This window comes from Methylobacterium sp. 092160098-2 (genome assembly GCF_028920805.1).
Classification (GTDB): Bacteria; Pseudomonadota; Alphaproteobacteria; order Rhizobiales; family Beijerinckiaceae; genus Methylobacterium; species Methylobacterium fujisawaense.
In genome coordinates this window covers 450,328-673,052 of sequence record NZ_JAQPZJ010000003.1, presented here as the reverse complement: position 1 = coordinate 673,052, position 222,725 = coordinate 450,328, and the positions used below count along the sequence as shown (strand labels likewise).

Sequence of the window (222,725 nt, the reverse complement as noted above, 5' to 3'; positions counted from 1 at the left end):
GCAGGCCCGGCACCTCGTACTTCCAGGTGAAGATCGGGTTGACGATGCCCTTGAACCAGCCGGTTCCCCAGATGGCGACGACCACGGACAGGATGACCCACGGCACCCAGGCCCAGAGGATATCGCCCTGGGACGCCGTGCGTGCGCCGATATGGACCGGGGGCGTGCCGGGCACGCCGGCGCCGAGCGCCACGGGGCGCGGGCCGGCCACGGCGAGCGACGGATCGTGCCCGCGCAGCGCCGGCGACGTCCAGATCTCGCGGGGCTGCCAGACCTTCAGGAACAGGACCAGGGCCAGCATCGAGGCGATCGAGGCGCCGATATCGACGATCCAGGGATTGACGTAGTTCGAGATCAGGAACTGCGCGACCGCGAAGGAGGCGCCGCAGACCAGGATCGGCGGCCACACCCGGATCATGCCGCGGAAGCCCGCGAACACCCAGATCAGCCAGAACGGCACGATCAGCGAGAACAGCGGCAGCTGCCGGCCGATCATCGCGCCGAGGATCTCCGGCGGGTAGCCGGTCACCGAGGCGAGTCCCTGGATCGGCGCGCCGAGCGCCCCGAAGGCCACCGGCGCGGTGTTGGCGATGAGCGACAGGCCCGAAGCGGCGAGCGGCGAGAAGCCGAGGCCGATCAGGATCGCGCCGGTGACGGCGACCGGGGTGCCGAAGCCGCCCGCGCCCTCGAAGAAGGCGCCGAACGCGAAGGCCACCAGCAAGAGCTGCAGGCGCCGGTCGGCCGTGATGCCGGCCACCGATTGCTGCAGGATCGCGAACCAGCCCTTCTCCACCGTCAGGCGGTAGAGGAAGATGACGTTGAGGATGATCCAGCCGATCGGGAAGAAGCCCGTGACCATCCCGAGGATGGCCGCCCGGCTGGCGAGATCGGTCGGCATGCCGAAGCCGACGATGGCCACCAGCATGGCGAGGCCGAGGGCGATGACGGCCGCGATATGGGCCTTCACGCGCCCGCTGGCGATCATGGCGAGCAGTGCGATGACCGGCACTGAAGCGGCGAGCGTCGAGAGCCAAGCGCTCCCGAACGGATCGTAAACCTGATTCCAGGTTTGCAACGGGCGTCCTCCACAAATCCCGACTGTTCCGGGTTGCGGCCTAGCTAGCAGACGGGTTCGACCCGCTCAATGCGCTGCATCATGTATTCCAGGGTCGTGCCTCTCGATCTTCGGAGATCTGCGGCCCCAAGATCTCGCATCCAGCCTGACGTCGGCGCGCGTCCGACGCCGGAACGGGCCTGTTCGGGCGCTAACACACTCGCTCGACGAACGTTTTCTGCAGGCCCGTAACCGCGGGCCGAAGACGGCCGAACGTCCGGATGTGCTGCACGATCAGCACAGTTCGCGAGGTTTCGACATGCGCAACGGGTTACAGCTCTCCGCCGCCTTCTTCGCCGCCGCGCTGGCCGCGGCTCCGGCCGTAGCGGAGACCATGAACAAGGATGCGATGAGCAAGAATTCCATGGCCAAGGACAGCATGGCCAAGGACAGCATGGCCAAGGACTCCATGCATAAGGGAGCCATGGAAAAGTCGGCTCCCATGGGAAAGACCGATGCCATGGACAAGGGGCCGATGAGCCGGAGTGACGCACCGAAGCGGTAGAGCACGGCAGACGCGCGGCGGAGACCGGCCGGGATCGGCAGATCCGTCGCGCGTCTCGAACCGCGCTAACCACGACCGCGGCGCCGGGGACCACCTGCCGAGCCCGCGGTCGAACGGCTCCGCTCAGACCGTCGCAATCTCCTGACCCTGGAGGCCGCGGTCGCTGGCCGCTGGCCGGACATTCGGCGCGGGCGCGGCCCCGTCGCCGCCCGCGCCGATGCCCCGCAGGGCCGCGCGCACCTCGGCCTCCGCGGCGGCCGTGGCGGCCTTCCGGTCGGTTGTCGCCTCGAAGACGATCGGCGCCCCCCAGACGACGTGCACGTCGATGGGGCCGCCCTGCACGAAGGCGGCGAGGTGGGGGGCCAACTCCATGTCCCCGTACCAGGCGATCTCAGCGCGCTCGGCCCGCGTCACCGGCAGGCCGTTGCGACGGGGATAGGTGATGGCCAGCGGCTGGAGGCGGACCCGGCCGCGCCCGGCCTCGGCTTGCAATGCCGCCCGGGCTGCGCCGACCAGGGAGGAGCGGAACGGCAGGAGCCGGGTTCCGTCGCCGGTGGTCCCCTCCGCGAACAGAACGACGAGCTCCCCTTCGGCCAGCCGATGGCCCATGGCGGTGCTGACGGTGGCGGTTGCCCCGCGCCGCTGCCGGTCGATGTAGATCGTCCGCTGCAGCCCCGCGAGGGCGCCGATCAGCGGCCAGCCGGCGATCTCGGACTTCGCCACGAAGGAGAGCGGCCGCAGCGACCCCACCGCGATGATATCCAGCCACGAGACGTGATTGGCGAGCACCAGGGCCGCCTCGCCGGGGGCAGGGGGTGTTCCGCTCTGCATGACCCGCACCCCGAACAGGCGCAGGAAAACGCGGTGGAACAGGACCGGCGCCAGGGCCGCGCGGCGACGCAGCAGCCGCAGGGCGATCCAGTGCGGAGGCCCCAGCACCGCGAAGGCGAGGCCGAGAGCCGCGACGCGCCAAGCGATACCGAGGCGGCTCACGGCGTCACAGATCGGCGCTCATCGTCAGCGCAGTCGCACGGCTGCCGTCGGCTTTGAGATAGTAGCCGGTGCGCGAGCCCACCTGTCGGAAGCCATGGCGCGCATAGAGCCGCAGGGCGGGGGCGTTGCCCTCGTCGACCTCCAGATGCACCCGGGCGACCCCGGCGAGGGCGAGGCTCGACAGGTGCTCGCGGAGCAGCTTGCGGCTGTGGCCGCCGCCGCGCAGCGCCGGGGACAGGACCACCGTCAGAATCTCGGCCTCGTCGGCCGCCCGGCGCGAGAGCACGAAGCCGTGGAGCGTGCCTGCACGCCAAAGGGCGTGCGCCTGGGTCGAACGCTCGCAGAGCATGCGCTCGAATTCGTGGGCCTCCCAGGGGCGCGCGAAGGCGGTCGCGTGGAGCCGGGCGAGGGCAGGGGCCTGCGCCGCGTCGCGGAGAGGGGCGACGTAAGGCTCCGGGGTCAGCGCGTCCCACCACGCGAACCACCAGTCGAAGGGCCAGAAAGGCAGCGGGCGGGTCATCGCCGTGCGATCCGCGCATGATCCTGCGGCCGGGCATCCGGCCCGCGCAGGTAGAGAGGCCGCGCCAGCGCCTGCGCCGGGTCTGCGACGAGACCGAGGGAGGCCACCGACGCGATATCCGGGCCGGAGACGTTGGCGACGCGCGCCGCGACGCCGCGTTCGGCGAGCGCCGTGGCCAGCATCGGTGCACCGGAGCCCGTGAGCACCACCGGGCCGGAACCCAGCTGCTCGGCCGCCGCCTCGACGGCGAGGTGCGCGGGGGCGAGGCCGTCGCCGGGACCGAGGGCCTGGACGTAGACGGCGCCGTGGCGGGCATCGATCACCGCCGCGATCGTGCCCTCGACGGTCTCCGCCAGGAGGGGAGCGAGGAGAGCCGAGAGGGTGCCGACGCCGACGACCGGCTTTCCGGTGGCGAGTCCGATGGCCCGGGCCGCCGACAGGCCGACCCGCAGCCCGGTGTAGCTGCCCGGCCCGACCGTCACGGCGACGCGGTCGATCGCCTCAAATCCGCCCTCGACCCGGGCGATGACCCGCTCGATCAGCGGCAGCAGGGATTCCGCGTGGCCGCGCGCCATCGGCAGCGCCTCGGCGGCGAGGGGCGCCTCGGATTCCTCCGCCATGACGCAGGCGGCGCAGGTGTCCAGCGCTGTGTCGATGGCCAGGATACGCACGCTCACTCCCACAGGACGGTCCGAACCGGCCGCTTCCTCCTGCGTCACGACGGACGCGAAGAGTCTCAAGCGTTAGAGCAAAACCGCCGCTTCGTCAGCGGCGGGGGAGACCGAGCCGGCTCTTCGGCGGTCGAGTGTTGCCGGCTTGCGCCGCTCGGCCTGCACACTGGGAGGCCCCAAGGCCGCACCAAGGTCGGACGCCTTCGCTCGGCGCGCGGCCGCGGCACGGATCACGCCCTCTGGCGCCGGCGACGACGCGCGTCACCCGCTTGAGACGCGGCGTCGACGGCCTTGGGAAAGCTCGAGGGCGATGCCGGCCGGCAGGATCCTCGAGCTATACCGCGGAAACGGATCGTCAGATCGCCTGGACTTCGCGGATCTCCGGCAGGAAGTGCCGGAACAGGTTCTGCACGCCGTGCCGCAGGGTCGCCGTGGAGGACGGACAGCCCGAGCAGGCGCCCTTCATTTCCAGGTAGACCACGCCCTCCTTGTAGCCGCGGAAGGTGATGTCGCCGCCGTCGCCCGCCACCGCCGGGCGCACCCGGGTCTCGAGCAGGTCCTTGATGGTCACGACGGTGTCGTGGTCGGCCTCGTCGTAGAACTCGTCGCTGGGCTCGATCTCGCCGTGGCTGCCCTCGGCCATCACGGGCACGCCGGACTGGAAGTGCTCCATGATCGCACCGAGCACCGCCGGCTTCACCTGCGCCCACTCCGAGCCGTCCTCGGCCTTGGTCACGGAGATGAAGTCGTGCCCGAAATAGACGCCCGCCACACCCGGGACGGTGAACAGCGCCGCAGCCAGGGGCGAGCGGGCGGCGGCCTCGGGATCCCGCGCCTCGAAGGTCGATTCCGGAAGGACGACACGGCCGGGCAGGAACTTCAGGGTGGCCGGGTTCGGCGTGGCTTCGGTCTGGATGAACATGGTGGGATCACTCCGCTGCGCCGGTTCAAGGCCGGCCGGGACAGGCGCCGCGAGGCACCGCCTTCCATGTGGACCGGCAAGCGGATTTTCTCAACCGGTCGTGGCGTCCGCGCCCATCGACGAGAGTGGACATTCCTGCAGCGGCGCGACAGGACGGGCGGAATCGGGATGCCAGAGGAGCCGGCAGTGGACGTGACCGCGGACCAGACCCTCGCGCAGGAATTGCTGAAGGATCTGCGCGAGACACAGATCAAGCTGGAAGCCGCGCGGACGGAGGCGGCGTCGCTCAAGGTGCTGCTGGCGTTGCGCACCCATCAGCACGACCAGGCCTGGCAGGACGGGCGGCGCCTGGCGGCCGCGCTCGAAGACGCGGAGGCGCGCACGAAGGCGGCCACCGAGCAGGACGCGGCGCGGGAGAACACCGCGTCGGCCGAAGCCGTGGCGATGGCCGACGAGCGCACCGAGGCGGTCCGGACCGTGCTGTCGGCCGTCCTCGCGAGCATCGGCCAGCGCGCCCTCGACCGGCGCCGGTTCCAGGAGATGATCGCCCGGGCCGGACGCGAGGCGCCGGATCAGGGACCGGGTGCGGCTCGCCACGCGGTACTCCTGACCGAGGCGCGGCGGGTGCTCGGGATCGCCGAATAGGCCGCGCGCACGTTCGCTCGGAGCGGGCCGCGTCCGGCTCCCGGCCCCGGCGGGCAGGGTTAACCGACGCTTAACCTGGCTCTCCCATCGTCGATCCCGGGACGGACAGGAGATCGACTGCATGCTGATCAGCGAGCACCAGGTGCGCGAATGCGCCTACTACATCTGGGAGAACGAGGGCCGGATTCACGGCCATGCGGCCGCCCACTGGATCCGCGCCGAAGCCGAGCTGCGCGCCAACGCGATGCTGGCGGCCGGCGTCGCCTCCAAGACGGTCGAAGCTCCGAAGGCCACCAAGGCCGCCGCTGCGAAGACCGCCGCTGCGAAGACCGCTTCGGCCAAGCCCGCGGCCGCCAAGTCTGCGGACGCCAAGTCTGCGGACGCCAAGCCTGCGACCACGAAGTCGGCCTCCGCCAAGCCGACCGCTGCCAAGCCCGCGGCCGTGAAGGCCGCCGCGAAGCCGGTGGCCCCGAAGACCGTTCGCGCGTCCAAGGCGGCGGTGACCGCCGGCCTCGCCGCCAAGGCGAAGCCTGCCCGGACCGCAGCCTCGATGCACTGACGGGCCGGCGCCGCCGCGCCGATGACGTTTCAGGAGCCCGCTTCCCGAGGGGAGGCGGGCTTCCGTCGTTTAAGCATCCGGCTCCGCGAATCCGGCCTCGCGGAACAGGCTGGCCCCGGCCCGGTTGTCCGGCCGAACGCGGGCGCCGGGCACCGCGAGGGGGCTCGCGATGCGCGCGGCGATTTTCGACATCGACGGAACGCTGCTCGACAGCGTCGATCTGCATGCCCGCGCCTGGGTGGAGGCCTTCGCACATTTCGGCGTGACGACCGACCCGGCGGAAGTGCGGCGACAGATCGGCAAGGGCGGCGACGAGTTGATGCCCGTCTTCCTGTCGCAAGAGCGGATCAGGCGCGAGGGCGAAGCGATCGAGGCGTACCGCTCGGACCTGTTCAAGCGGCGCTACCTGCCGGATGTGCGGCCCTTCCCCGGTGTCCGCCCGCTGTTCGAGCGCATCCACGAGGCCGGCCTGACCATCGCCCTGGCCTCGTCCGGTAAGCGTACCGAGGTGGATCGCTACACCGAGATCCTCGGGATCGGCGATCTCGTGGACGTCGCCACCAGTGCGGACGATGCCGACCGCTCGAAGCCGCATCCTGACATCTTCCAGGCCGCCTTGCGGAAGCTCGACGGCGTGGCGCCGGACGCGGCGCACGTCGTCGGCGACACGCCCTACGATGCCGAGGCCGCTGCAAAGGCGGGGCTGCCCACGATCGGCCTACTCTGCGGCGGCTTCCCGGAAGCGGATCTGACCGCTGCGGGCTGCGTGGCGATCTATCGAGATCCCCAGGACCTGCTCGCCGGGTTCGCGTCCTCGCCGCTGGCCGGCACCTGAAATCGCGATCGGGCAAGCCGATTCGGACTCTCAGCCCGAGTCGTCCACACTTTACCGCCGCGCTGTTGCCCCACGGTGACGGAGACTGATGCCGGCTACGTAATCGCGCGAAAGGGGCTGGTGTCCGTCGATCGAAAGGCGTAGCGACCCGCCCGCCAATCTGGACTCTTTCGAAGGACGAGCGCCTCGCATGCCCCAGACTCATCAGGCCGGCCCGGCACCGCGCTACGTTCCGGCCGCCAAGTCCCTGCCGGAGCAGATCGCCGACGCCGTTGCGTGTCGTTCGACCCCGCTCAGCCATTTGCTGCGCCTGATGGCCGCGCTCGATGCCGAGGGTGGCAACGAGGCCCTGCGTCTCCGCCTCCGCGCGCGGATCGGCGCGCCGCTCGACGCCTGACAGCGCCGCCGCCGCTCAGCGGCGTCGGCTGTGATGCCGCCGACCACCGCGCCGGGCCGCCGGCGCGGTCACCTGTGCGACGCGCTTCATGCAGGCGAAATAGATTCGCCGCCCGATCTCTTCGAGTTCCAAACCCTGAGGGTTCGGCGTGGAGAACACCTTGGCGCGGGCCTCAAGGCGGCATGCCGCATCCTCGGGGCTCCGAATCGGAGGCTCTGCGCGGGCCGTTCCACAGCTCAGCGCCGATGCGATCCAGACCGCGGCGAACATCGACACGCGGGTGCTTTCGAGGATACGCGGCATACTGATGTTCAGGGCTCACACGCTCAAGACGTGAGAAATAGCGCGTCTTGCTGAGCCGTGAAGCTTCGTCAGAGTGCTGGCCTGACCGAAAAACGAGGGCGTGCCCGGCTTACGGGACAACCCAGAGACACCGCCCCGCATCGGCAACACTCATGCACTCGTAAGGCGCCCCGCCGATCAAGGCCCGTTGCTCGACGGCGCCGATGGCGCTGCGCGGGATGCGGCGGCAACCGGTCTCCCCAAGCCCTTGACGCTCGGCACCCGCGGCAGCATCGATCCGGCGTGCGGAGATCAGCGTCTCGCAGGCGGTCACCGTCTCCGAATCCTGCGCGTGCCCCTGTTCGGCGGCGAGGAGGATCGGCAGAGCGCCGATGATGAGGGCCAGTCTCGTCCAGGATTGCATCGCGACCTCGGCTGCGCCCGCCGAGCGAGGACGTCGCGGGTTCGACCGGCCCCAACGCGCGGGCACACGCAGCGGTTGCCGAGCCGGCATGCCCCAAAACGCGAAGACGCCCGCCTGGCGGGCGGACGTCTTCGGTTTCCGTGGCGCGAAGGAGCCGTCGGTGCGCGTTCAGCGCTTGGTCTTGACCTTTGCCTTGCGGGCCGCGTAGCGCGCATCGCGCTGGGCCTTCTTGGCAGCCAGTTCGGCCGACTTGCGCTCCTGCGCCGCGGCCAACTCGGCGGCCTCGCGGGCGAGCTGGGCGGCGAGTTCCGCCTCCTCCCGCTGACGCTTCTCTTCGGCGGCCTGCCGCTCGGCGGCGATCCGGGCCGCCTCACGCTCGCGGGAACGCTCCTCGCGGGCCTTGGCGATCTCCGCGCGGGCCTTCGCCTTGGCGATCACCTCCGGATCATCGGCCGGCGGACGGGCCTTGAACTTGGCCAGCAAGGCGGCCTTGGCGTTCTGGGAGTTCTGACGACGGTCGTCGAAATTCCTGTAGTCGAATGCGCTCATCTGACCTTTCTCAGTTGGGTACGTCTCGCGTGTCGCGGGGACATCCGGCGGGGCCGGGCACGTACGGAGTCTGCCGGTTCCAACGCCGTCCCCGCGCCCCGGAACCGCACCGATCCATCGGCTGTACCGATGGTCCGACCCGAACGCTCGGCGTGCGTCTGAACGCTCGGGTCGAACCATTGTTTCGAAGATCGCAGAGCCCTTAACCAGAGCTCCCCGCACGATGCAATCGTCGGAACCTGCGCAGGCGGGCGACAAAGCGACAATCCACGCCGTCTCTGTAAGAGTTTCGTCCGGCGATGCGGAAAAACCTCAAGCCGAGGGCCGAGCCGCAAGGTCGGCACGCCCGCGTGCGGCTCCCGTCGTCCTGCAGGTCTGACTGCGGATGGTGTAGGTAGGTCGCGTGCGCGCTGAGAACAAGGATTGAACGTTCGCAATCCACCGACACATGGACAGCCGGGCCCGGGCGACGCCGTCTCAGGCTATAGGTGCGCCGTCTTGCTTCCGGGCGGAGCATTCTTCGATCGCAAAGCAGACCTGCAAAATCGGCAGTCTATAGGAGGTCTTGGCTAGCCGGCCACGTTCAACGGCCGCCGAAGCCGCCTCGACCGGAGACCGGGCGCGCCCAAATCCCGGTCCTGCTTACAACGCGGCGCCCAAAGCGCGGGCAACTGACCCCGCCGCCCGCGGATGCCGCGTCACGTTCGGCGATATGCTCAACATTTAGGCACAATCGGATGCCGATCGGCAGTCCTATCGCGGCCTGCGCGGCACAAGGCCTGCTTCCCCCGCGAGACCTGCCTGAATCGACATCACACCGAAAGCAGCGATGCCCGAGACGTGCCCGCCCTACGATCCCGAGACCTATGCTGCCGTCACGGCAGCGCTGCTCGGCCTCCAACTCGATCCCGCCTGGATGGGACCGATCACGGCCAATCTCCGTGTCCTGGCCGCGGCGGCCGCGTTGGTGGAGGCGTTCCCCCTCGCCGACGAGATCGATGCGGCGCCGAGGTTCGAAGCGTGAGCGCATACGAGCTTTCGACGGCCGTCGCGGTCGCCGCGGCCATCACCGACGGCCACACCACCGCACGGCAGGTCGTCACGGCGGCTCTCGACCGGATCGAGCGGCTGGGCGGCCGTGTCGGCGCCTTCACCGACGTGGTGGCTGCCCGCGCCCTGGCCAGAGCCGACGCCCAGGATGCCGCGCTGAGCGGCGGAGCGAAGCCGGGACCGCTGACCGGCGTGCCGTTCGCGGTGAAGAACCTGATCGACATCGCGGGCCTGCCCACCCGCGCCGGATCGAAGATCAATCGCGAGCGGCCTCCGGCCGAGCGGGACGGTGCCCTGTTGCGGCGCCTGGAGGCGGCGGGAGCCATCCTCGTGGGCGCCCTCAACATGGGCGAATACGCCTACGACTTCACAGGCGAGAACGTCCACGACGGCGACGCCCACAATCCGCACGCCCTCGATCACATGACCGGCGGCTCGTCCGGCGGCTCAGGCGCGGCCCTCGCCGCCGGCATGGTGCCCCTGACGCTGGGCTCGGACACCAACGGATCGATCCGCGTCCCCGCCGCCTTCTGCGGCTGCTTCGGCCTCAAGCCGACCTACGGCCGGCTGACCCGCGCGGGCAGCTTCCCTTTCGTGGGGAGCCTCGATCATCTCGGGCCCCTGGCCCGGAGCGTGACCGACCTCGCGCTCGCCTACGACGTGATGCAGGGCCCCGATCCGGACGATCCGGTGGCGACGCTCCGGCCGGCGGAGCCGGTCCTTCCGCATCTCGATGCGGGGATCGATGGCCTGCGCATCGCGGTGGCTGGCGGCCATTTCGCGCGCGGCGGCGACCCGGACGCCTTCGCGGCGGTGGCGCGCGCCGCCGAGGTCCTGGGTGCGCGCGGCACGGTCGAGTTGCCGGAAGCGCACCGCGCCCGCGCGGCCGCCTACCTGATCACCGCCGCGGAGGGCGCGACGCTGCACCTCGACCGCCTGCGGACGCGCCCGCAGGATTTCGATCCGGCGGTGCGGGACCGGTTGATCGCCGGGGCCATGATCCCGGCCCCCCATGTGGAGCGGGCGCAGCGGTTCCGCCGCTGGTACCGGGCGCGCGTACTGGAGCTGTTCGAGACCGTCGACGTGATCCTGGCCCCGGCCACGCCCTGCCGGGCGCCGAAGGGCGGACAGACGCACTTCGTCCTCGACGGCGTCACGCTGCCGGTGCGCGCCAATATCGGCGTGTTCACGCAGCCGATCTCGTTCATCGGCCTGCCGGTGGTGGCGGCACCGATCCGGCTGGACGCCGGATTGCCCCTGGGGGTCCAGGTGATCGCCGCGCCCTGGCGCGAGGATCTCGTCCTGCGCGTGGCGCGTCACCTCGAACGAACCGGCGTCAGCACGGCGCCGATCGCGGAGCTTGCCTGATGATCATCGACGATCCCGCCGTGAAAGCCGAGGTCGAGGCCGCGTTCCGGGCCTACGAGACGGCACTGACGACCAACGACGTCCCGACCCTCGAGGCCCTGTTCCGGGACGATCCGCTGACCATCCGCTACGGCATCGGCGAGAATCTCTACGGCATGGACGCGATCCGCGCCTTCCGCCGGGCCCGCTCGCCGGTGGGCCTGGAGCGCACGCTGGCGCAGACGCAGATCACCACCTACGGGCGCGACTTCGCCACCGCGATGACGCTGTTCGCCCGCGCCAGCGCGCCGGGCAAGATCGGCCGCCAGAGCCAGACCTGGGCGCGCTTCCCCGAAGGCTGGCGGGTGGTCGCCGCCCATGTGAGCCTGATCGACGCGCAATAGCCACGACACGCTCCCTGCATGCAGGACGATCCGTCTGGCCGCAGGCTTGCATAAGGTCGAGCGTATCCCGGGCCCTCAGGCTCGGGCCAACGTGAGCACCCGACGCAAGATGCTGTCCCGTCTGAGAAAACTCGGCGCCCGTGCGGCGCTGGCCGGCGCCCTGGCACTCTCCGCGAGCACCGCTGCCCTCGCGCAGGGGACGCTGCGGATCGGCATGACCGCCTCCGACATACCTCTCACCACCGGCCAGACCGACAATGGCGGCGAGGGCATGCGGTTCATGGGCTACACGGTCTATGACGGCCTGATCAATTGGGACCTGTCGAGCGCCGAACTGGCCTCCGACCTCGTGCCGGGCCTCGCCACCAGCTGGGGCGTCGACGCCACCGACAAGACCAAGTGGACCTTCAAGCTCCGGCCGGGCGTGAAATTCCACGACGGCTCGGACTTCACCGCCGACGCGGTGGTCTGGAACCTCGACAAGCTCCTGAAGGCCGACGCGCCGCAATACGACCCGCGCCAATCCGCCCAGGGCAAGACCCGCATCCCGGCGGTGGCGAGCTACCGGGTGGTCGACCCGCTGACCGTCGAGATCACCACCAAGGCCCCCGACGCGACGCTGCCCTACCAGATCGCCTGGATCATGATGTCCTCGCCCGCCCAGTGGGAGAAGCTCGGCAAGTCCTGGGACGCCTTCGCCAAGCAGCCCTCGGGCACCGGCCCGTGGAAGCTGACCCTGTTCGCCCCGCGCGAGCGCGCCGAGATGGTGCCGTTCAAGGAATACTGGGACGCGAACCGCGTCCCGAAGCTCGACAAGCTCGTTCTGATCCCGCTGCCGGAGGCCAATGCCCGGACCGCAGCGCTCCGCTCCGGTCAGGTGGACTGGATCGAGGCGCCCGCTCCGGACTCGGTGGCGTCGCTGAAGAGCGCCGGCTTCACCGTCGTCACCAACGCCTACCCGCATAATTGGACGTGGCACCTCTCGCGCGTCGAGGGCTCGCCCTGGAACGACATCCGCGTGCGCAAGGCGGCGAATCTCGCCATCGATCGCGACGGTCTGAAGGAACTGCTCGGCGGCCTCGCGATCCCCGCCAAGGGCTTCATGCCGCCCGGCCATCAATGGTTCGGCCATCCGACCTTCGATGTGAAATATGACCCCGACGCCGCCAAGAAGCTGCTCGCCGAAGCCGGCTACAGCCCCGCGAAGCCGCTGAAGCTGAAGGTGGCGATCTCGGCCTCGGGCTCGGGCCAGATGCAGCCGCTGCCGATGAACGAATTCGTCCAGCAGAACCTCGCCGACGTGGGCATCCAGGTCGATTACGAGGTGGTCGAGTGGAACACGCTCATCAACATCTGGCGGGCCGGCGCCAAGGCCGACATCTCCCGCGGCGTCTCGGCGATCAACTACTCGTACTTCATCCAGGATCCGTTCACCGGCTTCATCCGCCATCTGCAGTGCAACTTCGCCCCGCCGAACGGCACGAACTGGGGCTATTACTGTGATCCCGCGATGGACAAGCTGTTCGATCAGGTCCGCAACACCTTCGACAAGGCCGAGCAGACCAAGGTCCTGGAGAAGATCCACGAGAAGTATGTCGACGACGCGCTGTTCATTATGATCACGCACGACGTCAATCCGCGGGCGATGAGCCCGAAGGTCAAGGGCTTCGTCCAGGCGCAGAACTGGTTCCAGGACTTCTCGAAGATTACGATGGCGACGGCGGGGCGGTAGCGCCGCCGTCGTGCCTGCGAGCTATCGGAGGCACCGAGCGGGTTTTCTGGAGGGGCGGGTTCCCTCTCCCATGCGGGAGAGGGACAGGGTGCGGGGTGCGACCTCTCCGGATGGACCTGATCCCTCACCCCAACCCTCTCCCGCACGGGAGAGGGGGGATTGTCGCGCCTCGCAAGGACCGAAGCGTGATCTTCGAAGGCTCTCCACGGCGGGGGCGACCGGACGGCGACAAAATATCGGTGGGCCAAAAGGCGAATAATGCTGCTCTACATCCTCAAACGGCTGGTCTACGTGACGCCCGTGGCGTTCGGGGTCAGCGTCGTCTGCTTCCTCCTCGTCCATCTCGCGCCGGGCGATCCCCTGAGCGCGGTCCTGCCCGCCGACGCCACCCAGGCGACCATCGACGAGATGCGGGCCGCCTACGGGTTCGATAAGCCCCTGCCGGTCCAGTACCTGATCTGGCTGTGGCACGTGCTGCACGGCGATCTCGGCACCTCCATCGCCACGGGCCGGCCGGTGCTCGGCGAGGTCAGCCGCGCCGTGGTGAACTCGCTGATCCTCGCCTCCGTGGCGATCGTGATCGGGTTCACCTTCGGCACCCTGTTCGGCTTCGTGGCGGGCTACCACCGCAACTCGCTGGCCGACCGGGCCGCCTCCGCCGTCTCGGTCTTCGGCGTGAGCGTGCCGCATTACTGGCTCGGCATGGTCCTGGTGATCGTGTTCTCGGCCAATCTCGGCTGGCTTCCGCCCACCGGCGCCGGGCCCGACGGCTCCGGCAACTGGCGGCCCGACTTCGAGCACCTGCGTTACCTGATCCTGCCGGCGATCACGATGTCGGTGATCCCGATGGGGATCATCGCCCGCACGGTCCGGGCGCTGGTAGCCGACATCCTGTCCCAGGACTTCGTCGAGGCCCTGCGCGCCAAGGGCATGGATGAGCGCGGCGTGTTCCGGCACGTGGTGCGCAACGCCGCCCCGACGGCGCTGGCCATCATGGGCCTGCAGCTCGGCTACCTGCTGGGCGGCTCGATCCTGGTCGAGACCGTGTTCGCGTGGCCGGGCACCGGCTTCCTCCTCAACGCCGCGATCTTCCAGCGGGACCTGCCCCTGCTGCAGGGCTCGATCCTCGTGCTGGCGATGTTCTTCGTGGCCCTCAACCTGCTGGTGGACGTGATGCAGACCGCCCTCGACCCGCGCATCGAGCGCGCCTGACCCGGAGCCCGATGATGACTGCTCCCGTCACCGCCGCCTCCGTGGCCCTCGACGGCGGCGTGCTTGCCGCCGAGGACGTGACCCACGGACCGGAGGCCGCCTTCGCCCCGTCGCGGGGCTTCTGGGGCCATGTCGGCCACCGTCTGGTGCGCGACCCCGTCGCCATGGGCGCCGGCGCCGTGATCCTGATCGTCGTGCTCATCGCGATCCTCTCGCCATGGATCACGCCGATGGATCCCTACAAGGGCTCCATGCTGCGCCGCCTGAAGCATGTCGGCGACGCCACCTACTGGCTGGGCTCGGACGAGCTCGGCCGCGACATGATCAGCCGGCTGATGCTGGGCTCGCGGCTGTCGCTGTTCATCGGCGTCACCCCGGTGCTGATCGCCTTCGTGATCGGCTCCGGCATCGGCATCCTGGCGGGCTATGTCGGAGGCTGGACCAACACAATCCTGATGCGCACCATCGACGTCTTCTTCGCGTTTCCGTCCGTGCTCCTCGCGATCGCGCTGTCCGGGGCGCTCGGCGCCGGCATATTCAACTCGATCGTCTCGCTGACCTGCGTTTTCGTGCCCCAGATCGCCCGGGTGGCGGAGAGCGTCACCACGGGCATCCGCAAGCGCGATTACATCGACGCCGCCAAGCTGTCGGGCGCCTCGGCGTTGACGATCATGCGCGTGCAGGTGCTGGGCAACGTCGTCGGGCCGATCTTCGTCTACGCAACCAGCCTGATCTCGGTCTCGATGATCCTGGCCTCCGGCCTGTCGTTCCTCGGCCTCGGCGTGCGCCCGCCCGAGCCCGAATGGGGCCTGATGCTGAACACCCTGCGCACCGCGATCTACGTCAACCCGGTCGTGGCCGCCCTCCCGGGCGTCTGCATCTTCATCGTCTCGATCGCCTTCAACCTGTTCTCGGACGGGCTCCGGTCCGCCATGGAGATTCGCCAGTGAGCGTCATCCCGGACGCCCCCGACCCGTTCGCCCGCGACCGCGGCGGACCCGCCCAGCCGCTCCTGTCGGTCTCAGGGCTGATCAAGCACTTCCCGGTCCGCAAGGCCGGCGGCAAGAAACAGGTCGTGCGCGCCGTCGACGGCGTCGATTTCGACGTCCTGAAGGGTGAGACGCTCGGCATCGTCGGCGAGTCCGGCTGCGGCAAGTCCACCACCGCCAAGCTGCTCATGGGCCTAATCGAACGCGATTCCGGCCAGATGCTGTACGACGGCCAGGCGATCGGCGAGCGCGCCATGCCCTGGCGGGCCTACCGCCGCGAGGTCCAGATGGTCTTCCAGGACAGCTACGCGTCGCTCAATCCGCGCATGACCGTCGAGCAGTCGATCGCCTTCGGCCCGAAGGTCAACGGTGTCTCCAGCCGGGAAGCCGTGGAGCGCGCCCGCGCGCTTCTCGCCCGGGTCGGCCTGGAGCCGAAGCGCTTCGCCGGGCGCTACCCGCACGAGATCTCCGGCGGCCAGCGCCAGCGGGTCAACATCGCCCGCTCCCTCGCCCTGGAGCCGCGGCTCGTGCTGCTCGACGAGGCGGTCTCGGCGCTCGACAAGTCCGTGGAGGCGCAGGTCCTGAACCTGCTGCTCGACCTCAAGGCCGAGTTCGGCCTGACCTACATCTTCATCAGCCACGACCTGAACGTCGTGCGCTTCATCTCCGACAGGGTGATGGTGATGTATCTCGGCCGGGTTGCGGAGATCGGGCCGTCCGACACGGTGCTCGACGCACCGGCGCATCCCTACACCGAGGCGCTGCTCGCCTCGATGCCGTCGCTCGATCCCGACAACCGCACCCAGGCCGCGCTGCTGGCCGGCGACCCGCCGAACCCGATCGACCCGCCCCCGGGCTGCCGCTTCCACCCGCGCTGCGCCCTGGCGGAGGGCGTGTGCAGCCAGAAGGAACCGCCCCTCGACGCGATCCGGCCCCTGCACCGTGTCGCCTGCCTCGCCCGTCAGCCCGGATCGGGCCATTCTGCGGCCCGCGCAGACGCGCTCGCCGCATGAGCATGCCCATGAGCACGCCGATGAGCACGCCGATGAGCACGCCGATCTCTTCCTCAGAACCCGCAGTCGTCCTCAAGGACCTGCGCGTCGCCTTCGGCAAGGTTCAGGTGGTCGACGGCGTCGACCTTACCGTGGAGCGCGGTCAGGCGATGGCGCTGATCGGCGAATCCGGTTCCGGCAAGAGCGTCACGCTCCGCGCGATCCTGCGGCTCTTCCCGGAAGGGCGCAGCCGCATCGAGGGCCGGATCCTGGCCGCCGGCAGGGACGTACAGGCGCTCACCAAGCGTCAGCTCGCCGATTTCCGCGGCGGCGACGTCTCGATGATCTTCCAAGAGCCGCTGCTCGCCTTCGACCCGGTCTACACCGTGGGCCGGCAGATCACCGAGGCGATCCTGCGCCACGAGACGATCTCCAAGGACGAAGCCCGGAAGCGGGCGCTGGCCCTGTTCGAGCGGGTGCGGATCCCGAGCCCGGAGCGGCGGCTCGACAACTACCCGCACGAGATGTCGGGCGGCATGCGCCAGAGAGCGATGATCGCGCTGGCGCTGGCCTGCCGGCCGCAGGTGCTGCTCGCCGACGAGCCGACCACGGCGCTGGACGCCACGGTGCAGATCCAGGTGCTGCTGCTCCTGCGCGAGCTCCAGCGCGACCTCGGCCTGTCGATCATCATCGTCACCCACGATCTCGGCGCGGCCGTGGAGGTCGCCGACCGGATTGCCGTGATGTACGCGGGCAAGATCGTCGAGACCGGCACCGCGCATCAGGTGGTCCTGGACCCGCACCACCCCTACACGATCGGCCTTCTGCGCAGCCGGGCGGAAGGGGCGCTGGCCAAGGGCTCCCGGCTTGAGACCATCCCGGGCAGCCCGCCCGACCTCGCGAACCGCCCGCCGGGCTGCCCCTTCGCGCCGCGCTGCTTCCTGGCCGAGGAGCGCTGCCGCCGGGAGATGCCGCCGGTCGCCGAGATCGCCCCCGGCCACCGCGTCGCCTGCTGGCGGACCGAGGAGGCCTCGGCGGCCTACCGGGCCGGCCCGACGCCCGTGCGCGCCGCCGAGCCGGTCCCGGCCTGACCTCGACGCCCCCGCGCCGAGGCTTTATCCGGCTCGGCGCGGTCCCGCGGTGGCGGACCGCGTCCGATCCGGCCGCGCGGGCGTCACGATGAGCCAAGTCCTCTCCGAGCCAGTCTCGTCCGAGATCCTGCTCGTTCCCCGGGGCGAGGCCGGGCACTTCCTGACGGCGGCCCTCGGCTGGCTGGGCAAGCGGATCACCGTCACGGCGCAGCCCGGCACGGCGAATCACGTCCTCTGCCTCCCCGTCCTCGATTTCGTGCGCCTCGGCTTTCCGGAGGCGAACGGCCGCCTCGACCTCCTCGAACCGGGAGACGCCGAGAACCTCCGCGCCGGGCGCGCCGCGCTCCTCCTCGATCTCTCCAACGAGGGGCCGGGCCTGCACGCGCCGACCTTCGAGGCGCTTCACCGCAACCTCGCGGGGCTCGGCATCCCGCGCGATCGGGTGATCCTGGTCACGCAGAACCGGCTGCTGCGGCTCGATTACGAGCGGCTCTACGGCGAGGGCCTGCGGTTCTGGACCTTCGAGTTCTTCCCGCTCCAGGTTGCCCTCTGGCTGGACGCCGAGGCGGGTCCGCGGCTCTTCCCCCAGCATGCCCTCGATCGCACCGGCTACACGCCCTTCGCCCGCGCCTCCGGCCCGGCCCGCTTCCTCTGCCAGAACGCGGCTTTGCGCTGGCACCGGGTGCTGCTCTACCGGTGGTTCCAGCTCAACGGGCTGGACAGGGACGGGCTGATCTCCTTCCACGGCATCGGCGAGGACAACCCGAAGGCGGGCGGCATCAACGTCTTCCACGCTCCGCCGGAGATCGAGGCGGCTTTCGGCCCTCTGCTCGCCGATGTCGGCAGCTGGATCCCGCGCCGGGCGCGGCGGATCGATGCCGATCAGGGCACCGACATGGTCATGACCCTCGACACGGGCGCCTACGCGGAGTGCGACCTGACCGTCATCTCGGAGACCGACTTCTTCGAGCTGGGTGTCGAGCGCATCACCGAGAAATCCATCAAGGCGGCGGCGACGGGCCTGCCCTTCGTGATGGTGGGCGCGCCGCGCGCCGTCGAGCGGCTGTCCGAACTCGGCTTCCAGACCTTCGGCGGCCTGATCGACCACCATTACGATCTCGCGGCCGACCCGGCCGAGCGCCTGCCGCTCGTGTTCCGGTCGATCGAGCGGGCCTGGGCGACGTGTCGGGGCGACCGGGCGCGCTGGCATCGTCTGGCCCGGGAGCAGGCTGAAGCCAATGTCGCCCATGCCCGAACCGGATTGCTGCCGCAGCTCGACCGGGTGATGGTCGCCCCGCTGATCGTGCGCCTGGCCCGGTTCATGGAAACGGGCGCGATCGTGCACTGACGGCACTCCGACCGTGACCGCAGCCCCTCTGTCGCCGGACCGCCATTGCACCACCTGCGGGCGTGGCCACTACATCGCCGTCCGGTTCTGCCCCTTCTGCGGCGCCGCCCAGGAGCTGCCGCGGTCCGGCCCGGATGACGGGCCCGTCCCCGCGGTCCACGTCCTGCTGGTGCCGTCACCGGAATTGGACCGACCCGCGCGCGCGACGGCGCCGTCCGCCCCGGAAGCCCTGCTTCTCCCAGCGCCTCCATTGCATCGACCGCCGCGCGCCGCGGCCCCGCCGGTTCGTGCTGGCGCTCATCACCATCGGCGCGCTCGCGTGGCTCGCGCAGGGCAGGCGGACGGGGCGTCCCGCGCCGGTCCGGATCACGGCTCAGGCCGGCTGGACGCCTGTGACCCTCGCGCCCTTCCGGGGCGCAAGGCTGCTGCGGGTCACGGGGGAGACCGCCTTCAGCCTGCGCATCGACGGGGAACGCATCGTGCGCGTCGCACCGGACCGCGGCGCGACCGTCCGGATGAAGGCCCTGCGGAGCCTGGACGTGCGGGCCGCCCAGGGGCGCACCGTCGTCACGCTGACACCGCGACCGGAGTGATCGGGACGGCGCGCAGGGTCTCCGCCAGGCGCAGCACGGCCGGGTCGATCGCCCGCTCCGGCACAGCGGCATAGCCGAGCAGCAAGCCCGGCTCCGCCGGCCCGGCATGATAGGCCGAGAGCGCGACCGCGGAGATTCCCGCCCGGCCGAGTGCGGCTGCGGCGGCCACGTCGGTGAGGGCTGCGCCCCAGGCTGGCCCCGGCCGGGCGATGACGTGCATCCCGCCCTCCATGGGGGCGATTGCGGCGACATCCCCGGCATGGCGGCGCGCGGCCTCGATCAGCGCCTCCTGGCGCAGGGCGTAGAGGCGTCGCGTCCGGCGGAGATGACCGGCGAGGTGTCCGTCCTCGATGAACCGGGCCAGCGCCCACTGACCGATCCCGGGCGGGGCGGGCCCCGTCTCCGCGAGGGCCTGATTCACCGGCGCCACGAGCCCGCGCGGCAGCACGAGATAGCTCAAGCCCAGTGCGGGGAGCAGCAGCTTGGAGAAGCTGCCGACATAGATCACCCGTCCACCGCGATCGAGGGCCCGCAAGGGCGCCAGCGGACGCCCGGCATAGCGATAGGCTCCGTCGTAGTCGTCCTCGACGATCCAGCCCGAGACCGCCTCGGCCCAGGCCAGGAGGTCGAGGCGGTTCTCCAGGCTCATGGCGTACCCGAGGGGGTAATGGTGGGCCGGCGTCACCACCGCGAGCCGCGCCTCCGCCGCCGGCGCGGCGGCCAGGGCCACCGACAGGCCGCCGGGACCGACCGGGACGGGCAACGGGCGCAGGCCGGCGCTGGCGAGGGCCTGCGCGATGCCGGGGAAACCCGGCTCCTCGACCAGGGCGGTCTCGCCGGGATCGAGCAGCAGCTCGGCGAGCAGGCGCAGGCTCTGGCGGATGCCTGCCGTGACGATGACGTCCTCGGGCTCGCAGGCGACGCCGCGGGCCTGCGCCAGATAGGCGGCGATGGCGCCGCGCAGGGCCGGCGATCCGCGCGGGTCGGGCTTCTCCGTCGGACCGTGGCGCCACTCGGCCTGGAGCAGGCGAGCCCAGACCTCGAACGGGAAGGCGTCCTGCGCAGGCCGGCCGAGGGCGAAGGCGTCGGGCACGCCCGGCCCCGCCATGTAGCGCCGTGCCGGAGCGGAGACGAGGCGGGCGCCGCGGCGCGACAGGTTCGGGGCCGGCTCGGCGCCCGGTCGCCGAATCGGGCCTGGCGCGGGAAGCGCGTCGTCGGGAAGGGTCGCGGCGACGCGGGTCGCCGAGCCCGGCCGCGCCGTCAGGTAGCCCTCGGCGGTCAGCTGCTCCAGCGCCAGGACCACGGTTCCGCGCGCGCAGCCGAGATCGGCCGCCAGGACCCGCGAGGCCGGAAGCCGGGCCCCGCGCGGCAGGCGGCGGTCGAGGATCGCGGCGCGCAGGGCCTCCCGGAGCTGTGCGTGCAGCGGCGTCGAGGCAGCGGCATCCAAGGCCAGCGTCAGCGGCAGGGGGCTTCGGGACATGGCGCAAACTGGTCCAGTCGCAGTTCGAGAATTGGACCTTTTGCCTGGACCGCCGAACGGTCAAGCACGCGTGGGCATCACCGCCGCAGGACGGACCCATGTACCAGCCGCCTCACTTCCGGGACGATTCGCGCGCCGCTCAGCACGCGCTGATCCGCGCCTATCCCCTCGGCCTGCTGATCACGGCCGGCTCGGGCGGCCTGACGGCGAACCCGATCCCGTTCCTGCTGGATGAGGCCGGTCCCCACGGCGTGCTGCGGGCGCATATCGCCCGCGCCAACCCGCAGGGCCGGGATCTCGCCGCGGTGGAGGAATGCCTGATCGTGTTCCAGGGGCCGCAGGGCTACGTCACCCCGAGCTGGTACGCGAGCAAGCGCGAGCACGGCCGCGTCGTCCCGACCTGGAACTACGCCACCGTCCATGCCTGGGGCCGGCCGCAGGTGATCGAGGATGTGGAGTGGCTCGGGCGCCAGATCGCCGACCTCACCGCCCTGCGCGAGTTGCCGCGGGCCGAGCCGTGGGCGGTGGCCGACGCGCCGGAGCCCTTCGTGGCCGCCCAGGTCCGGGGAATCATCGGCATCGAGATTCCGATCACGCGGATCGAGGGGAAGTGGAAGATGAGCCAGAACAGGCCCGAGGCCGACCGACACGGGGTCATCGCGGGGTTGCGCGCCGAGGGCGAGGCGGGTCTCGCCGGGCTGGTCGCCGAGCGGAGCGGACTGTGAGCGCGCGCCTCAACGCCTTCGGCCAACCCATCGGCCCGGCGCTGCCGGACTGGAGCCCGCGTCCGCGCCCGCCGCGGACGCCGATGGAGGGCCGCACCTGCCGGCTCGTCCCGCTCGACGCCGCCGCCCATGGCGAGGCCCTGTTCGAGACCTACAGCGCTGCCCCCGACACGCGCGGCTGGACCTACCTCGGCGACGAGATGCCAAAGAGCGCGGCGGCCTACCGGGCGCGGCTGGAAACCCAGCAGACAAGCGAGGATCCGCTGTTCTACGCGATCCTCGATCCCGCGCGCGGCGACGCGCTCGGGATCGCCTCGTATCTCCGGATCGATCCGGGCAACGGCGTGATCGAGGTCGGCCATCTCCATTTCGGGCCGCGTCTGCAGCGCTCGCCCGCCGCCACGGAGGCGATGGCGCTGATGATGGCCCGGGCCTTCGACGAACTCGGCTACCGGCGCTACGAGTGGAAGTGCGACAGCCTCAACGCCCCGTCCCGGGCGGCGGCATTGCGGCTGGGCTTCACCTTCGAGGGCATCTTCCGCAACGCCGTCGTGGTGAAGGGCCGCTCCCGCGACACGGCGTGGTTCTCGATCACCGCCGCGGAGTGGCCGCGGGTCCGCGCCGGCTTCGCCGCATGGCTGGACCCGTCGAATTTCGACGGGGAGGGCCGGCAGCGGCACGGGCTCGCGGACCTGCGCGCCGCTTCGGGCTGAGGCATCCTCAGGCCCGACCGGACAGGAACGCCTCCGCACTGCGCAGGCTGAGCGCCATGATGGTCAGCGCCGGGTTCGCCGCGAGCGAACTCGGGAAGGTCGAGCCGTCGCAGATCCACAGGTTGTCGATGTCGAAGCTGCGGCCGTGCGGATCGACGACGGCGCTCGACCCGTCGCGGCCCATCCGGCAGGTCCCGAGCGTGTGGGCGACGCGCTCCAGCACCCAGATGTCCTCGGCCCCCGCCTCCTCCCAGAGCCCGCGCATGACCTTCGTGGCATGCGCGTTGAGGCGGTCCTCGTTGGTGCCGTAGCCGAAGCTGATATGGGCCTTGCGCATCCCGTGCGCGTCGGTCTCGTCGGCGAGGGTCAGCACGTTGGCGTCGCAGGGCAGCGTCTCGCCGTTGATGCCGATGCCGGCGAGGCGGTTGTAGCGGTCGAGGTAGTCGAGGAGCGGCTTCCCCCACAGGCCGCGCCCCCGCGCTACCGCATTGCCGAAGGTCACCGGCACCACGCCGAGGCTCTGGATGAGGTAACCGCCGGCGAAGTCGGCGCCGGCGCGGATGAAATCCTCGGTGATCAGCGAGGACGGATACCCCCGGTTCATCCGGACCTCGTTGTCGAAGGTGCCCCAGACCTGGGTCGCCACGTGCCCCATGTAGTTGCGCCCGATCTGGCCGCTGGAATTGGCGAGCCCGAGATTGAGCAGCAGGCGCGGAGTCTCGACGGCCCCGGCACAGAGGAAAACGGCGCCGCACCGCTGCCGGCGATCCTCGCCGTCCTGGCGGTAGACCACGCCGGTGACCCGGCCGTCGGCAGCGCGCTCCAGGCCGTGGACGAAGGCCTCGGCCCGGATCTCGGCACCGCGGGCCACCGCGTACGGCAGGTAGGTCACGTCCATGCTCGCCTTGGCGCCCGTGCGGCAACCCTGGTGGCAGAAACCGCAATTGATGCAGGCGTTGCGGCGGGGTCCGTCCTCGGACTGGAAATCCTGGGAGACCACGGCGGCGGGCGCGTCCGCCCACCGGATGCCGCGGGCCTCGCAGGCCCGCGCCATGATCTCGGCCGGGCCATTCCGCGGGACCGGGGGCAGGGGATAGCGCCGGCCGGCATCCCACGGATAGCTCGGCGCGCCCGACACGCCGAGAAACCGCTCCACCCGCTCGTAGAACGGAAGCAGGTCCTCGTAGGTCAGCGGCCAGTCGACGCCTTCGCCGGTCTCCGTATGGAGCCGGAGGTCGCGGGTGTCGGCCCGGGGCACGAAGGCACCCCAGTGCAGCGTCGAGCCGCCGACACCCGTGCCGCTGTTGTTCGCCCCGAAGGCCTCCGGGGTCGCGCCGCCGCTCAGCCGCTCATCGGTCCAGTAGATCTCGTCCGCCAGCGTCTCGTCGAAGGCGAAGCGCTCCGGCGTGAAGTTCGGTCCGGCCTCCAGAGCCACGACCCTGAGGCCCGCGGCGGCGAGGCGCGCGAGGAGCGGCGCGCCGCCCGCGCCAGTCCCCACCACGACCGCATCGACGACGTCGTCCGCGCGGTAGGTCCGCATGCCCGCGAGATTCATCGTCCTGCCTCCGTCTGCAGCGTTTGGGGCTCCCAGGGTTCCGGCGCGTCGAGCCCGACCGCGTGGAAGCCCGGCAGGCCGTCGGCGATTTCTCCCGGCCGGTCGCCGCCGGCACCGATGCCCGAGAAGCCGATCCGCGCCAGCGCCGCCGGGTGGCCGAGCCAGAGCCGCACCGCGTCGGCGCGGAGATCCTCGAACCAGAACCGCATCCGGTCGGCGTCGAGCCGGCCTCCGAGGGCGTCCGGGACCGTCAGGTCCCCACGCTGGCAGAGGGTGAGCAGCGCGTCCTGCCGTGGCGCGTCGAGGGTTGTGAACGGGCGGCCCTGCGCGGCCCGGGCGGCGGCATCCAGGGTGCGCAGGGCGGCGCGGTAGGCGTCCGCGTCCGGCGGTAGAGCCGAGAAGCGCCAGCCGTCGCCGGCGCCGGACGCCAGCCGCCGATCGAGGCGGGCCGCGAGATCGAGATGCGGCACCGGCATCACCCGGGCGAGGGCGGCCCGCAGGATCGCGAGTTCCACAGGGTCGAGGGCCGCCGGTCGATAGGCGGGGTCGTCCGGCGCGGCGCGCTCCGCGAGCGCCTGGCGCAGGCGGCCGTTGACCCGCTCGGAGGCGATCAGCGCCGCGTAGTCCGGCGCCACCGTCGGGGCCGCCTCAACCGGTCGGCGGGGCCGGTCGTCGAAATGGGCGCGCAGCCCGTCGGCCAGGGCGGCCGGCCGCTCCAGCGGCAGGAGATGGCCGACGCCGTCGACCGTCACGAGGCGATGATGTGCGAGGTGGGGCGCCGTCAGGGCCTGCTGCGCGTCGGGTCCGAGGTCGGCGTCCTCGGATCCGGCCAGAATCAGCGCCGGGGTGCGCAGGACGCCGACGCGGCGGCACCAATCCTCGTTGGCGCCCGCCTCGAGCCAAGCCTTCCAGGCGGCCGGCGCGGCCCGCAGGACGTCGGCTACCGCCCGTTCCTCGGTCTCAGGGTCCAGCCGGTCGCCGACATTCGCGCGTATGAAGGCCTGAGCCTCGCGCCGCCGCGTCTCGGGATCCGCATCGATCCAGGCGAGCATCTCGGCGCGCCGGTCCTCCGGGATCGGCTCCGGGCTCGGCGGCGAGCCGGAGACCAGGATGAGATCGGTCAGGCCGGTCAGACCCGCTTCGCCATCCTCGGCCCGGCGCGCCAAGGCCAAGGCGACCTTTGCCCCCATGCTGTGACCGGCGATCCCGAACCGGGCCGGAGCTCGCGCGCGGATGGCTTCGGCCACGTGATCGGCCATCGCGGCGACGGAATAGCCCGGCGTGCCGGCGGCATCGCCGAAGCCCGGCAAATCGACCGGCACACATGTCAGCGGCGTCCCCGCGAGGGCACACGCCAAAGGCTCCCAGCTTCGGGCGCTGCCCCCCAGGAAGTGAAGGCAGAACAGGACTTCAGGTTCGGACATTGCGGAGACATCGCGCGGTGCCAGAGTGCTTCAAGCGTACGCGACGCCGCATGGCCGACGTTTTGCCCCGGACCGATCGGTCAAGCCGGGAAGACGTGCGATCACGGCATACGGAGGAGACCGTGGTGACGGATCTTGAACAGGCCTGGCGCGTGGAAGAAGCCTGCCTCAACGCCTGGCCGAGCCCGCGCGAACTCCTGATCCACGGCTACCTGCTGCGCGCCGCGGGCGGGCGTTCGAAGCGGCAGAATTCCGTGACGCCCATGCGGGGGAGCGGTGCGCCCGGACCGGCCATCGAGGCCGCGCGCGCCATCTACGAGCGTCTGGGGCGGCGCGCGATCTTCCGGATTCCGGCGATCGCCCCGCAGATGGAGCCGCTCCTGTCCCGCGCGGACTTCGCCGTCGTGGACGAGACCTGCACACTGCTCCGCGCGCTCGATGACCTGCCGGCGGCGCCTGAGCCGGCAGCGACGGTCGCCGCCGTCCCCGGTGAGGACTGGCTGGCGGTGCGCGATGCCGTGAACCACGCGGACGCCGCAGCCGCGCAGGTCTTCCGCGACACCGTCGCCGCCCTGTCCCTGCCGCGGGCCTTCGCGGCGGCCGTGGCCGAGGGCGGGATCGGCGCGATCGCCTTCGGGGTGCTCGACGGTGGTTGTCTGGTCATCGAGGCGGTGGCCACCCCTGACCCCCTGCGCGGCCGCGGCCATGCCCGGCGCGCCGTGGCCGCGCTGCTGCGCTGGGGGAGGGCGGAGGGCGCCCGGGCGGCCTGCCTGCAGGTCGTCGCGGCGAACACGCCGGCGCGGGCGCTCTACCGCGCCCTCGGCTTCGAGCGCGAACTGTACCGCTATCACTATCGGGTCGGTCCGGAGCCCGGCTGAGACGCGAGCCGGATGTGGCCCAGTCCCGCACCCGCTCCGGCCGTCGTCTCAGGCGTCGAACAGCGAGCCCTGCCGCGTCGGGGCAGGGCGCGTACCGGTCCGCCTGCCCGACGTTGCCGGCGAGGCCGCGCCGCCGCGACGCGCGGGCTTCGCCGACGGGGATGGATCGGACGTCCCGGACGGATCAGCCGTCCCGTCGGGCACGGCCGTCACGGTCCCGTCGGCGAACTGCAGACTGAGGCGGGTGGCCGCCGCCGCATCCGCGGCGCGGCGCATCGGCAGCCCCGCGGCATCGCGCACCAGCACGTAGCCGCGGTCGAGCACGGCGCGGTAGCTGAGCGAACCGAGCAGGCCCGCCAGCCCGTCCAGACGGTCGCGGCGGCGCTCGATGCTGCGCGCCCCGGCCTGGGCGAGGCGCTCCGACAGCGCGTGCAGGCGGTCGGTGTGGCGCGCCTGCAGCGCCCGGGCCCGTTCCAGGCCGGCCTCCCGCGCGACGACGAGGCGCCGCCCGAGCTGGATCAGGGCTTCGCCCTTGCGCTGGACGTCGTTGCGCAGGGCATTGAGCGGCCGGTGGTCGATCCGCGCCAGCCGCGCGCGGGCGTTGGCGAGGACCACGTCGGGCGAGCGCCGGGCCATCCGGTCGAGGAGGAGCTGGAGCCGCGCGCGATGGCGGCTGGCGCCCGCCGCGAGGGCCGGGGCGAGGCGCGCCTCGGCGAGGTCGAGCCGCTGGCGCTTGGCCGCCAGCAGGGCGTCGGCACTGGGCAGAGCACGTCCGAGGGCGCGCAGATCCGACCGGTCGCGGTCGATCCGGCGCCCGACCGCCCCTCTGCCGCGGGCGGAGAGGTCCGCCACCGTGGCGATCAGGTCGGCGCGGACCGGCACCGCCATCTCGGCGGCGCCCGTCGGGGTCGGCGCCCGGCGATCGGACACGTAGTCGATCAGCGTGGTGTCGGTCTCGTGCCCGACCGCCGAGATCAGCGGGATCGCGCTCTCGAAGGCGGCGCGGACGACGCATTCCTCGTTGAAGGCCCAGAGATCCTCGATGGAGCCGCCGCCGCGAGCGACGATCAGCACGTCCGGGCGCGGGATCGCGCCGCCCGCCGGAAGCGCGTTGAAGCCGCGGATCGCGGCCGCGACCTCCTCGGCCGCGCCGTCGCCCTGGACCCGCACCGGCCAGACCAGGACGGGCCGCGGGAATCGGTCCTCCAGCCTGTGGAGGATGTCGCGGATCACCGCGCCGGTCGGCGAAGTGACGACGCCGACGACCTGCGGCAGGTAGGGGATGGGCCGCTTGTGCTCGGGGGCGAACAGCCCCTCGGCGGCGAGCAGCTTCTTGCGCTCCTCCAGAAGAGCCATCCAGGCCCCGAGACCCGCCGGCTCTAGGTTCTCGATGACGATCTGATAGGAAGACTTTCCGGGAAAGGTGGTGATGCGACCGGTGGCGACGACCTCCAGCCCCTCCTGGGGGCGCTGGCGCAGGCGGCCGAACACACCCTTCCAGACCACCGCGTCGATCCGCGCCTGCCCGTCCTTCAGGGAGAAATAGGCGTGGCCCGAGCCGTGCTGGCCGCGATAGCCCGAGATCTCGCCGCGCAGGCGGACATGGCCGAAGGCGTCCTCCAGCGTGCGTTTCAGGGCACCGGCCAGTTCGCCCACCGACCATTCGGGCTGGTTGGCATTGAGCACGCGGGTCGGCGGGATATCCGCCGCGGGCTGGGCTGCGGGGCGCGGGGGCGGCACGAGGGGCATGGCCGGACGCTAGGGGGCTCCGGCAGGACAGTCAAAGGTCCGCTGTGGAGATGCGGTCGTTCGGCCGGAGCGCTGCGCCGCTACTCCACCGCGAGTTCGCGCGGACGGTCCGAGATCGCCACCCGCGGAACGAGGAGCGACAGGAGCAGCGTCAGCACCGCCACGACGAAAACCGTCCAGAACGTGCCGTGCAGGGCGTGCTGCAGCCCGTGCCGGATGGCTTCGCCGCCGGCGCCCAGGCTGCCGGGATCGTCGAGCAGGCGGCGGAGCTGGTCGGAATTCACCGCCGGGCCGCTCGACGGGTGCGCCAGCCGGTAGTTCAGCACGGCGCCCAGCACGGTGGCGCCGAGGGTCGAGCCGAGATTGCGCGAGAAGATGTTCGAGGCCGTCGCCGCCCCGCGCTGCGCCCAGGCGACGCTGTCCTGGATGATCACGATGGCGGCGGTGGACAGGAAGCCCATGCCGAGCCCCATCACCACGGAGCCGCAGGCCGCCACCACGGGGGATGTGTCTGGCCCGAGCGCCACGAAGGCGATCGCGCCGAGGGGCAGGAGGGTCGCGCCGACTAGCAGGATCGGGCGCAGGCCGAACCGCACGAAGCTGCGCGCCGCCGTGGTGGCGCCGATCGGCCAGCCGAGCACCATCAGGGTCAGCGTCAGGCCGGCGATGAGGGGCGATTGCCGCAGCACGCCCTGAACGTACATCGGCAGGAACGCCGTGAGCCCGATCACCGTCATGCCGGATAGCAGTGTCGCGGTGTTGGCCGTCGCGATGGGGCGCTGCATCCACAGGCGGATGTCGAGCATCGGATCCGGGGCGCGCCGCTCCTGGACGACGAACAGGATCGCGGCCACCACGAAGGCCAGCGCCGGCCACAGGGCGGCTTCGGCCGATTCACCGGCCTCGGTCAGCGCGAGCATCAGCGCCGCGATGGCCGCGGTGAACAGGGCCGCGCCGATCACGTCGATCTGGCGGCTGCGGCGCTCGACGCCCTCGTGGAGGAAGCGCAGGAACAGGCCGGCCGCGATCACGCCGATCGGCAGGTTGATCCAGAAGATCCACGGCCAGCTCAGATGGCCGATGATCAGGCCGCCGACCAGCGGCCCGGCCACCGACGAGATCCCCCAGACACTGGCGAGGAAGCCTTGGACCCGGCCGCGCTCGCGGGCCGAATACAGGTCGCCGACGATGGTCAGGCTCACCGGCTGGATCGCCCCGGCGCCGACGCCCTGCACGAGGCGGAACAGGATCAGCGAGGGCATCGACCACGCGAGCCCGCACAGCAGGGAGCCTGCGAGGAACACCGCGATGCCGAACAGCAGCACCGGCCGGCGCCCGTAGAGGTCCGACAGCTTGCCGAACACCACCGTGGTGGCCGTCTGGGTCAGCAGGAAGGAGGCGAACACCCAGGCGTAGAGGTGGAGGTCGCCGAGCTGTCCGGCGATCTGCGGCATCGCCGTCGAGACGATCGTCGCCTCGATGGCGATCATGAACATCGCCGCCATCACCGCGGCGAGGACCAGCGGGCGGCGCGTCTCGGAAGGCTTCGGCATGGCGCCGGTCTAGGCCCCACGAGCGTGCCGACCTAGCCTCGAAACCGGAGACCGGTTCTCTGGCCGCGAGAGCCGTGCGCGAGCGCACATACACCGGCACCTGGCCCCGCGGCGCATGCATGAGCATGGCGCCGCGATGCTCAGGGCGCATGCGGCCGGTCTGTTCAGGCCTCCGCGTCGGCGTCGAGGTCCCGCCCGCGCGTCTCCGGCAGCAAAAAGGCGGCAACAGTCCCGACGAGGCTGAACGCGGCGAGATAGTAGGCCGGCGCGAGCCGGTCGCCGGTCGTGGCGATCAACCAGTTCACCACGTAGTTGGTGCTGCCGCCGAACACCGAGACCGAGACCGCGTAGACGATCGACAGCCCGGCGCTGCGGACGGCCCGCGGAAGTGCCTCCGGAATGCCGACGATCACCGCGGCGGCGTTGATGGAAGACAGCGCCGAGAGCAGGAAGGTGACCGCGTAGACGCTGGCGGCGCTCGGCGCCTGCACGACCCAGGCGAAGGCCGGAACCGCCAGGATCAGGATCAGCGCACGCGGCCAGATCATCACCGGCCGCCGGCCGACCCGGTCGGCGAGCCAGCCGCCGAGCAGCGGGAAGATCACGGAGGCGAGCCCGAGCGCGATCGGCACCGCCGTGGCGGCCGTCTCGCTCAAGCCGAGCGTCGCGCCGGCGAAGACCGGCATGTTGGTGCCGACCGCGTTCGACACGGTGGAGGCGGCGATGACCAGGAAGGTCAGGCCCAGCAGCCGGCCATGCTCCCGCAGCAACCGGCCGACCACGGCCAGGGTCGAGGCGGCCGCGTCCGGATCCTCCTCGGCGCCGGCCGTCTCCGGCAGATGACTGCGGATGACGAGGCCGACCGGCACCACGCACAGGCCGAGGGCGAACATCAGCCGCCAGCCCCATTGCGCCATGGCCTGGTCGCCGAGGACGAGCGCCAGGGCGGTCGCGAAGATCCCGGCGAACAGGGCCGCACAGCCCTGGCTGGCGATCTGCCAACTCGTCACGAAGCCGCGCTTCTCCGGCGGCGCCGCCTCCAGCAGGAAGGCGGTGGACGGGCCGACCTCGCCGCCGAGGGCGAGCCCCTGCACGAGCCGTCCGGCGATGACGATCACCTGTGCCCAGCCGCCGATCGTCGCGTAGGCGGGGCAGGCGGCCAGCATCAGCATGCCGACCGCCATCAGCGCGATGGTGATCAGCATCGCGGGCTTGCGGCCGGCACGGTCCGCGAAGGCGCCGATCAGCACGCCGCCGATGGGCCGCATGACGTAGCCGATGCCGAACAGGGCGAGCGACGCCAGCAGGCTGTGGGTCGGATCGTTTGCCGGGAAGAAGGCCTCGCCGATCGGCTTGGCGAAGAAGGCGTAGACCGTGAAATCGTAGAATTCGAGAGCATTGCCCAGGACGACGGCCCCGACCGACTTGCGGTCGAGCGTAGGATGATGTGCGCCGGGATGCGGTGCGGTCCGGGCGTCCATCAGCGGGCCGACCCGTCGACCGGGTGCCTGGCGAAACCGCCGGTCACGGATTCTGCGCCATCCGCCAGGGCTTCGTCATGACCGGACAGCCGGAGCACGGGCGCTTCCGTCCCCTCCGCGCAGGCGCGGGCTTTCGCGGCCGAGCCCTTGGCGGATGCGGCTCGGCCGAGCGCGCGGGCATCGAGATCGTTCGGGGGCGAATCCATTCGGGCGCAGCTCCGTATCGGTAGGCTGCGCCGCGATGTAGGGCGCGGATCGCGCGCGTCGTCGCTCTCAGTGACGCGTCGGATCCTCCGACGGCGGAAGCACGACGGCCTCGCTGAACGGGAATTCCAGCACGACCTCGCCGTCATCGTCCATGACCACGAGGCATGCGGTCATCAGCCGGGCCTGGTTCTGCGGATTGCGCAGGGCGGCGCGGATCGTCTCCTGGGCCATCTCCCACGCCGCGTCCGGATCGCGCAGCTCGGTCCCGGTCGGGTCGGAGACGACATCCGCGCCGATATGCGTATGGAAGAAGTACCGCGGCATGGCTTTTACCGGCTCGGAGGCGTCCGCCAGGGCGGAGCGATCCGCGATAGGTGGGGATCGCCGGTCCTTGGACCAAACCGCAGCGCAGGCCGCCCAGCCGCGCCCGTCCTCAGCCGTTCGCGGCGCGTCTGTCCGGTGCGGACGGGACCGGGCGGAGGGCCCGCACTTGGCCGGTGACGCCGGCCGCGCGGTGCTGCTTCTCCATGGCCATGAGCGGACGCAGTTCCGGCTCGGCGAAGTCGAGGAGCTTGGCGTTGCGCCAGCGCGGCTTACCGGAGCCGCGGCCGAACCAGCGGGGACGCTCTTCCTCGACCAGCAACACCAGTCGCCCCGTCCAGGTCTTTCGGAACCAGAAACGCCCCGTCAGAGACATCGCTCAATCCTTGCAGCAGAGCCGCCCCCGTCTTGGTGCCTCAATAGCGAACTCGGCGGTTCGCGTACGGTTAGAAGAAGCAGAAGGCCCGACGAAATCCCGCTATCCACAGCAGCCGGCGCAGCGGCACGGCGGGGAGCGCCTACCGCGCGATGTGCCGGAGGGAGAGTGCCAGGACGACGAGCCAGACGCCCCCCGAAACGGCGAACACGAACCCGCGGAGGATCGCTGTCTCCAGCGCCGCGTGCGCCGAGCGCCGATCCGGTGTTCGTGACACGCCGCCCCTGCGCGAAGGCTCGGGACGCGCTCCGACCGGCCGCTGCTCCGGCACGGCGAGCAGGCGCGTCAGGCTGTCCGGGAGCGGTCGCGGGTTTGTCTGCACGGCACCCGCGAACCTACAGGGCTCAGAGCCGGGGCGACAAGCCGTGCAGGGGCATCCCGGATCGCCGCTCCCGGCGCCCGCTGCGATCCGATTTGTCGGCTTCCGGCCCCATGCTACAGCGCGCGTTCGGCGGGCTTGTCCGCCCGTCGGTCCGCGGATGTCACAGCCCCCTGTCTTGATCACCGGCGTCGCCGGCTTCATCGGGAACCAGCTCGCTTTGCGTCTCCTCGAGTCCGGCCGCCAGGTCGTCGGACTCGACAGCGTCAACGCCTATTACGACGTGCGGCTCAAGGAGGCCCGGCTTTCCCGTCTCGCGGGCTTCGAGGGCCACAGCTTCACGCGGCTCGACCTCGCGGACCGGGACGGCCTCGACGCGCTGTTCCGCCGTCACGACTTCCGGACGGTGATCCACCTCGCAGCCCAGGCGGGCGTGCGTCATTCGCTCACCGATCCCCATGCCTATGCGGCGAGCAACCTCGTCGGCTTCCTGAACATTCTGGAGGCCTGCCGCCACGGGGGTGTGGAGCATCTGCTCTACGCCTCATCGAGTTCCGTCTACGGCGGCGGCACGACCATGCCCTTCTCGGTGCATCAGAACGTCGACCATCCGCTCAGCCTCTACGCCGCGACCAAGAAGGCGAACGAGCTGATGGCGCACAGCTACAGCCATCTCTACGGGCTGCCGACCACCGGCCTGCGGTTCTTCACCGTCTACGGCCCCTGGGGTCGGCCGGACATGGCCCTGTATCTGTTCACCCGCGCCATCCTGGCGGGCGAGCCGATCCGGGTGTTCAACGAAGGGCAAATGCTCCGGGACTTCACCTACATCGACGACATCGTCGCGGGGATTCGGGCTTTGACGGAACGGCCGGCCACGCCAAACCCCGCCTGGAGCGCTGCCGAGCCGGATCCGGGGACCAGCGCCGCCCCCTACCGGATCTACAACATCGGCAACAACGAGCCGGTGGCGCTTCTGGAGATGATTGCACTCCTTGAGGCGGCCCTGGGCCGCAAGGCGGAGAAGATCCTGCTGCCTATGCAGCCGGGCGATGTTCCGGCGACCTACGCCGACATCGACGATCTCGTGCACGAGACCGGATTCCGCCCCGCCACGCCGTTGAAGACGGGCATCGGGCACTTCGTCGATTGGTATCGGACCTACCACGGCGTCTGAGACAGGCGCGGTGAGCGCGCGACCGGCCGCCGGCGGCCGGACGGGGCTTCCGGCCATCCGGGGAGCCAAACCGGCCGCACCGTGTTGAGGCAGGCGGCGCGCCGGGTCGGCCGCCGATCTGAACACGGGCGACGGCTTTGCCAGACTAGGCCGTTGCGCCCGCCGGGCAGATTCATTTAGAGCTATTCCAGGCAGGCAAGCTCTGCCCGCATCGCTGCCGCAACGGTGGCCAACAGGAGGAAATCCATGCGTTCACTCGTTTTCGGCGCCGTCCTTGCCGTTGTCATGCCGCTCGCGGCACAGGCCCAGGAGGCCGGGGATGCGGCCGCCGGCGAGAAGGCGTTCGCTCCCTGCAAGGCGTGCCACAATTTCCAGAAGAACGGCGTGGGCCCTGATTTGAAGGGTGTCGTCGGCCGCAAGGCGGGCACCTACGAGGGTTACAACTACTCCGCCGCCCTGAAGAACTCGGGCATCACCTGGGACGAGGCCAACCTGCACGAGTGGCTGAAGAACCCGAAGGCGAAGGTCCCGGGCACCAAGATGATCTTCCAGGGCTATCCCGACGACAAGAAGATCAACGACGTCATCGCCTACCTCAAGACGCAGTCCTGAGACGCGAATTCGCGCAAGCCAGAACCGGGAGCGACCGCGCGGTCGCTCCCGGGCCGGGTGCGGTCCCTAGTCGGACGCGAGACCTGCCTGAAGGCTCAACCTGAGGGTAACGAGATCGTGAAGGAGATCCTTGCGACCCTGGATGTCGAAGCCGGTCAGGCCGCCCGCCTCGTCGGGGATGCAGGCCAGTTCGTCGCGCAGGGCTAGGCCGGCCGGGGTGAGGAAGATGCTGACCTGACGCTCGTCGACCCGGTCGCGGGCACGGCGAACCCGGCCTGAGGCCTCGAGGCGCTTCAGGAGCGGCGTCAGCGTCCCTGAATCCAGGAACAGACGATTGCCGATCTCCTTCACCGAAAGGCCGTCCTGCTCCCAGAGCACCAGCAGGACGATGTATTGCGGATAGGTCAGCTCGTAGCGCCCGAGAAGGTTTCTGTAGGCGCGACCGAAGGCGTGCGCGGCGGCGTAGACCGCGAAGCACAGCTGATTGTCGAGGCGCTGCCGCTCCTGCTGCGAAGGCTGATCGGCACGCGTGTGCCCCGCCTGATCCAGCTCAGCGCCGATCTGCGAGGCCGAAGGGCCTGACATAGGATAACTCTCTCTGGTAAAGGCTGGCTCGCGTACCGGTATGGCGAAAGGCCCCTCTTAGGCATTTCGCATAACCTATACAATTGGGGCGATCGACCAGGATTGCCACGCGTTCTGTGCGGTGATCCTCAGCCATCCATCAACGGATGCAGATCGCGGACCATCGCCTTCAGGCGTTCATCGAGCACGTGCGTGTAGATCTGCGTTGTCGAGATGTCGGCATGACCGAGCAGCTCTTGGACGATGCGCAGGTCGGCCCCGTTCTGCAGGAGATGGCTGGCGAAGGCGTGACGGAGCACGTGGGGGCTGACGCGGTCCGGATGCAGGCTGGCCGCCGCAGCGAGCGTCTTCAGGTCGCGGGCGAAGGCCTGCCGGGTGAGATAGCCGCTGTCGCTGTCGGCGGGGAACAGCCACGCGGAGTCCTCCGGCACCGCCGGAAGATGGGCCGACATGGCGGCGCAGGCCGCCTCGGTCAGGGGGACCAAGCGCTCGCGGCCGCCCTTGCCCTTGATGAAGAGGTAGCGCTCGCGGCTCACGCCCGCCGCGCGCGGCAGCGCGACCAGCTCCGAGACGCGCAGGCCCGTGGCGTAGAGCAACTCGAGCAGGCACACCATCCGGCGTGCCCGGCGGGCCGGCCCCGGCGGCTGCTCGGCGGCGGCGGCCGCCTGCGCGGTGGCGAGCAACCGGTCGACCTCCGCGATGGAGAGCACCTTGGGCAGCGACCGTCCCCGGCGCGGTCCGGAGACCGCGACGCTGGGATCGCTCTCGGCGCCCCCCTCGGCGTACAGGAACTTGTGGAAACCGCGCACGCAGGACAGGCGCCGCGCTGCCGAGGAGGCCTTGAGGCCGCGGGTCTCGAGATCGATCAGGAAGGCCCGGAGCGTGCCGGAATCCACGGCGTCGAGCGCGGTCCCCGACCGGGCGAGGTAACCGAGATAATCCTCCAGATCGCGCCGGTAGGCGGTCAGGGTGTTGAGGCCGGCACCGCGCTCGGCGGCCAGCATGTCGAGATAGTCGGCGGCCTCGGGGCAGAGCGCCCGGCCGGCATCGCCGGAGACGTCCGACCCGCTCAACGGTTGCCGGGCTGGAGCTTCGAGGCGGGGATGGAAACAGTCATCTCCCGCGGCGTCGGCTGGACGAAATTCGCCAAGGCGAACATCGCAGCGAAAACCAGACCCGCCAGGATCGCGAGGCTGGCGAAGAAACGGAATAGGGTCGGCACGTCGGTCGAACCTCGGGCAGACGGGCGCTGGCGGCGGGAAGGGGGACGGGCGAGGGCTGTCTCCGAGCCGCCGCGGGTGCTCGGGTTCGACCACGCGAACGCGGCGCTGACAAGGCCCACAACGACACAGCGATGCGTTTCGCAGCCCGCTTGAATCGCGCTAAGAGCCTGCCGCAGGATGGAGGCAGCCCGGCGACAGGCGCTCGGGGGCCGGTGAGGAGGCGGGGACGCCACACGGATGCGATGCAGGAGTCGATGCAGGAGGCCATAAGCGAGGAGGCGGCGGGTGAACCGATCGAGGCGCGTCTGCGCCGCGCGCTCGGCCTGCGCTCGATCGTGCTCGTCGGCCTCATGGGGGCGGGCAAGAGCACCGTCGGCCGGCGCCTGGCGAGTCGCCTCGGGCTGATCTTCAAGGATGCCGACATCGAGATCGAAGCGGCGGCCGGCCTGACGATCCCCGACATCTTCGCCATCTATGGCGAGCCGAGCTTCCGCGACGGCGAGGAGCGGGTGATCTCGCGGCTTCTCCGGGCCGGCCCGCTGGTCCTGGCGACCGGCGGCGGCGCCTACCTTCGCGAGGCGACGCGCGCCCGCATCGCCGAATCCGCGGTCTCGGTGTGGCTGAAGGCCGATCTGGACGTGCTGATGCGGCGCGTGCGCAAGCGCGGCAACCGTCCGCTGCTGCAGACCGAGGACCCGGAGGCGACGATGCGGGACCTGATGGCCGTGCGCCACCCGGTCTACGCCGCCGCCGACGTGATGGTCATCTCCCGGGAGGTGTCGCACGACCGGGTCGTCCAGGACGTGCTGGAAGCGCTGGACGCCCATCTCAGCGGCGAAGGCTCCGTCCCCGTTGCCGCCCAGTGAGACCCGAGCGAACCGCCCCATGACCGAGCCGACGCCCCGTCAGGACCTCCTGACCGTCCACGTGCCCCTCGACGCCGGCCGCGCCTACGACATCCTGATCGGCCGCGGGCTGATCGACACGGCCGGCGCCGCCGTGGCCGCGCTCGGGGGACGCCGCGCCGCCATCGTGACGGACGCCACCGTCGGCGCCCTCTATGCCGCGCGGCTTCGCACCAGCCTGGAGCGCGCCGGCCTTCAGGCGGGCGTGGTGACGGTGGCACCGGGCGAGGCGTCGAAGTCCTATGCGGGCTTTGCGGAAGTCTGCGACGGTCTGCTCGCCCTCAAGGTCGAGCGCGGCGACCTTGTCGTGGCCCTGGGCGGCGGCGTGGTCGGTGACCTCGCCGGCTTCGCGGCCGCCACCCTGCGGCGGGGCGTGCGCTTCGTGCAGGTGCCGACGAGCCTCCTTGCCCAGGTCGATTCCTCGGTGGGCGGCAAGACCGGCATCAATGCGCCGCTGGGCAAGAACCTGATCGGCGCCTTCCACCAGCCGCGTCTCGTCCTGGCCGATACGGCCGCCCTCGACACCCTCTCCGAGCGCGAGATGCGCGCCGGCTATGCCGAGGTCGCCAAGTACGGGCTGATCGCCGATCCGGGCTTCTTCGACTGGTGCGAGGCGAACTGGCGCGGGATCTTCTCCGGCGGCCCGGAGCGCGAGCAGGCGGTCGCCTCCTGCTGCCGGGCCAAGGCCGCGGTGGTCACCCGGGACGAGCGGGAGGACGGGGAGCGGGCGCTGCTCAATCTCGGCCACACCTTCGGCCACGCCCTGGAGCGCCTGACGGGCTACGATTCCGCCCGGCTGGTGCATGGCGAGGGCGTGGCGATCGGGATGGCGCTCGCCTTCCGCTTCTCGGCCCGGCTCGGGCTCTGCGGCGGGCAGGATGCCGGCCGCGTCGCCAACCATCTCGCCCTCGCCGGGCTGCCGACCCGTCTGCAGGCGGTCCCGGGCGGATGCGGCACCGTCGAGTCGATTCTCGACGCGATGACGCAGGACAAGAAAGTCCGCGACGGCGCGCTGACCTTTATCCTGGCCCGCGGGATCGGCCAGAGCTTCATCGCCCCGGGCATTGACCGGGCGGCGGTGGCGGCCTTCCTGGAAGACGAACTGGCGTCGCATCGAGACCTCTGAAGTGCTCGATAGTCGGCGGTGGCCTTGCCTAACGCAGGCCGTGCCGCTATGAGCCTGCCACGTCCGGCGCCGCACACTGCGTGCGTCGGTCACGGTTCCTCGGAACCAGGGCCGCAATAGCTCAGCTGGTAGAGCACCTCATTCGTAATGAGGGGGTCGGGGGTTCGAATCCCTCTTGCGGCACCACCACTTAGCCCTGCGCTTGCTGACCGAATGACCGGCCCGGCATGCATATGGCAAGCAGCATGGCGAACAACTCGACCATCTCCGAGCTGCGCTAGGCCGCCGTTGTAAGCGGCCAGGACATCGACGCCGCCGTCGATGCGGTGCCGGCCGAGCTCGCTACCGAATCGTATCCGCTCGCGAAGGCTGGGCGCCGATCTCGTCGAGCCCCTCCGTACGCACACCTGGGCGACCGAGGCGCTGATCGCCGAGAGGCCGGCGCGCCTGGTGGCCAACAGCCCGGCCATCAGCCAGAAGCAGCGGACCGCGATCCCGTGGCGCTTCGCGAGGGCCGCTCCCGCCTCTTGATGATGCGAGCCCCGCGAGCGCATCAGGCAAGGCCGCTTTCGACCCGCCTCGGTGACACGCGGGAGAATATCAAGGCTGCGCGGGCGGCAGTTGAATGGACGCCTCGCACCACAGCGCGACCGGCGGCCGCGTAGTCGCAATCTCGCGACCAGCTGGCATCGTCATGTCCTGAGCCAGCGCATCTCAATGACTGGATCTACTACTGCAGACCGCGGTGATCTCGTCGAATTCGCGGGGATAGTTATCGAAATTCATCTCTCTGAGCCGCAAGCGATCGGGAAATACATGACCAGCAGCAGATGGCCGGCCGGCAGCACTACGAGAATATGAGACGAATCAACTTAAAGTAGAAAATGCAGAGTTCAATCCTTCTCGAAAAATCTACACTTAAAGAAAGTTTACTGATATTTTATTAGTTTATGAAAGAATTGGCATAGAAACGCCGGTATTAAAAGCAGGTTAAGATGCTGTCTCTCCGCCCCAGCCATCACGCGAAATTGAATGCGCTCGACAGCTCCCACGCACTGATCGAATTCGATCTCGACGGAAAGGTCGTCACCGCCAACGCCAACTTCCTGTCGATCCTCGGCTACCGACTGGACGACATCAAGGGGCGGCATCACTCCATCTTCGTCGACCCGGTCGAGCGCGAGAGCGCAGCCTACAAGGCGTTCTGGGACGCTCTGCGCAGCGGTGTACATCAGACATCTGAGTACAAGCGCATCGGCAAGGGCGGCCGCGAAGTCTGGATTCAGGGGAGCTATACCCCGCTCATCGGGCGCAACGGCAAACCCTACGGCGTCTTCAAATGTGCCACGGACATCACAGCGCAGAAATTGCGCAACGCCGATTTCGAGAGCAAGCTGAACGCCCTCGACCGCTCGCAAGGGATCATCGAATTCAACCTCGACGGGACGATCATCACCGCCAATGAGAACTTCCTCGCGGTGGTCGGCTACAGCCTCGACGAGGTGAAGGGCAAGCACCACGCGATGTTCGTCGATGCGGCAGACCGCGATACCGCGGCCTACCGGGCCTTCTGGGACCGGCTCCGGAGCGGCGAGTATCAGCAGGCGGAGTACAAGCGCATCGGCAAAGGCGGCCGCGAGGCCTGGATCCAGGCCACCTACAATCCGGTCCGCGACGCCGCGGGCCGCCTCGTGAAAGTGGTGAAGTTCGCCACCGACATCACCGAGGCCGTGGCCGAGCGGCTGCGGCGGGCCGAAATCCACCGGGGCGTCGACCGCGACCTCGACGTGATCAGCAGCTCGATCTCTCATGCGTCGCAGCAGGCGGTGAGCGCGGCAAGCGCGGCCGCGCAGGCCTCAGGCAACACCCAGAGTGTCGCCGCCGGGTCCGAGGAGCTTGCCGCCTCGGTCGGCGAGATCAGCGCCCAGGTGAACCGCGCGCTGCAGGTCACGGGGCGGGCTGTCGAGCAGGCGGTCGCCACCTCGACAGTGGTCGCCGGCCTCGCCTCCGCCGCCCAGCGCATCGGCGAGGTGGTCGAGATGATCAACACGATCGCCGGGCAGACGAACCTGCTGGCGCTGAACGCGACGATCGAGGCCGCCCGGGCCGGCGAGGCCGGCAAGGGTTTCGCCGTGGTGGCCACCGAGGTGAAATCCCTGGCGGCACAGACCGCGAAGGCGACCGAGAGCATCAGCAGCCAGATCGCGCAGACGCAGGACGCTGCGAATCAGGCCGCCACCGCCATCGCGGGCATCGGGCAGACGATCGGAGAGGTCAACGAGATCTCCTCGGCCATCTCGACGGCCGTCGAGCAGCAGGCTGCGGTCGCCCAGGAGATGTCCATCAACATGCAGGCCATGACCCAGGCCGTAGGGGAGATCAGCCGCAATGTGAGCGTGATCGCCGCCTCGACCCAGGAGGTCGACTCCTCAACGCGGCTGGTGCGCGAGGCGTCACGGGCCATGGTGTCTTAGACGCCGCCCGTCGCTGCCGCTTCTGCCTCTGCGGTCGTCCGCTCCAGCGCGGGCCGCCGTAAGGCCGTCCGTCGCGGAGCGCGCGAGTCGGTTCGACCGCGGGACCGGGAGGCTCAAGACGGTGAGGCGCCGTCGACCCGTGGCGGCACCTCACGCTTCCGCACGATCCGGGCCCGGTCCCGCAGCGTGACCTCATGGGTCGGCCATTCGCGGCAGGCAGCCTCGAACGCGGCGAGCGCCATCGACAGCGGGTAGATGGTGGCGAGGTGCAGCGCGACGTTGCCGCCGGCGTCGCGCCAGACCTCGATCGTGTAGGGCACCCCAGGCGGCACCGGCGGGATCTGCTTCGCCGGCGGCGGCAGCGTGATCGCGGCGAGGCAGAGGCGCTCGTATTTCCGCGCGGGCGCCGCCCCGGGCCGGCGCTGGTAGCGGCACGACGCCGTCAGGTGGCGGAGCAGATCCACCGTCGGGACGTCGGCGCCGTAGCGAGCGATCAGGCTGGCCACGGTGTAGCGTCCCGAGCGCTTGCAGGGCGCGCAGTCGACGTAGACCCGACCAGGCTGGACGTTGCCCAGGCGCCCCATTCTGGTGCTCCTCCGCTTGCGAACGAACGCAGAACAAGCCCGAGGCGGGGGGAAGCTTCAAGGCGCCCGCGCCTCCGATCTTCGCAACCGGTGGACGAATGTGAATGGCGGCCGATTTCGTCTGTCTCCGCATCGACTTATGAGAGAACCGCGCTCGGATGATATCGGCCCGCGCCCAGGCCATCGCCTGTCTCGGCCTGCGGACCGCCACGAAGAAGCAGCACGTGGCCGAGCATGCCGCCGACCGGCGGTCCGGCAACTGGGGGCTCGGGGACTCTCACAGGCCAGTGCGTCCGAGAACGATGCCGCCCCACGGTCGAAGGCAGCATCCAAGGCAGGAGGCTCCATGAGGCAGGCTGCGAGCGATGAACGGCTCTCCCTCGACGCCGTGTCGGTCGAGGACCTGAACGCCGCCCTCCGTGTGGTCCGGCGGCTGCCCCTGGAACTGCTGGGCTTCCTCATCCTGTTGCCGATCGTCGGCATCGGCCTGTCGTGGCTCAGTACGGCCCTCGCACCACCCTATGGCCTCTCCATCTTCGGGCAAGGCCTCGTGACCTGGGGCCTGCTTCTGACGCTCGCCCTGCTGTTCGGGCTGTTCTGGTGGCGGGGACGACAGGTCGGGCTCCTCCTGCACGACCCGGCCATCCTGGCGTCGCCGGTCATGAGCCTGATGTCGGTGCCCGGCGTGTTGGCCGCGCGAGCGCAGGCCCTGGGCCTGGAATGGAGCGGGTTCTACGGGCCGCTCCGCCCGCGCCGGAAGTGAGTCCACGTCTAGATCAGGCCGCCTGACGATCCCGCGGTCAGCGTCTGGCCAGCCCGGTTCACGAGCTTCGCGAAGGCCAGCGCGGCCGCCGAGGCCTGGGTCTCGGACGGAAAGGTGCGGTCCGATTCCAGGACCGTCATCTGCGTCGCGTCGAGCAACACCCAGGTCCAGAGGTGGCGGCCGGTGGCGCGGATCTCGAAGTGCATGGCAGGCTCGTGGCGCAATGGGACATGCCCGCACCATGCGCCGCGAAAAGGCCTGACGCGTTAATGGCTTGGCCGGCGCAACAACCTGCGTCGGCTAACCACGCGGTTGCCCCCGACATCCTCGCAGATCACAGGCGGGATCAGCCGCGCCCCTTGGCCGCGAACTCCCAGACCGGCGGTCCCCAGGTCTGACCCGGCTTGGTCCGGTAGCCGGAGAAGCGGTCGAACACGACCCGGTCGGGCTCGACGCCGGTGACCCGGCTGTCGTTGACCATCAGGGCGCCGGCATATTCCACGCGCAGGAATCCGTGCTCCGGATGGACCCCGAACAGTTGCGGCGCGGTCCAGCCGAGCCGATGCGCCTCGGCGCCGAACTGGTCGAGGAAGGCCAGCGCGCTCGCCCGCATCGCCGCCCACTTCGCCGGCAGGAGATACCGGCACGGCGAGGCGTGCTCGGACAGGCGCTCGATCTGGTCGCGCCAGGACGCGACGGCGGGCGGGAGGTCGGACATGACGGCCGGGTTAAGGGGCGCAGACTTAATAGACCGTCATCGGGCGGAGAATGGCAGACGGAGGGAGAAGAACGTCGTGATCGCGCCGCTGCGCTAACCTTGAGCTTCTGACAGGAGCTTATCGCGTGGTTTGTGCTTGGCTCGCTCGTGCGCCAGATTTGGTCGATGTCGCTCGAGGACGCCTATCGTGCTTGGCAGACCGAGCCCGCGGAGCTTCCGGGACCTCGATGACGTGGTACTGCGCGTCGACGCAATCAGCGATGACGGCGACCTCATCGCCGCGGGCACGGAAGGCACGATCGTCAGCATGCATGATGATGGTGCGCGCTTCGTGTGGAATTTTCCGAGCCGGACAATGTGCTGATGACAGCTTTGCGGCATCAGCTCCCGCTCGCGAACAGATCAGACGTCGAGCGCGAAGCTCATCCCGGTCATCTTCACGATCGATGGCCCGATCCCCAAGGCGATCCCGTCAGGATCCGCGCGGCCCCGCCCCGATCTGCTCACGGGACGGGGGAGTGTCCGATCTCACCAACGATGAGCCGAGCCGATACGCCGAACGGCTCGAGGCCAAGAGGCTGACACCCGAGATACAGGTCCGCCGGTGCATCGAAGCCGCGCGTGACGCTGGCGTCTGCGAGGATCAGACCGACTTCGATGCCGCCGTGGGACAGATCAAGGCGCCGGGGAAGGCCAAGGGCCGAGCGAACTCGCAGCGTCGTTGAGCCGGACCCCCGCGAAGGTGAGCGTCGCCGTGTAGACGACGGTTCCAGCCTCATCGCGGACCAGGACAACGAAGGCTTGGTTGTCCCCGTCGCCCGGGATCGCGAACCGCGCGATCTCGGGCAGGCTTCGCATCGCAAGAGCGCGGGCCGCCTCAAAATTAGCGCAGTCGCTGCCTTCCTCGTCGCGATGGAAGCTTCGGTTGCTGATATCGAAAAAGTACCGCGGCATGGGGCGCTCCACAGTAAAGGGGCGGGAGCACGCGCTACTCTCGGCCACTGACGCCCGAATCAATCTGCCAGCGATAGGCGCACCTTTACACGGTCATGCGTGGTCGGCATTGATCTGGATCGCCGAATACCGCCTATCTCGTATGACCACACTGCATCATCGCTGACGAATCAACGCGGACCGGGCGGCCCTTCCGGGATCCGCGCCCTGGGGGATGAAAAGCCGGATCCGCGGCGCGAAGCGGTCGTTGCCCTGCGCCTCGGCGCGATGTTGATCGCGTTCCGCGGCTAGAGCGCTGCCGTGAGGGCCTGCTCGATATCGGCGATGCTCGGGATCGGCGCGGCGATACCGGCGCCGGGTCCGCGCCGCCCGTCAGGACACCGCCGATGATGGATCCGGTGAGGCGCACAGCGCGTCGATCACGGCGCTGGCTCCGATGCCCTCGGACGGTCTCCGGCGGAGACACCTGACGGTCCGATCGGTTCGTCCTGAACCGCCCGACGGCGCCAAGCCGTGAGCAGAGCGGCGAGGGCGTCGGGGTCCAATCCGTAGCTGTCCGGCAGCCCGGCTCCACGCCCGGTGAGCTGGCGGTTCAGGGCGACGAGGCGGCCCTCTCCTACGCGCGCATCGTCGAACACGACCATCCGCTGCATCGTGCCCTTCACGGTCACCGCTGCGAAGCCGCTGACGTCGTGCCAGGACATGCGCCGCGACCGGCCGGCCTGCACGATCGTTAAGCCCGTCCCGTCGAGATGCAGCGACGAACCCCGGATCGCCACGAGGATCAGGACCGGCAGGCCGCCCAGGAACAGCACGACGCCCGGCCAGAGCAGCACCTGCATCGTCACTGACGGCGCCTCGTGCATCAGCATCCAGAGCATGACCCCGCCGAAGACGGCCGACAGGGTGGCGAGAAACAGGATCTTCTTCACCGAGGCCCGTAGAACCAACGGACCGGGATAATGCGCGAGCACGGTGTCCGCCGAGCGGATCTCCGATTCCAGCAACCCGGGCCGCATGTGCCAGACGGAGACCGCCGCACAGACCCCGAAGAACGCTGTCGTCGCGACGCCACCGTCCGCCCCCGTGACGATCATTCCGATGCCGCCGGCGACGAGAACGAGGCTGAGGCCGAGCAGCAGCGCGTATCGGAAACGGGAACCGCTCGCTTGGTTCGACACGGACGACCTACCCCTGATGGGCGCGGCCGATCAGGTTCGTCCGCGTCCGGTTGCGCATGGTCACGCCAAGGCCAGCACGCCCGCGACCACCGCCACGCCGACCCCGAGCCACGCCACATAGTCGCCGATCAGGCCGCTGTGCAGCACCTCCAGCGCACGGGTCGGCGCCGATTGCGTCGCGCTCACCGGTCGGACCACCAGCGCCGGCAGGCGTCTCCGGAACAGCCCGTAGCCGGCACCCGCCAGCGCGGCGACCACGGATGCCCATGGCAACCAGCCTGGTCCCTCCGCCAGGGTCTCCACCGCCGGCCGGTGCAGGAAGGCCGACGCCGCCCGCGGAAGGGCGTGCTCGATCAGGCCCGCCGGCACACCGACGTCGAGGGCGAGCAGAACGCAGCAGGGCGCCAGCATCAGCCAGAGCGGCCGATTGGCCTTCTCGCGCTCGTCCTCGCTCGGTGCCCCGGCCTCGTCGCCGGGATCGGGCCCCAGGCCCAGGAAGATGCGTCCTGCCGCCCGGAGCACCGCCGCCCCCGTCAGGGCCGCGCCGATGGCGCCGGCCGCCAGCGCGATCCCGTGCCCCTGCTGTGCCAGCGCGCCCTGGACCAGGCGCGTGCCCTGATCGAGCACGCCGAGCGGGAGGCCGCAGAGCAGCAGCCCGGCCAGACCCATGGCGATCCCGGCGGGCCAGATCCCCCGTCCGAGCCCCCGCAGGGCGATCTCGTCGATGCTGGCCTGGGTCGCGAGCAGGATGCCGGCGATCATGAACAGGGCCCCCTTCACCAGCCCGTGGCCCACCACGTAGACCAGCATACCGCCAGTCCCGTCCACCGAGAGGGCCCCGAGGCCGGTGAGCATGATCCCGGCATGCGAGATCGTCGAGAAGGCGAGCATCCGCTTCAGGTGGCGCTGCAGCAGGGCCATCCAGCCGCCCAGGAGGGCCGTGAAGCTGCCCAGGCCGATGAGGAGCGCCGGCAGGGCGTGCCGAACCTGATCGGAGCCGCCGAACACGACGGCGCTCACCTTCGCGAGGCCGAACAGCCCGAGCGAGACCATCGCCCCCGAGAAGATCACCGAGACTGGGCTCGGCGCCACCGCGTGGGCGTCGGCGAGCCAGAACTGGAACGGCACGATCGCGCCCTTGATCATCAGGGCGGACGCCACGAGGCAGAAGGCTCCGGCCACCACCGGATCGCGGCCGCTTCGCGCCACGGCGGCCGCGATGCCCTCGAAATCGAGCGTGCCGGTCTGGGCGTAGATCAGCCCGATGCCCCCGAGCATCAGGAAGCCCGCGAGGCTGTTGACCACGGTGAAGTTGATGGCACCTGCCAGGGACGATTCCGCCAGATGGTAGGCCGTCAGCGCGAAGGCCGCGACGCTCATCACCTCGAACCACACGAACAGGTTGAACATATCGCGGGTGAAGCAGAACCCGACCATGGCGGCCAGAAACAGCAGCATCAGGATGTGGAAGTGGCCGTGGGTGCGATCGAAGAAGCCCCAGGCGAACACGAAGGTCAGGGCGTAGAGGAGGCCGATGAAGGCCGCGACCCAGCCGCTGGCCTCGTCCACCGAGAAGCCGATGCCGAGATGGACGCCGTCGCGCGGCTCCCAGCCGCCGAACCAGTAGACCAGGGGCCCGTCGGCGGCATGCACGGCGATGACGCCGCAGAGCACCGCGACGCTCAAGGCCGCCAGCGTCGCCAGGATGTCGGGGAGGCGGCCTGGCAGGAAATGGGCGGTCGCCAGCATCGCCGCGCAGATCACGAGCGGGATGGCGACCGGTAGCGGGAGGAGGGCGGCGGGAAAAGCGGTCACGAGGCTTTCCGCTCCCCATCGCCCACCCGGTTCGATCCCCGATCGCGCCCGGACTGGCCGACCGCGCGCATCGGCCGGAGCTTCTCCGGGTCCAGGCTGCCGCCGCGCTTGTAGGCCTGGATCGTCAGGACGAGGAGAAGCGCGGTGAGCGTTGCGCCGACCACGATGTCGGTGAGCACCAGCGCCTGCATCACCGGGTCGACGGCGGGCGTTCCCGGCGGGTGGTCGTAGAAGATCGGCGCGATGCTGCCCCAGCGATAGCCGAGGCCGAGCAGGAGCACGTAGGTCGCCGATTGGCAAACGCCGAGGCAGCCCACGAGGTGGATGAAGTTGCGGCTTGTGGCGATGCCGTAGAGACCGATCCCGAACAGCCACGCGGCAACCGCGTAGGGGAGAACACTCACGCGGATTCCTCCCCCGGTTCCTCGGGCTCGCGCGCCTCGCGGGTCTCCTCCATGAATTCCAGGAAGAGCTGCGTGAAGCCGCCCGTCACCGCCAGGGCGACGCCGAGGTTCTCGACGAGCATCAGGCCGCCCGAGAACAGGTCGCGGAAGGTGCCGAGCGGCAGGATGTTCTGCATGAAGGCGGCGCCGGTGAGCATCGGCGCCAGCCCGCACAGGGCGAAGAGAAGCGCGCCCCCGCCCTCCAGGGCGTCGAGCCAGTGGCTGCGGATGGCGTCGCGCCAGCCGGCATAGCCCTCGCCGAGATAGATCAGCAGGGTCCCGGAGGCGAGGATGACGCCGCCCTGGAAGCCGCCGCCCGGCGTCACGGTCGCGTGCAGCACGACGTAGAGGCCGAACAGCGCGGTAAGCGGGCCGGCGATCCGGCAGGCGAGCACGACGGCCTCCGAGCGCGGGATCACGGCGCGGCCGGGCCGGCGCATGGCGCGCTCGGTGTTGCCCTCGCCGCGCCGCCCGCGCAGCAGCACCACCGTGCCGGTGATCGCCGCGAGCAGCATGAACTCCTCGCCGAGGGTGTCGAGGCCGCGCAGGTCGAAGTTGATGGCGCTGACCATGTTGGCGACGTGCCGCGCCTCGGGGGCGACCGCGTTGATGCGTTCGCCATACTGCGCGATCGTCGATCCGAAGGGCGGCAAGCCGGCGATCACCGCCGCCGCGCCGGGGAGCAGGGCGAGGCCCGCGAGGGCCAGAAGGACGATCCGGGCGTTCGGGCTCACGAATCCTCCTCGGGCGGCTGGGTCTTCACCGCCATGAGCGCCACGAGGAAGAGGAGCGGGACGGCCGCAGTGCCGACCGCCAGCTCGGACAGGGCGACGTCGGGCGCCTGAAGGGCGTCGAACAGGATCGCCAGGACGAGCCCGTTGACCGCGATGGCGAAGACCTGCCGGGCGGGATCGCGCACGAGGACCACGGCAGTGCCCGAGATCGCGGCGAACAGGAACAGCAGCGGCAGGATCGCCGTCATGCCGAGCGGCCCTCGCGCATCAGCACGGCCCGGCCGGAGACGTGCGACAGCACCGCCGCCCAGGCGAGGAACACCACCATCATCACCAGGATCTTGAGCGAGCGCCCGGAGACGCCGTCGGCGAGGAACGCCGCCATGGTGACGAGGACTGAGGCCGCGACGTTGAGGAAGGCCAGCGCGTGCAGCCGGTCGAGGGCCCGCGGCAGGCGCCACAGGGCGAGCGCGGCGAGCCACGTCACCGCCACCGCGAGGGCCAGCAGGACACCGATGACGACGCTCATATCCAGCGCTCCAGGAAGACGGCGAGCAGCATCGTGCCGGGCAGGTTGAGCAGAACCAGGGTGAGGGCGAGGTCGGTGATCGAAGCCTGGTCCGTGGCGAAGGCCATGAGCGTCAGGATCAGGACCGTGACGCTGCCGGCGAGCTGGTAGGCGGCGAAGCGCTGGCCGGGCCGGCCCCGCCACGCCAAAGCCGCCGCGACGGCGAGCGGCGGCAGCAGCGCCAGGATGGCGGCCGTCCAGACCGTCATCGCGCCTCCTCCAGGCCGTGCGTCACCACCGTTCCGTGATCGCGGTCGAGGGTGAGGACGTAGCTGTCGGGGGCGAGCGAGGCGGCGAGCAGTCCGACGGCCCGCGCGGCCGGCGCCGTCGCACCGTCGGGCGTCGCCCAGGCGAAGTCGGAGGCGCTCCGCTCGCGGGTCGTCCCGCCGCCGGCGCCGCCATGCAGGGCCCTCACAAGCTGGCCGCCCACCTGAACGGTCTCGCGGGGCAAGCCGCGCAGGGCCCGCCAGATCGGCCGCAGCGTCCCCCGGTCGAAGCGGAACCGCACGCCGCCGCGCCGGCCGACGCCCCACCACCACAGCGTCCCGAGGCTGGCGCAGACGAGGGCGGCGAGTCCCTCGTTCACGCTCACCGAGCCGGCAAAGACCATGTAGGTCAGTGCTAGGGCGACCCAGATCGCGAGGCCATCACGCCCCGAGCGCCTTCTGAGTCCGCTGATCGGTCCTGCCCGCATCGATCCTGACCGGAGCGCGCCCCGCGGAAGCGTGGCCATGCGCATGCCCGACCGAACGTCACGGCGGGCGCCCGCGTTCCCGGAACTTGAAGACACGCTTCCGTGTAGGGCGATCAGAGATGGGAGTGCGCATGAAGGCCGAGATCCTGAACATCCGCTTCCTCCACGAGGGCTGGAGCCGGTTCGGCATCGCGCAGGTGCGCCTCGCCGACGGCGCCGTGGTCGAGCGGGAAATCGAAGATCACGGCAACTCGGTGGGGATCCTGCCCTACGACCCGGAGCGGCGGGTCGCGACGCTCGTGCGCGAGTTGCGGGTCCCGCCGCTATTCGCGGCCGGCGAGCAGGTCCAGCTGGAAGCCCCGGCCGGCCTGATCGATGACGGCAGCCCTGAGGAGAATGCCCGCCGGGAGGCGATCGAGGAGGTGGGCCTGCGCCTGCACGCCCTGGAATTCGTCGGCGCCACCTATTCCTGCGCGAGCCTCACCACCGAGAAGATCCACCTGTACCTCGCGATCTACGGCTTGGCGGATCGGGCCGAGGCGGGCGGCGGGGCCGAGGGCGAGCACGAGAACATCCGGGTCGTCGAGATCCCGCTGGCCGAGCTCGCCGCCCGGGCCGACCGCGCCGAGATCACCGACCTGAAAACGCTCACCCTGATCCTGGCGCTCCGGGCACGCCATCCGGAGCTGTTCCACCGGTGAGGAACCGCCAGCGCGCATTCGCCCAGGGTCTGCTGACCGCGCTGGTGCTGGCCGGGGTCGCGTGGATCGCGTTCCACCTGCGCTGAAAGCGACCTGCGTGAAGGACACTCATGCGGACAGTAAGCTCCGAAGAGCCGTCGGCACGTCTTGAACGCCGGCCACGGCGGGCCCATCGTCCGCGCAAGACTCGGGAGGTCACCGGATGACGCGCGCCTGCATCGTGGGCTGGGCCCACACACCCTTCGGCAAGCTGGAGGAGCCGGATGTCGAAGGGCTGATCGCCCGGATCTCGGGCGAGGCGCTGGCCCATGCCGGCGTCGAGGAATCCCAGGTCGACGGCATCTATGTGGGCTCGATGAACACCGGCTTCTCGAAGCAGGGCTTCGAGGGCGCGCTGGTGGCGGTGAATCGGCCCGGCCTCGCCCACGCCCCGGCGACCCATCTGGAGAACGCCTGCGCCACCGGGTCGGCGGCCCTCTACGCGGCCCTCGACTTCGTCGACAGCGGCCGCGGCCGCGTGGCCCTTGTGATCGGCGCCGAGAAGATGACGGCCAAGACCGTCGCCGAGACCGGCGACATCCTCCTGGGCGCCTCCTACCGGAAGGAGGAGGCCGACATCGAGGGCGGCTTCGCCGGCGTGTTCGGGCGGATCGCGGCGGGCTATTTCCAGCGCTACGGCGACCGCAGCGAGGAGCTGGCCCGGATCGCCGCCAAGAACCACCGCAACGGCGTCGGCAATCCCTACGCGCAGCTGCGCAAGGATCTCGGCTTCGACTTCTGCAACCGGGTCTCGGAGAAGAACCCTTACGTGGCCGCTCCCCTGCGGCGCACCGACTGCTCGCTGATCTCGGACGGCGCGGCGGCCCTGGTGGTGGCGGATGCCGAGACGGCGGAGGGTCTGGAGCGGGCGATCGGCTTCCGCGCCCGGGCCCACGTCAACGACATCCTGCCGCTGTCCCGCCGCGACCCGGCGGAGTTCAAGGGCGCGCGGATGGCCTGGGAGAAGGCCCGCGCGCAGGCCGGGATCGCCAACGAGGACCTCTCCTTCGTGGAGACCCACGATTGCTTCACCATCGCCGAGCTGATCGAGTACGAGGCGATGGGCCTCGCAGCCCCCGGCGAGGGCTACCGCGTGGTGCGCGAGGGCTTGGCCGAGAAGGGCGGGCGGCTGCCGATCAACCCGTCCGGCGGCCTGAAGGCCAAGGGCCATCCGGTCGGCGCCACCGGCGTGTCGATGCACGTGATGGCCTGCCTCCAGCTCATGGGCGAGGCCGGCGAGATGCAGGTGCCCGGTGCGGAACTCGCCGGGATCTTCAACATGGGCGGCGCGGCGGTCGCCAACTACGTGTCGATCCTGGAACGGCGGCGCTGAGCGGAGGCTCGGCGGCCCGGCGACGATCCAGAGGGGCGGGCTGCCTCTCTGGACCGGACGAGGATCGAACGCGAGAGGTCAGGTCCTTCGCGAGGTCTCGCGGTCGCGGTCTTCGCGCGACCGGGGCGCGGCAATCCAGCAGGGCGATGACGGCCAGCGCACATTGCCGTGGTTCGCTGCGGTCGCGGCGGATGAGGAGAGGGGCCGCACGCCCCTCGGACGCGAGCGTCTCGCTCAGCCGAGCCGGTCCAAGGCCTGCGTGAGATCGGCGATCAGGTCGGCCTCGTCCTCCAATCCGATGGAGAGGCGAACGGTTTCGGGCCCGACCTGCGCGGCGGCCTTCTCGTGTTCCGGCAACTGCCGGTGGGTGGTCGAGGACGGGTGGATCGCCAGCGACTTGATCTCGCCGATGTTCACGAGGTGCGAGATCAGCTCCAGGGCGGCGATGAACGTCAGGGCCGCTGGCTCGCCGCCCTTCAGGGCGAAGGTAAAGATCGAGCCCGGCCCGTTCGGCGTGTAGCGCCGGGCGAGGTCCTCCCCGGGCTGTCCCGGCAGCATCGGATAGCTCACCCAATCCACCGCCGGATGGTCCTTGAGGAAGGCCGCGACCGCCCGCGCATTGGCGCAATGCCGCTCCATGCGCAACGGCAGGGTCTCGATGCCCATGAGCGTCAGGAACGCGTTCATCGGCGACAGGCCGGGCCCGAGGTCGCGCAGGCCGAAGAACCGGCAGGCGGCCGCGAACGGAGTTTCGGGGAAGGCCTTGGTCAGGACGAGGCCGTCATAGTCCGGCCAGGGCTCGGTGATCAGGTTGTAGCCGCCGGCCTTTTCCCAGTCGAAGCGGCCGGCGTCGCAGATCACGCCGCCGATGGTCTGGCCGGAGCCGCTCAGGAACTTCGAGGTCGAGTGCCAGACGATGTCGGCGCCGTGCTCGATCGGTCGGATCAGGGCCGGCGAGGCCAGGGTATTGTCCACGACGAGCGGGAGATTGTGGCGCCGCGCCACCGCGGCGATCCCATCGAGGTCCACCACCGACGCGCAGGGATTCACGATCGATTCGCAGAAGATGGCCCGGCAGTCCGGGGTGATGGCCGCCTCGAAATCCTCCGGGGCCATGCCGCGTGCGAAGCGGGGCTTCAGGTCGTAGCGCCCATCGAGGCGGCGCATCAGACCGAGTGACCCGCCGAACAGGCGTGGCGAGGCGACATAGGCGTCGCCGCTCTTCATCAGCGTCATCAGGACCAGCTGCATGGCGGACTGTCCTGAAGACACCGCCACGCCGGCCTTCGCGCCCTCGAGATCGGCGATGCGACGTTCCAGCGCGGCGACGGTGGGGTTCGAGCCGCGGGAATACGAGAAGCCTGTCCGCCGGCCGGCGAAGATGTCCGCCGCCTGCTCGGTCGAGTCGAACACGAAGCCGTTGGTGAAGTAGATCGGCTGGACCCGCGCGCCCGTGGCGGGGTCCGGCGCCGCGCCGGCATGGATGGCCCGGGTCGCGAAACGGTGCGGTCGGTTCTGATCCGTCATGGCTCTCGGTCGGGTGTTCGATGCCCGGACCGGGGCGTCAGCCCGAGCGGATCCGTGCGTCACGCCGCGCGGCGGAGGAAGGCCTGCAGGGTTCGGACCAGGGTGGTCGGCTCGTAGGGCTTCGGAATGAACCGAGCGCCCTCCGGCATGTCGTTGGGACCGGGCGTGCCCATGCCCGACACCACAAGAACGGGGATCGACGGCCAGCGATACGCCACGAGGCGGGCGAGGGCGAAACCGTCCATCGAGCCCTGCGGCATGTCGACGTCGGTCATCAGGACGCCGACATCGTCACGGTTCTCCAGGACCTTCAGCGCCTTGTCGGCGTGCGTCGCCTCGACGACGGTGAAGCCCGCATCCGCAAGGGTGTCAGAGGCCTCCATCAGCAGGAGGCCGTCATCCTCCACCAGGAGCACCACGGGTTGATCGGACGGGCTATCTGACATCAGACCTGCGAAGGTGAGTCTCAATTCCGAAGTCCGCGCCCTATTCCTCCGGGGCTCCCCCCGTCAAGGCGCGGGACCGGTTCGGTCAGGCCGCCTCCTCGCGCTTGCCCAGGCGCTTGTCGAGATAGGTGTCCACCGTCTGTGTCAGTTCCTCGACCTTGCCGTCGAAGAAGTGGTTCGCGCCATCGACCATCTGGTGCTCGATGATGACGCCCTTCTGGGTCTTCACCTTCTCGATCACCGGCATGACCTCGCGGGCGGGCGCCACCCGGTCCTCGGAGCCGTGCACGAACAGGCCGGAGGAGGGGCAGGGGGCCAGGAAGGTGAAGTCGTAGCGGTTCGCCATCGCGGCGATGGAGATGAAGCCCTCGATCTCGGGGCGGCGCATCAGGAGTTGCATGCCGATCCACGAGCCGAACGACACGCCGGCGATCCAGCAGGACTTCGCCTCGGGGTTGACCGACTGCACCCAGTCGAGGGCGGCGGCGGCATCCGACAATTCGCCCGAGCCGTGATCGAAGGAACCCTGGCTGCGGCCGACCCCGCGGAAATTGAAACGCAGGGCTGCGAAACCGCGATTGGCGAAGGTGTAAAAAAGGTTGTACACAATTTGATTGTTCATCGTACCCCCGAACTGGGGGTGCGGGTGCAGGATAATGGCGATCGGCGCACCGCGCTTCTTGGGGGCTTGATAACGGCCTTCCAGGCGGCCGGCCGGGCCGGTGAAGATGACTTCGGGCATCGCTCGTCTCTCACTCTCGAGATCGCCCGCCGGGCGATCGGCACGGCGACGCGGCAGCCTTGACTCGTCGCGCGCGCCCCATAAAAGCAGTCTTAGAATGGTTCTAGATGATTAGAACTATTCTAAAGAAGCCGCCTGAAGCTTCGCGCCGGCTGCCACGCCGACCGGATTGGGGCGGCGGGATCTCATTCTCTCGGCGCGCCTTAGCACGGCGAGCCGGTGCGCGGGCAAGGAATTGTGACGCGCCGCAGCAGAGGACTTAACGGAACGCGGATGAGCCGGGGACGCGCCTATCTCGACTACAATGCGACAGCTCCGGTCCGTCCGGCCGTCGCCGAGGCGGTGGCGCGCGCGCTGATGCTCCCCGGTAACCCGTCCTCGATCCACGCGGAGGGTCGGGCCGCCCGGGCCGCTCTTGAAGCGGCCCGCGCCGAAGTCGCGGCCCTGGTGACGGCGCGGCCCGAACAGGTCGTCTTCACCAGCGGCGGCACCGAAGCCGCCAACGCCGCCCTGTCGGGCGCCCTGCGTCGCCGCAGCACGCCGGCTCCGACCCGGCTCCTCTACTCGGCGACGGAGCACCCCTGCGTCGCGGCGGGTCACCGGTTCCCGGAAACGGCCGCGGAGGCGTTGCCGGTCACGGCCGACGGCGTGGTCGACCTCGCCGCCCTGGGGACACGGCTCGCCGCGCTGTCCGACGAGTCCGTGCTCGTCTCAGTCCATGCCGCCAACAACGAGACCGGCGCCGTGCAGCCGCTGGCCGACATCGTCGGGTTGGCTCGCGAGCACGGCCGGACCATGGTCCACAGCGACGCGGTGCAGGCGGCCGGGAAGGTCCCCCTCGACATGGCCGGCCTCGGCCTCGACGCACTGACCCTGTCGGGCCACAAGTTCGCGGCGCCGAAGGGTGTCGGCGCGCTGGTGCTGGCCGACGGGGTCACCCTGGAGACCGCCTTTATGCGGGGTGGCGGGCAGGAGCGCCGGCAGCGCTGCGGCACCGAGTGCCTGCCGGCCATCGTCGGCATGGGCGAGGCCGCGCGGATCGCCCGCGAGTCGCTCGACCGGGAGAGCGCGCGCCTCGGGGCGCTGCGCGACCGGATCGAGGCTGGCATCCGGGCCCTGGCGCCCGACGCGGTGGTGTTCGCCGCCGGGGCCCAGCGCCTGCCCAACACCCTCAGCTTCTCGGTCCCGGGCCTCGATGCGCCCTCGGCCCTGATCGCCCTCGACCTCGCCGGCGTGGCGGTGTCGTCGGGCTCGGCCTGCTCTTCGGGCAAGGTCGCGCGCTCGGCGACGCTCGCCGCGATGGGCGTCGGTCCTGACCTCGCCGGGGGGGCGCTGCGCGTCAGCCTCGGCTGGAACACGGTGGACGAGGAGGTGGCATGCTTCCTCGACGCCTTCGAACGGGCCTTGCAGCCCCTATATAGACGGCGAGGACAGGCGGCCTGAGGGCCGCGCCCCCGCTATCCGACAGACGCTTCCCGGCCCTTGACGCCGGAGATGCCCAGGAGACGCTGATGCCTGCCGTGCAGGAAACCATCGACCGGGTCCGCTCGATCGACCTCGACCAGTACAAGTACGGGTTTGAGACCACCATCGAGATGGAGAAGTCCGCGAAGGGCATCTCCGAGGACGTCGTGCGCTTCATCTCGGCCAAGAAGAACGAGCCCGCGTGGCTGCTGGAGTGGCGCCTCGACGCCTACAAGCGCTGGCTGACCATGAAGGAGCCGGAGTGGGCGCGGGTCTCCTACGACAAGGTCGATTACAACGACATCTACTACTATGCGGCGCCCAAGCGTCCGGCGGCGATGTCGCTCGACGAGATCGATCCTGAGATCCTGAAGACCTACGAGAAGCTCGGCATCCCGCTCCGCGAGGTCGAGGTGCTGGAGGGCATCGCGCCGGAGCGCCGCGTCGCGGTCGACGCCGTGTTCGACTCGGTCTCGGTGGCCACCACCTTCAAGAAGGAGCTGGAGAAGGCCGGCGTGATCTTCATGCCGATCTCCGAGGCCGTGCGCGAGCATCCCGAGCTGGTGAAGAAGTACCTCGGCTCGGTCGTGCCGGTGACCGACAACTTCTTCGCCACGCTCAACTCGGCCGTGTTCTCGGACGGGTCGTTCGTCTACATTCCGCCGGGCGTGCGCTGCCCGATGGAGCTGTCGACCTATTTCCGCATCAACGAGCGCGACACCGGCCAGTTCGAGCGCACGCTGATCATCGCCGACAAGGGCTCCTACGTCTCGTATCTCGAGGGCTGCACCGCCCCGAAGCGCGACGACAACCAGCTCCACGCCGCGGTGGTCGAGCTCGTCGCCCTCGACGATGCCGAGATCAAGTACTCAACGGTCCAGAACTGGTATCCGGGCGACAACGAGGGCAAGGGCGGCATCTACAACTTCGTGACCAAGCGCGGCGATTGCCGTGGCGCCCGCTCGAAGATCTCGTGGACGCAGGTCGAGACCGGCTCGGCGATCACGTGGAAGTACCCGTCCTGCATCCTGCGCGGCGACGATTCCCGCGGCGAGTTCTACTCGATCGCGGTGTCGAACGGCATGCAGCAGGTCGATTCCGGCACCAAGATGATCCATCTCGGCAAGAACACGACGAGCCGGATCATCTCGAAGGGCATCTCGGCGGGTCGGTCGCAGAACACCTACCGGGGGCTCGTCTCGGCCCACAGGAAGGCTTCCAACGCCCGGAACTTCACGAACTGCGACTCCCTGCTGATCGGCGACCAGTGCGGCGCGCACACCGTGCCCTATATCGAGTCGAAGAACGCCTCGGCGGTGTTCGAACACGAGGCGACAACCTCGAAGATCTCCGAGGACCAGAAGTTCTACTGTCAGCAGCGCGGCCTCTCCGAGGAGGAGGCGACCGCACTCATCGTCAACGGCTTCGTCCGGGACGTGCTGCAGCAGCTGCCCATGGAGTTCGCCGTCGAGGCGCAGAAGCTGATCTCGATCAGCCTGGAAGGCTCGGTGGGCTGACCGCCTGGGCGGTTTCGACGACGACGTGCTGCGGGCCGCGCATCGGCACAGCGCGCGGCACGCCGACGAGGTCAGGAGCAGCGTCCTGTGCGGATGCTTCTTCTGCCTCGAGGTTTTCGCGCCGGACGAGATCGCGGGGTGGATCGCCGATGATGGCACCGCCCTCTGTCCCCGGTGCGGCATCGACGCGGTGATCGGCGATCTCTCCGGCTACCCGGCCGGGATCCTCGCGTTCCTGCGGGCGATGCGGGACGAATGGTTATGAAGGACTTGGACTGACATGCTGGAAATCAAGAACCTCGTCGTGCAGATCGAGGACAACCGCATCCTGAACGGCCTGAACCTGACCGTGAACGACGGCGAGGTCGCGGCGATCATGGGGCCGAACGGCTCGGGCAAGTCGACCCTGTCGTACGTCATCGCCGGCAAGGAGGACTACGAGGTCCTCGACGGTGAGATCCTGCTCGACGGGCAGAACGTGCTGGAGATGGCCGCCGACGAGCGCGCCGCGGCCGGTATCTTCCTGGCCTTCCAGTACCCGCTGGAGATCCCCGGCGTCGGCACCATGACCTTCCTCAAGGCCTGCCTCAACGCGCAGCGCAAGGCGCGCGGCGAGGCGGAGCTGTCGACCCCCGACTTCATCCGGGCGGTGAACGGCGCCGCCGACAAGCTCGAGATCAACAAGGAGATGCTCAAGCGCGCCCTCAACGTCGGTTTCTCCGGCGGCGAGAAGAAGCGCATGGAGATCCTCCAGATGGCGCTGCTGCAGCCGAAGTTCTGCGTGCTCGACGAGACCGATTCCGGCCTCGACATCGACGCCCTGCGCATCGTGTCCGAGGGCGTGAACGCGCTGCGCGACAAGAACCGCTCGTTCCTGGTCATCACCCACTACCAGCGGCTGCTCAACCACATCGTGCCCGACACCGTGCACGTCATGTCGAAGGGTCAGATCGTGAAGACCGGCGGCAAGGAGCTCGCCCTCGAACTCGAGGCCTCCGGCTACGCCGAGTATCGCACCAACGAGGCGGCCTGAACCATGGCCGGCGTCACCAACCTCCGCTCCCCCGCCGAGGCCGGCCTGTCGAAGCTGTTCGAATCGGCCCGCCAGAGCTTCGCCAGCGAGACGGCGATCGCCCGCGAGGAGGCGTTCCGCTTCTTCGAGGCGACCGGCTTGCCCAGCCGCCGGGTCGAGGCCTTCAAGTACACGGATCTGCGCGCCGCCATCACCGAGGCCGCACCGCCGGCCGATGCGCCGAGCCTCGAGGTCGCCAAGGCGGCCGTCGCGCAGGCGAAGGGCTTCTCCGGCATCGAGGCCGCGCGCCTGACCTTCGTGAACGGGCACCTCATCGGCGAACTGTCGGATCTCGATGCGATCCCCGAGGGTGTCACGGTCGTGCCGATGTCGGAGGCCCTCGCCCAGGGCCATGCAGGCCTGAAGCAGCTCGCCCCGGTCGCACAGGCCCGGGAGAACCCGGTCTACCAACTCAACACCGCCTTCCTGGCCGATGGCGCGGTGATCACGGTCGCTGCCGGTGCGAAGCCGGTGCGGCCGCTGCATCTCCGCTTCGTGGGCACCGGCGACGCGCCGTTCTCCACGGCGACCCGCGTGCTCGTCCAGCTGGGCGAGGGCGCGGAGTTCAGCCTACTGGAGAGCCATGAGGGAACGGACGGCCTCACCTGCCAGCCGAACGACGCCCTCGACGTGGTGGTCGGCCCGAAGGCTGCCTTCCGGCACACCCGCCTGAACATCGAGGGCGATGCCACCATCGCGCTTTCGACCCTGTCGTTGAAGGTCGAGGCCGAGGGGCAGGTGGAAACCGTGAACCTCGTGACCGGAGCGGTGCTGTCGCGCCACCAGATCTTCGTCCACATCGCGGGCGAGGACACGAACGTGGTCGTCAACGGCGCGGCCATGCTGCGCAGGGGACAGCTCGCCGACTCGACGCTGCTCGCCGACCATGCCGCCGTGGGCGGTGTCGGCCGCGAGCAGTTCAAGTGGATCATCGACGGTGACGCCACCGGCGTGTTCCAGGGCAAGATCATCGTCCGTCAGGCCGCCCAGAAGACCGACGGCAAGATGAAGTCCGACTGCCTCCTCCTCACGGACGAGGGGCAGATGATGAACAAGCCGGAGCTGGAGATCTTCGCCGACGACGTCGCCTGCGGCCACGGGGCCACCTGCGGTGCGCCGGACGACGATCTGCTATTCTACCTGATGGCCCGCGGCCTGCCGCGCGCGATCGCCGAGAGCCTGCTCGTGCAGGCCTTCGTGGGCGAGGCGGTGGAAGCGGTCACGCACGAGGGCGCCCGCGCGGCGCTGGTCGGCGAGATCGAGGCCTGGCTGAAGGCACGGGTGTAGCGTCCGCAACCCGCTCCGTCCCGCACGCGATGCGCTCTCCTCCCCCGTGCGGGGAGGAGCCCGAGGTGGGAGCGGCGCCGGTCGAATCTCGGCGGCGCCTCATGACCCGCCCGCCCCCTTACCCCTCCCCGCATGGGGGAGGGGGCCCGTCCTCTTCGAAGGGTGGGCGCTCAGTGAGTGAGAAGCGATGAACGCACCCGTCCTCACCCCCGCCTACGACGTCGAGGCGATCCGCAAGGATTTCCCGATCCTAGGCCAGCAGGTCTACGGCAAGAAGCTGGTCTACCTCGACAACGCCGCTTCGGCGCAGAAGCCCCGTCAGGTGATCGACGCGATGGTCTCCTGCATGGAGACTGGCTACGCCAACGTCCACCGCGGCCTGCACTACATGGCGAACGCCGCCACGGAGGGCTTCGAGGGCGCCCGTGAGACCACGCGGCAGTTCCTCAACGCCGCCTCCACGGACGAGATCATCTTCACCCGCAACGCCACCGAGGCCTACAACCTCGTGGCCTCGTCGATGGGCTGGGCCGGCCTGATCGGGGAGGGGGACGAGATCATCCTCTCGATCATGGAGCACCACTCCAACATCGTGCCCTGGCACTTCCTGCGCGAGCGCCGGGGCGCCGTGATCAAGTGGGCACCGGTGGACGACCAGGGCAACTTCCTGGTGGAGGAATACGAGAAGCTGTTCTCGCCCCGCACCAAGATGGTGGCGATCACCCACATGTCGAACGTGCTGGGCACGGTGACGCCCGCCGCGGAGATCGTGCGTATCGCCCACGCCCACGGCGTCCCGGTCCTGCTCGACGGCGCACAGAGCGCGGTCCATCAGCCCGTCGACGTGCAGGCGCTCGATTGCGACTTCTTCGTCTTCACCGGCCACAAGGTTTACGGGCCGACCGGGATCGGCGTGCTCTACGGCAAGAAGGAATGGCTGGAGCGCCTGCCGCCCTACCAGGGCGGCGGCGAGATGATCCGGACGGTGAGCGAGGACGCGGTCACCTACAACGAACCGCCGCACAAATTCGAGGCGGGCACCCCGGCCATCATCGAGGCTGTCGGCCTCGGCGCGGCGCTGGAATACATGATGACGCTGGGACGCGACGCGATCGCCGCCCACGAGGCGAAGCTGACGGCTTACGCGCAGGAGCGGCTCGGCGCGATGAACGCCCTGCGCCTGATCGGCACGGCGGCCGGCAAGGGCGGTGTGATCGCCTTCGAGATGAAGGGCGCTCATGCCCACGACATCGCCACGGTCATCGACCGCCAGGGCGTGGCGGTCCGGGCCGGGACCCACTGCGCCATGCCGCTGCTCCAGCGGTTCGGCGTGACGTCGACCTGCCGCGCGTCCTTCGGGCTCTACAACACGACCGCCGAGATCGATGCCCTTGCCGAAGCCCTCGGCAGGGCGGAGATGCTGTTTACCTGATATCTGGATCCGAGGCTGGTCCCGTCCGCGCGGGTCCGGGGAGAGTGAAGCGATGACCACCGACGCCACCATCACGGGGGGCATGAACGCCCCCGCCGTCGAAGGCGATTCCGCGATCCCGCAGGCGGAACTCGATCGCCTGACCGACGACATCGTCGCGGCCCTGAAGACCGTCTACGATCCCGAGATTCCGGCCGACATCTACGAACTCGGCCTGATCTACAAGGTCGATATCGGCGACGATCGGAAGGTCGCCATCGACATGACGCTGACCGCCCCGGGCTGCCCGGTGGCCGGTGAGATGCCGGGCTGGGTGGAGAACGCGGTGAGCGCCGTGCCGGGCGTCCAGTCCTGTTCGGTGACCATGGTGTTCGATCCGCCGTGGGATCAGAGCCGCATGTCGGACGAGGCGCGCGTCGCCCTCGACATGTGGTAGGGCGGACCGGCGTTCACAGGCTCCTGAACACGCATGGCGCGTGCCGCGAGGCGCGTGACCGCGCTTGAGTTTCGCTGCTGCGACAAGGGCATAAGCCGAAGCGTTGGCGTTGCGAAGGAATGGACGGCACCGGCGGACCTGCGGCGATCTACGTAGCCGTTAAGGTCTCGCTAACCATCGCGGCGCAGAGCGGAGACGGCCGCAGCAACAGCGGCAACTCCCTCGATACGGTTGGTGGAAACGGATGGCTTCGGGCTACGTGGTCGCGGCGTTCCTGGAGGCGGCCGGGCTGGTCGGCCTCGTGATCGCGGTGCTCCGGATACGGACGGAACGCCAGGCGAAGGCCGCCGAATTGCGGAGCTTTCTCCGCTCCGGGCAGATCCCGTCCGCCACCGCCGGAACGCTCCGCCGCGTGGACTTCGCGTCGCACGCGGTCGCCGTCCCGTTCACACCGGGCCGTGGCAGCGGATTGCAGGGCCGCCCTTCGGCAGCCCGCTCGGCGCTCGGACGCGCCATCGTGCGCGGCGGCCCGGCCCTGCCGCCCCACCTGACCGGTGCAATCAGCGCAGGATGATGTCGAGGCCGCTGCCGAAGAGAACGACGGCGCTGAGCGTCAGCATGAACTTCAGATCTTCCAGGCGCGCGCTCATGATCGATCCTCGTTGTTCGGCTGACGGGCCGCCGCTGCGATGTCCGATCATCATCCAAAGCGTGGGATTCTCGCGAGTCCTTTCAGGTTCCGTTAGGGATTTACCGACGGTTTCTGTTTACTAACGTTACCGCTGCGTTAATTCGGGATCCGCAGGCGGCGGTTCATCTTGGTCCGATCCGATGCGGCGCTACGCACCTGCTGGCAGCAGGAAGGTTCGAGCCATGGCCCCATCACCGCCCACGACCGTCCGGCGGGCGCTCGATTGGCTGTTCCGCGACAGGAACACCGGCGCCATGACGGTGGCCCAGTGGCCCAATCTGCCGCTCTGGCTGTTTGCTGGCTTCAGTCTGGCCGCTTGGTCGGCGCAGGAGCACGGGCCGCTCGCATCCTGGCTGTCCCTTGGGGCAGATCTTGCGCTGGCTTGGTGGGCTGCCGATAAGCTGCTGCGCGGCGTGAATCCCTGGCGTCGATTTCTCGGCGGTGCGACGATCCTGGGATTGGCCGCGCTGTTCGCCCTGCGCCACGCGGCCTAGGGCGGCATTGCCGCCACCTATAGTTGTATTTTTTGACGATATTCCAGCGTGGAGGTTGCTTCACGCTTGCCGAATCCGGAGGCAGGCCCACCGATCTGCCTCTACGCGCCAGCCATCCGGCCTTAAGTCGCAGCCCTCTTCCGAGGCAGAGCCATAACGGTAGGTTGCACCCGCCGCGAGAGTGTGAATGGTAGAGCCGCGCCGCGCGAACGGCGCGTGTGTGGGACCCCGTGCATTCGCGCTCGGCTGAAGGATTGGTTTCGAAGAGATCATGACGGACGCGGGCGGATTCGATCTCGACGGCGCGGCCCAGTCGGCTCGTGAGCGGGACAAGCTGCTTCGAGACATCGCCCGCATGTTGAACGTTCCGGAATCCACATTCCGGAGGCCGCCAGCCTCCGGGGGAACCCGCGGCCCGAGCGCCGCGGAATGTGCCGCGCTGCTGACGGCCTTCTCGCGCATCGAGGACCCGGATCTCCGGAAGGAGTGCGTGGCGCTGGCGGAGCGCTACGGCCGCACGTGAGGGACGCGGCGTCCTCGCGGTGCGGTGGCACACACGGGGTCTGTCAGCACCGTGATTGCCGCGTGCTATAGGGGCGCCCGCTACCGAAGACGGTCCGATCGGTCGGCCCACCGCGTTTCCGGTGCCGGCCTCATGGCTGCCGGCACCGCGCATGCCCCAGCTCGTTCCAGGCCCCGATGCCGATCATCTCCATCTCGAAGCTGTCGAAGACCTACACGTCCGGCTTCACCGCCCTGCGCGACATCGACCTCGCCATCGAGCGGGGGGAGATCTTCGCGTTGCTGGGTCCAAACGGTGCCGGCAAGTCGACGCTCATCAACATCGTCTGCGGCATCGTCACCGCCAGTTCGGGAAGCGTTCTGGTCGACGGCCACGACATCGTGGCGGATTACCGCGCCGCGCGCCGGGCGATTGGCCTCGTGCCGCAGGAACTGACCACCGACGCCTTCGAGACGGTGCTGAACACCGTGAGCTTCTCCCGCGGCCTGTTCGGGATGAAGCCCGATGCCGGGCATATCGAGCGGATCCTGCGCGCGCTGTCCCTCTGGGACAAGCGCGACAGCCGGCTGATGACCCTGTCGGGCGGGATGAAGCGGCGGGTGCTCATCGCCAAGGCGCTGTCGCACGAGCCCCGGGTGCTGTTCCTCGACGAGCCCACCGCAGGCGTCGACGTGGAGCTGCGCCAGGATATGTGGCGCCTCGTGCGCGACCTGCGCCAGCAGGGCGTCACCGTCATTCTCACCACCCATTACATCGAAGAGGCCGAGGAAATGGCCGACCGCATCGGCGTGATCCGCCGGGGCGAGATCATTCTGGTCGAGGAGAAGGCCGCGCTGATGCACAAGCTCGGGCGCAAGCGGCTGACCCTGCATCTCCAGCAGCCGATCACCGCGGTGCCGCCGGAACTCGCCGATTACGGCCTGGCGCTCTCGGGGGAGGGGAGCGAGCTGGTCTATACCTATGACACCCGCGCCGAGCGGACCGGCATCACGGGGCTTCTCACCGGCCTGGCGGCGGCGGGAATCCGCTTCAAGGACCTTCACACCGAACAGAGTTCGCTGGAGGACATCTTCGTGGGCCTCGTGCGCGAGGAGAGGGCACAGGCATGAGCGCGGCGTTCACCCTGAACTGGCCGGCGGTCCGGGCCATCTACCGGTTCGAGATGGGCCGCTTCTGGCGCACCGCCGGGCAGAGCATCCTGGCTCCGGTCATCTCGACCACCCTGTACTTCGTGGTGTTCGGCGCCGCGATCGGCTCCCGGGTCTCGGCGGTCGACGGCGTGCCCTACGGGCTGTTCATCGTGCCCGGCCTGATCATGCTCTCGCTGCTCACGCAGAGCATCTCGAACGCCTCCTTCGGCATCTACTTCCCGCGCTTCGCCGGTACGATCTACGAGATCCTGTCGGCGCCGATCTCGCCGCTCGAGGTGGTGCTGGGCTTCGTCGGCGCGGCGGCCTCCAAATCGATCCTGATCGGGCTGATCATCCTGGCGACGTCGGCCCTGTTCGTGCCGCTGCGGATCGATCACCCGCTCTGGATGCTGGGCTTCCTGCTCCTCACCGCGGTGACCTTCAGCCTGTTCGGCTTCGTCATCGGCCTGTGGGCGGACGGCTTCGAGAAGCTGCAGCTGGTGCCGCTCCTCGTCGTGACCCCGCTCACCTTCCTGGGCGGCAGCTTCTACGCGATCTCCATGCTGCCGCCCTTCTGGCACGCGGTGAGCCTGCTCAACCCGGTCGTGTACCTGATCAGCGGTTTCCGCTGGGCGTTCTTCGGCAAGGCGGACGTGAACATCGCGATCAGCCTCGGCATGACCGCTCTGTTCCTGGTGATCTGCCTCGGCCTCGTCACCTACATCTTCCGGACGGGCTACCGGCTGAAGAGCTGAGGCTTCAGGGCTGCGCGGCCAGGAAGGCCAGCACCCCGTCCCGGTGCGGCTTGGCACCGACCGCGGTGGAGTGGTCCTTGCCCTCGATCTCGAGGGCCCGGGCGTCCGGGATCAGGGCGGCGAGCCCGGGGCCGGAGCCCGCGACCGTATCGAGGGTCCCGACCGAGACCAGAACCGGGACCTCGATCTGCGCGAGTTCCCCCCGGCTCAGCGTCTGACGTGAGCCGCGCATGCACGCGGCCAGCGCCCGCAGGTCGCTGCGGGTCTGCTCGGCGAAGGTGCGGAAGGCTGCGGCCGTCGGGTTGGGCGCCGGCGTCCCGGCGGGCGCCTCCAGGGCCTCGGCGATCCCCGAGGGCAAACCCTTGCCTTCGATGAGGTGCATTCCGAGGCCGCCGATCAGGGCCGAGCGAACCCGGTCCGCATGGTCCAGGGCAATATGGGCGGTGATCCGCCCGCCCATCGAGTAGCCCATGACGTGAGCGCGCTCGATGCCGAGATGGTCGAGAAGCCGGATCGCGTCGTTGGCCATCGCGTCGGAGCTGTAGGCGGCCGGATCGTAGAGCTTCTCGCTCTCGCCGTGACCGCGGTTGTCGAGCGCGATCGCGCGGTAGCCGGCCTGGGTCAGGGCGCGCACCCACTGGGTGTTGACCCAATTGACCGCATGGTTCGACGCGAAACCATGGATCAGAAGGATCGGCTTCCCGGCCCCGTCCGCGGGCGGGACGTCGATATAGGCGATCCGCACGCCGTCGGAATTGAAGGACTCCATGCCGCGCAACCCGTGTTCATCAAGCTCGGCCACGGCTTAGACCACCGGAGCGCGCCGGAGCAACGTGGATCGATCCGCTTGCGGCTCGGGGCGCCGGCTGGCAAACCGCCCCGGTCATGACCGACATCCAGCCCTACGGCACCTATGAACCGTCCGGTCTCGTCGCGGCGATCACCCGCCGCACGAACCGGATCCCGGCCGAATCCTGGTACGGGCGGCGCCTCGCGCTGTTCCTGCGCCGGATCGCCATCGCGCGGCTCGGGGGCAAGCCCCTCGACGTGACCCGCTACGGCGCGCGGATGCGGCTGCACCCCTACAACAACAACTGCGAGAAGAAGGTGCTCTTCACCCCGCAGTTCTTCGATCCGGAGGAGCGCGCGCTGCTCCAGAAGCACCTGCCGAGGGACTGCGTGTTCCTCGACATCGGAGCCAATGTCGGCGCCTACGCCCTGTGCGTGGCGGCCTTCTCGGGCCCGGGGGCGCGGATCGTCGCGGTCGAGCCCCAGCCCGACGTGTTCGACCGCCTGACCTACAACATCGCCCAGAACCCGTTCCACACCGTGAAGGCGGTCGCCTGCGCGGTGGCCGACAAGGCAGGCGAGCTGACCCTGTTCATCGATCCGCGCAACCGCGGCGAGTCGAGCCTGCGCATCGTCGGCACCAACGAGGGTGCGCGGATCACCGTCCCGGCGGTGACCCTCCTCGATCTCCTGCGGAGCGAGGGCCTCACCCGGGTCGATGCGGTCAAGCTCGACGTCGAGGGCGCCGAGGACCTCATCCTGGAGCCGTTCCTGCGCGAGGCGCCGGACGCGCTCCTGCCGCGGATCCTGCTGATCGAGAACGGCACCGGGCAGTGGCAGCTCGACCTGCTGCAGCATCTGGCGCGCTACGGCTATCGCGAGATCGCCCGCTCCCGGCTGAACCTGATGTTCGAGCGCAGCACCGTCAGGGCGGCGTGACCACCGGAATCTCCCCGGCGAGGACGACGCCCTCCGGCCCGACGGCGCATCGGTAGGCCCGGACCGCCACACCCGCCGCTCGCGCCTCCCGGAACGCCCGGTCGAAGGTGGGGTCGATGTCCCGGGCGACGTCGAACGCCTCGGCCTTCATCTGCACGACGATGACCACCAGCGCCCGGCCCCCCTCGGCCACGACCTGAGCCAGGTCGCGCATGTGCCGGGCGCTGCGGGCGGCTTTGCAATCCGGGAATTCCGCGAGGCCCGCCCGACGCATCATGTGGCAGTTCTTCACCTCGACGTGGCAGGGGCCGGCCACCGCGCCGCTCGCCAGGAAATCGACCCGGCTGGCCTCGGCATAGCGGACCTCCGGCTTCAGCGTGTCGTGGCCGGCGAGCGCCGTGATCGCGCCGGCACGAAAGGCCTCGGCCACGAGGGCGTTCGGGCGCAGGGTGTTGATGCCGACCCATTGCAGCCCCCCGGGCAGGTCGGCCTCCACCAGCTCCCAGGTCAGCGGCAGCTTGCGCGCCGGATTGGTCGAGCGCGACAGCAGCACCCGGGCGCCGGGCGTGTTCAGCCCGAGCATCGCTCCGGGATTGGGACAGTGCACCGTGACCCGTCCCTCATCGGTATCGATGTCGGCCAGGAAGCGCTTGTAGCGTTGCACGAGCCGTCCCGGCACGAGCGGCGCGGCGAACTGCATCGGGTCCTCGGGGTTCACGTAGTCGCGGGCAGCGGTTGCGCTATCTGCCTGCAGGCCCTGCCCGACGCCAGAGTTCCATGACCCAGCCTTCCGAATCCGTCACCGCCGCGATCCTCGTCATCGGCGATGAGATCCTCTCGGGTCGCACCAAGGACAAGAACATCGGCACGATTGCCGACTTCCTCACCGCCGCCGGCATCGACCTGCGCGAGGTACGGATCGTGCCCGACGAGGCCGCCATGATCGTCGAGGCGGTCAACGCCCTGCGTGCCCGCTACACCTATCTGTTCACCACCGGCGGGATCGGCCCGACCCACGACGACATCACCGCCGATTGCGTGGCCGAGGCCTTCGGGGTCGGCATCGATGTCGATGAGCGGGCGCGTGCGATGCTGCTGGAGCGGCACAAGCCCGAGGACCTGAACGCGGCGCGCCTGCGCATGGCGCGGATCCCGTTCGGAGCCGACCTGATCGCCAACCCGGTCTCGAAGGCGCCGGGCTTCCGCCTCGGCAATGTCCACGTGATGGCCGGCGTGCCCGGCATCATGCAGGCCATGCTGGATTCGATCGCCCCGACGCTGAAAGGCGGCGCCGCGATGCTGTCCGAGACGATCGAGGCGGCCGGCCTCCCGGAGGGCAACTACGCGGGCGACCTCGGCGAGATCGCCAAGGCGCGGCCGGCCGTCTCCATCGGCTCGTATCCCGCGATGACTCCGGACGGTTTTCGCAACCGGATCGTCGTGCGCAGCCGGGACGCGCAGGCGCTCGCGGAGGCGCGGAGCGCGGTCGAGGCGCTGGTGGCGCGTCTCTCGGCCTGACGGACTATCCTGCATCCGATCGGATCGAGTTGCGTTGCGGAGCTGGGCGGATGGTTCGGGACAAGAATAAGCGCAGCGATCCGGAGGCTCGGCGCGACGCGTTGCTGAAGGAGGTCTCCGAAATCGTCCGGCCCGATGCCTACGTCCTGCACGAGGTCATCCGGCTCGGCGGCGACGAGGAGCTGCGGCGCCACGGCCTCGCCCTGTTCCTCTCGGCCTTCGCCGCCGGCCTGAGCATCGCCCTGTCCCTGATCGTGCCGGGGGTCCTGCGGAGCCACCTGCCCGAGACCGATTGGGCCAAGATCGTGAGTTCGATGGGCTATGCGGTGGGATTTCTGGTCGTCGTCCTCGGGCGCCAGCAGCTCTTCACCGAGAACACGATCACGCCGATCCTGCCGCTGCTGCACGACCGCTCGGTGAAGACGGGCCTCCGGGTCATCCGGCTCTGGACCATCGTGCTGTCGGGCAACATCCTGGGAACCCTGGCGATCGCGACGCTGCTCGCCCATTCGGGCGCCTTCGAGCCGCCGGTCCTCAAGGCCTTCGCGGAGATCAGCCACGATGCCATCGCGCACGGCTTCTGGGCGACGTTCATCAAGGCGGTCTTCGCGGGCTGGATGATCGCCCTGATGGTCTGGTTCCTCCCCGCCACGGCCAGCGCGGCGCCGTTCGTGATCCTGCTGATGACGTGGCTGGTGGCGCTCTGCAGCCTCGCCCACATCGTCGCCGGCTCCGTGGAGGCCTTCTACCTGGTCGTTACGGGGGCGGCCTCAATGGGCGATTACGGGCTGAAGTTCTTCCTCCCCACGCTCCTCGGCAACACCTTCGGCGGCGTGGCGCTGGTGGCGGTGCTGAATTACGGGCAGGTCGCTCCGGAGGTGGAGGAGACCAAGGCCGTCGAGGGCGAGCGGACGGATTAGACCCGGACGCCCGGTCCAGAACTGGTCCTGCCACCGCGCGGATCGAGCGCGGTCCGACCCGAAGCGGCCCTCAGCCGATGCGGCCTCGGCCGGACGGCTGGCGCCGACCGAGACGACGACCGCCGTCGCCGTGCAGAGGCCTCGCAGTTCCCGAAACGAAAAAAGCCGCCCGAAGGCGGCTTCTCATTGCGGCGATGCGGGCGCGATCAGGACCGCATGCGGGTCCGGACCTCGCCGAGGCTCGCACGGATCAGGCCCTGCGCCGCCTCGCCCTGCATCCGCTCGCGCAGGATGGTCTCCGATACCTTCACCGCAGCCTCCGCGGCAGCGGCTCGGACCTGGGCCTCGGCCTGCGCCTCGGCCTGGGCGATCTTCGTCTCGGCAGCCTTGGTGCGGCGGGCGAGGAAGTCATCGAGCTTGCGGTGACCCTCCTCGGCGGCGCGCGCGGCCTCCTCGCGGGCACCGGCGACGATCGACTCGGCCTCCTTCTCGGCCTCGGCGCGGCGACGCTTGTAGTCGGCGAGTACGGCGGCCGCTTCCTCGCGCAGGCGCTTGGCCTCGTCGAGTTCGTGGCGGACGCGGTTGGCGCGGCCGTCCAGACCCTTGGTCATCGTCGAGAAGGCACCGGCCTTCCAGGCGATGCCCATGAAGATGACGAAGGCGACGGCGACCCAGAATTCGGCTTCGAGCAGCATCGTGGGATCCCGTTCAGTGTGCGGTGGCGTCGAGGGCGCGGTCGAGGGTGGCCCGGTCGGGGGCCTGACCCGTCAGACGCTCGACGATCGCCGAAGCGGCCTCGCCCGCGATGGAGCGGACGTTGCCCATGGCGGCTTCGGTCCGCGTGCGGATCGTCGCCTCGGCAGCGACGAGCTTGGCGTTCAGCTCCGCCTCCAGCGCCTTGCGCTTGGTCTCGGCCTCGGCGGCCAGCGTGTTCCGGGTGGTCTGCGCGATGTCGCGCGCCTTGCCCTGGGCATCCCGGAGGCCGGTCTCGAAGGCCACGCCGGCGGCATCCGCCTCGGCCTTCATCGCCTGCGCCTGGTCCAGGTCGGCACGCAGGCGCTCGGCGCGGGCGTGCAGGATCGACTGGATCCGCGGCAGCGCGATCTTGTCCATCAGGTAGTAGAGGAGCCCGAAGGCCAGGGCGAGCCAGATCAGCTGCGCCAGGAAGCCCGACGTCTCGAAGGGCGGGAAGGCGCCCGAATGCGCTTCCGTATGTTCGACATGGCCCGGCACGAGCTTCGTGTCGGCGCCCGGGGGCGGCGTGGTGAGGGGATTGGGCTGCGCCATGAGACCGCTACACTGACACCGTTCGGTGAGGCCACCGCCGGCGCGGTGACGGACGAAGGCAGACGCCCCGTCGCGGGAGCGTCCACCCGTTCATCGGGCCGGAGCCCGGGAGGAGACCGCGGGGACCGCGGCCTCCGGGGCGCCGATCAGACGGCGAAGAGCAGCAGCAGGGCGATCAGCAGCGAGAAGATGCCGAGCGCCTCGGTGAGGGCGAAGCCCAGGAGCAGGGTGGCGCGCTGGCCGTCGGCCGCAGACGGGTTGCGAAGGGCGCCGGCGAGGAACTGACCGAACAGGTTGCCGAGGCCGATGCCCGCACCCGCCATGCCGAGGCAAGCGAGGCCGGCGCCGATGTACTTCGCAGCGACGGGATCCATGGTAACTCCTGAGGTCTCTTCAGATCGAAACGTGCAGTGACGTTTGCGGCGGGTGGAGCCGGCCAGGTCTGACGACTAGTGGCCGGGGTGAAGGGCGTCGTTGAGGTAGATCGCCGTCAGCGTCGCGAAGACGTAAGCCTGAAGCGCCGCAACGAGGAACTCGAGAGCGGTCAGCGCGATCGTCAGGAACAGCGGGAGCGGCGATAGCACGCTCCAGGCGCCTGCGAGAAGAAGCTGGACCACGAAGAAGGCGAAGATCTTCATCGCGATGTGGCCGGCCAGCATGTTGGCGAACAGACGGACCGACAGGCTGATCGGGCGCGAGATGAACGAGATCACCTCGATCGGCACCAGGATCGCGAGAAGCGGCTTCGGCACGCCCGACGGCACGAACAGGCCGAAGAAATGGGTGCCGTGCTTCATCACACCGAAGATCACCACGGTGGAGATCACCAGCGCCGCGAGGCCGAAGGTGATGATCAGGTGGCTGGTCACCGCGAAGGCGTAGGGGATCATCCCGAAGAGGTTCAGGACGAGCACGAACATGAACAGCGAGAACACCAGCGGCAGGAACCGCTTGCCGCCGTCGCCGGTCGCCTGATGCACGGTATCGGCGATGAATTCGTAGAAGATCTCGGCCAGCGCCTGCATGCGGCCCGGCACGACCGAGCGCGACGCCGTCGCCACGATGGTGATCAGCGCGATCACCCCGACAGCCGCGAACATGTAGAGGGCGGACTGTGTGAACGCGAGCTGCTGATGGCCGATATGGCCCAGCGAAACGAGCGGCTTCAGCTCGAACTGATGAATCGGGTCGATCGTGACCGCCATTCCCGCTTCCGCCCTTCTTGTCCGGCGCGCCGACGGGTGTCGGCCGCCCCACATTCCCTACCGATCGGCGCGCCTTATGGCTCCTGCCGATCGCGCCGTCCCGGACGCGCGCCGGCGAAACCCGACACCCGCATCACGTTGTAGATCCCCGCGACGAACCCCAGCATCAGGAGGACGATCAGGCCCCAGGGCTTCGTCCCGAAGACATGATCGACGATCCAGCCGAGTATGCCCCCTGCGATCACGCCCGCGACGAACTCCGTGGAGATCGTCATGGCCTGGCCCAGCGAGGATGGCCCGCCGTTCCGAGGGCGCGTCGATGGATCGGGAGCAGCCTGCGGCCGCTTCCGTTCGATCTGCGTCTCGAGACGTCTGAGCCTCGCGGAGAGTTCGCTGTCCGTCGGCGTCTGCTGGGTCCCTTTCCCGTCCCTCTGGTCGTCGCCGTTCACGGCTCAAAACTCATCGGGCAGGAGGATCTGGAACCCGCTGGACACCCCCAGCAAGCGGGGCGCACCATAGTTTCGCCTATCTTGAGTGTCAAGGCGAACCCCATACACAGTAAGTCTTTGATTTTGAGTTGGAATTCCAGCTTCAAGCGACGCGCCGGAGCCGCGTTGCGCACAAGGCTCCGGCAGGGCTCTCAGGTCCCGATCAGCGGCTTGATCACCTTCTCCATCCCCTCGACAGTCATCTCGCCGGTATAGCGCTCGCCGTTGATGAAGAAGGTCGGGGTCGAATCGACCTTGAACACGTCGAGGCCGCGCTGCTTCACGGCGTTGACGGCGCTGTAGATCTTCTGGTCCTTCAGGCAGGCCTCGAAGGTCTGCTTGTTGTAGCCGGCCTGCCGGAGCATCTGCTCCAGAGCGTCCACAGGCTTGGGCGTGAAGGCCCAGGCCGGCTGCTGGTCGAACAGCAGGTCGGTGATCGGGTAATACTTGGAATCGCCCTGGCAGCGCGCCAGCATGAAAGCCGCCGTCGCCAGCGGGTCGAGGGGGAACTCGCGGAGCGTGAACCGCACCTTGCCGGTGTCGATGTAGCGCTCCTTGAGGGTCGGCCAGGTGTTCCGGTGGAAGGCCGCGCAGTGCGAGCAGGTCATCGACGCGTATTCGATGATCGTGCACTTGGCGTCCGCCGGGCCGAGCCAGACATCGCCGAGGGGACCCGGCTGCAGCAGCGCGGCCATCTCGGAATTCTGCGCCCGGGCGGGCCGCGCGAGATAGGGCAGGGCGAGACCGGCGCCGAGGGCGAGGCCGGAGAATTTGAGAGCGTCGCGTCGCGTCGTCATCGGGCAGGCTCCGCCGGATTGAACAGTCGTGGCGTTCCGAAGCCGGTACTCGGGCGCGACCGTCCTGGCAAGGTGACCGAATCGACCGCTCACCGGTCCGGGCGCGTCGCCACCGCGGCTATGCCGAGGCGATCGAGGGCGGCGCGCAGGCCGTCATCGGCGATCCCCGCTACGGCGCGCTGCACCTCGACGGCGGCGGCCGGATCGATGCGGGCGGGGGAGGGCGCTCGGGCGCCGCGCCCGACCCGGTCCTGCTGCAGAACGATCCGCGAGACGCAGGCCCAGCCGTAATGGGCGTTGATCCGCTGGATCACCACCGGCGCGAGATGCTGCAGCTCGAGGGCGAAGACGCCCTCGACGCGCACCACCAGCGTCCCGGATTCGGGCGTGCCGGCATCCTTCCGGCGACGCTTGGGCCATTCGAGCTTGGAAGGCCGGCAATATCGCGCGAGCCGTTCGCCGACGATCTCCGGCCAGGCGGCCAGGATGTCGGTCGACGCGAAGCCCTGCGCCGCGAAGGCAGGTCCGATGCAGCTCTCGATCAGTTCGGCCAGCGGTTTGACGCGCGCCATGGTGGTTCCGGCCCTGTGGATCCGCGAAGGTTAGCGCAGGATGGTTGACGAAGGGAGCACGGGGCCGCGCTGTCATCGCCCTATGATCGCCGCCGACCTGCGGCTATGCAGCCTGAACGCATGCCGACCCGCACCGCCACGGATCCCAAGCCCGGCCCCGAACCGCGCGCCGACGAGCTGCTCGCCTGGTACGACCGGCATCGGCGGGTGCTGCCCTGGCGGGCGCTCGCCGGCGAGGTGCCCGATCCCTACCGGGTCTGGCTGTCCGAGGTCATGCTGCAGCAGACCACGATCGCGGCGGTCCGGCCGTATTTCGAGCGCTTCCTGACGCGCTTCCCCGATATCGTCGCCCTGGCCGACGCCCCCGAGGAGGCGGTGATGTCGGCCTGGGCCGGCCTCGGCTATTATTCACGCGCCCGCAACCTCCATGCCTGCGCCAAGGCGGTCGCGGCGGCTGGCGGGCGCTTTCCCGACACGGCGGACGCCCTGCGCAAGCTGCCGGGAATCGGCGCCTACACGGCTGGGGCCATCGCGGCGATCGCCTTCGACCGGCCGGAGGCCGCCGTCGACGGCAATGTCGAGCGGGTCCTGAGCCGGGCCTACGCGGTGGAGACGCCACTGCCGGGCAGCCGGCCGGAGATCCGCCGCCTGACGCAGGCGCTGGTCCCGGAGGACCGGCCCGGCGACTTCGCCCAGGCGCTCATGGATCTCGGCGCGACGATCTGCACGCCCAAGCGCCCCGCCTGCGCCCTCTGCCCGTGGATGCTGCCCTGCCGCGCCCGGTCGCTCGGCACCCAGCAGACGTTCCCGCGCAAGATCAAGGTCGCCAAGGGCGCGCTCCGCCGCGGTGCGGCCTTCGTGGTGATCCGCAGCGGCGACGAGGCGGTGCTGCTGCGGACGCGCGCGCCGGAGGGGCTGCTCGGCAACATGGCCGAGCCGCCTGGCAGCGCCTGGGAGCCGGACTACGACGTCGCCGCCGCCCTCCTGGACGCGCCGCTGGATGCCCGGTGGAAGCGGCTTCCGGGGCTCGTGCGCCACGGCTTCACGCATTTTCCGCTGGAGCTGACGGTCTTCGTGGCCCGTGTCGCGCTCGCGACACCGGTTCCGGCCGGCATGCGCTTCACCCCGCGCAGCGCCCTCGACGACGAGCCGCTCCCCGGCCTGATGCGCAAGGTCCTGGCCCACGCCTTCGATCCGAAGCCGGAGCCCGAGGCGAAGCTGCGCGGACGCCCCCGGAAGGAGCCGCCGCCGATGCCGCTCCTCGCGGCGATGGAGGCGCCGGTGTCGATGCCGGATCCGGTTCCGCGCCCGCGCGTGCGGGCCGTTCCGAAGCCCCAGCCGAGGCCGGCGCCCGCGCCACCGCCCGAAGCGGACGATCTGCATGAGGGCGAGGTGGAGCCGCCCGCGACACCGACCTCGCCGCGGCGCCGGGGCCCGGCCCGAAGACGGCCCTGACCCGGTCGCACCGCACGTCCGGGGCTGCCAGCAGGCGCGAGCCCCGGAATCCAGCGACCCTGCCGGTCCGGGACGGTGCGTTCAAGCGCAGTGCCGGCGCGGTTCCGGATTGCGGGCGCAGCGACGGGGCCCAGGGCAGGGCGACATCCGACAGCGTCATGCCAGTCTGGATGGCGTCGCTCCGCCCGCGCGGACGGCCGCGACGTTCGTCAGCCGTTCGCCATCGCCTGCCGCAGGCCCGCCCGGTAGGTGTCGATCACCACCGGCTTGCCGCCGCGCTCCACGTGCCAGAAGGTCCAGCCATTGCAGGCCGGCAGGCCCTGGACCAGGGCGCCGATCTTGTGGATCGAGCCGATGACGAGGCCGTTGTCGAGCTGGCCGTCGGGGCGGACCGTGGCGCGGAAGCGGCGGCGCTCGTCCGTGACGGTCTCGCCGGGGCGGATATGGCCCGCCTCGATCACCGACAGGAACGGCACACGCGGCTCGGCGCGCTTGGTCGGCGCCACCATGAGGGCGGCCTTCGACAGGGTCTCGACGGCGGCGATCCGCTCACGGGCGGCCGCCGCGTAGGTCTCCTCGCGCTCGATGCCGATGAAGCGGCGGCCGAGGCGCTTGGCGACGGCGCCGGTGGTGCCGGTGCCGAAGAACGGGTCGAGGACCACGTCGCCGGGATTGGTCGCCGCCAACAGCGTCCGGGCGAGCAGGGCCTCGGGCTTCTGGGTCGGATGAACCTTGCGCCCGTCCGCATCCTTCAGCCGCTCCTCGCCGGTGCAGAGGGGGATGAACCAGTCGGAGCGCATCTGGAGGTCCTCGTTGCCTCCTTTCAGCGCCTCGTAGTGGAAGGTGTAGCCCTTCGAGTCCGCCGAGCGCGAGGCCCAGATCAGGGTCTCGTGCGCATTGGTGAAGCGCTTGCCGCGGAAGTTCGGCATCGGGTTGGCCTTGCGCCAGACGATGTCGTTGAGGATCCAGTAACCGAGATCCTGCAACGCGCTCCCGACCCGGAAGATGTTGTGGTACGAACCGATCACCCAGAGGGTCGCGTTCGGCTTCATCACGCGGCGGCAGGCGGCGAGCCAGTCCCGGGTGAAGGCGTCGTAGGCCTCGAAGGTGGCGAACTTGTCCCAATCGTCGTCGACGGCGTCGACGCGGCTCTGGTCCGGACGCAGCAGCCCGGCCTCGCCGAGCTGGAGGTTGTAGGGCGGATCGGCGAACACGCAGTCGACGCTGGACGCCGGCAGAGCGTTCATGGCCGCGATACAATCCCCGACGAGAACTTGGTCGAGGGGTAGGGAACGCTGGGCGGGTACGAGACCCATCCGTGGCGCCGACGCGGGCCGCCCGGCACGCGAGACCTGTTTCCGGGCGACGGCGTCGGCAGCCACGGTACGCGGGGAAGCCATGGCAAACACCGGTTACGCGACTGACCGGCAGACCATGCCTCCGGTACGGTAAAGGTCACGTTGTCGAATTCGGCGGCGCCGCGTCCCGTTCTGGGGCTGCAGATTTTGCCGACCCCGCTCTCGGACAATCCTACGACAGATTAAGCAACGGTTACCCGGCAATCCCGGGCGCCGTTTACGCCGCGATGACCCGTCACATCTGCGGGCGTCCGGCCCTAGCGCAGGGCCTGGACTGTCCGAACCGCCGGGCATGCCAGGCGGCCGCCATGAGGTCTGGATGAGGTCTGGATGAGGTCTGGTTTCCGCGTCCGCTTCCAGCTCAGCGGGATGCAGGGTCACAGCCGATGCAGGTCTTAGGAAAATCAGCCCATTTCGGCGCGCCGCAGGGTGGCCTGGACAGTACTTTCCGAATACACGAAAGATCCAAACAATGCATTCTCCGCGAAACAAACGGAAACAAACCGTAATAAACCTCCATGTAATAATCATGATCAGGACGAAATCGGCCAAAATGTGACAGAATCGGCCCGCAAATGCCTGCCATAATCCGGCCGATTTCGGACACGACTGGCGCCGCCCCGACAACAACAAAGGGAATGCGTCGAGAATGTCGTTTGGTTTCGGGAAGCTCGTTGTCTCACTTGGAATGCTGTCCACCGTCGTCGGAACAAGCCTCCCGGCCGCCGCGCAGAGCGGAGCGGCCTCCTGGTATGGAAGCGGCCATCGCACCGCGAACGGCGAGCGTTTCAACCCCAACGGACTGACCGCCGCCCATCGCAGCCTGCCGTTCGGCACCCGGGTCCGCGTCGAGAACAGGCGGACCGGCCGCTCGGTGGTCGTTCGCATCAACGATCGCGGTCCCTTCGTGCGCGGCCGCATCATCGATCTGTCGCGCGGCTCCGCCCGCGCTCTGGGCATGGGCGGCACGACCTACGTGTCGCTGCAAGTCGTGCACTGATCCCTCACGGGCGCCGCACGCGCCGGGCAGCCGCCCGTCCGAGAGGGCGGGGCGGCTCCCCGGGCGTTGTCTGCCGCGCCCGGACGCCCCATCTGCAGCCGGGTTCAGCTCGGATCAGTGCCCATGCCCAAGCCCCTCATCGTCGACATCCCGCACGACCTCGGCCGCGATGAGGCCAAGCGTCGCCTGGAGCACGGCACGGATCAGGCGCGGGCCTTCCTGGCCAAGAGCGGCATCACCGTGGATCAGCTCGCCTGGACGGGGGACCGACTCGATTTCGGCGTGTCGGCGATGGCCCAGAAAGTCGCCGGGACGATCGACGTGGGCGCCGAGAGCGTCCGCCTGGAGGTGAAGCTGCCGTTCCTGCTCGCCCTCTTCGCCGAGAAGATCCAGAAGGTCGCGAGCAAGGAGGGCAACCTCCTGCTGACGAAGAAGTAGCGCTCCGGAACCGGATCGGCCGGTCTCTGTTTCCGCGGGACCGGTGCCGAAGCGCGCCGTCGGTCTCGTGGAGGATTACGGTGCCCGATTACACCCTCGCCGATCCGGGGCAGGTCCCCGAGGTCCCGCCGCAGCCGGCTCCGGTGCCGGACCGGCCCTACGATCCGCCGCAGGCCCCGACGCAGCCGCCCGGACCGGAGATCCCGGGGAACACCCCGGCCGAGGCGCCGGGCGTCCATCCGCCGGAGATCCCGGTCAACGATCCGGGCGCGCCCGAGATCAGCCCGCCGACGGGACCGGCCAATCCGATCGCCTGACCGGCCGACGAGGTCGGGGGGCGGCGCCGTTTGAACAGGCCGCCCCACACTGCCATAAGCCGGCCCATGGCCGCTCCCCCGCTCCTCACCCTCCAGGACGTCGCCCTGACTTTCGGCGGCACGCCCCTGATCACCCGTGCCGACATCGCCATCGCGCCGGGTGAGCGCACCTGCCTCGTCGGTCGGAACGGGTCGGGCAAGTCGACGCTCATGAAGATCGCCGCGGGACTCGTCGATCCCGACAAGGGGCGCCGTTTCGTCCAACCCGGCACGACGATCCGCTACCTCGCCCAGGAACCCGACTTCACGGGCTTCGACACCACCCTCGATTTCGTCGAGGCCGGGCTGCCGCCTGGCGAATCGACCCACCGCGCCCGTTACCTGCTGGAGAGCCTCGGCCTCACGGGTGCCGAGGATCCCACCAAGCTCTCCGGCGGCGAGGGGCGGCGCACCGCACTGGCGCAGGCGCTCGCCCCCGAGCCCGACGTGCTGCTTCTCGACGAGCCTACCAACCACCTCGACCTGCCGGCGATCGAGTGGCTCGAGGCCGAGCTGAAGGGCACCCGCGCGGCCCTCGTGCTGATCAGCCACGACCGGCGCTTCCTCTCGGCCCTGTCGCGGGCCACGATCTGGCTCGACCGGGGCGAGACGCGCCGGATCGACCAGGGCTTCTCCAGCTTCGAGGCGTGGCGCGACGCCTTCTTCGAGGAGGAGGAGCGGGACCAGCACAAGCTCGACCGCAAGATCGCCGCCGAGGAGCACTGGCTGCGCTACGGGGTCACCGCCCGGCGCAAGCGCAACGTCCGCCGCCTCGGCAACCTGCACGAGCTGCGCCAGAACCGGCGCGAGGTGCGCCGCCCGGTGGGCAGCGTCAGCATGCAGGCTTCCGACGCGGAATCCTCGGGGAGCCTCGTGGTCGAGGCCCGCGACATCGCCAAGAGCTACGGGGAGCGCAAGATCGTCGACGGACTGTCCCTTCGGGTGATGCGGGGGGACCGGCTCGGCATCGTCGGGGCGAACGGCGCCGGCAAGAGTACTCTGATCAACCTGCTCATGGGCCGGCTCGCGCCCGATTCCGGGCAGGTCGTCCTCGGCACCAACCTGCTGCCGGTGGTGCTCGATCAGGCCCGCGCCGTGCTGGAGCCCGGGATGACCGTCACCGACGTGCTCACCGGCGGCCGCGGCGACAGCGTCGTGGTGAACGGCCAGAGCCGCCACGTGATCGGCTACCTCAAGGATTTTCTGTTCACCCCCGAGCAGGCCCGCACGCCCGTCTCGGTCCTGTCCGGCGGCGAGCGCAACCGCTTGCTGATCGCCCGGGCCCTGGCCCAGCCGGCGAATCTCCTCGTCCTCGATGAGCCCACGAACGACCTCGACCTCGAGACCCTCGACCTGCTCCAGGAGATGCTGGGCGACTACCAGGGGACGCTGATCCTGGTGAGCCACGACCGCGACTTCCTCGACCGCGTGGCGGGCAGCGTGCTGGTGTCCGAGGGCGCCGGCCGCTGGGTCGAGTATGCCGGCGGCTACAGCGACATGCTGGTCCAGCGGGGCCAGGGCGTCGAGGCGCGGACCGTCGCGCCGAAGGCGAAGGAGCCGCGCGAGCGCAACGCCGCACCGGCGGCCCAGCCCGCGGGCAAGCCCAAGCTCGGCTTCAAGGACCAGCACGAGTTGAAGACGCTGCCGGCCCGCATTGAGAAGCTGGAGGCGGCGATCGCCCAGCTCAAGACGATCCTGGCCGACCCCGAACTCTACGCCCGCGATCCGGCCCGGTTCGACAAGGCTTCGACCATGCTGGCGCAGGCCGAAACCGAGCTGTCGCAGGCGGAGGATCGCTGGCTGGAGCTGGAGATGCTTCAGGCGGGGTGACCACCGCAGCATCAGGCCGCGAGACGTACCGGACCGGAGACCGCATGACCGCCTACCAGATTCTCGAACAGCGCTTCGCCCGGCTCGCGGCCCTCGAGGGCGCGGCCGGGATCCTCGGCTGGGACGCGCAGACCCTGATGCCGGACGGCGCCGCCGAGGCCCGCGGGGACCAGCTCGCGATTCTGCGCGGGCTCGCCCACGGGATGCTCACCGCTCCCGAGGCCGCCGAGGAACTGGCGGCCGCCGAGCAGGGCGGCGACCTCGAACCCTGGGCCGCCGCCAACCTGCGGGAGATGCGCCGCACCCAGGCCCATGCCACGGCCGTCCCCCGCGACCTCGTCGAGGCCAGCTCCCGCGCCGTGTCCCGCTCGGAGATGGTGTGGCGCGAGGCGCGGCGCGACGCCGACTTCGCCCGCCTCGAGCCCCACCTCGCCGAGGTGCTGCGGCTCCAGCGGGAGATCGGCCAGGCGAAGGGCGCGGCCCTCGGGCTCGACCCCTACGACGCGCTCCTCGACGGCTACGATCCCGGCATGCGCCGGGCGACGATCGATCCGCTCTTCGCGGATCTGACCGGCTGGCTGCCGGACCTGATCGCCCGCGCGCGCGAGATCCAGGCGTCCCGTCCGGCGCCGCTCCCGCTCGCCGGCCCGTTCGACGTGGCGGTGCAGCGCGATCTCGGCCTCAGGCTGATGGAGGCGGTGGGATTCGACTTCACCCGCGGCCGGCTCGACATCAGTCTGCATCCGTTCTGCGGCGGCGCCACCGACGACGTCCGGATCACCACCCGCTACGACGCGGCCGATTTCGGGCGGGCCCTGATGGGCGTTCTCCACGAGACCGGACACGCCCTCTACGAGCAGGGCCGGCCGGCCGCGTGGCGGAACCAGCCGGTCGGCGCGGCGCGGGGGATGAGCCTGCACGAGAGCCAGTCGCTCATCGTCGAGATGCAGGCCTGCCGGAGCCGGGACTTCTTCACCTTCCTGGCGCCGCTCCTGCAGGCGGCCTTCGGGCGTTCCGGACCGGAATGGTCGCCGGAGAACCTGCACGCGCTCAACATCCGGGTGGCGCCGGGCTTCATCCGGGTGGATGCCGACGAGGCGACCTACCCGGCCCATATCCTCCTGCGCTACCGTCTGGAGACGGCGATGATCGCGGGCGACCTCGCGGTGCGCGATCTGCCGGGGGCGTTCAACGACGGCCTGCGCGATCTCCTCGGCCTCACCGTGCCGGACGACCGGGTCGGTTGCCTCCAGGATATCCATTGGCCGAGTGGCGCCTTCGGCTATTTCCCGACCTATACCCTCGGCGCCCTGGCCGCCGCGCAGCTGTTCCGCGCCGCCCGGTCGGCCGAGCCGGCCTTACCGGACCGCCTCGCGCAGGGCGATTTCGGTCCCTTGCGGGACTGGCTCCGGACGAACGTCCACGCGGTCGGAAGCCTGCTGGACACCGACGCGCTGCTCACCCGCGCCACCGGGACGCCACTCGGCACGGAAGCGTTCCGGGCGCATCTTGAGGCACGCTATCTCGGGGGCTCGGGCGCCTGAGGAGGGCCGCGCGCCGGGACGGGGCGCTTCCAGCCCCTTCTACAGCGCCACCACGTCCACCGCTTCGCCGAGCCTGTCACGGGCGATGTCCGCCACGTGGCGGTGGTGCGTGAACAGGATCGGCTGGACCCGTTCCCCGATCGCCGCCAGGGCGTCCAGACCGTAGCCGGTCCGGGTCTCGTCGAAGGTCGAGAACAGGTCGTCGCCGATGAAGGGCGCCGGCTCGGCGCGTTCGGCGTAGTCTTCCAGGTAGGCCAGCCGCAGGGCGAGGTAGAGCTGGTCGCGGGTGCCCTCGCTCATGCCCTCGATCGCCACCGTGCCGCCCCCGGCGCGCTGCCCCGCGAGCTTCGGGGTGTCGGCCTCGTCGTAGATCTGGGCAAGGCCGGAGAACGCGCCGCCGGTGAGGGCCCGGAACAGCGCGCCCGCCCGGGCGACGAGGGGATCCTGCTGCCCCGCGCGATGGCGGGCCACCGCCTGCCCCAGCATCAGACCGGCGAGCCGCAGCACGGCCCAGGAGCGCGCCGCCGCCTGGAGATCCGCCTCCGCCGCCTTGCGCTCGGCGAGGGCCAGTTCGGCGCCGGTGCCGCCCTCCAGTTCCGCCCGGCGCCGCTCGGCGCGGTCGCGGTCGGCGAAGATCACCTGCCCGCGTTCGGCCTGCTCTTCGGCCTCGAGCGCCAGACGTGCCAGTTCGGCCTCGATGGCCTCTGGGGGCAGGGTCTCGAGACCGGCGCGCAGCTCGGCCTCGGGAAGCCCGTCGGCTGCGCCCGCGAGGCTGCCGCGGAGCCGCAGACGCTCGGCGCGCAGCAGCTCCCGGGCACTCAAGCGGCCGAACAGACGATCGATCTCCGCAGTCGGGGCCGCAGCGAGGTCCGGCATCGCCTCGGCCACCAGCCGGACGAGGGTCGCCCGGGCCGCCTCGTGCGATTCCGCGGCGTTGCGATGCGCCAATTCGGCCTCCTCGCGGCGGCGGTCGAGCTCGGCACGCCGCGCTTCCAGGGCCTGTGCGGCGACGAGACGGCCGTGGAGGGTCCGGATCGCACCGGCGGGCGGCGCCTGCGCGAGATCGGGCGCCAGGGCCTCGACCAGGGTGGCCACCGTGACCCGGAACGCCTCCATGTCCCGCCGGATGCCGGTGGACCGCCGCTGCAGGGCGGCCCGCTCCGCCAACCGGTCCGGCACGCTCCGCCATGCCTCCAGCGCGCCCTCGGCCTCTTCGGGCCCAGCCGCACCGTCGAGCCCGAGGGGCAGCAATGCCGCCGCCCAATCGGCCTGCCACGCGGCGCGCCGAGCGGCGGTCTCGGCGAGGGCCCGCTCCAGCCGCTCAACCGAAAGTCCGGCGGCGCGCACCAGACCGGCAGTCTGAAGATTGGCTTCCCAGCGGCTTGCCAGGGTGGCGACCCGCGCTTCCAGACCGTCCAGCGCGGCAGCGATCTCGAGGTCCGGTGCGGCGTCGAGCCCGGCGCGGTTGCGCAGATCGGTCAGCGGCGCCCGGGCTGCCTCGATCCGCACCCGGAGGCGATCCGCCTCGATCCGTTGCGCGGCGAGCCGCTGCTCCGCTTCGATCAGGCTCTCCACCTCGGCGAGCCACGCCGCCATCTCGGCCGGCGGGCCGGGCACGAGGGCGGCGGGCCGCCAGGCCTCCTGCCAGGCCGCCTCGCCCGCGGCGAGCTCGGCGGCGAGGGCGGCGAGGACCTCATCGGCCTGCGTGGCCTCCGCCTCCTCGGTGGCGAGGCGCTCCAGGTCGGCGGCGTGGGCCGCGACCCGGGCCGCATCGGAGGCCCGCTCGTCGGCGACGCGGTCGGCCGACAGGAGCGCGCGCTCGAAGGCTGCGATCTCGGCGATCCCGGCCGGGCGCCCTTCCGCCAGGGCATCGCGGAGAAACGCGAAGGCGGCATCGCGGGTCGCCCGCAGCGCGTCGAGCCGCTCCCGGGTGGCGACGGGCCGGCCGGCCTCGCGCTCACGCAGCCGCGCCTGGGTGGCGGCGACCTGCCGGCGGGCGGTGTCGCGACGGTCGGCGGCCCGCTCGTGCTCGCGGGTCTTGGTCTCCAGACGCTGACGGTAACGCGCCACCGTATCGGGAGCGGGCAGAGGCGTCCGGACGAGGACGGCGAGGTCGGCCACCGGAGGCGACAGCCGCCCCGCCTGGTTGTGCAGCAGCGCCGCCTCTCGGCAAATGGCGGCGTCGAGGGTCTCGCGGGCGGCGATCCATTCGTGCAGGCGGGCGAGAGGCTTCAACGCCTCCCGCAGGGGGGTCGGATCCCGGGCCGCATCCGCCGCCTCCATCTCCCGGGCGAGGCGCTCCCGCTCGGCACGGGCGGCGGCGAGGTCACGGCCGAGCTGATCCTCCGCGGCCGCGAAGGTCCGGCCCTCCCGGATCAGGCGCTCGATTCGTGCGCGCGCGGCGTCCGGAGGCTGCCCAGCCTCGAGCGCGGCGAGATCGGGGGCGCCGATCCGGCCACGCAGCCGCTCAAGCTCCAGCCCGACCTTGTAGGCGTCGCCCTCGATCCGGGGCAGGTCGGTGCCGCCCTTCTCGAACTCCTTGGTGCCGCTGAACGCCGCCAGGATCTCGTCGGCCCGGTGGGTCAGCGCCGGCTCGACCGGTACCGCCTCGGCCTCGCTCCGGGCCCGGTCGCGCGCGGCTTCGGCCCGCACCGCCTCGGCTTCCGCGGCGCGGCACGCGTCAAGGGCGGCCCCGAAACGGGCGATCCAGGCGGGATCCGCATCGGCGAGGTCGGTCTCGGCGGCGATGCGCTCCTCCAGCGCGTCGATCTCGGCGATGATCGGCCGGACGCGCTTGAGCCGCTCCAGCCGGGCGCGCGCCACCGCGATGGCCTTCTGCTCAGCCCGCAACGCCTCGAGCTGCGCGGCCGCCGCCGCGATCTCGTCGTTCAGCGCCCGCCAGTCGCCGGCGCGCAGGCCCCGCTCGCGGATCGCCCGCCGTGCCGTCTCGTGACGCTCCAGGGCTTGGTAGAAGGTCCGGTGCTTAGCTTGGCGCGGGGCGAAGATGGCGTCGGCCTCCGCGTCGAGTGTCGTCTGCAGCTCCGTGAGTCCGCGCAGGCCCGAACCCGCCGCGAACAGGCTCGCGCCAACCTCGCCCTCCACGTCGACCATCTCGCGCCCGCCGGCCCGGAGGCTCGCCGCGTCGAGGCCGAAGGCCCGGCAGAAGACCGGCCGGGACAGTCCGCCGAGGAACGGCGCCAGCGCGCCGTCGGGGAGCGGCGCCGCGACGGCGTCGATGAGGGTCCGGCTGTTGCCCTTCCGGCGCCGGAAGGACAGACGGCGGCCGTCGGCGGCGGCGATCTCCGCGCCGAGGCGCAGCTGCGGCATGTCGTGCAGGAAGGCGTAGGGGGTGGATTTCCCGAAGCCGAACAGCAGGTCGGTGACCGCCGCCAGCGCGGTGCTCTTGCCGGCCTCATTGGCGCCCAGCACCACGTGAAGGCGCGCATCCGGCCGGAATTCGACCGTGCGGTCCGTGAAGGCGCCGTAGCGCTCCAGGGCGAGGCGGATCAGGCGCATCGGGCCTCCATGGGCGATCGCCTCAGCAGTGCCGGCCGCCGAGGCGCCCGAGGACCAGCGCCTCCGCCTCGGCACAGAGGGCGTCGAATTCCGCGTCGAAGTCGGCTTCCGCTGCGGCGGTCACCGGGATCCGGCCACCGATCTCGGCCAGGGCCGCCTTGGCCCTTGTGCGGAAATCGGGGTCGCGGTCGAGTTCGGCCATCAGCGCGGCGGGGTCGATGGCGGCGCCGGAGGGCTCCACCGCGGCGCGCGGGCGGCACGTCTCGATCTTCAGGCGCTCCAGCCAGATATCTTCGTGCAGCCGGTGCGCGGCCGCCTGGATCTCGGCCGTCAGGGTCTCCCGGTCGGCCGCCAGGGCGTCGTGGGCGCGGGTGGTGCCGACGAGGTGGACGCGGACCAGGAGCAGCCGGCGGGCCGCGACGGCGGCGAGCGGCCTCAGGGCCGCCTCGACGGCCTCCACGGCGCCGCGCGGGTCGGCCGCCGCCGCGAGGTCGACCGCGATCCGCTCGAACCGGGCCCGATCGAGGGGCAGGCGGCTGACGCCCGTCACCCGCCCGTCGGCGACGTCCACCACGACCGCCCCCTTCTCGCCGCACTCGCGCACGCTCCGGCCCTGGAGATTGCCGGGGAACACGATCCAGGGATCCCGGGACAGCTCCGCGTATTCGTGGATGTGGCCGAGCGCCCAGTACTCGTAGCCCCGGGCCGCGAGGTCGGCGACCGAGCAGGGGGCATAGGTTTCGTGGGCGGCGTGGCCGGTGCAGGAGGTGTGCAGGACCCCGAGATTGAACCAGCCCGGCACGGCCGCCGGGTAGGTGAGCGACAGGTTCTCTTCGACGGCCCGACCCTGGAAGCTGCGGCCGTGGATCGCGACCCGCAGCGCGTCGAGGCGCAGGGTGCCGGCGCGGGCCGCCGGGAAGACATGCACGGAGTCCGGCAGCGTGATCGAGCGCGTGATGACGCTCTCGGCGTCGTGGTTGCCGCGCACGAGGATCGTCGGGATGCCGGCACGGTCGAGGCGCGCCACCTGCCGGGCGAAGAACAGGCCGATCGTGGTGTCGGCCCAGTCGCCGTCGTAGACGTCGCCGGCCACCACCACGAAGGCGACCGACCGCTCGATCGCTTGGCTCACCAGGTCCTCGAAGGCCTGCCGCCCGGCCGAGGCGAGGCGCCGGGCGAGATCCGCGTCACGCGTGGCGAGGCCCGAGAGCGGGCTGCCGAGATGCAGATCCGCCGCGTGGATGAAGCTGAACGCAGTCATCGGTCTCCAGGAGGGATCGGTGGCGAGCCGGGGCGCGATCGCGCGCAGCCGTCGGCATCACAATGCGGGCTCTTAGGCCGCCGACAGGGGTCGCCTCAAGCGGCGGCATGCGACGAGCTGTGGGGCACGTCGCCGGGGACGGCCTCTGTTGCTCGTCGATCGGGCCCTTCCGCGGCGTCGGTGCGAATCCGGTCGAACGTCCCGGCCCCGGGCGCGTTAGAGCGTGGCGGTGACGGGAGAGCCGCGCGATGAGGTACGAGACCGGCCCGATGAATCCTGCTGCACGCCCGGCCCGCCTCACCGCCGCATCGTCGCACGCACTGCCGATTTACCCCGCCGATCGGCCGCATCAGCCCTTCAAGATCGTGAGCTGGAACCTGCTGCGGCGCACCGGCGCGGCGGTTGACGACGTGGCCGCCCTCGTCGCCCAGGAGAAGCCCGACCTGCTGCTGATGCAGGAGGCGACCCGGGCCATCGGCTTCCTGCTGGACCGGATCGGCGGCCACTACGCCTGGGCACCCCTGCCGGGCCGGATCCACGGGCTGGCCATGTGGAGCCCCAGGCCCTGGCCGGCGCCGCCCCGGGTCATCGCGCTGCCCTCGGGGGCGCTGGTGCACCGGGTCTGCCAGATCCTGGACCTCGGCGAGTTCGGCGTGGCCAACGTCCACCTGTCGCATGGGCAGATGCTCAACCGCCGCCAGCTGCGCCGCATCGTCAGCGAGCTGCCGCCCCGGGCCGCGGTTCTCGGCGATTACAACATCGTCGGCCCCGCGATGATCCCGGGTTTTCGCGACGTCGGACCGCGTCAGTCGACGCACGCGATGGTCGAGGTGCTGCCCCTGCGGCTCGACCGCTGCCTCGCCCGCGGCCTCGTCTGCCACGCCCATGCGGTGCTGCCGCGGGGGCCCTCCGATCACCGGCCGATCATCGTCCATCTCGGCCCGGCCCCCGAGGCGCATGCCCCGGGACGCTTCAAAGGTATGGCAGCAGCAGTCGCACGCCTGCGTCGCGCAAACGGACCGGCAGGCCGCGCGCGGCGAGATCCTCCCGCCTGAGCTGCGTCTCCATCTTGCCGCGCATGAACCGGTCGAGCGCGGCCGCGCAATCCGCGTCGATGATCTCGACGTTCAGCTCGAAGTTGAGCCGGAAGCTGCGCATGTCCCAGTTGGCGCTGCCGACGAAGCACCAGATGTCGTCAACCACCATCGCCTTGGAATGGTCGAAGGGCGGCTCGTCGAGCCACACCTGCACCCCGGCCCGCAGCAGCGGCTCGAGATGCGCCCGGGTCGCCCAGTCGATGAACGGATGGTCGCTGACCCGCGGGATGATCACGTCGACGGTGATGCCCCGCATCGCGGCCTGCGCCAGAGCGCCGGTCACCAGTTCGTCGGGCAGGAAGTAAGGCGTTACGAACCGGACCTTCCGGCGCGCGCAGGCGAGCGTCTGAAGGATGACCTGCTCGATCTTCTCGACGTCCGCATCCGGGCCGGAGGTGACGGCCCGGGCGACGCTGGGCCCGCACGGCTCGAGATCGACGAACCACGGTTCGCCGTCGAGGATCTCGCCGTCCACGAAGGCCCAATCCGCCGCGAAGGCGGCGGCGAGTTGCTCGACCACGGGCCCGGTCATACGGAAATGCGTGTCCCGGATCGGATGCTCGGGCTTCAGCGCGACGCGATTCGCGTGCGAGATGTTGAGACCGCCCGTGAAGGCGATGCGCCCGTCGAGGATCAGCAGCTTCTTGTGGGAGCGCAGGTTGAGGAACGGCATCCGCCAGGGAAGGGCCGAGTGCATGAACAGGGCCACCGGCACCCCGGCCGCCGTCAGCCGGCGGTAGACGGGCGTCCGGAAGTAGCCGCCGCCGATCCCGTCGATGATGACGCGCACCTTCACGCCGCGGTTCTGTGCCTCGACGAGGGCGTCGCAGAATTCGCGGCCGGTGGCATCGTCCCGGAAGATGTAGCTCGACAGGCCGATGCTGGCCTGCGCCTCGCGGATCGCCGCCAGCATCACCGGATAGGCCGCGTCGCCGTTTCGGAACATCTCCACCGCATTGCCCGCGAAGGCCGGCAGGCTGGTAATCCGCCGGATCGCCCGGTCGAGGGGCCAGAGCGTCTCCGGCACCACGGCGTCGTCGGTGTCGGGCAGCTGCGTCGCATCGGAGGGCTTGGTCCGCAGCCGCCGGGCGCGGCGCGAGACCCGGTTGATGCCGAAAGTCAGGTACAGGGCGGTCCCGAAGATCGGCGACAGCCACGCGAGACCAATCCAGCCGACCGCCACGCTCACCCGGCGCTTGCGCAGCAGGGCATGCAGGGTGACGCCGATCGCCAGCGCGACGCCGATCAAGGCCTCGACGTCCGCCCGCATCAATGCGGTCGACTGAACCCAGCGGAAGAGCGCGTTTTCCAAGGTCTCGGTATCCGGGTTCGCGTCGGGAGGCACCGGATTGGCCCAAGGCCCGTGCGGCGGGCGGGATTAATCCGCCGGCTTGGCCGGATGCGCAATGGCGGCGGTCCCGGCGGGCCGCTCGCAGCGATAGGGGCCGCTGCCGTCCAGCGCCCCATACAGGACCCGCCCGCCCGAGGCGATGCAGCGCGCCTTGGCTTCGGCGTAGGGCCGGTGGAAGCTCCAGATGGTGATCATGGGACCGATCGTGGCGAGGCAGATGCCCCCGAAGATCACGGCGGCGGCCCAGGTCGCGCCGTTGCGATCCGGCCGCGGCGGTCGCGGCGGCGGCATCGCCCCGTAGAAGGCCAGCGTCAGTCCGAACAGGTCGATGGTGCTCATCAGCCGTTCCGCGTTGCGGCGCCGCATCCGACAGGATCGGGTGTGCCGAACCACCTAGGGCAGGGCGCGTCGTTACCTATAAGCGCGGCGCCGACCGGCCTGCGTCGTATCGCGCCACCGCGCGCGATCTCACGGCCTCACGGCTCCCAGCGCGGCGGCCTCTTGCCCAGGAAGGCGTCGATGCCCTCCTGGGCGTCGGCCATCATCATGTTCCGCGTCATCACCTCGGCGGCGTAGCCGTAGGCGTCCTCGAGACCCATCTCGAGCTGGCGACCGAACGCCTCCTTGCCGATCGCCAGGACACGCCGGGCCTTCCCGGCGATCCGCGTCGCCAGGGCGCCGACCGCCGCGTCGAGTTCCGCCTCCGGGACCACCCGGTTGACGAGGCCGATCCGCAGGGCCTCCGCGGCGTCGATCGGCTCGCCCACCAGAAGCATCTCCAGCGCGGCCTTGCGCGAGACGGCGCGCGACAGGGCGACCATCGGGGTCGAGCAGAACAGGCCGATCTGCACCCCCGGCGTGGCGAAACGGGCCGTCTCGGTGCAGACGGCGAGGTCGCAGGTGGCGACGAGCTGGCAGCCGGCGGCGGTGGCGATCCCGTGAACCCGGGCGATCACCGGCTGCGGCAGGCGCGTCAGGCTCAGCATCAGCCGGGCGCAGGTGCGGAACACCGCCTCTGTCGCCGCGCGGGAGGGATCGGTCCGCATCTCCTTGAGATCGTGCCCGGCGCAGAAGGCGGGGCCCGCACCCTCGAGAATCACGACCCGGACCGCCGGATCCTCCCGGATGGCGTCGAGCTGATCCTGGAGGGCGCCCATGAGGGCCATCGACAGGGCGTTGCGCGCCTGGGGCCGGTTGAGCGTCAGGGTCGCGACCCCGTCGGCGTCGCTGCGCAGCAGTACCGGCGCTTCCGGAGCTGTCGCGGCGTGGGCCGTGGCTGAGGTCATCGCGGCGTCTCCCGGTGCCGGCCTCCCTGGCACGGGGCCGATCTCGTCAAGCGAGGTTAGCACGCCGGCTCCGGCTCCGCGATGCCGGCGCGGCGAGCCGTGCCGTCGGCCGTCCTCGAACCAACCCGGCGGCGCGCGGTGCTCGGGCACCGGTCCCGGACCGGGTGGGCTGCCCGTCAGGCCTGCTCGGCGAGGGCGAGGTCGAGGCTGGCGTAGTCGGCGCCCGGGCCGTTCCACCAGACGGCGGGATAGCTGGCGAGCCGACCCATCAGCCCGGCATAGACATCGGCGAAGTTTGTATCGACGACGACCAGCGCGGCATCCGACTGGGACAGGCTATCGGCGAGGGCCTGGCCGCGGCCGGCGCAGTCCAGGCAAACCACGCGCAGGCCGAGACGGACGAGGCCGAGCCGCATGGCCTCGGCCTGACCGAGATCCTGCACCAGAAGCGCCACGGTCTGACCGGCGCGCAGGCCCTCGCTCCAGGCCCAGCGGGAAAATCGGTGCGGGCAGATCGCGGCGGCGGGTCCGGACGGTGCCACGCGACGATCCGCGTTGGCCCCTCCCGCATCGCCTGTCCGGACGCGCCGGTCGGCGTCCCGCGCCGGGACTGGAAGGAATGCCGCAGGAGGATGGACGCCGTACATGCGATGCGGACCGCCTGAATCTGGACAAATTGCAGGCTCTGGCGTGACGCGAGCAGGTTAACACTCTCTCACGCGCCGGCGTTCCACCGAAAAACGACGCCGTTTTCGTCGGCGTGCCGGTCAGGGACTGCCCCTATGGCCAACAGGCCGTGAAAGTAGATGCGCGGATTGCCGACAAATTCCGTCGCATTGGCGTGCGCACCGGACCGGCCTATGTCCCGGTGCCAGACGTGGCCCGCAAGAGGCCCCGCTCGATCGAGGAAACCACCGCGCATGCGCCCGACCACGACCCGGATCGCCCTCCTCGCCGCCGCCGCGCTGACGGCATTGCCGGCACAGGCGCAGATCCGCAACGCGCCGTCGCCGCGCGCCCTGGAATTCGCCTCCTACATCTTCGCCGCCTCCAATGTCTGCGGCTACCGGATCGGCAGCGCGCAATTCGAGGCCCTCTTGGCGAAGCAGAATGTTCAGATCGCCGACGTTCAGCCGCGGGGGCCGTTCGGCAACCGTGTGCAAACCATGTTCACGCTGATGTCGAACCAGATGGCGCAGAACCGCGACCAAGCCTGTCTCGCCGTCGCTGGCGAGTACGGGCCAGAGGGCACGGTGGCCAAGAACGTGCTCCTGCCGGCGGGCCAGGAGCCGGGCGCCCCGACCAAGACGCCTGCGGAGCCGGCCGAACCCGCCAAGCCGCAATAGAGATCGGCGACGGCGTCAGCCGAGGCGCCAGTCGATCGGGCGGCGCCCCTGCGCGGCGAGCCAGCGGTTGGCCCGGCCGAACGGGTCGGAACCGGGGAAGTCCCGGGCGCGGTTGAGCGGGGAGGGGTGACCGCTCTCGAACACGCCGTGGCGGTCCGCGTCGATCAGCGCGGCCCTGGCCCGCGCCTGCGCGCCCCAGAGCAGGAACACCGCCGGCTCCGGGCGGTCCGAGACGGCGCGCACCGCCTCGTCGGTGAGTGCGGCCCAGCCATAGCGCAGATGCGCTCCGGCCTTGCCGGCCTCGACGGTGAGGGCGCTGTTGAGCAGGAAGACGCCCTGCCGTGCCCAGGGCGTCAGGTCGCCGCCGGCGGCGCGGTCGGATCCGGCCTCCGCCAGGATCACCCGCAACGACGCGGGCAGGCGCCCCGCCCCAACGAACGAGAAGGCGAGACCGTTGGCGTCGCCCGGGGTCGGGTAGGGATCCTGTCCGAGAATCACCGCCTTGACGTCCTGCAGCGGCGTCTCCCTCAAGGCGCGGAAGATCCGGTCCGGCGCCGGCAGCACCTGGGCCCCCGCGGCGATTCGTCCGTCGACACGGGCCGCCACGGCGTCGGCCTGACCATCGGCGAAGAACGGCAGCGTCAGCCAGGACGAGCCGGAGGCGCGGAAGGCTTCGAGGGCATCGGCCACAGGCGTATCGGTCATGGTCTCTCGCGGGTCGGATCGGGGCCGAGATAGCGGGCAGCCGGGCGCCGTCATCCGGGCAGCGGTTGCGGCCCGAGGCCCCGCGTGTTTAGGGACATGGGTCGAGCGTGCCGCATATCGCGGTGCGGCATGTGGCGTCCGGTCTTCGCCGGGCGGCTTCGCACCCTACATGGAAGCACACCCCACGGGGAATTGAGCCCCCGGCCAGGTTCAGGCGTCCGCGCCGGCGGCCGGGTATCGGAAACCAGAAGAAGGATCTCGGCGCGCGGCGCCGGAACGCTGCCATGAACGAACGCGTCGAACCCGCCGCGCTGGCGAATGGCCGGCCCCTCGCACCGCTCAAGCCCGCGGCCGACACCCTGCCGGCGGATCACCCGAAGGTGGCCTGGGGTCGCGTGGGCGTGCTCCTGATGAATCTCGGGACGCCTGAGGGCACGTCCTACTGGCCGATGCGCCGGTACCTCAAGGAATTCCTGTCGGACCGGCGCGTGATCGAGGTGCCGCGGCTGATCTGGTGGCCGCTCCTCAACCTCATCATCCTGACGAAGCGCCCCGGGCCGAAGGGCCGCGACTATGCCAGCGTGTGGAACAACGCCCTGAACGAGGGGCCGTTGAAGACCATCACCCGCGGCCAGAGCGAGCGCCTCCAGGCCGCCATGGGCGAGTCCGTGGTGGTCGACTGGGCGATGCGCTACGGCAAGCCCGAGGTCGCCGGGCGGATCCAGGCGCTCCTCGACCAGGGCTGCGACCGCATCCTCCTGGTCCCGCTCTATCCGCAATACGCGGCGGCGACCTCGGCCACCGCCTGCGATCAGGCCTTCCGGGCGCTGATGGACATGCGCTGGCAGCCCACGGTGCGCGTCTCGCCGCCCTATCACGACGACCCGGTCTACATCGCCGCCATGGCCGATTCGATCCGCGAGGGCCTCGCGAAGCTCGATTTCGAACCGGAGGTGATCCTCACCTCGTTCCACGGGGTGCCGCGGAGCTACCTGCTCAAGGGCGACCCCTACCATTGCCAGTGCCACAAGACCGGGCGGCTGATCCGCGAGGCCCTGGGCCTGTCGCCGGACAAGATGCGCGTGACCTTCCAGTCGCGCTTCGGCAACGAGGAATGGCTGAAGCCTTACACCGACGAGACGGTTATGGACCTCGCGAAGTCGGGCGTGAAGCGGATGGCGATCGTCGCCCCGGGCTTCACGGCGGACTGCCTCGAAACCCTCGAAGAGCTCGACGGCGAGAACCGCCATTACTTCGAAGAGAATGGCGGCGAGCGCTTCGCCTACATTCCCTGCCTGAACGACAGCGACCTCGGCATGCGGGTGATCGAGCACGTGGTACGCCGCGAGCTTCAGGGCTGGGTCTGAGATCGGCGCCGGGTTGCCGCTTGCGGCGCGGCCCGGCCCCCCTATTATTTTCCTAAGCTGAACGGGCGCATCGGTTCGGCACGGGAGGATCTCATGGCGTTCTTCATCGGCATCGCGTGTCCGTGGCTCCTGATCGCGGTGCTCGACAGGATCGCCGAGGGGCGCCGGAGCGCCGAACTCGCGGCCCTCGGGCTCACGCCACAGCCGGCCCCGGCACAATCCAGCTACCTCGTCCCTGACCGGCCGTATTGAGGCCCGGCTGGGGCGTGACCCAGCCGGAACCTCGCCCCACGTCGGGCGGGCCCCGCATCGCCGTCACAGGCCGAGCGACGTGACCCAGGACAGCGCCGCTCTAGGACAGCGCGACGCCCGGAAGCGTGCCGTCACACGGATCGTTTCCGGGCGGTCGAAACTATGGCGGCTTTTCCGGTCCGTAGAGCCGGACGACCGTTTCGCTGCGGGCCCGGTGCCGCGCGGACCGACCCATCATCTCTTCAGAGGGCTGGACCGAATCAGAACCCGGCCCGGCCCTCTGTCGCATCCGGCTTACGGCTTCTTCGGCTCCGACTCCGGCTGAGCGGCCGGCGGCGCGTCGGTGCGCTCGATCTTGGCCTCCGAGCGGAGCTTCAGGATCATGTCCTGCTGCGCCTTGCGGATCAGGTGCTGGTCGATCTGCTCTTTCAGCTCGTCGAAGGTCGGCTGCGGCTTCGTCCGCTTCTCCTCCACCTTGATCACGTGCCAGCCGAACTGGGTCTTGATCGGGTCGGAGACCTGTCCGGGCTTCATCGCGAACGCGGCGTTGGCGAAATCCGGGACCATCCGTTCCTTCGTGAACCAGCCGAGATCGCCGCCCTCGGTCTTCGAGCCCGGATCCTTGGAGGCCTCGGCGGCGACCTTGGCGAAATCCTCGCCGCCCTTGATGCGCGCGGCGATCTTCTTGGCCTCGGCCTCGTTGTCCACGAGGATGTGGCGCGCGTGCACCTCCTCCTCGGGCTTCATCAGCTTGACGGTCTGGTCGTAGATCGCGTGCTCCGCCTCAGGCGTGACCGCGCGCTTGGCCTCCTGCTCCAGGTAGTCGTCGAGAAGCAGCTTGTCGCGGAAATAGGCGAGCTTGCGCTTGAATTCCGGCGTGTCGCCGATCTTGGCGGACTCGGCGGCCTGCGCACCGACGCGGAGATCGACCATGTAGTCGACGAGCAGGTTCTTCTTCTGCGCCTCGTCGACGCCCGGCAGCGACAGGGCGGGATCGTCCGCCGCGATGGCGAGGTCGCCCTGCGTGATCGGCTTGCCGTTCACGCTCGCCACGACCGAATCCGCGCTCGGCGCGGCGGCCGGCGTGTTAGCGGCCGGTGTGTTAGCCGCCGGTGTCGGAGCCTTCTGGGGGGCCTGGGCCAGCGCCAGTCCCGGCATCGCGATCATGACGGCGAGCGCGCTGGCGCGCCGGAGAAGGGCGGTGTTCGGCATACGGGCGAAGTCCTCGGCTCACGTCTTGGCGCCGCACCGGATCGGCCGGGCGGCAGGCCGCGGCACAGGTGGGCCGCGTCGGGCGAGAAGGCAAGCGCGGCCATTTCACCGGTGCCGGAACCGTGACCGTACCGGCATGCGTTGAGGGCTGCCCCTTCCAGGTGCGCCGGGCGATGTTTACCTCTATAAGCCCGGCCAACTCCGTCCAGGCCGGCCCGCCACGCTCACCCGTGTGCGGGCTCGCGCGTCCGCAGGTCAACGATGCTCGGCTCCTTCGCCAAGAAGATTTTCGGCTCCTCGAACGACCGCCGCGTCAAGGGCTATCGCCCGCGCGTGGCACAGATCAATGCGCTGGAACCGGAGATCCAGGCCCTCTCCGACGAGGCCCTGCGCGCCCGCACCGATATGCTGAAGGCGGAACTCGCCAACGGCAAGAGCCTCGACGACATCCTCGTACCGGCCTTCGCCACGGTGCGCGAGGCGGCCAAGCGCGTCTTCGGCCAGCGCCACTTCGACGTGCAGCTCATCGGCGGCATGGTGCTCCACGAGGGCGGCATCGCCGAGATGAAGACCGGCGAGGGCAAGACCCTGGTGGCGACGCTTCCGGTTTACCTGAACGCCCTGGAAGGCAAGGGCGTCCACGTCGTCACGGTGAACGACTACCTCGCCTCGCGCGATGCCGAGTGGATGGGGCAGGTCTACCGATTCCTGGGCCTCAGCGTCGGCACCATCGTGCACGGGCTCGACGATGCGCAGCGCAAGGAGGCGTATGCCTGCGACATCACCTACGGCACCAACAACGAGTACGGGTTCGACTACCTGCGCGACAACATGAAGTACGAGATGTCCCAGCTGGCGCAGCGGGGCCATAATTTCGCGATCGTCGACGAGGTGGATTCGATCCTGATCGACGAGGCGCGGACGCCGCTGATCATCTCGGGCCCGGTGGACGACCGTTCGGAACTCTACGTGGCGGTGGACGCGCTGATGCCGCGCCTGCGCAAGGAGTTCTACGACCTCGACGAGAAGCAGCGCACCGTCTCGCTCACCGAGGAGGGGAACGAGTTCATCGAGGAGGCGATGCGGGAGGCGGGCCTCCTCAAGGAGGGCGACCTCTACGACGCCCACAACGTCACGCTGGTCCACCACGTGAACCAGGCCCTGCGCGCCCACACGCTGTTCACCCGCGACAAGGACTACATCGTCAAGAACGACGAGGTGGTGATCATCGACGAGTTCACCGGCCGCATGATGCAGGGCCGGCGCTACTCGGAGGGCCTGCATCAGGCGCTGGAGGCGAAGGAGCGGGTCACGATCCAGCCCGAGAACCAGACGCTGGCCTCGATCACCTTCCAGAACTACTTCCGTCTGTACAAGAAGCTCGCCGGCATGACCGGCACCGCCTCCACCGAGGCCGACGAGTTCGCCGAGATCTACAAGCTCGACGTGGTCGACATCCCGACCAACAAGGAGGTCGAGCGCGTCGACGAGGACGACGAGGTCTACCGCACCGTCGCCGAGAAGTACGAAGGCATCATCGCCGAGATCGACAAGGCGCATACCCGCCACCAGCCGATCCTGGTCGGCACCGGCTCGATCGAGAAGTCGGAGCACCTCGCCGAGATGCTCAAGAAGGCCGGCTACACCCTGCTCGACTATTCCGACCCGAACGCGCTCACCGACGTCTACGCCGCCGCCCGTGAGGGCCGGGTGACCAAGCGGTTTGCCGTGTTGAATGCCCGCTTCCACGAGCAGGAAGCCTACATCGTGGCCGAGGCGGGTGTCCCCGGCGCGATCACCATCGCCACCAACATGGCGGGCCGTGGCACCGACATCAAACTCGGCGGCAATCTCGAGATGCGCATCGAGAAGGAGCTGGGCCACCTCGCGGACGGTCCGGAACGCGCGTCCGCCATCGAGGCGATCAAGGCCGAGATCGCCGAGAACCGCGCCAAGGTTCTGGCCTCGGGCGAGCCGGCCGATCCCGCGGCAGGGCGCAAGAAGGACCTGCCGGGCGGCCTCTACATCATCGGCACCGAGCGCCACGAGTCGCGGCGCATCGACAACCAGCTCCGCGGCCGCTCCGGCCGCCAGGGCGATCCCGGCCGCTCGAAGTTCTACCTGTCGCTTCAGGACGACCTGATGCGCATCTTCGGCTCCGACCGCATGGACGGGATGCTGCAGAAGCTCGGCCTGGAGCAGGGCGAGGCGATCATCCACCCCTGGATCAACAAGGCCATCGAGAAGGCGCAGCAGAAGGTCGAGGCGCGCAACTTCGACATGCGCAAGAACGTGCTCAAGTACGACAACGTCATGAACGACCAGCGCAAGGTCGTCTTCGAGCAGCGCCGCGACTTCATGGGGCAGGAGAGCGTCCGCGAGACCGTGGACGAGATGCGTGAGGGCGTGATCGACGACCTCGTCGCCCGCCACATCCCGGAAAACGCCTATGCCGAGCAGTGGGACGTCGCCGGCCTGCGCGAGCAGGTGAAGGAGATCCTGAATCTCGACGTGCCGGTCGAGGACTGGGCCAAGGAAGAGGGCATCGCCGACGAGGAGATGCGCGAGCGGCTGATGAAGGCCGCCGAGACCGCCTATGCCGAGCGGACCGAGAAGAACGGCGCCGAGGTCACCGCCTATATCGAGAAGCAGGTCCTGCTCCAGACCCTGGACCACCTGTGGCGCGAGCACCTCGTGACCCTGGACCACCTCCGGCAGGTGATCGGCTGGCGCGGCTTCGCCCAGCGCGACCCGCTCAACGAATACAAGTCCGAGGCCTTCGATCTATTCGGCGGTCTCGTGACCGCCCTCCGCGAGCAGGTGACCGCCCAGCTGTCGCGGGTGGAGATCATGTTCCAGGAACAGCAGGAGGGTGAATTCCCGACGGCGCCTCCGGAACTGCCGCCGATGTTCGCCCAGCATCTCGACCCGGTCACCGGCGAGAACGAGATGGACCATGCCGGCTTCGGCTCGGGCAGCGACGGCGGCGGGGGGCCGGCCTACGGCTACGCGGCGCAAGGCCTGGCGGCGGACGGGGCCGTGCTGGAGCGCGACCCGAACGACGCGAGCACCTGGGGCCGCGTCGGCCGCAACGAGCCCTGCCCCTGCGGTTCGGGCAAGAAATACAAGCACTGCCACGGCAGCCTCCAGGCCTGAGGCCGGGATGCCCGCGCGGGCGCTCTTCATCGCCGGGGCCGGAACCGAGATCGGCAAGACCTACGTCACCGCCGCCCTGACCCGCCGCCTGCGGGCGCAGGGCCGGGCGGTCCGGACCGTGAAGCCGCTCGCGAGCGGCGTCCCGTCCCTCGGCGATCCCGGCTTCATCGAGAGCGACACGGCCCGGCTCCTAGACGCGCAAGGCATCGCCCTCGACGCGGAGGCCGTGGAGTCCTGCTCGCCCTGGCGGTTCTCGGCGCCGCTATCGCCCGATCAGGCGGCCGTGCTGGAGGGGCGGTCCCTGGACCTCACCGACCTCGTCGGTTGGTGCCGCGCAGAGATCGCCCGCACGGAGGGCACGCTGCTCATCGAGGGCGTCGGCGGCCTCATGAGTCCGGTCACCGCGGTTGCCACCGGCCTCGACTGGCTCCGGGCGCTCGGCGTGCCGGCGCTGCTCGTCTCCGGGAGCTATCTCGGGGCGATCAGCCACGCGCTCACCGCCTGCGAGACCCTGCGCCTCCACGATGTGCCGTTGCGCGCCGTGGCGGTCAGCGAGAGCCCGGGTGCACCGGCCCCCGCCGCGACCGTCGCCGCCGCGATCGCCCGGCATGCCGGCGCCCCCGTGTTCTGCCTGCGCCGCGGCGAGACCTGCCCGGAGGATCTGGCCGGCCTGATCTGATCGCGGCCGGTGTCCGTTGCTGGACGGCGCGGCCGCAGCCGCTAGCTTTATCGTTGCGGCATCACACCCGGCGCCGGAACGCGATGTCCGGATGTCGAGACCGGGTAGCCCTCGGGGAATCCTGCATTGAGCCAGACCCTTGCCCCGGCGGCGAAGACCCGGCCCGAGACCGGCACGACCGACGCGGATGCGGCGCGCGGCCGGCTCCGACCCGCCCTCGTCCTGGGCGCGCTGGGCGTCGTGTATGGCGACATCGGCACGAGCCCGCTCTACGCGTTCAAGGAGGCCGTGAAGGCGGCGACCGCCGGCGGGGCGTCGGTGCCGGCGGCGGCCACGGGGGCGGTGTCGCTGATCCTGTGGTCGCTGATCCTGATCGTGTCGCTGAAATACGCGGTGCTGATCCTGCGCGCCGACAACCGCGGCGAGGGCGGCATCGTCGCCATGCTGGCGCTGCTCGGCGCCCGGCAGGCCCGGCCGGGCACGGGGAAGGCGCTGCTTCTGGTGGTCGGTCTGGTGGGGGCGGCGCTGCTCTACGGCGACGGCGCGATCACCCCGGCGATCTCGGTCCTCTCGGCGATCGAGGGCGTGAAGGTCGATGCGCCGGCGCTCGGCCCGTACGTGGTGCCGATCACGCTCGTCATCCTGGTCGGGCTGTTCCTGGTCCAGCACAAGGGCGTGGCCGCCATCGGCCGCGTGTTCGGGCCCGTGATGCTCGTCTGGTTCCTGGTGCTGGGGCTGCTCGGGATCGCCGGCATCATCGCCAAGCCCGAGATCCTGGCGGCAGCCAACCCGTTGCGGGCGGTGGACTTCCTCGTCCATGCCGGCTGGCATGTCAGCTTCCTGATGCTGGGCGCGGCCTTCCTGGCGGTGACCGGCGGCGAGGCGATGTATGCCGATCTCGGCCATTTCGGCGCCCTGCCGATCCGCATCGCATGGTTCGCGCTGGTGCTCCCGGCGCTCATGCTCAATTACTTCGGCCAGGGCGCCCTGCTGATCGCCGCGCCCGACGCCCTCGAGAACCCGTTCTTCCGCCTCTGCCCGGATTGGGGACACCTGCCGCTGGTCGCCCTGGCCACGATGGCGACCATCATCGCCTCGCAGGCGATCATCTCGGGCGTGTTCTCGCTGACCCAGCAATCGATCCAGCTCGGCTTCCTGCCGGCGATGCGCATCGTGCAGACGGCGCACGAGGAGCGCGGCCAGATCTACGTGCCGGCGGTGAACTGGCTGCTGGCCGCAGCGACCCTCACGGCGGTGGTGGTGTTCGGCTCCTCCGACGCCCTCGCCGGGGCCTACGGGATCGCGGTGTCGATGCTGATGGGCATCACCACGCTGCTCGCCGCGCTCATCGCGCTGCGCTGGGGCTACAATCCGATCCTGGTCTTCGCGGTCAACGGCGCCTTCCTCGCCCTCGACGCCGTGTTCTTCGCCGCCAACAGCGTGAAGCTGTTCGAGGGCGGCTGGTTTCCCCTCGTGCTCGCTGGTCTCGTCGCCCTGATGATGCTGACCTGGAAGAAGGGCAACGAGCTGGTCGAGGAGGCGCGGGCCGCCCTGCGCCTGCCGGAAGACGTATTCCTGACCGGCCTCCAGCACCGCGATCTTCTGCGCCTGCCGGGCACGGCCGCGTTCCTCTCGGCCGCGGAGCACGGGATCCCGCTGCACCTCTCGCGCTTCGTGGAGCGCAACCGCGCCCTGATGGAGCGGATCCTGATCATCACGGCGCTTTATGAGGAGACGCCCACCGTCCCACGGGATCAGCGCGCCCATGTGACGATCCTGGCGCCGGACTTCTACCGGGTGATCCTGCGCTACGGCTTCATGGAGGAGGCCTCGATCCCGGAAGGCCTCGCATGCGCGGTCGAATCCCGCCATCTGCCGCCGCACATCCTCGACGACATGACCATCTTCGTCGGACACGAGACGATCATCCCGCGGAACGACAAGCGGGGCATGGCGCCCTGGCGGGAGAACCTGTTCGCCTTCATGCAGCGCAATGCCGAGCGCACCGGCGCGTTCTTCGGCGTGCCGACCCGGCAGGTCGTGGAGGTCGGCACCGAGATCGAGATCTAGCCCGGCGCCCGAGACATTCCCGCCGCCCGGACAGTCACCGGCGCGACGCGCGGCAGCAGAGGCCGAGTCGTACCGAGAGATCGACGGACCGGCGGCCCGTCGATATCCACCGATCGGGCCCCGGGGATTGGCGCGACCGCCGTCCTGTGCTCCGCGCCGATCCGGACCTGCTTCCGGCGTGCGTGCGCCGAAGCACGGAAACTTGAAGCCGCTCCGCCCCGCGGCGGGGAACCGGAGCCGTCCGCCGTCGTTCCGCCCCGACACAGGCGACGCGCCCCCTTTGGGCGCGCCCGATCGGAGAGACAGCATGAACAGGGATCATCTCGAAGGCGGCGTCCGCCATCTGCGCGGTCGGGTCAAGACGGCCGCGGGCGCGGTTCGCGGCCGGGCCGGCGACCAGTTCGAGGGCGCTTACGATCAGGCGGCCGGCGCCGCTCAGTACGCCTACGGCGAGGCCCGGGACACGGTGCGCGACCTGCGCCACGGGGGCGAGCACCTCGTCGAGGAGGGGCGCGCCCGGTTCCGTGAGGTCAGCGATCGCGGGCACGCCCTGGCCGACGAGGCGATCGAACGCGGTCATCACTACCGCGATCGCGCGGTGCACCACGGCCGCAGCCTCGCGGCGCGTGCGGACGAGAATCGCGGCGCGACCCTCGCCCTCGTGGCCGCCGTGGCTTTCGGCCTCGGATGGCTGGCGCGGCCGAGCCGCTGAGCGGCCGCATCGACCCTGATCCGGAGCGGGGCGGGCACACGCGTGGCCGCCCCGCTGATCAGAACGCATAAAGACATCTTTATGTCTTGATTGCTTCGTAGGTCGCGGGATGGTAGGGGATTGCCCCGACCCGCAACGCGAACACGGAGCCATCGACTCATGGCCAAGGATTACATCGTCAAGGATATCGGGCTGGCCGATTACGGCCGGAAGGAAATCTCGATCGCCGAGACGGAGATGCCGGGCCTGATGGCGGTCCGCGAGGAGTACGGCGCGGCGCAGCCCCTGAAGGGCGCGAAGATCGCCGGCTCGCTCCACATGACGATCCAGACCGCCGTGCTGATCGAGACCCTGAAGGCGCTCGGCGCCGACATCCGCTGGGTCTCCTGCAACATCTACTCGACCCAGGATCACGCCGCCGCCGCGATCGCCGCCGCCGGCATCCCGGTCTTCGCCGTCAAGGGCGAGACCCTGGAGGAGTACTGGGACTACACCTCGCGCCTGTTCGACTGGCATGACGGCGGCATGCCGAACATGATCCTCGATGACGGCGGCGACGCGACCATGTTCGTCCATCTCGGCCTGCGCGCCGAGAACGGCGATACCGCCTTCCTCGACAAGCCGGAGAGCGAGGAGGAGGAGGTCTTCTTCGCGCTCCTCAAGCGGAAGCTCGCCGAGAAGCCGAAGGGCTGGTTCGCGGGCCTCGCCGACAGCATCAAGGGCGTCTCCGAGGAGACCACCACGGGCGTGCATCGCCTCTATGTGCTCGCCAAGGAAGGCAAGCTGCTCTTCCCGGCGATCAACGTGAACGACTCGGTCACCAAGTCGAAGTTCGACAACCTCTACGGCTGCAAGGAGTCGCTGGTCGACGGCATCCGTCGCGGCACCGACGTGATGATGGCCGGCAAGGTGGCCATGGTCGCGGGCTTCGGCGACGTGGGCAAGGGCTCGGCCGCCTCCCTGCGCAACGCCGGCTGCCGCGTGCTCGTGTCGGAGATCGACCCGATCTGCGCGCTTCAGGCCGCCATGGAGGGCTACGAGGTCGTGACCATGGAGGATGCGGCCCCGCGCGCCGACATCTTCGTCACCGCCACGGGCAACAAGGACATCATCACCATCGAGCACATGCGGGCGATGAAGGACCGCGCCATCGTCTGCAACATCGGCCACTTCGACAATGAGATCCAGGTCGCCGGCCTGAAGAACCTCAAGTGGTCGAACATCAAGCCGCAGGTGGACGAGATCACCTTCGCGGACGGCCACCGCATCATCCTCCTGTCGGAGGGGCGCCTGGTGAACCTCGGCAACGCCACCGGTCACCCGTCCTTCGTGATGTCGGCCTCGTTCACCAACCAGACGCTGGCCCAGATCGAGCTGTGGTCCAACCCGGGCAAGTACCAGAAGCAGGTCTACACCCTGCCGAAGACGCTCGACGAGAAGGTGGCGGCCCTGCACCTGGAGAAGATCGGCGTGAAGCTCTCGAAGCTCCGCCCCGATCAGGCGGCCTATATCGGCGTCGCCGAGAACGGCCCCTTCAAGTCCGAGCACTACCGCTACTGAGCCCGGCGTTCCGGGCGGCGCGCACGGCCCCGATCGCGGGCCGAGCGGCGCGCCGTCCGGTCCCGGCACGCGGCCAGTTCGGCAGGAATCCTGGAGGCCCGGCGCGCTGCGCCGGGCCTTCTCGTTTGTCAAGCACTCGATGCCGATTCGAACTGTGTCTTCTGTGTGTCGTTAACGAGTGATTATGCCGACATCGTCAAAGGCCACGCTTCGTTCCCCTTCCGGGTCGAATCCGCCCCACTGTAGAGTGTGGGCGAATCTTAGATCGGCGGGGCTGCGGCGGTTCGGGAGAATCACTGCAGGAACGGTGCGTTCCGCGCCGCGCGGTGACGCGCGCCGGCCGGACCGCCATCGGGCGCGAGGGCGGGGCGAAGCATGGGTGTCGGTCGTGCGACGCACGTTCGGATCGGCGTGGGCGCACTTGCCCTGATGACGGCGAGCGCGGCGCTCGCCGAGCTGCCGGAGGCCGCCGCGGCGCATCCTGCGCGGGAGATCCACAGCGTGGCCGCCCTGGCGATCCTGGGCGGCCTCGTAGCCTTCGCGGTGATCCTGTCGCTCCTCCACCTGTACGAGCGCGGGCGGTGGACCCGTCGCGAGCGCGAACTCGCCGCGACCCTCGATGTCCTGCGCGGCGCCCACGACCGGGCCGAGATGCTCCTCAACGCCGAGCGCCAGATCATCGTGACCTGGGATCAGCGCAGCGAACCGGTGGTGGAGGGCGACATCAGCCTTGCGATCCACGGCGAACGGCCGGCCTCGGGCTATGCCCGCCGGGTGCTGGCCTTCGGGACCTGGCTCGTCGCCGCCGACGCGACCGCAGTCGAGGCCGCCGTGGAAACCCTGCGGACGCGGGGCACGAGCTTCGCGCTGAGCCTGCGCAGTCAGACCGGCCGGAACATCGAGGCTCACGGGCAGGCCGTGGCGGGACGGGCGCTCCTGCGCCTGCGCGAGACGAGCCAGGAGCGCTGCGAGATCGCCGACCTGCGGGCGACCCTGGACGAGACCCGCCGGGGGCTGTCGGCCCTGTCGGGTCTCCTCGACGCGATCCCGCAGCCGGTCTGGCGGCGCAACCGGGACGGCGGCCTGAGCTGGGTCAACGCCGCCTACGTGGCGGCGGTCGAGGCGGAGAGCCGCGAGGCGGCCCTCGATGCCGGCCTGGAGCTGTTCGACCGGCCGGCGCGGGAGACCATCGCCCGCGAGGAGGCGGCCCGGTTCGCCGGCCTGACCCGAAGCGTTCCGCGCCTCTCGGCCATCGTGGCCGGCAACCGGCGCATGCTCGACGTGTTCGAGACGGGCCTCGAGACCGGCCGGGTCGGCATCGCCATCGACGTGTCGGAACTCGAGAGCGTGCGCGCCGACCTGCAGCGGCAGATGAACGCCAACGTCCGCACCCTCGACCAGCTGCCGACCGCCGTGGCGATGTTCGACGTCTCGCAGCGCCTGATCTTCCACAACGCCGCCTACCGTCAGCTCTGGGACCTCGATCAGGCCTTCCTGGACGGCCGCCCGTCGGACGGCGAGATCCTCGATCACCTCAGGGCAGAGCGGAAGCTCGAGGAGCATGCGGATTTCCGCGGCTGGAAGCAGGGCGTGCTGTCCGCCTACCGGGCCGCAGAGGCGAACCAGACGTGGTGGTACCTGCCCGACGGCCGGACGCTGCGGGTCGTCGCGGATCCCAACCCGCAGGGCGGCCTGACCTACCTGTTCGACGACGTCTCGGATCGCCTAAACGCCGAGTCGCGCTACAACGCCCTCCGGCGGCTGCAGGCCGAGACCCTGGACACGCTGGCCGAGCCGGTGGCCGTGTTCGGCGCGGACGGGCGCCTGACCCTCGCCAACCGGGCCTTCTGCACCGTGTGGCGGCTCGACCCGGCCATGGTCGAGGACCGCCCGCACGTGGACGCCGTCATCGCCGCCTGCCGCACCCTGGCGCCCGCCGAGGAGCCGTGGCTCGATATCCGGGATGCGGTGGTCGGCCTCGAGTCGCGCACCGCCCGCGCGTGCCGGCTTGAGGTGGTGGACGGCACCGTCCTCGACTGCGCGGCGCAGCCGCTCCCGGAGGGCGCGACGCTCCTCACCCTGATCGACGTCACGGCGAGCGTGAACGTCGAGCGGGCCCTCACCGAGAAGAACGACGCCCTGGAGAAGGCCGCGCAGCTGCGCGACACCTTCGTGCACCACGTCTCCTACGAGTTGCGCTCACCGCTCACCAACATCATCGGCTTCACCCAGCTCCTGGGCGACGAGACCGTGGGCGCGCTCAACGAGCGGCAGCGCGAATATGCCGACCACATCATGCGCTCCTCGGCGGCGCTGCTCGTCATCATCAACGACATCCTCGACCTCGCCTCGATCGATGCCGGCTCGCTGGAGCTGCAGCGGGAAGAGGTCGACGTCCAGGCGACGATCGAGGCCGCCGTGCGCGGCATCGAGGATCGGCTGGCGGAATCGCACATCACCCTGGCACTCGACGTGCCGGAGGATATCGGCAGCGTCCATGCGGACGGGAAGCGGGTCCGGCAGATCCTGTTCAACCTGCTGTCCAACGCCGTCGGCTTCTCGGATGCGGGCCAGCGCGTCGAGGTCCATGCCCGCCGCACCGCGCAGGAACTTCTCCTCAGCGTCCGGGACCACGGCCGCGGCATGCCGCCCGAGATCGCCGATTCGGTGTTCAACCGCTTCGAGAGCCACACCCTCGGCACCCGCCATCGCGGTGTCGGTCTCGGCCTGTCGATCGTCCGGTCCTTCGTCGAGCTGCATGGCGGCCGGGTCCTGCTGGAGACCGCTCCGGGGAACGGCACCCGCGTGACCTGCACCTTCCCCACCGATCTCGCGGGGGCCCCCCGGCGCGAGCCGATCCCGGAATCGCGCCCCCCGGTCCCGCCACAGGCGCCGCCGCGCAAGCCCGGCCTGAGCGTGGCCTCGAGCCGGCTCGAGGCTGCGACATCCGACCGGCGCACATCGCCGTAGCGCTTGCTTCTTCCGGCGGTCCCGCGCAGCAGGAAGCATGTCCACACACGATCGTTCCGGCTGGGCCGTCTTCGGCATCGGCGATTTCCGCCTGTTCGGCGCGGCCCGTTTCCTGACGGGCCTCGCCTATCAGATGCAGGCCGTGGCGATCGGCTGGTTCGTCTACGATGTGACCCATTCCGCCCTGGCGCTGGGCCTTGTGGGCCTCGCGGGCTTCCTGCCAGCGGTGCTCTGCGCGCTGATCACCGGCCATGTCGCGGATGCCTACGATCGCCGCCTCGTCGGCGCCGCCGCCTTCGCCCTCCAAAGTCTGGCGAGCTTCGGCCTCCTCGCCTGCGCGCTCTCAGGCGTACACGCCGTCTGGCCCATCTACGCTCTCGTCATCCTCGTGGGCACCGCCAGGGCCTTCGCCAACCCGGCCCTCCAGGCGCTGCTGCCGACCCTGGTGCCGGGACCGCTTTTCAGCTCGGCCATCGCGTGGAACGCGTCCCTGTGGCAGAGCGCCTCCGTGATGGGACCGGCGCTCGGCGGCTTCCTCTACGCCCTCGGGCCCGCCGTGGTGTTCGGCGGAGCCGGGGCCAGCTTTGCCGTGGCCAGCATCCTGATCCTGCTGATCCGCTTCCGGCCGGCGGCGGTGAGCGAGCGGCCACCGATCACCTGGGCGGCCCTCTCGGCCGGCATCGCCTACATCCGCTCGCAGCCCGTTGTGCTCGGGGCGATCAGCCTCGACCTGTTCACCGTGCTGCTCGGCGGCGCCACGGCGCTGCTGCCGATCTATGCCGACGAGGTGCTGCATGTCGGCCCACTCGGGCTCGGGGCGCTCCGGAGCATGCCGGCCTTCGGCGCGGTCGCCATGGCGGTGCTGCTGGCGAATTACCCCCTGCGGCGCCATGCCGGGCTGCGCATGCTCCGGGCCGCCGGCGTGTTCGGCGCCGCCACGGTCGCCTTCGGGCTCTCGACGTCGCTGCCGCTTTCGATGGCCTGCCTGTTCGTCACGGGCGCCGCCGACATGATCTCGGTCTACGTGCGCCAGACCTTCGTGCAGGGGGAGACGCCGGACGCCATGCGCGGCCGCGTCTCGGCGGTGAACACGGTCTTCATCGGGGCTTCGAACGAACTCGGCGAGTTCGAATCCGGGCTCCTGGCCGCCGCCATCGGGGCGGTCCCGGCGGTAGTGGTCGGGGGCGCCGCGACGATCGGCGTGGCGCTGCTCTGGGGCCGGCTGTTCCCAGCCCTCAAGGCGCGCGACCGGCTGATGGTGCAGGGGTGACGAGATCGGGACGCGGCCGGAGATGCCTCGGCGTCGTCCGCGATGGCCCGCGTCGCCGCCGTGTTCGCGCGCCGAGCGCAGCGATCCAGGCCGGCGCCACGCATGCGGACCTGACGCGACCCTGGGTCACCGCACGGCACGCGCGATGACGGGCGGAGCGGCGGCGTCCGACAACACCGGACGCCGCGGATCGGGAGAGGTGGCTGCCGCTCAGCGGCCCGCCAGCAGCGGCGACCATGTGGGATCCGACGCGTAGGCGGGCGTCGGGACCGGCTGCTCGACCTTGCCGGTGATGTCGACCATGAACAGCTTGCCGCCGCCCTGACCGCCCGGATCGCGGAAGAACAGCACGTACTGGCCGTTCGGCGCGAAGGTCGGGCCCTCGTTGTGGAAGCCCTCGGTGAGGACGCGCTCGCCGGACCCGTCGGGCTTCGCCACGCAGATGGCGAACCCGCCGTTGCGCTGCCGGGTATAGGCGATCAGGTCGCCCCGGGGCGACCAGGCCGGCTGGGAGGCCGAGCCGGCGCCGAAGGTGATGCGGTGCGGGTTCGAGCCGTCCGCCCCCATCACGTAGACCTGCTGCGAACCGCCGCGATCGGACTCGAAGGCGATCTGCGCGCCATCCGGCGAGTAGGTCGGCGAGGTATCGATCGCCATGCCGTTCGTGATCGAACGCTGGGCCTTCGAGGCGATGTCCATGGTCACGATGTCGGCGTTGCCGCCCTGCTGGACGCTCATCACGATCTTGCGCCCGTCCGGGGAGAAGCGCGGGCTCGCGCTCATCGAGTCGACATTGCCGAGCGCCTGGCGCGATCCGGTCTCCAGGTTGATGACCTGGACCCGCGGCTGGTGGCCGGTGGCCTGCGCCATGAAGGCGATGTCCTGCGTGGCCGGCGAGTAGCGCGGCGCCACGATCGACATCTCGCCGGTGGTGATGGCCCGGACGTTGGCGCCGTCCTGGTCCATGACCATCAGGCGCTTCCGGCGGTTCTCCTTCGGACCGGTCTCGTCCACGAAGGCGATGCGGCTGTCGAACCAGGGGCCGAGGCCGGTGATCTTGGTGTAGACCGCATCGGAGATCAGGTGGCCGGTGCGCCGGACGTTAGCGGCGTCCGTGCCGTATTGCTGGCCGGTCATCTGCTGGCCGGAGGTCACGTCCCAGAGCCGGAACTCGACCTTGACCCGGCCGGCCTCTCGGACGACGCGGCCGGTGACGAGCCCCTGGACGCCGGTGGCGCGCCACTTCTCGAAATTCGGAGCGGCATCGAAGTTCGGCTGCTCCGGGAAGCGGGCGTGTTCGAGGGGCGTGAAATAGCCGGAGCGGCGCAGGTTGTTGGTGACCACGCCGGAGACGAGGCCGCCGAGGCTCGGGTCGCCGCCGAAATCCGCGATGGCGATGGGCATCGGCTGGAAGTTGCCGCCGCCGATGCGCAGCTGCAGCTGCGCCTGGGCGGGCCCCGCCAGGAAGCCCGTCAGCATCACGAGAAGCGCGATCAGACGCGCGGCATAGGACGTCGGGAGACGCCCGACGAAGGGGAGGTGCAGCATGATGGGTCGGATCCGAGTGACGATCAGACGAGGACGCGGGGACGGCGGTACGCGGGCTGGAAGACCTCAGGTCGCCGTGAACTCGAACTCCGCGTTGATGGCCTTCCAGTCGTTGTAATACGGCGCATAGGTGGCCGGAATGTTGTACGGCGCGCAACGGCGCACAGCCCGGAGCGCGGCCTGCGCGATCGACTGATCCACCGCGCTCGACCCGCCGCGCATGATCCGCGGCTCGGTGCTGAGCGAGCCGTTCGGGTTCAGGCGGATGTCGAGCACCGGCAGGACCACGCCCTGGGCCGCGCCGGGAGGCGCCGAGTAGCAGCGCTCGATCTGCTGCTGGAGCAGGCCGACCAGGGCGTCGCGCAGCGACGGCGACAGACGCTGCGCCGTGCCGGTCGCGGCGCCCAGCGCCGCCACCTTCTGGACCGTGTGGCCGGTGGCGCCGGTGGATTGCGACGGCGCCTTCGAAGCCAGCATCGAACGGATATCGCCAGCATTGAACTTGTCGGCGAGTTCGGCCTGCTTGCGCGCCTTGGCCTCGGCGTCGGCCTTCGCCTTCGCATCCGCCATGGCCTTCGCCTTCGCTTTGGCAGCAGCCTCCGCCTTGGCCTTCGCGGCGGCTTCCGCCTTCTCGCGCTCCGCTTCGGCCTTGGCCTCGGCGATCTCCTTCTGGCGCTCGGCCTCCGCCTCGGCCTTCGCCTTGGCGTCCGCGGCCTTCTTGGCGGCTTCCTTCGCAGCTTCCTTCGCGGCTTCCTTGGCCGCTTCGGCCTTGGCGGCGGCCTCGGCCTTGGCCTTCGCGGCGGCCTTCTGCGCGGCGGCCTCGGCTTCGGCCTCCTGCTTCTCGATCAGCTTCTCGAGCTGTTCGCGCTTCTCGGCTTCGGCCTTGGCAGCGGCGGCCTCGGACTTGGCCTTCGCCTCGGCCTTGGCGGCCTTGTCGGCCGCAGCCTTCTCCGCGGCGGCCTTCTCCGCAGCCTTGGCGGCCGCCTTCTCGGCGTCGCGCTTCTCCTGCGCCGCCTTCGCGGCCTGAGCCGCCTCCTGCGGATCCGGCTCGCCGCGGAGCGGCATCTCCTCCGCGTTGGCGAGCTTCATCTCGGCGGTGCGGGTGGGGGCGGTGGGGGCGTCGGTCTTGGCGTTCTCGGGCTCGCGATCCTCGAACTTCTCGGCCTTGCGGTCCGCCCGCGACGTCGCGTTCGGCATCGGCTTGTCGGCCTGCCGCTCACCCTTTGTGATCTCGGAGAACTGGTTCTCGGTGATCACCTCGACGGGCACGCCCTCCTGGGCCTCCGGCAGGGCCGGGGCCGCAACGCTGACGAGCGCCAGCGCGAGCAGCGCGACATGGGTGCCGGCGGAGATCCAGACACCCGGTTCCTTGCGGTCGAAGCGGAACTCCACGGGACGGCCCTACTGATGCTCAGGCTCGGTGACGAGGGCGACCTTCTTGAAGCCGCCGCCGGTCACGATCGCCATCACCTGCGCCACGCGGCCGTAATCGACCCGCTTGTCGCCGCGCACGAAGACGCGCTCCTCGGTCCCGGTCTTGGCGGTCTCCATGAGCTTCGGCACGATCGTGTCGTCCGTCAGTTCGTCCTCGCCCAGGAAGACCTGGCCGGTCTGGCGGATCGACAGGGTGATCGGCTTCACGTCGGAATTCAGCGGGGAGGCCTTGGATTGTGGCAGATCCAGGGGAACGCCCACGGTCATCATCGGCGCCGCGACCATGAAGATGATCAGGAGAACGAGCACGACGTCGATGAACGGCGTCATGTTGATCTCGTTGATGGGACCGCCGCGGCGGCCCCGGCGCCGGCGGCGCTTGCCGCCCTGCGATGCGCCCGCTGCCATGCCCATGGATCATTCTCCTCTGGATCAGCCGGGTCAGGCGGCGAGCGGCAGCCGCTCGTCGATCTGGCGGGAGAGGATGGCGGAGAACTCGTCGGCGAAGCCCTCGAGGCGCGACTGCGCCTTGGTCACCTCGGCCTGGAGCTTGTTGTAGGCGAGCACCGCCGGGATCGCGGCGAACAGGCCGATGGCGGTGGCGAACAGCGCCTCGGCGATGCCGGGAGCGACGACCGCGAGCGACGTGTTCTTCGAGGCCGCGATCGACGTGAAGGCGGTCATGATGCCCCAGACCGTGCCGAACAGGCCGATATACGGGCCGGCCGAACCGATCGAAGCGAGGAACAGGAGCCGCGACTCAAGCCGCTCGACCTCGCGGTGGATGGTGACGTCGAGCTGCTTCTCGATGCGTTGCGAGAGCGACTGAATCTGCCGGCCGGATCCCTCGAAGGAGCGCTTCCACTCCCGCATGGCGGCGACGAAGACGGCGGCGAGGCCGGTGGCCGGACGGTCGTTGAACGAGCGGAACAGCTCCTCCAGGGAGCGGCCGGACCAGAACGCGTCCTCGAACGCGTCCATCTCGGCCTTCGTCCGGCGGAACAGAAGTGTCTTGTCGACGATGATCGACCAGCACCAGATCGAGGCGCTGAGCAGCCCGATCATCACGATCTTCACGACGAAGTGGGCCTGCAGGAACAGGCCGAGCAGCGTCATGTCGGCGACAGGCGCGGCCTGCATCGCGTCGGCTGGGTTCATCCGTCGAGATCTCCTGCTCCGGATCGCGATGCGCCGGGCGAGGCCCGCGTCCGTCGGATCCGTGAGCGATATCAACGCTGTCGCCCGCGAATCTGTCGAAAGTAAGGGCCGTCGGCGGCCCCGCGCCCCGCCGTGGCATCGCCTCCGTTAAGGGCGCGGCAGGGTTAAGGATCGGTTTCGATCCAGGCGATCCTGAGGCACCGGACGCGGGCTTCCGGGCCATTCGGGCTGGACCTGCCGAAAGAGCCTCCCGTATGGTCGCCGCCAGCGGCGCCGAGTCGAGAGCCCTGAGATCCACGCAGGACGCGCATGACCCTCCCCGTTCCCAGCTTGCCCGACCTTCTGCCCACCGGCCCGGCCCGGTTCCTGGGCTGGTCCATGATCGCGGACCCGATGGTGGCCGGCTTCCTGGCGCGCGCGGGTTTCGATGCCGTGCTCTTGGATCAACAGCACGGCACCCACGATTACAAATCTTGTTGTGCGGCGATCACGGAAGTGGCGCTGGCCGGCAAATCGACGCTGGTGCGGGTGCCGGTGGGCGACTTCGCCATGGTCTCGCGGATGCTCGATGCCGGCGCCGCCGGCGTCGTGGCGCCGATGATCAACACCGTGGCGGACGCCGAGGCGTTCGCCGCCGCCGCGAAATTCCCGCCGGTGGGCCAGCGGAGTTGGGGGCCGGACCGGGCCATGTGGCTGTCGGGGCTCCGGAACGGGGCGGATTACCTCGCAGGCGCCAACGACCGGGCCCTCACGATCGCCATGTGCGAGACCCAGGCAGCGATCGCCGACCTGGAGGCGATTCTCGCCGTACCGGGCATCGATGGGATCCTGGTCGGGCCCGCCGACCTGTCGATCGCCCTGTCGCAGGGGACCGTCATCGATCCCCTGGGATCGGCGGTGACGGCAGCCCTCAGCGAGATCGCGCGCAAGACTCGGGCGGCCGGCAAGATCCCCTGCGCCTTCGCGCCATCTCCTGCGCGGGCACGGGAAATGGTCGGGATGGGCTACCAGCTGGTCTCGATCGAGTATGACGCGATGACCATCGTCAACGCCTTCGCCCGCGTGCTGTGCGAGGCCGATCCATCCCGGGCGGGCTGAGCTCCGGGTAAGCTTGCATTGGCAAGCCGACGCATGATCCGCTCATGGCGCTGGCTGATGCCGGGTATCCGCCGCAGAGCCGGCGGCCGCTTTTGCAAAATCTGATCAGGCGGCCTCTCCCGGCGCGAGACGCTGCCGGAGCGCGTCCGGGAGGCGCACGGCGCGCCCGTCCCGGACGCAAGCGACTGTCACATCGGCTGAAACCAGAACGGCATCGCCCCGCCGGACGTCCTGGGTCAGGTGCATCGATGCGCCGCGCAGGGCGCGGGTCCGGGTGACGACGGTCAGGAGATCATCCATCCGGGCCGGCCGAATGAAATCGAGGCTCATGCGCCGCACGACGAAGACGAGACCCCGGGCGTCGCGGTGCAGATCGGACTGATCGCCGGCGAGTTCCCGCAGGAGTTCCGTGCGGCCGCGCTCCAGGAAGCGCAGATAGCTCGCATGATACACGAAGCCCGAGAAATCAGTGTCCTCGTAGTAGACCCGCACGCCAAGCCGGTGGCCCTGGCCATCGACCTCGGCCGTTTCGTGCATGGGAGGCTCGATCACGCTCATGCGCTCCTTTAGCGACGGCGCAACACGACGAGGGCCACCCGGGGGCGGCCCTCGCACAGATCAGCGATGACGCGCGGCTCAGCCGCCGATGCGGGCCGCGAGGCTCGCCGAATGGGCGTGCTCGTCGGCGATGTAGGGCAGCGCCTCGGTGGCGAACTTGCGGCCCTGGGCGTTGTCGCCGGACTTGGCGTAGGCGTCGTAGAGCGCCAGGGTGCGGGCGTCAGAGCGGGCCTGCTGGTCGATATAGGTCCGGTCGAAGGCCCGGCCGCTGCGCGCCGCCTGGAGCTGCGCCAGACGCGCTTGGCCGCGGTCACCGAGGGCCACGCGGCGGCCCGGCTCGGCCGGGTTGTTGTCGACGAGTCCGACCGCGCCGAGAGCGCCGCCGACGATGCCGGTGCCGATATTGGCAGCCACCGTGACCGGGGCGAGCACGAGGCCGACCGGGTTGCTTAGGTCGGTGCGGATGCCCTGGTTATCGGACACGACCGAGCCGCTGCGCGACAGCGAGGTGTTCGGCGGCAGCAGCGCGTCGGTGGTCGCCTTGCGCTCGACGAGGACGCGGTTGGCGTAGTTGCGGACCTGCGGGTTCCGCGACCGCTGAAGGGCCATGCGGCTCGCCTCGATGCTGGCAGCATCCGAGCGGAGCGCCTCGGCCCGGAAGGCGGGCGTCTCGGTCGCAGCGGCGCCGACGCCGTCCTGATTGGCGAAGGGCAGCACGCGGATCGGAAGGGCGTCCTGCGCGAAGGCCGGCGCAGAGATGGCGGCGACGGACAGGCCGAGCACGGCGAGCGTAAGCTTCTTCATGGCGGAAGTTTATCCCTGACGTTGTTTTTGAGATCTCGAAGATCTGTCGCGATCAGAGAGACAGGGCCTCGATCCCAACAGGCTTGCCGGCGCCCAGCAGACTGAGCGCGGTCGCCTCCACAACTGTCGCGTTTGGGCGCTGTTCCATGAGATCCGTCACTTTTTTCGTGCAGATCCTCGTCCAAGTCAGCAATTAAGCTTAGCAATATTGCTTGAGCGCCGTCGTCAAAAGGGCTTGCATCGCAGAGACTTACTGATGCCGCACCGCAAAATCTCTTCGCGGGAGCGTCGTTTTTCGGGGCAATCGGCGCATGAGTCGCGGGAAATGCTGATCCGAACTCCATGCATGGGCAGGTCGGCGGCGGGCCTTACGGCGCGTCGTCTCCGAAGAAGCCGAACTGTCCCGGCGTCTCGCGCTTCGGCTCCGGCAGCTGCATGTGGCGGTAGGCGTGCCGGGTGAGGACGCGGCCGCGGGGGGTGCGCTGCACGAAGCCGCGCTGGATGAGATACGGCTCGATGATGTCCTCGATCGCGTCGCGCGGCTCCGACAGGGCCGCCCCGATCGTCTCGATCCCCACGGGCCCGCCCCCGAACGAGCGCGCGATCAGGCTCAGGTACTTGCGGTCCATCACGTCGAGCCCGGCCGCGTCCACGTCGAGCAGCTGCAGCGCCCGGTCGGCGATCGCCCGCGTCACCGTCTCGGCCTCCGCCACCACGGCGAAGTCCCGCACCCGCCGCAGGAGACGCCCGGCGATCCGCGGCGTGCCCCGCGCCCGCCGGGCGATCTCGTTGGCGCCCTCCGCCGACATCCCCAGGCCCAGGACCCGCGCCCCGCGCGCCACGATCTGCTCCAGCTCGTCGATCTCGTAGAATTCCAGCCGGATCGGGATCCCGAACCGGTCGCGCAGCGGCGTGGTCAGCAGCCCCGCCCGGGTCGTGGCGCCCACCAGCGTGAACTTCGGCAGCTCGATCTTGACCGAGCGCGCCGCCGGGCCCTCGCCGATGATCAGGTCGAGCTGGTAATCCTCCATGGCCGGGTAGAGGATCTCCTCCACCGCCGGGTTGAGCCGGTGGATCTCGTCGATGAACAGGACGTCGCGCTCCTCCAGGTTGGTGAGCTGCGCGGCCAGGTCCCCGGCCTTGGCGATCACCGGGCCGGAGGTCGAGCGGAAGTTCACGCCGAGTTCGCGCGCCACGATCTGGGCGAGCGTCGTCTTGCCCAGGCCCGGCGGGCCGACGAACAGCACGTGGTCCAGCGCCTGGCCGGTCTTCCGCGCCGCCTCGATGAACACCTGCATGTTCGCCCGCGCCGCACGCTGCCCGATGAATTCGGACAGGCTCAGAGGGCGGATCGTCTGATCCACATCTTCGGCACGCTTCTCCGGCGTCAGGAGCGCGTTGGTCGGAGGCTTCGGCTTGCTCATGAACCCTTGCTTCGTGGACCGAGCCGCGCAGCCCGCGATCAGGGACCTCGCAGGACGTCAGGACACCGGCGCGTCCGGTTTTGTTCTTCCTTACTCGCGAATGCCGGGAAATCTAAGCGCCGCGGCCGCGGATGTGAGAGGGCGCACGGCTCACCGCAACGGATGCAACCGAACCGGCGGCCCGTGCATTCCTGAAGCGAATCCCCAAGCACGGCCGCAGAGCGCGTTTCCCGCCATGAAGATCCGTTTGATTGCCGTCGGCGCAGCCGGCGCCGCATTGTTCCTCATGCCGCTCGCGGCTCAGGCCGCACCCACCCCTGTCGAAACCAAGGTCGCCGAAGCCGATCCGCAGGTTCACGGCGCGACCGTGGAGCGGGACGACGACGTCACCTGCAGCCGGGCCCGTCGCCGCCTGTGGATCGAAGGGGAGGGCTGGGTGGTCCGGCGGATCACCACCTGCCGGTGAGTGTGCCGCATCCGAGCGTCGATCGTGCCGGTATGAGGGGTTATTCAGCACTCTCCGCGGCTGGAAACGCGGAACGGCGGATGATCCGGTCTGTTGGCCCCGCATCCGGCGCGGACCGAGCGCGCCGCCCCTCATCGGAGCCGGCCTCATGACAAACCGGATGGTCCTGACGGTGATCGCCCTGGCGGCGGCTGCGCCCGCGTCGGCGCAGACCTTCCGGAGCATCGAGCCCTACGCGCCGGTCTCGTACGGTTCGGGCTATGCCGGCGATCCGAGCTTCGCCGGCGAATTCGTGCGCGGAACCTATATCGGCGCTCCGCTGACCCGCGTGCCGCGCCCGAGCCAGATCGTGCCCGCTCCATGGAGCTACGGCACTTACGGCATCCCGACGGTGACGGGGATTCCGGCCGCTCCGGCGGCCCAGCCGACCCTGACGGTGATCAACGCCGCGCCCAAGGTTCGGCGCCACGAGCGCGCGGTCGGCGCAGACCCGGTGGCCGGGGCACGGGTCATCGCGGTTCGAGTTCCCCGGCGGTGAGCGCCGCGAACCACGGCGCGTAGGGCGTGTTGCGGACGAGGTGCCGGTTCAGGTCTGGCGCGCCGTCCGTCCACCAGACCGGCCCGCGCTCGCCGAGGGCGATCTTGGCCGCGTCGACCGCGGCCCTGGCGGCCGTCAGCGCTTCCGCGGCCCCCGCTTCGCCGGCCCGCTCAGCCTGCTTGGCGTGCTTGACGTCCCGGCGCGCGGCCATCAGGCGCTTCACCAGCGCCGCCCTGCAGGCCTCTGACAAATCCGGGTTGGCGCAGCGCCACAGGCGTTCCCGAACAACGATATAGCGCCGATCCGGAGTGGTAATCGCCACGCTCATGCTGAAATCAGCTCCGTTGGGGGGGAGTTAAGCCTTCCAGCTTAAACCGCGGATCTCAGTTGCGGGTCACGCCATGCAGATTGTCATCGTCGACTCGAGCCGCGTCGTGCTGCAGATCATCACGTCGCTGATCGAGCCTCGGGGCCACGCGGTGCACGCCTTCACGGATTCCGAGCAGGCGCTGCAATTCCTGGCGGCGACGCCCGCGGTTCGCGTCCTGATCACCAGCCTGGAGGTCCGGCCGCTCTGTGGGCTGGAGCTCTGCTGGTCGGCCCGGCTGCTCGCGGAATCCCGGGGGCCGCTGCACGTCATCACCATGTCGTCGGCGCGCAACGTCCGCAGCCTGGCCGAGGCCCTCGACAGCGGCGCCGACGACTTCATCGAGAAGCCGCCGAGCGCCGAGGAACTGAACGCGCGGCTGCGCGCGGCGGAGCGCCTGACGACCCTGCAAGAGGAGTTGATCCGCCTCGCCGAAACGGACCCGTTGACCGGCTCCTACAACCGGCGCGCCTTCTTCAACCGGGCGCGCATCGCCGTGGAGCAGCACCGGACCCCGCCCGCGATCTCGGCGATCCTGCTCGACATCGACCATTTCAAACGCATCAACGACGAGCACGGTCACGATGTCGGCGACGTGGCGATCAAGGCCGTGGCCGAGACGATCTCCGGGGAGGGGATCGCCGGACGCCTCGGCGGGGAAGAATTCGCCGTGATCCTGCCGGGCTGCAGCCTTCTGAGGGCGGTGGCGCATGCCGAATATCTTCGTATCGGCGTCCAGGCCCTGAAGATCCGCGGGACCAAGGGGCCGGTGGGCTTGAGCTGCAGCTTCGGCGTCAGCACGTGGCGCGACGGCGACAGCATCGAGGCCCTGGTCAAGCGGGCGGACATCGCCCTCTACGCCGCCAAGGGAAGCGGCCGGAACCGGGTGGTGCCGGACCGGGGCGAGGGGGCCCGGGCCGTCGCAGGTTGAGACGGCGGGGCAGGCCCAAATCGGCACAGTCTGTCGAGCAGTGTTCGGACGTCGTCCCAGATCGGCGCATCGATCCGCCGAGTATCCGCCAGAGCGGCGCGATTCCGCCAATATAAAGCTTAATATTCATCAACCGTTATTGGAACGGATCTTGGAACTTCGCCTTCGATCCCGGCCGCCTGTATCAAGCTGGGAGAGCGAGGTGCGAGGTCATGAGTACGGCCGTTGGCGTCCTGATCCTGGATGAGCCGGAGGACCTGAGCGCGACGGTGCGCGCCACACTGGAACACATGCCGGAGTTCCACACCGTTGGGGAAGCCGATCTGGACCGCGCTGACGCCGGCAGCATCGTCGCCCTGGTCTTTCTCGACGAGATCCGGCTGGCCGACGGCATTGCCCGCATCGTCGCGCTGAAGGAGCGGCAGCCGAATCTCCGCACGCTGGTCGCCTTCGGCGCCCTCACGGCGGACGACCTGCGCGCCCTGCTGGCCGCGGGCGCAGACGCCTTCGTGGCGCGGTCCAAGTCGCCGCGGGAACTCGGCGCCGCGTTGCTCGCTCTCGCCGAGGGCTCCGATTGCCTTGTTCCCCCGGAGCAACCGGTGGCGCTGCCGGCCGAGGCGGGGGACGGCCTCGGGCTCACCCCCCGGGAGGCCGAGGTGCTGCGCTTCCTCAGCTCCGGGTTCAGCAACAAGGAGGTCGCGCGCCGGCTGGCGCTCAGCGTCCGCACCGTGGAGACTCACCGGCTCAACCTGCGGCGCAAGACCCAGACCGGACGGCTGAAGGATCTGGTCTCTCTCGCCCGACAGCTCGGACTTGCGCCCGTCGTCGAGAGCGGGGAGCAGGTCCGGCGCGGGACCGACAGCCGGTCATCCGGCAACGACAACCAGTCCCGGCACTGAGCGGGACTCCGGGCGGTCCCGCCGGGACCGCCCCCCTAAGCAGCCGCAGCCTTCCTGCGGACCCGGGAAGTCCGTTTGGCCTTCGGCGCGGTCTCGGCCATGCCGGACGTCTTGGAAGCGGTCGTCGGCGCCGCAACCTTATCCCGCGGCTTCTTCGAGCTCCGCATGCGCGTTCCCGCCGGCTTGACCCGCGCCCCGGCCCGGACGCTATCCCCGGCCGCGGACAGCCGTGCCTGGAGCAGCCCCAGCACCGCCGCCTCCTCCGGCCGCAGCCGGGAGAGATCCTCACTCAGCTCGGACTCGACCGCGCCCTTCACCTGCAGGAGCAGGTCACCCTCCAGATAGCAGTCGAGGATCTGCGGGTGGATGTAGCACTTGCGGCAGATCGTCGGGGTGTTTCCGAGGCGGCCGGCGACGCTCTCGATGGCCGCGCGGATGTTGCGCTTGGCCCCCGCCTCGCTGTCGAAGCTTTCGAACTCGCGCAGCGCCAGCGCCGCCAGCACCGTACCGGCCCAGGTCCGGAAATCCTTGGCGGTGAAGTCCTCGCCGGTGATCTCCCGCAGATACGCGTTTACGTCCGAGGAGGTGACGTCGCGCTGCGTGCCGTCCGGATCGAGGTACTGGAACAGCTCCTGTCCAGGCAGGTCCTGGCAGGCCTTCACGATCCGGGCGACGCGCCGATCCTTCAGCGACACGTCCCAGATCTTGCCGCTCTTGCCCTTGAACCGGAACGACAGGGCCGAACCCGCGATCCGCACATGGGGATCGCGCAGGGTCGTCAGGCCGTAACTCTTGTTGGTCCGCGCGTAATCGTCGTTGCCGACGCGGATCAGCGTGGTCTCGAGCAGGTGGACCACGGTGGCCAGCACCTTCTCGCGGGGCAGGCCCGGCCGCTTCATGTCGGCATCGACCCGCCGGCGGATGCCCGGCAGGGCGTCCGCGAAGGCCATGATCCGCGAGAACTTGTTGGCCTCTCGCGCCTGCCGGAAATCCGGGTGGTAGCGGTACTGCTTGCGGCCCTTGGCATCGCGGCCGGTCGCCTGGATGTGGCCGTTGCTGCGGGGGCAGATCCAGACATCCGTGTAGGCCGGAGGGATCGCCAGCGCGCGGATGCGGGCGAGCTTCGCCTTGTCGCGCACCGGGGCGCCCTTCGCGTCGAGGTAGCGGAAGCCGGAGCCGCTGCGGCGGCGCGACAGGCCCGGCCGGCCATCATCGACGTAGACGAGGCCGGCCTCCGCCGCCGCCGCACGGAGGTCTCCGCCGTTTTCCGCCGTCTCGACACCCGCCATGCGCCACCCCTCCCATCTACGCCGCCCGGCTGACCGCCCGGCGGGAAGGCCTCGATCAACTGGCATCCCCGGATCGCCGTTCCGGGGCAGCACATCCGTCGCAGGACGATCCGCGCCGACGTGCTAGAGGGATCGGATGCAGTCCGAAGCCACCCCCGGGAACAGGCCCGTTCCGATGCGCCGTCTGGTCTTCGTGGTGACCGAGGACTGGTTCTTCGCCTCGCATTTCCTGCCGATGGCCCGCGCGGCGATCGCCATGGGCCTCGCGGTCGCGGTGGTGACGCGGGTCCGGGCCCATCGCGCCGTCATCGAGGCGACCGGCGCGCAGGTCGTGCCCCTGGAAGCCGAGCGGGCGAGCCTCAACCCGATGGCCGCGGGTTACGCGGCCGGGCAGCTCGCGGCCATCCTCAAGGCCCTCAAGGCCGACATCGTCCACTGCATCGCCCTCCGCGGGATCCTGGTCGGCGGCACCGCCGCCGCCATGGCGGGCATCCCGTCCCGGGTCTACGCGCTGACCGGCCTCGGCCTCGTCGGGGCCCGGGGCGACCGGCTGGGGCGGGCGGCCCGCCTCGCCCTGCGGACACTGATCCGCGGCCCACTGGCCTCGTCCCGAACCCGCTTCCTGTTCGAGAACCCGGACGATGCCCGGGCCCTGGGTCTCGATCCGCTGGAGCAGTCCGTGACCGTGGTGGGCGGCGCCGGCGTCGATCCGGCCGCGTTCGTCCCGCGCCCGCTGCCGCCCATGCCGCCGCTCCGGGTGGCCGTGGTCGCCCGCATGCTCTGGTCGAAGGGGATCGACGTCGCCGTCGAGGCGGTCCGCCTCGCCCGGGCCCAGGGCGCGCCGGTCGAGCTGGCACTGTATGGTGCGCCGGACCCATCGAACCGGCGGGCGATCGACGAGGGGACCCTGCGTGCGTGGAGCCGCGACGGCATCGTCTGGCACGGGCCGACGACCGACGTGGCGGCGGTCTGGGCCGGCCACCATGTCGCCTGCCTGCCGTCTCGCGGCGGCGAGGGCTTGCCGCGGACGCTGCTGGAAGCGGCCTCCTGCGGCCGCGCCCTGGTCGCGTCCGACGTCCCGGGCTGCCGCAGCCTCGTGCGCGATGGCGTCGAGGGCCTGCTGGTTCCTCCGAACGACGCGCCGGCCCTGGCCGCCGCCCTCGCGCGCCTGAGCGGGGATGCCGGCCTCGTCGCCGGCCTGGGCGCGGCCGCACGAACCCGGATCGAGACCGGGGGCTTCACCGAGGCTGCGGTGACCGACCATGTCCGCGCCATATGGCGCGACCTGCTGGAGGCCTGATCGTGCGCGCGCCGGACGATCCCGCCGGATTCATCCGGGCCAACACCCGTCTGCTGCCCGTGCCCCACGCACCCGAGATCCGCCTGCACGTCGCCGACGAGGCGACGGACCTCTGGCAGCGGACCGAGGAGGAGTTGCAGGAGATCGGGCTGCCGCCGCCGTTCTGGGCCTTCGCCTGGGCCGGCGGGCAAGCGCTCGCCCGGTACGTCCTCGACCACCCCGACGTCGCGGACGGGGCCCGCGTCCTGGATTTCGCCTCGGGATCCGGGTTGGTGGCGATCGCCGCCGCGCTCGCCGGGGCGGAGCACGTCGTGGCCAGCGACCTCGATCCCTTCGCCAAGGCGGCGATCCGCCTCAACGCCGAGGCCAACGGGGTCGGCGGACGGATCACCCCGGTCTGCGACGACCTCCTCGGCCGCGATCCGCAGGTCGACCTCGTCCTGGCCGCCGACGTGTTCTACGAGCGCGACCTCGCCGGGGCCGTGACCGCCTGGCTCTCCGGTTTGCAGGCGCGGGGCGTCACGGTGCTGATCGGCGATCCGGGCCGCACGTACCTGCCGCGCGACCGCCTCGATTGCCTCGCCACCTATGCGGTTCCGGTCTCGCGTTCGCTGGAGGATGCCGAGATCAAGCGCAGCCATGTCTGGCGGCTGCGCGGATGAGGGGCGGCTTGAGACGGTCGCGTCGGACCGCCGCCCATGCGGCCCCGCCGAGGGTTTATACGGCGCGGGAATGCGCTACCGTCAAAACCACTCGTGTCGCGTGCCGCGCATGCGCCAGAGTTTGCGAAGGCCCGGATCGGGGCATGCTGCGGCGGAAGGTTTCGTGGTGAGTGTCGAGTCGAGTGTGAAGCCCAGCGTTGCCCGCATCGTCGCCTTCTCGGGGAGCGCCAAGCGGCCCTCGCGCACCCGCATCCTGGTCGAGGCGCTCGGCGCCGAACTCGGACGCCTCCGCGGGATCGATCTCGCCGTCTACGACCTGATGGATGCCGGCCCGGGCCTCGGCGCCACGCAGCGGGACGCGCTGTCGGCACCGGCCCTGCGCCTGGTCGAGGCGATCGAAGGAGCGGACGCCCTGATCGTGGGGACACCGGTCTATCAGGGCGGCTATGCCGGGCTGTTCAAGCACGTGTTCGACTTCGTCGATCCCGCCCGGATGATCGGCATGCCGGTGGCCCTCACCGCCACGGGCGGCGGCCTTCGCCACGCCCTGGTGGTCGAGCACGGGCTCCGGCCGCTGTTCGGCTTCTTCGCCGCGCATGTCGCGCCGACCTCCGTCTATGCCGGATCCGACGACCTGGTGGATGGCCGCATCGTCGACGAAACGGTGGCGGCCCGGATCCGCGCCGCGGCTGCGGAGCTTGCCGCCCTGCTCGACGTGGCGCGGACGGCCGCACCCGGCGCATCCGACTGACGCGAGACTCCCCCGGCCTGCCGCGGGCCCTAGATCGAAGGCGGACCACGCTCACCCGCGAGGGATCATGTCAGGTTCTCCGATCACGGCCGGCAAGGCGGCGACAGCGCTGCCCGCAACCTACGTCACGGCCTCCGGCCTGCCACGCTACCATCCGGTGTCGCAGGCGCTGCACTGGCTGAGCGCGGCCCTGGTCCTGGCGGTCCTGCCGCTCGCCTGGGTCGCGATCAGCCTGCCGCCGACGCCGGCCAAGGGCAGCATGTTCGTGCTGCACAAATCGGTCGGCCTCACGATCCTGGCGATCGTGGTCCTGCGGATCGTCTGGCGGATGATCCGGCCGGCGCCGCCGGATCCGCAGGCGCCCCGGCTCCTGACGCTGATCGGCCGCGTCAATCACTATCTTTTGTACGCGATCTTCCTGATCATGCCGATCAGCGGGTACCTGCTCAGCGCGCTGTCCGGTCGCGACACGCCGTATTTCTGGCTGTTCACGGTCCCGGGGCTGCCGAAGGACGACGCGGCCCAGAAGATTTTCGAGGCGATCCACGTCTTCGGCCAGTGGCTCGTCTACGCCCTGGTCCTGCTGCATGTCGCCGGGACGGTGTGGCACCTGATCATCCGGCGTGACGGACTCCTGGAGCGGATGCTGCCGGTACAGGACGGTCGCGGGTCGTCCCGCTGACGGAAACCCCGCGGCGCACTCAGTCGACGCGGCGCAGGACGAAGGCGGTGCCGACCTCCGGTTCGCGCCGCCAGCGCCCGTCGCCGCTCGGCACGAGGTCGATGCTGTGGCCGCGCTTGGCGGTCAGCGTCATCCGCCCGTTCGCGTAGCGCCAGCGGACCGGATCGAACACCTCCAGGCCGCTGTCGTGGCAGCCCGGGACGATGTGCACGCCGCTGCCGGTGCCATCGAGGGTGATCCGGCAGGTGTCGCGCTGCTGGAACCGGTCGAGGGCATAGAGACCCGGTGCGGGGGCCGCCGAAGCGGTCGCCGCCGGCTGCAGTTCGGCCGGAACCGGGGCGGCGGCCTGGAGCGGGGCGGGGTTCGGGCTGGCTGCCACGGCCGGCTCGGACTCGGGCGAGCCTGCGGCGCCGGCCGGACGCATGGCCACGATGTCGAGGGGGACGAGGCTGTAGCGGCTACCGTCCTCGGCCAGCGCGACGAGGCTGCGCTGGTCCGGCCGCCGGGTGAATTCGAGGACGGGGCGGACATTGCGGTCCACGAAGCGGACGTTCCCTTCGACGAACAGCCAGCCGGCGACGCCGTTCAGGACGGGCAGGGCCCGGCGGCATCCGGCCGGGAAGCGCAACCTTTGGCCCGCATCGCCGCTGTCCAGCACCAGGGTCATGACGCAGCGGCGGTTGGTGCCGTCACGGGACAGGTCCCACGTCCCCGGCGCCTGACCGAGCCTTTCGGGCAGGCTGGGCGGCGCGGACGGGACGGGCGGCGCGGCGAGCGTCTCCGCGGCCGGCGGAGCCCCCGGTTCGACGGTCGCGGCCGGCACGTCCTGCGCGGCGGCAGGCTGGGCGACCGCGCCCATTGCGATGAGGGCGGATGCGGCCAGTCGGGCGGCCTGTGCCGGTGTCACGCGTTCGGTCTCCAGGGTGTCTCGGCGACGGGCGTCAGCGGGCCCCGTCCCTCGAACCACGAGACGACGTTGTCGACGACGAGCTGGGCCATCGCCGCGCGGGTGTGCTCGGAGGCCGACCCGACATGCGGCAGCAGGACCGTATTGTCGAGGGCGGCGAGGTCCGCCGGGACGTGCGGCTCGTTCTCGAACACGTCGAGGCCGGCGCCCAGGATCGTGCCCGCCGTCAGCGCTGCGGTCAGCGCCGCCTCGTCGACGAGCGTCCCCCGGGCGACGTTGATCAGGATGCCCTCAGGGCCGAGCGCCTCCAGGACATCGGCGTTCACGAGATTGCGCGTCTCGGGCCCGCCGGGCGCGACCACGATCAGGATATGGACCGCGTGGGCGAGGCCGATCAGGGTGTCGTGATAGGTGTAGGGAACGTCCGCCCGTCGGCTGCGGCCGTGATAGTCGATCGCGACGCCGAAGCTCTCCAGGCGGTGGGCGATCGCCCGCCCGATCCGGCCGAGACCGAGGATGCCGACCCGCCGCCCGCGCAAGGAGGCCGTGAGCGGGAAGGGGGCCTTGGGCCAGTGGCCGGCGCGCAGATAGCGGTCGGCCTGGGGGATCTTCCGCAGGGTCGCGAGGACGAGGCCGAGGGCGAGGTCGGCGACCTCGTCGGTGAGAACGTCCGGCGTGTTCGTGACGATGATTCCGCGCCGATGCGCCGCCACGGCGTCGACGGCATCGTAGCCCACCCCGAAATTCGCGATGAGTTCCAGGTTCGGCAGCCGGTCCATCAGCGCCCCGTCCACGCTGACGTGACCGCCGACGCAGAGCGCGCGGACCCGCGGGCCGATCTCGGCCAGCAGGGCCTCGGGATCCGCGGCCTCCGACAGCCTGTGGGCCCTGTGCCGCCCCTCGAAGGCCGCCTCGACGAGCGGATGCATCTTCCGGAGCAACAGGATCTCGACCGGGGCCTCAGCCATCGTTCACTCCCATGTTCGGCCGTTCGTCCGCGCCGGCCCCCGCCATCGTCCCGGCATAGAGCCTGTGCGGGGTCGCGCGCCAGCGCGCCGGGCCGCCCGCGGTGACAACCGCACGGATCAGCCGGGCGGCCAATCGACCGGGACAGGGCTCGCCTCTTTCGAAAACCGCGCGCGATGCCTACTAAGGACCACGCATCATCGCGAGAGTTCTGAACCGATCCCATCTCCGAAGACGAAGACCGATGACCAGCCCGCGCACCCTCTACGACAAGATCTGGGACGACCACGTCGTCGATGTTCAGCCGGACGGCTCCAGCCTCCTCTACATCGACCGTCACCTCGTTCACGAAGTGACGAGCCCGCAGGCGTTCGAGGGTCTCCGCGTGGCCGGCCGGAAGGTGCGCCACCCGGAAAAGACGCTCGCCGTGGTGGACCACAACGTCCAGACATCGGACCGCACGCAGGGCATCGACGACCCTGAGAGCCGCACGCAGCTCGAGGCGCTCGCCGAGAACGTCCGCGATTTCGGGATCGAGTTCTACGACGCCCTCGACCGGCGCCAGGGCATCGTCCACATCATCGGCCCCGAGCAGGGCTTCACACTGCCCGGGCAGACGATCGTCTGCGGCGATTCGCACACCTCGACGCACGGGGCCTTCGGGGCGCTGGCCCACGGCATCGGCACCTCGGAGGTCGAGCACGTGCTGGCCACCCAGACGCTGGTGCAGCGCAAGGCCCGGAACATGCGCGTCACCGTCGACGGGACGCTGCCGCCGGGCGTGACCGCGAAGGACATCATCCTGGCGATCATCGGCGAGATCGGGACGGCTGGCGGCACCGGCCACGTCATCGAGTATGCCGGCGAGGCGATCCGCGCCCTCTCGATGGAAGGCCGGATGACGATCTGCAACATGTCGATCGAGGGCGGTGCCCGCGCCGGCATGGTGGCTCCCGACGCGACGACCTTCGCGTACGTGAAGGACAGGCCGAAGGCACCCAAGGGAGCGGCCTTCGACGCGGCGCGGCGGTACTGGGAGAGCCTCGTCACGGACGACGGCGCCCATTTCGACCGCGAGGTGCGCCTCGACGCGGCCGCCCTCCCGCCGCTGGTGAGCTGGGGCACGAGCCCCGAGGACGTGATCTCGATCCAGGGCCGCGTGCCGGACCCGTCCGAGATCGCCGACGAGAACAAGCGGCAGTCGAAGGAGAAGGCGCTCGCCTATATGGGCCTGACGCCGGGCACCAAGATCACCGACATCACCCTGGACCGGATCTTCATCGGATCCTGCACGAACGGCCGCATCGAGGATCTGCGCGAGGTCGCGCGGGTCGTCGGCGACCGCAAGGTGCATGAGGGCGTCTCGGCGATGATCGTGCCGGGCTCTGGCCTCGTGAAGGCGCAGGCGGAGGCGGAAGGGCTCGACAAGATCCTCAAGGCCGCGGGCTTCGACTGGCGCGAGCCGGGTTGCTCCATGTGCCTCGGGATGAACCCGGACAAGCTGCGTCCGGGCGAGCGCTGCGCGTCGACGTCGAACCGCAACTTCGAGGGCCGCCAGGGTCCGCGCGGGCGGACGCACCTCGTGTCCCCGGCCATGGCGGCGGCCGCGGCGGTGGCCGGTCGCTTCGTCGACATCCGGGAATGGCCGCAGGGCTGAAATCCCGATTGACGGCGGCGGCTCGGTTGCCTAAACGGAGCCGTCGCCGGCCGATGGCCGACGGCAAGCCCAGGTGGCGGAATTGGTAGACGCGCTGGTTTCAGGTACCAGTCTCGCGAGAGGTGAAGGTTCGAGTCCTTTCCTGGGCACCAAATGCCTGACAGCAGCCCGCCAACGCATTGGCGGGCTTTGTTGTTTCTGAGGTGCGGAATTCCTGGGCCCAGGGGGCGAGAGTTCTGCGCGCCTCGCGGGCCATCCGAGCCCGGTTGGTCGTCCACGTGTAGGTTGCGCTCTCCCAACTTCCGTCTGCCCAACCGAACAGGGCGTCGAGTTGCGCCTCTGTCGCCCCGTTCTCGGCGGCGCGACGCGCTCCGGCCTTCCGCAGCCCATGAGCCGGACCCGGGCATTGGGCCTCGCGGCAGACCTTCCCGACCCACGTGTCGAACGATTCCTTGGTGGACGGCTCTCCGCGCTCGGTGCAGATGAACGACGGATCGCCCGTCGGCCCCGCGGCGATCGACGCGGCGAGGGCCGGCAGGATCGGCGCGATCACCACCATCCGGGTCTTTCGGTGCGGATGGGGAATTCACCGTTCCGGACGTGCTGACAGCCGAGCCGAACCGCGTCGCCGCGGCGCAGGCCGGTGTAGAGCAGCAGATCGAAGGCGAGGCGCTGCGGGTGCCGACCGGCCAGCAGCCCTCGAACCGCGCCAATTCCTCTCCGGTCCAGGCGTGGAAGCCGCCCGCATCGTTCCGGCCCGAGAGGAGCGACACGCCCAGGGTCGGATCGGACGGCACCAGCCGGCGCGCTACGGGGCCGTCCCCACGGCTGCGATCCGATGTGTCGCCCGGGGGCCGCTCTGACCGGAAGGGACAAATGATGGTCGGACCGCTCGCCGGCCGCGCATCGAGCGAACGGAGATCTGAGGGGTGCAGGAGCAATGACGAATCGCGCCCGGAGCACGGGCAAAGCGTCGCTAAGCGACCTCGAGGTCACGATCGAGATCGACGAGCGCGCGATAGGAGGCGATCGGCTGCGGCTTGCCGCGCAGATAGCCTTGTATCTCTGCACACCCGTGCTGCCGTAGAAACGTCAGCTGCGCCTCTGTCTCGACGCCCTCCGCAATGACCGGAATGTCCAAGCTCTCACCGAGACTGAGGATTGCCCGGACGATCGCGCCGCCTTTGCTCGTCACGCCGATCTGCCACACGAACGACCGATCGATCTTGATCTTGTCGAACGGAAAAGCCTCCAACGTCGCCAGGGATGAGTATCCCGTTCCGAAATCATCCATCGAGATGCGCACACCGAGCGCCTTCAGGTCGCGCAGTGTCTCCTGCGCGCGTGCCGAACCCTTCAGAAAGAGGCTCTCGGTCACCTCGAGTTCGAGACGGTCGGCCTTCAGTCCGGTCTCCTCGAGCACCGCACCGACGACATCGCACAGGTCGGCTTGCTGGAGCTGCGCGATCGAGAGATTGACGGCGATGCCGAGGGGCAAGGCCCAACGCGCAGCCTCGCGGCAAGCCTCCCGGAGCACCCACTCGCCGAGCGGGAGGATCGCCCCGGTCTCCTCTGCCAGCGGTATGAACTGCGCAGGCGAAATCGTCCCACGGGTCGGATGAGTCCAACGCAGGAGCGCTTCGAAGCCGCAGGCGCGATCCGAGCCGACTCTGAACTGGGGCTGGTAGTGCAGCGCGAATTGTCCGGTGCCGATCGCCGCGCGCAGGTCCAGAGCCAATCGGTGCCGCTCGAACGCTGCCTTATCCATCTCCGCCTCGAAAAAGCGGTAGGTTCCCTTGCCTTCCTTCTTGGCGCGCACCAGCGCCATATCGGAAGCGGACAGCAGGGCGTCGTAGGTGTCGCCATCGTGGGGGAAGAGAGCGATCCCGACACTGCAACTGACGGAATACCGCAGCTCGCCGTCGGCGTAGGGCGCAGAGATCGCCTCGATGATCGCCTGGGCCCTCGCGGCAGCGTGCCCGGTGGCGGCGAGATCTGTCGCCAGCACCGCGAATTCGTCGCCGCCGAGGCGCGCGACCGCGCCGCGCGCGCCGATCAATCCCTTCAAGCGCGCGGCGACCTCGATCAGCAGGCGGTCTCCGGCCGGATGGCCGAACAGATCGTTGACCTGCTTGAAGCCGTCGAGGTCGAGACAGAGGAGGGCCACATCCTCGGCCCGATCGGCGCTTGCCGCCAACTCAAGCTCGACGACCTCCTCGAAATGCAGGCGATTCGGCAATTGGGTCAGGACGTCGTGCCGCGCGAGGAAGCGCAAACGCGCTTCGCTCCGACGGCGCTCCGTGATGTCCTCGTGCGTCGATATCCAGCCTCCGTCCGGAAGGAGCACGCGGAGGACGCTGATGTCCCGATCGTCAGTCAGATGCATGACGCTCGCCGTGTCCGAAGGCACCCGGGGCAATGGCGGCGTCAGCACGGCTTCCCAGGGACCTCCTGAGCCGCGGTGCTGCGCCAGCACGAACCTGCGGAGATCCTCGGCTTTCGTGCCGGGTTGCCGAAGGTGATCGGGGATTGCGTAGAGACTGGCGAAGCGCGCGTTCAGGATGACGAGCCGCTCGTCGGCGTCGAACAGGCAGAGTCCCTGGACCATGTTGTCGAGAGCGACGCCGAACCGCTCGTAATGGGCGCGTAAGTCACGCTCGCTGCGGGCGCGTTCTTCGGCGCTCGCGATCCGCCGCTCGGCGCTCGCCCCCCGAAGAAAGAGCCGAAACAGGGCCGCGATGCACACCAGAAGGAGTGCCGTTGCTGCACCGACCGCGAGCGCCTGCCGGCGGAAGGGGGCCAGGCACGCTTGCGTCGTGCGACTGATGCTCAGAATGAGCGGGTAGCCGGCGAGAGCCTTCGTCGCGATGATGCGTTCTTGATCATCGACGGGGCTCACGTTGCGCATCACGCCGCCCAGAGGACTCGTCTGGGCGATCCGCGCGGCCCCTGTGGTCGGCAAGATCTTACCGATCACGTTATCCCGATAGGGATGACGGACGAGCAGCATCCCGTCGTGGCGGAAGACCGAGACAACAGCGTCGTCGGTCGGTGCGATCTGCCGGTACAGTCGTTCGAAATAGCCGAGCTCGATCGCGCCGAGCACGAGGCCGAGGAACGTTCCGTCGGGCGCCGTGACCTTCCGGGCGATGTAGATCGTCCAAGCGCCGTCGCCGCGGTTCTGCACCGGTTGGCTGATGAAGCGTTGCAGCTTCGGGTCCGCAGCGAGTGCCTTGAAGTAATCCCGATCTGCGATGTTGACGTTCGGGATCGGCCAGAAGCGGCTGAAGTTCAGGAGCTGGCCGGCGTGATCGATGATCGTGACCGCGTTGACCTGTGGCAATGCCGCGACGCGCGCTTTGAGTGCCTCATGTAAGTCGCGCCGGCTCGCCGCCGCCGCGTACTCCGCGGGAGTCGAGACCTTTGCGCCGGCCATATCCTCGATGATGGCTTCTTGAACGATCTCGAGGGCCTGGAGCGAGCGCTCGGCCTGATCAGCGAGGATCGTGGAGAGTCCGATGAGGTTGCGTTCGGTATCCTGCAGCGCCTGACCGTACATGTCGGCGATGAAGACGATCGCGCCTGACACAATCGCAAAGGCCAGAACGACCAGTGACGAAACGAGAGCGGCATACGATCGAACAGGCGATCCGAACATCAATGGAACCCTGGCACTGATGTTCAACTTTATTCAGACTGGAAGCAAAAGGCGAAAACGTCGATCGAGGCGGTTAGTCCATGGCACGCGCGGCTCGCAGCCCTCAGCGGTCGTTCAGGGTCCTGCCGTCGCGCGTGTCGAGCTTGGCGGACCTAGCCGGGTCGGGACATGGAGCATGGTGATCGTTCAGGGCAGGTGACCGGCGAAGCCTCTCCGCTGACGCCTGGCGCACCTCTGGACAAGCCGATCGCACACAACCGACTAAGACATCGTTGCCAGGGCGAGACGCCCGCTTTCGGGACCTGCCGATAACGGCCCGGATGGCTGGCCCGGGCGTTCGCTCGGCGAACAGGTGCTCGAAACCGCCTTCCCGGCCGACCTCGATCCCGATGACCGGGTCTATCCGTGCCCGCCAGCCATGTGCCTCGTGGACGAGACGCCGCACCAGGAATCCGGCACCGTCACGGTGTGCTACCGAGCCGGCTACCCTGTGGTGGACGGACGCAGCACGGTCCCGGCGCCGATCCGGCACGCGATCCTGCTGATGTTCGGGCACCTGCGCGACCTGCGCAAGATCGGCTGGGGGCTGGCCTCGGCGGTGCTGCTGGCCTTCGGGGGGATCATGCTGGCGAAGATCGGGCTGGCGGGGCGCTGAGCCCGATCGGAGAATCGAAACCGCGCCGTCTGCCCGCGCGCAGACCGGGCCTCGACATGGCCCGAAAAGACCACCGTGAACCGCCCGGCTCCGGCCGCGGCGGTTTTTTTTGGCGGACTCAAGCGCAGCCGTCGGAACGACCCTCTGCCAAGTCCCATTGTCCCCACACATGCCTTTCAGGGGGCCATGACATGCTGGAGGTCACCTACATCGACTTCCACGAGAAACCGGGCAGCCCCGTTCACAGCGGCTGGTACATTACCGACGAGAACGGGGCGATGATCGGCGGGGCGCATCGCTACGCGGACCAAATCAGCGGACTGCGGGCCCTGCTCGCACTCAGCTGATTTCACCCCTCGGAAGATCTCGGCCCGCCCGGTCCGCCGGCGCGGGCCTTTTCGTGTCGGCTGGCCCGCAGCTTGCGATGGTCCAGCACGCCTCACAGGGATTCACGCAGCCCCGCCGGCACCGCCGCGCGGGGCTTTTTCATCCGCGGTTGGCTCGCACTCTTGAACGCTCGAACACAACCACGGGTCGAAAAATCGGCCCAACCAATCAGCCGGGCTCACGTTCAGACGGATAAGAAAACTCTGGATTTTCCGAGTTCAGAGATGCCGCGTATGCCAGGCTCGCGAAGAATTTTCGGACCTTGTAAGGTGCACAATTATACAATTCACCGCGCCCAGGGTAGACCATGCCATACAGGGCCTGGCCTGGATCGCCGATCGTGTCAGCATTTGCAGACCTGCAAACCATACGGAACTCTTTAAATCCTGTGAGGACCGGGCCGGTAAGATCGCTGACACGCACGTTCCACCCCCTCAATCGTACTCGGGCTCAATGACTCCATCCCGTTGCGATCCGCAAATATAGGCCGTCACTCCGCAGGTCAATAAACCGAGCGCGGATTGGCTCCGACTCCGTATTCGATATCTGATTTGCGCGCGGTCTGTGTCGGTGCTGATGTCAATAAGGTGCGGTCGCCCAAACTCGGTGATGAACGACGTCGCGTTATGCGGCCCCGCCTGCGCCGTCCGTGAGGCAATGAGCCCACGGCTTGCGACGCTCTGCCCGCCTCTTCCCGGACCAATCTTCAGCCTCGCCGCCGCCGCGCTGGGCTGCTTCGTGCCCCGATACCCGGTGCGGTACCATCCTGAGCCCGGCCGGTATGGCCCGGTGACCGCCGCGGACGTCCTGAGCCCGAGCCACCTTAAGTATCGGCCCGGCCCAGACGTTGGTGAGATCAGGCGCTCCCCCGCCCCGTGAGCAGCTCGGGGCGGGGCCGAGCGGCCAATTCCCGGCGATGGCGCCCGCGCCACACGGGGCGGCGTGATGATTTCGGAGCCCGTTATCGACCCTTGCGCGTCAGCGTGCCCTGGAATTCACACGAGGCGCCGTGCCACGTCAGGCAGCCGTCCTCCTCCAGAGCGACCGACCGAAGGTCGGGGCTGTAACGGGCCATGATCCGGCAAGTCTGTCCGTTCTCGGTCTTGCTGAAGAGGATCGTACGAGGCCCGGTCGATCGGCCCTTCATGGTCACACCACCACCGCAGCCTCTGGACCCGACCGAGAACTCGGCGACATAGCCGGACGCACCGGACGCCTTCACGACGACGCCCTGCTCGTATCCATCTTCCTTGCGCTCGAAGGTGCCGGTCGCCTGCCGTCCAGGGCCGGCGGCCTGAACTGGAAAAGCGAAGAGGGTCAATGCAATCAGGATCTGGAGCCGGTGGCACATCAGACGGCAACCCTGCCAGCGTGAGCGTACAGGCAGAAATCAAAGATCTTGCCCGGCAGCCATGGCGCTTTTCGCACTTCCGACCCGTGGCAGGTGCAGATCAGACCCATTGAAACGAACAGCGCTCTCTCGGTTTGAAGGTGCAACGCCGAGGTCCCCATGCTCTACGAACTCGCTACCCTTTCGTGCCCATTGCTCGCAGTCGATCGAGCATCCGACGGGGTTTATGACTGGGTGAACGACGCGGAGGCCAAGGGTGAACTGTTCGGCTGCTGGCGGACCGAGATAGGGACACTCGGTCGCCTGATCGTGCTGCGCGGGTTCGAGGCACCGGAAGATATGACCGCCGAGCGCCGCCGGGCGCTTCTGAGTGCTAACCCGTTCAATGCGGGGAGCGTGGTGACGGCGCTGGAAATGGACAGCTATGCGCCGTTCGCCTTTCTGCCGCCGATCCGCACCGGGGACCGTGGCGGGGTGTACGAGTTCCGGACCTACCGCCTGAAGCCCGGCGGGCTGCCGCCAACGCTCGCGGGTTGGGAAGCGGCTATCGCACCCGCACGTGAATATACCGAGCATCTCGTCGCGAACATGTACGCTCTCGATGGAGCACCGCGGATCACACACATTTGGGGCTTCACGAGCTTGAAGGAACGGACCGAGTTACGCTCTTGGGCTTATGGTGCCGCTGTCTGGCCGCCCAAGGGAGGCCCGGAGCAGATTGCCGAAGCAACTTCGACTATTGCGCTTCCACAGGGGCCATCTCCCCTGGCCTGAATCATCCTTCGTCTCCGCTCTCAAACGACCCTGAGGGTGGCTCGCAGATGACTGCTTTCGGGTTGCGTTGGCGACCTTCCGTATGACCGGCAGGGGTCGAAAGCGGGAAGGCCGCCTGGATTGGTTTCCCGCCTGTCCGCTGACCAGAACTGCTGCCGCAAAAACGGACGTGCGGAGATTGGGGTGGTCGGCGGACTTGCGCCCCTCTCGATAATCCGAGGCACCTCGGTCAATTCTCGGCAGCAGACGTCGAGCGCGACAAACGACCAGCAGTACCCTCCGCCCAACTCCACGATATGCGTTGAAAGACGGCGCCTCCAGCTTCGGGCTCCTCGACACCGCGTGGCCCAGATTTTCGAGTCTGTTGTGGGAGCGGGATCGCGCCCTGATTGATCGTGGTTGACAGAAGATTTTCCGCTGCGTCTAAGTCCAAGCTGTAGTCGTCGCCAGCGATGACTTCATTTTGACTGTTGAGCAGGGCGAAGCCGCCGCGGTTCCGGATATACGACTGGTGCCAGCGCGACCGCGTCAGCTTGAGGCCTTGCCGTTTCGCCCGCCTCCGGAGACGTATGAGGCGCATAGCCTCTTGGTAGGTCGGTGTCGGATTGATCTCTCGCATGGCAGACTTTGCCGTTCACGATTGCTGGCAGCTAACGTCCGTTCTCACGCAAGCGCAGCCCCGCAGCGAGCACGTAGAGGGACATGACGAGCAGAAGGAGCGCAGCAAGCCGGTCCCAGATGCCGTCCGCGACGAGCGCACCGACGAGGCTGATCAGCGTCCCGGCCGCGATCATCGCCGGGATCGGCCAAATGCGATGTGGGGCACCTCTCGTGGCCGTCATTCACCCGGCTCCGCCGTCGTGAGCGTCCGGCTCGCCGTCAGGCGAGGCAGCGCCGAGCGCCTGCGAACGAGCCAGAGATAGAGACCCGAGGCGAGGACGACGATCGTCGCCACGTCCAGCACCGCCCATATGATTTTGAGCGGCAGGCCACCATAATCGCCGAAGTGCAGGGGCTGGGACAGGAATAGCGCCTGGATATACCAAGGCATCGCGCGCATGTCCGTGAGCTGTCCGGTCCCGGCATCAATCAGCGCCGGCATGAGCAGACGCGCGGTCAGCGGCGTGCTCCCGGCCATGAACACGGCGTAGTGATTGTTGCTGCTGAAGCCCGTACCCGGGAAGGCGACCAGCCGAGGCGTCATCGTCCCGGCCGCGGTCCGCGCCGTCGACATCGCGGCATCGAGGGAGACGGGCGTCAGGGGGCGCGGCACGTCGCGATAGGGAGCCGTCATCTCGGCGAGCTGGCCGCCCTGCCACATCTTGAGCATCAGGTCGGCCCAGGTGTTGACCGTACCGGTCGTGCCAACGACGAGGGCCCAGGCCAGCGTCGAGATACCAATCAGATTATGCCAATCGAGCCACTTGATCCGACTTGACCGCTTTCGCCGGACCGTACCGAAGTCGAGCTTCTTCATGAAAGGCCCGTAGAGCACGATCCCGGAGATGATCGCAGCGGCAAACACGAGACCCATTGCCCCGAGGAACAGCTTGCCGGGCAGACCGAGAAACATGTCGGTATGGAGCTGAAGCAGGAAGCCGATCGGCCCGGCGCCGGGCTTGTCGTCGGCTAGAACCTGCGCCGTGCGCCTGTCGAGAACGACGAAGCTGTCGCTCGGGGCCGTCTTGAGGGTCTTACTCAAGCCGGCGAGAACGGTGTTCGTCTCGTCAGGGTCGAAGTAGAGGAATTGCAGGATCTCGCCGGGCTTGTGCGCGATCGCTGCGGCGGCGATCCGATCGAGCGGGACGAACGGAGTTCCCGGAGCCAGGTCCGGCACCGCGGCCTCGTAGCCGAGGGCATGGTTGAGCTCATGGTGGAAGATCAAAGGCAATCCGGTCAGGCACAGCAGCAACAGGAACGCCATGCTGACGAGGCTTGTCCATGTATGGATCAGCGACCATAGCCGAAATGCGCGGAGACGAGGCGCCGCGCCGAGCGAGATGCTAATCATCGCGCGCCCGTGACGAAGGTTGCACGCCAGTGCAATGCAACTCTACCATCGGTAGATCAAGCTGCCGATCACCGTCGCGGGCGCACCGCGATAGCAGAAGCCGGCCTGGCAGTTCGTGTAGTCGCGGTCGAAGATGTTCTGTGCGTTGATCTGCGCGCGGAAGCCTTTGTACTTCGGGTCGAGCGCCGCGAAATCGTAGGCGAGCACCGCGTCGAACAGCGTCACGGTCGGGTTGCGCACCGTGTTCTCGTCATCGGCGTAGCTGGTGCCGGCGAAGCGGACGCCGCCGCCGACCTGAAGGCCGGAGAGCATCGAGCCCGGCGGGAACAGGTAAGTCGCGAAGGCTGTGAAGGTGTTGCCCGGGATGCCAGACAGGCTGTTGCCGTCGATCGGCTGTCCCGTGACCAGCGAGGTCTGGCGCAGGAAGCGCACGTCGAGATGCGTGTAAGCCAGCGTCAGGTTGGTGCCCGGCGCGAAGCTCGCTGTCATTTCGGCCTCGAAGCCCTTGGATTCGACCGAGCCGGTGGCGACCTGATTGGCGATGTTGGTCGGGTCCTGGCGCAGGATCGAGGTCTGGACGATGTCGAAGCCGGCGAACGATCCGGTGATGTTGGTGTTGGGGATCGCGACCTTCACGCCGGCCTCGATCTGGTCACCGGTGGCGGGCTTGAAGGGGCGGCCATTGGAATCGACACCGACCTGCGGCGTGAAAGTCGTGGCGTAGCTCGCGTAGGGCACGAAGGCGGGTGTCAGGAGGTAGTTGAGGCCGACCCGGCCGGTGAAGGCTCCGTCATTCTGGTCCCGCGGCGTGCCGGGCACGAGATTCGTGAAGCTCGACGTGCTCTGGAAGACCCAGTCGTGCCGCCCCGTCAGCGTCAGGACGAAGCGGTCCCACTTCGCCTGCTCCTGCAGGTAGACACCGATCTGGTCCTGGCTCTGGCCAGAACCGCTCGTCAGTGGCGGGCGTGCAATGAACGTCCGGTAGCGGAAGTTCGAAAAATCGGTCACGCCCGCGAGGCTGAGGTCGGGCACGTTGAAGTTCAAGCCGTAGCGGCGATCATAGTCGTAATGGGCGTAGTCGACGCCACCGATCACCGTGTGGGCGACCGGGCCAGTCCAGAAGTGCCCCTCAAGCTGGGTGTCGACGACGGCGGATTTGATCTTGTCCTTGTAGAGGCCGGCATAGCGTTGTGCCGTCAATCCAGTCACGCCGGTGAAGGCGGTGAACGGAAAGCTGACCGCCGCATCCTGATACCGGAAATTTTGTCGAAAGATCAGATCGGGCGAGAATTTGTGCTCGAAGGCGTAGCCGATGCGGTACTGTTGCTGGCTCGTCTTGTTGAACCCCGCATCGCCGCCGTAGAGCCGCGTCACCTTGAAGCCCGGCTCGTTGTAGAAGAACGCAGTGCCGGGAAGATTGGTGTGCAGGTACTCGCTGAGCAGGGTGAAGCTCGTGTCGGAGTCGGGGCGCCACGTGAACGAAGGCGCGATCATCTGGCGGTCGTCGACGGCGCCGGGCAGGAAGGTGTCGGACTGGCGCACGATGCCGGTCAACCGGTAGGCCATGGTGCCATTCGAGCCCTCGACCGGGCCGCCGACGTCGAAATTGCCCTGGTAGCGGTCGAAGTTGCCGCCCTGGAACCAGACCTCGCCGAAGGGGACGAAGACAGGGCGCTTCGAGGTGATGTCGACGATGCCGCCGGGGGAGCCGAGGCCGTAGAGGCCGGAGGCCGGCCCGCGCAGGATGGTCAGCGCCTCGTATCCGTAGGGCTCGGTGCGCGGTATGATCAGACCGACGCCCGGCTGGCGCAAGCCGTCGCGATAGACGCCATCATAGTACTCCGCAAAGCCGCGCACGTAGAAGGCGTCGTTGCGCGGGTCGAAGCCGAAGACGTTGGCGGAAACGCCCGGCACGTAGGACAGCGCCTGATTGAGATCCTGCACGTTCCGGTCGTTGAGCTGCTCGCGGGTCACCACCGAGACAGATTGCGGCGTCTCGATCAACGGCGTGTTGGTCTTGGTGGCGGTGGGGCTTACGCGAGCGACGTAGCCACTCACACCGGACGGTCCACCACCGCCGCCACTGGTGGCCGCACTGTTGCCGTCACCGCCGCTGACGTTAGCACCGCCAAGCCCGGCACCTGCCGCGTTGACGGTAGCCGGGCGGGCAGCCTCCACCGAAATCTCGTTGAGCTGTACGGCGGCATCTTGCGCCACTGCAGCGTTGGTGATCGCGGTCGACGCGACGAGAAGGCTTAGGAGCGAGGAGCGGTTGACCATAGATCACGCAGAGACGCATCGAGAGCAGGCTCCGCGATGTTGATCTTGGATCGAAGTGCTTAGCAATCCGAGAATGTGTCAAAAATCACACGTTTAGAGTGTTTCAAATTTGGATCGATTCTGAACTTTAAAACTCTCGCCGCTCGATTCAGCATCGCGGTCGAAGAACTGCCTGACAGGCAATATTTCCCGCGTCGGATCCGATCGGCAAACTGAAAGAAGTTTTTCTAATATTTCGCGACAGGTAACGCAGTAAAGTCAGTTTTTCCAAATTCATGTCCGGGAGCGATTGGGCCACAATCGGCGAATCCTTCATTCTCGGACAAGCCGCGGTCCGCTTTCAGGTTGGCGTCGCAGGAGCCTGCGCGGCCGGTTGGGTCGAAAGCCGCCCTTCACTGAACCGGTTACCGATGAAGCATCCTGGCCAATCCGCCGAAGTCGGTACGGGACAGATCGTCGAAAAAGTTTGCGCCTCAAAGGCTACGCTTCTCCCGCACCAAGCCACATGAGCCTTGTTTTTACTCAGTTATTTCACTTCTTTCCTGGGCACCAAATGCCTGACAGCAGCCCGCCGACGCATGGGCGAGCTTTGTTGTTTCTGAGGTCTGCCGATCCCGAGCGTCCCGCCCGCATATCCCACCGGCCGCCGCACGCTATAAAGCCCCGCTTGGGTTTTCGGCGAGGGCGATTCGCGTGCGGTCCGGTTCAAGACTCTCCGAACGCTGGTTCACGCTGGCGCTCTGGCTCGTCGCGGTGGTCTTCGCGTGGTTTCTCATCGGGCTGGGATCGCTGGTCGTCGGCGATCTGCCGCAGGTCGAGCACCGCTATACCCTCGAGCAGTTCCTCGACACCGATCAGGCCAGAGCCTCGGCCGAGGCCCTGAAGCAGATCCGTCGGGAGCAGGACGACAACCGGCGGCAGGTCGAGCAGGATCGGCTCGCCCTCGAGGCGGCCCAGTCCGCCTCGGAGGGGGCGCGCGAGACCTTCGCCAACTGGCTGAAGACCCGGGACGCCACGCAGCGGGTCGACCAGGATCCCGGCCTGATCGCGCGCACGCAGCAACTCGATGCCCTGAAGGCCGCCGAGCGCACCATCGAGGAGCGCCTCGCGGCCCGGGCGCAGGCGGGACTCGAGCAGTCCGAGCGGGAGGCGACGCGGCTGCGGATGGACGACGAGCTGCGCGCGGCGGCGCAGAAGCAGCTCGACGCGGCCGAGCGCGGCCAGGAGTTGCGCGTCTTCGCCTACCGGCTCGCCCTGACGCTGCCGCTGCTGGCCCTGGCCGGATGGCTCCTGCTCAAACGGCGGCATACCCGCAACTGGCCGTTCGTCTGGGGCTTCGCCCTGGCGGCGGCCTTCGCCTTCTTCGTCGAACTCGTGCCGTACCTGCCGAGCTACGGCGGCTACGTGCAGTACGGCGTCGGCGTGATCGTGACCCTGGTCGCGGGCCGCGCCGCGATCAATGCCCTGCACGCCTACCGCGCGCGACAGGCCGTCGTGGAGGCGCGACCGGACGCCGAGCGGCGGACCGAGATCGCCACCGACCAAGCCCTGGCCCGTCTCGCCAAGAAGGTCTGCCCCGGCTGCGAGCGGGCGCTCGCCCTCGACGATGCGAGCACGAATTATTGCCCCCATTGCGGGCTCGGCATCTTCGCACAGTGCCCGTCCTGCACGCATCGCAAGAGCACCTTCGAGCGCTTCTGCCGGGCCTGCGGCACCCCGAGCCCGGATCTCGCGACCCCGGTCCCGTAGCGGGCGCGCCGCCGCCCGCCCGGACCATCGCACCGCATCGCATCGCAGATCGACGCTGTGCCGCCGGATCGTCCCCGCAGGCGCGACGCGGAACGCGGCGATCCGGCCCGGCACCCCTCAGGCGTTGTCGCCCCGGATCGCCGCGATGACCGCGTCGGTGACCTGTCGCGTCGTCGCCCGTCCACCCAGATCGGGGGTGTGCAGGCTCGGATCCGCGGTGACGCGCTCCACCGCACGCATCAGCCGCTCGGCCGCCGGCTTCTCGCCGAGGTGCTCCAGCATCTGACACGCCGTCCAGAAGGTCGCGACCGGATTGGCGATTCCCTGGCCGGCAATGTCGAAGGCCGAGCCGTGGATCGGCTCGAACATGGACGGGAAAGTGCGCTCCGGGTTGATGTTGGCGGTCGGCGCGATGCCGAGGGACCCGGCGAGCGCCGCCGCGAGGTCCGACAGGATGTCGGCGTGCAGGTTCGTCGCCACGATCGTGTCGAGGGTCTCAGGCTTCATCACCATGCGCATCGTCATGGCGTCGACCAGCATCTTGTCCCAGGTGACGTCGGGAAAGTCCCGGGCGACCTCGGCGGCGATCTCGTCCCACATCATCATGGCGTGGCGCTGGGCGTTGGACTTGGTGACCACCGTGAGCCGCTTGCGCGGGCGGGAGCGGGCGAGTTCGAAGGCGTAGCGGATGATCCGGTCGACGCCCGAGCGGGTCATCATCGAGACATCGGTGGCGACCTCGTTGGGATGGCCCTGGTGGACCCGGCCGCCGACGCCCGCATACTCGCCCTCCGAGTTCTCCCGGACGATCACCCAGTCGAGCTCCGGCCCCGAGACGTGACGCAGCGGGCTGGTGATGCCCGGAAGGATCCGGGTCGGGCGGACATTGGCGTACTGGTCGAAGGGCTGGCAGATCGCGAGGCGCAGCCCCCACAGGCTGATGTGATCGGGCACGTCCGGCGCGCCCACCGCCCCGAAGAAGATCGCGTCGTGGTTCCGGATCTGCGCGCGGCCGTCGGCCGGCATCATCACGCCGTGCGCCTTGTAATAGTCCGAGCCCCAATCGAAGTGGTCGAAGCGGAACCGGAACGTTCCGGCCTTGTCGGCGAGGGCGTCGAGCACCGCGATGCCGGCGGCGATGACCTCCACGCCGATGCCGTCCGCAGGAATGGCGGCGATGGTGTAGGTCTTCATGAGGGATCTCCGAGCGTGTCGGGGAGATCTGGCGCCGCTTCCGATCCCGTCGAGACGAGGGACCGTAGTTCGGTGATCCGCCGGGCCCGTCGCATCCTCGCGACGCGCCCACACGCGCGGCGGCCGCACCGGTCGCGTCCAGCCCCGACGGGCAAAGCCCAGAGCGGCCCGGCCGCTCCCGACGGCCCATGTAACGTTTTGTGACACCGTGCAGTTTCGCGTTGCCGTCCCGCCGGCCGCGCCTATGCTCGGCCCATGCACGAGGGCACCACCATCGCCATCGTCGAGGACGATCCCGACATCCGCGCCCTCCTCGCCGGCTACCTGGAGGGCGAGGGGTTCCGCGCCGTCGCCCTCGACGGCGGCACCGCACTCGACCGGCTGCTCGCATCTGGCCCGGCGCCGGACCTCATCGTCCTCGACTGGATGCTGCCGGGCGAGGACGGCCTGTCCATCTGCCGCCGCCTGCGCGAGGCGGACGGCCCGCCCATCGTCATGCTGACCGCGAAGGACGAGGATATCGACCGGGTCCTCGGCCTGGAGATGGGCGCCGACGACTACGTCTCGAAACCCTTCAACCCACGGGTCCTGCTCGCCCGGATCCGCGCCGTCCTGCGCCGGGCCAACGGCGCCGGCGCCCAGGCCCCCGAGGCCGCGCCCGAGCGGCTGAGCGTCGCCGACCTCGTCGTCGATCTGGCGGCCCGCACGGTGATGATCGGCGACCCGGCCTCCGAGGTCCCGCTGACCAGCGCCGAGTACGACCTGCTGCACTGCTTCGTCACCCGGCCGCAGCGGGTGCTCTCGCGCGACCAGCTTCTCGACTGGACCCGGGGCCGAACTGCCGATGCCTTCGACCGGACCATCGACGTTCAGGTCAGCCGCCTGCGGCACAAGCTCGACGCCGCCGGCAGCCAGGCCGCGGCCCTGCTCAAGACCGTGCGCAACGCCGGCTACATCCTGGCCGCCCCGGTCCGCTCCGGAACGCCGTGATGGGCCGCGTCGGCCTCCTCGGACGCATCATGCTGCTCCTGCTGGGCGCGCTCTCCCTGCTCGTCCTCGCCACGGTGGCCCTCGATCACTGGCAGCGCCGGCAGGAGCGGTGGCCCTACGCCACGCGGTTTCCGCGCGTCGATCAGGCCGCCGGCATCATGACGTTGCTGCGCGACGCCGATCCGGCCCAGAGGCCGGCCATCCTGAAGGCCGTGAGCGGCGAAGCGCTGCAAACGGAGATCGTCGATGCGCAACCCGACCGGGCCGACCTGATCCGCGAGCCCCGCCTCGAAGCCCGTCTGCGCCGGATGACGGCCGAATCCGCCGACCGCGTCCAGGCCTATACCGACACCGCCCTGCTGCGCCGCGGCGTCGATCCGGCCGATATCGACAAGGCGGACCGTGCCGGACCGATCGGGCGCCTCGCGATGGCGACCTATCGGTTGCCCGATGGCCGCTTCGCGGTGATCCATGCCACCGAACGCCGCCGCTCGCTCATGCCGTGGCTGTTCGGCCAGCCCCTGAGCCTCTGGGTCGCGGTGCTGGGCGCGGCGGCGGCCGGTCTCGTCCTGGTCGGCACGCGGCACGAGCTCGCGCCGCTGCGGCGCCTGACGGACGCGGTCTCCCGCTTCGACGGCCGCGCCCCGGAACGGATGAGCGCGCCCACGGGCGCCCCCGAGATCCGGCGTCTCGCCCAGGCGGTGCAGGGCATGCAGGAGCGGATCGCCGGCCTCATGGCCGAGCGCTCCTTGCTGATCGGAGCCATCTCGCACGACCTCAAGACCTACCTGACGCGGCTGCGCCTGCGCGCCGAGGCGGTGGCCGAGCCGGCGCTCCGGGAGAAGCTGGTGGCCGATCTCGACGCCATGACCGCGCTGATCGAGGCGTCCCTGGGATTTGCCCGGGGCACCGCCGTCGAGGCGACCCGCGCGCCGGTGGATCTCGCCGATCTCGTCGCCGTCGAGGTCGCCGAGCACGCGGCCCAGGGCGCGCCCATCAGCCTGACCGGCGAGGAGGTGCGGGACGCCACGGTGGCCGGCGACGCGGTCGCCCTGCGCCGCGTCGTGGCCAACCTGATCGGGAACGCCGTCAAGTTCGGGCGCTCGTCGGTGTCGGTGGCGGTGAGCCGGGCCGGGACGGTCTGCCGGATCGTTGTCGAGGATGACGGGCCGGGCATCCCCGAGGCGGAGCGGACGGCGGTGTTCAGCCCCTATTACCGGGTCGAGCGGTCGCGGAGCCGGCAGACCGGCGGGACAGGCCTCGGTCTCGCCATCAGCCGCCAGATCGCGGAGGCCCATGGCGGCACGGTGGTGGCGGAAGCCGGCGCCAACGGCGGCGCACGCCTCGTCGTGACCCTGCCGGGCCTGTCCTGAGCGGCCCGCGGCAACGGCCGCGCAACCGGCGGTTACACAACGTTACAGGACGGCGCATCCCGGTCACATCCGGGAAGCGCGCAGGGACGAACCTTCGCCCATACGCCGCGGCCAATACCCCGCTTCGGCGCGGGCCGTCGGCCGAGAGGCCGCGCCAGCCCGATCGAGCAGAAGGAGATCATCGATGTTGAAGAGCCTCGCCCCGGCCGTCTTCCTCGCCAGCCTCGCGGTGCCCGCCTCGGCGCTGCCCCTGGTCCAGGACGCGGTCGCCACCGGCTTCGACGGCGCCCGGATCATCCAGGTCTACGGCGGCTGCGGCCCCTACGGGCATCGCGGCCCCTACGGCGGCTGCCGGACCGGCGGGCAATGGGGCGGCTATGTCCGCGGCCGCTCCTGCCCGGCCGGTTTCCACATCGGTCCCTACGGCCGCCGCTGCTGGCCGAACTGAGCCGCCGCATCGCCTGATCGCACCCTGTCCCTCGTCCGGCCTTGCGGCCGGACGCCCATGGAGTGAGTCATGATCCGTACCCTCGTCATGCCCGTGGCGCTCGCCGCGGGAGTCCTGATGGCCGGTTCGAGCGCCGAGGCGCGCGACGGCTGCGGGCCCGGTTTTCACCGCAACATCTACGGCTGGTGCCGGCCGAATCTCGGCTACGGTCCGGTGGTCTACGTCCCGGCCTATCGGCGCGTCGGCTACCGGTGGCATTACGGCTACCGCTACGGCTGGCACCGCCGGTTCGCATGGCACGGCGGCTCCCGCTGGGGCGGCTTCCGCCGTGTCGGCTGGCATGGTGGCTGGCGCGGTGGCTGGCACCGCGGCTGGCATCACGGCGGCTGGCATCACCGCTGGTGACCCCGCGCCGGATCCGGCCCCGCCCGTCGCGGGGCCGCGACCGGTTCGCGGGCCGTCCTACGGCAGCACGAGGCCCGATGCCGCGTAGGTCAGGGCCGCGACCAGGGCCGCGGCCGGCATCGTGATCACCCAGGCGATCACGATGCCCTGCGCCACGTTCCAGCGGACCGCCGAGACCCGGCGCGCAGCCCCGACGCCGACGATGGCGCCGGTGATCGTGTGGGTGGTCGAGACCGGGATGCCGAAGGCCGTTGCGGCGAACAGGGTCGCGGCGCCTCCGGTCTCGGCGCAGAAGCCCTGCAGGGGCGTCAGGCGCGTGATCTTCGAGCCCATCGTGTGGACGATGCGCCAGCCGCCCAGAAGGGTGCCGAGCGCCATGGCGCCCTGACAGGACAGCACGACCCAGAGCGGCACATGAAAGGCCCCGCTCTCGCCGTGGGCGTAGAGCAGGGCGGCGATGATGCCCATGGTCTTCTGGGCGTCGTTGCCGCCGTGGCCGAGGGAGTAGAGCGAGGCCGAGACGAATTGCAGGCCCCGGAACAGCCCGTCCACCGCGTGCGGGGTCGAGCGGATGAAGATCCACGAGACCGCCAGCATCAGCACCAGGCCGAGGGTGAAGCCGAGGGCCGGCGACAGGACGATGGCGGCGCTGGTGGCGATCACGCCGGGCCAGACGATCACGCCCATCCCCGCCTTGGCGATGCCGGCGCCGAGCAGGCCGCCGATCAGGGCGTGCGAGCTCGAGGATGGGATTCCGGCATACCATGTGATCAGGTTCCAGCTGATCGCCCCGCCGAGCGCGCCGAGAATCACCCGGTCGTCCACCGCCGCGACGTCGATGATGCCCGAACCCACGGTTCCGGCGACGTGGAGCCCGAAGACCAGGAAGGCCACGAAGTTGAAGAACGCCGCCCAGAACACGGCGTAGCGGGGCGCCAGCACCCGCGTCGACACGATGGTGGCGATGGAGTTCGCGGCATCGTGCAACCCGTTGAGGAAATCGAAGACCAGCGCGAGGGCAATGAGGACGATGAGGAATGTCACGCGGCGGCCTGCAGCTTAAACGTGTTCGACGACGATGCTGCTGATCTGGTTCGCCACGTCCTCGAACCGATCCATGACCTTCTCCAGGTGGCCGTAGAGTTCCGACCCGACGATGAAGGCCATGGGGTCCTGTCCCGACGCCTTGAACAGGGCCTTCAACCCGTCATTGTGCAGGTCGTCGGCCCGCCCCTCCAGCTCGATGACGCGCTCGGTCAGGCCGTTCAGCGCGGTGGCATTCTCGCCGAGCGCCCGCAGCTTCGGCAGGGCCTCGGCGGTGACCTGCGCGGCCTCCTGAATGACCGCCCCCATCTCGCGCATCGCCGGCTCGAAGGTGGTCACCTCGAAGAGCTGGACCGCCTTGGCGGTCTTGAGCATCTGATCGATGGCGTCGTCGAGGGACCCGACCAGGGCCTGAATATCGCTGCGGTCGAAGGGCGTGATGAAGGTCCGGCGGACCGCCAGAAGCGCCTCCCGGGTGATTGCGTCCGCGGCATCCTCATGGGCCGCGATCGCCGCGTAGGCCGCCGGTACGGCTTGCGTGCCGTCGAGGAGCGACCGAAGCGCGGCGGCGCCGTCCGTGAGCGTCGCGGCATGACGCTCGAACAGGTCGAAGAACCGGTCCTCTCGCGGCATCAGGGCACGAAACCAAGCCAGCATGTCGTGTCCGGGTCGAGAGGTCGGCGGTATCCGCCGGGCGCGAAAACGCCCGGCAGGCACAACGGGCGAAAGCGCCGGCCGATCCGGCGGCCGGGATACAATCGACCGTTGCTGATCGCTCTCCGGCCGCGCGGCTCAGCAGGCTTGTCCCGTGGAGGCGTGAAGCCAGCCGAAATCCACCGGGTAACCGAGGCCATGCAGCATCTTCACCCGCTTCCAGGAGGCCGACCGCGCCAAGGCTGCGTCCTGTCCGGCCTCGATCTCGGCGCTCTCCATTTCCTGAAGCTCGCGGCTCAGCGCCTCGCGCAGGCCCGCGTCCTTCATGTTGCCGAGGGCGGCAGTGAAGGCCTGCTCGGCGATCCGAACCTGATCACAAATCTGACGCACGCTCATCAGTCCCCAACCCTCCCGCGCGGCGTGAACACTGCGATCCCGCAGTCCATCAGAGATTATCATGCGCGTGGTCGCCGGGAGATGTACGTCTTTGGTGCAGCGGCCCTCACCGCATCGGGAGCGGCCCGATGCGCCGTGCCACCCGCGGCGGACGCCGCCACCGGCGCTTGCGTCCGAAGGTCCGGCGCGGATCCGGCACGCGCGGATCCGCCTCGTTCCTCCGGCTAAGGCCCGGCTGGAAGCTCGCCCCGATCGCCACGATCGCGGCCGACCCGATCAGCGCGACGAGCGCCGCGCCCCAAAACATGCTCTCGAACATCAGGCACTCCCGGAGCGGAGCCCCGCCGCAGGCCGCTCGGACCCGCGGGCGATCACGAATCAAGCTAAACCATACTCTCGAATGCGATCAACGCCCAGTATCGAGCTGTATTCAGCTTTCGACATCTGATCGAAGCCCGCCATTGGCCCAAATCGTCCCTGAACGTGCCGGCGCCGTCGGCGCGCTGCGGCCGACGGACCGGCTCCTCCGTCTGTGCGGTGACGCACCGCGCATGCGCCGCGGCCGTCCACCTGTCGCCCCATTCCGGTGCGACACGGCGATCATTCGCTTTCCGGTCGAACGCACCATCATCGTCTTCACGGCGAAGACGATTCTGACCCGCGCCCCGGACCCGGCTGACGCAGCCGGCCCCGGCCTTCGGCAACGGATCGGACGCGGCGATCGAAGGCGGAATTTACGGGGCGTTCATCCTCCGGGTGTCCGATCCGGATGGTCAGAGGCGGAGAAGCGGAAGCGATGCCGAGCGAAACCAACAGGCCGCACCAGGATGCGCCCGCTCAGGAGCCGCTCCTCGAACTCTGGCGGATCATCGCCCTCGCGCTGATCGTCGCCGCCGGCATGCTGTTCGTCCACCTGATCGTTCCGACCGAAGCCGATGCGTCCGCAGCCCCGTCGACGACCATGCCGTGTGCCGCCGGCCTCAGCGCCTCCTGAGGGGCGCGTGGGCCGGACACGGCACTGAGGGCCGGGCCCGGCGGCGCTCACGCGAGCGGTCGGGCGGATGCGCATCCCAGGGCTCAGGCGCCCGGTGTGGCGCCCGGGATCGCCGCGCCCGTCTACTGCATCGGCAACGGGATCGACTCCACGCCGACCTCACCGATTCCGCGGGCCGCGAGGGCTGTGCACAGGGCGTCGGTCAGGCAGCTTCCGGCCGTGAAGGCGCCGAGCGCGGAGCCGTGCCGGTCCGCCTCGCGCGGGAGCGGGCCGATCAGCTGCACGACGCGCCGGGCGATGGCGGGGGCCGGGTCGATCCAGGTCACCGGCCAGGGCGCCACGGCCTGCAGGCGCGGAAGCAGCAGGGGATAGTGGGTGCAGGCGAGGCAGATCACGTCGGTGCGCCGGCCGTCCGCCTCGGTGACGAAGCAGGGGGCGATCTCCGCGGCGAGGGCGGCATCGTCCACCGGCGCGCCGGCGAGCTCGGCTTCCGCGTAGCCGGCGAGATTCTGCGAGCCGATCCGCGTGACCGCGCAGGCGCCGGCATAGGTCGCGATCAGGTCGCTCGTGTAGGAGCGCGCCACCGTGCCGGGCGTCGCCAGCAGGGTTATCATCCGGGAGCGCGTCACCTCGGCCGCGGGCTTGATCGGCGGCACCACGCCCACGAAGGGCGTCGTGAAGCGCTGCCGGAGCGCCGGAAGCACCAGCGTCGAGGCGGTGTTGCAGGCGATCACGACGAGATCAGGCCTGTGGGTCGCGACGAGCCGCTCCATCACGGTGAGGACGCGGGCGACGAGGGGCGCCTCCCCGAGCCGGCCATAGGGGAAGGCGGCATCGTCGCCGACATAGACGTAACGGGCATCCGGGCGGGCGCGCCGCACGGCGTCGAGGACGGTGAGGCCGCCAAGCCCGGAATCGAAGACCAGGATGGTCGGCTCGGCGGCACTGCGCAGCGCCGCGGCGGACAGGCTGGCCCCGGCCATCAGATCGATCCGCATGAGAACCCGGACTCCTCGAAGAGCGTCCCAAAATCTCGGCCGTGAGGGTTAAGGCGACCTCACTGCGGCGAGAGAAAGATCCGCGATCCCCAACCCGTTCCGTTAACCGCCGCGCGTCCGCGGCGAAGTGCCCCCAGACCGGCTGCGCCGAGCCGATGCTCGTCGGAGAGGTTGTCGGACCACAACCGGGACATATCTTCTGCCGGCCGGCCCGGAATCGAGGAAATGGTTCTCGGTGCGGCAGGATTAAGGGGATCATCGTCATGGCAGCGACGGCCGCACTGCGTCCGGACGAGACGCACGACCCCCGGGCACCGGACTTTCCGCCGCCGCCCGTCACCGCACGACCGATCGATCGCGCCGCGTGGATCGCGGCCTTCCGGCAGGTCCGGAACGAGACCGAGCGCCGCGCCGCACCGCTCTCGCCCGAGGACCAGCAGGTCCAGTCCATGGCGGATGCGAGCCCGACCAAGTGGCACCGGGCGCATGTCACGTGGTTCTTCGAGCAGTTCCTGCTGCGGGAGCATCTGCCGGGCTACGCCATCTACGACGCGCGGCTACACTACCTCTTCAACTCGTACTACGTGGCGGCCGGCCCGCGGCAGCCGCGCATCCAGCGGGGCATGATCACCCGCCCGACCATGGCCGAGGTCGCTGCCTACCGGGCCCATGTCGACCGCGCCGTCGAGACCCTGCTGAGCCAAGCCTCCGATCGCGCCCTGGAGATGGTGCTGCCGATCCTGGAGATCGGCCTCTATCACGAGCAGCAGCACCAGGAATTGCTCCTCACCGACATCCTCCACGCCTTCGCGCAGAATCCGCTCAATCCCGCCTACGATCCGGACTGGCGCTTCCCGGACGCAGCCGCGCAGCGCGGTCAGGTCGAGCTCCGCCGGGAGATCGCCTGGATCGGCCACACGGGAGAGGGGTTCTCGTTCGACAACGAATCCCCGCGCCACGAGACGCTGATCCCGGCCGGCCGCATCGACCGGGCGCTGGTGACCAACCGCCAGTGGCTCGGCTTCATGGAGGACGGCGGCTATGCCAAGCCCGAGCTGTGGCTCTCGGACGGCTGGTATGCCGGTCCGGCGGAGGGCTGGGAGGCGCCCGGCTACTGGCGCCGGGACGGGGAGGGGTGGGCGACCATGACCCTCGGCGGCCAGCGGCCTGTGGATCTCGACGCGCCCGTCACCCACATCAGCTACTACGAGGCCGACGCCTATGCCCGCTGGGCCGGCCGGTTCCTGCCGACCGAGTTCGAGTGGGAGGTCGCGGCCCGGGACAATACTCTGCCGGACGCCTTCGGCCTCGTCTGGCAATGGACCCGCAGCGCCTACATGCCCTACCCGGGCTACCGGCCGCTCCCGGGGGCCCTCGGCGAGTACAACGGCAAGTTCATGGCCAACCAGTTCGTGCTGCGCGGCTCGTCGGTGGCGACACCCGAGGGTCATGCCCGGCTGCCGTACCGCAATTTCTTCTATCCGCACCAGCGCTGGCAATTCACGGGCCTGCGCCTGGCCGATGCCGCCTGACGCCCTCCGGAGCTGCCCTTGACCATCAAGCCCACCTTCCCCGACGCGACGCCGGTCACGCTGGACGCGGCGCCCCTGTCGTTCCTCGACGACGTCCGGACGGGCCTGTCGAAACCCCAGAAGGCGCTCTCGCCGAAGTACTTCTACGACGCGGCCGGATCCGCTCTGTTCGAAGAGATCACCCAGCTTCCGGAATATTATCCGACCCGTACGGAGATCGGCATCCTGGAGGCCAGCGGCCCGGAGATGGCGACGTTGCTGCCCGCGCATGCGGCGCTGGTCGAGTTCGGCAGCGGCTCGACCGTCAAGCTCCGTCGCCTGCTCGGCCATCTCGACACGCTCGCGGCCTATGTGCCCGTGGACGTCTCGGGCGAGTTCCTGCGGGCGCAGGCCGAGGGGCTCCGGGGCGACTTTCCGCATCTGCGGGTCGAACCGGTGGTCGCTGACTTCACCCAGGACTTCAACCTGCCGGACAGTCTCGACGGCCTCCCGCGGGCCGGCTTCTTCCCGGGCTCGACCATCGGCAATTTCGATCCGCATGAGGCCGAGGGTTTGCTGCACCGCTTCGGACGGATCCTCGGCCCGGGCGCCCACATGATCGTCGGCGTCGACCTCGTGAAGGATGCCGCGGTTCTGGAGAATGCCTACGACGACGCTCAGGGAGTCACGGCGGCCTTCAACCTCAACCTCCTGACGCGGATCAACCGGGAACTCGCGGGCCGCTTCGAGCCGGACGCGTTCAGCCACCGGGCGGTGTCCAACCCCAACGCCTCGCGGATCGAGATGCACCTCGTGGCCCGTGACGCGCAGGCCGTGCGGGTCGGCAGCGACACCTTCGCCTTTGCGGCAGGCGAGACGATCCACACGGAAAGCAGCTACAAGTACACAGTGGCCACGTTCCGCGCCCTCACCGAGCGGGCCGGCTGGACATGGCTGAAGGTCTGGACGGATCCGGACCAGCTCTTCTCGGTCCACGCCCTCCGGCTGGACTGAGGACAAGGCCGGGGCCGCCCCATGCGTATCGGGCCGCCCTGGTTCCTTCTGGTGGCGCCTGGATTGGGGGCGCTCGCGGGACTGCTCTACGGGACGCTCTTCGACGTCGGTCCCCTGACCGGCGCGGCGATCCGCGGCGCGATCATCGGCACGCCGATCCTGCTCTACGAGCGCAGGCTGCTGGCCCCGCGCCTGCGCGACCGCATCCGCGCCCTCGCGACGCCGCTGTTCCTGATCGCCACGGTGGCCCTCTATATCGGGCTGATCGTGATCGGGAATGCGGTCGCCAGCACCGTTCTGAACAAGCTGTTCCGCTTCATGTACAGCGCGCGGAACGCGATGCTGATGACCGATACGGGCCTCCTCTACGCGCTCGGCATCTCGGCCCTCGTGGTGTTCGTGTTCCGCGTCCGCGACCTGATCGGTCCCGGCGTGTTCGCCAACCTGCTGATCGGGCGCTATCACCGGCCGATCAGCGAGGAGCGCATCTTCCTGTTCCTCGACGTGACGGGCTCGACGCACTTCGCCGATCGCTACGGCGACCGGGAGGCCCAGGCCTATCTCGGCCAAGTGTTCAACGCCCTGGCGCTGCCGGTGTCGCGCGCCCGCGGCTCCATCGACGATTACATCGGCGATCTGGCGCTGGTGACCTGGCCGCTGGACCGGGGGTTGCGCGATGCGGCCTGCCTGCGCTGCGTCTTCGACTTCGAGGCGCGTCTGGCCGCGGAGGCCGCAAGCTGGCGCAGCCGCTTCGGCCAAGTCCCGCAATTCCGCGCCGCCCTGCATTGCGGCCCGGTGGTCACCGCCGAGATCGGGCTGGAGCGGCACAAGATCGCGTATTTCGGCGACGTCGTGAACACGACCGCGCGGCTCGAGGCCCTGTCGAAGACCCTCGGGGTGCACGTGCTGGTTTCCGCCGATCTCCTCGACCGGATCGGAGAACTGCCCGACGACCTGATTGCGGACGATCTCGGTGCCCATGCCCTGCGGGGGCGCGCCGAACCCCTCGCTGTGGCGGCGATCCGGCGACGGTCCTCACGCGCGGCACCGGTCGTGCCGCTTTCGAGCCGCGCCGCGACGGGCTGAGGCCGGGCGGTCCCGTCCGGCCTCCAGGGCAGAGACGGCGCGCGCGCCCTCTCAGGTCGACAGCGCCTTCAGAACGTCGCGGGCGGCGCGCGCGCCGTCCAGCGTGGCCCCGCCCACCGTCATGGCCCCGCCGCCGGCCAGCGCCTCTCCGGCGAAGAACACGCGTCCCCCCACCGGGTCACGCAGGCGGTCCCGGGCCTCCGCGTGGCCGGGGGCGACGATCGCGTACGATCCGAGGGCGTACGGATCCGTCCACCAGCCGGCGAGCCGCCCCGCCACGACCGCGTCCCGGGCGTCCGCGCCGAGGATCGCGACCAGGCGCTCTGTGGCCAGCGCCACGGCCGCCGCCTCGCCGGCGCGGCACAGGTCGCGGGCGAGATCGCCCCCGAGATTGGCCACCGTCAGGGACCGGCCGAACGGCTTCATCTCGAAGTAGATCGTCGGTCCGCCCTTTGCCAGCGACACCGCATCACCCACGGTCGCCGGATCGAGCTTCGCCGGGTCGAGGCGCAAGCCGATCTTTGTGTAGGCGCCCATGCGCAATCCATCGAGAGCCGCCTGCGTGCTGGCCGGCAGGGCTGGGGTGAAGGCCACGCGACCGGCCTTCAGCACGCCCACCGGCACCGTCACGATCACCGCGGCTGCCGTGAGGGTGCCACACCCCGTCTCGATGCGGACGTCCTGTCCGGACCAGTCGATCGCGTGAACCGGGCAGCCGAGCCGCACCGGCAGGTCGGCGAAATGGTGCGCCACCAGGGCGCCGTAGCCGTCGACCCAGAGGTCCGTGCCGGACCAGAGCCGGTCGTAATCCATGGCCGAGACGCGCTCGGGATCCTCGCCGAGCGAGAGCCGGCTGAGACCGGCTGCGGCCTGCACGGCCATCGGGCCGCCGATTCCGGCCGCTTCCGCCAACGAGATGTCGGCCGCCTTCGGAACGAGGAGCGCGTCGAGCCCCGAGAAGCCGGCACGCCGGTTCGCCATCTCGGCTTCGGTGGCGGGGCGACCGTCGATCACGAGCTTGCGCGCCCAGCCTTCCTCGCCGGCGAAGCGGGCCTTGGCGGCCCGGGCGATGGGCGCCCAGGGATTGCGCTCGGCCCAATGGATATACTCGGCGCCGGCATCGAACGGATACGCCGCACCGAGCGCCGTGTCGGTGAAGGCGCGCCCGCCGATCCGGTCCCGTGCCTCGACCAGGATGAAGCTACGTCCGGCGCTCCGCAACGCCGATGCCGCCGCCAGCCCCGCCGCCCCGGCACCGACGATGACCACCGGGCCGGTGCGGGCCCAGGCGCGCAGTGCCGGGGCCGCTACGAGGGCGGAGGTGAGGACTGTGCGTCGGGTCGGTCTCATGGCGCACCCGCTCGGAGTCATCCCGGCTCCAGTCCACGGCGCGCGGACCGAAAGCGGTGCGCTAGCCGCGCGCCCCCGGGCTGCCCGAGCGCTTCTCCATCATGGCCTTGACCTGCATCAGCTGGTCCCAGACCTGGCCGGGCGATGTGCCGAAGAAGTCGAAACCGGCGCTGATGCCCAGGTAGATGCCGACGCAGATCAGCGGCACGAGCACCCAGGCGAGCACCTCCTCGCCGCGCCGACGCCGCTGACGACGCCGCCGCCGCTCCTCGCGCCGGGTCAGCTTCTTGGGGGGCGCCGGCTGCGCGACGGGGGACAGGGGTCCCTCGTGCAGGTTGTCTGTCATCGGGCGCCTCCTCGCCGCGGCGCTTTCGCGTCGCGGCGGTCATAGACCGGCGGCCCCTAGTCCGGAAGGCCGCCAGCCGGCATGCACACCATTAGGCGCGCACGAGTGGCACCTTCGGCACGGTCCGGACGCCGCCGCCCGAGCTGCCGCCGCCGCCCTTGTTGTCCTTCGGCGTCTTCTTGCGCGCCGCGGCGCGGGGCTTGGCCCGCTTGTGGCGCTTGGCGGCGTTGGTCACGTCCTTCTCGGGCTTGGGCGTGACGGGGCCGGCCGGGAAATCGAAGCCCAGGCTGTCCTTGGCGCCCGACTTGGCCTCGGCATCCTCCGGCTTGCGCACGACCACGCGGACCGCACCGCCATCCTTCAGCTTGCCGAACAGAACCTCGTCGGCGAGGGGCGTCTTGATGGTCGACTGGATCAGCCGGGCCATCGGGCGGGCGCCCATCGCGTCGTCGTAGCCATGCTCCACCAGCCAGTCGCGGGCCTCGTCCGAGAGCTCGATCGTGACGTTGCGGTCGGCGAGCTGCGCCTCGAGCTGGAGGACGAACTTGTCGACCACCTTGGCCACCACCTCCTTCGGCAGGTGGCCGAACGAGATGATCGCGTCGAGGCGGTTGCGGAATTCCGGCGCGAACAACCGGTTGATCGCCTCCACGTCGTCGCCGGAACGCTTCGACTGGGTGAAGCCGTAGGCCGCCTTCGCCAGATCCGAGGCACCCGCATTCGACGTCATGATGATGATGACGTTGCGGAAATCGACCTGCTTGCCGTTGTGGTCGGTCAGCTTCCCGTGGTCCATGACCTGCAACAGGATGTTGAACAGGTCCGGGTGGGCCTTCTCGATCTCGTCGAGGAGCAGCACGCAATGCGGGTGCTGGTCGATCCCGTCGGTGAGCAGGCCGCCCTGGTCGAAGCCCACGTAGCCGGGGGGCGCGCCGATCAGGCGGCTCACCGTGTGGCGCTCCATGTATTCCGACATGTCGAAGCGCAGCATCTCGACGCCCAGCGACGCGGCGAGCTGCTTGGCGGCCTCGGTCTTGCCGACGCCGGTCGGTCCCGCGAACAGATACGAGCCGATCGGCTTGTCCGGGTCGCGCAGCCCGGCCCGGGCCAGCTTGATCGCCGAGGTCAGGGCCTCGATGGCGTTCGGCTGGCCGTAGACCACGCGCTTCAGGTTCTCGGTCAGGTGCTGGAGCACCACCGCGTCGTCCTTCGAGACGGTCTTCGGCGGGATCCGGGCCATCGTGGCGATGGTCGCCTCGATCTCCTTGATGCCGATGGTGCGCTTGCGGCGGGCCTCCGGCACGAGCATCTGCGAGGCCCCCGTCTCGTCGATCACGTCGATCGCCTTGTCGGGCAGCTTGCGGTCGTTGATGTAGCGCGCCGACAGCTCCACTGCGGCCTTCACGGCCTCGGTCGTGTACTTGAGCTTGTGGAACTCCTCGAAATACGGGCGCAGGCCCTTCACGATCTCGATCGTGTCGGGGATCGACGGCTCGTTGACGTCGATCTTCTGGAACCGGCGCACCAGGGCGCGGTCCTTCTCGAAGTACTGGCGGTACTCCTTGTAGGTGGTCGAGCCGATGCAGCGCAGCGTGCCCGAGGCCAGCGCCGGCTTGAGCAGGTTCGACGCGTCCATGGCTCCGCCCGAGGTCGCACCGGCACCGATCACCGTGTGGATCTCGTCGATGAACATGATGGCGTTCGGGTGCGCCTCGATCTCCTTCATCACCTGCTTGAGGCGCTCCTCGAAGTCGCCCCGGTAGCGGGTGCCGGCGAGCAGCGTGCCCATGTCGAGGGAGAAGACGGTCGCGTCGGCCAGGACCTCCGGCACCTCGTGCTGGATGATCTTGCGGGCCAGCCCCTCCGCGATGGCGGTCTTGCCGACGCCCGGGTCACCCACGAGCAGCGGGTTGTTCTTCTGCCGGCGGCACAGGACCTGGATGGTCCGCTGGACCTCGGTCTCGCGGCCGATCAGCGGGTCGATCTTGCCGTCGCGGGCCTTCTTGTTGAGGTTGACGCAGTAGGCGTCGAGCGCGTCGCCCTTCTTCTTCGCGCCGCCGCGGGGATCCCCCTCGTCGCTCGGACGCTCGGCGGCACCCTCGTCCTCGGCACCGCGCACGGGCTTCGCCTCGGAGGCGCCCGGGCGCTTGGCGATGCCGTGGCTGATGTAGTTGACCGCGTCGTAGCGGGTCATGTCCTGCTCCTGCAGGAAGTAGGCGGCGTGGCTCTCGCGCTCGGCGAAGATCGCCACGAGCACGTTGGCGCCAGTCACCTCCTCGCGACCGGAGGACTGGACGTGGATCACCGCCCGCTGGATCACGCGCTGGAAGCCCGCCGTGGGCTTGGCGTCCTGCCGTCCGTCCCCGGTGAGGTTGGAGAGTTCCGTGTCGACATAGTCGACCAGGCTGCGCTTGAGCGTGTCGATCTCGACGTTGCAGGCACGCATGACCGCGGCCGCATCCTGATCGTCCACGAGGGCGAGCAGGAGATGCTCCAGCGTCGCGTATTCGTGCCGGCGTTCTCCGGCCAGCGCCAGGGCGCGGTGGAGAGCTTGTTCTAGGCTGCGTGAGAAGCTTGGCAAAGCTGGCCTCTGTGTGGGTGCCTACCGCGAGCGGCGCCTATTTCTTTTCCATAACGCACTGGAGAGGATGTTGGTGTTTGCGCGCGAAGTCCATGACCTGCGTCACCTTGGTCTCCGCCACCTCGTAGGTGAAGACGCCGCACTCGCCGACCCCGTTCTGATGCACGTGCATCATGATGTGGTAGGCGTCCTCGTGGCTCTTGTTGAAGAACCGCTCGACCACCAGGACCACGAACTCCATCGGCGTATAGTCGTCGTTCAGAAGGAGTACCCGGTACAGGCTCGGCCGCTTGGTCCGCGGCTTGGTGCGGGTGATGATCGCCGTGTTGGACCGGTCGTCGCCGCCAGGGGCGCGCGAGCCGGACGCCGTGACCGCTTTGCGCGCCGGCCAGTGAACCTTCGTCGAACTCGCGGTGCCCTGCATGGGGACCTGTGTCATGTGCGTCGAACCGATCCCTCGATTGGAGCGGGCGCCGCCGGCCCTGACGGCCGATCCAGTCCTGGCCTGCCGGGAGCAGCGCTCGGCTCCACGGCCGTTAATCTACAGACGGTGAGCCGACTTCGCCAGACGCCTGTGCGCACTTGTCCGCCTCGCTGATCATGCGCCAGCGGCTCACGTCTGCGCCGATCCGGGACGGGGCGCGCCGTCGAGCGCTGCCTTCGGCCGCAGAAATGCGCCGGTGAGGCCGAGGATCATGTCGCCGGCCGCGGCAGAACGGGCCGTGGCGCGCGCGCCGGCCCGGTTCAGATAAGCGGCCTGAACCGCCACGAGTTCGGCCGGGCCGCGGGCCGCCGCCAGCGCCCGCGAGGTAGCCCCGAGATCGTCGAACGCCGTCTTGAACGAGTCGGCATACGTGATCCCGAGGGTCTGGGCCGCCCGACTCACGATCCCGAACCGATGAAGGGGCGTTCTGAACCCGGAGACGACCGGGCTCAACGGAAGGGCAGGGGGCCTCTGCATCGCCGATCTCCAGACCGCCGCCGAACCTGCCGGCCACCCGTGACCGACCTCTTCGGATCGGCGCGAGAGTGTGCGGCGCGACAGCCAGCGTCAAGCTCGGGCGGGTAAGACCCGTCGGCCGCAACCGGCATGGGTTGGCAGGCCGGTGACGGTCCGCGAGCGATCGACCGTAAACGATGGCCGGAACGACACGATCCGGCATTCGCCGCGATCGCATTAACGGGCCTGTAACTGCACCTGCCTAACTCTCCACTGATGCAGCGGGGCCACGCGATCGGCGGGAGGCTCTGCAGGGGATACGACCGGCCAGATCCGGTCTCGCGAGGCAATCAGGCGTGATGCGTAGCGTAGTAGGCCGCTCCCGGACGATTCCAGCGCTCCCGGCCGCGATCCTGGCCGCCGCGGTCCTGACGGCCCTGGCCTCGCCGGCCGAGGCCCGGCGCGGCCGGCACCAACACCATGCCCGGGCCACCGGCGGCTACAACCCGCCCTACGCCGCGATGGTCGTGGACGTGAAGAGCGGCAAGACCCTGCACGCGGTCAACGAGGACGCCCTGCGGCACCCGGCCTCGATCACCAAGGTGATGACGCTCTACATGCTGTTCGAGCAGATGGAGCGCGGCAAGTTCGCCCTCGATTCCGAACTGACCATCTCGGCCCACGCCGCCGCCCAGGCGCCGTCGAAGCTCGGCCTGCGGCCGGGCCAGACCATCACGGTCGAGGATGCCATCAAGGCGATCGTGACGAAGTCGGCGAACGACGTGGCCTGCGCCATCGGCGAGAACATCGCCGGCTCCGAGGAGCGCTTCGCCCAGATGATGACCGCCAAGGCCCATGCCCTGGGCATGAGCCGGACGCGCTACGCCAACGCCTCGGGCCTGCCCGACCCGGACCAGCTCACCACCGCCCGCGACCTGACCGTCCTCGCCCAGGCGATCCAGGACCGGTTTCCGCGCTATTACCGTTACTTCCAGACCCGGTCCTTCGCGTTCCGCGGCCGGGTGATCGGCAACCACAACCACCTGCTGGGCAACGTCCAGGGCGTCGACGGGATCAAGACCGGCTACACCCGGGATTCCGGCTTCAACCTGATGACCGCCGCGAAGTCCGACGGCCGCCAGATCGTGGCGATCGTGCTCGGCGGCAAGTCCGGCGCGAGCCGCGACCGGATCATGGCCGACCTCGTCCGGTCCAGCCTGCCGCGGGCCTATGCCGGCGCCCGGGTCGCGCCCGCCGTCACCGAAGTGGCCGAGCGCGCCCGCCCGGCAGTCGTCGCCGACGCGGTCTCGCGGACCCGCACGCAGGTCGCCTCCGCCGACGACGAGGATGTCGAGACCACCGGCACCACCGGCGAGCCCCTCGACCTGTCGCCCTCGAAGACGACGACGCCGGGCGGCACCTGGAAGCCCGGGCCGCAGGGAATCCCGAAGGCGGCCCAGGCCTATGCCGGCGGCGGCAATGCCCAGCCGCCCTTCCCGGGGGCGTCCAAATCCACGGCCCGGGTGGCCTCCCTCGAGCGCGACGAGCCGCCGAAGGCGGTCTCCGGCGCCCGCGTCGTCCCCACCGCCTGGGTGATCCAGCTCGGGGCCATGGACGACGAGGGCAAGGCCCGGTCGATGCTCTCTGAGGCGCGCGCCAAGGTGGGGGGTAGCCTCTCCAAGGCCGCACCCTACACCGTCAAGGTCGAGCACGGCGGCACCACGCTGTTCCGGGCCCGCTTCTCGGGCTTCGCCGAGCAGGATTCCGCCCAGGAGGCCTGCTCGGCCTTGAAGCGCAGCGGCTTCAGCTGCTTCGCCACCCGGAGCTGAGGCTCCGGAGACCGGCCGGCGCGCCCGCGCGCCGACACGGAACGGCCGCGACCGAGTTCGTCCGCGGCCGACGATCGGTATCTCTCTGACAACGCGCGTGGAGTTCAGCGATGTCGGTTCAGAAGCCTGTCCCGGGCCGCGTTGACGCGCGCCGCCCGCTCGGCGCTGCCTCCCTGGTCGGGGTGAGCCCGCTTCATGAGAGACCGGTGGGCCGACCGGATCTCCTCAGCGGTCGCCCCGCGCTGAAGCCCCAGGACCTGGTACGCCTCCTCCTGCGTCATCGTCCCTGGGTTCGCCGGACGGCGCGGCCGCGGGTCGCGATCGCGCTCAGCGTCTACACGCCATCCGGGCGCCCGGCGGTCGAGATACGGCTCTAGCAGGGCGGCGCCCGCGGCGTCGCGAAGGCGGCAGAGCCGGAGCAGCTCGACCACGGCACCGGTCGGCATGGCGTCGAGCGACGTGCCGGCGCTTGGCCCGGCGATGACCCGGCCGGTGCGCAGGCTGCCGTCCGGGCGCAGGAGCGCGTCGATCAGGGTCGTGCGGAAGCGGCGATCCGCAGGATCGCGGGGCCCCTGACCGGGGTCCGGCCGGATCAGGCGACGGAGCCGCGCGGTCATCGCGGCCTGCCCCTCGATCAACCAGACGCCGCTGAGCCCGAGCAGCGCCGCCAGGACGAAATTCCCGCGCAGGAGCAGGAACCCGGCGGCGAGCAGCGCGAAGGCGCCGAAGGTCGGCAGCCGCACACGTCCGAGGGCTGAGCCGAAGGCTGAGCCGAGGCCTGCCCCGAGGCCGCGCCTGATCCGTCGGCCGAGACCGCCGTTCTTGGACAGCCACCACAGGGTCAGGCAGGCGAGCAGGCCGGCAAACAGCACCATCGCTCAGCGCCGCACGCCATAGGTGGCGGAGGCGCTCCCGCCGATCTGGATGCTGGTCCCGTCGCCCAGGTCGAAGAAGCCGGGACGGCGCGGCTTCGGCGGGCGGACGTCGGCGTCGCAGCCGGGCTGCGGCGGGAGACGCACGCCCTCGGGCAGATTCTCCGGGCAGAGGCGCGCGCGCGCCGGCGGCTCGCCGGCCTGCGCCGCACCGGCGAGGAGGATGACGGGGAGGGCGATGACGGGGAGGGCCAGGCGCAGGCGCGTCATTGCCGGTTCTCCGCAACGTCCGCCGTGGTGACGCGGACCTGCCGGATCCGGCCGTCGCGCACCACCTTCAGGGTCACGCCGGCGCCGAGGCCGGCTTCCTCGATGGCCGCCGTCAGGTCCGCGAGCCGATGGACCGGGCGGCCGTTGGCCTCGACGATCACGTCGCCGATATCCCCGGTCTGCGGGTCGACGCCGCGCAGCCCGGCCTGCGCGGCGGGGGAGCCGGGCAGCACCCGCACGATCACAACGCCGTCGATGCCGAGCCGCGCGGTGGCCGCCTCCTGGGCGGCGATGATGCCGATGCCGGGATTGCGCACCCGGCCGGCCTTGATCAGCTCCGGCACGATGCGGTTGACGACATCGACGGGGATCGCGAAGCCGATCCCGGCGCTGGCGCCGGACGGCGAGACGATGGCGGTGTTGACGCCGATCAGCCGGCCCGCGGAATCGAGGAGGGGCCCGCCGGAATTGCCGGGATTGATCGCCGCGTCCGTCTGGATCACGCCGGACAATTCGCGCCCCTCGCTGGTCGGCATGCGCCGCCGCACGGCGCTGATCACGCCGGTGGTCAGGGTGTGGTCGAGGCCGAACGGGTTGCCGATGGCGAAGGCCGATTGCCCGACCTTCAGATCCGCCGAGGTGCCGATCGCCAGCGGCGGCGGCATGTGCCGCACCCGCCCGAGCTGCAGGACGGCGAGGTCGTAGGACGGCGCCAGGCCGACGAGGGTCGCGGGGACCACCTCGCCGTCGCCGAGCCGGACGGAGACCGATCCGCCGCTCTGCGCGGCGTTCTGCACGACATGGGTGTTGGTGACGATGTGGCCGGCGCCGTCCCAGACGAAGCCGGTGCCGGTCTGCGTCCCGCCCTGGTCGCCACCCTGGTCGTCGAGGTCGAGCAGGTCTCGGTTCTGCGCCGCCCCCTGCGCGAAAACGTGAACGACGGACGGGCTCGCGCGCTCGAACAGCGCGACGGTCGAGGTCTCGGCCGGCGCCAGATCGCCGCGGGCCATCACCGCCCGCGGCGTGTCGGCGGAGTAGAGCAGCGGTTGCAGGTAGGGTTGGGCGACGTAGAGCGCCAGCAGGACCAGGACCGCGGCGAGGACGATGCGCACGGTACGATCCGGCACGGGTGTCTCCGAAAGAAGCGCGAAGGCAGGCCCTCGACGGGCGAAGCCTTAAGTGCGCGTTCAGGATCGGGGCGTCAACACAGAGAGGCGCCGCCGCCGACAGGCTCCTGACGTGTTCTGGCGCACGTCGGCGACCGGTGCAGACTGGCTAACGGAATGGTCACCATTCAGGAGCCACAATTCTCGCAAGTCCAGGGCAGCTCAGCTGTGCTCAATACGGACATGGAACACCGAACCCCGCCCACGCTCGTGCCTCGGCACCGGGTGCTGGCTTCGAAAACCGCCCGAATTGATCGCAAAGCTGCCGCAGAGATGCTTGCATTGACGCTCAGACCCTCGATCGCCACCGCTCCTCGGCCCAGTCCGGCGGCGGCGATCTGAACGGTCCAAAACGGTTCGGAAGGACGAGTACCCATGGAAACCGAAGCTCTGGAACGGCCCGCGGATCTGACGATCTGGCGCACGGCCCCGGCGAGCGCCCCGCTCGCGCAGCCCGAGCGCTACGACACCCTGCGCGAGGCGATCGCGGCCGCGGCCGGTGCCCTGGCCGACCCGGCCAAGCAGCCCTGGATCATCACCGAAGAGGGCGAGATCCTCTCGCCGAACTGGATCCGCACCTACCTGAACTGACGCCCGGCGCGACGAAGAACGGGGATACCGGGGATGGCGGCGCGAGCCCCGCCCCGGCCCTGCGCGGGCTCGGTGAGCCCTCCCGGTAATGGCGTCGGCGCGGCTGTCCTGGCGCGCGGCGCGCAGCAACCGCGAGCACCACGTTTCCGAACGTCCCGAAGGCAAGGGTCGCGACGCGCGTCACGAACGTGAGGGCTCTGATCGCCCGAAGGCGCCGACCCCGGCGCCGCTCACTCCGCCGCGTCCGGCTGGCGAAACCCCTCGATCCCGATCTGGTCGGGGTTGATCGCGTGCAGCGCCCGCCGGGCCGCCTCGAGGGGATGTTCGGCCTCGATCCGCACCGAGGTGAGATCCGGGCTCTTATAGACCGTCACGATCGTATCCATCACCTCGGTCAGCGTGGTGCGCTTGTCCTCGGGGGCGGCGATCAGGAGCTGCAGCCCCCAGGCCCGGTACAGATCGACCAGCGCCTGGCTGTTGCGCACGTCGAGCTTCGAGAAGGCCTCGTCGAGCAGGCATAGGCCCAAGCCCGGATTCTCGTCGCCCGGCCGGTCGCCCGGATAGTAGGCGCTGGCCAGCGAGGCGGCGATCGCCACGTAGAACGGCGCCTGGGCCTCGCCGCCGGAGCCGCGCAACGCCCGGGCCGACATCGTGGTGCGGTTGCCCGCCCGGTCGCGCATGCCGATCTCGTAGACGAAGTAGTTGCGGTAATCGGCGAGCCGCGCCGCATCCTCCTCGCCGGCGATCAGCGCGGTGATCTCCTCGAGCGCCGCCGCCATCTGCCCCTCCGCCTCGCCGGCGAGCAGCGCCTGCGCGGCCTCGGGTGAGCGGGCGGTCTCGGTGGCGAGCGCGTGCACGGCGGCGTAGCGGCGATCCACCGCCGCCTCGAACGCGTAGGTCTGGCCGGTGAAGCTGCGCGCCGAGAGCCGCTCGTTGAGGGCGGCGAGCCGGGCATGGACCCGCTCGAACCGGTCGGCGAGGCGCGTCAGCAGATCCTCGGTCATCAGGCGGCGCATCTCGACCTCGGCCCGCTCGGCCTGCGCCCTGTAGCGGCGGAGTTCGTGCCCCTCCACGGCCTCGTATTCCCGCCGCACCCAGGCGAAGCCGTCGATCGCCGGGGCGTCCCCGGAGGCGAGCGGGTTCTCCACCCGCCAGGCGGCGCAGGCCTCCGCCAGCTCCCGCTCGGCGATCCGCCCGTGGGAGCGGGCGGCCTCGGCGGACTCCCGGGCGAGGCCGCGCTCGGCGGTCACCCGGGATCCGGCCGCCTTGGCATCGAGGCCGGCCAGCGCCCGCCGCGCCTCGGCGACCACGCCGAGGTCGAAGGGCTCGCCGCGGGCGAGGCGCACCCGCGCGGCGTCGCCGGCACTGAGCTGGCGCAGGGCCGCGCGGCGGGCCGACAGAGCGGCGCGGACGGCTTCGCGCACCGGTCCCATCCGGGCGCGCAGCGCCGCCTCGTCGGCGAGCAGGCGGTCGAGCTTGGGCTCCAGCTCCTCCGACAATTCCCGCAGGTAGCCGACCCGCTCGGTGGTCAGCGCGGCGATCTCGGCGGCGAGCCCGGCGGTATCGCGCTTCTCGATACCCTCCCGCTCGGTCTGGAGCGTGCGCCGCCGCCCGTCGAGCCCGTCGAGCTCGGCCCGGAGCGCCTCCACGTCGTCGAGGCCCCGGGCGACGCGGGCCCGGATCGCGGCCGCCGTCCGGGCGGCCTCGCGCAGGACCGCGGCCTCGCCGCGAAGGCGCCGCGCCTCGGCGACGGCGATCTCGTGGGCGCGGCGGCTGTCGGCGGTGGGCCCGCGATGGCCGCGGGTCATCAGCAGGTCGACGCTGCGGGTGACCGAATAGGCCATCCCGGCCGTGGTCCGGCCGCTCGGGGCGACCGCCCGGGCGAGGCGGGCCAGTTCGGCGTCGTCCCGGGCGAGGTCGTAGCCGCCGAGCCGCACGCCGAGGAACGCCTCCGCGTGCGGGTCGCTGGTCTCGATCACGGTGAGCGGACCGTCGTCGTAGCGGCGGGACCGCTGCTTGGCGGTGTCGGTGGTCTTCACCAGGATGCAGCGGTGGAACCGGTCGCGGCCGGATTGCAGGACGCCGAGTGCTTCGTTCAGCCGGTCCGGGGGAACCACCAGGGCCTCGCGGGCGCGCCCCAGCAGGCCTTCGAGGGCCGGCCCCCAGGTGGGGTCGACGATCTCGGCCAGTTCGCAGATCGGCACCGCGTCGATGCCGCGGCGCTCCAGCTCGCCGCGGAACGCCACCGTGTCGGAGGACAGGCGCGCGGTCGGGCCGCCGCCGGTGCGCGGCGCCGTGCGCTCGGCCTCGCTCTCCTGGGCGCGGGCCTTCAGCGCCGCGTCCTCGGCGGCCCGCTCCAGCGCCTCGTCGAAATCGGGCAGGCGCACCAGCCCGTCGGCCAATTCGGCGAGCGGCCCCTCGGGGCGCAGGATCTCCTCGGGGGAGGATTCCCGACGCAGGCCCGCCCGGGCGCAGGCCTCGGCGAGGCGGGCCGCCTGCGGGCAGCTCTGGCGCAGGATCGGGGCCACCGGCTGGAGCTTGGCCATCTGCCCGACGAGGCCGACGAGATCGCCGATCCGGCCGATCAGCTCCTTCCGGTCGCGCTCCAGCATGGAGAGGCCCAGCGTCGAGGCGGCGAGCCGGCCCTCGGCGGCGCTCGCGGTGGCCAGCGCCTTCTTCTCGGCGATCTCGCCGTCGATCTCGCGGACGTAGCCGCGGCTCGCCGCGACGCGCTCGCGGGCGATGCGCAGGGTGTCGGCGCCTTCCCGGAGCCGGGACCGGACGGCGATGAGGTCGAGGCTCCGGCGGCGCAGCTCGGCGCTCGCCGCGCGCAGCTCGTGCGTCGCGGCAGCGAGGACCGCCTCACCCCAGGCTTCGTAGCGGTCGCGCAGGCGCCGCAGGCGTCCGAGCCGGCTCTCCAGCTCGGCGATGGTCTCCAGAAGCCGACGCCAGTTCGCGATGGAGTGGCGCACGCGCTCGACGTCCAAGGGCTCCGGGTCGAGCACGAAGGCGCGCACGAAGGCGCTGGTGTCGAAGATCGGCTTGAACGCCACCGCGTTGGCGAAGCTGCGCAGGAAGTGGCGCGGCTCCGGCGACGGCGCCCCCTCGCGCAGCGTGGCGAGGACATCGGCCGTGAAGCGTTCGCCGGAGGTCCGGTACTCGGTGAAGCTCGCCGCGCGGGCCCGCAGGTCCGCGGCGATCTCGCTCCAGGGCGCCGTGTAGGTGCCGCCGGGGGCGGTGCGGGCGTAGTCGGAGACCTCGAACCGGTGCCCGACCGCGATGAAGCGCGAGAGCACCGTCTCCTTGGGCTCCACGGCCCGAGCGGCCAGGGCGAGGCCGACCGAGACCACGCGGCCGGAATCGGGATTCTCGAAGACCAGGACCAGCACGGTCTCGCAGGATTCCCGGGTCGGGCGGCCGCCTTCCGCCGGGTCGCTGATCCAGCCCAAGCAATAGTCGCGCACGGTTCGGGCGCTGCGCCCGGAGGCCGAGGCGTTGAGGGCGAGGCGGCTGGCGTTGTTGCCGGCCAGCACCGTGCCGACCGCATCGAAGATCGTCGATTTCCCGGCCCCCGTCGGCCCGACCAGCGCGGCGGCACCGCGCAGCCGGATCTGCTCGCGGCGGATCAGGTACCAGTTGGAGATGGCGATGTCGGTGAGGACGTACACGATGTGGGTGGGTCGGGCCGATGGCGAGGAATGTTGGGCCCAGTTGGCCGGACTCGGCCGCGTATGCAAGCCGACACGCGCGAACCTCTGAAGCCCGATCCTACCTCAGGTTATGACACTATTAGCACAACCTGTTCATGTCCTGCCGGTCTCGTCCGCACGACCGGAACCGACCGATGCGTCTCAGTCTCAAAGCAAAACTCAGCGGCCTCTTCGCCCTCCTGCTCCTGGCGGCGCTGGTTCAGGGCGGCGTGACTCTCTACAAGATGCAGGCGGTCGACCAGCGGCTCGCGGAGCTGATCGACAACGCCGTGCCGTCGATCAACGAGGCCCAGGCGATCAACGCCCTCGTGATGCGCTCGCGACTGTGGCAGTTCCGCTACGTGACGGCGGATACCGAATCGGAGCGCGCGACCAGCCTGAAGAGCGCGGACGAGATGATGCGGAACCGCCAGGCGAAGGCCGAGGCCTACCGCACCCTGGTGGCGTCGAAGGAGGAACAGGCGATCTACGACGACCTGCTCGCCAAGCTCGCGGTGCAGCAGGCCGACTGGACCCGTCTGCGCGCCTTCCCGGCCGATCAGCACGATCAGGCGCTCGCCTATTTCCGCGGGCCGATGAACGCCAACTATCTCGCGGCCTCGACCGCGACCCGCGCTCTGGCCGACCTGAACATCAGGAACGGCGAGGCGGCCGGGCGCACGGCCCGCGACAGCCAAGCGGACGCGGTCCGGACCACCATCGTGAGCCTGCTCGTCAGCTTCGTCATCGCGCTGGGCGCCATGCTGTACGCCTTCACGGGCGTGTCGCGGCCGCTCGCGGGGATGACGCGGTCCATGCGGCGCCTCGCCGACGGCGACACGCAGGCCGAGATCCCCTACGCGGCGCGGCGGGACGAGATCGGCGCCATGTCGGCGACCGTCGCGGTCTTCCGGGAGAACCTGCTGCACGCCCGCGCCCTCGAGGCCGAGACCGCGCAGGCCCGGGCCGGCGCCGAGGCCCAGCGCCGGCAGGCGACGCGCGAACTCGCCGACCGGTTCGAGTCGGCCATCGGCGGTATCGTCGGCTCGGTGACGTCGGCAGCGACGCAGCTCCAATCCACGGCCCAGAGCCTCACCGCGACGGCGACGCAGACGGCCGGCCAGTCGACCAGCGCGGCGGCCGCCGCCGAGGAGGCCTCCAGCAACGTGACCACGGTCGCGGCGGCCGCCGAGGAACTGGGCTCCTCGGTCAACGAGATCGGCCGTCAGGTCGGCTCCTCGGCGGATCTGGCGCAGGCCGCCGTCCGCGAGGCGGCCGCCACGGCCGATCTCGTCCAGGCCCTGAGCACCGGCGCGCGCCGGGTCGGGGAGGTGGTGGACCTGATCTCGGCCATCGCCAGTCAGACCAACCTGCTGGCGCTGAACGCCACGATCGAGGCCGCCCGGGCCGGCGCCGCGGGACGCGGCTTCGCGGTCGTCGCCACCGAGGTGAAGGCGCTGGCCGACCAGACCGCCAAGTCCACGGCCGAGATCTCGGCCCAGATCGCGCAGATCCAGGGCTCGACCGGCCAGGCCGTCCAGGCCATCGACGGCATCGCGGGCCGCATCCGCGAGATCAGCGGCATGGCGACGTCGATCGCCGCCGCGGTGGAGGAGCAGGGCGCGGCCACCCAGGAGATCGTCCGCAACGTCGCCGAGGCGGCGACCGGGACCGAATCCGTCACCGCCAATGTCAGCGGCGTCGCGGGCGCCGCCGAGGAGACCGGGGCGGCCGCCGCGCAGGTCCTGGCTTCGGCCTCCGAGATGGCCCGGCAGGCGGCCCATCTCGGCAGCGAGGTGGAGCACTTCCTGGCGACCGTCCGGGCGGCCTGAGCGCGGTCACGTGGTTTCGGCCGCACGTCGCGGTTGACGTATCTCACTCCGTCATCGCGAGCGCAGCGAAGTGACCCAGGGCAGCGCGACGCCGGCAATCGTGGCGCTGGCTGGATTGCTTCGCTCCGCTCGCAAAGACGGCGCCGAGCTGGTCGACCGGACGACGGAATCAAGCCTCCCCGGCCTCCGACCACGCCCGAAGGCGTTCCATCCAGGCGTCGGAAGCCAGCACCGTCAGCCCCGGCAGGAGCGAGAGCGGGGTGACCCGCTCGACCCGGTCGCGCTCGCCGAGGCGCAGGCCGCCGCGCTTCGCGTAGAGGCGCAGGATGTCGGCGAGCCGCCCCTCCTCGGGAGGCTCATTGCGCGCCACGGTGCGGATCTTCTCGACGATCTCGTCGGTGGTGCAGTCGACGATCCCGTCAGTCCCGGCCCGGTGGTCGCGCAGGCCCTCCTCGTAGAGGAGCCGGAGCGCCAGGAGCACCAGCGTCTCGTCCTTGCGCAGGCGCTCCGAGACGATGTCGTGGCGGGGCGCGTCGGCGGCCGGGCTCAGCGAGACCATCTGGTCGCGATGCGAGACCGTGAGCGCGTAGCCGAGGCAGGCGAAGTAGTCGGTGAAGAACGGGGCGTAGTGCCGGGCGAGCTCGTAGGAGCGGCCGATCCCCTGGGTCTCGGCGTAGATCACCTGCCCCTTCAGAAGCACCTGGAGGGCACGGCTCAGCTCTTCGGCATCCGGCGCCCTTGCACCGGGCGGCGGCGGCTCGTCGCCATCGATGATCGCGCGGAAGCCCTCAAGCATAGGGGCGGCGCTCCAGAAGGAAATCCGGGCAGTCGAGCCAGCCATTGGCCACCCGCTCGGGCAGCCGGGTGACGGCGTAGCGCTCGCCGAGCTTGGCGTCGAACAGCACGTCGATCTCGCGCAGGCGCTGGAACACGATGAAGTCGTCGACGCCCGCGATCACGATCTGCGACCCGCGCAGCCGCACCGCCTTTCCGAGTCGGGCCTCCACGAAGGCGCTCATGCTTTCGGGCGTCACGGTGGTGCGGCGCCGGAACTCCGCCTTGGCGGCCGCGAAGGCGTCGACCACCGGATCGTCCTCGATGTCGGGCAGGGGCTCCATGTCGATCGCGGCCTTGCGGGCCCGCGGCGCCTGGAGATGCGCGTGCCCGATGGGCGGCCGCAGCAGCGAGACGTCGCCCGGCACGTCGGGGGCGATCTCCGACCCGCCGACGGCGCGCAGCATCGCGGCCACGCGCTCGACGCCGCTCGGATCCGGGCGGTCCATCACGTGCAGGGCGGAGGCGATCCGGCGCTCCAGACGCGCCACCACGGCGTCGACGGCATCGAGATGGTTGTCGAGCCCCTCGAACACCGCGAGAATCTGGGCGAGATCCGTCCGGACGGCCCGCTGCGCCGCGTCGAGATCGGCGCTCCGCCCCTCCCGGATGAGGCCCTCGGCCAGGGCCCGGACGGTGAGGGCGTCGCGCAGCGCCCGGCCGGCCTCGCGCACCACGCTGGCGCGGAAGCGGAACGGGTTGAAGCGGGTGTGGAGCGTCCGGTAGTCGCTGATCAGGTGGCGCTCGACGAAATCCTCGAAGAACAGCCGGAAGGTCTTGGCGCGGTCGGGCTCGCGCAGGATGCGCTCCTCGACCTTGCGCATGCCGGCCGCGAGCCCGCGCACGTGCGACAGGAAGGCGGCCGCGCCCCGGGCGGCGTTGGAGAGGGCCTCGGAGCGGTTCGCCGGATCCGACAGGGCGCTCTCGAGGCCACCCAGAACCTCCAGCACGGCCCCGCCGTAGGAGCGGGTCTCGCCCCGTTCCAGCCGGGACAGCTCCTCCAGGAGGAGCCGCGCCTCGGGGTCGAACTCCGCGACGGGGACGTAGCGCTCGCGGCGCTCGATCAGCCAGCCGGTGTCGAGGAGGCGCCGGTAAAGCGCCGTGCGGCGCTCGGTCGGATCGGCGGAGATCGGCTCGTCGCCGCTGACCTCGGGATCGCTCCAGCCGGCGGCGAAGTCGCCGATCTCGGCCAGAAGCTCGGCCTTGCGCACCGGCTCGGCCCCGAGGACGCGCCGGTGCAGATGCAGGAGCAGGGCCGCGTTGAAGCTGCGGCTCGGCGAAGCCAGCGGCTTGAACAGCTCGTCGGACAGCTGCGCGAACAGCATGGTTCTGGAAACTCTCGCCGTCGCGCAGCCGTGCCGCTTACTTCGCGCCGAGGAGTTCGACGTCGAAGATCAGGGTGGCGTTCGGCGGGATCACGCCACCGGCGCCCCGGGCGCCGTAGCCGAGCTGCGGCGGGATGATCAGGGTGCGCTTGCCGCCGGTCTTCATGGTGGCGACGCCCTCGTCCCAGCCCTTGATCACCTGGCCGGCGCCGAGGGGGAAGCTGAAGGGCTGGTTGCGGTCGCGGGACGAATCGAACTTCTTGCCCTTCTTGCCGCCCTCGTCGAGCCAGCCGGTGTACTGGACGGTGACCTGCTGGCCGGCCTTCGGCTCAGGCCCGGTGCCGACGACCTCGTCCTGATACTTGAGGCCGGAGGGCGTGGTCACGGTCTCGGCAGTGGCGGCTGTGGTCATGGCGATCAACGCGGCTCCGAAGAGGGGGGACAGGCGAGGCATGGTTTCTCCCTGGAGCCGGCGCCGTGCGCGCCGGCCGTCGGGAGGCCTTCTATCGCCTCGGACCCGTCCAGGCCAGGGAGCCCGGTCGCCCGAGCCTCCGGGACCGTTCAGGCGGCGCGGACGCTGTCCAGGAACCGGTCGACCTCGGCGGTCAGATGCGCGGACTGGGCCGACAGGGCCGCGGCCGCGGCCAGAACTTCCCCCGCCGCCGCCTCGGTCGCGCTCGAGGCTACGGCCACGCCGGCGATATGGCCGGTGACCGCGGCCGCGCCCTGCGCCGCCTGTCCGACGTTGCGGACGATCTCCTGAGTGGCGGCGCCCTGCTGCTCCACCGCGGCGGCGATCGAGGTCGCCACGCCGTCGATCTCGCGGATCCGGGCCGTGATTGTCCCGATCGCCGCGACGGCCTCGCCCGTCGAGGCCTGAACCCGCCCGATCTGGCCCGAGATCTCGTCCGTGGCGCGGGCGGTCTGAACGGCCAGCGCCTTCACTTCGGCGGCGACGACCGCGAAGCCGCGACCGGCGGCGCCCGCCCGCGCCGCCTCGATCGTGGCGTTCAACGCCAGCAGGTTCGTCTGGCCCGCGATGGTCGCGATCAGCCCGACGACGTCGCCGATCCGCGACACGGCCTCGCTCAGGTCCCGGACCAGCGCGCCGGTCTGATCGGCCTCCGCGACGGCCGCACGCGCGAGATTGGCCGAGCCGTCGACCTGCCGGCCGATTTCCTGCACGGAGGTGCCGAGTTCCTCGGCAGCCGCCGCCACGGTGTTGACGTTGCTCGCCGCCTGCTCGGCGGCGGCGGCGACGGTTGTCGACTGCCCGGCACTCTCGGCCGCGGTCTCCGTCATGCTCCCGGCGGTGGCCTGCAGGGCCGTGGCCGAGGCCGAGACCTGGGCGATGACGCCGCCGACCGCCCGCTCGAAGCGCTCGGCCATCGCGCGCAGTCCGCTGCGGCGCCGCGCCTCGGCGGCCTGCCGGGCCTCTTCGGCCTCGGCTTCGAGGTGACGGGACCGGATCAGGTTGTCCTTGAAGACCTGCACGGCCCGGACCATGGCGCCGATCTCGTTGCGCCGGTCCAGGCTTGGGAGCGCGACGTCGGCATCGCCGGCCGCCAGGGCCTCCATCGTCGCGGTGATCGCCCGGATCGGCCGCAGCACCCCGCGGAAGAGCACGATCAGGGCGAGCGCGACCAGGAGCAGGGTTGCCAGCAGGGCCGCCCCATCGCGCAGCAGGACGCGCCGGGCCGCGCCGGACAGGGTCTCGGCCCGCGCGATCATCTCGTCGAGGCAGACGAAGGCGAGGTCGACGAGGGTGACCTGCTCGGGCGTATCGAGCTTGCGCGCCTGCGCGAGCGTCAGACCCGGCGGCGTGCCGCGGCCCAGCGCGGTCGCCACTGCGGACCGGCGGGCCAGGGACGGGCCCTCGAAATTGTTCTCCCGGGCCCGGCGGAACGCCGCGCGAACCGTCTCGGACATCTCCGAAGCGGCCTCGATGGCCGATCTCCAGGCCGCGTCGAGACGTCCCCGCTCCTCGGCGGCCGCCACGGTCTCGTCCAGCGTCCAGGCCGTCCCGGCTGCCAGGGACGTCTGCACGCGCAGGGCGACGGCTCCGTTGGCCATGCGCGTCGACCAGGCCGCCCGCTTGAGGGCGAGGTCGCGTCGGAGGATGCCGTCGGACAGCGGGATCGCGGCATCCACGGCATCGCTCGTGGCGATCAGGGCATCGAGCATCTCCTGGAAGTCGGCCTTCGCCTCGGTCGTCACCGCGCCATCCCGCTGGGATCCCGACAGCTTCAGGGCCGCGTCGACCCGCGGCCGGAGGCGTTCGACGCGTCCGCCGGCAGCCCGCAGGGGGCCGAGGGTCGCAGTCACGGCGGGGAGACCCAGCCCGTCGAGGAGGGGCTGTGCTTCGGCCAGCCCGGCGATCACCCGCTGCCGGTCCGCGTAGAGCGACGCGCGGGTCTCGGCCTCGACGGGCTCGGCGGCGGCGAGGAATTGCAGCGTCGCCCCCCGTTCGAACCGGGCCACGTTCAGGGTCTGGAGAAGGGCGCGGCTCGCCCGCACCAGGGTGATGACCTGCTCGGCCTCCGCCGCCTGCTCCTGCGCCTCCCGCACGGCGCCCGTCGCGAAGGCCAGCATGATCGTCGCCATGGCGACGAGGACGAGACACATGGTCGTCCGGATCGACAGGTCCCGCACCCGCATCATGCTTCACCTCCGACGGCCCGACAGATCGAGCGTATCGCAGGATCATAACAAGTTTTTCTCAGGCACAATCAAAAAATCTGATGTATTTCTATGGTCATTCGACCGCGTATAGACTCATTCGAAATGTGATTTGAGGGAATTTCCGGCATTTACCGAATGACACCGCGAATAATCGCGAAAAGCGTCTCTTCCAAAATACAAATATCTCAGGACCGTCTCTCACCCGTCTGCGCGCGATCGACGTCGCCGCCGGGGCGCGCGGGCCGACAAAGCACCTTCGCGGGGCAGGGAGGCGGGCTCGCAGGGGCCCCGTCGCGTCAGCCGGCCAGAAGCCCCGCGACATGGGCCACGAGCCGCCGGGCGACTTCCTCCTTGCCGAGGCGCGGCCAGGTTTCCACCGCACCGTCCCGTCGGATCAGGTGAACCGTATTGTCGGTACCGCCCATGACGCCGCCCTCGGCCGACACGTCGTTGGCCACGATCAGGTCGCAGCCCTTCCGGGCAATCTTCGCCCGGGCGTGCTCGACGACCGTGTCGGTCTCGGCGGCGAACCCGACCACGAGGGGCGGGCGTCCCACCGGCAGGCGCGCGATCGTGGCGAGGATGTCGGGATTCTCCACCAGCGGCATCGGCGCCGGGCCGGTGCCGTCCTTCTTGATCTTCTTGCTGCCGGCCTCCTGCTCCGGACGCCAGTCGGCGACCGCGGCGGCGAAGACCGCGATGTCGGCTGGCAGCGCCGCCTCGACGGCTTCCAGCATCTGCCGGGCGGTCTCGACCCGGACGACGGCGACGCCCGGCGGATCGGGGAGCGCCACGGGCCCGGAGACCAGGGTCACGGCGGCACCGGCCGCAGCGGCGGCCGCCGCGATGGCGTGGCCCTGGCGGCCGGAGGAGCGGTTGGCGATGTAGCGGACCGGATCGATCGGCTCGTGGGTGGGACCGGAGGTCACGAGCACGCGCCGACCGGCCAGGGGCCTGTCCCCGGCCTGCTGGCCGAGCATCCGCTCCAGCGCATCGGCGATCTCGTTGGGCTCGGCCATGCGGCCGGGGCCGGATTCGGGCTCCGCCATCCGGCCGGCATTCGGCCCCACGATCCGGACGCCGTCGCCCTCCAGGACCGCGCGGTTCCGGCGGGTGGCCGGATGCGCCCACATCTGGACGTTCATGGCCGGCGCGATCAGGATCGGAAGGGTCGTCGCCAGCAGGACCGTGGTCGCGAGGTCGGCCGCGTGGCCGCCGGCCATGCGGGCCATCAGGTTGGCGGTCGCGGGCGCCACCACCACGGCATCCGCCTGACGGGCGAGCTTGATGTGGCCGATCTCGGCCTCGGAAGCCCGGTCGAACAGGTCGGTATGGGCCCGCTCGCCGGCGAGCGCGGCGGCGGCAAGGGGCGTCACGAATTCCTGCGCCCCCGCGGTCAGCACCGGGCAGACGCTGGCGCCGCGCTCGCGCAGGCGCCGGATCAGGTCGAGGGCCTTGTAGGCCGCGATGCCGCCGCCGATGACGAGGAGGACGCGGCGCTGGGCGAGGGTCTCGGTCATGCCGACGACCCTCTGCGCGCCGGTGCGCGCCCGTCAAGCGGCCTCAGGCCGCGGCCGAGACTGCCGGAGCCTTCAGCCCGCCGAACCGGCGCTCGCGGCGGCCGAACTCGGCGACCGCCTCGGCCAGGTCCTCGGGACCGAACTCGGGCCACATCCGCTCTGTGAAGTGCAACTCGGCATAGGCCGCCTCCCACAGCATGAAGTCGGAGAGACGCCGCTCGCCGCCGGTGCGGATCAGCAGGTCGACATCGACGGGAGAGCCGTGCATCGGGCCGGCCACCAACTTGCCGAAGCTCTCGCGGGTCGGATCTTCGCCCTGGAGGCGCTGCGCCGCGGCGATGATCGCGTCGCGGGCCGAGTAGTCGACGCAGATCCGGAGATGCAGCCGGGTCCCCGCCGCCGTGGCGGCTTCCGCCGCGGCGATCGCCTCGGGGATGCCGTCCGGCAGACGGTCGCGCCGACCGACGACGCTGAGGCGCGTGCCGGTCCGGGCGAGGCGCTGGGTCTCGTTGCGCAGGTAGGAGCGCAGGAGCCGCATCAGGCCGCCGACCTCTTCGGCGGGGCGCTGCCAGTTATCCGCCGAGAAGGCGTAGAGCGTGAGCGTGCCGATGCCGAGATCCGGACAGGCCTCGGCGGTGCGCCGGATCGACTCCACGCCGCGGTGGTGGCCGGCCAGCCGCGGCAGGCCGCGCTGCGTGGCCCAGCGCCCGTTACCGTCCATGATGATCGCGGCGTGCAGGGGACCCGGCACCGCTTCGCTTTGCATCGTAAAGTCTCCCGGCATGGGCGTGGCGTTCAGGTCTATCGAGACGGGATTAACATTCCCGGCGGGACGGGGCGGTCTCACGCCGTTTTCGTGGCCGGATCGAGGCCGCGGACACCGGATTCGGGGCCGCGCTCGGCGGCCTGCGCGGCGTCGCGCACCACCTGCTCGAGCACGCCGAGATAGCCGATGAAGCGCTGGCGCCCGGTGACGGTGAGGCGGCAGACTGTCTGCGACCGGTTGTGCGCGAAGCCCTTCTCGAGGCTCACCAGATCGGCCTCGCTCAGCACGGCGAGGTGGCGGCTCAGGTTGCCGTCGGTGAGCCCGCACAGGCGCTTGAGATCCGGGAAGGGCAGGCCCTTCGGATGCGCCACCAGGGAGGTCAGCACGCTGAGGCGCGCCCGCTCGTGGATGATCCTGTCGAGCCCCTCGTAGGAAAAGCGCCCGTCGGAACGGTCAGCGGTCGTCATCGAAGGCCCGGGCCGCGTGATGGATGATCCCGGCCAGCCACGCTTGACCGAGCAGGAAGGGCAGGCCCATCGTCCAGGGGGACAGGGCCCGGGTCTCGGCCGAGACCGCCAGCACGGCGAGCCCGGCGAGCAGGTACCAGGCGCCGACGCCCTGGACAGCCCGCGGCAGGATCCGGGACGAGGCGAACAGGCCGAGGCCGACCAGCACCTGCCAGAGACCCGGCAGCATCCAGACCTCGTCGGGTGCGAAGCGGGCGACGACCAGGGCGAGGCAGGCCCCCGCGCCCGCGGCCGGCAGGAACACCTCGATGGCGTTCCAAACCATGGCGTCGGCGAGGCCGGAATGCAGGCGCCGGCTGCGCCGGACCGCCTCGACGCCGATCATCATGAAAGCCGCGAGGGCCGCCGCGATCCAGAGGCCGAAGAACAGGCCCGGCCGCGCCGCGGGATCGCCGAGCCACAGGGCCTGCCCCGCCGCGCAGGCCAGCGCGAGGAAGCCGGTGCCGGCGACCGTCGCCGCCCCCAAACCCTGGAACGCCGTGTCGCGGGCGATCTGCGAGCGGATCGCCACGATGTCGGCCAGCGCCTTGTCCAGGTCCTGCATGTGCCTCAAGCCCCCGGCTGCAGCATGCTTCGCACCGCGCTTTGCATCGCAAAGTATCGATAGGATGGGCTTTCCGCAAGCCGCTTGGCCCGCCCCGCGGATGCGGATCTTCTCAGCATCCGAGCCCGAGGTCGAGATCGGCACGCCGTGAATTCTACTTAATGGCTGTATTCGCTACGCCTTCTCCAGTGGAAAGGGGTCTCGCCCACCCGCCGGTCCGAGGCGCGGGCGGCCTCCCACGGAAGTTGTCAAACTGCACCCGTGCAGGGTTCCTCGGAGCGGGGTCCAGGCCCATATTGTTCTCATGCCAGCACCGAAGAAACCGCGCGCCGCTTCCGTTTCGGCGTCGTCCGCCAAGGCGTCGAAGCCCGAGCTCAAGCCGCTCGACACCTATCTGGCCGAGCTCCTGAACCCGGCGCTCAACCGGAACCGGCCGGCCGCCGTCGAGCCGCCCCCCGAGCCGCCCGCGCGGCCGGGCAAGCCGAAAGGACGAGCCGGCAAGGACGGCACCAAGGCCGCCGCGCGCCGGGGCGCGATCGCCCGCGACGGCTTCGCGGAGGCTCCGCAGGCCGGCTACGCCCTCGGCGACGCGGCCGATGTCGATCCGCGCCTCGCCCAAGCGCTCGGCCTGACGCCGCCGGAGGACGGTCCGGTGCCCGAGGGCGCCGACCTGCCGGATCCCGGCGGCGACGGCGGCGCCTCCGCGACGGTGTCGGCCCTGGAGCGGCTGCTCACCGAGGGCAACCCGCTGTTCAAGGACGGCCAGACCTGGGTCCCGCACCGCCCGGAGCGACCGAAGAAATCCGAGGGCGGCGTCCGGTTCACGCTAAAATCCGAGTTCAAGCCCGCCGGTGACCAGCCGAAAGCGATCGCCGAACTCGTCGGCGGCGTGCAGGGACTCGAGCGCGATCAGGTGCTGCTCGGCGTCACCGGCTCGGGCAAGACCTTCACGATGGCCAAGATCATCGAGGAGACCCAGCGCCCGGCCCTGATCCTGGCGCCCAACAAAACGCTGGCCGCGCAACTCTACGGGGAGTTCAAGGCGTTCTTCCCGGACAACGCCGTCGAGTACTTCGTCTCCTACTACGACTATTACCAGCCCGAGGCCTACGTCCCGCGCTCCGACACGTTCATCGAGAAGGAATCCTCGATCAACGAGCAGATCGACCGGATGCGCCACGCCGCCACCCGCGCCCTGCTGGAGCGCGACGACGTCATCATCGTCGCCTCGGTCTCGTGCATCTACGGCATCGGCTCGGTCGAGACCTACACGGCGATGTCCTTCACTGTGTCGCTCGGCGAGCGGATCGAGCAGCGCCAGCTCATCGCCGACCTCGTGGCCCTGCAGTACAAGCGGATCCAGTCGGATTTCGCCCGCGGCACCTTCCGGGTGCGCGGCGATTCCATCGAGCTGTGGCCCGCCCACTTGGAAGATCGCGGCTGGCGCATCGGCCTGTTCGGCGACGAGGTCGAGAGCATCGTCGAGTTCGATCCGCTCACCGGCAAGACGATCTCCGAACTGAAGTTCGTGAAGGTCTACGCCAACTCGCACTACGTCACGCCGCGCCCGACGCTGCAGCAGGCGATCAAGGGCATCAAGAACGAGCTGAACGGCCGGATCGAGGAATTGACCAAGATGGGCCGCCTCATCGAGGCGCAGCGCATCGACCAGCGCTGCACCTTCGACATCGAGATGATCGAGGCCACCGGCGCCTGCAACGGCATCGAGAACTATTCCCGCTACCTCACCGGCCGGAAGCCCGGCGAGCCGCCGCCGACCCTGTTCGAGTACCTCCCCGACAACGCCCTGGTCTTCACCGACGAGAGCCACGTCACGGTGCCGCAGATCGGCGGCATGTACCGGGGCGACTTCCGCCGGAAGGCGACGCTCGCCGAATACGGCTTCCGGCTGCCCTCCTGCCTCGACAACCGCCCCCTGCGCTTCGAGGAATGGGACGCGATGCGCCCGCAGACGGTCCACGTCTCGGCGACGCCCGGCAAGTGGGAGATGGAGCAGACGGGGGGCGTCTTCGCCGAGCAGGTGATCCGCCCGACGGGGCTCGTCGATCCGGTGATCGAGATCCGCCCGGCCCGCAGCCAGGTGGACGACCTGCTGGGCGAGGTCCGCGAAGTCGCGCAGGCTGGCTACCGGACCCTCGTGACCACGCTCACCAAGCGCATGGCCGAGGACCTCACCGAGTATCTCCACGAGAACAGCGTGCGGGTGCGCTACATGCACTCCGACATCGACACGCTGGAGCGCATCGAGATCATCCGCGACCTGCGGCTCGGCGCCTTCGACGTGCTGATCGGCATCAACCTGCTGCGCGAGGGCCTCGACATCCCGGAATGCGCCCTGGTGGCGATCCTCGACGCCGACAAGGAAGGCTTCCTCCGGTCGGAGACCTCGCTGATCCAGACCATCGGCCGCGCCGCCCGCAACGCCGACGCGCGCTGCATCCTGTACGCGGACAACATCACCGGCTCGATGGAGCGGGCGATGGCCGAGACCGAGCGGCGCCGCACCAAGCAGCTCGCCTACAACGAAGAGCACGGGATCACGCCGCAGAGCGTGAAGCGCGGCATCGCCGACATCCTCAGCAGCGTGTTCGAGCGCGACCACGTCCAGGTCGATACCGGGCTGGCCAAGGACGCGATCACGGTGGGCCACAACCTCAAGGCTGTGATGGCGGATCTGGAGAAGCGCATGCGCGCCGCCGCCGCCGATCTCGACTTCGAGGAGGCAGCCCGCCTGCGCGACGAGCTGAAGCGGCTCCAGGCCACCGAGCTTCTGGTCTCGGACGACCCGATGGCACGACAGAGCGACGTGGAGCGCGAGGCCGGGAAGTTCGGCCGGAAGGCGCCGCGCGGGGCAGGGGGCCCAGGCGGAGGCGGCAGCCGCATCGCCAAGCCCGACCTCGACAATATGGGCCCCGGCACGGACCGGGAGCTTCCGGTGGGCGGCCTCGCGCCGGCCTGGCAGGAGCGGCCGAAGCCGCGCTCGACGCAGGGGCTCGGCGGGCAGAAGCCCAAATACAAGGGCGGCGGCGGACGGCGGCGGGGCTGACCGGCCGCCGCTGGCTCAGGCGGCCTCGTGATCCCGGCCATGCGCCGTCGCGGCCTCGCCGGCATCGACGATGGCCTGGGCGATCCGGACGGCGAGGGCGTTGCAGGCCTCGTCGTAGGCGTGGGGATCGGCCTGTACGGCCGCCTGTGCGACCGCGCCTGCGCGCTCCCGGACGATGTCGCGCGCGGTGCGCAAGGCGTCGGCGAAGGGCTCGAAGGGTCGGGGCATCGGCGCGCTCCGGAAGCGTCGGGCCTTTGGCCCGGATTGGCGGCTGGAACGAGCAGCGCCCCGAAACTGTTCCCGCCGCCGCTGGACGTGGACGCCGGACCGGCCCAGATCAGCGGCCAGAAGAGACGAGCACGCGATGGCCTCAGAGACGAACACGCCCCCGACCCTCGATGACGAGACCCTGGCCTTCGCCGCCCGCGTCTTCCAGTACGCGCGGATGGGCCATGCGGAGGATCTCGCCGACCTGTTCGGGCAGGGGCTGCCGGCGAACCTGCGCAACGACAAGGGCGACAGCCTGCTGATGCTGGCCGCCTATAACGGCCAGGCGGACGCCACGCGGGTGATCCTGGAGGCCGGCGGCGACCCGGAACTCGCCAATGACCGTGGCCAGACGCCCCTCGCCGGCGCGGCCTTCAAGAACGATCTCGCGATCGCGCAGCTCCTGCTCCAGCACGGGGCCAGGGTGGACGGGACCGGCGACGGCACCCGCACGGCCCTGATGACGGCGGCGATGTTCGACCGCACCGAGATGGTCGACCTGCTCCTCCGCCACGGCGCCGACCCGGACCGGCGCGACGCCTCCGGACAGAGCGCCGCCGACATGGCCCGGGCAATGGGTGCCCAGGCGACGCCGGCGCAGCTCGACGGGGCGCCCCGGAGGCAGGCTTAGGCTCACACTCAGAAACGGATCCAGGCGGGCGCGACTGTCGCCGCACAAGGGAGCACAGCTTTGGCGCGATGGATTGGGGCGGTCCTGCTGGCCTGCTTTGCGGGACCGGCGTCCCTCGGGTCGAGCTCCGCCGCTGAATCGCCCTGGCCGGCCTTCGGACACGATCCGAGCAACCGCAACTTCTCCGACCTGACCCAGATCGATCGCGACACTGTCGGTCGGCTGCGCCCCGCCTGGATCTTCCAGACCGGAATCACCGGATACTTCCAGGCCCAGCCCGTGATGGTGGACGGCACCCTCTTCGTCTCCACGACGCAGAACAACGTCGCGGCCCTCGACGCGAAGACCGGCAAGCCCGTCTGGACCTACACCCACAAGCCGCGCACCGAGAAGATCTTCGGACCGCCCTCGAACCGCGGGGTGGCGGTGTCGGGGGGTCTCGTCTTCGAGGCGACCATGGACGGGCGGCTGATCGCCCTCGACGCGAAGACCGGCAGGATCGTCTGGGACAAGGAGGCGGTCCGCCCCGAGGAGGGCGAGAGCGAGACCGCCTCGGGCCTCGCCGCGACGCTCGGCGGCAAGCCCGTCCAGGGCTCGAGCCGCCTCGGCTTCAAGATGCCGCCGTTGGTTGCCGACGGGCTCGTGATCGTCGGCGTCACCGGCGCCGGATACGGCCTCCACATCGAGGACGAGGCGGGCGGCCTCGATGGCGGCGCCGTCGTCGGCATCGAGGGCGGGTACGGGCGACGCGGCTGGCTCGCGGCCTACGACGCGAAGACCGGCGAGGAACGCTGGCGCTGGTACGTCACGCCGTCCGAGGGTTGGGAGGGGGGCTTCGTCGCCCAGACCGCCGACGGCACGCCGCTCCACCGGGACATCGCCGCCGAGAAGGCCGCCGCTCCGGCCAACCGCGACGCTTGGCGCGTCGGCGGCGGCTCCCTCTGGATGACGCCGGCCTATGATCCGGATCTCGGCCTGATCTTCCTCGGCACCGGCAACCCGGCCCCGCAGAATTTCGGCCTCTCGCGTCCGGGCGACAATCTCTACACGATGTGCCTCGTGGCCCTCGACGTGAAGACCGGCGCGCTGCGCTGGTACTACCAGCAGGTGCCGCACGACGAATGGGGCTACGACGTCGCCGCGCCGCCCTTCCTGCTCGACATGCCCGATGGCGCGAAGGCGGTGGCTTCGGCAAGCAAGACCGGCTGGATCTACGTCCACGACCGCGCCACGGGGACGCTCCTGGCGCGGTCCGCGCCGCTCGTCGATCAGAAGAACCTGTTCGCGCCGCCGACGCCGCAGGGCACCGTGGTGGCGCCCGGTCCCCTCGGCGCGGTCTCGTGGCCGCCCACCGCCTATGACGGCCGGCGCGCCTACGTTCAGGTCCGCCACGGGGCGACGACCTACACGGTGAAGACCGTTCCGGCGGCCGCCGGGCGTCCGGAGATCCGCTACACGGAGACGGGCGAGGCGAAGGGCGAGGCGTCCTTCAGCACGCTGACGGCGGTCGACCTCGTGGATGGCGGCAGGATCGCCTGGTCGGTCCGCAGCGGGAGCCGTCTCTCCGGAGGGACCCTGGCGACGGCCGGCGGCCTCGTCTTCTCGGGAGAGGAGGACGGCCATCTCGACGCCCACGATGCGAAGGACGGCCGGATTCTCTGGCGCTTCCAGTGCGGGGCCGGCATCAGCGGCCCGGCGATGACCTACGCGCTGGACGGCAAGCAATACCTCGCGGTGGCGGCGGGCGGCGCCTCCTTCACCAAGGCATCCGGGTTCGGCACCGGCGACGCATTGCTGGTCTTCGCGCTGCCCGATTGACCGCGACCGAGCTTGGCCGGATGTCTCCCGTCCGTTCGGGGGACGGATGGCCATGGCGGACCTGTGCGAGGACATCGGGGGCGGGGCGACGGTCCAGCCGACGGATCGCGGTCCGCCGGTCATCCGCACCATCGCGATGCCCGCCGACACCAATCCCGCCGGCGACATCTTCGGCGGCTGGCTCATGGCACAGATGGATCTCGCGGCCGGCAACGTCGCGGCCCGTCGGGCACGGGGCCGGTGCGCCACCCTCGCGGTCGACGCGATCACCTTCCACCACCCTGTCTTCGTGGGCGACGAGGTGAGCCTCTATGCGTGGCTCCTGAAGGTCGGGCGCTCCTCCCTGCGCATCCAGGTCGAGGTCTGGCGGCGCGAACGGGCGAGCGAGGTCACCATGAAGGTGACCGAGGCGACCTTCACCTTCGTGGCGATCGGCGAGGACCGGCGCCCGCGGCCGGTGCCGCCGGCCGAATCCGGGCTCTGATCCGGTTTCGAGGACGGGATCGGGGCGACCTTCAGCGACGCGGCGCGATCCTCGGCGCCTGAGGGGACCGGCGCGGATCCGGACCGGTGGCGTGCGCCCGAGGGTCAGCATTCTATGCGCGCGGGCGGTTTTGCCGATCCGGGACCGTATCGGATCGGTGCCGGACGGCCGCAGCCCTGTCATCGCGGGCCGTGAGACCGTGGCGACCGTTGAAGCGCCGGGAAACATGCGCCTCGGTGGCGAAGCCGCACCGATACGCGAAGGCGCCGATCGACATGTGGAGGCAGGCCGGGTCGGATCGACGTCCCTCTCCGGGCGCGAGAGAGGCAGTTCCAGGAACCGTCCGGGCTGTCGGCGTCCGACGCGACGCCGCCAGCCCGTCGATCCGGCAGGATGATCCCGCCCGGAGCCTGAACCGAGCGCCGGTCGGCAGGGCGAGCCACATCCATCCTGCGCCGATCCCGCAGGGCGGTCGCCAAGCGGCTGCATCTCGGTCGCGAGGACGGCATTCCGCGCGCGTCCCGCGTCCGGCGGCGATACGCGTGGGATGGCCAAGCGCCGAGGGTCGGGGACGATCGGGCGGCGGATCCGCCTCAGCGCGCCAGGACGGCGTAGCGGGTGCGCAGGCGCAGGCCGAACACCGCCATCATGAACATGCAGCAGGTGGCGTTGTTACCGTTGTAGAGCACCGTCTCGAAGGAGGCCGAGACCAGCCCGAGAAACCACAGCCGCAGGAACAGCATGGTCTCCGCGTCGAGGCGCATTCCGCCGGCCACGCGCTGCAGGTCGCGCACCGGGGCGAGGACGAAGGCCACCACGGTGAGCGCGAGGAACGGCAGGCCGCCGATCAGCGCGGTGTCGAGATAGGCGTTGTGGGCATGGTCGACGGTGGTGACCCAGGTCAGCTCCTCGGAGCCGGCGTACATGGTGCGTTCGGTCATCCAGAAGGCGCCGATGCCCCAGCCGCGCCAGGGCCGGATCATGATGTTGTCGATGGCGAACTGCCAGATCTCGCTGCGGCCCGTGAAGGTCGCGTCGGTGAGCAGCGCCCCCACTGCGTCCTGGATCGGCGGCGCGAGCACGGAGCCGATGGAGATCAGCGAGAACCCGATCACGGGGCCGAGGAGCAGCAGGCGCCGCAGGAACCCGCCGGTGAGGACCTGGCACAGGCCGGTGACGGCGAGGATCACCGGAAGGAGCAGGATCGCGGTCTTCGAGCCGCTCGCCACCAGGAAGCCGGCCGCCAGGAGCACGATCGCCCAGCCGAGCAGACGGCTCGCGACGGTGGCGACGTAGAGGCCGACGATCACCAGGATCACCATGGCTGCCCCGGCCTCGTTCTTCTGCGGGAAGATTCCGCGCCAGAGACCGGGATGGCTGGGATCGGAATTGACGTCGAAGGCCGAGTGGATCGCGAGATTGGGCACGAGGGCGACCGCGAGGTAGGAGCCGAGCACGATCACCAGGGCGGATCCGGCCATGGTCAGCGCCAACTGCCGGGGGGATCGGGCCACGATCAGCACGCCTGCCGAGAGCATCGCCGCGATGGCGAACAGGACGAGCCGCCGCAGCGACAGGCTGGGCTCGATCGACAGGAGCGCCGTCGCCCCGAGCCAGACGGCACAGAGGACGAGGGGGCGCGTCAGCAGCGGATGAAGGTGCCGGACTCCGATCCGGTGGATCGCCGCGGCCATGGCGGCACCGGCGCCGAGAAACAGGACCTGCGTCAGCAGGCTTCCATCCTCGGAGGCCGCGAGCATCGACCGATCCGACAGATCCTTCAGCCAGACGTGGTTCCAGAGCAGGACGAAGACGAACCCGTTCAGAAGCACGCGCAGCACGTCGGGCATGTCCCGGCCCGCGACGCCGCGCTGCCGCCCGTCGGCCGGGATCCCGATCGCCGCGTCCGCAGAAGCCATGCCGTCCCACCGCGAGGCCGCGCCGTGCGGCCGAGACCATTCTAGCGGCCCGCGGGTCCGGCGCGATGGAAAATCAGACGTTCCGGCCGACGATCGCGCGATAACCTTGACGTAAGCCCGAAGCGATCAGCGCCGCATCGTGTACTGCGAGCGGCCGGCGGATTGCCGCATCAGGAACGAGGCCATCTCGGCGAGTTCCGGGGCCTTGGAGCGGAAGGTGACGGACAGCGCCAGCAACGTGTCCTTGTGATCGAGCCCCGCATAGATCCGCTCCTGGACCGGGACGTGCTCGGCCCGCAGCTTGGCGGCGAGGCTGACCGTGTGCCGCGGCTTCACCACCGTGTCGGCGTCGCCGGTCGCCAGGAAGGCGGGGGGCGAGAGCGGGCCCGCGAAGGCCACCGGCTGCGTTGCCTCCGGATCGGGAGCCTTCCCGAACACCTTCACGGTGGTGTCCTGATCGAACGGCAGGAAATCGTAGGGTCCGGACAGGCCCGCGACCGCCTTGATGACCTTGGGATCGATTCCGGCCGCGATCACGTAGCGCGGGTCGAGGCCGAGCATCACCGCGTTGTAGGCCCCGGCCGAGTGGCCGGCGAGGACGATCCGGCGCGGATCGCCGCCATAGCCCGCGATGTTGTCGCGCACCCAGGCGATGGCCGCCGCGCCATCCTCCAGGAAGCCGGGAAACGGCGCCTCCGGGTAGAGCCGGTAGTCGGGCAGCACCGTGACGAAGCCCTGCGCGGCGAGCGCGTGCCCGACGAAGGCGTAATCGTCCTTGGAGCCGCTCTGCCAGGAGCCGCCGTAGAAGAACACGAGGACCGGCGCATTCTCGGCGGCCGCCGTCGGGACGTAGACATCGAGGTGCCGCCGCGGCCCTTCGCCGAAGGGCTGGTCCTTCGCGGCGAGGCGCCCCCCCGGATCGCGCGGGCCGATCGCGTCGAACAGGGCGAGCGGCGAGGCAGCGGTGAAGCCGAACGCGGCGAGCCCGAGACAGAGGAGGCTAGCAAACGCGGTGAGGAGGCGTGTCATATCCCATCCGGTTATCCCGACCGGCTCATACCGCACCGCCCTCGGGGCGGATTGATGACGGTCCCGCGGCGGATCGTGAAAAATCAGGTCCGCAGGACGATGCAGGCACCCCCGACCTTGCGGATGCGGCCGCACAGGTCGTCGGCCGCCTGCCGGCTCTGCGCCGGGATGCGGATCCGGTAGAAGGCGCGGGTGCCGCGGTTGCGCAGGCGGGTACCGATGATCATCGGCCGCACCTCGCCGATCACCCCCGCATAGGCGCTCCGCGCCCGGTTGAAGCTCTGGAGCGCCAGCGCCTTGGAGAAGTTGCCCGCGAGCTGGATCCCCCAGGGAGCGGCCGGTCCCTCGTTGAGGCCGAGGGCGAAGCGGTCGCCGCGGGACGGGACGCGCAGGCTGGCGGTCACCTGCAGGCAGGTCTGCGGTGCCTCCGGATGGGCCTCCTTCGCGTCCTTCGGGTCCTTCGGGTCCTTCGCGTCCTTGCCCTCGGGCTTGGCGGGTGCACCGCCCTCCGGGTACTCGATCGCCTTGGCGGGCCCGGTCCGCCAATCGTCCACCGGCCGGCCCGTGATGACCGCCACGTAGGTCCGGGTCTCGGCGGGCAGGCCGCCATCGCCGGCGAGCCATTTGCTGACCCGCGCGGCGCCACCGTTATAGGCTGCGGCCGCGAGACCGAGATTGCCGAACTGAGACTTCAGATCGGACAGCAGATGGGCTGCGTGCGGGATCGCCTGCTCGGGATCGAACGGGTCGAGGAGGCCGCGCTCCCGTGCCGTTCCCGGCATGAATTGCGCGATGCCCTGCGCCCCGGCCGGGCTCACGACCCCCACGCGAAAGCTGCTCTCGCGCCAGATCAGGCGCGTCAGGAACGGCACCGGCAGGCCACGGGCCTTGGCGGATTCGTCGATCAGGCGGCACAGGGCCTGCTCGACGGTCTCGGTCGCCCCTTCGGACGGGGCGGCCGCGGCCGGATGCGCGTAGGCGAGGGCGAGGAGCAGGGCGCCGAGGCGCAGGGGCGGGGCAATCACGCCGCGCATGTAGCGACCTGCGGGTGCGGATCAATCCAGACCGTCAACCTTCCCGTGCGGTTCGGACGGTGCACCTTTGCGCTATGGCGCTTCCGGGCCGGTCCGTCGTAGCGTCCCGACATTCGAGCGCCCCACCAAGGCGGCGCCATGGGAGATGCGCCGATGTCCGATCTGGCAACCCTGCGCGGCCTGTCCGGCCTGAGCCCCGCGCCGGCCCCGCTCACGGGTTCCGCTCTGGTGATGATCGACCTGCAGCAGACCTATCGCGAGGGCGTCATGCGGCTCGAGGGCGTCGAGCCTGCGCTCCGCGAGGCCGCGGGCCTGCTGAAGCGGGCGCGCGACGCGGGGATCCCGGTGATCCATGTCCGCCACAATGCCGGGCCGGGAACGCCCTACGATGTGACCGCGCCGATCGGCCAGATCAGCCCGGAGGTGGCGCCGCAGGGCGACGAGCCGGTGATCACCAAGGCCTATCCGAGTTCCTTCGTGGGCACGGACCTGCAGGCACGCCTCCAGGAAGCCGGCGTGCAGGACGTCATCCTGGCGGGATTCATGACGCATATGTGCGTCAATTCCACCGCCCGGAGCGCCTTCAACCTCGGGTTCCGTCCCACCGTCGTGGCCGCCGCCACGGCGACGCGGGATCTTCCCGGGCCGGACGGACACGTGGTGCCGGCAGCCCAGCTCCAGGCCGCGAGCCTCGCCGCCCTCGGCGATCTGTTCGCCGTGATCGCGCGCGGGCAGGGCGACATCCCGGACTGACGCCGTGGGAACAAGGCTCCCGCTCCGCACAGCCCGCGCGGTATCCGCCTGAAGCGGCGGCACGGTCGAATCCGACGGGATCAGGACTGGAGCCGGTCGATCTCGGCGATCACCACGTCGAGCGCCGGCCGCCCGTCGGGATCCGGCTGCATACAGGCCTGCGCCAGAGCCCGCAGAGTCTCCGGCGACGTCGCGCAACGATCGAGCAGCTCATTGATCAGGATGCCGACGGCGCGCACCTCGACCCGCGCCAGCACCGCGCCGCCCCGTCCGTCCGGGAGCGCCGAGGCAGCGCCGAAATCGCTGAGCACGGCGGCGCCGGTTTCGGCATCCCACAGGGTGTTGTGGGCATACACGTCGCCGTGGAGCAGCCCGCGCCCGTGCAGATGGGCCACCGCCTCCGCGACCGAGCGGGCGATCCGCAGGGCCTTGGCCGGTTCCAGCCGCAGGCTCGGATCGTAGACGTCGCGGCTGCAACTCGCGAGGCTCGGCGGGCCGGCGAGCACCCGCCAGTGCGACGGGAGAAGCCGGAGCAGCAGCCCCTGGACGCCGGCGGGATGATCGTGGAGCCGGCCCAGCGCACCGGTAAGCGCCGGATGCGTGCCGGCAGCGAGACAGGCCTCCATCTCCCGCTCGGGCAGGCCGTCGCTGGTCATGGCGCCCTTGAACAGCTTCAGGGCGACATCCTGCGCGGCGATCGGACCGCGCCAAGCCGCGCGGAAGACGCGGCCCGACGCGCCCTCACCGAGTTGATCGCCGACGTCCAGGTCCGCCCACGGCACGCGCGGCGCGTCCGCGGGCTCGGAGGCCGGCTCGGCGGGATTGCCCGCGTAGGCGACCCAGGCGAGGCGCGGAAGGGTGCCGAGCCAGGGCGGCAGCGCTTCGAGCCGGTTGCAGGAGAGCCGGATCAGCTCGAGACGCGCCGCGCCCGCGAAGCTGTCCGGCAGCGCCGCGATCCGGTTCCCCGACAGCATCAGCTTCTGGAGCAACGGCCGCTCGCCGAGGGCGGCGGGCAGCTCCGCGATCGCGTTGTCGGTCAGCGTCAGCCAGCGCAGGTCGCGCGGCAGCGACTCCGCCGGGACTTCGCGGATGCCGCAGCCGCGGAAGCCCAACTGGCTGAGCGCGGGGCAGGCGCCGAGCACCGGCGGCAGGCGTGGGAACGGATTGCCGGAGCAGAACAGCACGCGCAGGCGGTGGAGGCGGCCGAAATCGTCCGGCAGGTCGGCGAGGTCGCCCCGGCCGAGATCCAGCACCTCCAGCGTGTCGGCGAGGGCGAAAACCTCGCGCGGCACCGCCGTCAGCCCGTCGGGCAGCCGCAGCTCCCGCGCGCCGCCGAGATCGCCGCGCCGCAGGGCGGCGAGGGTTTCGCTCCGGTCCAAGCTTCAGCTCCGCTTGAAGAAAGCGTCGGCCGCGCCCTGCGCCGCCTGCTTGGCGGCCCGCGCCGCCTCGAGACGGGCGATCTCGGCGCGCAGGAGCGCAACGCGCGCGTCGAGATCCCCGAGGGAGAGCGTGTCGAGGGGCTGCCCGATCTCGTGGGCAACGGCCTTGCGCGGCCGGTCGTCGTCGTCCCGCACGTCGTGTCCTCCCTAATCCAGGAACGAAGTTCCGGCCCCGTCCCAGGCCAGCCCGAGATGGGCCGCCACGGTGGCGCCGATATCCGCGAAGGTCTCCCGCCGGCCGATCGACCGGGCGGCCACGCCGGGGCCGAAGGCCAGGACCGGGACCTGCTCGCGAGTGTGGTCGGTCCCGGTCCAGGTCGGATCGTTGCCGTGATCGGCGGTGATCACGGCGAGGTCGCCCGGCGCCAGCGCCGCCAGGATCTCGGGGATCCGGGCGTCGAACGCCTCCAGCTCCGCGGCATAGCCCGGCACGTCGCGGCGGTGGCCGTGCTCCGTGTCGAAATCCACCAGGTTGACGAAGATCAGGCCGCCCGCCGGCAGGGTCGCCAGCGCGGCGAGTCCCGCCGTCACGCAGGCCGCATTCGGGCCCGGCTTGATCTCGCGGCCGGTGGCGCGGTGGGCGAAGATGTCGCCGATCTTGCCGACGCTCACCACCGCGCGGCCAGCCGACTCGGCCCGGTCGAGCAGGGTGCGCCCAGGCGGCGCGACCGCGAAATCCTTGCGGTTGCCGGTCCGGCGGAAGCCCGTTTCCGCCGAGCCCACGAAGGGCCGGGCGATCACCCGGCAGACGCGGTAGGGGTCGCACAGCCGGCGCGCCACGCGGCACAGGTCGTAGAGCCGCTCCAGCCCGAACGCCTCCTCGTGGGCGGCGATCTGGAACACGCTGTCGGCCGAGGTGTAGCAGATCGGCTGGCCGGTCCGGACATGCGCGGCGCCCAGCGCGTCGATGATCGCGACGCCCGGCGCGTGGCAATCGCCCAAGATGCCCGGGATGCCGCCTTCCGTGATCAGCGCGCGGGTCAGCTCCGGCGGGAAGGCCGGCCGGGTGTCGGGGAAATGCCCCCAGGGCTCGGTCAGGGGAAGCCCGGCGATCTCCCAGTGACCGGAGGGCGTGTCCTTGCCGGCGGCCTTCTCCACCGCGTGGCCGTAGGCGCCCCGCGGCGGCCCGGCCGGCGCGAGGTTCGGCGGGATGCGGCCCGAGGCGCCACCGGCCGCCAGTCCGAGCCCGAGTTCGGCGAGATGGGGCAGACGCAGCGGACCCGCGCGCAGCCCCGCCCGATCGCCGCTTCCCTCCGCGCAGCGCTCGGCGATATGCCCCAGCGTGTCGGAGCCGGCATCGCCGTAGCTCTCCGCATCCGGGGCCCCGCCCACGCCCACGGAATCGAGGACGATGATGAGGGCGCGCGCCATGGTCAGGCGGATTCCAGCTCGGCGGGCGCGTCGCTCTCGAGGGCGAAGGCGGCCTTGAACAGGGCGCGGGTGTAGGGGGTCTGAGGATTCGCGAAGATCGACTCCGCAGGGCCTTCCTCGACCACGTGGCCGTTCTGCATGACGATCACGTAGTTGGCGAGGGCGCGCACCACCTTCAGGTCGTGGCTGATGAACAGGTAGGCGAGGCCGCGCTCGCGCTGGAGGTCGCGAAGCAGGGTCACGATCTGCGCCTGGACCGAGCGGTCGAGGGCCGAGGTCGGCTCGTCCAGGACGACGAAGCGGGGATTGAGGACCATGGCCCGCGCGATGGCGATGCGCTGGCGCTGGCCGCCGGAGAACTCGTGCGGGTAGCGGTCCATGGCGGCCGGATCGAGCCCGACATCGGTCAGGGCCTTGGCGACCACGGCGCGGCGCTCCGCCCGGGAACGCGCCGCGCCCTGCACCACCAGCCCCTCGGCGACGATGTCGGCCACCGACATGCGCGGCGAGAGAGAGCCGTAGGGATCCTGGAAGACCACCTGCATGTCCTTCCGCAGCGGGCGCATCTGCGCCACGCCGAAGCCGTCGATCGCCTGTCCGAGGAAGACGATCGGCCCTTCCGAGCGCGTGAGCCGCAGAAGGGCGAGGCCGAGGGTCGTCTTGCCTGAGCCGGACTCGCCGACGACGCCGACGGTCTCGCCGGTCCGGACCCGCAGGGACACGCCGTCCACGGCCCTGACATGGCCGGTGACGCGCCGGAGCAGACCCGATTTCAGCGGGAACCAGACCTTCAGGGGCCCGGCCTCCAGCAGCGGCGCGGCATCGGCCGGGACGGGGTTGGCCCGGCCCTTCGGCTCGGAGGCGATCAGGCGGCGCGTGTACTCGTGCTGCGGATCCGCGAAGACGGCCTTGGTCGCACCGGCCTCCACGATGCGGCCCTTGAGCATCACGCAGACGCGGTCGGCGATCCGCTCGACGATGCCGAGATCGTGGGTGATGAACAGCATCGCCATGCCGAGGCGCTTCTGCAGGTCGGCGAGCAGCGCCAGGATCTGCGCCTGCACGGTGACGTCCAGGGCCGTGGTCGGCTCGTCGGCGACCAGAAGGTCCGGCTCGCAGGCGAGCGCCATGGCGATCATCACGCGCTGGCGCTGGCCGCCGGAGAGTTCGTGCGGGTAGGCGCCCATGCGCCGCTCCGCGTCGCGCAGGCCCACGAGGTCCAGAAGCTCCAGGATCCGCCGGCGGGCCGCCTTGCCGGAGAGGCCGCGATGCAGGTCGAGTACCTCGCCGATCTGCCGCTCGATCGTGTGGAGCGGGTTCAGCGAGGTCATCGGCTCCTGGAACACCATGGTGATGTCGGCGCCGCGGACGTCGCGCATCGCCCGCTCGGGCAGCTGCGCGAGGTCGCGGTCCTTGAACAAAATCCGGCCGTCCTGCCGGGCCGATCCATCGAGGAGGCGCAGGATCGCCAGCGCCGTCACCGACTTGCCCGATCCCGATTCGCCCACGAGGGCGAGGGTCTCGCCCCGGCGGATGGCGAAGGAGACGCCGTCGACCGCCACGGTCTCGCCCTCCCGCGCGCGGAACGCCACGGACAGGTCCTCGACGGCGAGGAGCGGCTGGGGATCGGCCTCTGACATGAGCCCCTTATAGCGCGCCCGGCCCCGGACCCTAGCCCGTACGGGTGCCGCATGACGCCGACCCGACATGTGCGACGGCGCGCTCCGGGAAGTCGCGCGGCCGCCCGCGCTGCGCCGCGTTCCTACCGCGCCGGCGCCCCGGGATCGATCGCCGGCAACTCGTTGGCGGGCAGCCCCATCCCGGCCTGGGCCTGCGGCCCTCCGGCGCCGCGGGCGCGGTTGGCGAGGGCCACGGTCAGGCGCTCGGCGGTCTCGGGCTGCATCACCGCCAGGACCTCGGACATCTTGCGGGGATTCATGGCCAGCACGATCGGGACCAGCACGTCGAGCCCGAGCCGGTCGAACACCCGGGCGGCGTCCTTGGGCTTCATCGCCTCGTACATCGTGACGATGTTCTTCAGTCCCTGCTTCTCGGCGTCCTCCTTCGCCTTCGCGACGGCGTCGACCTTGTCCTCGGCCTTCTTGAGGTCGCCGAGGCCGGTCTCGAGCTTGCGCTCGGCCTCCCCCAGCATCTTCTCGCGCAGCTCCAGCTCCTCGCTCTTCTGGCGCAGGGCGTCGCGCCGGGCGCCGAGCTTCTCCAGGAGCAGGCGCTCGGTGGGCGAGGCCGGGTTCCCGGCCGCGGGCGGTGCGGGCCGCGCCGGGGGCGGTTCCGGCGGCTTCTCGGTCGCAGCGGCCGGCGCCTCCTTGGCGCCCACCGATCCGGTCGTCACCGGGTCGTAGGGCTCGTAGCCGGTGCGCGCCCGGGCGACCGCGCGCCCGTATTCCGGAAGCTCGGCGCTCTCCGGCAGGCCGGCCTGCAGCAGGCTGAGCAGCTTGAGCACGAGCAGCCCGCCCGCCGCGAGCGCCACGGCGTCGATGAGGCGCAGCCGGAACTGCCGGACGGGCTTCCGGCGCGCGCGCCGCTGCGGCGTCGCGGCGCGGCGTATCCGCTCCTCGGGATCCGGCTTCGGCGGCGGGATCTTCGGGGCCTTTACGCCGGTCACGCGGCGCGCGCCCGGACGCGGGCGAGGGCGCGCTCGCTCATGGCGAGGGCCGCCGCGGCCGCCACCCCGAGGCGCTCCCCGTTCGGACCGGCCTGCTCCGGCCTGCGCTCGGGCGGGATCTCCGGCGCGGGCCTCGGCTCAGGGGACGGCTCGGGACGGATCGGGACGGCGCGCATCTGCGCCACGATGGCGCCGATGCGCGTGATCACGCCCTCGCCGGCCTCGACCTGCAGCTTCAGCTCGGCGGCGCGGATGGTGGCGGTTTCCAGGCTGGCGTTCAGCGTGCGGTCGCCCTCGTCGATCGTCGCCCGCAGACCGGCGATGGCCCGCTCGGCCGTGCCGGTCGCCACCATCAGGTCGCCGATGGTCTGGCGCAGGGCGGCCTCGTCGCCCTTCATCTGGCCGATGCGGCGCGAGAGACGGAGGGACGTGACGATGGTCGCCGCCAGGAGGACGGCAACCAGGATGTCGGCGGCGAGGGTGACGAAGAGACTCATGTTGGGACCCTCATCGGCCCTAATTGTCCGACCGGTTGTTCATCGAGGCCTCGTAGGCCTGGATCGTCGTGCGCGAGCGGCGCAGGGGCCGCGTGACCTGGACGGCGATGTGCCCGTCGACGCGGCCCATCCGCCCCTGGGTGAGCGCCCAGTCGCCGCAGCGCACGGTGATGAGATCCGACGGCTTGGCGTCGAACATCAGCGTCTCGCCGACCTTCAGGCTCATGACCTGTTTGAGCGGCAGCATCATCTCGTGCAGCACCGCCTCCATGGTCACGTCGGCCTGCCAGATCTCGGTGGCGAGGTGGCCTTCCCAGACGTGATCGCGGCCGAGCTTCTCACCCATGAAGCTCTGGGTCAGGAGCTCCCGGATCGGCTCGATCGTCGCGTAGGGGAACAGGATCTGCAGCATGCCGCCGCGCCCGTCGACGTCCAGGCGCAGGCTGATCAGGATCGCGGCGTTGCCCGGCCGCGTGATCGTGGCGAAGCGCGGGTTGGTCTCGATCCGGTCGATGCCGAAGGTCACGGGCGACAGCGGCTGGAACGACAGCTCGAGATCGCCCAGCACGATCTCCACGAGGCGGCGCACCAGCGTCATCTCGATGGCGGTGAACGGGCGACCGTCCAGACGGCTCGACAAGCCGCCGCGCTTGCCGCCGAGCAGCAGGTCGAAGGTCGCGTAGGCGAGGTTCGAATCGACCGTGACGAGGCCGGAATTCTCCCATTGCTCGGCCCGGAACACGCCGAGCAGGGTCGGCAGCGGGATCGCGTTGAGATAGTCGCCGAAGCGCACCGAGGTGATGTTGTCCAGCGTCACCTCGACGTTGTCCTGGAACAGGTTGCGCAGGGAGGTCGACAGCAACCGGATCATCCGGTCGAAGACGATCTCCAGCATCGGCAGGCGTTCGTACTGGACGACGCCCGAATCGACGATGGCCTGAACGCCCCCGGCCCCCGAGGCCGAGAGCTCGCGCATGGAGAAGCCGAGGACGCCGTCGATCTCGTCCTGGTTCAGCACCCGGTCGTTGCCGGCGAGTTCGGGGAGGTTGTCGCTCTCCCCGTCCTCGATCATCGTCGCCCATTCGGCGGCGACGTCGCTCGCGTTGCGCGTGGTGCCCTGCTCGGCGAGGGCCGCGCCCCATTCCTCGGCGAGGGACGAGTCGCCGCCCTCGGCGCCCTGCTCCAGAAGGGCTGCCGACCAATCGTCCTCGGGGAGTTCGTCCTCGGGTTCCATCAGGCGTGCTCGATCGGGGGCCGGCCCGGCGCGGGGTTGGAGGCGATGGGGGTGGTCGCAGGCGCGCTCATTGGACGATCACGTCCTTGAAGAGCACGGCATCGACCTTGGCGGGATACAGGGCGATGTTGACCCGCCGCAGCAATTCCTCGCGCAGCCGGAACAGGCCCACCGAGTTCGTGATGTCGCTGGCGCGCAGCTCGCGCATGTAGACCTGCAGCGCGTCCTCCACCCGCGGCATCAGCGGCTTGACCTCCTCCTCGGCCCTCGCGTCCTTCAGCTCCAGGGCGATCCGGACCTTCGCGTACCGGGCCTTGTCCTGCGGCTGGTCCGGACTGAGGTTGAGGAGCATCTCGCGCACGTCCACGAAGACCACGGGCTTCTTGCCGTCCGGGCCGACACCCTTGCCGTCTGCGCCGTGCCCTCCGCCGTGGCCGCCGTCCTGTGCGGCCTCCTTGCCGCCGCCGCCGCCCATCATCAGGAAGGCGCCCGCGCCGCCGCCCACGAGCAGGACCGCGACGGCCACCATGATCATGAGTTTCTTCTTGCCCTTCGGGGCGCTTTCGGCTCCGGCCCCGCCTTCCTCGGCGGAGGCCTTCTTCGGCTTCTTGGCCATGGAATAATGCTCTCTCGCGGGAGACTGCGCGCCAGGTACACCCGGATATCGGAGCATCACGGTTAACGTGCCGTTAAGCAGGCAATTCCTGCCGGGCCAGGTTTGCCGCAACGCAGACCCGGCGCCGACGCGACGACCGCGCAATTCCCGTCAAGCCCTTGTCAGAACGATGGAATTTTCGTCCGTTGGGTTTGGCACAGCGGATGCTGAATGGATCGTTGCCGCCTCCGCGGCCCGCGAGTCCCAGAGTCCACGATGCAGAATGCCCTCTTCGTCGGCGTGTCGAGCCAGATGGCGCTCCAGCGCGAGCTGGACGTGATCGCCAACAACATGGCGAACGTCTCGACCACCGGGTTCAAGGCTCGCAACACCCGCTTCCAGGAATACCTGATGCCGGTGGCCAGCGCGGATTCGTTCGCCCGGCCCGACCGGCGTCTCTCTTACGTCATCGACCAGGGCACCACCCTCGATCTCGGGCAGGGCCCGGTCGAGCGGACCGGCAACCCGCTCAACGTCGCGATCAAGGGCGCGGCCTTCATCGCCGTGCAGTCCCCCCAGGGCGAGCGCTACACCCGAAACGGCGCCTTCGAGATCGACCCGCAGGGCGCGCTCGTCACCAGCGACGGCTACAAGGTGGCGGGCGAGGGCGGACCGATCACCATCAACCCGCAGGAGACCGGCCTCGCCATCGGCCCCGACGGTACCGTGTCGACCAATCTCGGCATCCGCGGGCGCATCAAGCTCGTCACCTTCGCCAACCCGCAGCGGCTGACCAACGAGGGGGGCAACCTCTACGCCTCGCCGGAGCCGGCACGCCCCGCCGGCATCGACGGACGCCTGGAATCCGAAGCGCTGGAACGCTCGAACGTCCGCCCGGTGATCGAGATGACCCGGCTGATGGACGTGAACCGGTCCTACGCCATGGTGTCGAGCATGATCTCGCGCCTCGACGACCTGCGGGGCACGGCGATCCGCCGCCTCGCCGACGTCGCCTAAGGGGAGCTCGGCCGATGCGCGCCCTCTACTCCGCCGCCACCGGCATGGCGGCCCAGGAACTTAACGTCCAGGTCATCTCGAACAACATCGCGAACCTGCGCACCACCGGCTACAAGCGCCAGCAGGTGCACTTCCAGGATCTGCTCTACCAGAACCTGCGACGGGCCGGCGCCTCGACCTCGCAGCAGAACACCCAGCTTCCGGCCGGCCTCGCCCTCGGCTCGGGCGTGAAGACGACCTCGACAGCCCGCGTGATGTCACAGGGCACGCTCTCGTCCACCGAGAAGGATTACGACGTCGCGATCCGCGGCGAGGGGTTCTTCCGGGTGACGCTCCCGGACGGCCGCACCGCCTATTCCCGGGACGGCTCCTTCGACCTCTCGGCCTCGGGCCAGCTCGTCACCCGCGACGGCTACCTGCTCGATCCGGCGATCACCGTGCCGCAGAACGCGACGTCGGTGACGATCAGCGCGACGGGCGTCGTGCAGGCGAGCATTCCGGGCCAGACGGCGCCGCAGGCGCTCGGCCAGTTCCAGCTCTCGCGCTTCGTCAACAAGGTCGGCCTCGAATCGATCGGCGACAACCTGTTCGTCGAGACCGCGGCCTCCGGGCAGGCGATCAGCGGCCTGCCGGGCGCCGACGGCTTCGGCAACCTCCAGCAGAGCTACCTGGAAGAGGCGAACGTGAACGCCGTCACCGAGATCTCGTCCCTGATCGCCGCGCAGCGCGCCTACGAGATGAACTCGAAGGTCGTCACCGCGGCCGACCAGATGCTCTCCACCACCACGCAGATGTTCCGCAGCTAACCGCGCGACCCGCACCCGCTTCAGGTCCCTGAACATGTATGCCGGCATGCATCCCGCTCATCCCGCTCATCCCGATCCCGACTTCGAGACCCTCGATCTGCCCCGTATCGGCATGGCGGACGGAAGTGACATCAGCCCGATCATCCGCCGTCCCCGGCCGCGGGTCTCCCCCCTGGGCTCGGCCGTGATCCTGCGCGCGGTGCTGGCCTTCCTGACCTTCGCGGTCCTCGGCGCCCTGGCGATCCCCGCCATGGCCCAGGCTGAAGGTCTGCGGCTGCGCGGCGACGTCACAGCCCGCGGAGACATCCTGACGCTGGCCGACCTGGTCGAGGGCGTGCCGGAGCGCCTGGCCGCGCGTCCGCTGTTCCGCGCACCCACCCTGGGTGCCACCGGGACGATCCAGACCCGCCGCATCCTCGACGCCGCCGCCGCCCTGGGTCTCGCCAACCTGGAGACCGGGGGCCGGCTGCAGATCGCCGTGCAGCGCGCCGCCCGCCGCCTCGGGCCGCCGGAGATCGAAGCCGCGCTCAAGCGCGGCCTCGAGACCAGCTACGGGCTCGACCCCCGCAGCGTCACGATCCGCTTCGACGGGGACGGCCCGACCCTGCTCGCTCCGGTGGACCTCGAAGGGCAGGCCGCAGCCCTCGACGTCACCTACGACCTGCGCTCCCGCCGCGTCGCGGGGCTGGTCAGCCTCGGCGAGCGGCAGGCCTCCCTGCGGGTATCCGGCGTGGTCGTCGAACTGCGCGAAGTGGCGGTGCTCACCCGGACGCTCAACCGCGGCGAACCGGTGAAGGAGGGCGACGTCGTGGCGGAGCGGCGTCCGCGCGAGACCGTCGCCTCCGACGCGCAGGGAAGCGCCACGGCGGTCATCGGCGAGGTCGCCCAGAACACGCTCACCGCCGGGACCGTGCTGCGGATGACCGATACCGCCCCGCCCGAGCTGGTCGCGCGCGGCGAGAACGTGACCATCGTGTACGAGACGCCGAACGTCAGCCTGTCGATGCGCGGCCTGTCGAACGATTCCGGCCGCATGGGCGCCGTCGTCAACGTCGTCAACGTCGCCTCCAAGAAGATCCTGCAGGCCACCGTGATCGGCCCCGGCCGGGTCTCGGTGAGCCCCAGCCCCGCGGCTCAGCAGGCCGCCGGCGCCGCCCCCGTCCAGGCGACCGCCTCCCTGCGCTGACCGCCCGTCCTGCACGCGTCGAAGAGTGATTGCCCGATGGCCCGCCGCATCGTCCTGAACCCGCTCGCCGCCGCTCTGATCGCCGGCGCGCTCGGTGCCTGCAACACCGCCGACCGCCTCTCGCAGGTGGGCGCGACCCCGGCCTTGTCGGCGATCGAGGATCCCACCACCCAGCCGGGCTACAAGCCGGTGCGGATGCCGATGCCCGACGTCCAGCCGGTCTCGTACGCCCCGAACTCGCTGTGGCGGACGGGCTCCCGCGCCTTCTTCAAGGATCAGCGCGCCGCCCGGCTCGGCGACCTCCTGACCGTGAAGGTCAACGTCACCGATCAGGCCAACATCAGCAACGAGACCAAGCGCTCCCGGGCCAACACCGAGAGCTTCGGCCTGCCGAACGCCCTGGGACTGGAGAACAACGCGGTCGGCAAGTCCTTCGGCGTCGGCAGCACCGCGCTGCTGTCCGCCACCTCGGCCACCGCCAATGACGGTGCCGGCTCGGTCCAGCGCGCCGAGACCGTGACGACGAACGTCGCCGCGGTGGTCACCCAGGTTCTGCCCAACGGCAACCTCGTGGTCGAGGGCAAGCAGGAGATCCGCGTCAACTTCGAAGTGCGCGAGATGGTGGTCGCGGGCGTTGTCCGGCCGGAGGATATCGAGTCGGACAACACCATCGACTCGACCAAGATCGCCCAGGCCCGGATCGCCTATGGCGGGCGGGGCCAGATCACCGACGTGCAGCAGCCGCGCTACGGCCAGCAGATCGTCGACATCCTGCTGCCGTTCTGAGGCCCTTCAGCCCGGCTCCTCCGGCTCCGGCCCACGGGTGACGTCGAGGCCGGACCCGGCGCCGGGGGGCGGCCCGACCTTGACCGGAGCGCCGGTCCGCGCGGCCTCATAGATCGCCTCCATCAGCACCTGATCCTGCAGCCCCTCCTCGCCGGGGGTGCGGGGGCGCAGATCCTCCTGGATGCAGCGCGCGAAGTGGTCGAGTTCCAGGGCGAACTGGTTCTTGGGGCTCAGGACCTTCTCGTCCCGCGCGGCGTTCTTGCCGTCGCGGTGGCCGATGATGAGCCGCTGGCCCTGGTAGGCGAAGGCGTTCTGGAGGTCGATGGCGGCGGTTCCGGTGTGCAGGGTCAGGCTTCGCGCCTCGTAGACCCCGTAGCTCGACAGGCACTGGGCGATCACGCCGGACGGGAAGTGCAGGGTGAAGCTCGCCGTCTCCTCGACCTCGCGGTACTTGGGATCGTCCGGCGGCGAGTGGATCTGGGCCTGGATCAGGTTCGGCTCCTCGCCGAGGACCGCGCGGGTGGTGTTCAGGCAGTAGAGCCCGATATCCGGCAGCGACCCGCCCCCTGCTAGCGCCTTCCGCAGGCGCCACTGCTCCGGCAGTCCCGTGGTCTGGCCGTTGAAGGCCTGGATCAGCCGGGGCCGGCCGAACTCGCCCGAACGGGCGAGCTTGATCACGGCCCGGTTGTGCGGCTCGTACTGGCACCGATAGGCGATCATCAGCTTGACGCCGGCCTTGGCGCAGGCCGCGATCATCTCGCGGCACTCGTCCGAGGAGACCGCCATCGGCTTCTCGCAGAGCACCTGCTTGCCCGCCGCCGCGGCCGCCACGACGTTGTCCCGGTGCACGCCGTTCGGCGTGACGATGTAGACCGCCTGGACGTTCGGGTTGGCCTTCAGCCGATCCCACCCGTCGTAGCCGTACACGGCATCGTCCGGCAGCCCGTATTGCCGGGCCACGAGCTTCGCCTTGTCGGGGGAGCCCGACATCACCGCCGCAAGGCGGGCGCGCTTGGCCTCGCCGAAAGCCGGGAGAATCTCGTCGAGGCTCAGGCGCCCCAGACCGACGACGCAGTAGCCGACCCGCTGGCCCGGCGGCTGAGGCGCCGGGCTCGGGGCGGGCGGCCTGTCGCCGGCACCGCGCCAGTTCGGGAACATCACCCGTCCACCCTGCACGGCGCCGGTATCGGCCGGAACCGAGGGGGCCGGTGGAGTGCCCGGCGGGGCGGCCTGGGCGCCGCCGCCCATCGCGGCGCCGGCCAGGGCGCCCCCGGCCGCGAGAAGATTGCGTCGTGAGAGCCGGGTGTCGTCTGCCATGGGCCTCGCCGTGTCGCCGGGACGGAATGGAGGCGCCTTGGGCGCCGCGTGGCGTGGAAGCCGCCGAGGGCGGAACCGCGCTCTCAGTGAACGCGACCCGGCGGCGTGCCGTTTCCGTCGAGAAGCGCGGCGCGCAGACGCGCCACCTCCGCCTCGCTGGCGGCGAGCCAGCGCGCGATCGCCGCCGGCTGCGTCGCGGCCCCCGTCTCGGCGAAACCGAGACCGACGCTCTCGCCCGCCCGCCAAGCTATGAAGGCCCGCCGGGTCTCGCCGCGGCAGGGGATGAACAGCTCGATGCAATCGGGCAGCGTGGCGTCGGCAGGGACCCGGATCCGTGCCCCGTCCAGGGACACGTCGCGGACCGTGCAGTCGAGATCCGGCAGAAAGGCCGCGACGCGGAGTCGGCCGCCCAGGCAGACGCGGCGTCGGGCAGTACGGCGTCGGTCGACCACGAACGCTTCATCCTGATGGGTGCGGATGTCGGGACAACCGCCATTGAGCCTGAAGCGGACCGGCCCGTCTCCTTTAACCGTCAGTTTACCTTAACGTTGGCCTCAGGCGGGCGGCGGCGGATCGGGCGCCTCGACCTCGCCGCGACGCTGCAGCTGTAGGGCGACGAACCAGCACAGGGATGCCCAGGCCGCGCCGATGCACCAGCCGGCCAGCACGTCGCTCGGCCAGTGCACGCCGAGATAGATCCGACTGATGCCCACCAGCAGCGTCACGCTGACTCCGAGGGCCAGGACCAGTGCCTTCGCGCGGCGGTTGCGCTCGACCCGGGCGATGAGGGTCGCCAGGGTCAGATAGGCGATGGCCGACATGGTGGCGTGGCCGCTCGGAAAACTCGCCGTGAACACCTCCATGCCGTGAGGGACGAGATCCGGTCGCGGCCGGTGGTAGAGCATCTTCAGCAAGGTCGAGACCAGCTCGCCGCTGCCCACCGCGGCCAGGACGTAGAGGCCGATGCGCCGCCGCCCGGACACGGCGAGATAGCCCGCCACCGCGCAGGTGAGGAACAGCACCGTGAAGACGCTGCCGAGCCCGGTGATGTCGCGCATCGTCTCCTCGAGCCAGGGCGGCCCGATCGGATCGGCGAGATCGGCGGGGTTGCGCAGGGCGAGCAGGATCCGGCGGTCGAGGGCCGCGGTGGAGCCCTCGCCGACCTCGTGGGCGAGGTAGAAGAACCCATAGCCGAGGGTGCTCAGGCAGAGCAGGGCGACGAGGGGACCGACTTCGTTCAGGCGCAACCGCAGCCACACCGCCAGGGCGGGCTCGATCAGGCGATTGTTGCGGATCTGGCTCGGGGCCTTCATGCGACGGGATCCGGGTCGGGGACGTGCGTCATCAGTCGTTCTCTCCGAAGGGCAGGCGGGCCACCGCATCCCAGGGACCGCCACGGTAGCGCCAGAGCAGCGTCGCCGGCGCGGCGAAGCGGAACGGCGCGAAACCGGCCGACAGGTCGGCGTGGAGCGCCCGGGCCTTGTCGGGAGCCACCTTGTTCTGGACCGTAACGTGGGGGCGCCAGCCCTGCCGATCCTGGGCGGTGAGATGAGGCGAGAAGCCCTGCGCAAGGCGGGCCCGGAAGTTCGACAGCGCATCGGATTCGAGCACGTAGGCGACGCCCCGGCCGGTGAAGCGCAGGCCCGTCACGGCGACCTCCGGCCTTGGAACGGTGCGGGCGAGGGCGGTGATGGCCTCGATCACGCCCCGCTCCCGGTCGCCCGGCAGGTGGTGGAACAGGGTCGCATGGGCGGGAATGCGATTCAGCGCTTCGGGGAAGTAGCGACGCCGCTCGCCGTCGAACCGGGCGAAGGTCTGCTCATCGAAGGCGAGCGTCAGGATCAGGGGGTCCGCGTCCATCATGTGGGCCAGATGGCGCCCGAAGCCGCTCAGGTCCAGTACAGAATCCGCGCGGTCGGCAGGTCTCGGGCGAGGCACGCGGTGAGGTGGCTGCGCATCGCCTGCATCAGGAGCTTCGGGAAGACATACTTCACGGAGCCGAACTTGGTGCGCTTCTCGACGCGCTCGGCCTCGTCGAGGGGCAGGTCCGAGCCGGGATACCAGCCGCGCAGCACCGCCTTCGAGCCGGGGGTGAAGCGATGGGTGATGAGTTCGGCGGTGAGGTCGAGATCCGGCACATCGGCGAGGGCGTCGGCGGCGGCGCGGATCAGCCCGGCATAGGCCGCCTCCCACTCCGGGACCGGCAGGATCGGCGCGACGGTCAGGCCGACCGGATAACCGGCCCGGGCCACCTCGGCCATGGCGGCGAGCCGGGCGGGGAGGGGATCGGTGCCGCCCTCGTAACACGCGGCGACCCGCGGGTTGACCGAGAAGCGGATCCGCGTGCGCCGGTTGTGCGGCAGGTCGAGGAGCGGTGCCACCGCGGCGAACTTGGTGGTGAAGCGCAACTGAACCGGCGCGTCCCAGGCGCCGAAATGCCGGATCGCCGCCGAGAGCGAGCCGGTCAGGTGCTCGATGCCGAGGGGATCGGTGTAGCAGGACGCCTCGAAGGTGGTTCCCTCGTGCGCCCGCTCCCGGGACGCCGAGGTCACCGCCCCGCGCCCGGCATAGGCCTTGAGGTTGCCGAGGATCGCCTCGAGATTGGCATAAGCGCGCGTCACCGGCGGCCCCGCGAGCGAGCCGGCGAGGTAGCAGTACTGGCAATGGGCGGGGCAGCCCTCGGCAAGGTCGAAGCGCCAGTCGGCCGAGGGCGGGATCGGCTGCAGCCGCAGCTTGGTCGGCGGGGCGCTCGTCAGGACGAGGGTCGCCTTCGCGGCCGCGTAGGCCCGGCGGGGATCCGCCTCGCGCGGGCTCGGCAAGCGGTTGGACGGCAGGCGCTCCACCGGCAGGCCCAGGGCCTCGGCGCAAGCCAGCATGGCCCGGCCATGGGGATGCTCCAGAGCGGACGGCATCACCAACACCCGGCGCGGGCGCCACGGGCGCCCAGGGCGGACGGGCTCCGGGCAATCGGGGGTCTGAACGGCCGGGAGGGACGAAGGCGGCATGCCTGAGGAACGCCTCGTCCCGGCACCGGGTCCGGCCTAGTCGCCCGCTCACGGTGCGGCTAAAGCACCGTCATGTCTTCAGGCAGGGAGAGCGTCCATGTCGGCCGCGACGGCTGGTTATTTCTCACCGGAGGAACCAACCGGGTCATGGACCGGTATCGCGGCGGTCTGCGGCACTGGCTGCTGCTGCGCGGCTGGACGCGGCTGATCAAGGCCCGTGCGCGGCGGGCCGAGGACCTCGGCATTCGCTGCCTCCACGTGATCGTGCCGGAGAAGCTGTCGGTCTACGACGACAAGACCGACGGCCTGCGCTACGCGCCGGCTAAGGCTTCGACCCGGCGACTGGCCCGACGCCTCGCGCGACACCCGGCCTATCTCGACCTTCTCGCGCCGCTTCGCGCTGCCCGCAACGGAGCGACGCCGCTCTACCTGCGCACCGACACCCACTGGACCGCGCAGGGGTGCCTGCTGGCCTATCGCGAGATCATGCGGGCGCTCGGGGCGGTTCCGCCCGCCGATATCGGCGGCCGTCCCGGTACCGTCTCGGAACAGATCATGGATCTCGGCGAGAAGCTGCCCGAGCGGCCGCGCGAGCGGCTGGAGCGGTTCATGCTGCAGCGCGATGCGATTCGGGTGGAGACCGGGCCGCTACTGGCCGCCTACGAGGCGCAGGGACGCGACCGCGAGGTGCATGTCGGCGCGCATGTCGTCTATCGAAACCCGTCCCCGGGGGCCGATCCGCGACGGCTCGTCCTGTTCGGCGATTCCTGCGCCCATTTCGACCCGTTCCTGCTGACCGGGCTGCTCGCCGAGAGTTTCAGCGAGGTTCACTTCATCTGGTCTTCGAGCCTCGACTGGCTCTACATCGAGCGCGTGCGTCCGGACATCCTGCTGTTCGAGATCGCCGAGCGCTTCCTGGCCAAGCTGCCGAAGGACGATTTCGACGTGGCCGTCGCCGGTCAGCGCGGGACGGGCGGTCGCCTCGCGCGGCTCGGGAGCGACGGCCTGGGACGTGCCGTGGCGCCTCAGTAGATCGCCGGATCCAGGCGGGCGAAGTCGGTGACGCTGGCGGCCTGATACTTGGCGACGGATTCCGGCGCGCAGGCGATCCCGATCATCAGGACGAGGAGTGTCGCGAGGCACGCGAGCGTTGCCGTGACCACGTCGGCATGGCGCCGCAGAGCATGGATCACCAAGCATCCGAACGTGAACAGGGCCGCCTCGGCGACGGGCACCAGCGCGAACGACATCACTTCACCTCCATCGATCTCCCCACGCGATCGGGCCGCTGCGGCACGTGCGCGGCGACGGGTGGGTGCCCGAGAGATGGCTCAGATTGCTGCACCGCAACAGAAGGATCGGCGCAGCCCTGCCTTGCGCAGAACTCGCGGGCCGGCGGGACCGGGCGCACCGGTCGCGCGGTCGGCGCTCCTCGGATGCAGACCGGCATCCGTCTTCACAGACGCCGCGCGAGGCCCATCTGGGTCGGATCGCTTATGGGACCGGAGACGACGATGGGCCTCCTCGTGGACGGCATCTGGCGCGACCAGTGGTACGACACCGCCGCGACGGGCGGCCGCTTCGAGCGCAAGGCCTCGGCCTTCCGCAACTGGGTGACCGCCGACGGATCGCCGGGCCCGTCCGGATCGGGCGGCTTCCGGGCCGAGCCGGGCCGCTACCATCTCTACGTCTCCCTGGCCTGTCCCTGGGCGCACCGCACGCTGATCGGGCGCGCGCTCAAAGGGCTGGAAGACGCGATCTCCGTCTCGGTGGTCGATCCGCATATGGGCGCCGAGGGCTGGGTGTTCGGTGACACGCCGGGCGCGACGCCGGACCCGATCCACGGCGCACGGCGCCTCTACGAGGTCTACCTGGCGGCCGACCCGTCCTACAGCGGCCGCGTCACCGTGCCGGTGCTGTGGGACCGGGAGCGCGGCACCATCGTGTCGAACGAATCCGCCGAGATCCTGCGGATGCTGAACGACGCCTTCGGGGGTACGGGTCCGGATCTCTACCCGGCGGACCTGCGTCCCGAGATCGACGCGGTGAACGCTCGGGTCTACGACCGGGTGAACAACGGTGTCTACAAGGCGGGCTTCGCCACCACCCAGGACGCCTATGCCCAAGCCTTCGAGGCCCTGTTCGCCGAGCTCGATGCGCTCGAAGCGCGGCTCGACCGGAGCCGTTACCTCTGCGGCGACCGCGTGACCGAGGCGGATATCCGCCTGTTCACCACCCTGGTGCGGTTCGACGCGGTCTATGTCGGGCACTTCAAGTGCAACAGGCGCCGGATCGCCGACTATCCGAACCTGTCGAACTATCTCCGCGATCTCTATGCCATGCCCGGCATCGCGCCGACCGTCGATCTGACGCATATCAAGCGGCATTATTACGAGAGCCATCCGACCATCAATCCGACGGGGATCGTGCCCCTCGGACCGGAGCTGGATTTCGCCGCCCCGAACGACCGCGCCCTGCGGTTTGCGGGCTAGCCGGCTGCGGCGGGGGTTCGGCCCGTGGTGAGCCCGACACCGGCTTCGTCCCGATGCCGCCCCCTCGACGGCGGACGCCGTGCGCCTAGTTCGGCTCTCAACCGGAGGATGCCCGACCCGCCATGACCAATCGCCTGCGCCTCGCGCTGCTCTGCGCTCTCGTCAGTCTTCCCTCCGCGGCACGCGCCCAGGCCGCGTTGCGGCTGGACGGCACCTGCGAGAAGCTCGTGATCGGCACGCAGGATCTGAGCAGCTCCTGCAGCAACGTCCTGACGAACGCGGTGAGCCGCAATCGCACCAGCTTCGACTTCACCACCTCCGACGGTCAGGCGCTCAGCTTCAGCGGTAACGGCGCCCAGCAGGAAGCCACCGAGGAGACCGATCCGCTGCAGCCGATCAACGTGGTCACCACCGGAAAGGATGGCGCTCCGATCCTGGCGATCGGCGCCTGCCGCTTCTCCACCCCGGAACCGGGCCGCACCGCGATCACCTGCGAGGCCAGCACGGCCGACGGACGCCCGTTTGCCGGAACGTTCGTGACTGCGGCCAAGGCGCCCGCCGGTGCGCCGGCCGCCGCACCGGCCCGCTGAGCGTCCCTGTCTTTGGGCTGGTCAGATCATGGCGGAAGCCCCATTTAGGGAACTCCACGAAAAAGGTTCCGAAGCCAGACCGATGCTCAACGACACCCTCGCCGGGGGCGGTGCCCCGGCCGGCGACACCGGCACCCTCATCAAGGACACGACCACTGCGAGCTTCCGGCAGGACGTGCTCGCCGAGTCGATGCACCGGCCTGTGCTGGTCGACTTCTGGGCGCCCTGGTGCGGGCCCTGCAAGCAGCTCGCGCCGGTGCTGGAGAAGGTGGTCCGGGAGGCCGCCGGCGCGGTCGCCCTGGTGAAGATGAACATCGACGAGCATCCCTCGATCGCGGGTCAGCTCGGCATCCAGTCGATTCCGGCGGTCATCGTCTTCCAGAAGGGCCAGCCGGTCGACGGCTTCATGGGCGCCGTCCCCGAGAGCCAGATCAAGGAGCTGATCGGGCGCGTGGCCGGTCCTCAGCAGGATCCGCTCGAGGCCGCGCTCGCGGACGCCGCCGCCCTCATCGAGGAGGGCGACCTCGCCGGTGCTGCGGAAATCTACGCGGCGGTCCTGGAGCAGCAGCCCGACAACGTCACGGCGCTGGCCGGCCTCGCCAAGATGCAGCTCGACGCGGGCGAGATCGAGAACGCCAAGCGGGTTCTGGCCATGGTGCCGGAGGCAAAGGCTGGCGATCCGGCGCTCGCCGGCATCCGCGCCGCCCTCGAACTCGCCGAGCAGGCCGCCTCGCTCGGCGATCTCGCGGGCGTGCAGCGGGAAGTGGAGGCCAACCCGGACGCCCATCAGGCGCGGTTCGACCTCGCGCTGGGCCTCGCCGCCCGTGGCGAACGCGGCCAGGCGGTCGACCACCTGATCGAACTGCGCCGGCGCGACAAGGACTGGAACGACGACGGGGCGCGCAAGCAGCTGCTGCAGTTCTTCGAGGCCTGGGGCGTGATGGATCCGGATACGATCCGCGGACGGCGCAAGCTCTCGGCGCTTTTGTTCTCGTGAGGTTCCGGCTCGCGCTTCGGACCACCAATCGGCCCCCCCGGGAGGCGCCATGAGCACCCATGCGAGCTACAAGGGCCCGGCGGATTGTCCCGCGGTCATCCCGGTCTTCCCCCTCTCCGGGGCGCTGCTGCTGCCCCGCGGGCAGATGCCGCTGAACATCTTCGAGCCGCGCTATCTCGCCATGGTCGACGATGCCATGCGCACGGACCGGATCATCGGCATGATCCAGCCGGATCCGGAAGGATCGGGCGGGGCCAATCCGAAACTCTACCGCGTCGGCTGCGCGGGGCGGGTGACCCAGTACGCGGAGACCGGCGACGGACGATACCTGATCTCGCTCACCGGCATCACGCGCTTCCGGGTCGAGAGCGAATTGGCCTCGATCGGCCCCTATCGCCGCTGCCACGTGTCCTATGACGACTTCGCTGTGGACTTCGAGCCCCGGGCGGGCGAGGAGCAGGTCGACCGCGCGGGCGTGCTCAAGGCGTTGCGCGACTTCGTGGAGTCGAACGACCTCAAGGTGGACTGGGCCGGAATCGACGAGGCGCCCGACGAGGCGCTGGTCAACGCTCTCTGCATGATGAGTCCGTTCGGTGTGCGCGAGAAACAGGCGATGCTCGAGGCCCCCGACCTGAAGACGCGGGCCGAGATCCTGATCGCGGTCACGCAGATGGAACTGGTTCGCGGCTCGGGCCCCGAGTCGACGATGCAATAGGTTGCACGAACGATGACCAACGACCTCACCGCCCCCGTCGAAGCGACCCGCGTGGACCCGAAGCTTTTGGAGATCCTGGTCTGCCCGCTGACCAAAGGGACGCTGGAATACGATTCCGTCCGCCAGGAACTGATCAGCCGTTCCGCCAAGCTCGCTTATCCGATCCGCGACGGGATCCCAATCATGCTGCCGGAAGAAGCCCGGCCGCTGACGGACTGATCGCCCGGGCCGCTCGTTTGCGGGGGGGGGGCAGCCCGCGTCGCTTCGCATCCCGAGCGCCCCGTGCTTGCGGACCTCGCCCCCTCCGATCGGGCTCGGCGCGCCCCGTGCCGGCCGCCCCCTGCCAAACCTCAGGATGTCGGCGAGACTTGGCATCAGGTCTTCCGATCGGAGAGCAGATTCGACCCTATCGAGCTTGACTATTACTCCGCCCTTCGCCGACCCTGATCTATCTTGAGCTAACGCGTGGCGGCCATACTCTTGCCGCTTCGATCGTTCAGCGTCGAGTCATCCCCGATCGATGATTCTGACCGTGCATCCCGCCTCAGGCGGCATCCACTTCGCTGAGAGATCGCCCCGCATGATCAAGCTGACCGCCGTCGCGGCCCTCGCCGCCGGCCTGTTCCTTCCCCTTTGCGCGCCCGCCAGCGCGGAGCCCGGCACGCATAACGGACGGTGGTCGGTGGAACTGGTCACGGAAACCGGTCTGTGCAGCGCCCGCTACACCTACGCGCTCGCCATTCGCGAGGGTCACGTGCAGCTGATCTCCGGCGCCGCCGGCGCGCAGGTGAACGGGCATGTCGGGGCCGATGGCAGCGTCGGGCTCACCGTCAACAACGGCACCGCGAGCGGCACGGGAACGGGGCGGCTCCGGGCCGGGAGCGGCGCGGGGACCTGGAAGGTCTCGTCCCTCTGCTCCGGCCACTGGACCGCGCGGCGCAGCGATACCCGCACCGCGCAGGCCGACTGAAACCGCTCAGACGGCGGCTGCGAGCCAGGTGCGCGCCTCGTCGATGCGGGCCCGCTCGAACACCTTGATCTGGGTCGGCGAGACGAAATTGAAGGTTTCGGCCAGCGCCTTGAGCCAGGGTGCGTCCGTCACCAGGGCGACGTGGCTGACGCTCTTCATCATCGAGAAGCCGAAGCGCGGATCCTTGAAGAAGGCGGCCGGCTCCATGCCCTCGAAGGCGCGGATGTCCTCGAGCAGCTTGATCTTGCCGCCCTTGTCGAGGTCGGCCTTCATCGCCGTCATCATGGCGTTCATCTCTTCGTCGGTGATCTTCCCGTCGACCACGATCTCGGCGACGTTGGAATCCGGCGTCTTGGTATAAGTCAGCACTGATCGCTCCTCCGGGAACCGCATGCGTCCCGGCCAATCTCCGGCCGGGATCCGCCGCCCGTCGCCCGAGTGTCCTACAAAAAGCTCTGCGGGTCGACATCGATGGCGACCCGGACGTTGCCGCGCACCTTCGGACCCCGGGCGATCCAGGCGCGCAGGTAGGCCTGCAGATCGACGTTGCGCTCGGTCTTCACGAGCAGGCGGAAGCGGTATCGGCCGCGCACCAGGGCCAGCGGCGCCTCGGCGGGACCCAGCACCATCACGCCCTCCGGCGGCTCGGCCGCGCGGGCCAGCGCCTGGCCGTGGGCCTCCGCCACCTCGCGCTCGGTCGCCGAAACGATCAGCGCGGCGAGCCGCCCGAACGGCGGAAGGCCCGCCGCCTCGCGGGCCTGGATCTCCTCCGCGTAGAAGCGCTCGGCATCCCCCGACAGGAGGGCCGCGATCACGGGATGGTCCGGCTGGTAGGTCTGGACGAGGGCGCGGCCGGGCTTCTCTCCGCGGCCGGCACGGCCGGTGACCTGCTGCAGCAGCTGGAACGTCCGTTCCGCGGCCCGCGGATCGCCCGAGGTCAGGCCGATATCGGCGTCGAGCACGCCGACCAGGGTCAGGAACGGGAAATTGTGGCCCTTCGCCACGAGTTGCGTCCCGATCACGATATCGCATTCGCCGGCTGCCACGGCATCGAGTTCCTGCCGCAGGCGCTCCGCGCCGCCGGGGAAGTCGCTCGACAGGACGACGACGCGCCGGTCCGGAAACAAGGCCGTGGCCTCCTCGGCGATCCGTTCGACGCCGGGGCCGCAGGCGGTGAGATTGTCGAATGTGCCGCACTCGGTGCAGGCCTCCGGCCGGCGCTCGGCATAGCCGCATTGATGGCAGACCAGCGCCCGGCGGAACCGGTGCTCCACCAGCCAGGTCGAGCAGTTCTTGCACTGGTAGCGGTGGCCGCAGGCCCGGCAGAGGGTCAGGGGCGCGTAGCCCCGGCGGTTGAGGAACAGCAGCGCCTGCTCGCCGCGCTCCAGGGTGCTCTTCACGGCGTTGACCAGCGGCGGGCTCAGGAAGCGGCCGCGCTCGGGCTGGTCGAGGCGCATGTCGATGGCCGCGATGTCGGGCAGGCGCCGCCCGCCGAAGCGCTCGGGGAGCAGGATGTGCCGGTAGCGCCCCCTTGCGGCGTTGACGCGGGTCTCGATGGCGGGCGTCGCCGAGGTCAGCACCACCGGGCAGGACTCGAGACGCCCGCGCACCACCGCCATGTCGCGGGCATGGTAATGGACGCCGTCCTCCTGCTTGTAGGCGGTCTCGTGCTCCTCATCGACCACGATCAGCCCCAGCCGCGCGAAGGGCAGGAACAGGGCCGAGCGCGCGCCGACCACCACCAGCGCCTCGCCCTCGGCCACCGCGGCCCGCAGGCGCTCGCGACGCCTGCCGCCGATTCCGGAATGCCACGCCGCCGGCCGAACCCCGAACCGGGCGGCGAAGCGGTCCAGGAACTGGGCCGTCAGCGCGATTTCCGGCATCAGGATCAGCGCTTGGCGGCCCGCCCGGATGCAGGCGGCCACGGCCTCGAAATAGACCTCGGTCTTGCCCGAGCCGGTGACCCCCTCCAGCAGGACGGGCCTGAGATCGGCCGGATCCTCCGCCGGCGGCCGGTCCCACGGAAAGGGCGCGACCAGAGCCGCCACGGCCTCGGCCTGGGCGGGCGAGAGCGGCGAGCGCGGGAAGTCCGGATCGGGCCGCGGCGCGACCGGCTCGGGCGCGACCGCCACGGTCTCCAGGGCACCGTCGTCGATGAGCCCGTCGACCACCGAGAGCGAGACCCCGGCCTCCTTGGCCAGGGCGCTCTTGCCCCGCAGACCGCCGTCGGCGGCCGCGGCGAGGACCTTGGTGCGGGCCGGGGTCGGCCGGGCCGGGGGCTTGTCGGTGATGCGCACGGCGACCCGGGCGGTCTCGCCGGCCGCCGCCTCGTCGGGTAGGCGCAACACCATGGCCAGCGCCGAGCCTTTCGGCGCCAGCGTGTAGCGGGCGATCCACTCGACGAGGCTGCGCAACGGGTCCGACAGGGGCGGGAAGGGCAGGCGGTCGGTCACAGGCCGCAGGTTCGAGCCGCCGGGGCTCTCGGCCACGCCCCAGACGACCCCGACGATCTCGCGCGGTCCGAGGGGCACCTGCACCACGTCGCCGGCGGCGAGGTCGAGCCCGGCCGGCGCCACGTAGCTGTAGGGTGTATCGAGGGCCAGCGGGATCAGGATCTCGGCGACGACGGGCATACTGGGCTTTTCGGGCGGGTCCGTTCCGGGTCCGTACCACAGGCCCGGGAAAAGAACCCGCCGCTTCAGCGATCCCGCAGCCCCGGCACCAGCGGCAGGGCCGCGAGACTCAGGGCCGCCATCGCCCAGAATGCGGAAGCCCCGAACGACCCGTAGAGTGCCCCGGAGGCCAGGGTCGCGGCGACGCCGGACAGGCCGAGGCCCAGGGTGCCGTAGAGGGCCAGCGCGGTCGTCCGGAGGTCGGCCGGCGTGGTGGCTTCGATGAGCCCGAGGCAGGCAAGGTGCAGGAGGGCGAAGCTCACCCCGTGCAGGGCCTCGACGGCGGCGAGCCATGGGATCGCGGTCGTGGAGCCCAGCACCGCCCAGCGTACGGCCCCCGCGCAGGCCGCGGCCGCGACGCCTGCCGCAGGGCCGATCCGCGCCAGCAGGGGCGGCCCGACCAGCAGGAAGACCAGAACCTCGGCGGCCACCGACACCGACCAGAGGAGGCCCGCGGTGGCCGGCGCGATCCCGGCGGAGCGCCACAGGATCATGGCGAAGCCGTCGTGCATCGCGTGGGCGCCGATCACCAGGGCGGCGACCAGCACCGTGCGGCGGAAACGCGGCAGCGCGATCAGGGCAGCGAAACCGTGCCACGGCGCCCCGGCCCGGGTCGTTCGGGCCCGATCCGCCGGCAGCGCCAGGGCCGACGCACCGGCGGCGAGGAACAGGCCGCCGCTCGCGACGAGGGCGGCGGCGAGGCCGAAGATCTCGATCGACCAGCCCGCGGCGGCAGTGCCCGCGATGAAAGCGGCCGAGCCCGCGCCACGGATCCAGCCGTACTGGAACGCCGCCCCACCCCGCGCGGCGGCCAGGGCCAGCGCGTCGGCGAGCGGCGCCGGGGCCGCGGTGCCCACCGCGTAGAGCAGAGCCGGGGCGATCAACTGCGCCAACCCGACGCCCGGCAGATGCGCCAGGGTGCTGAGCCCCGCCAGCGCGAGACTCGCCGCAAGAATGGATCTGCCGGCGCGATGGCGGTCGGCGAAGGCACCGGCCAGCGGCCCGATCGCGAGGCGCAGCGCACCCGCGGCGGCGAGAAGAAGGCCGATCTCAGCCGGCGTCAGGCCACGGGCCGCCAGGAAGCCCGGCAGGATCGGCGACAGAACGCCATAGGCACCGTAGAGCGCCGCATACAGGACGAGGAACCGGGAGAGCCCGCCACGTCGTTCCGCCCCTGGCGCCCGCTTCTGCATGGGCGGAACGTAGTCCGGCAGGCCTCCCGAAGTCAGGTCAGCAGGGGCGACGGACGGCGTAGCGGTAGCGCCGCCCTTGCGCGTCGAGCAGCTCGCTGTCGGGACCTTCCTGCCAGACGACTTCGTCCTCGGGCCCCGCCGCGTTGGTCAGGGTCGCCCCACGGACGATGTCGAGGCTGAGGCCGAACCCGTAATTGGTGGCGGTCGCGTCGGTGATCGCGGCCGTGATGTCGGCCTCGTCGGGCAGGCAGGCGAACAAGACGCCGTCGGCGATGGCGAGGGTGTAGGTTTGCACGGATGGGCTCCAACAGGCTCGAAGAGCGTGGACCGGCACGGGAGCGCCCAAACCTAGGCATCGCCACCGGGATGTGAAGGCTTCCCACCGAATTGCTGCATTGCACCATTTCGTGAGGACAAGCCCCGCGCAAGCCCGCCGCGCCGCGTCTCACCGCCCCAGATGGCTATCGAAGAACCGCGCCATCTCGCCGAACACCTCCTTGGTCTCCGGGGCGTCCGGGGTGAAGAGGTACTGGGCGTGGGACATGCCCTCGAACACCTGAAGGGACGCCTCGATCCCGGCGGCGCGCAGCTTCCGATGGGTGCGCACGGTGTTCGACAGGAACAGGTCGCGGGTGCCGGTGATCAGGATCGCGGGCGGCAGGCCGGCGAAATCGCCATAGATCGGCGAGAGCTGCGGGTCCTTCAGGTCCCGACCGGCGGCGTAGAGCTTGGCGGCCGGCGTCAGGTAGCCGGAATAGCTGACGAGGACGTTGTCCAGCCACTCGTTGGTCCGGTAGCTGTCGCCGGTCTCGGTCATGTCGGACCAGGGCGTGCCGAGGCCGATCGCCGCCGGCAGCGCGAGTCCCTCGGACTTGGCGCGGAGCATCAGAGCCAGGGTCATGCCGCCGCCCGTGGAGGTGCCGAACACCGCCATGTTCTGAGGCTTCTGCATGGTCAGCATGGCGCGCCACACGGCGGTCGCGTCGTCCATGGCGGCGGGGTAGGGGGCATCCGGCGGCATGCGGTAATCCACCGCGATGACCTTGTAGCCGCCGAGGCCGGCCATCAGGATCGCCTCCAGCGTGCCGGACTCGCCGGGATTGTAGACGTAGCCGCCCCCGTGGATGTGCAGGAGCAGGCGGTTGCGGTTGGCCTCGGGCATCTGCCGGGGCTGGATCACGAAGGCCTTCACGCCGCCGATCACGGCGGCCTCGCTGGTGACGCCGAGCTTCTCACGCAGGGCGGGGAGGGCGGCGGCGCCGGCGGCGGCCAGCCGGTCGACCAGGGCCTTCCAGGCCGCGGCGTCCGGCGGGTTCGCGTTCCAGGCCGGCACGCGGTAGGGCGCCGCCACTGCCGTGCGGAATTGCGGACTCGTCGTGTCGGCGGGCACCGGCACGACCTTGGCCGGTACCGTCCGTGGCCCCGGCGCGGCATTGGCCGCCCCGATCTCGGCCTCGAGCTGCTCGAAACGGGGAACTGGCCTCTCGGCGGGTGCGGCCTGCCCGAGGGCGGCGTGGGTTCCGCAGGCGATCATCAGCAGCGCGGACAGGCTCAGGCGCATCTCGGTTCCTCCTGGGCAGCCCGGTCTGCGGACCCGTCTCGGCGGGGGCCGGCTGCGTGGATCCATGAAGTATCCGACGGGGCGGAGCGCGACAGCGGCCCCGGTTACGATCACGGCTGTGCGTTCACGCTTCGAGGCGCGGCAGTGCAGCCGGGGTGGCCGGCTCGACCACCAGGGTCGCCGGCACGGCGCCGTCACCGGCCAGCGCCTCGGCGATCGCCTCGGGGGCGATCGGGTCCTCCGCGGCAGAACCGGCGAGATCCGGCGTGATCCGGGCGGTCTCCCGCCGTGTATCGGTCTCCGCCGCGGCGTGCTCGTCGGCGACGCCGGCCACCGCCTCGGGGGCGATCAACCCGATGGCCGCCGCATGCTCGGCCATGGCGACGCTGTCGCCGGCCAGCACCAGGCTCGATCCGGCCCGGGCGACGGCGCCGGCGAGGCGGACGATCTCCTCGACCCGGGCCGAGTCGCGGGACACGTTGCGGATGTAGACTGCCAGCACCCGCCCGGGATTCTCCTCGACGATCTGCGCGTAGACCTCCGGATCGTGCTGGCCGCTGTCGCCGATCAGCACGAAGGGCAGATCCCGGTAGAGGGCGAGCATGTGGCGGATCAGCGCCTGCTTGTGGTCGGTGGCCCGGCGCGGCAGCGGATGCGTCCAGGACAGGCCCCATTCCCTCAGGAACAGCACCGGCCCCGCCGGAATGCCGTGGCGCTGGAAGAATTCCGACAGCATTTCGTAGAGGCCCCAGGGGGCCCGGGAGACGTAGAGCATCGGGTTGCCCTCGCCGCCGCCGGCGCCCGCATGCAGGGCCCGGTAGAGGGCGGCCACACCCGGGAAGGCGACCCGGCTCTCGGCATCCTCCACGAACAGGCGCCAGAGCATCGTCAGCTTGTTGGCGACACCGGTGCGCATGACCGTGTCGTCGATGTCACTGACGACGACGACACGGCACTGGTCGGGCGGGATGAACACCGCGCCCTCGGCGGGGATCGGCGGGTCGGCGTCGAGGAGGAGGTCGACCGCGTGCCACTCCCCCGGCGCAGCCGGTCGCGTACGCGGGTGCAGGTGCAGACGGAAATAACCGTCGCGGTCGGTCTCGACCCGGACGGCGTCGTCGCCGAACCGGGCGGTCACGGCGGCTCCGGCAATCGCCCGCCGGGCGATGCGGCGCCGCAGGTCGCGCCATTGCGCCCGCAGGGAATCGGGATCCTCGCCGGGGATCCCGGGCGATTGCCGGAAGACGCGGCCGATCAGGAATACCTCATCGCGTGAGCCGTAGCCGCGGTACGGCTCGACCACGAGGCCACCCGGTCCCTTGCCGCCCCGGCCCTGCGCCCGGCGGACCGGCCGGGTGAGGACCCGCAGCGCCTTGGTGGCGCCCCTGCGCACGCGTGAGGCCATGGACCGGCCGCTCCCGGGCGCTCAGGCCTGCGGCAGTTCGGGGCTGAGCCCCATCGCGTCGAGGCCCTCCTCCAGCAGATCCCCGGCGTCGGGCGAGCCCAGCAGCTCCCGCACGGCGCCCTCGCCAGCGGCCTCGCGCTCGCGGGCGAAGCGCACGGCCTCGCTCCACTCCTCGGGCTCCATGTCGCCGCGTCCGATATAGAGAAGGGCGAGCAGCTCGGCCCGGGAATCGTCGTCGAGCCCGGCGATCAGGCCCCGGACCTCGGATTCCGTGGCGTCGTCGGTGCCGGAGGTCAGGACGTCGGTGGACCCGTCGTCGATCGGGTTCGAGCCCGAATCCGGATCGGTGTTGCCCTCCTTCACCTCGATGGCGCGCAGCCGCATGACGATGTCGGTGACGGTTTCGACGGCGATATCCATGCGCTGATCTCCGAACGCTGACAGGAGCGGCCAAGCGGGGCCCTCAAGCCGCGACAACGGACGAGCGGGCCCGGGGTTCGCCCCATCCCCATCGAAGGCGCTGTGCGTGGTCCGCGCCACTTCCCGGTTCGACCACCGTAGGATAGAGCCTGCGAGACTATTTCGATAACCGGGTCAACATCGGCGATAGACGTGGTTTCTATAGAGTCTGCTGGAACATCCTTCGCCGATACCACCGTCTCCTGCGTACGCGACTCAAGGTCTCGGCGCTCGGCCGGGCGCCGCTGGCACGTCGGCGCCCTCGCGGGGCTCTGCGGAGTGGCCGGATCCGTGCTGCTTGGACCAGACCCCGCCGAGGCCAGGCCCGCGAGCTACGAGGGCAGCGCGCCGAGCTGCTTCCTCACCGGCGGCGGCGCCCTCGAGATCTGCCGGGATGGCTCGGAGGCCGAGGGCGTCCTGATCGCGCCGGCGCCCTGCGCGTTCGTACGCGGCGTTCAGCTCCTGCGGCTTGCCCGTTCCGAGGCACCGGGCCCGATCCAAGCCCTGTTCCAGGGGCAGACCCCGGTGGCATCCCGACGGGACGAGCCCTGCCCGGAGCGCCGCGCCACGGACAGCCGGGATGGGGGCGCCCTGCGCACCGGGCGGACCTTCGAGGCCTTGGTCACGACGCTGCCGCCCACGGCCGACCGGTTCTGGGTCGACCTGCCAGAGCAGAGCACGCGGGCGCGCGGCTGGTCCGAACCGACACCGACGGCTGAGGGGATCGGCCCGCGCGACCCGATCGCGGTGACGGGCCGCACCTGGGCCGGGGAGGCCTACAGCTACGTCTTCCTGCTCGGGCAGGAGCGCGTGGGCGTCACCGGCGGGGACGATGCCGAGACCGAGCGCCGGGGCCGCCGTCGGCGCCGGCGAGCGGAGCAGGACGCGCCGGCGTCCGGCCCGGCCGATGTCCGCCGCCGCGTGCAGATCGAGGCCCGGACCCTCGATTTCCAGACCTTCGAGATCCGCACCCGCACCGCGGACGGGTACGGCCTGGCCTGGACGCCGTTCGAGGCCGGCGCGGGCCGCGGGCGGCGCAGCGACCCGCCCGCCCCCGCCGCGGTGATCGACGAGGCGGGCAAGCCGGTGACCTCGGCCTGCACGGCCCCGGCCTTCGAGACCCACGGGCTCGCCGGTTCGATCAGCGTCGTGGATCGCACCTATCACTACGTCTACACCGACGTGCTGCCCGAGGATTGCGGCCTCGCCCCCGAGAAGCGCCGCACCGGGCTCTTCCTGCGCACCGCGCAGGACCTGTCCGGGGCGAAGGTCTGGTCGACGGCCCGCAAGCTCGCCGGGCCGCTGCCGCCCGGGTCCCTCGTGCGTGTGGCCCGGGCCAAGGGCTTGCAGCGCTGGGCGGTCTCCTACACGTGCCAGCGGCCCGCCAACGCGCCGGGCGGCCCCGTGGCGGACATCTGCCTCCAGTACACCGCAGACATGAACCTCGACGGCATCGGCGCCCTCAAGCTCTACGCCGATCCGGTCGAAGCCGGCCGCTCGCCGGCCTATCTCGGACTGCGCTCGGGGGGCGACGGCAGCGGCCGGTACGATCGGAGCGCGCATTTCTGGATGACGGACGCGGAAGGCAACCTCGACACGCCGGCGATCTATCCGAACAAGGCCGGGTTCCTGACCTGGCTCGACCGGCTCGCTCCGACCGCCTCCGGCCGCGACACGTCGAGCCTCTACGGAAGGCCCGTCTACTGGGCGACGTGGACGGTGCGCCAGATCGGCGCGCAATAAGTCGCGGGAGGCGCTATATGGGCGGCCGACAAGCCGCGCGCGGCGTGCCTGACGGACCCGATGGAAACCCATATCGACCTGTGGTTCGCCGCGAGCATCGTGGCGATCTCGTTGCTCCTCTCGGCTTTCTTCGCGGGCGCGGAGACGGCCTTCACGGCCGCGTCGCGGGCGCGGATGCACGCCCTCGAACAGGCGGGCGACCCGCGGGCCGCGATCGTCAACCGCATCCTGGCGATCCGCGAGCGCTTCATCGGCGCCATGCTGATCGGCTACAACATCGTGGCGATCGGCGCCTCGGCCTTCACCACCAGCGTGCTCACCGCGCTGTTCGGCAAGAGCGGCGTGATCTACGCCACGGTCGGCATGTCGGTGCTGGTCATCGTGTTCGCCGAGGTGCTGCCGAAGACCCTCGCCATCTCCAAGCCCGACAAGGCGGCGCTGCTCACCGCCCGGCCGGTGGCCTTCGCGGTGGCGCTGATGGGCCCGCTGGCCATCGCCATCGAGCATCTCGTGCGGCTGATGCTGAAGCCGTTCGGCGTCACCATCGGCGAGCACCAGTCGATCCTCACCGCCGCCGAGGAGCTGCGCGGGCAGGTGGCGCTGATGCACCGGGAGGGGGGCGTCGCCAAGGCCGAGCGCGACATGCTGGGCGGCCTCCTCGACCTCTCGGACCTGTCGGTCTCCGACGTCATGGTCCACCGCACCAAGATGCGGGCGATCGACGCCGACCAGCCCTCCGAGGACATCGTCCGCGCGGTCCTGTCCTCGCCCTATACGCGCATGCCCCTGTGGCGCGGCACGCCGGAGAACATCGTGGGCGTGCTCCACGCCAAGGACCTGCTGCGGGCGCTCGACGCGGCGGGGGGCGACGCCTCGGGCCTCAAGGTCGAGGCGCTCGCCCTGGAGACGTGGTTCGTGCCGGGCACCACGTCCCTGCGCGCCCAGCTTAAGGCCTTCCTCACCAAGAAGACCCACTTCGCCCTGGTGGTCGACGAGTACGGCGAGGTGATGGGCCTCGTGACTCTGGAAGACATTCTGGAGGAGATCGTCGGCGACATCGCCGACGAGCACGACGTCACGGTCTCGGGGGTGCGCCCGCAGGGGGACGGGTCGGTGAACGTCGATGGCGGCGTGCCGATCCGCGACCTGAACCGCGCGATGGACTGGAAACTCCCCGACGAGGAGGCGACCACGATCGCGGGCCTCGTCATCCACGAGGCCCGGACCATCCCGGATCAGGGGACGGCCTTCAACTTCCACGGCTTCCGCTTCCAGGTGCTGCGGAAGGCCAAGAACCGGATCACCACGCTGCGCATCACGCCGCTGACGGCGACCGGGCTCCAGGCCACCGCTCAGCCGGACGCGCAGCGCGACGCGGTGTGATGCCGCGTCCGGGCGGCGGCTTCGACGCCGCCGCGTCTGCGCGCACAGCGAAGCCGTCCGGGGGCGCGATGCTGATGGACCTCGCGGCGTGCCGGGTCACGTCGCGCCACGCAAAATGACGGAGCGCGCGTCTTCGACCGGAATGCGGGTGCGGCACCGGGTCCGGACGACGGTTTTCCCGCCGTCCGTCTGAGGTCCATCCGCGCCCGGCCGCGCGCCTCAGCCCGGCATCGCCTCCAGCCCCTCGGCGCGGATCCAGTCCCGGGTGCGGTCGAGCGCCCGGCCGAGCCGGTCGAACAGGGCATCGATCTCATCCGGCGCGATGATCAGCGGCGGGCAGACCGCGACGCGGTCGCCGGCAAGCGCCCGCACGATCAGACCTTCGCCCTGCGCGAAGGCGACGCAGCGCGCAGCGACGCCGGCCTTGGGGTCGTATTGCCGCTTGGTGGCCTTGTCGGCGACGATCTCCAGGCCGCCGATCAGCCCGATGCCCCCGGCCTCGCCCACGAGGTCGTGCCCGGCCAGCGCCGAGAGGCGACGCTGGAACTGGGGTGCCTTCTCGGCCGCCCCCTCGATGATGCGGTCGCGGCGATAGATCTCGATGGCCTTCAGCGCCACGGCCGCAGCCACCGGGTGTCCGGAATAGGTGGTGCCGTGGCCGAAGGTGCCGATCTTCTCGCTCTGGCCGACAAGCGCTTCGTAGAGCGGTTCGTCGATGCTCACGCCGCCGAGCGGCATGTAGGCCGAGGTCAGGGCCTTGGCGAAGGAGATCGAATCGGGCCGGGCACCCAGCGCCTCGCTGCCGAACCACGTGCCGAGCCGTCCGAAGCCGCAGATCACCTCATCGGCGATGAAGCGGACCTCGTATTTCGCCAGCACCGCCTGGATCGCGGAAAAATAGCCCCGCGGCGGCACGATCGCGCCGCCCGCGCCCATGACCGGCTCGGCGATGAAGGCCGCCACCGTGTCCGGCCCCTCCCGCAGGATGGTCTCCTCCAGTTCGGCGGCGAGGCGCGCGGAATAGGCCTCCTCGCTCTCGCCCGGCTCGGCGCCCCGGTAATGGTGGGCGGCGGAGACGTGCAGGAAGCCCGGAAGCGGCAGGTCCCAGTCGGCGTGATTCGCGGCGAGCCCGGTCATCGACGCACTGGCGACCGTCACGCCATGGTAGCCCTTCTGGCGGGCGATGATCTTCTTTTTATTCCGGCGCCCGAGGGCGTTGTTGTAATACCACGTGAGCTTGACCTGCGTGTCGTTGGCCTCGGATCCCGAAGACGTGAAAAAGATCTTCGAGGTCGGAACCGGCATCAGCTCCTTGAGCGTCTCGGCGAGTTCGATACCCGGATCGTGGCTGCGGCCGGAGAACAGGTGCGTGAAGGGCAGGCGCGCCATCTGCGCCCGGGCCGCCTCCACCAGCTCGGCGTTGGAATAGCCCAAGGCCGTGCACCACAGGCCGGACATGCCCTCGATATAGGGACGCCCCTCGGTGTCGTAGACATGCACACCCTCGCCGCGCTCCAGAACCAGCGGACCGATCTGTCGGTGCGTCGACAGGTTGGTGTAGGGGTGGAGAACGGTTTCGACGTCGCGGGTCGCGAGATTCGAGAGCATGGTTCGCAAGGTCCTCGTGCGAGGGTCACCGCCGCCACACTACCGACCCGATGCCCCGGCAGGTAGCCCGAAGGACCCGCGGCCGGCCGTTACCGGACGCATGCCGCCCGCGACCGCCTCTGTTGACGCCCGACCGATGCTCAATCCGGAAACGTTCGTCGCACAACCCGCCCCCGGCCGCGCCTGCGGCGCCTGCACGCTCTGCTGCAAGGTCTACGACGTACCCGCGGTGGAGAGCGTGGCCGGACAATGGTGCCGGCACACCAGGGCCGGCCAGGGCTGCGCCATTCACGCCACCCGGCCCGACCATTGCCGGGCATTCCACTGCCTCTGGATGACGGAAGGCTGGCTCGGACCGGAATGGAAGCCGGATCGCGCCAAGATGGTGCTGAGCCTCGACCCGCTCAGCCGCAACATGAACGTCCAGGTCGATCCCGGCCAAGCGGGCGCGTGGCGGCGCGAACCCTATTACGGGCAGCTCAAACGCTGGGCCGTCGCCTCGGTGCCGCTGCGGCGGCACGTGCTGGTCCACGTCAACAAGAGCACCACCGTCGTCCTGCCGGACCGCGATGTCAGTCTCGGAGTGGTCGGCGCCGACGAACGCATCGTCACCACCGACCGCATGACCCCGCAGGGCCCGAGCTTCGACGTCCGGAAAGTCCCGGCCTGAGCCCATCGGCCCGGACCGGAGGAGCCCACTCTCAGGGGCTCATGAACACGTGACCGCTCCGTTTCAGCACTCCGGGTCGGACGCCCGTCAGCCAGGCGGATTGCCTGTCCCGCAATCCGGTGCCCGGCGCCTCCGGCACCGTGGATGCGCCCCGGACGAGGAAGCGACAGCGCGGCATCCCCACATCCCGGTCGGGCGCGGAGGGGAGGCGGGCTCCACGCGCCGCCGGCGCCGCCGCGGCGCGGTCGCGATGAGATGATGCGCGCGTCTTGCGGAACCGGCCGGTTTGCTCAAGTGATCGGGCATGACGACAGTTCACGATCTCAGCGTGTCCGCGGCCGACGGCACGCCTTACCCGCTCGCGCAGCATCGCGGACAGGTGCTGCTCATCGTCAACACGGCCTCCCGCTGCGGCTTCACCCCGCAATATGAGGGCCTGGAGGCGCTGTGGCGCCGATACCGGGAGGAAGGTCTGACGATCCTGGGCTTCCCCTGCAACCAGTTCGGCGCCCAGGAGCCGGGCGACGCCACCGAAATCGCGCAATTCTGCTCGCTGCGCTACGACGTGAGTTTCCCGGTCCTCGCCAAGATCGCGGTGAACGGGCCGGATGCCGATCCGCTCTACGCCCATCTTACCCAGGCCCGACCGGGGCTGTTCGGCACGCGGGTGGTCAAGTGGAACTTCACCAAGTTTCTGGTGGGTCGTGACGGCCGGGTCATCGCCCGTTTCGCGCCCGGGACGAAGCCCGCGGCCCTGGAGGCGAAGATCCGGGCGGCCCTGGCCGCGCCAGCCTGAGCCGCGTCGGCGAGACCCGGGCGTCAGACCGCGTCGAGATCCGCCGCCTCGGAGGCGGGAACGCGGCGTCGGTCGACCCGCTCGCGAGCCCGCAGCACCGTCCGCAGGGACGCAACCGGGAAGGGGCGCACCGACTCGCGCAGGATGCCCGTCAGGAAGCGGATCTCGGCGATCTTGCGCAAGGTCAGGTCGGGGGCACCGGCGCTCTTTGCCCTGCGTTCGAGGTCCGAAAGAGCGTCGAAGAGCGCGTATCGCGCGGGTAGATCCCGGAACGATTGCTTCGAGGCAATCAGCGTCGCCAGTTCGCCTTCAAATCTGCATCGGACAGGCTGATCGGAACGCATTGTCGTCTCGAACACAATGTGCGCCGACCGTAAAACAGTGTTCGCGGCTTGTCAGCCGTTGAAGCCGACCGGGCGCCGCGAATGCCGGATTGTTGCCCAATTGCATCTGCGCGACCGACCGGATTTCCGGTCTCGGCTCAGCCTTCGACACCGACGAACGCGGCCGCCGCCTCGAACTCGATCCGGCGCGCCGCGAGGCGTGCTTCCGCCTCCGCGTCGCGCCCCCAGACGGCAGCCTGGTAGGTCTCGTCGACGTGAGCGGCGTCCCAGGCTTCCGCCGGGGCCAGGCGGCCACGCAGCACCGCCAGCGCGATCAGAAGGGAGCCGGTCAGGGTGGTCAGGGTGTGCAGTCCGGCCAAACGGAACGGATCCGTCACCGCATTCACCGCCGTGGAGAGGGTCTGGATCGTGTCGGCGGGCTGCTCGACATGCATGACGCCCTCGCTCAGGATCACCCGCGCACCGAACTCGTCCCGCGCCCAGGCGAGGATCGGGTCCCAGGCCGCCGCCTGCGCCGCCACGAGGCGCTCCGGGTCACCAGCGCGGTAGGCCACGAGATCGGTGCCGGCATAGGCGCAGAGATCGGCCGCCACCGCAGCCAAGCGGAGCGTGACGCCGTCGATCGCCGTGTTGGCGAGCCGCGTCAGCGGCATCTGTGCCGGGTCGATCGCAGTGTCCTGGGCCGCCCATTCCGCCGCGACCCGCTCGGCCAGGGCGCGGCTCGGGAGCCGCAGCGGGTTGCGGGCCGGCGTGTTGGCCGGACGTCCGTCCAGGGTCAGCCGGAATCCCTCGGCCTCCTCGGAGAAGCCGGCCTCCGTGTAGAACCGCCGGGGCAGGGCGGGCTTGGAATGGCCCCGGGCCGCACGGATCGGGTCGGGCCGCGCGCCGTCGCCCGGTTCGCCGAGCCAGTCTGTCGTCTGATCGCTCATGGACGCGAGATAGGCGTTTCCGGCCCGGCGCGCGAGCCTTTCGCCATCAGCCGCCCGTCGCGAGGCCCTCGAGAAGCAGCACCTCCAGCGCAGCGGCCGTCGGGACGACCGTCACGGCCCCGGCCCCGTAGAGCGCGTCCGGCGGATGATACCCCCAGGCGACCCCAATGGCCGTGGCACCGGCCGCCACGCCCATGGCGATGTCGAAGGTCGTGTCGCCCACCATCACGGTCGCCTCCGGCGCGCAACCGGCCTCGCTGATCGCCTGCCGCAGCATGGTCGGGTCCGGCTTGGACGGCGCGTCGTCGGCGCTCTGGGTCGTGGCGAACCACTCCGCCCAGCCGTGATGCGCGATCAGCCGGTCGACGCCGCGCCGCGACTTCCCCGTCGCGAGGCCGATCAGCACATCCCCACGGTCATGGAGCCGGGTCAGCAGGTCGGCCATCCCGGGGAACAGCGGTTCCTCATGGGCCGGATCGAGCCGCAGGCGGTTGTAGGCCTGCTTGTAGCTCTCCGAGAGTTCCGCAACGGGGCCGTCCTCGCCGACCAGACGCCGGAAGGCCTGCGGCAGTGACAGGCCCACCACGGACAACGCCTCGCGCCGCCCCGGGGCCGGCAGGCCATTCTCCGCGAAGGCCACCTCCTGGGCCGCCACGATCAGGTGCTGGCTGTCGACGAGGGTGCCGTCGACGTCGAAGACGACGAGCCTCATCGCCGACGACGCGCCAAAGGCGGCCCCGACGGCGCGGATGGGCGGATGTCGGACTCGGTCACGGCTT

Annotated in this window: 226 protein-coding genes and 2 tRNA genes (1 of these 228 running past the window's edge); 107 read left to right on the top strand and 121 right to left on the bottom strand. The window is 70.2% G+C overall.

The window, feature by feature from the left end; translation table 11 throughout:
• A protein-coding gene (locus tag PQI07_RS35470; protein ID WP_043345728.1) for an L-lactate permease crosses the window boundary here: on the bottom strand, positions 1–1,075 show its 5' portion. It extends 662 nt beyond the left edge of the window; only the first 1,075 of its 1,737 coding nucleotides appear in the window; its start codon is at positions 1,073–1,075; its stop codon lies beyond the left edge, outside the window.
• A 262-nt stretch (positions 1,076–1,337) separates the two neighbouring features.
• Between PQI07_RS35470 and PQI07_RS35465 the strand changes: the two genes are divergently transcribed.
• Positions 1,338–1,619, top strand: coding sequence for a pentapeptide MXKDX repeat protein (locus PQI07_RS35465; RefSeq protein WP_274929148.1), 282 nt, complete (start codon positions 1,338–1,340; stop codon positions 1,617–1,619).
• A gap of 123 nt (positions 1,620–1,742) precedes the next feature.
• Here the strand turns inward: PQI07_RS35465 and PQI07_RS35460 are convergent, their stop codons facing one another.
• The 4 genes from PQI07_RS35460 to PQI07_RS35445 form a co-directional block, all read right to left on the bottom strand.
• Positions 1,743–2,612, bottom strand: a complete 870-nt coding sequence (locus PQI07_RS35460; protein WP_274929147.1) for a lysophospholipid acyltransferase family protein — start codon at positions 2,610–2,612, stop codon at positions 1,743–1,745.
• A 4-nt stretch (positions 2,613–2,616) separates the two neighbouring features.
• On the bottom strand, positions 2,617–3,132 hold the full coding sequence (locus PQI07_RS35455) for a GNAT family N-acetyltransferase (RefSeq protein ID WP_043345740.1): 516 nt from the start codon (positions 3,130–3,132) through the stop codon (positions 2,617–2,619).
• Positions 3,129–3,803 (bottom strand): tRNA (adenosine(37)-N6)-threonylcarbamoyltransferase complex dimerization subunit type 1 TsaB, encoded by a 675-nt coding sequence (gene tsaB, locus PQI07_RS35450; protein WP_043760775.1) that lies wholly within the window; start codon positions 3,801–3,803, stop codon positions 3,129–3,131. Before tsaB ends, PQI07_RS35455 begins: the two co-directional genes overlap by 4 nt.
• Positions 3,804–4,158: 355 nt before the next feature.
• Positions 4,159–4,725: a NifU family protein gene (locus PQI07_RS35445; protein ID WP_043345741.1), complete on the bottom strand. Its 567-nt coding sequence runs from the start codon at positions 4,723–4,725 to the stop codon at positions 4,159–4,161.
• A gap of 186 nt (positions 4,726–4,911) precedes the next feature.
• Here PQI07_RS35445 and PQI07_RS35440 point away from each other — a divergent pair, with 186 nt between their 5' ends.
• The 4 genes from PQI07_RS35440 to PQI07_RS35425 all read left to right on the top strand — a co-directional run bounded on the left by PQI07_RS35440 (position 4,912) and on the right by PQI07_RS35425 (position 7,161).
• Positions 4,912–5,370: an atp-dependent helicase gene (locus PQI07_RS35440; RefSeq protein WP_335633064.1), complete on the top strand. Its 459-nt coding sequence runs from the start codon at positions 4,912–4,914 to the stop codon at positions 5,368–5,370.
• A 121-nt stretch (positions 5,371–5,491) separates the two neighbouring features.
• Positions 5,492–5,929, top strand: a complete 438-nt coding sequence (locus PQI07_RS35435; protein WP_274929146.1) for a DUF2934 domain-containing protein — start codon at positions 5,492–5,494, stop codon at positions 5,927–5,929.
• Positions 5,930–6,098: 169 nt separating this feature from the next.
• Positions 6,099–6,764: an HAD family hydrolase gene (locus PQI07_RS35430; RefSeq protein ID WP_053609976.1), complete on the top strand. Its 666-nt coding sequence runs from the start codon at positions 6,099–6,101 to the stop codon at positions 6,762–6,764.
• Positions 6,765–6,954: 190 nt separating this feature from the next.
• On the top strand, positions 6,955–7,161 hold the full coding sequence (locus tag PQI07_RS35425) for a hypothetical protein (RefSeq protein WP_043351410.1): 207 nt from the start codon (positions 6,955–6,957) through the stop codon (positions 7,159–7,161).
• 15 nt (positions 7,162–7,176) lie between these two features.
• Here the strand turns inward: PQI07_RS35425 and PQI07_RS35420 are convergent, their stop codons facing one another.
• The 3 genes from PQI07_RS35420 to PQI07_RS35410 all read right to left on the bottom strand — a co-directional run bounded on the left by PQI07_RS35420 (position 7,177) and on the right by PQI07_RS35410 (position 8,416).
• Positions 7,177–7,464, bottom strand: coding sequence for a hypothetical protein (locus PQI07_RS35420; protein WP_274929145.1), 288 nt, complete (start codon positions 7,462–7,464; stop codon positions 7,177–7,179).
• A gap of 109 nt (positions 7,465–7,573) precedes the next feature.
• A complete protein-coding gene (locus PQI07_RS35415) occupies positions 7,574–7,867 on the bottom strand; it encodes a hypothetical protein (RefSeq protein WP_274929144.1) in 294 nt (97 codons plus the stop codon).
• Between the two features lie 168 nt (positions 7,868–8,035).
• Complete coding sequence (locus PQI07_RS35410) at positions 8,036–8,416, bottom strand: DUF6481 family protein (RefSeq protein WP_043351405.1); 381 nt, start codon at positions 8,414–8,416, stop codon at positions 8,036–8,038.
• 829 nt (positions 8,417–9,245) lie between these two features.
• On the opposite strand from PQI07_RS35410, the gene PQI07_RS35405 reads away from it, so the two are divergent.
• The 10 genes from PQI07_RS35405 to PQI07_RS35360 all read left to right on the top strand — a co-directional run bounded on the left by PQI07_RS35405 (position 9,246) and on the right by PQI07_RS35360 (position 19,174).
• Positions 9,246–9,440, top strand: a complete 195-nt coding sequence (locus PQI07_RS35405; RefSeq protein ID WP_274929143.1) for an AtzG-like protein — start codon at positions 9,246–9,248, stop codon at positions 9,438–9,440.
• Complete coding sequence (locus tag PQI07_RS35400; protein ID WP_274929142.1) at positions 9,437–10,834, top strand: AtzE family amidohydrolase; 1,398 nt, start codon at positions 9,437–9,439, stop codon at positions 10,832–10,834. The genes PQI07_RS35405 and PQI07_RS35400 overlap by 4 nt, the downstream gene beginning before the upstream one ends.
• Positions 10,834–11,217, top strand: coding sequence for an oxalurate catabolism protein HpxZ (gene hpxZ, locus PQI07_RS35395; RefSeq protein WP_043351400.1), 384 nt, complete (start codon positions 10,834–10,836; stop codon positions 11,215–11,217). Before PQI07_RS35400 ends, hpxZ begins: the two co-directional genes overlap by 1 nt.
• Before the next feature lie 109 nt (positions 11,218–11,326).
• Positions 11,327–12,949: an ABC transporter substrate-binding protein gene (locus PQI07_RS35390; RefSeq protein WP_053609973.1), complete on the top strand. Its 1,623-nt coding sequence runs from the start codon at positions 11,327–11,329 to the stop codon at positions 12,947–12,949.
• A gap of 258 nt (positions 12,950–13,207) precedes the next feature.
• Positions 13,208–14,161, top strand: coding sequence for an ABC transporter permease (locus tag PQI07_RS35385; protein WP_274929141.1), 954 nt, complete (start codon positions 13,208–13,210; stop codon positions 14,159–14,161).
• A gap of 14 nt (positions 14,162–14,175) precedes the next feature.
• Positions 14,176–15,111, top strand: coding sequence for an ABC transporter permease (locus tag PQI07_RS35380; protein WP_043351394.1), 936 nt, complete (start codon positions 14,176–14,178; stop codon positions 15,109–15,111).
• Positions 15,108–16,163 (top strand): ABC transporter ATP-binding protein, encoded by a 1,056-nt coding sequence (locus tag PQI07_RS35375; RefSeq protein WP_274929140.1) that lies wholly within the window; start codon positions 15,108–15,110, stop codon positions 16,161–16,163. Before PQI07_RS35380 ends, PQI07_RS35375 begins: the two co-directional genes overlap by 4 nt.
• 20 nt (positions 16,164–16,183) lie before the next feature.
• A complete protein-coding gene (locus PQI07_RS35370; protein WP_374701321.1) occupies positions 16,184–17,233 on the top strand; it encodes an ABC transporter ATP-binding protein in 1,050 nt (349 codons plus the stop codon).
• Between the two features lie 88 nt (positions 17,234–17,321).
• Positions 17,322–18,581 (top strand): hypothetical protein, encoded by a 1,260-nt coding sequence (locus PQI07_RS35365; RefSeq protein ID WP_043755758.1) that lies wholly within the window; start codon positions 17,322–17,324, stop codon positions 18,579–18,581.
• Between the two features lie 287 nt (positions 18,582–18,868).
• Positions 18,869–19,174 (top strand): hypothetical protein, encoded by a 306-nt coding sequence (locus tag PQI07_RS35360; protein WP_274929139.1) that lies wholly within the window; start codon positions 18,869–18,871, stop codon positions 19,172–19,174.
• Here the strand turns inward: PQI07_RS35360 and pdxR are convergent.
• Entirely contained in the window at positions 19,149–20,654 is a 1,506-nt protein-coding gene (pdxR, locus tag PQI07_RS35355) for a MocR-like pyridoxine biosynthesis transcription factor PdxR (RefSeq protein WP_274929138.1), read from the bottom strand. The genes PQI07_RS35360 and pdxR overlap by 26 nt on opposite strands.
• A 98-nt stretch (positions 20,655–20,752) precedes the next feature.
• On the opposite strand from pdxR, the gene PQI07_RS35350 reads away from it, so the two are divergent.
• Positions 20,753–21,379: an FMN-binding negative transcriptional regulator gene (locus tag PQI07_RS35350; protein ID WP_043351384.1), complete on the top strand. Its 627-nt coding sequence runs from the start codon at positions 20,753–20,755 to the stop codon at positions 21,377–21,379.
• Complete coding sequence (locus PQI07_RS35345) at positions 21,376–22,092, top strand: GNAT family N-acetyltransferase (RefSeq protein WP_182591947.1); 717 nt, start codon at positions 21,376–21,378, stop codon at positions 22,090–22,092. The genes PQI07_RS35350 and PQI07_RS35345 overlap by 4 nt, the downstream gene beginning before the upstream one ends.
• Before the next feature lie 7 nt (positions 22,093–22,099).
• Here the strand turns inward: PQI07_RS35345 and PQI07_RS35340 are convergent, their stop codons facing one another.
• Both PQI07_RS35340 and PQI07_RS35335 read right to left on the bottom strand, forming a co-directional pair.
• Positions 22,100–23,647 (bottom strand): GMC family oxidoreductase, encoded by a 1,548-nt coding sequence (locus tag PQI07_RS35340; protein ID WP_274929137.1) that lies wholly within the window; start codon positions 23,645–23,647, stop codon positions 22,100–22,102.
• The gene (locus PQI07_RS35335) at positions 23,644–25,071 is read right to left on the bottom strand and encodes an alpha/beta hydrolase (protein WP_274929136.1); all 1,428 of its coding nucleotides are present in this window, start codon (positions 25,069–25,071) and stop codon (positions 23,644–23,646) included. The genes PQI07_RS35340 and PQI07_RS35335 overlap by 4 nt, the downstream gene beginning before the upstream one ends.
• A 125-nt stretch (positions 25,072–25,196) precedes the next feature.
• On the opposite strand from PQI07_RS35335, the gene PQI07_RS35330 reads away from it, so the two are divergent.
• A complete protein-coding gene (locus tag PQI07_RS35330) occupies positions 25,197–25,949 on the top strand; it encodes a GNAT family N-acetyltransferase (RefSeq protein WP_274929135.1) in 753 nt (250 codons plus the stop codon).
• Positions 25,950–25,997: 48 nt separating this feature from the next.
• Here PQI07_RS35330 and xseA read toward each other — a convergent pair whose 3' ends face one another.
• The 6 genes from xseA to PQI07_RS35300 all read right to left on the bottom strand — a co-directional run bounded on the left by xseA (position 25,998) and on the right by PQI07_RS35300 (position 31,636).
• The gene (gene xseA / locus PQI07_RS35325; protein ID WP_111474213.1) at positions 25,998–27,698 is read right to left on the bottom strand and encodes an exodeoxyribonuclease VII large subunit; all 1,701 of its coding nucleotides are present in this window, start codon (positions 27,696–27,698) and stop codon (positions 25,998–26,000) included.
• 80 nt (positions 27,699–27,778) lie between these two features.
• The gene (locus tag PQI07_RS35320) at positions 27,779–29,251 is read right to left on the bottom strand and encodes an MDR family MFS transporter (RefSeq protein ID WP_043351996.1); all 1,473 of its coding nucleotides are present in this window, start codon (positions 29,249–29,251) and stop codon (positions 27,779–27,781) included.
• 164 nt (positions 29,252–29,415) lie between these two features.
• Complete coding sequence (locus PQI07_RS35315) at positions 29,416–30,732, bottom strand: MFS transporter (RefSeq protein WP_043383873.1); 1,317 nt, start codon at positions 30,730–30,732, stop codon at positions 29,416–29,418.
• Positions 30,732–30,938, bottom strand: coding sequence for a ribosome modulation factor (locus PQI07_RS35310; RefSeq protein WP_274929134.1), 207 nt, complete (start codon positions 30,936–30,938; stop codon positions 30,732–30,734). The genes PQI07_RS35315 and PQI07_RS35310 overlap by 1 nt, the downstream gene beginning before the upstream one ends.
• 67 nt (positions 30,939–31,005) lie before the next feature.
• Positions 31,006–31,263, bottom strand: coding sequence for a DUF6894 family protein (locus tag PQI07_RS35305; protein WP_043351991.1), 258 nt, complete (start codon positions 31,261–31,263; stop codon positions 31,006–31,008).
• 109 nt (positions 31,264–31,372) lie between these two features.
• Positions 31,373–31,636 carry a hypothetical protein gene (locus PQI07_RS35300; RefSeq protein ID WP_043351989.1) on the bottom strand — a complete coding sequence of 88 codons (264 nt, stop codon included), beginning with the start codon at positions 31,634–31,636 and terminating at the stop codon, positions 31,373–31,375.
• 539 nt (positions 31,637–32,175) lie between these two features.
• Between PQI07_RS35300 and PQI07_RS35295 the strand changes: the two genes are divergently transcribed.
• Positions 32,176–33,192 carry an NAD-dependent epimerase gene (locus tag PQI07_RS35295; protein WP_111474210.1) on the top strand — a complete coding sequence of 339 codons (1,017 nt, stop codon included), beginning with the start codon at positions 32,176–32,178 and terminating at the stop codon, positions 33,190–33,192.
• Between the two features lie 246 nt (positions 33,193–33,438).
• On the top strand, positions 33,439–33,804 hold the full coding sequence (locus PQI07_RS35290; protein WP_024831013.1) for a c-type cytochrome: 366 nt from the start codon (positions 33,439–33,441) through the stop codon (positions 33,802–33,804).
• A gap of 66 nt (positions 33,805–33,870) precedes the next feature.
• On the opposite strand, the gene PQI07_RS35285 is transcribed toward PQI07_RS35290, so the two are convergent.
• The 3 genes from PQI07_RS35285 to PQI07_RS35275 form a co-directional block, all read right to left on the bottom strand.
• A complete protein-coding gene (locus tag PQI07_RS35285; RefSeq protein ID WP_043383865.1) occupies positions 33,871–34,389 on the bottom strand; it encodes a MarR family winged helix-turn-helix transcriptional regulator in 519 nt (172 codons plus the stop codon).
• Between the two features lie 128 nt (positions 34,390–34,517).
• Positions 34,518–35,462 (bottom strand): site-specific tyrosine recombinase XerD, encoded by a 945-nt coding sequence (locus PQI07_RS35280; RefSeq protein ID WP_274929133.1) that lies wholly within the window; start codon positions 35,460–35,462, stop codon positions 34,518–34,520.
• A complete protein-coding gene (locus PQI07_RS35275; RefSeq protein WP_053609962.1) occupies positions 35,459–35,611 on the bottom strand; it encodes a hypothetical protein in 153 nt (50 codons plus the stop codon). The genes PQI07_RS35280 and PQI07_RS35275 overlap by 4 nt, the downstream gene beginning before the upstream one ends.
• Before the next feature lie 255 nt (positions 35,612–35,866).
• Between PQI07_RS35275 and PQI07_RS35270 the strand changes: the two genes are divergently transcribed.
• From PQI07_RS35270 to PQI07_RS35255, 4 genes are all read left to right on the top strand, one after another.
• A complete protein-coding gene (locus PQI07_RS35270) occupies positions 35,867–36,478 on the top strand; it encodes a shikimate kinase (RefSeq protein WP_051044824.1) in 612 nt (203 codons plus the stop codon).
• Positions 36,479–36,497: 19 nt separating this feature from the next.
• Complete coding sequence (aroB, locus tag PQI07_RS35265) at positions 36,498–37,643, top strand: 3-dehydroquinate synthase (RefSeq protein ID WP_043755786.1); 1,146 nt, start codon at positions 36,498–36,500, stop codon at positions 37,641–37,643.
• Positions 37,644–37,753: 110 nt separating this feature from the next.
• Positions 37,754–37,829: transfer RNA gene (locus tag PQI07_RS35260), tRNA-Thr, on the top strand.
• Positions 37,830–38,638: 809 nt separating this feature from the next.
• Complete coding sequence (locus tag PQI07_RS35255) at positions 38,639–40,117, top strand: methyl-accepting chemotaxis protein (RefSeq protein WP_043351977.1); 1,479 nt, start codon at positions 38,639–38,641, stop codon at positions 40,115–40,117.
• Positions 40,118–40,230: 113 nt separating this feature from the next.
• Here PQI07_RS35255 and PQI07_RS35250 read toward each other — a convergent pair whose 3' ends face one another.
• The gene (locus tag PQI07_RS35250) at positions 40,231–40,701 is read right to left on the bottom strand and encodes a hypothetical protein (RefSeq protein WP_274929132.1); all 471 of its coding nucleotides are present in this window, start codon (positions 40,699–40,701) and stop codon (positions 40,231–40,233) included.
• A gap of 346 nt (positions 40,702–41,047) precedes the next feature.
• Between PQI07_RS35250 and PQI07_RS35245 the strand changes: the two genes are divergently transcribed.
• A complete protein-coding gene (locus PQI07_RS35245) occupies positions 41,048–41,464 on the top strand; it encodes a hypothetical protein (protein WP_075379662.1) in 417 nt (138 codons plus the stop codon).
• 8 nt (positions 41,465–41,472) lie between these two features.
• Here PQI07_RS35245 and PQI07_RS35240 read toward each other — a convergent pair whose 3' ends face one another.
• The gene (locus PQI07_RS35240; RefSeq protein ID WP_043351974.1) at positions 41,473–41,670 is read right to left on the bottom strand and encodes a hypothetical protein; all 198 of its coding nucleotides are present in this window, start codon (positions 41,668–41,670) and stop codon (positions 41,473–41,475) included.
• A gap of 140 nt (positions 41,671–41,810) precedes the next feature.
• Positions 41,811–42,182, bottom strand: coding sequence for a hypothetical protein (locus PQI07_RS35235; RefSeq protein ID WP_043351972.1), 372 nt, complete (start codon positions 42,180–42,182; stop codon positions 41,811–41,813).
• 232 nt (positions 42,183–42,414) lie between these two features.
• Between PQI07_RS35235 and PQI07_RS35230 the strand changes: the two genes are divergently transcribed.
• The gene (locus PQI07_RS35230) at positions 42,415–42,546 is read left to right on the top strand and encodes a hypothetical protein (protein ID WP_274929131.1); all 132 of its coding nucleotides are present in this window, start codon (positions 42,415–42,417) and stop codon (positions 42,544–42,546) included.
• A 154-nt stretch (positions 42,547–42,700) separates the two neighbouring features.
• Positions 42,701–42,907 (top strand): hypothetical protein, encoded by a 207-nt coding sequence (locus tag PQI07_RS35225; RefSeq protein ID WP_274929130.1) that lies wholly within the window; start codon positions 42,701–42,703, stop codon positions 42,905–42,907.
• Here PQI07_RS35225 and PQI07_RS35220 read toward each other — a convergent pair.
• The 9 genes from PQI07_RS35220 to PQI07_RS35180 form a co-directional block, all read right to left on the bottom strand.
• Positions 42,858–43,136, bottom strand: a complete 279-nt coding sequence (locus PQI07_RS35220; protein WP_043383849.1) for a DUF6894 family protein — start codon at positions 43,134–43,136, stop codon at positions 42,858–42,860. The genes PQI07_RS35225 and PQI07_RS35220 overlap by 50 nt on opposite strands.
• 419 nt (positions 43,137–43,555) lie before the next feature.
• On the bottom strand, positions 43,556–44,317 hold the full coding sequence (locus PQI07_RS35215) for a hypothetical protein (protein WP_274929129.1): 762 nt from the start codon (positions 44,315–44,317) through the stop codon (positions 43,556–43,558).
• Between the two features lie 60 nt (positions 44,318–44,377).
• Positions 44,378–46,132 carry a complex I subunit 5 family protein gene (locus tag PQI07_RS35210; RefSeq protein WP_274929128.1) on the bottom strand — a complete coding sequence of 585 codons (1,755 nt, stop codon included), beginning with the start codon at positions 46,130–46,132 and terminating at the stop codon, positions 44,378–44,380.
• The gene (locus tag PQI07_RS35205; RefSeq protein WP_053609957.1) at positions 46,129–46,536 is read right to left on the bottom strand and encodes a sodium:proton antiporter; all 408 of its coding nucleotides are present in this window, start codon (positions 46,534–46,536) and stop codon (positions 46,129–46,131) included. Before PQI07_RS35205 ends, PQI07_RS35210 begins: the two co-directional genes overlap by 4 nt.
• On the bottom strand, positions 46,533–47,309 hold the full coding sequence (locus PQI07_RS35200) for an MnhB domain-containing protein (RefSeq protein ID WP_043755800.1): 777 nt from the start codon (positions 47,307–47,309) through the stop codon (positions 46,533–46,535). Before PQI07_RS35200 ends, PQI07_RS35205 begins: the two co-directional genes overlap by 4 nt.
• Complete coding sequence (locus PQI07_RS35195; RefSeq protein WP_043383840.1) at positions 47,306–47,557, bottom strand: Na(+)/H(+) antiporter subunit B; 252 nt, start codon at positions 47,555–47,557, stop codon at positions 47,306–47,308. Before PQI07_RS35195 ends, PQI07_RS35200 begins: the two co-directional genes overlap by 4 nt.
• Complete coding sequence (locus PQI07_RS35190) at positions 47,554–47,838, bottom strand: monovalent cation/H(+) antiporter subunit G (RefSeq protein WP_182591937.1); 285 nt, start codon at positions 47,836–47,838, stop codon at positions 47,554–47,556. The genes PQI07_RS35195 and PQI07_RS35190 overlap by 4 nt, the downstream gene beginning before the upstream one ends.
• A complete protein-coding gene (locus tag PQI07_RS35185) occupies positions 47,835–48,086 on the bottom strand; it encodes a monovalent cation/H+ antiporter complex subunit F (protein WP_043351953.1) in 252 nt (83 codons plus the stop codon). The genes PQI07_RS35190 and PQI07_RS35185 overlap by 4 nt, the downstream gene beginning before the upstream one ends.
• A complete protein-coding gene (locus PQI07_RS35180) occupies positions 48,083–48,571 on the bottom strand; it encodes a hypothetical protein (protein ID WP_274929127.1) in 489 nt (162 codons plus the stop codon). The genes PQI07_RS35185 and PQI07_RS35180 overlap by 4 nt, the downstream gene beginning before the upstream one ends.
• 131 nt (positions 48,572–48,702) lie before the next feature.
• Between PQI07_RS35180 and PQI07_RS35175 the strand changes: the two genes are divergently transcribed.
• Together PQI07_RS35175 and PQI07_RS35170 are read left to right on the top strand one after the other, a co-directional pair.
• Positions 48,703–49,272 carry an NUDIX domain-containing protein gene (locus PQI07_RS35175; RefSeq protein ID WP_274929126.1) on the top strand — a complete coding sequence of 190 codons (570 nt, stop codon included), beginning with the start codon at positions 48,703–48,705 and terminating at the stop codon, positions 49,270–49,272.
• Positions 49,273–49,474: 202 nt separating this feature from the next.
• Positions 49,475–50,644, top strand: coding sequence for an acetyl-CoA acetyltransferase (locus PQI07_RS35170; RefSeq protein ID WP_274929125.1), 1,170 nt, complete (start codon positions 49,475–49,477; stop codon positions 50,642–50,644).
• Between the two features lie 234 nt (positions 50,645–50,878).
• On the opposite strand, the gene PQI07_RS35165 is transcribed toward PQI07_RS35170, so the two are convergent.
• The 3 genes from PQI07_RS35165 to PQI07_RS35155 all read right to left on the bottom strand — a co-directional run bounded on the left by PQI07_RS35165 (position 50,879) and on the right by PQI07_RS35155 (position 53,359).
• Positions 50,879–52,171, bottom strand: a complete 1,293-nt coding sequence (locus PQI07_RS35165) for an O-acetylhomoserine aminocarboxypropyltransferase/cysteine synthase family protein (protein ID WP_043383831.1) — start codon at positions 52,169–52,171, stop codon at positions 50,879–50,881.
• A gap of 59 nt (positions 52,172–52,230) precedes the next feature.
• Positions 52,231–52,617, bottom strand: a complete 387-nt coding sequence (locus PQI07_RS35160) for a response regulator (protein ID WP_043351947.1) — start codon at positions 52,615–52,617, stop codon at positions 52,231–52,233.
• A gap of 85 nt (positions 52,618–52,702) precedes the next feature.
• Positions 52,703–53,359, bottom strand: coding sequence for an alpha/beta hydrolase (locus tag PQI07_RS35155; protein WP_043351944.1), 657 nt, complete (start codon positions 53,357–53,359; stop codon positions 52,703–52,705).
• A gap of 273 nt (positions 53,360–53,632) precedes the next feature.
• Between PQI07_RS35155 and PQI07_RS35150 the strand changes: the two genes are divergently transcribed.
• The 12 genes from PQI07_RS35150 (at position 53,633) to PQI07_RS35095 (ending at position 64,160) form a co-directional block, all read left to right on the top strand.
• The gene (locus tag PQI07_RS35150) at positions 53,633–54,802 is read left to right on the top strand and encodes a cysteine desulfurase family protein (protein WP_043755812.1); all 1,170 of its coding nucleotides are present in this window, start codon (positions 53,633–53,635) and stop codon (positions 54,800–54,802) included.
• A 68-nt stretch (positions 54,803–54,870) separates the two neighbouring features.
• Positions 54,871–56,340: a Fe-S cluster assembly protein SufB gene (gene sufB / locus PQI07_RS35145; protein WP_043351940.1), complete on the top strand. Its 1,470-nt coding sequence runs from the start codon at positions 54,871–54,873 to the stop codon at positions 56,338–56,340.
• Positions 56,341–56,365: 25 nt separating this feature from the next.
• Positions 56,366–56,605 (top strand): cytoplasmic protein, encoded by a 240-nt coding sequence (locus tag PQI07_RS35140; protein WP_274929124.1) that lies wholly within the window; start codon positions 56,366–56,368, stop codon positions 56,603–56,605.
• Positions 56,606–56,620: 15 nt separating this feature from the next.
• Entirely contained in the window at positions 56,621–57,373 is a 753-nt protein-coding gene (gene sufC, locus PQI07_RS35135; protein ID WP_043351937.1) for a Fe-S cluster assembly ATPase SufC, read from the top strand.
• Between the two features lie 3 nt (positions 57,374–57,376).
• Entirely contained in the window at positions 57,377–58,699 is a 1,323-nt protein-coding gene (locus PQI07_RS35130; RefSeq protein ID WP_043351935.1) for a SufB/SufD family protein, read from the top strand.
• Positions 58,700–58,886: 187 nt separating this feature from the next.
• Positions 58,887–60,131 carry a cysteine desulfurase gene (locus PQI07_RS35125; RefSeq protein ID WP_053609949.1) on the top strand — a complete coding sequence of 415 codons (1,245 nt, stop codon included), beginning with the start codon at positions 58,887–58,889 and terminating at the stop codon, positions 60,129–60,131.
• Between the two features lie 52 nt (positions 60,132–60,183).
• A complete protein-coding gene (locus PQI07_RS35120; protein WP_043351932.1) occupies positions 60,184–60,567 on the top strand; it encodes an SUF system Fe-S cluster assembly protein in 384 nt (127 codons plus the stop codon).
• Between the two features lie 244 nt (positions 60,568–60,811).
• Complete coding sequence (locus PQI07_RS35115) at positions 60,812–61,141, top strand: hypothetical protein (protein WP_075379673.1); 330 nt, start codon at positions 60,812–60,814, stop codon at positions 61,139–61,141.
• Between the two features lie 299 nt (positions 61,142–61,440).
• Complete coding sequence (locus tag PQI07_RS35110) at positions 61,441–61,752, top strand: hypothetical protein (protein WP_274929123.1); 312 nt, start codon at positions 61,441–61,443, stop codon at positions 61,750–61,752.
• Positions 61,753–62,023: 271 nt separating this feature from the next.
• Positions 62,024–62,275: a beta/alpha barrel domain-containing protein gene (locus tag PQI07_RS35105; RefSeq protein ID WP_043351927.1), complete on the top strand. Its 252-nt coding sequence runs from the start codon at positions 62,024–62,026 to the stop codon at positions 62,273–62,275.
• Between the two features lie 176 nt (positions 62,276–62,451).
• On the top strand, positions 62,452–63,384 hold the full coding sequence (locus PQI07_RS35100) for an ABC transporter ATP-binding protein (protein WP_043351926.1): 933 nt from the start codon (positions 62,452–62,454) through the stop codon (positions 63,382–63,384).
• Positions 63,381–64,160, top strand: coding sequence for an ABC transporter permease (locus PQI07_RS35095; protein WP_043351924.1), 780 nt, complete (start codon positions 63,381–63,383; stop codon positions 64,158–64,160). The genes PQI07_RS35100 and PQI07_RS35095 overlap by 4 nt, the downstream gene beginning before the upstream one ends.
• Positions 64,161–64,164: 4 nt before the next feature.
• Here the strand turns inward: PQI07_RS35095 and PQI07_RS35090 are convergent, their stop codons facing one another.
• On the bottom strand, positions 64,165–64,929 hold the full coding sequence (locus PQI07_RS35090; RefSeq protein WP_043351922.1) for an alpha/beta fold hydrolase: 765 nt from the start codon (positions 64,927–64,929) through the stop codon (positions 64,165–64,167).
• 116 nt (positions 64,930–65,045) lie between these two features.
• Here PQI07_RS35090 and PQI07_RS35085 point away from each other — a divergent pair, with 116 nt between their 5' ends.
• A complete protein-coding gene (locus PQI07_RS35085; RefSeq protein WP_043351921.1) occupies positions 65,046–65,888 on the top strand; it encodes an FkbM family methyltransferase in 843 nt (280 codons plus the stop codon).
• Here the strand turns inward: PQI07_RS35085 and sfsA are convergent.
• Positions 65,875–66,588, bottom strand: a complete 714-nt coding sequence (gene sfsA, locus PQI07_RS35080; protein WP_043351919.1) for a DNA/RNA nuclease SfsA — start codon at positions 66,586–66,588, stop codon at positions 65,875–65,877. The genes PQI07_RS35085 and sfsA overlap by 14 nt on opposite strands.
• A 77-nt stretch (positions 66,589–66,665) precedes the next feature.
• Here sfsA and PQI07_RS35075 point away from each other — a divergent pair, with 77 nt between their 5' ends.
• Positions 66,666–67,406, top strand: a complete 741-nt coding sequence (locus PQI07_RS35075; protein WP_043351918.1) for a competence/damage-inducible protein A — start codon at positions 66,666–66,668, stop codon at positions 67,404–67,406.
• A gap of 50 nt (positions 67,407–67,456) precedes the next feature.
• Positions 67,457–68,326, top strand: a complete 870-nt coding sequence (locus PQI07_RS35070) for a formate/nitrite transporter family protein (RefSeq protein ID WP_043351916.1) — start codon at positions 67,457–67,459, stop codon at positions 68,324–68,326.
• 206 nt (positions 68,327–68,532) lie between these two features.
• Here PQI07_RS35070 and PQI07_RS35065 read toward each other — a convergent pair whose 3' ends face one another.
• From PQI07_RS35065 to PQI07_RS35035, 7 genes are all read right to left on the bottom strand, one after another.
• Positions 68,533–69,018, bottom strand: a complete 486-nt coding sequence (locus PQI07_RS35065; RefSeq protein ID WP_170861837.1) for a F0F1 ATP synthase subunit B family protein — start codon at positions 69,016–69,018, stop codon at positions 68,533–68,535.
• 16 nt (positions 69,019–69,034) lie between these two features.
• On the bottom strand, positions 69,035–69,613 hold the full coding sequence (locus PQI07_RS35060; RefSeq protein ID WP_043383811.1) for a F0F1 ATP synthase subunit B family protein: 579 nt from the start codon (positions 69,611–69,613) through the stop codon (positions 69,035–69,037).
• 146 nt (positions 69,614–69,759) lie between these two features.
• On the bottom strand, positions 69,760–69,987 hold the full coding sequence (locus PQI07_RS35055; RefSeq protein WP_007566773.1) for a F0F1 ATP synthase subunit C: 228 nt from the start codon (positions 69,985–69,987) through the stop codon (positions 69,760–69,762).
• Positions 69,988–70,062: 75 nt separating this feature from the next.
• Complete coding sequence (locus PQI07_RS35050) at positions 70,063–70,818, bottom strand: F0F1 ATP synthase subunit A (RefSeq protein WP_043351912.1); 756 nt, start codon at positions 70,816–70,818, stop codon at positions 70,063–70,065.
• A 74-nt stretch (positions 70,819–70,892) separates the two neighbouring features.
• On the bottom strand, positions 70,893–71,267 hold the full coding sequence (locus PQI07_RS35045; protein ID WP_043351911.1) for an AtpZ/AtpI family protein: 375 nt from the start codon (positions 71,265–71,267) through the stop codon (positions 70,893–70,895).
• Between the two features lie 191 nt (positions 71,268–71,458).
• Positions 71,459–72,103, bottom strand: a complete 645-nt coding sequence (locus PQI07_RS35040) for a DsbA family protein (protein ID WP_274929122.1) — start codon at positions 72,101–72,103, stop codon at positions 71,459–71,461.
• A gap of 89 nt (positions 72,104–72,192) precedes the next feature.
• On the bottom strand, positions 72,193–72,675 hold the full coding sequence (locus tag PQI07_RS35035) for a DUF721 domain-containing protein (protein ID WP_043383805.1): 483 nt from the start codon (positions 72,673–72,675) through the stop codon (positions 72,193–72,195).
• Between the two features lie 120 nt (positions 72,676–72,795).
• Here PQI07_RS35035 and mutY point away from each other — a divergent pair, with 120 nt between their 5' ends.
• A complete protein-coding gene (gene mutY, locus PQI07_RS35030; protein WP_274929121.1) occupies positions 72,796–74,130 on the top strand; it encodes an A/G-specific adenine glycosylase in 1,335 nt (444 codons plus the stop codon).
• Positions 74,131–74,339: 209 nt separating this feature from the next.
• Here mutY and PQI07_RS35025 read toward each other — a convergent pair whose 3' ends face one another.
• Positions 74,340–75,530, bottom strand: coding sequence for a site-specific DNA-methyltransferase (locus tag PQI07_RS35025; protein WP_269466602.1), 1,191 nt, complete (start codon positions 75,528–75,530; stop codon positions 74,340–74,342).
• A gap of 607 nt (positions 75,531–76,137) precedes the next feature.
• On the opposite strand from PQI07_RS35025, the gene PQI07_RS35020 reads away from it, so the two are divergent.
• The 5 genes from PQI07_RS35020 (at position 76,138) to PQI07_RS35000 (ending at position 80,656) form a co-directional block, all read left to right on the top strand.
• Positions 76,138–76,488 (top strand): septal ring lytic transglycosylase RlpA family protein, encoded by a 351-nt coding sequence (locus PQI07_RS35020; protein ID WP_051044822.1) that lies wholly within the window; start codon positions 76,138–76,140, stop codon positions 76,486–76,488.
• A 123-nt stretch (positions 76,489–76,611) separates the two neighbouring features.
• Positions 76,612–76,926, top strand: a complete 315-nt coding sequence (locus PQI07_RS35015; protein WP_043383800.1) for a polyhydroxyalkanoic acid system family protein — start codon at positions 76,612–76,614, stop codon at positions 76,924–76,926.
• Between the two features lie 80 nt (positions 76,927–77,006).
• Complete coding sequence (locus PQI07_RS35010) at positions 77,007–77,243, top strand: hypothetical protein (RefSeq protein WP_043351899.1); 237 nt, start codon at positions 77,007–77,009, stop codon at positions 77,241–77,243.
• 66 nt (positions 77,244–77,309) lie between these two features.
• Positions 77,310–79,112 (top strand): ATP-binding cassette domain-containing protein, encoded by a 1,803-nt coding sequence (locus PQI07_RS35005; RefSeq protein WP_043351897.1) that lies wholly within the window; start codon positions 77,310–77,312, stop codon positions 79,110–79,112.
• A 44-nt stretch (positions 79,113–79,156) separates the two neighbouring features.
• A complete protein-coding gene (locus tag PQI07_RS35000) occupies positions 79,157–80,656 on the top strand; it encodes a carboxypeptidase M32 (protein ID WP_075379681.1) in 1,500 nt (499 codons plus the stop codon).
• A gap of 39 nt (positions 80,657–80,695) precedes the next feature.
• Here PQI07_RS35000 and PQI07_RS34995 read toward each other — a convergent pair whose 3' ends face one another.
• The gene (locus tag PQI07_RS34995) at positions 80,696–84,172 is read right to left on the bottom strand and encodes an ATP-binding protein (protein WP_274929120.1); all 3,477 of its coding nucleotides are present in this window, start codon (positions 84,170–84,172) and stop codon (positions 80,696–80,698) included.
• Positions 84,173–84,194: 22 nt separating this feature from the next.
• Complete coding sequence (locus PQI07_RS34990) at positions 84,195–85,433, bottom strand: metallophosphoesterase family protein (protein ID WP_274929119.1); 1,239 nt, start codon at positions 85,431–85,433, stop codon at positions 84,195–84,197.
• 269 nt (positions 85,434–85,702) lie between these two features.
• Here PQI07_RS34990 and PQI07_RS34985 point away from each other — a divergent pair, with 269 nt between their 5' ends.
• The gene (locus PQI07_RS34985; RefSeq protein WP_236952974.1) at positions 85,703–86,488 is read left to right on the top strand and encodes an endonuclease/exonuclease/phosphatase family protein; all 786 of its coding nucleotides are present in this window, start codon (positions 85,703–85,705) and stop codon (positions 86,486–86,488) included.
• Here the strand turns inward: PQI07_RS34985 and PQI07_RS34980 are convergent.
• From PQI07_RS34980 to PQI07_RS34965, 4 genes are all read right to left on the bottom strand, one after another.
• The gene (locus tag PQI07_RS34980) at positions 86,406–87,842 is read right to left on the bottom strand and encodes a phospholipase D-like domain-containing protein (RefSeq protein WP_043755835.1); all 1,437 of its coding nucleotides are present in this window, start codon (positions 87,840–87,842) and stop codon (positions 86,406–86,408) included. The genes PQI07_RS34985 and PQI07_RS34980 overlap by 83 nt on opposite strands.
• 66 nt (positions 87,843–87,908) lie before the next feature.
• Positions 87,909–88,220 carry a hypothetical protein gene (locus PQI07_RS34975; protein WP_043356346.1) on the bottom strand — a complete coding sequence of 104 codons (312 nt, stop codon included), beginning with the start codon at positions 88,218–88,220 and terminating at the stop codon, positions 87,909–87,911.
• A gap of 137 nt (positions 88,221–88,357) precedes the next feature.
• On the bottom strand, positions 88,358–89,167 hold the full coding sequence (locus PQI07_RS34970) for an enoyl-CoA hydratase (protein WP_274929118.1): 810 nt from the start codon (positions 89,165–89,167) through the stop codon (positions 88,358–88,360).
• 176 nt (positions 89,168–89,343) lie between these two features.
• Positions 89,344–89,709, bottom strand: a complete 366-nt coding sequence (locus tag PQI07_RS34965) for an AMP-dependent synthetase (RefSeq protein WP_274929117.1) — start codon at positions 89,707–89,709, stop codon at positions 89,344–89,346.
• 378 nt (positions 89,710–90,087) lie between these two features.
• Here PQI07_RS34965 and PQI07_RS34960 point away from each other — a divergent pair, with 378 nt between their 5' ends.
• Positions 90,088–90,513 carry a hypothetical protein gene (locus PQI07_RS34960; protein WP_043353176.1) on the top strand — a complete coding sequence of 142 codons (426 nt, stop codon included), beginning with the start codon at positions 90,088–90,090 and terminating at the stop codon, positions 90,511–90,513.
• A 15-nt stretch (positions 90,514–90,528) separates the two neighbouring features.
• Here the strand turns inward: PQI07_RS34960 and PQI07_RS34955 are convergent, their stop codons facing one another.
• A complete protein-coding gene (locus PQI07_RS34955; protein WP_179698280.1) occupies positions 90,529–91,218 on the bottom strand; it encodes a uracil-DNA glycosylase in 690 nt (229 codons plus the stop codon).
• 284 nt (positions 91,219–91,502) lie between these two features.
• On the opposite strand from PQI07_RS34955, the gene hemH reads away from it, so the two are divergent.
• A complete protein-coding gene (gene hemH, locus PQI07_RS34950) occupies positions 91,503–92,585 on the top strand; it encodes a ferrochelatase (RefSeq protein ID WP_043353172.1) in 1,083 nt (360 codons plus the stop codon).
• 93 nt (positions 92,586–92,678) lie between these two features.
• Positions 92,679–92,837: a hypothetical protein gene (locus PQI07_RS34945; protein ID WP_164706403.1), complete on the top strand. Its 159-nt coding sequence runs from the start codon at positions 92,679–92,681 to the stop codon at positions 92,835–92,837.
• A gap of 294 nt (positions 92,838–93,131) precedes the next feature.
• On the opposite strand, the gene PQI07_RS34940 is transcribed toward PQI07_RS34945, so the two are convergent.
• A complete protein-coding gene (locus PQI07_RS34940; RefSeq protein ID WP_043353171.1) occupies positions 93,132–94,049 on the bottom strand; it encodes a peptidylprolyl isomerase in 918 nt (305 codons plus the stop codon).
• A 261-nt stretch (positions 94,050–94,310) separates the two neighbouring features.
• Here PQI07_RS34940 and secA point away from each other — a divergent pair, with 261 nt between their 5' ends.
• The 7 genes from secA to PQI07_RS34905 all read left to right on the top strand — a co-directional run bounded on the left by secA (position 94,311) and on the right by PQI07_RS34905 (position 106,466).
• A complete protein-coding gene (gene secA / locus PQI07_RS34935) occupies positions 94,311–97,205 on the top strand; it encodes a preprotein translocase subunit SecA (protein WP_053609938.1) in 2,895 nt (964 codons plus the stop codon).
• A gap of 7 nt (positions 97,206–97,212) precedes the next feature.
• A complete protein-coding gene (gene bioD / locus PQI07_RS34930) occupies positions 97,213–97,884 on the top strand; it encodes a dethiobiotin synthase (RefSeq protein ID WP_043755838.1) in 672 nt (223 codons plus the stop codon).
• A 126-nt stretch (positions 97,885–98,010) separates the two neighbouring features.
• Positions 98,011–99,954: a potassium transporter Kup gene (locus PQI07_RS34925; RefSeq protein WP_274929116.1), complete on the top strand. Its 1,944-nt coding sequence runs from the start codon at positions 98,011–98,013 to the stop codon at positions 99,952–99,954.
• Between the two features lie 307 nt (positions 99,955–100,261).
• Positions 100,262–100,666, top strand: coding sequence for a hypothetical protein (locus PQI07_RS34920; RefSeq protein WP_043353166.1), 405 nt, complete (start codon positions 100,262–100,264; stop codon positions 100,664–100,666).
• Positions 100,667–100,825: 159 nt separating this feature from the next.
• Entirely contained in the window at positions 100,826–102,226 is a 1,401-nt protein-coding gene (gene ahcY / locus PQI07_RS34915) for an adenosylhomocysteinase (RefSeq protein ID WP_043353165.1), read from the top strand.
• A gap of 375 nt (positions 102,227–102,601) precedes the next feature.
• Positions 102,602–105,196, top strand: a complete 2,595-nt coding sequence (locus tag PQI07_RS34910) for a sensor histidine kinase (protein WP_053611365.1) — start codon at positions 102,602–102,604, stop codon at positions 105,194–105,196.
• A 37-nt stretch (positions 105,197–105,233) separates the two neighbouring features.
• Entirely contained in the window at positions 105,234–106,466 is a 1,233-nt protein-coding gene (locus PQI07_RS34905) for an MFS transporter (RefSeq protein WP_274929115.1), read from the top strand.
• A 210-nt stretch (positions 106,467–106,676) separates the two neighbouring features.
• On the opposite strand, the gene tolB is transcribed toward PQI07_RS34905, so the two are convergent.
• The 4 genes from tolB to tolQ all read right to left on the bottom strand — a co-directional run bounded on the left by tolB (position 106,677) and on the right by tolQ (position 110,606).
• Complete coding sequence (gene tolB / locus PQI07_RS34900; protein ID WP_043387949.1) at positions 106,677–108,014, bottom strand: Tol-Pal system beta propeller repeat protein TolB; 1,338 nt, start codon at positions 108,012–108,014, stop codon at positions 106,677–106,679.
• 66 nt (positions 108,015–108,080) lie between these two features.
• Positions 108,081–109,406, bottom strand: a complete 1,326-nt coding sequence (tolA, locus tag PQI07_RS34895; protein ID WP_274929114.1) for a cell envelope integrity protein TolA — start codon at positions 109,404–109,406, stop codon at positions 108,081–108,083.
• Positions 109,407–109,415: 9 nt separating this feature from the next.
• Entirely contained in the window at positions 109,416–109,862 is a 447-nt protein-coding gene (locus tag PQI07_RS34890) for an ExbD/TolR family protein (protein WP_043349109.1), read from the bottom strand.
• Positions 109,863–109,889: 27 nt separating this feature from the next.
• A complete protein-coding gene (gene tolQ / locus PQI07_RS34885; RefSeq protein WP_043349106.1) occupies positions 109,890–110,606 on the bottom strand; it encodes a protein TolQ in 717 nt (238 codons plus the stop codon).
• 309 nt (positions 110,607–110,915) lie between these two features.
• Here tolQ and PQI07_RS34880 point away from each other — a divergent pair, with 309 nt between their 5' ends.
• A complete protein-coding gene (locus PQI07_RS34880; protein ID WP_043349105.1) occupies positions 110,916–111,704 on the top strand; it encodes an HpcH/HpaI aldolase family protein in 789 nt (262 codons plus the stop codon).
• Positions 111,705–111,809: 105 nt separating this feature from the next.
• Here PQI07_RS34880 and ybgC read toward each other — a convergent pair whose 3' ends face one another.
• From ybgC to ruvB, 3 genes are all read right to left on the bottom strand, one after another.
• On the bottom strand, positions 111,810–112,262 hold the full coding sequence (ybgC, locus tag PQI07_RS34875) for a tol-pal system-associated acyl-CoA thioesterase (RefSeq protein WP_446721010.1): 453 nt from the start codon (positions 112,260–112,262) through the stop codon (positions 111,810–111,812).
• Positions 112,263–112,340: 78 nt separating this feature from the next.
• Positions 112,341–113,066, bottom strand: coding sequence for a DUF4142 domain-containing protein (locus PQI07_RS34870; RefSeq protein WP_043755843.1), 726 nt, complete (start codon positions 113,064–113,066; stop codon positions 112,341–112,343).
• 368 nt (positions 113,067–113,434) lie between these two features.
• Complete coding sequence (gene ruvB, locus PQI07_RS34865) at positions 113,435–114,490, bottom strand: Holliday junction branch migration DNA helicase RuvB (protein WP_043349101.1); 1,056 nt, start codon at positions 114,488–114,490, stop codon at positions 113,435–113,437.
• A 235-nt stretch (positions 114,491–114,725) separates the two neighbouring features.
• On the opposite strand from ruvB, the gene PQI07_RS34860 reads away from it, so the two are divergent.
• Together PQI07_RS34860 and PQI07_RS34855 are read left to right on the top strand one after the other, a co-directional pair.
• On the top strand, positions 114,726–114,956 hold the full coding sequence (locus PQI07_RS34860) for a hypothetical protein (protein WP_043388602.1): 231 nt from the start codon (positions 114,726–114,728) through the stop codon (positions 114,954–114,956).
• Between the two features lie 148 nt (positions 114,957–115,104).
• Positions 115,105–115,494, top strand: a complete 390-nt coding sequence (locus PQI07_RS34855; RefSeq protein ID WP_043349095.1) for a hypothetical protein — start codon at positions 115,105–115,107, stop codon at positions 115,492–115,494.
• Here the strand turns inward: PQI07_RS34855 and PQI07_RS34850 are convergent.
• Positions 115,466–115,822, bottom strand: a complete 357-nt coding sequence (locus PQI07_RS34850; RefSeq protein WP_081948894.1) for a hypothetical protein — start codon at positions 115,820–115,822, stop codon at positions 115,466–115,468. The genes PQI07_RS34855 and PQI07_RS34850 overlap by 29 nt on opposite strands.
• Before the next feature lie 73 nt (positions 115,823–115,895).
• On the opposite strand from PQI07_RS34850, the gene PQI07_RS34845 reads away from it, so the two are divergent.
• Both PQI07_RS34845 and PQI07_RS34840 read left to right on the top strand, forming a co-directional pair.
• Entirely contained in the window at positions 115,896–116,792 is an 897-nt protein-coding gene (locus PQI07_RS34845; protein WP_043349093.1) for a GGDEF domain-containing protein, read from the top strand.
• Between the two features lie 212 nt (positions 116,793–117,004).
• A complete protein-coding gene (locus PQI07_RS34840) occupies positions 117,005–117,691 on the top strand; it encodes a LuxR C-terminal-related transcriptional regulator (RefSeq protein WP_043349091.1) in 687 nt (228 codons plus the stop codon).
• A gap of 35 nt (positions 117,692–117,726) precedes the next feature.
• Here the strand turns inward: PQI07_RS34840 and PQI07_RS34835 are convergent, their stop codons facing one another.
• Positions 117,727–118,980, bottom strand: coding sequence for a DNA topoisomerase IB (locus tag PQI07_RS34835; protein WP_274929113.1), 1,254 nt, complete (start codon positions 118,978–118,980; stop codon positions 117,727–117,729).
• Between the two features lie 136 nt (positions 118,981–119,116).
• On the opposite strand from PQI07_RS34835, the gene PQI07_RS34830 reads away from it, so the two are divergent.
• The 4 genes from PQI07_RS34830 (at position 119,117) to PQI07_RS34815 (ending at position 122,375) form a co-directional block, all read left to right on the top strand.
• Positions 119,117–120,280: a glycosyltransferase gene (locus PQI07_RS34830; RefSeq protein WP_053610970.1), complete on the top strand. Its 1,164-nt coding sequence runs from the start codon at positions 119,117–119,119 to the stop codon at positions 120,278–120,280.
• A gap of 2 nt (positions 120,281–120,282) precedes the next feature.
• On the top strand, positions 120,283–120,942 hold the full coding sequence (locus PQI07_RS34825) for a class I SAM-dependent methyltransferase (RefSeq protein WP_274929112.1): 660 nt from the start codon (positions 120,283–120,285) through the stop codon (positions 120,940–120,942).
• A 163-nt stretch (positions 120,943–121,105) separates the two neighbouring features.
• Entirely contained in the window at positions 121,106–121,693 is a 588-nt protein-coding gene (locus PQI07_RS34820; protein WP_078947308.1) for an NAD(P)H-dependent oxidoreductase, read from the top strand.
• A 67-nt stretch (positions 121,694–121,760) separates the two neighbouring features.
• On the top strand, positions 121,761–122,375 hold the full coding sequence (locus PQI07_RS34815) for a cytochrome b (RefSeq protein ID WP_043354496.1): 615 nt from the start codon (positions 121,761–121,763) through the stop codon (positions 122,373–122,375).
• Between the two features lie 19 nt (positions 122,376–122,394).
• On the opposite strand, the gene PQI07_RS34810 is transcribed toward PQI07_RS34815, so the two are convergent.
• Both PQI07_RS34810 and PQI07_RS34805 read right to left on the bottom strand, forming a co-directional pair.
• Complete coding sequence (locus tag PQI07_RS34810; protein ID WP_274929111.1) at positions 122,395–123,282, bottom strand: AprI/Inh family metalloprotease inhibitor; 888 nt, start codon at positions 123,280–123,282, stop codon at positions 122,395–122,397.
• Positions 123,279–124,250, bottom strand: coding sequence for a 2-hydroxyacid dehydrogenase (locus PQI07_RS34805; protein ID WP_274929110.1), 972 nt, complete (start codon positions 124,248–124,250; stop codon positions 123,279–123,281). The genes PQI07_RS34810 and PQI07_RS34805 overlap by 4 nt, the downstream gene beginning before the upstream one ends.
• Before the next feature lie 242 nt (positions 124,251–124,492).
• Between PQI07_RS34805 and leuC the strand changes: the two genes are divergently transcribed.
• Both leuC and PQI07_RS34795 read left to right on the top strand, forming a co-directional pair.
• Entirely contained in the window at positions 124,493–125,905 is a 1,413-nt protein-coding gene (leuC, locus tag PQI07_RS34800) for a 3-isopropylmalate dehydratase large subunit (RefSeq protein WP_274929109.1), read from the top strand.
• Between the two features lie 67 nt (positions 125,906–125,972).
• Positions 125,973–126,057, top strand: a tRNA-Leu gene (locus PQI07_RS34795).
• A gap of 824 nt (positions 126,058–126,881) precedes the next feature.
• Here the strand turns inward: PQI07_RS34795 and PQI07_RS34790 are convergent.
• Positions 126,882–129,590 (bottom strand): bifunctional diguanylate cyclase/phosphodiesterase, encoded by a 2,709-nt coding sequence (locus PQI07_RS34790; RefSeq protein ID WP_274929108.1) that lies wholly within the window; start codon positions 129,588–129,590, stop codon positions 126,882–126,884.
• 325 nt (positions 129,591–129,915) lie between these two features.
• Here PQI07_RS34790 and PQI07_RS34785 point away from each other — a divergent pair, with 325 nt between their 5' ends.
• The gene (locus PQI07_RS34785; protein ID WP_053610965.1) at positions 129,916–130,218 is read left to right on the top strand and encodes a hypothetical protein; all 303 of its coding nucleotides are present in this window, start codon (positions 129,916–129,918) and stop codon (positions 130,216–130,218) included.
• 191 nt (positions 130,219–130,409) lie between these two features.
• Positions 130,410–130,565: a hypothetical protein gene (locus PQI07_RS34780; protein ID WP_274929107.1), complete on the top strand. Its 156-nt coding sequence runs from the start codon at positions 130,410–130,412 to the stop codon at positions 130,563–130,565.
• Positions 130,566–131,566: 1,001 nt separating this feature from the next.
• On the opposite strand, the gene PQI07_RS34775 is transcribed toward PQI07_RS34780, so the two are convergent.
• Positions 131,567–131,956, bottom strand: a complete 390-nt coding sequence (locus PQI07_RS34775) for a hypothetical protein (protein ID WP_182591919.1) — start codon at positions 131,954–131,956, stop codon at positions 131,567–131,569.
• 159 nt (positions 131,957–132,115) lie between these two features.
• Between PQI07_RS34775 and PQI07_RS34770 the strand changes: the two genes are divergently transcribed.
• A complete protein-coding gene (locus tag PQI07_RS34770; RefSeq protein WP_053610964.1) occupies positions 132,116–132,730 on the top strand; it encodes an NIPSNAP family protein in 615 nt (204 codons plus the stop codon).
• Between the two features lie 650 nt (positions 132,731–133,380).
• Here PQI07_RS34770 and PQI07_RS34765 read toward each other — a convergent pair.
• The 3 genes from PQI07_RS34765 to PQI07_RS34755 all read right to left on the bottom strand — a co-directional run bounded on the left by PQI07_RS34765 (position 133,381) and on the right by PQI07_RS34755 (position 137,021).
• The gene (locus PQI07_RS34765) at positions 133,381–133,572 is read right to left on the bottom strand and encodes a hypothetical protein (RefSeq protein ID WP_139231584.1); all 192 of its coding nucleotides are present in this window, start codon (positions 133,570–133,572) and stop codon (positions 133,381–133,383) included.
• A complete protein-coding gene (locus tag PQI07_RS34760) occupies positions 133,569–134,654 on the bottom strand; it encodes a PepSY-associated TM helix domain-containing protein (protein WP_274929106.1) in 1,086 nt (361 codons plus the stop codon). Before PQI07_RS34760 ends, PQI07_RS34765 begins: the two co-directional genes overlap by 4 nt.
• A 129-nt stretch (positions 134,655–134,783) precedes the next feature.
• Entirely contained in the window at positions 134,784–137,021 is a 2,238-nt protein-coding gene (locus tag PQI07_RS34755; protein WP_274929105.1) for a TonB-dependent siderophore receptor, read from the bottom strand.
• A gap of 693 nt (positions 137,022–137,714) precedes the next feature.
• On the opposite strand from PQI07_RS34755, the gene PQI07_RS34750 reads away from it, so the two are divergent.
• On the top strand, positions 137,715–138,770 hold the full coding sequence (locus PQI07_RS34750; protein ID WP_274929104.1) for a zinc ribbon domain-containing protein: 1,056 nt from the start codon (positions 137,715–137,717) through the stop codon (positions 138,768–138,770).
• Between the two features lie 117 nt (positions 138,771–138,887).
• On the opposite strand, the gene PQI07_RS34745 is transcribed toward PQI07_RS34750, so the two are convergent.
• Entirely contained in the window at positions 138,888–139,964 is a 1,077-nt protein-coding gene (locus PQI07_RS34745; RefSeq protein ID WP_274929103.1) for a tartrate dehydrogenase, read from the bottom strand.
• 255 nt (positions 139,965–140,219) lie between these two features.
• On the opposite strand from PQI07_RS34745, the gene PQI07_RS34740 reads away from it, so the two are divergent.
• The 4 genes from PQI07_RS34740 (at position 140,220) to PQI07_RS34725 (ending at position 143,180) form a co-directional block, all read left to right on the top strand.
• Positions 140,220–140,954 carry a response regulator gene (locus tag PQI07_RS34740; protein WP_274929102.1) on the top strand — a complete coding sequence of 245 codons (735 nt, stop codon included), beginning with the start codon at positions 140,220–140,222 and terminating at the stop codon, positions 140,952–140,954.
• Positions 140,954–142,327, top strand: coding sequence for a sensor histidine kinase (locus PQI07_RS34735; RefSeq protein WP_053610960.1), 1,374 nt, complete (start codon positions 140,954–140,956; stop codon positions 142,325–142,327). Before PQI07_RS34740 ends, PQI07_RS34735 begins: the two co-directional genes overlap by 1 nt.
• Before the next feature lie 184 nt (positions 142,328–142,511).
• Positions 142,512–142,775, top strand: coding sequence for a GCG_CRPN prefix-to-repeats domain-containing protein (locus PQI07_RS34730; RefSeq protein WP_043388633.1), 264 nt, complete (start codon positions 142,512–142,514; stop codon positions 142,773–142,775).
• A gap of 69 nt (positions 142,776–142,844) precedes the next feature.
• The gene (locus PQI07_RS34725) at positions 142,845–143,180 is read left to right on the top strand and encodes a GCG_CRPN prefix-to-repeats domain-containing protein (protein WP_043388635.1); all 336 of its coding nucleotides are present in this window, start codon (positions 142,845–142,847) and stop codon (positions 143,178–143,180) included.
• A 57-nt stretch (positions 143,181–143,237) separates the two neighbouring features.
• Here the strand turns inward: PQI07_RS34725 and PQI07_RS34720 are convergent, their stop codons facing one another.
• From PQI07_RS34720 to PQI07_RS34705, 4 genes are all read right to left on the bottom strand, one after another.
• Positions 143,238–144,224 (bottom strand): inorganic phosphate transporter, encoded by a 987-nt coding sequence (locus PQI07_RS34720; RefSeq protein ID WP_274929101.1) that lies wholly within the window; start codon positions 144,222–144,224, stop codon positions 143,238–143,240.
• Between the two features lie 15 nt (positions 144,225–144,239).
• The gene (locus tag PQI07_RS34715) at positions 144,240–144,881 is read right to left on the bottom strand and encodes a DUF47 domain-containing protein (protein ID WP_053610957.1); all 642 of its coding nucleotides are present in this window, start codon (positions 144,879–144,881) and stop codon (positions 144,240–144,242) included.
• Positions 144,882–145,016: 135 nt separating this feature from the next.
• The gene (locus PQI07_RS34710) at positions 145,017–145,274 is read right to left on the bottom strand and encodes a hypothetical protein (protein WP_043350773.1); all 258 of its coding nucleotides are present in this window, start codon (positions 145,272–145,274) and stop codon (positions 145,017–145,019) included.
• Between the two features lie 106 nt (positions 145,275–145,380).
• A complete protein-coding gene (locus tag PQI07_RS34705; protein ID WP_053610956.1) occupies positions 145,381–145,593 on the bottom strand; it encodes a hypothetical protein in 213 nt (70 codons plus the stop codon).
• A gap of 477 nt (positions 145,594–146,070) precedes the next feature.
• On the opposite strand from PQI07_RS34705, the gene PQI07_RS34700 reads away from it, so the two are divergent.
• Positions 146,071–146,268: a hypothetical protein gene (locus tag PQI07_RS34700; RefSeq protein WP_274929100.1), complete on the top strand. Its 198-nt coding sequence runs from the start codon at positions 146,071–146,073 to the stop codon at positions 146,266–146,268.
• A gap of 122 nt (positions 146,269–146,390) precedes the next feature.
• Here the strand turns inward: PQI07_RS34700 and murI are convergent, their stop codons facing one another.
• A complete protein-coding gene (gene murI, locus PQI07_RS34695) occupies positions 146,391–147,266 on the bottom strand; it encodes a glutamate racemase (protein ID WP_053610954.1) in 876 nt (291 codons plus the stop codon).
• A gap of 263 nt (positions 147,267–147,529) precedes the next feature.
• On the opposite strand from murI, the gene egtB reads away from it, so the two are divergent.
• From egtB to PQI07_RS34680, 3 genes are read left to right on the top strand one after another with little or no spacing between them, the layout of a single operon-like run.
• Positions 147,530–148,798 carry an ergothioneine biosynthesis protein EgtB gene (egtB, locus tag PQI07_RS34690; protein ID WP_075379706.1) on the top strand — a complete coding sequence of 423 codons (1,269 nt, stop codon included), beginning with the start codon at positions 147,530–147,532 and terminating at the stop codon, positions 148,796–148,798.
• Between the two features lie 18 nt (positions 148,799–148,816).
• Entirely contained in the window at positions 148,817–149,791 is a 975-nt protein-coding gene (egtD, locus tag PQI07_RS34685; protein ID WP_274929099.1) for an L-histidine N(alpha)-methyltransferase, read from the top strand.
• Positions 149,792–149,812: 21 nt separating this feature from the next.
• Positions 149,813–150,877 carry an adenylate/guanylate cyclase domain-containing protein gene (locus PQI07_RS34680; RefSeq protein WP_043350754.1) on the top strand — a complete coding sequence of 355 codons (1,065 nt, stop codon included), beginning with the start codon at positions 149,813–149,815 and terminating at the stop codon, positions 150,875–150,877.
• Between the two features lie 51 nt (positions 150,878–150,928).
• Here the strand turns inward: PQI07_RS34680 and PQI07_RS34675 are convergent, their stop codons facing one another.
• The 5 genes from PQI07_RS34675 to PQI07_RS34655 form a co-directional block, all read right to left on the bottom strand.
• Entirely contained in the window at positions 150,929–152,227 is a 1,299-nt protein-coding gene (locus tag PQI07_RS34675) for a flavin monoamine oxidase family protein (RefSeq protein WP_075379709.1), read from the bottom strand.
• 61 nt (positions 152,228–152,288) lie between these two features.
• Positions 152,289–152,573, bottom strand: a complete 285-nt coding sequence (locus PQI07_RS34670; protein WP_043350748.1) for a hypothetical protein — start codon at positions 152,571–152,573, stop codon at positions 152,289–152,291.
• A 91-nt stretch (positions 152,574–152,664) separates the two neighbouring features.
• The gene (gene clpA, locus PQI07_RS34665; protein ID WP_043388654.1) at positions 152,665–155,154 is read right to left on the bottom strand and encodes an ATP-dependent Clp protease ATP-binding subunit ClpA; all 2,490 of its coding nucleotides are present in this window, start codon (positions 155,152–155,154) and stop codon (positions 152,665–152,667) included.
• A gap of 37 nt (positions 155,155–155,191) precedes the next feature.
• Positions 155,192–155,578: an ATP-dependent Clp protease adapter ClpS gene (clpS, locus tag PQI07_RS34660; RefSeq protein ID WP_043352001.1), complete on the bottom strand. Its 387-nt coding sequence runs from the start codon at positions 155,576–155,578 to the stop codon at positions 155,192–155,194.
• 189 nt (positions 155,579–155,767) lie between these two features.
• On the bottom strand, positions 155,768–156,115 hold the full coding sequence (locus PQI07_RS34655; RefSeq protein ID WP_043352003.1) for a phasin family protein: 348 nt from the start codon (positions 156,113–156,115) through the stop codon (positions 155,768–155,770).
• 338 nt (positions 156,116–156,453) lie between these two features.
• Between PQI07_RS34655 and PQI07_RS34650 the strand changes: the two genes are divergently transcribed.
• Positions 156,454–157,923, top strand: a complete 1,470-nt coding sequence (locus PQI07_RS34650; RefSeq protein ID WP_043352005.1) for a D-alanyl-D-alanine carboxypeptidase — start codon at positions 156,454–156,456, stop codon at positions 157,921–157,923.
• 104 nt (positions 157,924–158,027) lie between these two features.
• On the opposite strand, the gene PQI07_RS34645 is transcribed toward PQI07_RS34650, so the two are convergent.
• From PQI07_RS34645 to PQI07_RS34635, 3 genes are read right to left on the bottom strand one after another with little or no spacing between them, the layout of a single operon-like run.
• Positions 158,028–158,798 carry a J domain-containing protein gene (locus PQI07_RS34645; protein WP_043352007.1) on the bottom strand — a complete coding sequence of 257 codons (771 nt, stop codon included), beginning with the start codon at positions 158,796–158,798 and terminating at the stop codon, positions 158,028–158,030.
• Between the two features lie 3 nt (positions 158,799–158,801).
• Positions 158,802–159,065 (bottom strand): hypothetical protein, encoded by a 264-nt coding sequence (locus tag PQI07_RS34640; RefSeq protein ID WP_274929098.1) that lies wholly within the window; start codon positions 159,063–159,065, stop codon positions 158,802–158,804.
• The gene (locus PQI07_RS34635) at positions 159,062–160,192 is read right to left on the bottom strand and encodes a S1C family serine protease (RefSeq protein ID WP_043388664.1); all 1,131 of its coding nucleotides are present in this window, start codon (positions 160,190–160,192) and stop codon (positions 159,062–159,064) included. Before PQI07_RS34635 ends, PQI07_RS34640 begins: the two co-directional genes overlap by 4 nt.
• A gap of 414 nt (positions 160,193–160,606) precedes the next feature.
• Between PQI07_RS34635 and PQI07_RS34630 the strand changes: the two genes are divergently transcribed.
• Positions 160,607–160,822 (top strand): hypothetical protein, encoded by a 216-nt coding sequence (locus PQI07_RS34630; RefSeq protein WP_043352013.1) that lies wholly within the window; start codon positions 160,607–160,609, stop codon positions 160,820–160,822.
• A gap of 230 nt (positions 160,823–161,052) precedes the next feature.
• Here the strand turns inward: PQI07_RS34630 and PQI07_RS34625 are convergent, their stop codons facing one another.
• Positions 161,053–164,490, bottom strand: a complete 3,438-nt coding sequence (locus PQI07_RS34625) for an SbcC/MukB-like Walker B domain-containing protein (RefSeq protein ID WP_053610950.1) — start codon at positions 164,488–164,490, stop codon at positions 161,053–161,055.
• Between the two features lie 176 nt (positions 164,491–164,666).
• Here PQI07_RS34625 and PQI07_RS34620 point away from each other — a divergent pair, with 176 nt between their 5' ends.
• Positions 164,667–166,343 (top strand): methyl-accepting chemotaxis protein, encoded by a 1,677-nt coding sequence (locus PQI07_RS34620; protein ID WP_274929097.1) that lies wholly within the window; start codon positions 164,667–164,669, stop codon positions 166,341–166,343.
• A gap of 169 nt (positions 166,344–166,512) precedes the next feature.
• Here the strand turns inward: PQI07_RS34620 and PQI07_RS34615 are convergent, their stop codons facing one another.
• The 8 genes from PQI07_RS34615 to PQI07_RS34580 all read right to left on the bottom strand — a co-directional run bounded on the left by PQI07_RS34615 (position 166,513) and on the right by PQI07_RS34580 (position 174,541).
• A complete protein-coding gene (locus tag PQI07_RS34615) occupies positions 166,513–167,139 on the bottom strand; it encodes a DUF4194 domain-containing protein (RefSeq protein WP_043345479.1) in 627 nt (208 codons plus the stop codon).
• Positions 167,132–168,502: a Wadjet anti-phage system protein JetA family protein gene (locus PQI07_RS34610; RefSeq protein WP_043345481.1), complete on the bottom strand. Its 1,371-nt coding sequence runs from the start codon at positions 168,500–168,502 to the stop codon at positions 167,132–167,134. The genes PQI07_RS34615 and PQI07_RS34610 overlap by 8 nt, the downstream gene beginning before the upstream one ends.
• A 37-nt stretch (positions 168,503–168,539) precedes the next feature.
• A complete protein-coding gene (locus PQI07_RS34605) occupies positions 168,540–168,956 on the bottom strand; it encodes an FKBP-type peptidyl-prolyl cis-trans isomerase (RefSeq protein WP_043345483.1) in 417 nt (138 codons plus the stop codon).
• A gap of 107 nt (positions 168,957–169,063) precedes the next feature.
• Positions 169,064–171,160, bottom strand: coding sequence for a methyl-accepting chemotaxis protein (locus tag PQI07_RS34600; protein WP_274929156.1), 2,097 nt, complete (start codon positions 171,158–171,160; stop codon positions 169,064–169,066).
• Between the two features lie 320 nt (positions 171,161–171,480).
• Positions 171,481–172,704: a bifunctional phosphopantothenoylcysteine decarboxylase/phosphopantothenate--cysteine ligase CoaBC gene (gene coaBC / locus PQI07_RS34595; RefSeq protein ID WP_179698306.1), complete on the bottom strand. Its 1,224-nt coding sequence runs from the start codon at positions 172,702–172,704 to the stop codon at positions 171,481–171,483.
• 43 nt (positions 172,705–172,747) lie between these two features.
• Entirely contained in the window at positions 172,748–173,470 is a 723-nt protein-coding gene (locus PQI07_RS34590; protein WP_043755924.1) for a di-trans,poly-cis-decaprenylcistransferase, read from the bottom strand.
• A 77-nt stretch (positions 173,471–173,547) separates the two neighbouring features.
• Positions 173,548–173,937, bottom strand: coding sequence for a transcriptional regulator (locus PQI07_RS34585; protein ID WP_043345490.1), 390 nt, complete (start codon positions 173,935–173,937; stop codon positions 173,548–173,550).
• Positions 173,924–174,541, bottom strand: coding sequence for a hypothetical protein (locus tag PQI07_RS34580; protein WP_043388679.1), 618 nt, complete (start codon positions 174,539–174,541; stop codon positions 173,924–173,926). The genes PQI07_RS34585 and PQI07_RS34580 overlap by 14 nt, the downstream gene beginning before the upstream one ends.
• Positions 174,542–174,845: 304 nt before the next feature.
• Between PQI07_RS34580 and uvrB the strand changes: the two genes are divergently transcribed.
• Complete coding sequence (uvrB, locus tag PQI07_RS34575; RefSeq protein WP_274929096.1) at positions 174,846–177,608, top strand: excinuclease ABC subunit UvrB; 2,763 nt, start codon at positions 174,846–174,848, stop codon at positions 177,606–177,608.
• A 15-nt stretch (positions 177,609–177,623) separates the two neighbouring features.
• On the opposite strand, the gene PQI07_RS34570 is transcribed toward uvrB, so the two are convergent.
• A complete protein-coding gene (locus PQI07_RS34570) occupies positions 177,624–177,836 on the bottom strand; it encodes a hypothetical protein (protein WP_043388686.1) in 213 nt (70 codons plus the stop codon).
• Between the two features lie 136 nt (positions 177,837–177,972).
• Between PQI07_RS34570 and PQI07_RS34565 the strand changes: the two genes are divergently transcribed.
• The 3 genes from PQI07_RS34565 (at position 177,973) to PQI07_RS34555 (ending at position 180,808) form a co-directional block, all read left to right on the top strand.
• The gene (locus PQI07_RS34565; RefSeq protein ID WP_043755925.1) at positions 177,973–178,506 is read left to right on the top strand and encodes an ankyrin repeat domain-containing protein; all 534 of its coding nucleotides are present in this window, start codon (positions 177,973–177,975) and stop codon (positions 178,504–178,506) included.
• Positions 178,507–178,590: 84 nt separating this feature from the next.
• Entirely contained in the window at positions 178,591–180,324 is a 1,734-nt protein-coding gene (locus PQI07_RS34560) for a pyrroloquinoline quinone-dependent dehydrogenase (protein ID WP_236962143.1), read from the top strand.
• 52 nt (positions 180,325–180,376) lie between these two features.
• Entirely contained in the window at positions 180,377–180,808 is a 432-nt protein-coding gene (locus tag PQI07_RS34555; protein WP_051976355.1) for an acyl-CoA thioesterase, read from the top strand.
• 593 nt (positions 180,809–181,401) lie between these two features.
• Here PQI07_RS34555 and PQI07_RS34550 read toward each other — a convergent pair.
• The 3 genes from PQI07_RS34550 to PQI07_RS34540 form a co-directional block, all read right to left on the bottom strand.
• Positions 181,402–182,727 (bottom strand): O-antigen ligase family protein, encoded by a 1,326-nt coding sequence (locus PQI07_RS34550; RefSeq protein WP_043388693.1) that lies wholly within the window; start codon positions 182,725–182,727, stop codon positions 181,402–181,404.
• A 126-nt stretch (positions 182,728–182,853) separates the two neighbouring features.
• The gene (locus PQI07_RS34545) at positions 182,854–183,756 is read right to left on the bottom strand and encodes an alpha/beta hydrolase (protein WP_043346765.1); all 903 of its coding nucleotides are present in this window, start codon (positions 183,754–183,756) and stop codon (positions 182,854–182,856) included.
• A gap of 83 nt (positions 183,757–183,839) precedes the next feature.
• Positions 183,840–184,790 (bottom strand): lytic transglycosylase domain-containing protein, encoded by a 951-nt coding sequence (locus PQI07_RS34540; RefSeq protein WP_274929095.1) that lies wholly within the window; start codon positions 184,788–184,790, stop codon positions 183,840–183,842.
• A 153-nt stretch (positions 184,791–184,943) separates the two neighbouring features.
• Here PQI07_RS34540 and PQI07_RS34535 point away from each other — a divergent pair, with 153 nt between their 5' ends.
• Entirely contained in the window at positions 184,944–185,543 is a 600-nt protein-coding gene (locus PQI07_RS34535) for a cysteine hydrolase family protein (RefSeq protein WP_043388702.1), read from the top strand.
• Positions 185,544–185,623: 80 nt separating this feature from the next.
• On the opposite strand, the gene PQI07_RS34530 is transcribed toward PQI07_RS34535, so the two are convergent.
• From PQI07_RS34530 to fliL, 8 genes are all read right to left on the bottom strand, one after another.
• On the bottom strand, positions 185,624–186,922 hold the full coding sequence (locus PQI07_RS34530; RefSeq protein WP_274929094.1) for a leucine-rich repeat-containing protein kinase family protein: 1,299 nt from the start codon (positions 186,920–186,922) through the stop codon (positions 185,624–185,626).
• Positions 186,923–186,925: 3 nt separating this feature from the next.
• A complete protein-coding gene (locus PQI07_RS34525; RefSeq protein WP_043388707.1) occupies positions 186,926–187,117 on the bottom strand; it encodes a DUF1192 domain-containing protein in 192 nt (63 codons plus the stop codon).
• Positions 187,118–187,129: 12 nt separating this feature from the next.
• Complete coding sequence (locus tag PQI07_RS34520; protein WP_274929093.1) at positions 187,130–188,353, bottom strand: phosphopentomutase; 1,224 nt, start codon at positions 188,351–188,353, stop codon at positions 187,130–187,132.
• Between the two features lie 2 nt (positions 188,354–188,355).
• Positions 188,356–189,993 carry an ABC transporter ATP-binding protein gene (locus tag PQI07_RS34515; RefSeq protein ID WP_274929092.1) on the bottom strand — a complete coding sequence of 546 codons (1,638 nt, stop codon included), beginning with the start codon at positions 189,991–189,993 and terminating at the stop codon, positions 188,356–188,358.
• A 122-nt stretch (positions 189,994–190,115) separates the two neighbouring features.
• Entirely contained in the window at positions 190,116–190,976 is an 861-nt protein-coding gene (locus tag PQI07_RS34510; RefSeq protein ID WP_043755938.1) for a MotE family protein, read from the bottom strand.
• Positions 190,973–191,473, bottom strand: a complete 501-nt coding sequence (locus tag PQI07_RS34505) for a DUF6468 domain-containing protein (protein ID WP_043352105.1) — start codon at positions 191,471–191,473, stop codon at positions 190,973–190,975. Before PQI07_RS34505 ends, PQI07_RS34510 begins: the two co-directional genes overlap by 4 nt.
• A gap of 19 nt (positions 191,474–191,492) precedes the next feature.
• The gene (gene fliM / locus PQI07_RS34500) at positions 191,493–192,710 is read right to left on the bottom strand and encodes a flagellar motor switch protein FliM (protein ID WP_085987666.1); all 1,218 of its coding nucleotides are present in this window, start codon (positions 192,708–192,710) and stop codon (positions 191,493–191,495) included.
• Positions 192,711–192,774: 64 nt separating this feature from the next.
• A complete protein-coding gene (gene fliL / locus PQI07_RS34495; protein ID WP_043755939.1) occupies positions 192,775–193,323 on the bottom strand; it encodes a flagellar basal body-associated protein FliL in 549 nt (182 codons plus the stop codon).
• A 255-nt stretch (positions 193,324–193,578) separates the two neighbouring features.
• Between fliL and flgF the strand changes: the two genes are divergently transcribed.
• The 4 genes from flgF to flgH are packed head-to-tail and all read left to right on the top strand — an operon-like array spanning position 193,579 to position 197,097.
• Entirely contained in the window at positions 193,579–194,319 is a 741-nt protein-coding gene (gene flgF / locus PQI07_RS34490) for a flagellar basal-body rod protein FlgF (protein ID WP_043388715.1), read from the top strand.
• 14 nt (positions 194,320–194,333) lie between these two features.
• Positions 194,334–195,125, top strand: a complete 792-nt coding sequence (gene flgG, locus PQI07_RS34485; protein ID WP_043388717.1) for a flagellar basal-body rod protein FlgG — start codon at positions 194,334–194,336, stop codon at positions 195,123–195,125.
• A 34-nt stretch (positions 195,126–195,159) separates the two neighbouring features.
• A complete protein-coding gene (gene flgA / locus PQI07_RS34480) occupies positions 195,160–196,311 on the top strand; it encodes a flagellar basal body P-ring formation chaperone FlgA (RefSeq protein WP_100793914.1) in 1,152 nt (383 codons plus the stop codon).
• A gap of 36 nt (positions 196,312–196,347) precedes the next feature.
• On the top strand, positions 196,348–197,097 hold the full coding sequence (gene flgH, locus PQI07_RS34475) for a flagellar basal body L-ring protein FlgH (RefSeq protein ID WP_043352094.1): 750 nt from the start codon (positions 196,348–196,350) through the stop codon (positions 197,095–197,097).
• A gap of 6 nt (positions 197,098–197,103) precedes the next feature.
• Here flgH and PQI07_RS34470 read toward each other — a convergent pair whose 3' ends face one another.
• From PQI07_RS34470 to PQI07_RS34450, 5 genes are all read right to left on the bottom strand, one after another.
• Complete coding sequence (locus PQI07_RS34470; protein ID WP_043352092.1) at positions 197,104–198,414, bottom strand: Gfo/Idh/MocA family protein; 1,311 nt, start codon at positions 198,412–198,414, stop codon at positions 197,104–197,106.
• A gap of 83 nt (positions 198,415–198,497) precedes the next feature.
• Complete coding sequence (locus PQI07_RS34465) at positions 198,498–198,866, bottom strand: PilZ domain-containing protein (protein WP_274929091.1); 369 nt, start codon at positions 198,864–198,866, stop codon at positions 198,498–198,500.
• Positions 198,867–198,968: 102 nt separating this feature from the next.
• Positions 198,969–199,727, bottom strand: a complete 759-nt coding sequence (locus PQI07_RS34460; protein ID WP_043356220.1) for a phosphatase PAP2 family protein — start codon at positions 199,725–199,727, stop codon at positions 198,969–198,971.
• 31 nt (positions 199,728–199,758) lie between these two features.
• A complete protein-coding gene (locus PQI07_RS34455) occupies positions 199,759–200,277 on the bottom strand; it encodes a 2'-5' RNA ligase family protein (RefSeq protein ID WP_053610935.1) in 519 nt (172 codons plus the stop codon).
• Between the two features lie 26 nt (positions 200,278–200,303).
• Positions 200,304–201,419: an SPL family radical SAM protein gene (locus PQI07_RS34450; RefSeq protein ID WP_342462680.1), complete on the bottom strand. Its 1,116-nt coding sequence runs from the start codon at positions 201,417–201,419 to the stop codon at positions 200,304–200,306.
• A gap of 72 nt (positions 201,420–201,491) precedes the next feature.
• On the opposite strand from PQI07_RS34450, the gene PQI07_RS34445 reads away from it, so the two are divergent.
• Positions 201,492–202,451: an alginate O-acetyltransferase AlgX-related protein gene (locus PQI07_RS34445; RefSeq protein WP_274929089.1), complete on the top strand. Its 960-nt coding sequence runs from the start codon at positions 201,492–201,494 to the stop codon at positions 202,449–202,451.
• On the opposite strand, the gene PQI07_RS34440 is transcribed toward PQI07_RS34445, so the two are convergent.
• Positions 202,445–202,669 carry a hypothetical protein gene (locus PQI07_RS34440; protein ID WP_043352033.1) on the bottom strand — a complete coding sequence of 75 codons (225 nt, stop codon included), beginning with the start codon at positions 202,667–202,669 and terminating at the stop codon, positions 202,445–202,447. The genes PQI07_RS34445 and PQI07_RS34440 overlap by 7 nt on opposite strands.
• 264 nt (positions 202,670–202,933) lie before the next feature.
• Between PQI07_RS34440 and PQI07_RS34435 the strand changes: the two genes are divergently transcribed.
• The 6 genes from PQI07_RS34435 to PQI07_RS34410 all read left to right on the top strand — a co-directional run bounded on the left by PQI07_RS34435 (position 202,934) and on the right by PQI07_RS34410 (position 207,183).
• Positions 202,934–203,911: a glutathione S-transferase family protein gene (locus PQI07_RS34435; protein WP_075381847.1), complete on the top strand. Its 978-nt coding sequence runs from the start codon at positions 202,934–202,936 to the stop codon at positions 203,909–203,911.
• Positions 203,912–204,033: 122 nt separating this feature from the next.
• Complete coding sequence (locus PQI07_RS34430; protein WP_043352034.1) at positions 204,034–204,501, top strand: hypothetical protein; 468 nt, start codon at positions 204,034–204,036, stop codon at positions 204,499–204,501.
• An 82-nt stretch (positions 204,502–204,583) separates the two neighbouring features.
• A complete protein-coding gene (gene trxA / locus PQI07_RS34425) occupies positions 204,584–205,498 on the top strand; it encodes a thioredoxin (RefSeq protein ID WP_274929088.1) in 915 nt (304 codons plus the stop codon).
• A gap of 49 nt (positions 205,499–205,547) precedes the next feature.
• On the top strand, positions 205,548–206,213 hold the full coding sequence (locus PQI07_RS34420; RefSeq protein WP_043352038.1) for an LON peptidase substrate-binding domain-containing protein: 666 nt from the start codon (positions 205,548–205,550) through the stop codon (positions 206,211–206,213).
• A 12-nt stretch (positions 206,214–206,225) separates the two neighbouring features.
• Positions 206,226–206,432, top strand: a complete 207-nt coding sequence (locus PQI07_RS34415) for a Trm112 family protein (protein ID WP_043352039.1) — start codon at positions 206,226–206,228, stop codon at positions 206,430–206,432.
• 361 nt (positions 206,433–206,793) lie between these two features.
• The gene (locus PQI07_RS34410) at positions 206,794–207,183 is read left to right on the top strand and encodes a hypothetical protein (RefSeq protein WP_043352078.1); all 390 of its coding nucleotides are present in this window, start codon (positions 206,794–206,796) and stop codon (positions 207,181–207,183) included.
• Positions 207,184–207,189: 6 nt separating this feature from the next.
• On the opposite strand, the gene PQI07_RS34405 is transcribed toward PQI07_RS34410, so the two are convergent.
• From PQI07_RS34405 to PQI07_RS34375, 7 genes are all read right to left on the bottom strand, one after another.
• Positions 207,190–207,552, bottom strand: a complete 363-nt coding sequence (locus PQI07_RS34405) for a SpoIIAA family protein (protein WP_043352080.1) — start codon at positions 207,550–207,552, stop codon at positions 207,190–207,192.
• Between the two features lie 74 nt (positions 207,553–207,626).
• Positions 207,627–209,816, bottom strand: coding sequence for a primosomal protein N' (locus PQI07_RS34400; protein WP_274929087.1), 2,190 nt, complete (start codon positions 209,814–209,816; stop codon positions 207,627–207,629).
• A 65-nt stretch (positions 209,817–209,881) separates the two neighbouring features.
• Entirely contained in the window at positions 209,882–211,048 is a 1,167-nt protein-coding gene (locus tag PQI07_RS34395; protein WP_274929086.1) for an MFS transporter, read from the bottom strand.
• Between the two features lie 37 nt (positions 211,049–211,085).
• Complete coding sequence (locus tag PQI07_RS34390) at positions 211,086–211,343, bottom strand: hypothetical protein (RefSeq protein ID WP_043352044.1); 258 nt, start codon at positions 211,341–211,343, stop codon at positions 211,086–211,088.
• Between the two features lie 150 nt (positions 211,344–211,493).
• Positions 211,494–212,609 (bottom strand): alpha/beta hydrolase, encoded by a 1,116-nt coding sequence (locus tag PQI07_RS34385; protein ID WP_274929085.1) that lies wholly within the window; start codon positions 212,607–212,609, stop codon positions 211,494–211,496.
• A gap of 124 nt (positions 212,610–212,733) precedes the next feature.
• Complete coding sequence (locus PQI07_RS34380) at positions 212,734–214,014, bottom strand: App1 family protein phosphatidate phosphatase (RefSeq protein ID WP_274929084.1); 1,281 nt, start codon at positions 214,012–214,014, stop codon at positions 212,734–212,736.
• Positions 214,015–214,035: 21 nt separating this feature from the next.
• Entirely contained in the window at positions 214,036–214,434 is a 399-nt protein-coding gene (locus tag PQI07_RS34375; RefSeq protein ID WP_043352051.1) for a DUF3775 domain-containing protein, read from the bottom strand.
• A gap of 330 nt (positions 214,435–214,764) precedes the next feature.
• Here PQI07_RS34375 and PQI07_RS34370 point away from each other — a divergent pair, with 330 nt between their 5' ends.
• Together PQI07_RS34370 and PQI07_RS34365 are read left to right on the top strand one after the other, a co-directional pair.
• The gene (locus PQI07_RS34370; protein WP_251982325.1) at positions 214,765–216,216 is read left to right on the top strand and encodes a hypothetical protein; all 1,452 of its coding nucleotides are present in this window, start codon (positions 214,765–214,767) and stop codon (positions 216,214–216,216) included.
• A 60-nt stretch (positions 216,217–216,276) separates the two neighbouring features.
• On the top strand, positions 216,277–217,599 hold the full coding sequence (locus PQI07_RS34365; protein ID WP_043388750.1) for an HlyC/CorC family transporter: 1,323 nt from the start codon (positions 216,277–216,279) through the stop codon (positions 217,597–217,599).
• Positions 217,600–217,818: 219 nt separating this feature from the next.
• Here the strand turns inward: PQI07_RS34365 and PQI07_RS34360 are convergent, their stop codons facing one another.
• Positions 217,819–219,207 carry an aminotransferase gene (locus tag PQI07_RS34360; RefSeq protein WP_043388754.1) on the bottom strand — a complete coding sequence of 463 codons (1,389 nt, stop codon included), beginning with the start codon at positions 219,205–219,207 and terminating at the stop codon, positions 217,819–217,821.
• 136 nt (positions 219,208–219,343) lie between these two features.
• Here PQI07_RS34360 and PQI07_RS34355 point away from each other — a divergent pair, with 136 nt between their 5' ends.
• Entirely contained in the window at positions 219,344–219,877 is a 534-nt protein-coding gene (locus PQI07_RS34355) for a hypothetical protein (RefSeq protein WP_043755954.1), read from the top strand.
• Between the two features lie 304 nt (positions 219,878–220,181).
• Positions 220,182–220,673 carry a glutathione peroxidase gene (locus PQI07_RS34350; RefSeq protein WP_274929083.1) on the top strand — a complete coding sequence of 164 codons (492 nt, stop codon included), beginning with the start codon at positions 220,182–220,184 and terminating at the stop codon, positions 220,671–220,673.
• 23 nt (positions 220,674–220,696) lie between these two features.
• On the opposite strand, the gene PQI07_RS34345 is transcribed toward PQI07_RS34350, so the two are convergent.
• The 3 genes from PQI07_RS34345 to PQI07_RS34335 all read right to left on the bottom strand — a co-directional run bounded on the left by PQI07_RS34345 (position 220,697) and on the right by PQI07_RS34335 (position 222,658).
• Positions 220,697–220,855: a hypothetical protein gene (locus tag PQI07_RS34345; RefSeq protein WP_162494518.1), complete on the bottom strand. Its 159-nt coding sequence runs from the start codon at positions 220,853–220,855 to the stop codon at positions 220,697–220,699.
• Positions 220,856–221,154: 299 nt separating this feature from the next.
• Positions 221,155–221,946: an ATP12 family chaperone protein gene (locus tag PQI07_RS34340; protein ID WP_043755958.1), complete on the bottom strand. Its 792-nt coding sequence runs from the start codon at positions 221,944–221,946 to the stop codon at positions 221,155–221,157.
• A gap of 46 nt (positions 221,947–221,992) precedes the next feature.
• Positions 221,993–222,658, bottom strand: a complete 666-nt coding sequence (locus PQI07_RS34335) for an HAD-IA family hydrolase (RefSeq protein ID WP_043352067.1) — start codon at positions 222,656–222,658, stop codon at positions 221,993–221,995.
• Positions 222,659–222,725 lie beyond the last annotated feature (67 nt).

Bases quoted from the DNA above. Each gene is read 5' to 3' on its own strand.
- PQI07_RS35455 (WP_043345740.1), bottom strand. From the start codon at position 3,132: ATGACCCGCCCGCTGCCTTTCTGGCCCTTCGACTGGTGGTTCGCGTGG.
- PQI07_RS35445 (WP_043345741.1), bottom strand. From the start codon at position 4,725: ATGTTCATCCAGACCGAAGCCACGCCGAACCCGGCCACCCTGAAGTTC.
- PQI07_RS35435 (WP_274929146.1), top strand. From the start codon at position 5,492: ATGCTGATCAGCGAGCACCAGGTGCGCGAATGCGCCTACTACATCTGG.
- PQI07_RS35430 (WP_053609976.1), top strand. From the start codon at position 6,099: ATGCGCGCGGCGATTTTCGACATCGACGGAACGCTGCTCGACAGCGTC.
- PQI07_RS35425 (WP_043351410.1), top strand. From the start codon at position 6,955: ATGCCCCAGACTCATCAGGCCGGCCCGGCACCGCGCTACGTTCCGGCC.
- PQI07_RS35420 (WP_274929145.1), bottom strand. From the start codon at position 7,464: ATGCCGCGTATCCTCGAAAGCACCCGCGTGTCGATGTTCGCCGCGGTC.
- PQI07_RS35415 (WP_274929144.1), bottom strand. From the start codon at position 7,867: ATGCAATCCTGGACGAGACTGGCCCTCATCATCGGCGCTCTGCCGATC.
- PQI07_RS35410 (WP_043351405.1), bottom strand. From the start codon at position 8,416: ATGAGCGCATTCGACTACAGGAATTTCGACGACCGTCGTCAGAACTCC.
- PQI07_RS35405 (WP_274929143.1), top strand. From the start codon at position 9,246: ATGCCCGAGACGTGCCCGCCCTACGATCCCGAGACCTATGCTGCCGTC.
- hpxZ (WP_043351400.1), top strand. From the start codon at position 10,834: ATGATCATCGACGATCCCGCCGTGAAAGCCGAGGTCGAGGCCGCGTTC.
- PQI07_RS35390 (WP_053609973.1), top strand. From the start codon at position 11,327: ATGCTGTCCCGTCTGAGAAAACTCGGCGCCCGTGCGGCGCTGGCCGGC.
- PQI07_RS35385 (WP_274929141.1), top strand. From the start codon at position 13,208: ATGCTGCTCTACATCCTCAAACGGCTGGTCTACGTGACGCCCGTGGCG.
- PQI07_RS35380 (WP_043351394.1), top strand. From the start codon at position 14,176: ATGACTGCTCCCGTCACCGCCGCCTCCGTGGCCCTCGACGGCGGCGTG.
- PQI07_RS35370 (WP_374701321.1), top strand. From the start codon at position 16,184: ATGAGCACGCCGATGAGCACGCCGATCTCTTCCTCAGAACCCGCAGTC.
- PQI07_RS35365 (WP_043755758.1), top strand. From the start codon at position 17,322: ATGAGCCAAGTCCTCTCCGAGCCAGTCTCGTCCGAGATCCTGCTCGTT.
- pdxR (WP_274929138.1), bottom strand. From the start codon at position 20,654: ATGTCCCGAAGCCCCCTGCCGCTGACGCTGGCCTTGGATGCCGCTGCC.
- PQI07_RS35350 (WP_043351384.1), top strand. From the start codon at position 20,753: ATGTACCAGCCGCCTCACTTCCGGGACGATTCGCGCGCCGCTCAGCAC.
- PQI07_RS35340 (WP_274929137.1), bottom strand. From the start codon at position 23,647: ATGAATCTCGCGGGCATGCGGACCTACCGCGCGGACGACGTCGTCGAT.
- PQI07_RS35335 (WP_274929136.1), bottom strand. From the start codon at position 25,071: ATGTCCGAACCTGAAGTCCTGTTCTGCCTTCACTTCCTGGGGGGCAGC.
- xseA (WP_111474213.1), bottom strand. From the start codon at position 27,698: ATGCCCCTCGTGCCGCCCCCGCGCCCCGCAGCCCAGCCCGCGGCGGAT.
- PQI07_RS35320 (WP_043351996.1), bottom strand. From the start codon at position 29,251: ATGCCGAAGCCTTCCGAGACGCGCCGCCCGCTGGTCCTCGCCGCGGTG.
- PQI07_RS35315 (WP_043383873.1), bottom strand. From the start codon at position 30,732: ATGGACGCCCGGACCGCACCGCATCCCGGCGCACATCATCCTACGCTC.
- PQI07_RS35310 (WP_274929134.1), bottom strand. From the start codon at position 30,938: ATGGATTCGCCCCCGAACGATCTCGATGCCCGCGCGCTCGGCCGAGCC.
- PQI07_RS35305 (WP_043351991.1), bottom strand. From the start codon at position 31,263: ATGCCGCGGTACTTCTTCCATACGCATATCGGCGCGGATGTCGTCTCC.
- PQI07_RS35300 (WP_043351989.1), bottom strand. From the start codon at position 31,636: ATGTCTCTGACGGGGCGTTTCTGGTTCCGAAAGACCTGGACGGGGCGA.
- PQI07_RS35295 (WP_111474210.1), top strand. From the start codon at position 32,176: ATGTCACAGCCCCCTGTCTTGATCACCGGCGTCGCCGGCTTCATCGGG.
- PQI07_RS35290 (WP_024831013.1), top strand. From the start codon at position 33,439: ATGCGTTCACTCGTTTTCGGCGCCGTCCTTGCCGTTGTCATGCCGCTC.
- PQI07_RS35285 (WP_043383865.1), bottom strand. From the start codon at position 34,389: ATGTCAGGCCCTTCGGCCTCGCAGATCGGCGCTGAGCTGGATCAGGCG.
- PQI07_RS35270 (WP_051044824.1), top strand. From the start codon at position 35,867: ATGCAGGAGGCCATAAGCGAGGAGGCGGCGGGTGAACCGATCGAGGCG.
- aroB (WP_043755786.1), top strand. From the start codon at position 36,498: ATGACCGAGCCGACGCCCCGTCAGGACCTCCTGACCGTCCACGTGCCC.
- PQI07_RS35255 (WP_043351977.1), top strand. From the start codon at position 38,639: ATGCTGTCTCTCCGCCCCAGCCATCACGCGAAATTGAATGCGCTCGAC.
- PQI07_RS35250 (WP_274929132.1), bottom strand. From the start codon at position 40,701: ATGGGGCGCCTGGGCAACGTCCAGCCTGGTCGGGTCTACGTCGACTGC.
- PQI07_RS35245 (WP_075379662.1), top strand. From the start codon at position 41,048: ATGAGGCAGGCTGCGAGCGATGAACGGCTCTCCCTCGACGCCGTGTCG.
- PQI07_RS35240 (WP_043351974.1), bottom strand. From the start codon at position 41,670: ATGCACTTCGAGATCCGCGCCACCGGCCGCCACCTCTGGACCTGGGTG.
- PQI07_RS35235 (WP_043351972.1), bottom strand. From the start codon at position 42,182: ATGTCCGACCTCCCGCCCGCCGTCGCGTCCTGGCGCGACCAGATCGAG.
- PQI07_RS35220 (WP_043383849.1), bottom strand. From the start codon at position 43,136: ATGCCGCGGTACTTTTTCGATATCAGCAACCGAAGCTTCCATCGCGAC.
- PQI07_RS35195 (WP_043383840.1), bottom strand. From the start codon at position 47,557: ATGACGGCGATCCTGCCGCTGCTGTTCCTGTTCGCCGCGATCTCGGGC.
- PQI07_RS35190 (WP_182591937.1), bottom strand. From the start codon at position 47,838: ATGAGCGTCGTCATCGGTGTCCTGCTGGCCCTCGCGGTGGCGGTGACG.
- PQI07_RS35185 (WP_043351953.1), bottom strand. From the start codon at position 48,086: ATGACGGTCTGGACGGCCGCCATCCTGGCGCTGCTGCCGCCGCTCGCC.
- PQI07_RS35180 (WP_274929127.1), bottom strand. From the start codon at position 48,571: ATGCGGGCAGGACCGATCAGCGGACTCAGAAGGCGCTCGGGGCGTGAT.
- PQI07_RS35175 (WP_274929126.1), top strand. From the start codon at position 48,703: ATGAAGGCCGAGATCCTGAACATCCGCTTCCTCCACGAGGGCTGGAGC.
- PQI07_RS35170 (WP_274929125.1), top strand. From the start codon at position 49,475: ATGACGCGCGCCTGCATCGTGGGCTGGGCCCACACACCCTTCGGCAAG.
- PQI07_RS35165 (WP_043383831.1), bottom strand. From the start codon at position 52,171: ATGACGGATCAGAACCGACCGCACCGTTTCGCGACCCGGGCCATCCAT.
- PQI07_RS35160 (WP_043351947.1), bottom strand. From the start codon at position 52,617: ATGTCAGATAGCCCGTCCGATCAACCCGTGGTGCTCCTGGTGGAGGAT.
- PQI07_RS35155 (WP_043351944.1), bottom strand. From the start codon at position 53,359: ATGCCCGAAGTCATCTTCACCGGCCCGGCCGGCCGCCTGGAAGGCCGT.
- PQI07_RS35150 (WP_043755812.1), top strand. From the start codon at position 53,633: ATGAGCCGGGGACGCGCCTATCTCGACTACAATGCGACAGCTCCGGTC.
- sufB (WP_043351940.1), top strand. From the start codon at position 54,871: ATGCCTGCCGTGCAGGAAACCATCGACCGGGTCCGCTCGATCGACCTC.
- sufC (WP_043351937.1), top strand. From the start codon at position 56,621: ATGCTGGAAATCAAGAACCTCGTCGTGCAGATCGAGGACAACCGCATC.
- PQI07_RS35130 (WP_043351935.1), top strand. From the start codon at position 57,377: ATGGCCGGCGTCACCAACCTCCGCTCCCCCGCCGAGGCCGGCCTGTCG.
- PQI07_RS35125 (WP_053609949.1), top strand. From the start codon at position 58,887: ATGAACGCACCCGTCCTCACCCCCGCCTACGACGTCGAGGCGATCCGC.
- PQI07_RS35120 (WP_043351932.1), top strand. From the start codon at position 60,184: ATGACCACCGACGCCACCATCACGGGGGGCATGAACGCCCCCGCCGTC.
- PQI07_RS35115 (WP_075379673.1), top strand. From the start codon at position 60,812: ATGGCTTCGGGCTACGTGGTCGCGGCGTTCCTGGAGGCGGCCGGGCTG.
- PQI07_RS35110 (WP_274929123.1), top strand. From the start codon at position 61,441: ATGGCCCCATCACCGCCCACGACCGTCCGGCGGGCGCTCGATTGGCTG.
- PQI07_RS35105 (WP_043351927.1), top strand. From the start codon at position 62,024: ATGACGGACGCGGGCGGATTCGATCTCGACGGCGCGGCCCAGTCGGCT.
- PQI07_RS35100 (WP_043351926.1), top strand. From the start codon at position 62,452: ATGCCGATCATCTCCATCTCGAAGCTGTCGAAGACCTACACGTCCGGC.
- PQI07_RS35095 (WP_043351924.1), top strand. From the start codon at position 63,381: ATGAGCGCGGCGTTCACCCTGAACTGGCCGGCGGTCCGGGCCATCTAC.
- PQI07_RS35090 (WP_043351922.1), bottom strand. From the start codon at position 64,929: ATGGAGTCCTTCAATTCCGACGGCGTGCGGATCGCCTATATCGACGTC.
- PQI07_RS35085 (WP_043351921.1), top strand. From the start codon at position 65,046: ATGACCGACATCCAGCCCTACGGCACCTATGAACCGTCCGGTCTCGTC.
- sfsA (WP_043351919.1), bottom strand. From the start codon at position 66,588: ATGCAGTTCGCCGCGCCGCTCGTGCCGGGACGGCTCGTGCAACGCTAC.
- PQI07_RS35075 (WP_043351918.1), top strand. From the start codon at position 66,666: ATGACCCAGCCTTCCGAATCCGTCACCGCCGCGATCCTCGTCATCGGC.
- PQI07_RS35070 (WP_043351916.1), top strand. From the start codon at position 67,457: ATGGTTCGGGACAAGAATAAGCGCAGCGATCCGGAGGCTCGGCGCGAC.
- PQI07_RS35060 (WP_043383811.1), bottom strand. From the start codon at position 69,613: ATGGCGCAGCCCAATCCCCTCACCACGCCGCCCCCGGGCGCCGACACG.
- PQI07_RS35055 (WP_007566773.1), bottom strand. From the start codon at position 69,987: ATGGATCCCGTCGCTGCGAAGTACATCGGCGCCGGCCTCGCTTGCCTC.
- PQI07_RS35050 (WP_043351912.1), bottom strand. From the start codon at position 70,818: ATGGCGGTCACGATCGACCCGATTCATCAGTTCGAGCTGAAGCCGCTC.
- PQI07_RS35040 (WP_274929122.1), bottom strand. From the start codon at position 72,103: ATGACGACGCGACGCGACGCTCTCAAATTCTCCGGCCTCGCCCTCGGC.
- PQI07_RS35035 (WP_043383805.1), bottom strand. From the start codon at position 72,675: ATGGCGCGCGTCAAACCGCTGGCCGAACTGATCGAGAGCTGCATCGGA.
- mutY (WP_274929121.1), top strand. From the start codon at position 72,796: ATGCCGACCCGCACCGCCACGGATCCCAAGCCCGGCCCCGAACCGCGC.
- PQI07_RS35025 (WP_269466602.1), bottom strand. From the start codon at position 75,530: ATGGCTTCCCCGCGTACCGTGGCTGCCGACGCCGTCGCCCGGAAACAG.
- PQI07_RS35020 (WP_051044822.1), top strand. From the start codon at position 76,138: ATGTCGTTTGGTTTCGGGAAGCTCGTTGTCTCACTTGGAATGCTGTCC.
- PQI07_RS35015 (WP_043383800.1), top strand. From the start codon at position 76,612: ATGCCCAAGCCCCTCATCGTCGACATCCCGCACGACCTCGGCCGCGAT.
- PQI07_RS35005 (WP_043351897.1), top strand. From the start codon at position 77,310: ATGGCCGCTCCCCCGCTCCTCACCCTCCAGGACGTCGCCCTGACTTTC.
- PQI07_RS35000 (WP_075379681.1), top strand. From the start codon at position 79,157: ATGACCGCCTACCAGATTCTCGAACAGCGCTTCGCCCGGCTCGCGGCC.
- PQI07_RS34995 (WP_274929120.1), bottom strand. From the start codon at position 84,172: ATGCGCCTGATCCGCCTCGCCCTGGAGCGCTACGGCGCCTTCACGGAC.
- PQI07_RS34990 (WP_274929119.1), bottom strand. From the start codon at position 85,433: ATGACTGCGTTCAGCTTCATCCACGCGGCGGATCTGCATCTCGGCAGC.
- PQI07_RS34985 (WP_236952974.1), top strand. From the start codon at position 85,703: ATGAATCCTGCTGCACGCCCGGCCCGCCTCACCGCCGCATCGTCGCAC.
- PQI07_RS34975 (WP_043356346.1), bottom strand. From the start codon at position 88,220: ATGAGCACCATCGACCTGTTCGGACTGACGCTGGCCTTCTACGGGGCG.
- PQI07_RS34970 (WP_274929118.1), bottom strand. From the start codon at position 89,167: ATGACCTCAGCCACGGCCCACGCCGCGACAGCTCCGGAAGCGCCGGTA.
- PQI07_RS34960 (WP_043353176.1), top strand. From the start codon at position 90,088: ATGCGCCCGACCACGACCCGGATCGCCCTCCTCGCCGCCGCCGCGCTG.
- PQI07_RS34955 (WP_179698280.1), bottom strand. From the start codon at position 91,218: ATGACCGATACGCCTGTGGCCGATGCCCTCGAAGCCTTCCGCGCCTCC.
- hemH (WP_043353172.1), top strand. From the start codon at position 91,503: ATGAACGAACGCGTCGAACCCGCCGCGCTGGCGAATGGCCGGCCCCTC.
- PQI07_RS34945 (WP_164706403.1), top strand. From the start codon at position 92,679: ATGGCGTTCTTCATCGGCATCGCGTGTCCGTGGCTCCTGATCGCGGTG.
- PQI07_RS34940 (WP_043353171.1), bottom strand. From the start codon at position 94,049: ATGCCGAACACCGCCCTTCTCCGGCGCGCCAGCGCGCTCGCCGTCATG.
- secA (WP_053609938.1), top strand. From the start codon at position 94,311: ATGCTCGGCTCCTTCGCCAAGAAGATTTTCGGCTCCTCGAACGACCGC.
- bioD (WP_043755838.1), top strand. From the start codon at position 97,213: ATGCCCGCGCGGGCGCTCTTCATCGCCGGGGCCGGAACCGAGATCGGC.
- PQI07_RS34920 (WP_043353166.1), top strand. From the start codon at position 100,262: ATGAACAGGGATCATCTCGAAGGCGGCGTCCGCCATCTGCGCGGTCGG.
- ahcY (WP_043353165.1), top strand. From the start codon at position 100,826: ATGGCCAAGGATTACATCGTCAAGGATATCGGGCTGGCCGATTACGGC.
- PQI07_RS34910 (WP_053611365.1), top strand. From the start codon at position 102,602: ATGGGTGTCGGTCGTGCGACGCACGTTCGGATCGGCGTGGGCGCACTT.
- PQI07_RS34905 (WP_274929115.1), top strand. From the start codon at position 105,234: ATGTCCACACACGATCGTTCCGGCTGGGCCGTCTTCGGCATCGGCGAT.
- tolB (WP_043387949.1), bottom strand. From the start codon at position 108,014: ATGCTGCACCTCCCCTTCGTCGGGCGTCTCCCGACGTCCTATGCCGCG.
- PQI07_RS34890 (WP_043349109.1), bottom strand. From the start codon at position 109,862: ATGGGCATGGCAGCGGGCGCATCGCAGGGCGGCAAGCGCCGCCGGCGC.
- tolQ (WP_043349106.1), bottom strand. From the start codon at position 110,606: ATGAACCCAGCCGACGCGATGCAGGCCGCGCCTGTCGCCGACATGACG.
- PQI07_RS34880 (WP_043349105.1), top strand. From the start codon at position 110,916: ATGACCCTCCCCGTTCCCAGCTTGCCCGACCTTCTGCCCACCGGCCCG.
- ybgC (WP_446721010.1), bottom strand. From the start codon at position 112,262: ATGAGCGTGATCGAGCCTCCCATGCACGAAACGGCCGAGGTCGATGGC.
- PQI07_RS34870 (WP_043755843.1), bottom strand. From the start codon at position 113,066: ATGAAGAAGCTTACGCTCGCCGTGCTCGGCCTGTCCGTCGCCGCCATC.
- ruvB (WP_043349101.1), bottom strand. From the start codon at position 114,490: ATGAGCAAGCCGAAGCCTCCGACCAACGCGCTCCTGACGCCGGAGAAG.
- PQI07_RS34860 (WP_043388602.1), top strand. From the start codon at position 114,726: ATGAAGATCCGTTTGATTGCCGTCGGCGCAGCCGGCGCCGCATTGTTC.
- PQI07_RS34855 (WP_043349095.1), top strand. From the start codon at position 115,105: ATGACAAACCGGATGGTCCTGACGGTGATCGCCCTGGCGGCGGCTGCG.
- PQI07_RS34850 (WP_081948894.1), bottom strand. From the start codon at position 115,822: ATGAGCGTGGCGATTACCACTCCGGATCGGCGCTATATCGTTGTTCGG.
- PQI07_RS34845 (WP_043349093.1), top strand. From the start codon at position 115,896: ATGCAGATTGTCATCGTCGACTCGAGCCGCGTCGTGCTGCAGATCATC.
- PQI07_RS34840 (WP_043349091.1), top strand. From the start codon at position 117,005: ATGAGTACGGCCGTTGGCGTCCTGATCCTGGATGAGCCGGAGGACCTG.
- PQI07_RS34835 (WP_274929113.1), bottom strand. From the start codon at position 118,980: ATGGCGGGTGTCGAGACGGCGGAAAACGGCGGAGACCTCCGTGCGGCG.
- PQI07_RS34830 (WP_053610970.1), top strand. From the start codon at position 119,117: ATGCAGTCCGAAGCCACCCCCGGGAACAGGCCCGTTCCGATGCGCCGT.
- PQI07_RS34815 (WP_043354496.1), top strand. From the start codon at position 121,761: ATGTCAGGTTCTCCGATCACGGCCGGCAAGGCGGCGACAGCGCTGCCC.
- PQI07_RS34805 (WP_274929110.1), bottom strand. From the start codon at position 124,250: ATGGCTGAGGCCCCGGTCGAGATCCTGTTGCTCCGGAAGATGCATCCG.
- leuC (WP_274929109.1), top strand. From the start codon at position 124,493: ATGACCAGCCCGCGCACCCTCTACGACAAGATCTGGGACGACCACGTC.
- PQI07_RS34780 (WP_274929107.1), top strand. From the start codon at position 130,410: ATGCTGGAGGTCACCTACATCGACTTCCACGAGAAACCGGGCAGCCCC.
- PQI07_RS34775 (WP_182591919.1), bottom strand. From the start codon at position 131,956: ATGTGCCACCGGCTCCAGATCCTGATTGCATTGACCCTCTTCGCTTTT.
- PQI07_RS34770 (WP_053610964.1), top strand. From the start codon at position 132,116: ATGCTCTACGAACTCGCTACCCTTTCGTGCCCATTGCTCGCAGTCGAT.
- PQI07_RS34765 (WP_139231584.1), bottom strand. From the start codon at position 133,572: ATGACGGCCACGAGAGGTGCCCCACATCGCATTTGGCCGATCCCGGCG.
- PQI07_RS34760 (WP_274929106.1), bottom strand. From the start codon at position 134,654: ATGGCGTTCCTGTTGCTGCTGTGCCTGACCGGATTGCCTTTGATCTTC.
- PQI07_RS34755 (WP_274929105.1), bottom strand. From the start codon at position 137,021: ATGGTCAACCGCTCCTCGCTCCTAAGCCTTCTCGTCGCGTCGACCGCG.
- PQI07_RS34745 (WP_274929103.1), bottom strand. From the start codon at position 139,964: ATGAAGACCTACACCATCGCCGCCATTCCTGCGGACGGCATCGGCGTG.
- PQI07_RS34740 (WP_274929102.1), top strand. From the start codon at position 140,220: ATGCACGAGGGCACCACCATCGCCATCGTCGAGGACGATCCCGACATC.
- PQI07_RS34735 (WP_053610960.1), top strand. From the start codon at position 140,954: ATGGGCCGCGTCGGCCTCCTCGGACGCATCATGCTGCTCCTGCTGGGC.
- PQI07_RS34730 (WP_043388633.1), top strand. From the start codon at position 142,512: ATGTTGAAGAGCCTCGCCCCGGCCGTCTTCCTCGCCAGCCTCGCGGTG.
- PQI07_RS34725 (WP_043388635.1), top strand. From the start codon at position 142,845: ATGATCCGTACCCTCGTCATGCCCGTGGCGCTCGCCGCGGGAGTCCTG.
- PQI07_RS34715 (WP_053610957.1), bottom strand. From the start codon at position 144,881: ATGCTGGCTTGGTTTCGTGCCCTGATGCCGCGAGAGGACCGGTTCTTC.
- PQI07_RS34710 (WP_043350773.1), bottom strand. From the start codon at position 145,274: ATGAGCGTGCGTCAGATTTGTGATCAGGTTCGGATCGCCGAGCAGGCC.
- PQI07_RS34705 (WP_053610956.1), bottom strand. From the start codon at position 145,593: ATGTTCGAGAGCATGTTTTGGGGCGCGGCGCTCGTCGCGCTGATCGGG.
- PQI07_RS34700 (WP_274929100.1), top strand. From the start codon at position 146,071: ATGCCGAGCGAAACCAACAGGCCGCACCAGGATGCGCCCGCTCAGGAG.
- murI (WP_053610954.1), bottom strand. From the start codon at position 147,266: ATGCGGATCGATCTGATGGCCGGGGCCAGCCTGTCCGCCGCGGCGCTG.
- egtB (WP_075379706.1), top strand. From the start codon at position 147,530: ATGGCAGCGACGGCCGCACTGCGTCCGGACGAGACGCACGACCCCCGG.
- PQI07_RS34680 (WP_043350754.1), top strand. From the start codon at position 149,813: ATGCGTATCGGGCCGCCCTGGTTCCTTCTGGTGGCGCCTGGATTGGGG.
- PQI07_RS34675 (WP_075379709.1), bottom strand. From the start codon at position 152,227: ATGAGACCGACCCGACGCACAGTCCTCACCTCCGCCCTCGTAGCGGCC.
- PQI07_RS34670 (WP_043350748.1), bottom strand. From the start codon at position 152,573: ATGACAGACAACCTGCACGAGGGACCCCTGTCCCCCGTCGCGCAGCCG.
- clpS (WP_043352001.1), bottom strand. From the start codon at position 155,578: ATGCAGGGCACCGCGAGTTCGACGAAGGTTCACTGGCCGGCGCGCAAA.
- PQI07_RS34655 (WP_043352003.1), bottom strand. From the start codon at position 156,115: ATGCAGAGGCCCCCTGCCCTTCCGTTGAGCCCGGTCGTCTCCGGGTTC.
- PQI07_RS34650 (WP_043352005.1), top strand. From the start codon at position 156,454: ATGCGTAGCGTAGTAGGCCGCTCCCGGACGATTCCAGCGCTCCCGGCC.
- PQI07_RS34645 (WP_043352007.1), bottom strand. From the start codon at position 158,798: ATGGTGCTGTTTGCCGGCCTGCTCGCCTGCCTGACCCTGTGGTGGCTG.
- PQI07_RS34640 (WP_274929098.1), bottom strand. From the start codon at position 159,065: ATGACGCGCCTGCGCCTGGCCCTCCCCGTCATCGCCCTCCCCGTCATC.
- PQI07_RS34630 (WP_043352013.1), top strand. From the start codon at position 160,607: ATGGAAACCGAAGCTCTGGAACGGCCCGCGGATCTGACGATCTGGCGC.
- PQI07_RS34620 (WP_274929097.1), top strand. From the start codon at position 164,667: ATGCGTCTCAGTCTCAAAGCAAAACTCAGCGGCCTCTTCGCCCTCCTG.
- PQI07_RS34615 (WP_043345479.1), bottom strand. From the start codon at position 167,139: ATGCTTGAGGGCTTCCGCGCGATCATCGATGGCGACGAGCCGCCGCCG.
- PQI07_RS34610 (WP_043345481.1), bottom strand. From the start codon at position 168,502: ATGCTGTTCGCGCAGCTGTCCGACGAGCTGTTCAAGCCGCTGGCTTCG.
- PQI07_RS34605 (WP_043345483.1), bottom strand. From the start codon at position 168,956: ATGCCTCGCCTGTCCCCCCTCTTCGGAGCCGCGTTGATCGCCATGACC.
- PQI07_RS34600 (WP_274929156.1), bottom strand. From the start codon at position 171,160: ATGCGGGTGCGGGACCTGTCGATCCGGACGACCATGTGTCTCGTCCTC.
- coaBC (WP_179698306.1), bottom strand. From the start codon at position 172,704: ATGACCGAGACCCTCGCCCAGCGCCGCGTCCTCCTCGTCATCGGCGGC.
- PQI07_RS34590 (WP_043755924.1), bottom strand. From the start codon at position 173,470: ATGCAAAGCGAAGCGGTGCCGGGTCCCCTGCACGCCGCGATCATCATG.
- PQI07_RS34585 (WP_043345490.1), bottom strand. From the start codon at position 173,937: ATGACGACCGCTGACCGTTCCGACGGGCGCTTTTCCTACGAGGGGCTC.
- PQI07_RS34580 (WP_043388679.1), bottom strand. From the start codon at position 174,541: ATGCAGGACCTGGACAAGGCGCTGGCCGACATCGTGGCGATCCGCTCG.
- uvrB (WP_274929096.1), top strand. From the start codon at position 174,846: ATGCCAGCACCGAAGAAACCGCGCGCCGCTTCCGTTTCGGCGTCGTCC.
- PQI07_RS34570 (WP_043388686.1), bottom strand. From the start codon at position 177,836: ATGCCCCGACCCTTCGAGCCCTTCGCCGACGCCTTGCGCACCGCGCGC.
- PQI07_RS34565 (WP_043755925.1), top strand. From the start codon at position 177,973: ATGGCCTCAGAGACGAACACGCCCCCGACCCTCGATGACGAGACCCTG.
- PQI07_RS34555 (WP_051976355.1), top strand. From the start codon at position 180,377: ATGGCGGACCTGTGCGAGGACATCGGGGGCGGGGCGACGGTCCAGCCG.
- PQI07_RS34550 (WP_043388693.1), bottom strand. From the start codon at position 182,727: ATGGCTTCTGCGGACGCGGCGATCGGGATCCCGGCCGACGGGCGGCAG.
- PQI07_RS34545 (WP_043346765.1), bottom strand. From the start codon at position 183,756: ATGACACGCCTCCTCACCGCGTTTGCTAGCCTCCTCTGTCTCGGGCTC.
- PQI07_RS34540 (WP_274929095.1), bottom strand. From the start codon at position 184,790: ATGCGCGGCGTGATTGCCCCGCCCCTGCGCCTCGGCGCCCTGCTCCTC.
- PQI07_RS34535 (WP_043388702.1), top strand. From the start codon at position 184,944: ATGTCCGATCTGGCAACCCTGCGCGGCCTGTCCGGCCTGAGCCCCGCG.
- PQI07_RS34520 (WP_274929093.1), bottom strand. From the start codon at position 188,353: ATGGCGCGCGCCCTCATCATCGTCCTCGATTCCGTGGGCGTGGGCGGG.
- PQI07_RS34515 (WP_274929092.1), bottom strand. From the start codon at position 189,993: ATGTCAGAGGCCGATCCCCAGCCGCTCCTCGCCGTCGAGGACCTGTCC.
- PQI07_RS34505 (WP_043352105.1), bottom strand. From the start codon at position 191,473: ATGAGTCTCTTCGTCACCCTCGCCGCCGACATCCTGGTTGCCGTCCTC.
- fliL (WP_043755939.1), bottom strand. From the start codon at position 193,323: ATGGCCAAGAAGCCGAAGAAGGCCTCCGCCGAGGAAGGCGGGGCCGGA.
- flgF (WP_043388715.1), top strand. From the start codon at position 193,579: ATGCAGAATGCCCTCTTCGTCGGCGTGTCGAGCCAGATGGCGCTCCAG.
- flgG (WP_043388717.1), top strand. From the start codon at position 194,334: ATGCGCGCCCTCTACTCCGCCGCCACCGGCATGGCGGCCCAGGAACTT.
- flgA (WP_100793914.1), top strand. From the start codon at position 195,160: ATGTATGCCGGCATGCATCCCGCTCATCCCGCTCATCCCGATCCCGAC.
- flgH (WP_043352094.1), top strand. From the start codon at position 196,348: ATGGCCCGCCGCATCGTCCTGAACCCGCTCGCCGCCGCTCTGATCGCC.
- PQI07_RS34470 (WP_043352092.1), bottom strand. From the start codon at position 198,414: ATGGCAGACGACACCCGGCTCTCACGACGCAATCTTCTCGCGGCCGGG.
- PQI07_RS34460 (WP_043356220.1), bottom strand. From the start codon at position 199,727: ATGAAGGCCCCGAGCCAGATCCGCAACAATCGCCTGATCGAGCCCGCC.
- PQI07_RS34455 (WP_053610935.1), bottom strand. From the start codon at position 200,277: ATGATGGACGCGGACCCCCTGATCCTGACGCTCGCCTTCGATGAGCAG.
- PQI07_RS34450 (WP_342462680.1), bottom strand. From the start codon at position 201,419: ATGCCGCCTTCGTCCCTCCCGGCCGTTCAGACCCCCGATTGCCCGGAG.
- PQI07_RS34445 (WP_274929089.1), top strand. From the start codon at position 201,492: ATGTCTTCAGGCAGGGAGAGCGTCCATGTCGGCCGCGACGGCTGGTTA.
- PQI07_RS34440 (WP_043352033.1), bottom strand. From the start codon at position 202,669: ATGTCGTTCGCGCTGGTGCCCGTCGCCGAGGCGGCCCTGTTCACGTTC.
- PQI07_RS34435 (WP_075381847.1), top strand. From the start codon at position 202,934: ATGGGCCTCCTCGTGGACGGCATCTGGCGCGACCAGTGGTACGACACC.
- PQI07_RS34430 (WP_043352034.1), top strand. From the start codon at position 204,034: ATGACCAATCGCCTGCGCCTCGCGCTGCTCTGCGCTCTCGTCAGTCTT.
- trxA (WP_274929088.1), top strand. From the start codon at position 204,584: ATGCTCAACGACACCCTCGCCGGGGGCGGTGCCCCGGCCGGCGACACC.
- PQI07_RS34420 (WP_043352038.1), top strand. From the start codon at position 205,548: ATGAGCACCCATGCGAGCTACAAGGGCCCGGCGGATTGTCCCGCGGTC.
- PQI07_RS34415 (WP_043352039.1), top strand. From the start codon at position 206,226: ATGACCAACGACCTCACCGCCCCCGTCGAAGCGACCCGCGTGGACCCG.
- PQI07_RS34410 (WP_043352078.1), top strand. From the start codon at position 206,794: ATGATCAAGCTGACCGCCGTCGCGGCCCTCGCCGCCGGCCTGTTCCTT.
- PQI07_RS34400 (WP_274929087.1), bottom strand. From the start codon at position 209,816: ATGCCCGTCGTCGCCGAGATCCTGATCCCGCTGGCCCTCGATACACCC.
- PQI07_RS34395 (WP_274929086.1), bottom strand. From the start codon at position 211,048: ATGCAGAAGCGGGCGCCAGGGGCGGAACGACGTGGCGGGCTCTCCCGG.
- PQI07_RS34385 (WP_274929085.1), bottom strand. From the start codon at position 212,609: ATGCGCCTGAGCCTGTCCGCGCTGCTGATGATCGCCTGCGGAACCCAC.
- PQI07_RS34380 (WP_274929084.1), bottom strand. From the start codon at position 214,014: ATGGCCTCACGCGTGCGCAGGGGCGCCACCAAGGCGCTGCGGGTCCTC.
- PQI07_RS34375 (WP_043352051.1), bottom strand. From the start codon at position 214,434: ATGGATATCGCCGTCGAAACCGTCACCGACATCGTCATGCGGCTGCGC.
- PQI07_RS34365 (WP_043388750.1), top strand. From the start codon at position 216,277: ATGGAAACCCATATCGACCTGTGGTTCGCCGCGAGCATCGTGGCGATC.
- PQI07_RS34360 (WP_043388754.1), bottom strand. From the start codon at position 219,207: ATGCTCTCGAATCTCGCGACCCGCGACGTCGAAACCGTTCTCCACCCC.
- PQI07_RS34355 (WP_043755954.1), top strand. From the start codon at position 219,344: ATGCTCAATCCGGAAACGTTCGTCGCACAACCCGCCCCCGGCCGCGCC.
- PQI07_RS34350 (WP_274929083.1), top strand. From the start codon at position 220,182: ATGACGACAGTTCACGATCTCAGCGTGTCCGCGGCCGACGGCACGCCT.
- PQI07_RS34340 (WP_043755958.1), bottom strand. From the start codon at position 221,946: ATGAGCGATCAGACGACAGACTGGCTCGGCGAACCGGGCGACGGCGCG.
- PQI07_RS34335 (WP_043352067.1), bottom strand. From the start codon at position 222,658: ATGAGGCTCGTCGTCTTCGACGTCGACGGCACCCTCGTCGACAGCCAG.